Source organism: Pseudoalteromonas sp. SG43-4 (genome assembly GCF_014164325.1).
GTDB classification, from domain to species: domain Bacteria; phylum Pseudomonadota; class Gammaproteobacteria; order Enterobacterales; family Alteromonadaceae; genus Pseudoalteromonas; species Pseudoalteromonas distincta.
This window is the reverse complement of sequence record NZ_JACJFB010000003.1, coordinates 1-208,024: the sequence shown is the minus strand read 5'-3', so window position 1 is coordinate 208,024 and position 208,024 is coordinate 1. Positions and strand designations below refer to the sequence as shown.

Genomic DNA, 208,024 nt, shown 5'->3' with positions numbered 1-208,024 from the left:
TCTAAAAGCGCAGCGCCTCTTAACCTCTTTGTTGATAATTCGCCCTTTAAAGGCTTTTATTTGCACAATGAGAAGTAAAAGAGGAGTAAATGAGAAAAGCCAAAACCAGTATTTTTATGTTTTATAACTACTCTAAAAGCGCAGCGCCTCTTAACCTCTTTGTGAATAATTCGCCCTTTAAAAGCTTTTATTTGCACAATGAGAAGTAAAAGGGGGAGTTAATGAGATAGTCAAAAACAAAAACCAGTATTTTTATGTTTTATCACTACTCTAAAAGCGCAGCGCCTCTTAACCTCTTTGTTGATAATTCGCCCTTTAAAGGCTTTTATTTGCACAATGAGAAGTAAAAGAGGAGTAAATGAGAAAAGCCAAAACCAGTATTTTTATGTTTTATCACTACTCTAAAAGCGCAGCGCCTCTTAACCTCTTTGTGAATAATTAGCTCTTTAAAAGCTTTTATTTGCACAATGAGAAGTAAAAGGGGAAGCCAAAAACCCCGAAACAAAAACAGTATTTTTATGTGTTATCACTCACTCTAAAAGCGCAGCGCCTCTTAACCTCTTTGTGAATTAATTAACTAAATATTTTAAAAGCATTAAAAACAAAAAAGCGGTGTTAATTTTAACACCGCTTAATGCGAAATATATTTAGCTTTAGTAAGCTTGGGTTACAACATAGGTTTTATAACATCTAACACAGCTTCTATATGGTCGTCTCTGTCGTTTAGTGCCGCTATGTAACGGTATTTTTCGCCGCCTGCGTTTTCGAATATTTCACGGTTTTCACCTTCTAGCTCTTCAAGTGTTTCTAGGCAGTCGGCGCTAAAAGCAGGACTTATAATAGCTACATCGGTAATACCTTCATCAGGTAAGGCTGCAAGGGTTGCGTCGGTATAAGGCTTTAACCACTCTGCTTTACCAAATCGACTTTGAAAAGTACTAATTACTTTGTCTTTATCAAGGCCTAGTTTTTCGACAACTAAACGCGTGGTTTGTAAACATAGGCAATGGTACGGATCGCCGCGATCTAAAAACAATTTAGGCATACCGTGATACGAAAAAACAATTTTTTGTGGCATACCATTCGCTTCTAAATCCTCACTAATACTATTAGCAAGCGACTCAATGTAACGGGTGTTTTTATGATAGCCATTTATAAAATGAAGCTCTGGCACCCAGCGCCATTTACGCAGTACGCTCGATACAGCATCAAACGTAGAACCCGTAGTTGGGCTAGAATATTGCGGGTACATTGGTAAAATAATTATACGCGTTAAGCCTTTATCACGAAGCTCTTCAAGGCCTGCCTCTATTGAAGGGTTGCCATAACGCATTGCCATTACTACTTCTGTATTGGTATAACCTTGCTCTTTTAATAAGGTATTTAACTTTACACTTTGCTGGCGAGTGATGTGAGTAAGCGGTGAGCCGTTTTCGGTCCATATACTCTCGTATAATTTAGCCGAACGTTTTGGGCGTACGCGTAAAATAATGCCATGTAAAATTATCATCCATACTAAGCGTGGTATTTCTACAATGCGTGGATCTGATAAAAATTCGCGTAAATATGTACGAAGCGCAGCCGCTGTTGGTGCATCAGGGCTGCCTAAGTTAGTTAGCAGTATTCCCGTTTTTTGGTTAAAACGCCCATCATGGGGGTTGTCAGTAACCGCAGAAAATCGCGACACAGAGTGCTCCTTCAAGCAAATTCAATAATCTATTTTATGCACATTGTAACGAAAAAAACTGCGGTTTAGATCAATCATTTAGCAGTTTTCACCATTATTCTGAACGGAGTTGGTTTTTTAGATTCTAGCTGTTGGAGTTTTTCTATCGATTTACTGCTAAATACATGACCTTTGGGCAGCAACATTATGCCCGTATGGCTGTGTAGAGCATGGCCCAGTACCATTTGCTCTTTGAGTTCATGGGCGTTACAAATTAGCACTGATCCTGCTGAACTTTTTTGTTCATGTAGTTTTGCATGGCTTGCTTCAAGTGCACGTACAATTTTAGGGTGATAAAACGATCCACTATAAAGTTTTACACTTTCGAGTGCGTCATCGTGGCGCTGCTTTTCATCACTTGCATTGCTTTGCTCAAACGCGTCCCAATAGTCGCGCGCTAAACCTAGCACCATAGCGCCTATTGGTATGTCGTTTCCGGCAAGGCCTTTGGGCATTCCGTTTCCGTTAAAGCGCTCAAACTGATAATAAATAGCATCCGACAAGTCATGTAAATGTATTGCTGGCATTAACATTAATTGTGCAGTACTTGGGTGAGTATAAAAGGTTTTGCGTTGTTGCTCGTTTAAGCGGTTAACTGGTTTTTTATAAAGATCAGGATCCATAGCAAGCAAGCCTATTTGCGCCAAGTAACCAGCCATAGGGGCAAGATCAATGCTTTTTTGCGACAAGTTTAAATAAAGTGCTATTTGTGTACAGGTGTTAGCAATATTTTGTGCTTTGTTACCATCTAGGTAAGGGTTTGCGTTAACAAAATTATATAGCAGCTCTACGGTCGATTTATGCTCTTGTTTTTCGCGCTCGTTGGCGTCTTCAAGCTTTTTTAAAACCTGTTTGATTTGTAAGGTGCGTTTTTCTACTCGTTGTTCAAGCGAGTTATTAAGCTCTAGCAACTCTTGGTTTTGCGCTTTAACTTGTGCCTCTAATTTTTGATTTTGTTTTTTTAGTGCAAATTTTTCTAGGCTATCTCTAATGCTACGAAGTAATAAATCGTTTTGCCAAGGCTTTTGAATATAACCATTTATTTGGCCCTGATTAACAGCCGCTAAGGTGGTTTGTATGTCGGCGTAGCCGGTTAATAAAATGCGTTGGGTGTCGGGTGCCAGCGCACGCGCTTTTTCTAAAAACTCGGCACCGTTCATTACCGGCATACGCATATCGCTAATAATTAAACCAAACTCATGATTTTTAAAAAGCGTTAGTGCACTTTGCGGGTTATCGCAAACAATAACCGACAGGCCATTTACTTCAAGTAGCCGTGTTAACGTGCGTAGTACTATTTCATCATCATCAATGCAAAGTACATCAACCTGATTTATTGGTATGCTTGGTGTTACTTGAGTCATTGAGTCGCCTTTAAATTACTTCTGGTTAAATAATAGCTTAAAAAAATACTCTATGGTGTGTTTGTGCCTACCTTTTATATTAAGTGGTATTTACATAATGGAGTTATTAGCAATAAGTAGATAATTACTTATGCATAATATTAGGCCTTGGCTGCACTAAAGTTGCAAATTTGCATACAGACGACTAAACGTTAAGTATAAAGTTATCTATATGGATGAAGGGAATGGATGGATCAGATGGTAATTTTGAACGTGCTTTTTTAAACGAACAAAAGCTGCGCTTGGCCGCAGAGCAATTACTCAAAGATAAAAGTAGCGTTTTAGTTGCCATAAATAATGAACTACAAAAAAAAGTAGCCGACTTAGAACACCAACAAATGCTGTTTGTGCAAACAGAAAAAATGGCAACCTTAGGTACACTGAGCGCAGGCGTTGCCCACGAAATAAATACCCCACTTGCCTATGCAATGAGTAACGTAGAGAGCCTACAAAACGCAAGCCCTTTACTTGTAGCGCTGCTAAAACTTAACGAACAATATTTAAATAACGAAATTAAAGAGAGCCGTTTTAAACACGAAATCGACATACTCAATTTACAGTATCCGTACGCGTGGATTTATAACAATTTGCAGGGACAAATTAACGACAGCGTTGAAGGACTTAAACGTATAAAACAAATAGTGCATGACTTATTAAACTTTGCCCACCCCACCTCTTCTCAAGATAAACAATTAGCCGATGTAACAACGGGTGCTAATAATGCTTTAAGGTTATTGAGTAGCAAACTTAAATTATGCGAAATAAAAACGCGGTTTGAACCCCTACCACTCATTTGGTGCAATTTATCGTCAATTAATCAGATTTTTGTAAATCTTTTAATGAATGCTTGGCAAGCTTGCGAGTTAGATTTAGAAAAAGGCTGCATTATTGAAGTCAATATTTTTGAACTACACACAAATATTTGTATTGAAATAAAAGATAACGGTTGTGGCATGAATGAAGACACAATAGCACATATGTTTGACCCTTTTTACACAACAAAAGAAGTCGGAAAAGGCACCGGTATGGGTATGACACTTGTATACGCTATGGTGAGCGATCACGGTGGAAAAGTAGAAGTTAACAGTACATTAGGCACAGGTACGACCATTCGCTGCCTATTACCTTTAAAAGTGTAAAATAACGAACAAAACCACATTGTAAATAAAGTGTTAAACATTCTGTTTTTTGATGTTTAATCCCTTCTTAGCACGTATTTTAACCAATTTGATGTGGTTTTTTCTTATCTTGAAGTTTATTTGCATACTTAGACCAAATATTTAGTTTTTTTCATTTCTTTTTGTTTGCATATGTTGCTAGGATGTTTGCAACAGGTTGTGAGCATCATAACCACACACATATTATTAAGAATACAAAAAACAGGGTCGTCACTATGTCAACATACCGTTTAAACACACTTGCTGTAGCCGTTGCTTTCGCGTTTAGCGCACCAAGCATTGTTAACGCTGAAGAAGCACCAGTGCAAGCTGCTAAAAACATAGAGCAAATATCTGTATTAGGATCGCGTGTATCTAACCGTACCTCTACAGAGTCTTCTTCTCCTATTGATTTAATTGACGCGGATGATTTAACTAAAGGTGGTTTTACCGAATTAGGCCAAAGCCTTCAAGCGACAGCGCCTTCATTTAACTTTTCGCGTACACAAGTTTCAGACGGTTCTGATTTATTTAGACCTGCAACACTTCGTGGCTTACAACCAGATCAAACCCTTGTATTAGTAAATGGTAAACGTCGTCATAACCAATCAATTTTTGGCCTTAACGGTACAGTAGGCGCAGGCGCTGCGGGTACTGATATGAATGCCATTCCGCTAACAGCACTTAAAGGCGTTGAAGTATTACGCGACGGCGCTGCAGCGCAGTATGGCTCTGATGCTATTGCAGGTGTTATTAACTTATCTCTTAATAACTCAACCGGTATTACAACGGGTTTTGTACAATACGGCGGCACAAGTGAAGGTGACGGCGACACTATTTCAGCAGGTTTAAACCGTGGTTTTGAATTAGGTAACGAAGGCGGCTTTATTAACCTATCGCTTGAGTACCGTGATGCCGACGGCACTAACCGTGCAGAGCGCGATACGGGGGGTTCGCTTAATGTTGAACCAGGTACGCTAAGTGAAGATGTACGCTGGGGCCAAGGTAACTCAGAAAGTGAATTTACGTCGTTATTTTACAACATGGCATTACCAATGGGCGACGGCGAGCTTTACTCGTTTGGTGGCTACTCTGAGCGCACGGCGCTAGGTAATGGTTTTTACCGTAACTTTAACGAAGCCTCTAAAAACGTAACCCAAGTATACAGCGATGGTTTTTTACCGCGCATATATAACGAAGCACAAGATATTTCAGTCGCGCTTGGGTTTAAAGGCGATATAAACACAGATTGGACTTACGATGTATCTGCTGTTTATGGTGAAAACCAATACGATTTTACATCACGCAATACATTAAATGCTTCTTACGCGGCTGAGTATTTATTTAATAACCCAGATGCAAGCGATGCCGACATTGCAGCAAACTCAGGGCCTACTGGCGGTTACTCAGGTGGTTTTAGATTCGATCAAACAACGGTTAACCTTGATGTAAACGGTATTGTAGATATTGGCCGTAGTGAGCCTTTATATGTAACAGTAGGCGCCGAATACCGTAAAGAAAACTACGAAATAGTGCCTGGCGATGAAGCATCATACGCGTGTGGGTTAGCAAATATGGATACCTCGTACCCATCAGTAAACGATCCGGATCAATTTGCACAGTGTGGTTTTCAAGCTTATAACGGCCTTCGCCCTGAAGCGGCTAACGATAGCGACCGTAACAGCTACGCAGTTTATGTAGACGTAGAAACTATGATCACCGACGCATGGAACGTAAGTGGTGCGCTACGCTATGAAGATTTCTCAGATGCTGGGGATGATTTAATTGGTAAATTAGCAACACGCTATGAATTTTCAGATGACTTTGCAGTACGTGGTGCACTGTCTACTGGTTTTAGAGCGCCATCACTTCAACAAAGTGGTTATACAGCCTTTACAACTAACTTAGGCTCAGACGGTACATTAACGCAGTCGTTCACGGCAAACACAGGGACCGCTTTCCCAAGTGCGTTAGGCGTAGATAGCTTAGAGCTTGAAACATCAACAAACTACAGTGCTGGTTTTGTTTACGATGTAACAAGCGAGCTTTCGTTAACGGTTGATTTTTACCGCGTAGAAATTGAAGACCGTATTACACTTGGCAGCTTACTTTCGGCTGACGACGTATCGTTTAGCTCAGAAGCAGTTGCAGCGCTACAAGCAACGGGTGCAGTGCAAGCTAACTACTTCTCAAACTCGGTTGATTCTACTACGCAAGGTGTTGATATTATTGCATCGTACCGCACTGAAGTTGAAGGCGGTAATTTAGGAGTAACCTTTGCAGGTAACCTCAACGATACTAAAATTGACAGCGTAAATGCAGAAGACGGTATTCCTGAAGCGGTTGCTTTTGATGATTTACAACGCAGCTTTTTTACCGACGGACAACCAAGTGAGCGTGCAACGCTTACGTTTGACTACGAACGCGATGCCTACACATCAACCATTCGCTTTAACTACTTTGGCGAAACAGATGTAAAATACTTTGGTAACGACCATATTTCATTACCTGGTGAGCTTTCGCCTACGGGGTCATTTAAACCAACAAGTACGGTTGAGTCTGCTGTGTTAGTTGATTTAAATGTTAGTTACCAAATTAATGACATGTTTGCGCTTTCGGTGGGTGCCGATAACGTATTTGACGAAACACCAGATGAATTAGGCGACGACGAAGTACTTAATTTTATCACCAACGGCGCATTTAAATACCCAGTACGCGCATTGCCATACGGCTTTGACGGCAGAACGTACTACGCAAAAGTAAGCTTTAGTTTTTAATTTATCAAGCAAACTAAAGTAATATTAAGCGCAGTTATTAACTGCGCTTTTTTTATGCTTTTTTATTATTAAAAAACTACCAAATGGATGTTAAAAATACTTGCGCGGTTGAAAATTAAGCCTACAATCGCCATCTCTTAAATAGGCCAATATAAAAGCCTCTTTATTATTTAACTTAAAATAACCATTAGTTTATAGGAAATATATGACTAAAAAATCTAAAACAAAAACCGCAAATACCAGCGCGGTAGACACAGGGCGAGGCGTTATAAACCACAATGCACTAGCGGCAATGGTCACCTCTAAATTATTTAAACCACAAGTGGTTAAAGCTAAAAAAGGCAAAGGCTCGTTTAAACGTAGCAACAAACATTCAGGACAAGAGTCCTATTTAATCGCGGCTTAAATAGCACCGATCAAATAGGGCTTTTGAATATAGTAAGCGAGGTTTTATACCTCGCTGTTACTTTTAGTTCTTTATTATTTTAACTTCCAAGCTGTCCTCTAAAAGCGCAGCGCCTCTAAACCTCTTTGTGAATAACAGCCCTTAAAATATGAATGCACAAAGAGAAGAAAAAGAGGAGTAAATGAGCAGACAAAGTCCATTTGTTTAAGTTATATGATATTTCACCACCGAGTTCACCGATGCGCTGTGCACTACACAAAGAAAACACGAGTAATGGTTAGTCACTACTCCTTGTTTTCTCCTTCACTTCTCGGTGGTGATTTAATTACTTGTTTACTAATGCATCCGACTAAATGTAAAAGCGGTGCTTTTAAACGCCAGCAAGCTGCGCGTCCACAGGTGTTTAACTCAAGTTAAAGTATGGTCTGTAGAAGAAACGTGCTCACGTTAGAAGTGTAGTTTCTAACCTTTAAAACTATTACTTTTAACTGTTTGTGATGGGTTTTCACCAAATAGTTGCGTGTAATCTTTAGCAAATTGTCCCGCGTGCCAAAATCCCCAATTGGCTGCTATTACTGAAATGGGCTTATCTTGGTTTGGTTTTTTTAGTTCCCGCCTTACATTATTTAAGCGTGTTAAACGTAAAAACCGCAAAGGGTTAATTCCTAAAATACTCTCAAAGCTATACTGAAGTGTGCGCCTACTTACAAAGGAAAGCTCGCACAGCTCGGTTATGGTTATTGGGTTTTGTGGATTTGTGGCCACGTAATCTTTTACTTTATCTACTACGGCTTTGCGGTGTTTATAACTTGGCGCAATATTTTGCTGCGTATTGTCTGCTTGTAATAAGTGTAGTGCCAACATGTTTAGCATATCTTGTTGTGATTCGGTTCTAAGTCCAAAGCCCTTGCCTACAACCATGCTATTAATTATTTGTCTTGCCGTTTGCAAAGATGAGTTGCTCACCGATAAACGAGCTGATTGTGCAGATGCCAGGTTTTTCAATGTTACGCCTTGGAGCTGCGCCATATATTCAATTGAGTTCCAATCGATTACCAAACCATAAATATTAAATTGCTCAGGGGTTATCAACTCAAAGTCGTTATCACTGGTACGGCACATAAATTGATTACTTGCCACACTTAAACCATTAATTTTACTTTGCTGTGACTGACAAGGAATGCCGAGCCAAACCGAATTAGGGGCTATGTTACATTGCTGACGAAGCGCTCGCTCAGTGTATTCTTTAAACACATGAATATTGGCGTAATCCGTTTCTTCAATACAACCATAAAAGCTGCCGTCGCTCATTTGATCGTATTTTTGCTGCCATTGAGTAAGGCTATGCGCTTGCTCGTCTATATCGTGTGTTTGCACCTTGCTCTTTAGTGGTGCGCTGAAGCTACTTTGCTGCGCCATATCGGGGATGCTCTTTTTCGTTACACTTTCATTATGCTTAAGTTAACACCGCTTTTCGTGTGTAACCAATTGAATTGGTTTAATAAATAATCTTTTGCCAAAATTCGATAGTTACTTGGTACAAAATAAGCTGTCTTGTAACTATTCAATATTGATTTATAGCTAAAGATGCAGCAAAACCTATACCAAGGTTGATCATATTAGTTATGTGGAGTAAATCATGGGGCAAGCGTACAGTTACACTTTAGGTACACATACTTATAAATTCAAGAACTTAGCCCAGTTAATGGCTAAAGCTACACCGCAGCGTTCGGGTGATCGCTTAGCGGGCGTAATTGCACAATCAGCACAAGAACGTGCTGTGGCACAAATGACATTGGCGGATATACCTCTTAAAACATTTTTAAATGAGGTACTTATTCCCTACGAAGATGACGAAATTACACGCTTAATTATTGACGATCACGATGCAAATGCCTTTATGGCTATTGCACATTTAACCGTAGGCGATTTTCGTAATTGGCTTTTAAGTGACTTTGCAACACCTGCTGTCCTTGCAAGTATAAGGCAAGGTATTACGCCGGAAATGGCTGCTGCTGTTAGCAAAATAATGCGCAATCAAGATCTCATATTAATTGCTAAAAAGTGCCATGTTACGAGTGCTTTTAGAAATACTATTGGCCTCCCCGGGCGTTTATCTACACGTTTACAACCAAATCACCCAACTGACGATATTAATGGTATTGCTGCATGCATGCTTGATGGTTTGCTATACGGTAATGGCGATGCAGTAATAGGTATAAACCCTGCAACCGATAACGTTGCCCAAGCCATTAAATTAATGACGTTAATGGATGATGTTATTCAAAAGTACGCCATACCAACCCAAAGCTGCGTGCTCACCCATGTTACTAACACCATTGAATGTATAGAAGCTGGCGCACCGGTTGATTTAGTATTTCAGTCGATTGGTGGCACAGAGGCTACTAATTCAAGTTTTGGTTTTAATTTAAATACCTTAGCTGAAGCGCAAGATGCGGCTTTGAGTTTAAAGCGCGGCACTGTTGGCAATAATGTAATGTATTTTGAAACTGGGCAAGGCAGTTCGCTTTCAGCAAATGCGCATCATGAGCTTGATCAGCAAACGTGTGAAGCTCGCGCTTATGCCGTTGCTCGTAAGTTTAACCCGTTACTGGTTAATACCGTGGTGGGGTTTATTGGCCCTGAATATTTGTTTGATGGTAAAGAAATTACCCGAGCAGGACTTGAGGATCATTTTTGCGCTAAGTTACTAGGTATACCGATGGGATGCGATGTGTGTTACACCAATCATGCAGAGGCTGATCAAAACGATATGGATAACTTGCTTACGCTATTAGGTGTTGCTGGTTGCTCGTTTGTAATGGGAATACCTGGCTCTGACGATATTATGCTTAATTACCAAACTACGTCGTTTCATGATGCATTATATGTTCGCCGTGTACTTGGCTCTAGACCTGCCCCTGAGTTTGAAGCATGGCTAAGCAAAATGAAAATAATGCAAAGCACTTCCGATATTACACTTTCAGATACCTTGCCTCCCGCTTTTGCTAAACCTCTGGGTGCAATTACTGGAGGTGGCTCATGAAATCACGTTTAAAACAGAGCACTCCTTTAGATGACTCAGTAAACAAGCATAAAAATAACGGTAATGTAGTGCACAATCCTTGGAGTGATTTACGCCGTTTTACCGACGCCCGTATTGGGCTTGGGCGTGCGGGTATAAGTTTGCCAACCTCAGAAATGCTGGCTTTTCAGCTATCTCATGCACAAGCGCGCGATGCAGTGAGTTTTCCGCTTGATATTAACGAAATGACTGAGCAACTAGGCAGTATTAGCGTATTAAAAGATGTTGCCCCTCCCCTGCATTTACACAGCCAAGCTGTTGACAGGGTTACTTACCTTCAGCGACCTGATTTAGGCCGCAAGCTTGATGAAAATGGTAGGCAAATACTTCTCAGCTATATGAATAAACAAAAGCACACTACACAGGCTAAATACGATTTAGCGATTGTAGTGGTTGATGGACTCTCCTCGTTAGCGGTACAAAAAAATGCATGCCCATTTATAACAGAGCTATTAGCGCACCTTACAACAGACAAGCAATTTAAAATTGCCCCCATTACTTTGGTTGAACAAGGTCGAGTAGCAATTGGCGACGATATAGGTGAGTTGCTAAATGCGCAGGTGGTTATGGTGTTAATAGGAGAGCGCCCAGGACTTAGTTCGCCAGATAGCCTTGGCTTGTATTTAACATGGGAGCCTAAAACAGGACTTAACGATGCATGTCGTAATTGCATATCGAATATTCGCCCAGCAGGCCTACCTTATACAGAAGCGGCTAGGCGTGCGCTGTACTTATTACGTGAAGCTAAAAAACTAAAACTAACTGGGGTTAATTTAAAAGACCGTACACAAGACGATGTAATTGAGCATCAGGTTTCAACCACTAACTTTTTAATTGCTGAGTAATTTTAATTAAAAACACATGAAATAAAACAATAAAAACTAAACATCAACGGAGAAGGGTTATGTCTACTAATAATACAGAGTACCTTGCTAAAAGACAGTTAAAACGAGGTACTGCGGGGTGGTTATTACTCGCAGGTTTGGGTGTGTCGTATGTAATATCGGGTGACTTTGCAGGTTGGAACTTTGGTATTGCCGAAGCGGGTTGGGGTGGCTTTGCCATTGCTGCAGTGTTAATGGCAGTTATGTATTTAGCGCTGGTATTGTCGCTTGCTGAAATGTCAGCTGCAATACCTGCAGCAGGCGGTGGTTATAGTTTTGCGCGCCAAGCTATGGGGCCTGCGGGAGGCTATTTAACCGGGCTTGCGGTATTAATTGAATACGCCTTAGCACCCGCTGCTATTGTTATTTTTATAGGCTCTGCAGTTGAAGCCCTCACTGGGTTTAATGGACCATGGGTATATGCATTATTTTACTTACTATTTGTGGGAATTCATTTAGCAGGCGTAGGAGAAGCACTTAAAGTAATGATGGTAATAAGTGGTTTAGCAGTATTAGCTATTATTGCAACGGCTTTTGTTTTAATTACAAATTTTGATGCATCACGCTTATTTGACGTCCCCGTAACCGATGCAGTGGGAGCCAGTGAGTTTTTACCTTTAGGTTGGTACGGGGTTTGGGCTGCATTACCGTTTGCCATGTGGTTATTTTTAGCGGTGGAAGGTGTACCGCTTGCTGCAGAAGAGGCAAAAGATCCCGCTAAAGATGTGCCAAAAGGCATTATTGGTGCAATGATCTTTTTGTTATTTACTGCTTTTTTAGTTGTTGTTTTAGTGCCTGGCGCTGGCGGTGCTGCTGCAATGGGCGCAAGTGCTGTACCTTTGGTTGATGCATTAAATGCATCGGGTAGTGAGGGCTTAGCAACTGTAGTAAATATATTAGGGCTTGCGGGTTTAGTTGCTTCGTTTTTCTCTATTATTTATGGTTATAGTCGCTTAGTGTTTGCTTTATCTAGAGCCGGATATTTATCGCGTTCGTTGTCGATTACAACTAATCGCAAAGTGCCAGCACGTGCGTTGATTGTACCTGCCATATTTGGTTTTTTAGTATCACTCAGTGGCGAGGGTGATTTAATACTTGCAATGGCTGTAGTAGGTGCAACTGTATCGTATGCATTAATGGCGCTGAGCCATATTTTGCTACGCGTTAAACAACCTGATTTACCTCGCCCGTATAAAACCCCAGGGGGCGTAGTAACGTCAAGTATTGCTTTAGTGCTTTCGCTTATAGCATTAACGGGTGTGTATGCGTTCGACCCTCGTGCATTTTTATACACTATAATGCTGTTTATTATGGGCGCCGTATATTACTTTGGCTACAGCTCAAAACACTTAGTTGCTAAAAGCGCTGATGAAGAGTTTGCAATGTTGGCAGATGCAGAATCTGATTTAGAGATGGCTAAGTAAATATTAATAGTTATTATAAGTGAGGCTAGCCCTCACTTATATTTTTATACAAGCAATACGGTGTAAAAATAGTGCATGCATGTAAATATCAAGCCCCTAATCTACTTTATTAATATCATTTAAAGCTAAAACTTTATGCTGCCGCGTAGCGCTTTGTTTTGCCCATGCTTGGTTTTTTTGTCCATGCGCTTTCGCTGTGAATTACGGCTGGGCTTGGTGGCTCGACGCGCTTTATTAACTACCGTAGCACTAAGGATTAAATCCTTTAAACGCTTAAGGGCATCTTCTCGATTTAGCTCTTGGGTACGGTGGCTTTGCGCTTTAATGATTAAGACGCCGTCTTTGGTAATTCTTGTATCATTTAATGCAAGTAAGCGTTCTTTGTAGAAGTCAGGTAATTTAGAGCGGTTAATGTCAAAACGTAAATGAATTGCACTTGCTACTTTATTAACATTTTGACCACCGGCACCTTGCGAACGAATAGCTGTGAGCTCTAGTTCCCATTCATCGATAGTGACAGTATTTGAAATTGTTAACATTGTGTTCAGCTCTATTTGTCAAAAATACATTATATCATCAGTACATTAGCTTGTGGTGAATCAACTAAATTCTTAGAACTTAAATGAATTCTCATAAATTGTACTATAAATCAGCCAATATTTTATTTTGTGTTGGCAAGTGTTGCTTATTAGCTTCTAATTGGCACTACTTTAATACTAGGAAATGCTCAATGAAAAAAATACTTGTATCACTTAGCTTATTAGCGATGAGTTTCTCAAGCCTTGCAGAGGATATTAACGAAGGTCAACTTCAAAGCTATATGAAAGCACTGCCAGCTGTGACTAGCTGGGCAAGCAGCCAAGAGTCGTTAAAAAACTTAGATTTAGCAAGTATGCTAGGTGGTTCTGCTGATCAAAGTGTTGACGAACAAAGCTCTTTAGCTAACAGTGCATTAAGCATGATTAAAGAACAAGACCTATACAAAAGCTTTGCGAGTGTTACAAACCGTTACGGTTTTACGCCAGAGCAGCTAGTAACTGTAGGTTCTGAAGTATCAATGGCTTATATCGAAAATCTTAAGTCGGGCCTTTCTGCTGATAATCAAGAAACTGCTAATAAAGTAATGGGCGGTTTTCAAAGTATGAAAAGTGCTAAAGATAAAGGCGCTAGCTCATTAATGGGTTCGTTTGGTAAATCGTCAAGCGCAGCTGAGGAGTCTACAGAATCTTTAGTAAGCGAAAACAACCTTGAACTTGTGAGCGAATATATGCCACAACTACAAAAGCTTTTTGCACTTTTATAAGTTTTATTGCTTTAAAAAAAGCGGGCTTATCTAGCCGTGAAATTAAAACGCATAAAAAACGGGGGAGTATTCAATACTCCCCCGTTTTTATTTAGCGTACAGATTATTTAAGATCGAACCTGTCTGCGTTCATTACTTTTACCCATGCATTTACAAAGTCATGTACAAAACGTTCTTTATTATCGTCTTGTGCATAAAACTCACTTAGGGCACGTAAAATAGAGTTTGAACCAAACACTAAATCTACGCGTGTGGCAGTCCATTTAATGGTGCCTGTTTTGCGCTCAACAATATTATATATACCTGGCTCTAGTGGCTTCCAGTTGTTAGCCATGTCGGTTAGGTTTACAAAAAAGTCGGTAGATAGCGTGCCTACATTATCAGTAAATACACCATGCTTAGTGCCCGCGTAGTTTGTGCCTAGTACACGCATGCCGCCCATAAGTGCAGTCATTTCTGGTGCTGTTAAGCCCATTAATTGGCTGCGCTCTAACAATAGCTCTTCTGAGGATACGCTAAAGTCATTTTTAAGGTAGTTTCTAAATCCATCATGAACAGGCTCAAGCGGATCGAACGATTCTGCATCAGTCATTTCGTCTGTTGCGTCTCCTCGTCCTGGTGCAAATGGTACTGCTACATCAACACCGGCTTGTTTTGCAGCTTGCTCTACAGCCGCTGTGCCACCTAAAACGATTAAATCGGCCATGCTTACTGGCTTAGATAAACCCGCTTGTACTTTTTCAAGGGCACTAAGTACACTTGCTAAACGCGCAGGTTCGTTACCTTGCCAATCTTTTTGTGGTGCTAAACGAATACGTGCGCCATTTGCGCCACCGCGTTTATCAGAACCACGATACGTACGTGCACTATCCCACGCTGTATTTATTAAATCACTTGCACTTACACCGCAATCAAGTAGCTGTGCTTTTAAGCTTGTGATTTCATCGTCTGATAATGTGTAATCAACTGCTGGAATAGGATCTTGCCAAATTAGGTCTTCGCTTGGTACATCTTTACCTAAGTAACATGCTTTAGGACCTAAATCGCGGTGAGTTAGCTTAAACCATGCACGTGCAAATACATCAGAGAAGTATTCAAAGTCGTTATAAAAACGCTCAATGATTTTACGGTACGCAGGGTCCACTTTCATGGCCATATCGGCATCGGTCATCATTGGGTTTAAACGAATTGATGAATCTTCTACGTCTACTGGTTTGTCTTCTTCTTTAATATTTACAGGTTCCCACTGATGAGCGCCAGCTGGGCTTTTTGTTAATTCCCATTCGTAATTTAAAAGTAAGTGGCAGTATCCGTTATCCCATGTAGTTGGGTGTGTGGTCCATGCGCCTTCAAGGCCTGAAGTTACAGTATGACGACCAAAGCCGCCTTCTTTGGTGCTGTTCCAACCTAAACCTTGCTCGTGTACGTCTGCTGCTTCTGGCTCTGGACCTAAGTGCTCTGCTTTACCATTACCGTGAGTTTTACCTACTGTATGGCCGCCCACTGTTAGCGCTGCGGTTTCTTCATCGTCCATCGCCATGCGAGCAAATGTTTCACGTACGTGATCTGCCGTTTTTTGTGGATCTGGTATACCATTAACACCTTCAGGGTTAACGTAAATTAGGCCCATTTGTACTGCGGCTAATGGGTTTTCCATGGTGTCTGGTTTTTCTACATTGTCGTAGCGTTCATCACTTGGTGCTAACCATTCTTTTTCTGCACCCCAGTAAATATCTTTTTCTGGATGCCAAATGTCTTCACGGCCGCCCGCAAAACCATAAATTTTAAGACCCATTGATTCGTATGCCATATTACCAGCAAGAATAAATAAATCGGCCCATGAGAGTTTGTTACCGTATTTTTTCTTAAGTGGCCATAAAAGTCTGCGTGCTTTATCTAAGCTTGCGTTATCTGGCCATGAATTTAAAGGCGAGAAACGTTGATTACCGGTACTTGCGCCACCACGACCATCAGATAAACGGTACGTACCCGCTGAGTGCCATGCCATACGAATCATTAAACCACCGTAATGCCCCCAATCGGCAGGCCACCAATCTTGGCTGTCGGTCATAAAGGTTTTTAAGTCGGCTTTTACTTCGTCTAAATCTAGAGATTTAAATTCTTCTGCGTAGTTAAAATTAGTGCCGTATGGATTTGATTTAGTATCGTGTTGATGAAGAATGTCTAAGTTGAGTGTGTTTGGCCACCAATCGGTGTTTACTTTAGAAACAACTGAATTACTACCGTGCATAACAGGGCATTTACCCGCTGTTGGCTTGCTCATTGTGAAATCCTTAAAATAGAAAAGTAAAATACTTAATCAATCAGTATTATTGCTTATGTGTTTATAACTTTTTAAAAAGTAACGGTTATTTTTATTTAATAGGCTTACTTTTTACTCAGCGTGCCTACCTAAGTGCTTACGTATCCTTAATATAGGCGTATAAATTATGCTACGCCAGCCTCAACATACTATTTAAAACGATTGCTCCAATTTATATTTTTGATTGCCCTTACGTTAATGATGTATTTAACAATAGGCTTAAAGTGGCGTTTAAAATAATAGTAAAAAAGTCAGATGGTGCTCATATAAAGCATTACGCAAAATAAAAAATTTAAAAATCGGTGAATTAACCTTAATCTTTTTACTAGACCTGTGATCGAATTGAAAAATTTCGGCGTAATGGTGTGTGAAGGGTTTGAAAGTGGCTTTAGTTTACTAAAGCGCACATTGGAATACCCCCCTTCACCATGAAATTGTAGTTAGATAGTTATAATGATAAAGGTGCATTACTTAAGCCCAATGCACCTTTACTTTATAAACCGAATACTTTGAGTATTCTTATATTTTTAACTAGTTGAATTGAATTAAGTATTTGTTCATAAATATTCAGTTAGTATGAAGTTGTTCTCCTGTGAATCCCTACGACATATTGTTGTTTTAAGCAGTTTTTGCCAGCTCACCTTGAGCTGGTTTTTTTTGCCTATTTTTACTCAAATTACCTGAGCATGGGTAATATGCTCACGCTTTACCCTATTATTGCTAAGCTCACTAGGCTAAAAAAATTTTACAACTATTGCTCCTATCTAAATTAGGTCAATTTTAATCCACAAAGAACAACACGCCCTAGTGCCATTAAGCCCTGCATGTTAAAGTTATTACAGTAATTAATTTAATTAGGCGTACCAATGCGTTATTACCTATCTGTACTTTTTGTTTGTTTAACTTTGTTTTCGGGCATAGTGAACTCTGCTGAAAAGCAACCAGCTTCACCTACAGCACAACAAGAGCAACAAGCTCTTCAACAACTCAAAGAGCCTATGTATAAGCCGCTAATGGAACGTTACATATTAGATGAGCTAAAAGCAGTTAGGCAAGATCAGCAAAAGCTTCGTGAAGATGTAACTAAGCAGGTTACTCATGCGCAGCTTGATACTGCCGATCGCGCATTAACGTACACTACAGATACCATTAATAATGTGTTTTTTATAATTACCGCTACGGCGTCGATTTTAGTTTTAGTGGGTTGGAACTCGTTGCGCGATGTTAAAAACAAAGTAGAAGATATTGTAAATACGCGTGTGAGTGTAATTACAGACGAGTATGAAGACCGATTAAAAATTCTTGAAGAAAAACTACGCGTTCGCTCAGAAGAAATACTCAGCAACCAAGAGCGCATATCGGTGACTAACGAAGTTCATTCGTTGTGGATGCGCGCAAACCTAGAAAGTGATTTTGCAAATAAAATTGAAATTTTTGACGAAATACTCAATCGCAAACCTGAAGATGTGGAAGCCATTGCTTATAAAGCCGATGCACTACTAGAAATAAACGAAACAGCACAAGCCATTGAGCTGTGTAATCAAGCTATTGATATAGATAGTGACTATGGTTATGCCTATTGGCAACGAGCCTGTGCTTATGCACTAACACATAAGCATGCTGATGCCTTAGCCGATATTAAAATGGCACTTGAATACTCTCCAAACTTACGTAATGAATTATTACACGAGAGCGCATTTGCAAGCCTGCATGACAACGACAGCTTTAATACGATAGTGGCTGGTGAAGTTGTTTAAGCACTCAGAATTTGGCCTGTATGATTAGGCGCAACACCATAAAAAAGGGCCTTGGCCCTTTTTTGTTTTTAAAGGTAAAGTTTGTTGTGTAATTAGAAGCTTAACTGCGCTCTACAAACTCAGCTCTAGCGTAGAGCTAAGATCAAAAGTGATTAATTCACAAAGAGGTTTAGAGACGCTGCGCTTTTAGAGAAGAGCTTAGAAGTTAAAATAATAAAAACAATCAGAAACTGTGCTTCTAACATGAGCAACAAGTCATACTCTAAACTTGGTATAAACACAGCTATTCGCGCAGGTTACAAGCTTTTAAAGCAACGCTTGTACTTTTATAATGCCGAGTCAGCATTGGTTTTGCTCTTCTCATTTGCTCCTCCTTTTCTTCTCTGCGTGCATATTGTTTTTTAGGGCTGTTATACACAAATAGGTTTAGAGATGCTGCGCTTTTAGAGTAGTTAGCTTAAGTGCTTCTCGCGCGAGCAAGCTCTGCGCCTACGTGGAAAACTTACACTCAGCAGTTTAATTTACCTGTAGACGCGCTGCTTGCAGGCGTTTAAAAACGTAGTTTTTAGGATGGTTGAATTAATACCAACCCGCAATAATACTTAATCATTTTTAGGGGCTAAACGTGTCGCTACCTGCGTTAAAAAATTCTCATTTAGAACAACTAAATAGCGAATTTTTTGCCTAGCTATCAACACGTTTTCCATCCTCAAAATAGATCACTTAATTAAGCGAATTGGTATAGGTAATTAGAAGCTGCTACCCATTTTCTTCAGGCATAAAAAAAGCCGCATAAAATGCGGCTTTGGAGGTTAGTCTCACTTCACTTTGGGCGTGTCTCCAAAACTTAGTGAATACGTTACCAAGGAACTGTTATGTATTATTTAAGCTATTGACTCTAATGCAATTTTAACCATTTCGTTAAACGTGCTTTGACGCTCATCAGCAGGTGTTGCTTCACCGGTGATTACGTGGTCACTTACTGTAAATAATGCCATTGCATTTGCGCCGTATTCAGCTGCAACGCCATATAAACCGGCTGTTTCCATATCTACTGCTAGCATGCCTAACTTGTCTAAGTCTTTATAGAACGAGTCGTCTGCTTGGTAGAAAGTGTCGGTTGTAAATACGTTACCTACTTTTGCTTCTATTCCTAGCTCTTTAGCGGCGTTTACACCGTTTAAAAGTAGGTCAAAGTTAGCAATAGCAGCAAAATCGTAGCCACGAACACGTGCACGGTTTACGTTTGAATCTGTGCTTGCACCTTGTGCAAAAATTACGTCACGGATTTTGATATCTGTGCCAATACCGCCACACGTACCAATACGTATAATATTTTTAACGCCAAAGCTTACAATTAGCTCACGTGCATAAATAGACATTGATGGAATGCCCATGCCTGAACCCATGATGCTTACTGGCTTACCTTTGTAAGTACCAGTGAAACCGTACATGTTACGAACACCTGTAACCTGTACTGCATCATCTAAAAAGTTTTCAGCAATATATTGCGCACGTAGCGGATCGCCTGGCATTAATACTGTTTCGGCGAAATCACCAACGTTTGCACTGATATGCGGAGTACTCATTAATTGTTTTCCTTTTTATTTGGCGTTGTTAGCTCATTTAAAAAGCTGTCGCCGTAATCAAGCGCAGATAAGTTAAACCACTGTGCCAGTGTTTGACCGATATCTGCAAAGCTGTTGCGTTCACCTAGAGGTGTGTTACTCATACCTGGTTTATATGCAATAACCGGTACATATTCGCGAGTGTGCTCAGAACCTGGAAAGGTTGGGTCACAACCGTGATCTGCAGTGATCATTAATATATCATCTGCGTTTAACTGTTTTAGTATAGTTGGTAAATAGTCATCAAATTCTTTTAATGCTTTTGCATAACCTACTGGGTTACGGCGATGACCAAATTTTTCATCAAAATCAACTAGGTTAGTAAAGATTAAGCTATGATCTGGTGCGCTTTTCATTACTTCGCTGGTTTTTTCTAGCAAGTTCATAAGCCCAGGTGCTTTATGCTTTTGGGTTATGCCCTGATGCGCGTAAATATCTGAAATTTTACCAATACTAATTACTTCGCCGCCGTCTTTTGCTAACACATCTAGCAATGTTGGTGCTGGCGGAAGCACTGAATAGTCGCGACGATTACCTGTGCGGGCAAAGTCTTGGCTATTTGAACCCAAAAATGGCCGCGCAATCACTCGTCCTATATTCATTTCATCAAGTAGCGCCCGTGCGATTTCGCAAACTTGATAAAGCTTCTCTAGGCCGAATGACTCTTCATGCGCGGCTATTTGAAACACGCTATCAGCTGAGGTGTAACAGATTGGTTTACCTGTTTTTACGTGCTCTTCACCTAGCTGTTCTAAAATGGTTGTTCCCGATGCATGGCAGTTGCCTAAAATGCCAGGGATACCAGTACGAGCTATAAACTCGTCTATAAATTCTTGTGGGAAACTTGGCTGTGTTTTTGGGAAATATCCCCAATCAAATAACACAGGTACTCCTGCCATTTCCCAATGACCTGATGGCGTGTCTTTTCCGCTAGATAATTCTTTAGCGTAACCCCATGCTCCTTGAGAAGCTTGGCGGTCTGAAATTAAACACGGTTCTCCACCGGCAGCTTCACATGCATCCACTAACCCAAGTTTTGATAGGTTAGGAAGCGATAATGCAGCGCCTGTTTCGTCGTAATATGCTTTTAGTAAGTGAGCGAATGTATTAGCCCCAAGATCGCCGAATTTATCTGCATCTGGTGCTGCACCGATTCCTAGGCTATCTGCCATTAAGATAATTGCTCTTGCCATTTTGACCTCACTTTGATTCTAGGTGGTTACTTTATCCGCTGATCGATTTTTCCGTACAGGACAAAAGTCCTGTTTCATAAAACCTAAACATTATAAATTTGCATTCTTAAGCGAAGCAAAAGAGATTAATCGTGTCTTTTTTGCTATTGTGATCTACCAACAATATATCCTTCTGTGTGGGTGAGAACTTTAGTGACACGAACTACTATTATAGCTATTGCAGGCGCGTCTGCGTCGGGCAAATCTCTTTTTAGCCAAACTATATACAATGAATTGGTTAATGAGCTTGAACCAGGCGCTATCGCCATTATTGAAGAAGATGCTTACTACAAGGATCAGTCGCATTTACCGATGGCGCATCGTACGCAAACGAATTACGACCATCCTGATGCATTTGAACATGCGTTAATGCTTGAGCATTTAACACAGCTTCGTAGTGGAAATTCAGTTGAAGTACCAACGTATGATTATGCACAGCATACACGTAGCGAGAAAACTCGCCGAGTGCCTGCTGCTAAAATACTCATTGTTGAAGGTATTTTATTATTGAGTGACAAAGCGCTTAATAAAGAATTTGATATTAAGGTGTTTATAGATACGCCTTTAGATATTTGCTTAATGCGTCGTATGCAACGTGATATGGAGCAACGAGGCAGAACATTACAATCTGTTGTTGAGCAGTATCAAGCAACTGTTAGACCGATGTTTTATCAATTTATTGAGCCTTCTAAGCATAACGCAGATTTAGTTGTGACTCGAGGCGGTATGAACCGCGTTGCGATTGATATAATAAAAAGTAAGATAAAATATTTACTACAAGAATAACAACGGGAAACATTTGTATGACAACATTTATGAGCTTAGTGGGCATGTGTGTGCTACTAAGCATTGCCTTTGCGGCATCAACTAATCGCAAGGCAATTAATTTAAGAACCGTTGGTATAGCATTTGCGATGCAAGTTGTTATTGGCGGTTTTGTCCTGTTTTTTGAAGCAGGAAAAAATGTGTTAACGAGCATGTCAGCAGCCGTATCGTCGGTTATTGGTTATGCAAACGACGGTATTGGGTTTTTGTTTGGCCCACTTGCCTCACAAGACACATTAGGTTTTATTTTTGCGATTCAAGTTTTGCCCGTTATCGTGTTTTTCTCAGCACTTGTTGCTGTGTTGTATCACCTTGGCATTATGGATTGGATAATTAGGATTTTAGGCGGCGGTTTACAAAAATTATTGAAAACCTCTCGCACAGAATCGCTTTCAGCGACAGCAAATATTTTTGTTGGCCAAACTGAAGCACCGCTAATAGTTAAGCCATTTATAGCAACAATGACTAAATCGGAATTGTTTGCAGTGATGGTAGGTGGCTTAGCCACTGTGGCAGGCTCTGTAATGGCCGGTTACGTTATTATTGGCGTAGATCTTAAGTATTTAATAGCAGCGAGCTTTATGGCTGCTCCAGGTGGTTTTTTAATGGCCAAGATGATTGTGCCAGAAACTGAAACGCCTAAAGATAACTTAGCTGATTTAGATTTAGATGACGAAGATAAGCCTGTAAATGTAATTGATGCAGCTGCATCAGGTGCAGCAAACGGTATGCATTTAGCACTTAATGTAGGTGCAATGTTACTTGCTTTTGTAGCGCTAATTGCACTACTAAACGGTTTATTAGGTGGTATTGGTGGGTGGTTTGATTACCCAACATTAACGCTTCAAGAAATATTAGGTTATGTATTTGCTCCTGTAGCATGGTTACTAGGTGTGCCATGGGATGAAGCAATTATAGCCGGCAGCTTTATTGGTCAAAAGATAGTAGTGAACGAGTTTGTTGCTTACTTAGACTTTATAAATTATCGCGATACGTTAAGCGCGCACACACAAGCAATTGTTACTTTTGCTCTATGTGGCTTTGCTAACTTATCATCGATAGCCATTTTACTAGGTGGGTTAGGCGGTATGGCGCCTAGTCGGCGGAAGGATATCGCACGCTTAGGGCTCAGAGCAGTGTTAGCAGGATCTATGGCTAACCTTATGAGCGCAGCAATTGCTGGGTTTTTCCTCTCGCTAGCTTAGAAACTTATTGAGATGAACACCGGTGTTGCAAAACAAGAGGGTAGCGCTTTAAGGGGTTAAAGCTCTATCTGACTTGAACGATACTTCACCAAGGGCCGCAAGGCCCTTTTATCGTTTTAGGCCTTCCACATTTATACACTCTCCAACCTTCAAGCTATTTAACCTTATTTATGGTTATACATAACTCAAATAAACCAATACCTTAGTAACAAAGTCACATAAATATTTTTTGTGTTTTTCGTATTTTCAGCCACACTTATATTACTTAAGCTAACCGACTAACGATCCGCTATTGTGAAATATATTCTTTATTCTCTTTTTTTAATTTGTTCTGTGTATGTTCAAGCAAAGGAACCCATCCTTGTTGTTACAGAGTTAGCACCGCCAAACCAGGTGTTGATTGATGGTGAGGTAGCAGGTGAAGGTACTCAATTTATTAGAGATATATTTGCTGAGGCCGATCTAACACCTAACATTCAAATGTACCCTTGGGCACGTGCTTATAAAATTGCAGATGAGCTTAAAAATACCTTTATATACAGCCTTGCACGCACTGTAGAGCGAGAAGACAAATTTTATTGGATAGGACCTGTCGGACGTTTTGAACTAGGCTTTATTGGCCTATCAGAGCGAGATGATCTTATTATAAACACTACTGAACAAGCCAAAGTGTACAAAATTGCTATGCAGCGCAATGATTTTTCAACACAAACCCTCGCAAAACTGGGGTTTGAAGTTGTTTTAACCTCTGATATTCAAAAGTCATACTCTTTACTACTCGCTAAAAAAGTAGATTTAATTGTAGACGATCCTTTATATATGCAGCAGATGAGTGATTATCTAAAGCTCAAACCAGCACACTTAAAGTTTATTTATAAAATAGATGAGCTAACAATTGATGCTTATTTAGCTGCGAATAAAAAAACAGATATGCATTTAATAGAAACACTGCAAGCTGCATTTTTCAAAACAAAGCAAAAGAAAGGGCTACCTTACAAGTACTAACATTAGCGCTTAAAACGTTTTTTATAAGCCGAAAAGTTATCCTTCTTTTTAAGCTTTTCAAACTCCCTATTAAAACGCTCTACAATGTAATTGGGTACTGATTTATTAAACGCGATGTAGTTACCTGCTATCTCAGGTAATGGTAATTCCTGCAGCCTAACGACATCGTCTTCACTATACCCAAAAGGCGAAAGTTGATAACCAATGGTGTATTCAGAGCCTAAAATCAAATCTATTTTACTATTTAAAAACAAGTGCATATATTGCTTTTCATCACCTATGGACAAAAGGTTTTTACCTGCTTCAAACCCTACTTTTTTAATTATGGATTCGTAAATATCCCCTCTTACGATAGCAAGTGAAAACTGCTTTGCTTCATTTAAGCTATTCATTTTTAACTGAGTATTTTTTTTAAGTTTATAAAAAAATGTTTCACTGGATGCCAAAGGCCCTACCCAATTAAAAATAGGCGTTCTTTGAGATGTTTTAGCGATAGAGATAATACCTGAATGCTTATCTTTTTGGGCTAGGCTGTAAGCACGTTTCCAAGGAAGTATTTTAAATTCACAGGTAATGTCTGACGCAATGCATACATCTTTTACAATATCGAGATTTATGCCAACAAGTTGACCCGCTTTGTTTTCAAAATTGTATGGCGAAAAGTGCTCAGTGTAGACCGTGAGCTTGAAACCTTCAGCCTGTGCGTAATGACTGATAAATATAAAAACAAGTATAAGGAAGGATTTAATGATAACGATACCTACTGATGAACTTACATTAATAATAGGTGCAGCTTAGGTTGAGTCAAATTTCAGACACAAAAAAAGCGCCTTAAGCGCTTTTTTTCATTTTACTTAAAAAGTAAAATTATACAGCTGTGATGTTATCAGCTTGTGGACCTTTTTGACCTTGTGAAAGAGTGAACTCTACACGTTGGCCTTCAGCTAAAGTTTTGAAACCTTCGCTTTTGATTGCTGAGAAATGTGCGAAAACGTCTGGGCCATTTTCTTGCTCGATGAAACCAAAACCTTTAGACTCGTTGAACCACTTAACTGTACCTGATACGATGTTAGACATTGTAATATCCTGATATAAAATAAAAAATATGCTCATAAGAGCGGGTGTAGCAAAAAATGAGATGGTACTTTAAAAACTTCAGGACGGTACTACAAGTATTACTTATACAACATCGAAATGGAGATTTATAGCTTACATGCTTTCTTTCTAGCTGCAGCCCACTATATAGATTTTTTAAAATATGTCAAGTACCTATCTATAATCAGAGTGATAAACAACCAAAACCGCTTTCCTTGGTTATTAAAATTCAAATTCTAATGCGAGCCTAAAACTATGATTTTTTTCTGATTGGCTTATCTCAGTGATAAAACCCGCTTCCCATTTTAACTGCTTTTGTCCATCAAAACGCTGCAAACCTATAAACCCAGGCCCTATGCCAACAAAGTCTTCTCCTACGTACACCTCAATAGATGGCTGAAAAGCAGAACGATAGCGATAGCGATATTGCGCTCTAAACTCGCTTTCCCATTCATTTTGAATATCCTGCCCCCACTCGTACACTAAAAAGGCATTCATAGTTAAGCTTGTTTTGCCAAACTCTTTTTCGATCACAAAACCCGAAGTTGCTTCATACACATCTTCATTATGTTTTTTTTCAAGCTCAAATAATGCCCCCCAATCAGCCCATAATTTACCTTGCTCAATTAATTGCCATCGTAGTTCAAGCTCATAAGCTTCTAAACCAAAGTCGCCGTTGTCATCTCGCTCACCAACTAAATAGCCTTCTAGTGCCATTGTATCGTTAATAGCACCGCCACCACCCAAACGCTGCGCTAGTATGTTGCCACTATCTGTTTGGTGCGACACTAACCGCCATTCAAACTCTCGCTCAAAAGGTAAAACATAGGGGTGATATACCTTATCAACAACAATTCCATCGGCCTTTGCTGGGGTTGAAAGTACCAACAAACAAAAAACGGTAAAGCTAAGCGCTAAATATAGGTTGAGTGCTTTCATACACGTTCCTTAGAAATTGAAGCCGAAATAACATAACAAAGTGATAAAAATATCACGCTACTTGTACTATATATAAGTACACTCATAAGATCCGGGGTAGCCTCGTAACCAACCAGGGCGCGCAGTACGCGCCCGAGCTCAGAGTTTTCGCTTAATACATCGCGTAAATCCCACACGGTTGCGGTGTTGGTAATTAAGTCTATTTGGCTTGCCAAATCCAGTGCAACTAATAACTTAGCCGCGCTGTTAAAAGCAAGCAAAGTAAAAAGCGGATACATATCAAAGCGGTGCTTAATTGCATTCATTAAAAAGTACAGCAATACGCTAAAACTTAAACAAATTCCAACACCTAATAAAGTGCCAATAAATAAGCTTTGCCCTGCATCATTACTTTGCCAAAAACTGGTGAGATAAATAATATAGTGGCTTAAATACAATGTTATTGTGCTTATAACAGCAATATAAAAAACCGCTGATTTTTGTTTTATTGCAAATACTAATACGGCTATAAATATAGTAATACATAGCCCTATTTGTGAGTACTCTAGCCCTTGATGTTCAAACCACTGGCTCACCCATGATGCACTTTGCATGTACATAAACGACATGAGCGCGCCAATTAGTAAAGCAGATCCTATTTTTAAAGCGCTTTGTTTTTTAACCACTTGTAGTAGCACTAATAAAATAGCCACAGGTAGCAATTGATTAAGACTCATGACTAAACTAGTTATTAGCATGCTGCGCCTCCTCATCACCAACTATTACAACGCCCCTTGCTGTATTGGGCGAAAACTCACCAAAAAATTCGTAATACCCTTTACTAAGCGGCCCTATATAAATAATGCTTTTACGGTTTGGGTAGAGTACTTTTTCTCTGTTTAGATCAAAGCTATCAAACTCTTCTGGTGTGCTATCTTGGTTTTCTATCAATAGTTTTACTTTTTTATTCGCGGGAATGGTAATTTGCGAGGGATAAAACAAATGATCTTTTAAAATAATAAGGTACTCTTTACTCGCCGCATTGAACGACAAAAATAGCAAACAACAAAGGCACCGATTAAATAAACGTTTAGTCACTTTTCACTCCTGTAAAAGTAACCTTAACGGTTAGTCCGCCTAAAGGGCTATTCGCTAAATGAATAGTTGCGCCATAAATAGCAATTATGTGTTGAACAATCGCCATACCTAAACCGGCACCTTGCTCGCCTGATGGATGCTGATCGCCACCTACGCGATAAAAACGATTGAATATTCGCTCTTTTTGCTCTTCAGTCATACCCGCACCAGAATCATCAATTTGCCAACTAAAGCCGTTATTACTTGATACTAATTTAATTATAATTTGACCATTTTTGGGTGTGTACTTTATGGCGTTGCTAAGTAAATTAGCGATGAGTGTGGTTAATGTAAACTCATCACCATTAATAATAAAGTCATCGCCTTCAAGACTAATGGTTTGGTTTTTTTCATCTATTTTGTCGTATTGCTCCGATACGACTTGCTGAGTAATCGTTAGTAATGATTGTTCGCTAAACTGCCTCTGCCATTGTTCAGGCTGGGTGCGCCCTAAAATTAGCATTTGTTCAACAATATTACTTAAACGATTAATGCCCTGCGACATAGCTTGTAATTCTTGATGGTCTTGCAGATTACTTTGTTTATTAGCCAAATTATGTACATTAATTTTTAAACTACTAAGTGGAGTACGTAATTCGTGAGCTGCATCTGAGGCAAAAAAGCGCTCCCGTAAGTAGGCTGTTTCTACGCGTTTAAATAAGTCGTTTAAACGATTAATAACAGGTTTAATTTCTTCATCGGTTACTTGCCAGTTAATTGGCGTAAAGTCGTTCGCTTGGCGAGACGCCAACTGCTTAGATAATCGGGTAAGAGGGGCTAATGCGTATTTAACAAAAAAGCTAATAAAAATAGCAAGCAGAGGGACTGCCCATAGCATTGGTAACATTGCAGATAAAATAACGGCTTCAGCTAATTCAAACCGCTTTGCCATAGGTTCAGCAACGATGACTTTACGGGTGTTTTTACTCATCACAAATACCCGCATACGCTGCCCTGCTACATTGGCCGTTTGAAAGCCCTCGCTAAAACTAATTTGGTTATTCGTTAAACTCGATGAGCCACTAAGTAAATTATTATTTTGCCAAATTTGATACAACAACTGAGCGCTATTATTACTTACTTGTACTGCATCTGTGCTTAGTGCCAATGGTTGCTCAATTAAAACGCCAGCTACTATTTTAAGTTCATCATCAAGCAAACTTTCGCCGTGGTGCATACTTTTTTGATAGCCTTTTACTAATGCTAAAAAGCAAGTTAGCACCATCATTGAAAGTAAAATTAAGGTCAGACGTTTACGAATAGACATTTTCAACCTCGAAAAACAAATACACTCTAACGCTTACCAACCACGTAGCCAATGCCACGTAAGGTTTTAATAAAATCACTAGGGAATTTTTTACGAAGATGATGAATATGCACCTCTATGGCATTAGAGCCAACTTCTTCACCCCATTGGTAAAGTTTGTTTTCGAGTTGTTGTTTTGATTGTACCCTTCCCTGATTTTCCATCAGCGCTTTTAAAAGCATGTATTCTCTTCGCGGTAGCGTAAGTGACTGCCCACTTAGTTTAACTGTATGAGCAGAGGTATCCATTACTACATCACCACAGCGCAATAAGCTTGACTGAGTTTGGTTAATGCGCCGGCTTGCTACACGTAATCGAGCAAATAACTCAGCAGGGTCAAACGGCTTTGCAAGGTAATCATCTGCCCCCATATCGAGCCCTTGGACTTTGTCGTCAATACTGCCGCGAGCAGTTAAAATAACCACAGGAATAACTTTTTTTTGCGCTTTAATATGCTTTAAAACTTGCGAGCCGTCGCCATCAGGCAATCCTAAATCGAGAATAACAAGCTCAATCTCACCACTAGAAAGGCACTCTAAGGCGTGCTTTACTGTGCCACTGTGCTCTACGCTGTAGCCCTCTTGGCGCAAAGAGCGAATAAGCCCTTGCGCCACTAAATGATCGTCCTCAACGAGTAATAAATGCATTATCTGTTTATCTTTTTAATTTTTTATCTACTTTTGCCAATAGCTGACTTATTGCTTGTTGACGATATTTATCTGCTTTTGCCCGAGTATCACGAATCCCAGCAGCTTGTGCTACGAGTAGTCGTGCTTTAGCTTGTTTATAATCGCCTTCGTCATACAAGTATTCACCGTATAAGTAATTAGTATCAATGCCTTCGAGATTAAAAGCGAGCGCTTGTTTAAATAATTTTTCAGCTTTGTCGTCATCACCAAAACCAATTGGCCAACCAGGTACTTTGCTATAAAGCGTTGCAAGGCTTGCGTAAGCTGAGCCATTTAATGCAGTGCCATCAATCGAGAGTGCATTTTCGAGTGACGCTTTTGCTTCTTTTGCTAAACCAAGTGCGCCCAAGCCCCCTTTTGCGCCAGCAAAGCTGGCTAACACAATGCCATTCCAAATATGTGTTTGCGCTGAGCTTGGATAGTTTTTAACAAATAATGCGCTTTGCTCACTTAGTTGCGTAAACGCGTCTATTTGCGCATCGCCTTCAAGTTCGTAATTAGCAATTGCCCACTTTTGTTGAATATCGGTTAAGTCTTGCGCTTCATCTGCGTGTACTGCAGTTGCAAATACAGAGGTTAGTATTAAATAAAATGCGAGTGTAAATTTATACATAATTTTGCCCTTGTGTGTTTGTTAACTTAAAAAACGTTTAATTTTAGGAAGTTGCTTTGCAATAGCGTTATCAACAACGCTTGGGAATACGCCATTTATGCGTGCAAATAATTTTTCAGGAAAACCAATAAAGCGCCTTGTTTGGTTTGAACTTATAAGTGCTAATAACTCTTGAGCAACTAATTCTGGCGAGTCCATTTTATTACCGAGCTCTTTATTCATTGCCCTCGCTTTACTGCTATTAATAGATGTATCTGTTGCTCTTGGTGCTAAATAGGTCACTTTAATGCCTGAGCCGTTAAGCTCACGCGAGAGCGCTTCTGTAAAGCCACGTAAACCAAATTTACTGGCGCAATAAAGCGTTTGAAACGGGTAGCCAATACTGCCAAACGATGATCCGACGTTAACAATGGTGCCTTTGGTATACGCTAACTGTCCTAAAAATAGCTGGCATAATTTAATAGGCACCGACAGATTAGTAATGAGCATATTATCTATTTGCTCATTACTTGTGTGCTCAATGCTTTGCATCGTATTTATACCTGCGTTATTAATAAGTAATTTAACGCCGCCGAGTTGCTTGGCTTTTATTGCTAGGTTAATACGTGCTGTATCGTCGGTTAAATCGCCCGTAAATATTTCACTGTCTGGGCATGCACGGCTCAGTTTTTCAAGAGCTTGGGTATTTCGCCCTACAAGTAGTAACTTCCACCCTTTTGCATATAGGGCTTTAGCAATCGCTTGCCCTATTCCGCCTGTTGCACCAGTGAGCACACACAAAGAACTACTCATGCCAATTTGCCTTGTGCACTTGCTTTAAAAAATGGTTCGTCATCGAGTCCACGAAATATATCGCCGTATAAACGATAAAAGCGCTTTGCACCATGAAGTATGGCTTGCTGATCCGCCTCGTCTGTTATTTGGTTCATTAGGTTTTCAAAAAACTTTACATGCTCTATATCAAGCGCGCCGTGAGAGGTTAAATAACTAAATGCTTTTTTAGGTAAACCCACAGCATTTGCAATATTTGAAGCCGCGCCATCCGCAAGCGCTATAGAAGTGCCTTCAAGCACATGCACCATGCCAAAAAAGCTCAACGGATTTTTACGTGCAATGGAGTCGTACGCATACGACACCATCATTTCGGTAGCAAATTGCGGCTGACTACACCGTACTGTTTCTTTGTCAAAACCACAGGCTGCAATGTCATTAAGTACCCACTCTTGATGACCAATCTCTTCTTCAATATATTCTGCGACTGCTTCGCGCAGCCATTCTTGTTCGTCGGTTAATCGTGCACCAACCGACATCATTAATGGCACAGTGTGCTTAACATGGTGATACGCTTGTGCTAAAAACGAGGCGTATTCTTCAAGTGATGCTTCGCCTTTAAAAACACGCTGGATAATCGGCGCTGCAAGCAGGTAGTTTTGCTCTTGTTTAGTTTGCTCTTTAAGGGTGTTAAAAAAATCACTCATTAATTACTTCTCCAAGTCGGTAAAATTGCTCAAACACAGCATGGTACTGCTTACTTATGGCATCTCGTTTTGGGCGATTATTTGTTGTTAATAATCCTTGTTGCACACTTAATGGGGCAGCTAAACGATGCCACTTTTGAATTCGAGCATAGTCGGGTAGTTGTTTATTAATTTCGCTAATGTACTGCGCTAACACTGGGTTACTTAGCTTTGTATCGGCGTAAATAATGGCACTGAGAAAAGGTCGCCCCTCACCAAACACAACCGCTTGTAAAATACCGCTTTGACTGAGTAATAGTGATTCAGGCCACTCGGCACTGATGTTGCGACCCATGCTGGTAATAATTAGGTTTTTTAATCGGCCTTTAATAAATAAAGTATTTTGATGCTGCTCGACTAGATCGCCGGTTGCATACCACTGGTTTTTATTGTGAGGTTGATGGTTTAAGTAACCTAAAAACAAATCGCCTTTTATAAAAAGCTGGTCATTTTCAATTTTGGTTTGAATATGAGGTAACACAGAGCCTGCACTGTGAAGGTTATCGTTTGTGGACGTATTTAAACTAACGACAGATGCCGCCTCAGAAAGTCCATAACCTTGGTATACTGGTAAATTTAAGCTACGCGCTTTGGTTAATAGCATTTCGCTGACAAGCGCACCACCTACGGCAATAAACTGTAACGAACTAGGCGGTTGCCACCCATCTTCTGCAAAAGTAACTAAGCATGCTAATAGTTCAGGCACTAAAATAAGCGTATTTGGCTTAACTTTATCAATAGCAGCTATAAGCTGTGCGGGCTGTTTTAATGCAGTACCAACAAAGCCTAATTCATTTAACGGCATTAAATGCACTGTACCGCCACTTTTTAAAGGGGCATACACACCGGCTATATTTTCAAGCAATACAGCAAGTGGTAATAAAGACAAATGAACAGGCTTTTTAATGTTAATTTTATCGCACAGAGATTGCGCTACCTGCATTTGACTCTTTGCAGATAAACACACGCCCTTTGGTTGCCCGGTTGATCCTGATGTAAATGTTACTTTTTGAGTTTCTGGGAAATAACTGACGGGTTTAGCTACAACGATTTCGTAAATATATAATGTGTAACACTCAAATAAAGTAATTGATGCAGCCGGCTCCCCAAATAAAGGGTTTAGTGTGTCGCTCATAAATACATTAGCGCCACATTGAGCTAGTACATATTGAGTTTGTTGTTCACTAAAAAAGTGAGCAATTGGCACAGCCACTTTATTAGAAACTGCAGCAGCGGCATCAATAACAAGCCAAGCTGGCGTATTATCGAGCTTATAAGCAACACATTTGCCGTTAAAGCTATATAGTATTTTTACTACTTTTTGTATTTGCTGGTTAAACTCATCACCGTTAATTTCAAGTGTTTGCTCTTTATTATGGGCAATAATTAATGGCGGTACTGAATGTGTATTATAGTAATTCATACGTTCACCAATGCATTTACCAAAGAATTGATATTTGAGTGGTTTTGCTGCGTCAAACTATAAAGCATTGGGGTATTTAATACTTGTTGGTGAGCTTGCTCTAAACTCACAACGCATACGGTAGGCTGATTAGCGTAGTAACTTCCCCAACTTAGCGGATGCTCAACAACAAAACTGTTTGCCACAGCAATTTCAGTGCAGTTAACGCCTAATAAACGCAGCAGTGCACGCACTTTTTTAGTGGCGCAAAATACTAAGTGTTTTGCTCCTACACTTTGCAGGGCTTCATTAACAACAATAAAATGCCCAAGCGTTGCTTTGCGATGTGTAGAGCATAGATTGCCAAGCTCAAATACTTTATTACGCTGAGTGTTCTCAGGTAAAAAATGCTCAATGGGCTGTGCTAAGTATTGCTCTATAAATAGAGGGGCTGTTGCTTGCCTTAAACCCAATGTGCATTGCCCTTCGTTTGTCGTGTATTGGCAAAGTAATGGCATAAAAGAGGTAAGCGTGGCGTTGTAAGCGACTAAAAACCCTTCTTTAACTGTGTTTTCTAACGCACTTCTATGCTCATCATTAACGCGAGCACTAACAAAGCGTGAGTTATTTTGAATATAAACGGGTGATGAAGGTAGGTGTGCTAATTGCATAAACATCGCTCATATAAAGTGTATGTTTGTAACTTAGCGAGCGAAACTTAAAGAAAACTTAAGAAACCTTAATTTAAATAAAAAAGCGCCTTAATTATTAAATTAAGACGCTTTAGGATGAAAACTGTTTAAAAGCTTAATAAGCTAAGCTATTAAAAATTATAAGCTATCGACATTTTAAATTGCGTAGGCGCCCCCGGATAAACCCACAAAGCGTTGTAACTACTTTGAGCATAGTCTTCATTAAAAATGTTATTAATACTCACATTTAGCTCTGTTTTATCTGTTAAATTTAATTGACCAAACAGGCCGACCAATTGGTAACTTGGTAGTCTAAAGCTCAAATCTGCGGCATCACCTAGGCGGCTGCTGGTATATTGGTAACTTGCACCAAATTCAAGCTCTTTACCCATTAATGCTGTTTGATGGCTAAGTGTAAGGTTTAGATTGTTTTTTGGTACATTTACCAGTGGGCTGCCTTTTTCAATTGGCACGCCCCAATCGGCATTAATAATGTCGTTTGCTGTGGTGGCATCTATATAGGCGTACGATAAGTTAAATGCTGTTGCATCGGTAATATAGGTATTTAAATCAAGCTCAAACCCTTTGCTATCAGCTTTACCAATGGGAGCCGAAAAACCAACGTTTACTGGATCTGCCACTAACATATTACTTTTAGAAGCATCAAAAAGTGCCACAGTACCGTTTACACCTAAGTATTCAAACTTAGCACCAACTTCAAACGAGTCGCTGTACTCAAAGCCAAACGGGTCGCCGTTTGCATCAGTACCGCTCAGTGGTAAAAAGCCTTCAGAGTAACTGCTGTAAAAGGTTATTGTATTATTTAGTTCGTACACTACGCCAACGCGTGGGCTTATTTGGCTCTCAGAACTGGTTGAAAATACACCGCTGTTGGTTTCTAAAATATCTTGGTCTACGCTATCAAATCTAAGGCCAAGTAAAAGTTTAAACTTATCAGTGATATCCATTTGATCTTGAATGTAAATACCGTAAGCGTTTTGCTCTTCATCATTTTCATAAAGTAGCGAAACAGCAGGACGTTCACCAGAATAATCAGGCTCAAAAATATCAATAGTATAAGTGCCATTACCGCCACGATAACGAGAAAGCGCCGTGTGCAAATCGTATTTATATGCATCAATACCTATTAATAAATGATGCGAAATGCCGGCTGTATCTAAACTTCCACTAACTTCAAACTTTACACTTAAATCTTCTACTTCGTAGTCGCGATAGCGCTGCTGGCGGGTAAGTGTGCGGCCATCGTCAAATAACGATTGGCGTGACGGTGCAAGTTCTGCATCTGACGAAAAACCCGTTAAGCTAGAGTCTCGATAATTTGCACCTACAACGAGTGACCATTCCTCGTTAATATCGTGATTTAACGTAATTTGGTGGCCTCGAGAGTAAACCTGCGTATCTCCATCGTTTGGGTTACCTAAATAGCGCGAGCTTGGTAGGGTGTCAAAATCGTTATCGAGTACAACAATACCACGGTCGAATAGCTGAGCTAAATCTACGTATTCAAACTCATAAGTTACACTGGTCGATGCGTTTATTTGATGATATATAGACGGCGTAATCACCTTTTTATTGGTGTACACCTCATCGCGGTAGCTGTCACTATCTTGCCATGCGCCATTTATTCTAAACGCGGTGGTATCGTTAATGCCTTGAGTGTAATCGCCTTCAACGCGATTAAAACTGTCGCTACCTAAGCTTAGTTTTAGCTCACCCTGTGAATCAAACTGTGGCTTTTTAGTCACAATATTTACAGTCCCGCCTGGCTCTGATCGCCCATAAAGTGCTGAACCTGGGCCCTTTAGTACTTCAATGTAATCAATGTTAGATACATCACGCGGGCCGCTAAAACCACGCCCACCGCTAAAGCCATTAACTAAATAGCCCGATGGCATATTTTCGTTACCCGAAAGGCCACGAATAGAAAAGCTATCCCACAATGCACCGCTATTGTTTTTACGTGAAATACTAGCTGAAAAATCAAGCGCATCTTGTAGTTGAGTAATTCCTTTTTTATTAAGCTCAGCACTATTAATACTAACTATAGATTGTGGCATTTGCTTTTGAGGAATATCACCGCGATAAGCTTGTTTATAAGTGACAGATATTTTTTCGATTTCTTCTTTTTGATCTTGCGCAATACTGGGCGCACTAATTCCTAGGCAGGCTAAATAAATTAAAGAGTACTTCATGTGATTGATTAACTAAGAAAGTGTTATAGTATAACAAAATTGTAGCATGTGTTACTTTATAACAAAACTTCTTTTTAAAAAATCACTGAGCGATTAATTAATGCACTAGCGACTGCCGTGTCATCACGTTAGTATAGTGTTCTACTTAAGTTACATAACGATAATTAAATGAGCATAAAAACAAACGCGTTAATTTACTTTTTAGCTTTTTGCAGCGGTTTTTGCATTATGGGGATTGAACTTTTAGGAGGGAGAATTCTCGCCCCTTTTTTTGGTAGTAGCGTACATATTTGGGGCAGTATAATTACAGTATTTATGCTTAGTTTATCTTTTGGGTATTTACTTGGCGGTAAACTCAGCACTAAAAATGCATCACTTACCAAATATGGTTTAATATTTTTAATAGCCAGCATTATGGTGGTGCCTATTACATTATTTTCGCAGCCAATAATGGAATTTATATTTACCCATATTGAAGATAGCCGCTACGGATCACTCTTAGCGTCAACTGCTTTATTTTTTATACCTACCGTTATTTTAGGCATGATCTCGCCCTACTCTGTGCGCTTACTAGTAACCGATAGCGATAAAAGCGGCCAAGTGGCTGGGCGTTTATACTTTGTAAGTACGCTTGGTAGTGCACTGGGTACTATAATTACCTCGTTTTACTTTGTACTCGCGTTTGACGTAAATACTATTATTAGCGCCTTTGCTCTAACGCTTGGGTCACTGGGTTTAGTCGCGATTGTAATTAATACCTTGGCTAATAATAAGGAGCTTGCTCATGCTTAAATATCTACTACTGCCGTTAATTGCATTTTCGGGTTTTGCGTGCAGTAAAGTTATCCACGAAGAGCGCTCGCTTTATCGCAATATTATTGTTGAAGAAACGAGCGACTTACGTTGCCTTAAATTTAATACTAAAAGTAGCCAAACAAGCCAAAGCTGTATGTATAAAAACAATCCCGACAAACTTGTTTTTAATTACACTAAACTTACTTTTGCGAGCCTTTTAGTAGCCGATAATCCTAAAAATGTACTTATTATAGGATTAGGAGGCGGTACGCTTTCTAACGTTATTCATGAGCTATACCCCACTGCAAAAATTCATAATGTTGAAATAGATCCCGCAGTAACTAAAGTTGCACGCGATTACTTTAACTTTATAGAAAACGATTTAGTGACATCAAGCGTGCAAGATGGCCGTATTTTTATAAAACGTGCCGCAATTAAAAAACAAAAGTACGATTGGATTATTTTGGATGCATTTAACGGCGACTATATTCCGGAGCATTTGCTTACTAAAGAGTTTTTTGAAGAAGTACAAAGCGTATTAGCCGAAGGCGGTGTTATAGCTGCAAATACGTTTTCAAGTAGTAAACTTTATCAGCATGAGTCGGCAACTTACCACGCTGTATTTGGCGACTTTATAAATGTAAGTCGCGAAAATCGTAGTAATCGTATTATTTTAGCGGGACTTAAATCAATGCCGAGCGAAGCGCAAATTAACACGCGTGTAAATGCTCTCGCACCTAAATTAGTAAAATACGGTATAGACATAAAAGCGATTAGCCAATTTATGCAATTTACTAAAAACGACCAAGATTGGCCCGCAGATACAAAAGTACTTACCGATCAATACTCCCCTGCTAATTTACTTAACTTTTAAACTCCTGCTAAACCTCACCATTTCTACAAGTGAGGTTTAGCAAATATTTTACCATTTCCCACTCTTTCATATATTTACTTAGCAAGCTAAGTAATGATAAAATAGTTAGCTTGCTAACTATGTTGGGATGGCTATGCCTACACACAAACCTTTTCACGAAACACTCGATTTAACTGTTATCGGTAATATGGGCCGAGTTCATCGCTTATGCCGCGAAGCGGTAACCATTGCAGTTGAGCCTTTAGGGCTTACTCAATCGCGCTGGACTGCACTAATGCATATTAGTATGCGTGGTGAGGGACTAACACAACTTGAGCTTGCTAATAGCTTAGGGATAGAAATGCCTTCATTGACTCGTACGCTTAAGCAATTAGAGGAGCAATCGTTAATTGTTCGCCGTGTAGACAAACATGATAAGCGCAGTAAAAGACTCTATTTTACTGAGCAAAGTGATGCCATTTTACATTCATTGCAAGAGACTATTTCCGATATAAAAAATCAGTTATACAGCGGTTTATCTGTTGAGCAACTAGATGCGATTGCATTTGGTTTGATCAAAATAGAGCAAAACGCCCTTAAATGTATTCAAGTTAATAAGTAAGGCTAAAAATGACACCGGATCAAAAGTTTGCACGCTATGTAAGGTTTTCTCTCATAGGGTTTATCTTAGTATTTATTTACTATTTAGTGGCCGATATGGTTTTGCCTGTGACACCACAAGCACGTGTTTATCACCCTGTTGTGCAAATATCACCGCAAATTAGTGGCCGAGTCACTAGTGTGCAAGTTAGTAATAACCAATCAGTTAAAGCAGGCGATATATTATTTAGTATCGATGAAGGCCCATATAATTTAGCTAAAGAACAAGCTCAACTCGCCCTTGATGATGCCAAATTACAAAATAAACGCCTTGATACCAATGTTAAAGCGCTTGAGGCACAAATAAGTGCTGCAAACGCTAAACAGCATGAGCAAAAACTATTAAAAAGCAGAGGCGAAAAGCTCTATAAGCAAAAGTCTATATCGGAGCAAGAACTTGAAAGCATTCGTGCTAATTTTGAAGCGAGTAAAGCAAATGTTGCAGCCCTTGAAGCGCAGTTAGCTGAAGCGGTTTTAGCTAGAGGTGACTCAGGGAACAAAAACTTAGCCATGCGCCACGCTGCTAACCAGTTAGCGCAAGCTGAGCTAAATTTATCCTACACAAAAGTGCGCGCATTAAGTGACGGCGTAGTTGCTAACTTACAATTATTAAACGGCGCATACGCAGTTGCAGGCAGCCCGTTATTAGCTATTGTTGCTAAAAAGGCAGATTTAGTTGCCGACTTTAGAGAAAAGTCACTCACAAATATGAAGCAAGGCACCCAAGCGCGCGTAGTATTTGATAGCCGTCCAGGTGAAGTTTACGACGCAATACTTGAAACATTTGAAGCAGGCGTTAGCAGTGGTCAACTTAGTGCTAATGGTTTACTAAGTACAACAGAAACCAGTAATCGTTGGGTGCGTGATGCACAGCGTCAACGCATTCACTTAAAGCTCATTAATCATCAAGACTTAATAGCAAACATGCCTAGTGGCTCACGTGCAACAGTACAATTATTACCAGAATCAACAATTGGGCAATGGTTTGGCTCTGCACAAATCAGGTTTATTAGCTGGTTACACTACATTTATTAATGGAGGCTTTATGACTCAAATTGTTAGCCAAGGCCCACAATTAGACTCCAATGGCCTTCGCCAAGCACTGCGCATTGCAGGTGGGTGTACCCTTGGCTTTACTATTAGTGAATTAATGAACTGGCCCAATGGTATATTTTTTACCGTTTATCCTATGTTGATATTGGGCATGGTACCTACGTTAAGTCGTGGGCTTATAAATCAATTTATAGCATCTGCTGCATTTAGCGCACTTATAGTGCTGATAATGCAGGGATTATTTTCTCACTTACCAGTCGTTATGACATTGTTAGTGTTTGGTGTTTTCTGCTTTTTATTTCATAAAATGAGTAGCGGTAGTGCCTTTTTATTTGGCGCTTTAGGCGTGATCAGTCTTTCTATTCAGCTGCATTTTTCCAGCTATGTTGATCAAGGAAGCAGTATTTATCCATTAATTTTAACTAATGGTTTGGCTATATTTTTAACCGTTATTATTGGAGCATTAATGCATGGCCTATTTCCTGATGTAACCGCAAGGCCCGGGCGAGTAATGCCAGCTAAAGCAAAAGAAAGTATTCGCCATGAGGTATTGTTATGCTCAACCGTGGCTACGCTCTCTTTTGTTGTTTTTCAGGTTCTTGATTTACAAGACTCAATATCTGCGCAGGCAGCTTCTGTGCTTATTTTATTTTCGTTGTGCTGGAAAGCCGCAGGTATGGCCGGTTGGCAGCGAGCAATTGGAACGCTTATAGGCTGTAATGCAGCGTTACTATCGCAACTATTTTTGTACAGTCACTCTGATTTTTTACTTTTTCCGATGGCTATTTTGTGGATACTTTCGTTTGTTTTTGCGCGCTTTCATATTTTAGGCGGAGGCATACCTGGCATTGGTTTTGGTGTATTGACTACATTTGGTATTTTGTTTGGAAATTCACTCGGGCCAGGCCAAGATCTTGTTTATAGTGCAATGTACCGGTTTAGTTCGGTATCTGTGGCTATAATCTTAAGCTTATGTGTTGTGTATGTTATGCACCATATACTTAATCGGTTTAGCGTAACTCGCCATCATACTTATGATTAGGTAAACCCTGTTTGTAAAACTAAAGGCTGCAATTGCAGCCTTTTTAATAAGCTTGGTTAAACTATTTTAATCATCTATATGAGCAGTATTTTCGCTTTACATATTCACAGTTTTTAGTCTTTCCTGGTGATAATAAGCGTTAGCACACCCGCTATAATCCCCCAAAAAGCAGACCCCACTGAAAGTAATGTTAAGTTAGATGCAGTTACTAAAAAAGTGACTATTGCGGCCTCAGTATATTCAGTACTACTAAGGGCTTGCTGCAAACTATTAGCAATGGTGCCAAATAGCGCAATGCCCGCCAAAGCTAAAATAAGTGCCTGCGGTAAACTTGCTACCAAGCCAACTAATGTAGCTGCGCACAACGCCATTAAAATATAAAATACGCCAGCCGCTATACTCGCCCAATAACGTTTATCATGATTTTTATCCGCTTCATCACTCATACAAATAGCTGCGGTAATCGCGGCTAAATTAATAGAGTAGGCTCCAAAAGGAGCGCTAAGCATATTTACAAAGCCAGTAACATTAAGAGATGCAGATATAGGCGCTTTATATTTATGTGCTTTTAAAACCGCAATACCCGGTAAATTTTGCGAAGTCATGGTAACTATATAAAGTGGTAAGCCTATACTAATACATGCTTGCAAGTGGAAAGCGGGTTCAATATAAGCAAATTCGCTCATTTTCCAGTGCAGCGCGCTGGTATCAATATGGCCCATTTGCCAAGCGAGTAATACACCTATAATAAGCACGCTTAACATAGCAAAGCGGGCAAAAAAGCGTTTACCAATAAAGTACATAACGACCATTAAACCAATTACTAAAGGCATGTCGTTCATAAAATTAAACACATCGATACCAAAGGTAACAAGCACGCCGGCCAACATGGCGCATGCAAGCTCACTTGGAATACGGTTCATTATTTTTTCAAACCAGCCCGTAACCCCCGACAAAAACACGAGCAATGCACTGAGCATAAACGCGCCAATAGCCTCATTTAAGTTATACCCTTGGGCACTTGAAATAAGTAATGCAGCTCCCGTGGTAGACCACGCAATTAAAACAGGTACTTTGTAATAGTACGATAAACCAATTGACGTTGTGCCCATCACTAAACCGAGCATTAAAATCCAACTAGCTACTAAATCGGGCGTACCACCAAGGGTTATCACTACCTGATAAATTAATGCAATAGAACTCGAAAAACCAATAATTACAGCCACAAGTCCTGCTGTAATTCGGTTAAGCAACTGATCAGACACCTTCATAAATTCCTCGTAATGCATTTATGCAGCTCACAACATACGTGCCCAATAATTACATTGCAATTAGCGATTGGTTTACAAAAGGTGAAATAAATTCACTTTTTATTTTTCATTGTAATTAACGTCAAAAAGTCACTTTTAACCATTGTATTTAACTAAACAAACAAGTACCTACAACTGCGCCAAAGCCCGCGTAAACACTACTAAAAACCAATACTAAAAAGAGCAAAAAACACACCAAAAATAAATATCCTTATATTTTATAAGGAATTATAAAATTAAGAAATAATTCTTTTCGGTTACATTTATTATCTTGATCTAATCCATTTAATAATATAAAACGTAACAAATAGTTAACCAAAAACACTAAAAGAGAAACAAATGAAGAGATCTGTCGTCTTACTAATTGCTATACCATTATCGGCATTTGCAGTTTATGGGCTATTTTTTAATGCAGATGAAACGGGCGAACCTATCGCGCCTGTTGCTATTGATTTTGTTCCTATTGATTTACAAAAAACGCGCAATACGCATCCCCCTGCACCTATTGATATGAGTAAAGATCCAATTACTGTTAAACCCATTGCTGCCCCTGACAACAACTTACCGTTTGAAGAATTTGATGCCGTAAATCGCCTATCAGACAAAGCAAAGCAAGTGCTTATAAATGCAAAAGTTTTACCGACTGACTTACATAACGAGGCCTATATTGAGTTTGATTTAAATTCTTTAGAGGCGTTAGAAACTGGCGAAAACTTTGATTTAGCTATTCCGCAAACAGCCGAAACATTCACCGCAGAAGTGACTAATGTGGTTGAGTCTGAAAATGGCGATAAGAGCATATTTGGTAAAATAGTGGGTGTTGACGGTCGCATGCATAATACCGTTTTAACGGTAGGTAAAGATGCCGTATATGGCCAATTTACTGCACCTTCTGGCAACTATGTATTCGAAAGTAAAGGTAAGTACGGATGGATTGCAGCAAAACGCGATTTATATAAAAGCCACATAGAGCATGAAGTAACCGCACCAAAACCCAAATCAGATAAAAGCATCGATATATTTGCACCAAAAATTGATGGCTAACCAAAAAATATAAAAAGCAATTAAAGCCGCACTATAAGGCAGCTTTAGTGTGTCTGCTTTTTATGATCTCAACCAAGTTAAAAACAGTTCCAACCACAACAAGAGTAAGGAAATACAATAATGAAAAAAGTAATCACAACAACAGCACTGGCTGCGGCATTATGTGCAGCAAGTGTTGCACAAGCAGAAACAATCGATATCGGTATTTTATATACCGACCAATCAGCTGCCGCAACTAGTAATATTGACACTAAAATAAATCAACTAATTGCTTTTAGTAATCAGGTATATAGCCAAAATGGCGTTGATATAACACTACGCTTAGCTGGCAAACAAAACTTAGGTGACTACGCAGTAACGCCGTCTGAGGATTGGTTAGATTCGGTTACAAATAGCAGCTACGTAGATGGTTTACGCAGCGATTGGAAAGCCGACATGATTGCCGTATTAGGTACTGGCCAAAGTGCTGGCAATGGGCTTATTTCATGTGGTTTAGCGTGGGTTGGCCAAGGCACTAATGGCAATCTATATAGCTCAATGAGCAGCCGTATGTACTCAATCACTGCAATTGATTGTGGTGCAACTACATTTGTACACGAACTTGGTCATAACCAAGGTTTAGCGCATTCACGCAAACAAGGTGACACATCTGGCGGTGTATATGTAGATGGCATGGGTCATGGCGTACAAAATGAGTTTGCAAGTATTATGGCTTACCCGCACGTTTACGGTAGCGCAACTCAGTACGATTACTTCTCTAACCCTAACTGGAGCGTAAATGGTATTGCTTTTGGTATTACAAACCAAGCGTATGCAATTCGCACGGTTACTGCTACAAAAACAAGTATTGCTAACTTTAAATAAGTAGCGCATTAAAAAGTGGGCTAAATAGCCCACTTTAAAGTTTTAACATGTTCTTCCCTGCAGAGCGCTTACGCGCTCTTATAGATTAAGCTAATGCACAACCACTTTTTGCTTAATTGCTGGCATTAATGTTTTACCATTGCCATCTACTTTGTTTAACAATTTAAGCCCCATCACTTTTGCAAGTACTGGGTAGATATCAAGGTTACTCACTTCTTTAAGGCTTATACCTTGTTTAAATGCAGGGCCTACAGCAATAAATGATGCTGCCATATCCTCGGTATATGCATAACCGTGAGTCCCTAAATAGGTTGGTTTTTTACCATTGGTAAATACCGCTGGCGCTGTAGTTTGCACCACAATATCGCCTACGCGAGTGCCTTTATTGTAATGGTACGCTGCTAACTGCTCGTCAGTTAATACTGTATAACGACCGTTTGCTGCTTTTTGTAAACGAGCTTTATAGCCGGCTATATCCGCATTTATTGCATCGGGTTGAGTGTATATGAGTAAACGTGGACCGGTGTTTTTAACTAAAAAGTTTTCATCTTGAGGCAGTGTGGTTACATCAATACTTTTATCTGGATCTATACTCGCCATACCATGATCCGAGACAATAACTAAGTTTACCTCTTGCTCTAATTTACTTAAGCGAGTTTGTAATTGCCCCATTAATTCATCAAGCTGTTTAACTGCATCTCGCGTTTGTGGTGCGTCTGGTCCAAACTCATGGCCCATGCTATCAACTAGCGAAAAGTAACTCGCAATAAAACGTGGGCGCTGTGCTTTTGGCAAACTTAACCATTGAATAATTTGATCAACACGGCTTTGGTAATCGCTGTATTTAGAATAGTGATAAAAGTAATCTGGTGTCATGCCGTTAAATAATGCATCTGACTCAGGCCAAAAATAAGTAGCCGATTTAAGCCCCTGCATTTTTGCTAAATTCCAAAGCGGAATCCCCTTCACCCAAGTGCTATCGCCCAATGCTTTGCCCATGCTGTAACAGTCGTTTTTACGCGCTTTATCACAAAAGCTATTATCAACAATGCCATGATTTACTGGCAGTAAGCCCGTAATAATAGAAATATGGTTAGGAAACGTTTTAGTCGGATAAACAGGTATTAGTTTTTGTGCGCGAACACCGCGCTCGGCCATTGCTTTTAAATTTGGTGCGCCGTGTTTTTCAATATAATCCCAACGCAGGCCATCAATTGATACAAGCACCACAGTTTGCTCTTTTGCAGCAAATGCGCTGTTCATTCCTAACATTAGGCAAATTGATACTGCCTTTAAAATCCACTGTTTCATTATAAACACCTATAAATGCACAACAATTACTCAAAAAATTATTTTAAAGCAAGTTGTTACTTTATGATACAAACTGATAGATTAAACCCTGTATATTAAAGACAAATGACTATGTGCTAAAAACTATGCCAGTCATCAATTGTAAAAAGGATAAGTATAAAGATGACCATAGATTTTAGTAAAAAAATAACGCCAGCACGAATGTATCGCACAACCTCTAACTTACAAATGGCGCTAGAAAGCGACCGTGGCCGTATTATTAACAGTGCCGCTATTCGCAGGCTTCAGCAAAAAACCCAAGTGTTTCCCCTTGAACGTAACGCAGCTGTTCGTTCGCGCTTAACTCACTCGCTTGAGGTACAACAGGTTGGTCGTTTTATAGTGCAACGTATTTTTGCAAATTTAAGCTACCAACAACAAAAAGATTACGGTTTAACCGACCTAGAACGCCCCCTAGAAAGCTTAGTAGAAATGGCCTGCCTAATGCACGATATAGGCAACCCACCGTTTGGACATTTTGGCGAAGCTGCAATAAACCACTGGTTTAATAACAACCTAGCAAGCGTAACACCCGAGCGCTGCAAAGAGCCCAATACCGGTATAGGTGTTGTTTTTAAACACCTTGCGCTTGATATTTGTAACTTTGAAGGCAACGCTCAAGGCATACGTATAATTCATTCGTTGCAAACGCTTAATTTAACTTACAGCCAAAGTGCTGGTATTTTAAAATACACTCGCCCTGCAGGGCTTGATACAAAAGATATACCGCAAAATAAAAACTACTTAATGAAAAAAGTAGGTTACTACTACAGCGAAAAAAACTTTGTTGAAGCACTACAAAAAGAGCTCACTATTGAGCCATATTGCCGCCATCCAGCAAGTTATATAATGGAAGCCGCCGACGACATTTCGTATTGCCTAGCCGATATAGAGGATGCTGTTGAAAAAGGGATCATAAGCACCGAATTCTTATGTACACAGCTTAAAAGTCATTATAAAAAAGCACTTATAAACCTAACAATAGACGATACAGAGCACCAAACTTTTGTAGATAAAGCAGTTGACTACGCACATGAGCGCGCCAAAGCACAACCATATAACTTTAACAGCGAATTTTTTATATACCTGCGCGTAGCACTTTTACATCCGCTAGTTGGACATGCTGCAAAACGCTTTATTGAGAACATAGAACCTATTTATCATGGCGATTTTAACCAAGCACTTTTAGAAGATAGGAGCCATCTACACGCTGTAACCAAAATGCTAAAGCAAGTGGCACTTGAGCATGTATTTTCAAACAAAGAAGTCGAAAAATTAGAGCTACAAGGGTATCGCATAATTAATGGTTTGCTCGATTGCTATAAACCATTACTGCTACTAAACAAGGATGACTTTAAGCGTGCACTAAATGGCGATTCACGTTTATTAATAGAGTCGCGACTTGTTAAAAAGCTCTCTAAAAAGCACTTAAACAGTTACCAACACGCAATAGATGCGATGCAAGAAGAGCCCGATCACTTTGCGGCGTATGAATTTTATTATCGCTGTAGATTAATTCAAGATTATATAAGCGGTATGACCGACCAATTTGCTTACGATGAATATCGCAGCCTTATGGTTATTGATTAGACGTATTACTCTGGATAATTTTTAATTTTGCGCTTAAAATCAAACTATTAATATTTAAGCGCGCATAACTTCATGATATCAAAACTAATTAGATTTACCCTTTGCTTTGCCTTATTTTATAGTGCGCAAAGTGCTGCATACAACGAAGCTATGTGCATTTTAATTAAACAAGAAATGCAGCAAAATAGTAATAATAAAGCGAGTCAAAAATACCGTAAAGCTGCGCGTGATTACAAAAATAACTGTAATAAGCCAAAAGAAATTCAAGCACAACCTAAGCCCCAAATAATAGAGCCTGAGCCGACTATTATTACTCAGCCACAACCTAAAATTGTTGAACCTGCCCCTGTAATTAAACCTACTGAAGAAGCTGTTAAAGAAAGCATCAACGAGCAAACCCTTAATTTAACTAATGATCAAAAACAACAAATAAATGATCAGCTAAATACCAACAGTAACGAAATAGTAATTGATGCAGAGCCAACAACAGCAGTACCCGAGCAAGTAGTTACAGAGCAAAAAAACGAAGCCGCAATAGAGCAAGTAAAACCTGCGACGCCAGAGCAAAACGTTCAACCTACGCCTGAAAATCCTGTACTTGTAAAACCAGCACCGGTGTTAACTAAACCAGCGCCAGTTATTGCGCCGCAACCTATAGCACAAAGCCCAAGCTCTTTACTTTTACCCACTTTAATACTTGTTATAGTGGTACTTATTGGCGCTATGATAGTCGTGCGCCTGCGCCGTGCAAAACAAAGTAAAGTGATGGCAGAACCGACTATAGCGGCTCCACCTGAAGTTAAATCAGAAAAAATTGCTACGCCAGCTAAACCTGAAACTACAAAAGAGCCAGAGATTGAGCCTGTCGTCATCAACGAAGTAACTCAAAATAATAAACCAGTTGAGAGCAGCGTAGAGGCAAATGAAGAGCCTTTAGAGCCTACTAACACTACACAAAATGCTGATATTGAACATACACCACCGCAAATTTCAGATGAGCAAAACAACGTAGCTACACAAGTGCAAACAAGCGAAATTGAGCCTACACCGCTTAACTCAATTGATACTTTAGAGCAAACAAGTACCGCTACATTTAACGAAGTAAAACAAAAACCAGAGCCTAATACAGCCGAGTTTGAAGCCGCCGCCAAAACAACCTTAGAGCGTATTAAAAATGCCAGCAGCTTTAATGAGCCAGAAGTACGCGACTTTGATCCAGATGCAAAGCCTGTAAAAAAACAACGTAAGCACCATACTGCTCATATAACGGAGCCTGCGCCAATAGAAGCCGAACATAACACTGTAGAGCCTGTTATTAGTACTCCTGAGCCAGTAACAGCGAGTGAGCCGGTTGTAGATTTACACGCACCAGAGCAAATTGCTGACGCTCAATCGACTACATATACAACAGAGCAAGACTTTAAAGAACCAGAGGTACGTACATTTAACCCAGATGCACCATTACCTGGTGAAAAGCCGATGCCTAAAAAACAAAGCTCAACACCTGAGCAAGCACAAACAACACCGCCAGTTGATGAGCCACAAAGTGAGCCTAAAAAAGCAGACAATAACAATCCATTTGCTAACTTGTCGTTAGACTCAAGCTGGGATCCTGACTCGACTGAAAAACCCAAAATAGAAGAGAAAAAACGCGCGCCTAAATCGCAAGCATTAATAGATGCAGAAGAACGCGCTAGAAACATGCAAACCAAATAGTAAGTTTTAAAGTCGCGCCTCATATTTGAGGCGCTATTTTAGTAACTAAATAATTAACTGCTTTTTTACCGTATTACTTACACTCTTATCCCATCCTAAAATGCGCTTTAGTAATTAGGAGCTTCGCTCCTTGCGCGAGCAAGTTCAGCGCCTGGTTCAATATTCAAGCTTGAGAGTGTTTTATAAGCTTACAACTTGTTGGCGCGATGAGTGCAGAGCATACATTTAACTGGTGGTATTTTTAGACTTGAGTTTACGGCTACGTTATCCGCAGCCATAAATTAAAGTAACTTGGTCAACATGCCCTAGATAAGTTTATTTTTTAAGCTTTAACCCGCCAATTAATAGCAGTGGTCCTATAAACATGGCAAGGCCATACACGCCACCGGTAACTGCGTATTCTGGTTTATTTAAAAAGCTAATAGCGATTAAAATAGCTAACGATGCATTTTGAATTCCAACCTCAATTGAAAGCGTCAGCGAATCAGTTAAATTTAATTTTGAACACTTAGCAATTAACCAACCAACAACCATTGAACCAATATTAAGCGCTATGCACGCCCAAAATACGTTGTTAAATGAGCTAACTAATAAATCGCGCTCTTTTATTACTAGTGCGGCAATCATCATAAGCATAAAAAACAACGAGAAGCGTCTAAAAAACGGCTCTGCTTTAATGGCAAAATCACTTTTAAAGTGACGCAACCAAATGCCTATAGCAACTGGCACTAAGGTAATAAAAAATAGCCCTAATGAAGTAGTTAAAATAGAAAAAGTAGCATCGTCTGCTGGGGCAAACTGACTCATAGCAAAGCCAATAATAAACGGTGTGGTTATTATACTAATTGCGGTAGAGGCAGCTGTTAAACTTACCGAAAGCGCTAAATTAGCTTTAGCAAGCTGGCTTACTACATTTGACATAGTACCGCCGGGGCAAGCAGCTAATATCATTAAACCAATAGCGATAGGCGTTGGTAGGTTTAGTAAATAACACAGCCCTAATGCTAATAAAGGCATTGCTACAAGTTGGCCTATTAAACCCATGACAATGCCAAGCGGGCTTTTAAATAAACGAGTAAAATCGGTTGTTGTGAGCCCAAGACCCATACCAAACATAATAAGTGCAAGGGCGAGTGGAAGTATTACTTCAGTTAATATAGATGCATTCAAATTAGACAGCCTCGTTTGTTATTGTTTTTAATTAGAGTGTTAATTTTTAAGTTAACTGTAACGCCCCTTTACAATAACTAGAAGTATTACTTATTTAAAATAGCAGCCACGTGCTTATCTAGTTCTGGAAGTACATCTTGTTCAAACCATGGGTTCTTTTTAAGCCATATATTATTACGCGGACTCGGATGTGGAAGCACTAAATAATTTGGCCAATACTCACGCCACGATTTTACTAACTCCGTAAGTGGCATTTTTTTAGTCTCTGGTAAATGATACGCCTGCGCGTATTTACCAAGCACTATTGTCAGCTCAAGATTTGGTAGTGCAGCCAATAATTGCTCGCGCCATGCAGGCGCACATTCTTTTCTCGGTGGTAAATCACCCGACTTCCCCCTACCCGGGTAGCAAAAGCCCATAGGTAAAATGGCTATATTATTAGCGTCGTAAAATTCATCACGTGTTAGCCCAAGCCATTCTCGCAGGCGGTTTCCGCTTGCATCGTTAAACGGCACACCTGTTTCGTGAACTTTGATTCCAGGTGCTTGCCCTGCAATTAAAATACGTGCGTTTTGGTTAAATTGTATAACAGGGCGAGCCCCTAAAGGTAAATGAGGTTCACAGATCATGCATTTACTAACTTGCTCTATTAATTGGTGACTATTCATGTTTATTTGGCCTTAAATGCTTAATATTTATCCTAAATGGCCATTTAGGATAAATGAGTTGGTAAAAAATCGGTTTATTTTAATTAAAACGAGCGTTAGTTAGTAAAATCGTGATCTTTAAGCTCATTCGCGCTACAAGCCTTGTAAAACCTAGCGTTGCTCGGCCCATACAGCAAATTCATTGCCGCTTGGCTCTGCAAAATGAAACCGGCAACCACCCGGAAATTCAAAAATAGGTTTTAATATTGTGCCACCATGGAGTTGTACTTTTCTATACGTGGCGTGAATGTCGTTACTATAAAAAACCAATAGCGCAGCACCGTTTTGAGTTAGCGATTTAAGCGGCGCATTAAAAAAGCCACCATCGAGCCCTTGGCCACTAAACGCCGTGTATTCTGGGCCGTAGTCAGTAAACTGCCAATTAAATACACGACTAAAAAAGGCCTTAGTTGCGGGTAAGTCGCATGCAGGAAACTCAACGTAATTTAGTTTTTCGTGATCGCTCATCGTTATTCACTCTTTATTTTTACTCAGTTTATTAACCTTAAGCTTTACATAGAGCCTGTGCAATATCATTAAACAATATCAGATCAGTATTTTACTAAGTAATTAAGTAAGCATAACTTACTTAAAAATTAAATATCACAAATGAGAATAACTATCTTTTGTATTTGTAACATATATAATAGCGCCTTTGTTTTATCCTCAGCTTTAAATAAAGGGATTAATTAACTATGCAGGCACCTTTGCACAGTGCGCCATTCGATAAGGTTAACGTGATTGCGCTTATAGTAAAAAGCGTAAGCAGTTATCGAGTTTTGGTATTTTTACGTTTTTTTATTGCCATAATTGGTGGCTATGCTTTTACCTCTGCAAGCACTGCGTTATTAAGTTTTGTATTGCCAATAGCTAAACAAGACGCTGTGCTGTTTAGTGTTTCAATCAGCATTTTAATTTATGCCGTTGTATTTATTTATGCTTTTAGCGTTAAATCATTAAAAACAGTATGGATCAGTATTTTACTAAGTACAGGAGCGTTCATAGGATTGCTTGCATTACTGAAGGGTTGGGTATGAAAGACAGCTTTTTCAGATCGATGACTTGGTTGCACACTTGGGTAGGGTTACTCGTTTGTTGGTTATTATATTTAATATTTTTTGCAGGGACTCTTAGCTTTTTTAGAGACGAAATAACGTTGTGGAATCAACCAGCCATTCATAATGTGCAAGCCCAAACACAGCGTATAGAAGCGCAAAAACAACAAATAATTACCGGATTTGATTACTTAGCTAACCATGGAGCTCACTCATCAAGCTGGCGTATTACATTACCCGAGCCACGCATTCCTTATTTAATTTATGGTTATGCAAAACCAAAAGAGCCAGGTCAGCGCCGCAGCCGGTTTGAAAACACACAGCTAAACCCTAATACCATGCAAGAGCTTGAGCCCTTTGTAGATACTAAAGGCGGTAACTTTTTTTATCGGCTGCACTATGATTTACATTACATGGATGCAATAACCGCACGCTGGATTGTGTGCTTTGCTAGCTTTTTTATGCTGATTGCCATTATATCGGGGGTGGTTATTCATAAGCGTATTTTTAAAGATATGTTTAGCTTTAGGCGTAACAAAGGTAGCCGTACATGGTTAGATGCCCATAACTTAAGCTCTGTGCTTGCCCTTCCTTTTCATTTAATGATTACTTACACGGGTATAATTACACTTATATTTATGTTGTTTCCCTACCCTGCGCAAACGTCTTACGATAACGGCATGCGTGGCTTTTTTAACGATGTAACCCCTCGCAACACCATGACCGATAAAGCCCAAGGCGAATCGCCAATGGTGCCAATACAACGCATTTTAGATCAGGTTTATACTAAGTGGCCTCATGCAGATATTACTCGCGTACAAGTTAACCAACCAAATATGGCAGCTTCAACAATTACCGTATTGGTAAGCGCAGATAAAACACTGCGTGACCAAGCACCACGCTTAATATTTAGTGGTGCTACAGGGCAAATGGTCGCTAAAACTGATGACGAGCTAACTAGCAGCAAAGCGCTTTACGAATCACTTAATTCAATGCATACAGGGCGTTTAGCTACGTGGTTACTGCGTTGGTTATACGTATTAGGCGGTATTGCAGGCTGTGTAATGATTGGCTCTGGCTGTATTATGTGGGCTAAGCGAATTCGCGAGCGAACTAAAAATAACGTTAAACCTTCGTTTGGTTTAAAACTAGTTGAGGGGTTAAACCTAGCCACTATTATGGGACTTCCACTGGCAACGTGTGCATTTTTTATTGCTAACAGACTACTTAGCCCAACTACCGCAGAGCGCGCCGATAAAGAAATACTCGCGTTCTTTTTAACATGGCTAGCGGTTGCTCTTTTAGCACTTATAAAGCGCGACACACTGCAATGGCGAGTTATGGCAGCTATAAATGCTGTTGCATGTTTAAGCGTACCGGTTATTAATGCACTTACAACTAACGGTAATCTAGTTAGCTATTTGATGCACGAACAGTGGGCTTTATTTACTTTTGATGCACTGTTTTTGTTATTTAGTATATTGTTTTTTATACAAACCGAAAAATTACGTACTGCTAAAAACAACTCAAAAATAACCAGCCCTAGTCAATCTAATAACTTTAAAGGGCAAAAACCATGATTGATTTACTTGGGTTTAGCCTATGCCTGCTCAGTTTTAACTGTTTTGCGCTAGCTAAGTATAATCATTTTAAAGATGTATTTAAAAAACGCCCTACAGAATCCCAACGTAAAAAGCTGCTATTAGTTGCTTGGATCAGTATTTTACTAAGCTTGGTGCTTTGTATAGTTACTCAAGATGGATATGGTGCATTACTATTTTGCGGATTTATGAGCCTAAGTGTCTTAATTATAATGGTTTTTTATAATTTTTTAGTAGGCTACGTGAAGTGGTTTAGTGTTTTAAATAGCGTGTTAGTTGTACTAAGTGGGTTGTTTTTAGCATTAAACTAGCCTTAGTTAGTAAAAACGTGATCCGTTATTTTCTCATAGATTAGGGCGTGTTGATCTTTGGTGGGTGAATTTGCAGCAGACTGTTTGGTATTTAGGCAAGGCAGAGCCTATGTAGTGTGGTTATTCCCCATAAATAGGCGATAACGCAGCATAAATACCAAACATGCGCTGCCCTTTGGGTTCTTTCTAGGGACGATTAACTCTTTGTTGCTCGGTTTTTACTTAGCCAACTAGGTTACAAACCTCGCGCCGCGATTTAATCGCCCCTAGATTGAACAGATTTCAATCCACAAAGATCAACACGCCCTAGGCAAAAAAAATGGCAAGCTATATAGCTTGCCAACAATAGGGGATATTCAGTGTTTCCAATACTTGCTGTCTCACGGCAAGTACACACAATATAACCATAATATATTTAAGTTACTTTACAATTAAATTACTCTTTTATTACTACTTTAAAAACGTATATAACTAACTGTAAACCCCCTTTACATAGTCTCTTGGTTTACCCAAATTATTTCATCGGTAGCAAAGCCCAACTCTTTAGCTTTAGTTAAAAAGTGTTCTTTAAGCTCTTTGCTAACCGTTGGTGTACGCGACAAAAACCACAAGTAATCTTTGTTGTAACTGGTTATAAATGCATATTGATAATCGGGTTGGTCAAGTTCAAAAATCACGTAAGCGCCATAAAATGGACCAAAAAACGAGACTTTAAAATGCCCTGTGTCGGTGCCCTTAACAAACTTGGCTAAGCCTTCGGCGTCATCCCATTTTTTATCATCCGTTAAATACCCTTTGTTAAGGACCTTTACTGTGCCGTCGTCGTTAATTGAATAAGTCGCGGTAACTTGCTCCATCCCTTCTTCGAATGAGTGATTAAGACGCGCTATTTCAAACCATTTGCCTTTATATTTTTGTATATCAAAGTTTTTAACGGGTGTTATTCCCTCAGGAGGGCTGGTGCAGGCACTAAGAAAAAATAACCCTGTAATAAGTAAACCGTATTTAATAGCCTTCATGTAAGCTCCTTTTTTAATTACATAAATCGTACGTATTATCTAAATATAGATGGATATAAAGTTTGCTAGCCGATTAAAAAAATTTGCTATAGGATCGTATTAATTCTAAAGCAATAAAAATGACCATAGCATGAAAATTTGGGTAGATGCAGACGCGTGTCCTGTTGTTATAAAAGAAATACTTTTTAGAGCTGCAGAGCGTATGAAAATCGAGACTATTTTAGTAGCGAATCACGCAATGCGTATTCCGCCGTCAAAATACATAAGCCGCGTTCAAGTATCGTCGGGATTTGATGTAGCCGACGACGAAATAGTAAAACGTGTTGAAAAAGGCGATTTAGTTATTACAGGCGATATTCCGCTAGCAAGTGAAGTAATTGATAACGGCGGGCAAGCACTCAACCCACGTGGCGAGCTTTATACCACCGAGAATATCCGCTCAATACTTAACGTGCGCGACTTTATGGATACCATGCGCTCAAGCGGCGTAGAAATGAGTGGTGGGCCGCCGCCACTTAGCCAAACCGATCGCCAAAACTTTGCAAATAACCTCGACCGTATTTTAGCGCAAAACAAGGCTAACTAACTTGAATACCCAATTAGTTGGCTTAGGTGATACGCAATTTAGCGTGGCGGTATACGTAGCAAAAGCGCCGCCAATGCCTTTTTTTGAAACACTTGAATGCCTAGAACCGGTTATAAATGAGCAAATAAATACCATAAACCAGTACTGTGGTAATGGTTGGCGCAAAGTGTTTAACGTTTACGCCAAAGTGCTATTTTCCCTGCCAAGTGAGCATTATTCATTTGCTAAACAAGCCCCTACTTGGCAACAATATCGCGATGAGTATTTACTGCAAAAAAATAGTAAAACCGCCCTGCTATTTAGCGCGCCTGACACTACTATTACTTGCGCAGATAAAGCTACTAGCAATCAAAATCAGCTACACATAATTGCTGGGCGTACGCACGCTAAAAACTTATTACAACAAGGTAAGTTGCATGCACAATTTGATTGGCTCGACGACGAGTTTGCAATAGACACCAGTAACAACATTATTGTGTGCCCATATTTTGATTACAGGCAATTAAGTAATATAAAAATTGCGAGGTTAAGCGAGCTAGTCGCGCAGCTAAAAAAATAACACATTGTAAGGAACGACCATGGCCGGAATTTTAGAGTTAAACGAATTATTAAAATCAATGCAGCCTGTGCTTAAACAAGGTGAATACATATTTTGCTGTTTGGCAGGGAAATTGGCTGATTATGTTCACTTAGAGCCACTTGCTACTTATGTTGAAGAAGAAGGGCTAACCCTTATTTTAAAAGCTGAAACTGCTGACAAAGCAGGTATTACTTACGAGGGTAAATATAATTTAATTACCCTTAACGTACATTCAAGCTTAGAGGCCGTTGGGCTAACAGCTGCGGTATCTGCAAAGCTAACTGAGCATGGCATTAGCGCTAATGTGGTAGCTGCGTTTTATCACGACCATATTTTTGTACAAACAGACAAAGCACAAGCCGCGATGAAAGCGCTTTGTGAGATTGGTTAGGATTTTTGTAAACTATAGATACTATTTAAAAATATACGGAAAAATATATGGATGTTTCAAATCACGCTAGCAAGTTTAATCAATGGAAAGACACGTATAATTGGGATACATGCAAAACAAATAGAAAAGAATTTGGACAATTTATAGCTCAGTTTCTTACATCAGAAAGTCGCGTAATTAATCTTAATGGCATTTATGGTTCTGGTAAAACGGAATTTATTAGGCGTTTATATGTAGAGTTAGCAAACCTTAATCATCCTGTTGTTTATATAGATGTTTGGGAAAGTGACTTTTCAAATAACCCTCTTGCAGTTATTTGCAGCGAGTTATTAGAGCAAATTGAGTATGTTTTTAAAGAAAAGGCTCCGAGCGGAAAAGTTAAAGACAAGAAAAACGCTAAAGAAAAGTTTAATGATTTAAAGAGTCGTTTAGGAGTTTGTTTAAAATACGCTGAGTCTGCTGTTTTGTTCTCAGGCGATCCTATTACAATTGCAGCGACCAAAGCTGCATCCAAAGCAATTGAAGTGACTCCTAATTTTAATGCCTCGACACAATCGCAGAAGTACACTGAAACGATTCAAAAAAACCATATAGAATCTATTCAGGCAGTTAAAGATATAAAAGAATATTTAACCTATTTATCTGAACTAATTGAAATCATTTACGCATTGAATATACCAATCGTTATTTTGATCGATGAACTAGATAGGTGCCGACCAAATTATGCGATTGAAGTTTTGGAGGTTATTAAGCACTTTTTCGAAACTGATGGGTTTACCTTTTTAGTTGCTACCAATACAGAAGTCCTAGAACATTCAGTGAAGTCAATATATGGGGTTGACTTTGACGCACAACTCTATCTACGTCGGTTTTTCGATCGAAAAGTCAGTCTTCCATCCGTATCTTTGATAGATTATTTACTCTCTAGAAATTTGGATTTTGAGAAGTATAGAAAAGATAATGTATTACTTTATCCATATGTTGTTAACCAGTTAAGTAATATAAATTTTTTTGCTAACTTATTTAAGATTAATAAAATTGAATTAAGGGAAGTTGAACAAATCATAAACCGTTTTTTTGCAACTTTAGATTATGCAGCAAAACAACTAACAGCTTCTGATATTTTGATAAATACAGTTGTGCTCATGGTAGGTCTCATAGAACATCACTTAGATAAGCAAGTAAATAGAAGTAATACAAGTGAGATTAGTTTTACTATCGAGATTAGTACCGGACCTGTTGTAAGTGATCCTTTAAGTTCTTTCATCGAATCTATGTTTGACTGTGTGACTATTACTAGTGGAAGTAAATGTTTTTCAGAAAGTGGTCACAGCATATTTCCCGAGCAGAGAAGTATACTTCGAGTACAGTCAAAGAATTTTTCAAATGTGCAGTCAGATGGAGGGAAAGGCATAGCGAATTTAATTTCAGAAATGATAAATTATGAAGGCAATGGAAATTGTAATTATTGGATGTGGGAAGATTATCAAAAAATAATTGAGCTATCTGGACATATAGAATAATAAAAAGATCATCAGGTAAACCTATTAGGTGCGGGTTGATATAATAACAATCTGAGTAATATTAACATTAGAGCGTCGGGTGGCGCTTCGCATAACCGACCTACGTATAAGATAAAAGCGTGGTGTAGAGAGGGTTATATAAAAACACCGAGTTTGTTCACTCGGTGTTTTTATTGGTGCTAAATAGCGGGTGCTTGTTTAGCTTGTAAAACTTAAACTACATATCCGCTAAAACCTAGGGCTTTAAAATACAGCTTCGGAATGCCAAATTTGCACTCATTTAGCAATTCGCTAAAGCGCATTCTATCAAGCGGGTAAAACTCATTTTCTAAGTCGTGCCCTGTTTGTGTTTTACCTGTTTCGGTTAAACCCAATTGCGCGCACGTTGTGAGCTGGGCTTCGCGCTCAAATGAAGTTTCGGGGCGCATTAAATCTGCAATAAAAAGGTTTGCGTCTTTTTTAAGACTTCCTTTAATTGCTTTTAATAACTCTTTTTTATCGCCGTTATCTTCTAAAAAATGCATTACTAATAAACATAAAACGGCATCGGCTTTAACCGATAACTTATCAACTGGACCATTATATACATCTACGCGGCTTGTTATGCCTTGTTCATCAAATTGCTGCTGTGCGATAGCAAGCATATCGGCTGATGTATCTTGCGCAGTAAATTGCCATGTAGGGTTTAGTGCAGCCAGTGCAAGTACTTCTTTGCCTGTGCCTGCCCCTACTACCAAAATATGCGCATTGTCGCTTAGCGTTGCTTGTAGTTGCGCATTAGTGAGCTGATGTAATAATTCATAACCAGGCACTAAACGGGTTATGCGGCTATCGTATTGTGTTGCTTGCTCGCCTGTAAACGTTGGCATTGTATCTCCTTGTTTTCAGTAATGTTGCTTATAAAACTTCAACTGTGGAATATCCACCTGGCTTTTTGGCTACATGCACTTGAGTGGCTACACGCTCGCTCATATGTGTTACGTGCGATATAACGCCTACTTTTCTGCCTTGTGCTTGCAAAGAATCCAAAGCGTCCATTGCAATGCTTAGGGTTTCGCTGTCTAACGTACCAAACCCTTCGTCAATAAACAAAGAATTGATTTGTACTTTGTTAGACGAAAGCGATGCTAAACCAAGTGCAAGCGCTAGCGATACTAAAAATGACTCACCGCCCGAGAGCGTATTAACAGAGCGTTGCTCGTCGGCCATGTCGCGGTCGATAATTGCAATGTCGAGCGTTTGCGCTATGGCGGTTAATTCGTAGCGTTTGTTGAGTGTTTTTAAGTGGCTGTTGGCATAGTGCAGTAATATTTTTAACGTTTGTGTTTGCGCTAAGTTACGCATGGTTTTACCCGTTGCATCGCCCAATACTTTATTAAGCAAGTGCCACTGCTCTACCTGTGTTTTAAGCGTAGTTAACTCGGCTTGTTTGCCTTCAAGCGCCTTTGCGTTTTGGTTGTGTTGCTCAATAGCGGTATTAGTTGCTAGTAATGAATTTTGCAGCTGCGTTTGTTGCTCATTTAAGCTACTTAATTGCGTACTTAAAGCCTCTGCACTTTGTGTTGGCTTATCGCTACTGTTGTGTTTTTCAAGCGTAAGTTGCTGCTGTTTTAATGCGGCATTTGCATCTGTTAACGCTTGAGTTAACTGCTCGTGTTGATTTAAATGTGCTTTAATAGTATCGCTACTAAGCGTTAGTAAAATTTTGACCTGTTCGTGCGTTACATCGCTGTATTGCGCTTTAAAGTCAGTAAACCACTGGTTATAACGTGCCTCAAGTGTTGCTAGTTCTTGGCTGTTTTCAAGTAAGCGTTGCTCCACATTTTTAAGCGTTATAGCGTGCTCATCTCGTTGTTTTATAGCGTCGTCATAGGCTTTTTGACTCGCTTGAACCTGCGATTGCATTTGCTCTTGCGCACTTGTAAGTTTTGCTTGGTAGTCGTCTGCGCTTATTTGCTCGTTATTAAATAAAGCTAAGCGCTCACTTTGCACAGTGCTTAGTAAATTTTTAGCTTTAACAAGCTCTTCATTAAGTGCTTTTAACGATTGCTCGCTTTTACTAACAAGCGGTGTGAGCTGCTTTATTTGCTCATTAGCTGTGTCTTGACGTTTTTGGCTTTGCTCAAGTTGCGTTTGAGTTTGCTGATACTGTGTAACCTGCTTGTTCAGCTCGGTAAGTTCAAGCGTATTGGCTTGTAATTGCTGCCAAAAATCACTGTTTTCAAATTGATTATTGAGCGTTGTACCCAGCTCGTTAATTTGCGCACTTAGCTCGCTATGCTTACTCGTTAACTGGTTTTGCTGGTGTGTAAGCTCAAGGTGTTTATTACTCAACTGCTGCTGTACTTGCTGCTCTGCTTTAAGTGCTGCTAGTAGCTCATTTACTTTGGTTTGCAGTGTACGTTGGCGTTTTTGTTGCTCAAAGTATTGCGCTTTTTGCTGCGTTAATTGCTTATAAGTTACTTCAAGCTGATCAGGCGTTAAGTCGTTAAGCTCACTACGTGCGCCTTGCATGGTATTTTTAATGTCGAGCTGTTTGGCTTTTGCTGTTTGTATTATTTGCTCAAGTTGTCCGTGTTCAGCAGTTAATACAGCATGTTGAGTTTGATGCTTATGCAGCTCGCTTTGTGCATGGTCAAATTGCTTTTTAGCGGTATTAAAAGCATTTTCAAAATCGGTAATTAAGTTATTTAATTGCTGATTTTGGTTTACCGCATACGGGTGCTCCGTTGCGCCGCACACTAAACAAGGCTCATTAGGGCGAAGCTCAGTGCGTAAATGCTCTACGTTTTCGCTGGCTCTTAAGCGCGCTTGGTTAAGTGAGTACTCGCTGCCTTTAAGTGCTTGCTCACTGGTTATTAAATGCTGATTAAGTAAAGCATGGGCTTGCTGGCTTTCATTTAGCTGCTGATTAAGTACTTGTTGGCGTTGAGTGCTTTGTTTTAGTTCTGCGTTAAATTGCTTATAACGCTCTCGCTGCTCTTTTAAGTAATCAATACTTTTTAGCTGCGCGTCGCAGTGCTCTGCATTAAATTCATTAAGCTGAGTATTTAAAACCTGCAAAGCAGACTGCTCGCTCGTAAGTAACGCCTCGCACTGCTGCACTTTGTTATTTTGTGTATTTAAACGCTCGCTCTGACCTGCAAGCTCGGTATTAAGAGTTTGGCTTTGTGCAAGGTTTGCAGTTAATTGCTGCTGTGCATTTAAGTAAGTATTAAAGCTTTGCTGATAGTAGCTCCAGTCTTTTGCTAAAACGTTCAGCTGTGCATGCTCATTAAGCCATTGCTGGCTTTTAGTTGAGTCGGTATTAGCGAGTTCTAGCTCGTTATTGCTTTGTCTAAGCTGCTGATTGAGCTCATCAAGTTGAGTTTGCTCTTTGGTTATTTGCGACTCTGCGCCTTTTACAGCTTGAGTTTGCAAAGCAATGCTGCTGTCGAGCTCTCTCGCTCTTGCTATAACGGGCGCTGCATTTTGTTTTTGCTCATTGGCGTTATTAAGTAGCTCGGAATACTTAGCAAGCGCGGTGTTACGCTCGTTAATTACCGCTAAATGATCAACACTTTTAAGTGATGTTATTTGCTGATCTAACGCCGTATTTTGATCAGTTAACAAAGTAAAACGGCTGCGGTTATCTTTTATTTCAAGCGCTTGTTTAGCTTGTTTTGCTTGCTCGCTTTGTTCAACGATACTTTCAAGCGCTGAGCTTGCTTGTTGCTGGGTTTGCTGTGCTTGCAGTAAATTTTGCTCAAGCACTGTAGCTTGTTGATACCAGTTAAGTGCTTTTTCGGTTTTGGTCAGCTCTTTTTTAGTGTGTTCGGTTTGCGCTTTTAAATCGGTTAACTTGGTTTGTTGTAACTCGAGTTCTTCTGGTGTTAATAAGGTATAGCTTTCAAGGCCTGCTTTAAGCGCTTCAAGCTTTGCCACTTGCTCTTTATGGCGCTCAAAAATACGCACGCCAATACGGCTAAATTTATCGGTGCCTGTTAAGCACTCCAAAAGTTGCGCTCGCTCATCGCCAGTGGCTTTTAAAAATGCAGCAAACTCATGTTGCGCTAAAAGTACGGCACGGGAGAACTGCTCAAAGTTAAGCCCTATTTTGCTCTCAACTTCTTTTATTGTGTGGCTTTTGTCAGCTATAAGGGTTTCGTCTGGCAGGGTTAATAAAGTGTGCTCTGCTACTTTAAGTTTGCCTGTTACTTTTTTATGGGTGCGTGCAATTGTATAGCGCGCACGATAAAGCTGTTTATCTTGCCCTAAAAAGTCGACCTCGGCGTAGCCTTCCCACGTACCTCTGCGTAGTAAGTTTCGCGCATCATTTAGCTTAATGCTGTCGCCGTTAAATTCAATTAAGTTACCTTTATCGCCGCGTAGCCTCGCTGTTTTAGTATAAAGCGCTAAACAAATCGCATCTAAAAAGGTACTTTTACCAGCGCCGGTATCGCCTGTTATCGCAAATAAGCCTGCATCTTTTAATGGAGCTTGAGTAAAGTCTATTTCAGCGTCAACTATTGAGGCTAAATTATGAATACGAACTGCGGTTATTTTCATAGTTGTTCTTGCTCCGTTAGCTCGTTTATCACGTCACTTAAAAGTGCTTTTAGCTCATCGGGTACGCTTTGCCCTGCCATGTCTTTATCGTTTGCGAATGCTTGTTCTAATAGGTTTAGTGGGTTGAGCATTTCAACTTCGCTTAAATCTTCAAATACGGTGTTGTCGTCATTTTGCGCTGATTGCTCACGTACACGTTCAATACCACAAAATTTAATATGCTTGCCTTCAAGTGCTTGTTCTATTTGTTCTCTGAAGGTGGTGTCGGTATCGCTTGATTTAAGCTTTACACGTAAATAAGGCGCTATTGTATTTTGTGCAGTGTCGAGCGCTTTAATTTGCTCGCATAGTTCACTTAATGGTACACACTCCCCTTTTGGTAAAACAATTACATCGGCAGAGCGCGGAATGTAAAGGGGGTTTACAGTTGTACTAATATGTTGTTTTTCATCAGTAATAAACTCAACAACATTTACTTGGTGCGTGTAGTTACGTTCTGAAAACGACATAGGGATAGGTGTGCCGCTGTAGCGAATAATATCGCTTTTAGCGACTTGTTGCGCTTTGTGTAAATGACCAAGGGCAACATAGTTGGCTTGTTTACCAAATACATTGGCTGAAATAGACTCCTCACCACCTATTACTAAGTTACGCTCAGAATCACTTGAGATATCCCCGCCTTTTGCGTGTAAATGCCCCATAACTATTAATGGTGAGTTTTGCTCGTTTATATTAGTAGCTTGTTCTAGTGCAAGCTCGTAAGCTTTTGCAACGCCTTGAGCATAACTAGGGCCGCTTTCGGTTTGGCTTAGTAAACTTACATCGCTTGCACGTAAAAATGGCATAGCGACGATTACAGCGCGTTTACCATTGGTATTTATGGTAATAACAGTTTCATCGGGTGTTGCGACATCAAAGCGCCCTACTACGTGCGTATCAAATTGCGCTAGTAATGGCTGAGCTGCCAAAATACGATTTGCAGAGTCGTGGTTACCCGCAATAATTACTACGTGTAATTGTGGGGATGCCTTTTTGGCGTCTTTAATAAATTGGTAAAGCTGATTTTCGGCGCTAGCACTTGGAGTCGCGGTATGATAAATATCGCCAGCAACTAAAAGTAAGTCTATTTGTTGTTCAACAAGAGTGGCTAATAACCATGTAAAAAAGGCTTGATGCTCAACACGGCGGTCGTGTTCGTAGAATTGTTGGCCAAGGTGCCAATCTGAGGTGTGGAGGACTTTCATGTCGCGCTCTTAATTAAACCGTAAGAGCGCCAATATACCCAAGGCAGTTAAAGATGCAAGCCCAAGCCGTGTATTACCTTAGGTTAAACTGTACCAAGCTGAAAAAACAACCGGTAATGCTAAAAGTGCCATTAATAATGGAATTTTTAACGTTTTAGTTTGTTTTGCGTGTAGCGCCTTTAATGCATTAGTTTCGTTGCACGCTGCTACTTTATCGATATAAAAATAACCCGAATCGAGATACTGCTTACAGTTATTCTCACTTGCTGGAATCGCAATTAGTTCTTGTTGTTTTTTTAGGATGTAAAAATCCATAAGCCCACCGCATTTCTTGCTAGTAATCGATATTAATTTGAGGATAAATGTGACGAATTTATTTGCCTCAAATAAAAAGGTTGGCGATTTTAAATATAAACTGCACTAAAGATCAACCTAAAATTGCACTATTTATCATTTATCGTAAAAATAGCGAACATTAAGGAAGTTCGGCAATATTTGAGCCAATAATTCAGCTGTTTTCACTGTATTTTTGTTCAGTAGAGTGGGCTTTTAGCTCATTTTACTTGTTGGAAATTTGAGACACTTATACATAGGATTATTGGTTTACCTGATAATGTTAAAGCAATACTTTTTTAGCAACGTAGGTAAAATTAATGTGCTTTTACCAAGCTCTAAAACTTGTATTTAACAGCTCAAAACCATTATTAAAACCCACTTTTGTAAAGCCCCTTTACAGTTTTTATTTATTCGTATTTTGTTACAAAATAATTGTACTTTTCAATCTAATAAACTAAGTGAACATCACCCTAAAAATACGGTACTTGGTCGCTAATTTATTGAAGCTAACTGGTATATTTGTCAAAGTATGCTCACAAAATTATATTAGGACTAACAATGAAAAAAATAGGTCTTACGCTAAGTGCTTTTGTATTGCCTTTGGCAATATCTAGTGCAGCTATTGCGTCTTCAGTTGAGCAAACAAAAGGTTCTTTTGTTGATAAATTTCGTCAATTAGACGAAGCGCTTCCTACACCCAACGTTTATCGTAGTGCCGCTGGCGAACCAGGTGAAAGATACTGGCAGCAACGTGTAAACTACGATATTGATGTAAAGCTAGATGAAAAAAAGCACCGTATTACCGGTAGCCAAAGCATTGAATATAAAAATAACTCTCCGCATACACTTAAATATTTATGGTTACAGTTAGATCAAAATATTTTTAAAAGCGATTCAATTGCCGAAACAACTAAAACGTTTAAAAGCACTTTAGAAAGCCTACCAGCTCAAAAGCCTGCTAAATTAAGTTTAGGTGACTTACGCCGTCAGCAATTTATGAGCGACAACGAACTGGGTTATACTATCAGTGGCGTAAAAGATGACGATGGTAAAGAGCTACGCGTAACTGTAGTTGATACTTTAATGCGCATTGATTTAAACGAGCCATTAAAACCAGGTAAAGAAGTAGAATTTAGCATGAACTTTGCCTTCAACATTGTTGAAGAAGATGCTGTAGGTGCACGTTCTGGTTACGAGCACTTTGAAGAAGATGGCAACGACATATTCTTAATTGCTCAGTGGTTCCCTCGCTTAGCGGCTTATACCGATTACGAGGCATGGACAAACAAGCCATTTTTAGGCTCTGGTGAGTTTACGCTTGAGTTTGGTGATTACGATGTTGAGATTACTGTTCCTGCGGATCACATTGTATCGGCAACAGGTAAGCTTGATAACGCGAGCAAAGTACTTACAAGTACTCAGCGCAAACGTTTAAAGCAAGCTGAAACATCTAAGCGTCCTGTGTTTATTGTTAACGCAGAAGAAGCGCTAGAAAACGAAAAAGAAGGCACCGACAAAACTAAAACGTGGCACTTTAAAGCACAGAATGTTCGTGACTTTGCTTGGGCGTCGTCTCGTAAGTTTATGTGGGATGCAAAAGGTTATCAACAAGGTGGTGACGTTCAGCCTTTAGTTATGGCAATGTCGTTCTTCCCTAAAGAAGGTGGTGACTTATGGAAAAAGTACTCAACTGAAGCGGTAGTACACACAATGGAAGTGTACTCTAAGTATTCTTTTGATTACCCGTACCCAACTGCACAGTCGGTTAACGGCCCAGTTGGTGGTATGGAATACCCAATGATCACCTTTAACGGTCCGCGTACTAAGTTACAAGATGACGGTACTCGTACTTATTCTCAGGCTGAAAAGCGCTTTTTACTTGGCGTAGTTATTCATGAAGTGGGTCATATTTACTTTCCGATGATTGTGAACTCAGATGAGCGCCAATGGACGTGGATGGATGAAGGCTTAAACAGCTTTTTAGATGGTGTTGCTGGTCGTGAATGGGATCCTACTATTCCTTGGGGTGTTGAGCCTCGCGATATAGTGAGCTACATGAAGTCAGAAGTCCAAGTACCAATTATGACTCAGTCAGACAGCGTATTACGTTTAGGCCCTAATGCTTATACTAAACCTGCCGCAGCCCTTAATATTTTACGTGAAGTAATTTTAGGCCGTGACTTATTCGACTTTGCATTTAAAGAGTATGCTCAGCGCTGGAAATACAAGCGCCCTACTCCAGCTGATTTTTTCCGTACAATGGAAGAAGCCTCTGGTGTTGATTTAGATTGGTTTTGGCGTGGCTGGTTTTACACCACAGACCATGTTGATATCTCTTTAGATAAAGTGTATCAACTACGTTTAGACACTAAAAACCCTGATATTGATTACAGCCGTTTACGTGATATTGATGCAGACAAGCCTACGTCATTATTTGTTGAGCGTAACCGCGCCGAAGGTAAAAAAACATGGGTTGAGCAAAACCCTGATGTTACCGATTTTTATGACGAAAACGACCGCTTTACTGTAACCAATAAAGAACGTAACTCGTACAATAAGTTTTTAAAAGGCTTAGAGCCGTGGGAGCGTAAAACGCTTGAACGTGCTTTAGAAGAAGATAAAAACTACTACGTTATGGAATTTTCAAACCTTGGTGGTTTGGTAATGCCTATATTACTTGAGCTAACATATGAAGATGGCACTAAAGAAGAGCGTTATATCCCTGCTGAAATTTGGCGTCGTAATTATAAAAACGTTCAAAAGCTGATTGTTACCGATAAAAACAAACCGCTTGTATCAGTTACTGTTGACCCAGGCTGGGAAACAGCTGACGTAGATATTGAAAATAATAACTACCCTCGTCGCATTATTCCTTCACGTATTGAAGTGTTTAAAAAGGAAAAGAGTAAAGCTAAAGTAAGTCGCGATATCATGCAAGATATTAAAACTGAGCTTAAAACTGATGAGAAGAAAGACGAAAAAGATAACGGTGAGGAGCCGCAATAATGCGCTTTTTGCTTATTATTGTTTGCCTTTTAGTTGCTGCGCCGAGTATGGCGCATCAACTAAAATCGTCAGTTACAACCGTGCTTTTTAATAAACGAACGCATAATGTTGAGTTAATGCATCGCTTTTATTTACATGATACCGAACACGCCGTAGGAACATTGTTTAAAGGCAAAATTGATATTATTAGTAATAAAGCCGATCAGCAACGTTTTGCTAAGTATGTTGAATCGCATGTTGCTCTACAAACGTTAAGTGGCGAACCTTTACCACTTAGCTTTGTAGGGGCACAAGTTGATGGTAAGTTTTTTTGGGTTTACCAAGAAGCACCAATTCCTGAAAACATTGATGGAATTAAAATGAGCAATGGCGCGCTTCGTGATTTATGGCCATCTCAGGTAAATATGGTAAACGTTGAGGGCAAAGGTAAGATTAAAACTTTAAACTTTGCACAAGATGATACTTGGCTCGAAGCCCGCTTTGAGCAAAATTAACAGTTAAAACTTCCCCAACCAACGCGCACTGCAGTTAATGTGCGCGTTTTCTTCATACGTTTAAACTGCGTTCATTTTTGATCTGGTATATGTAAATTTACGTAAAAATTGGTAGTTCAATTTGTATATTTACCATTTTTTGCGCATGCTACAACTACCAATTATATTTACTGTATTATCAATAGATTGATAGCAGTGCAAATAAATAATTTGAATATAGTTAGTTTCATTTATCCCTTTAGCTATAACTGGCTTGGGCATAAGCAGTAGAGAATTTTATGTTTAAATTTTATTTAGTAATAACTAAATTCAGGGAATGATATGACTACTCAGGTTGAGGCTATTTTTGGAGTGATTTTTGATTTAGATGGAACATTAGTTTCATCCGAACTAGATTTTGCATTAATAAAGGCCCAAATAGGTTGCCCTTGCGAGCAAGACTTACTTGATTACATTGCTCAGTTGCCCTCACCGTATATGCGTGAAGAGGCAATGAATATAGTTCACCAACACGAATTAATAGATGCACAACATGCCAGTATATTACCTGGTGTGAGTGAAGCTATTCATGCTTTAAAGTCTAAAAATATTCCGATGGCGATTGTTACTCGCAATTTTGATAAAGCAGCGGCAATGAAATTACAAAATAATCCACTCCCTATCAGCACAGTTTTAACGCGAAGCGATGCCCCAGCAAAGCCAGATCCCAGCGCTTTAAATGCCATTGCTACACTTTGGAACATTAACGCCAGAAATTTACTTTATGTAGGCGATTACCTTTACGACATTCAAGCTGCGCACAATGCAAATATGCGCGCGTGTTTATACGCTCCAGAGTCAACGCCTGCTTATGCCGATCAGGCAGATTACGTTTTACATGACTTTGTTGAATTAGTGACATTAGTTGAGAGTTATTCTGAAAAAATAGAGTTATGTTAAATAGCATGCCATTTGATTTATTCTGAAATGAGTATGTAGTTATAAAAGTTTTTATTAATCAAGTTTTGCCCATTGCGGAGCTAGCCCAATACGTTTTGAATTGGTAAAATACCGCAAAACGTAACGTATTCATTAGGGGCACAAAATGGGCAGAGCATTTGTAGTTCGTCAAAGTTCTATGATCAAAACAGCCAATGCAAAAACAAAAGTAAACTCAAAGTACGGCAAAGAGATTTACGTTGCAGCAAAAAGTGGTGTTCCCGATCCCGAAGTAAACCAAACACTTCGCCGTCTAATCGAAAAAGCTAAAAAAGACCAAGTACCCGCACACGTTATCGAAAAAGCAATTGAAAAAGCAGCCGGTGGCGCAGGAGAAGATTACTCTGTTGCCCGTTATGAAGGCTATGGCCCTGGTAACTGCATGGTTATTGTTGACTGTTTAACTGACAATCCGAACCGTACTATCAAAGATGTACGTTTACCATTTACTAAAACAGACTCAAAAATTGGTACTCCTGGCTGTGTAGCGCATATGTTTGATCATTATGCGGTACTTGGCTTTGCAGGCGATGACGATGAAGTCGTATTAGAAGCATTAATGATGGCTGATGTTGATGTAAGCGATGTTGAAGCCGAGGATGGTAAAATATCAGTATTTGCACCGCCAACAGAATACTTTAAAGCTAAAACTGCCCTTGAAGACGCATTTGAAGGCATTAACTTTGAAGTAGACGAAATTACGTTTATTCCTCAAGTTAATATTGAAATTGAAGACGAAGAAGTTATTGCTAACTTTGATAAGTTTATAAATATGCTTGAAGATTGTGACGATGTACAAAATATTTATCACAATGCCATTGTAAAAAATTAAACGCAAACGGTTAAAAGCTTTAAAAAGCGTGTTTTGTGTATGCAAAACACGCTTTTTTACGTTTAAATAAATGTTAGATATTCATGTGTATTATGCTTATTTGAATATATATTTTTAAAATGCCTTAAAAGTGCTGTTATTCTAATTTTAGGCGATAAAAAACCAGCTTTAAAGCTGGTTTAGTACTTAATTTTAACTTTGATTAAGCAGTTAAAGCGTATTCGATTTTTGTGCTTTATATTTTATACGGTAGCTATGTAGTAGTGGTTCAGTGTACCCACTAGGTTGCGTTACGCCCTCTAAAACTAATGCCGTAGCGGCTTGATAGGCAATGCTGTTATTAAGGATTTCTTCGCTTGTTGCCATAGGTGTATACGCAGTGTCATGCTCGTTTTGTCCATCAACCACTTTGGCCATTTTAGCCATTGTTGATTTTATTTGCGCTTGTGAGCACACGCCATTTAGCAACCAATTAGCCATATGCTGGCTTGAAATACGCAGTGTGGCTCTGTCTTCCATTAAACCTATATGGTTAATGTCAGGTACTTTTGAGCAGCCTACGCCTTGATCAATCCAACGTACAACGTAACCTAAAATACCTTGTGCGTTATTTTCTAGCTCACTTTGAATATCTTCTTTTGAAAGCGTTTTAGGGTCTGCCATTAGCGGCGGTGTAAGCAGGTCATTAAGACTCGCAATAGTACGTTTAGCTATACTTTGCTGCTCATTAAATACGTTTATATCGTGATAATGCATTGCATGCAGGGTAGCGGCTGTAGGGGAGGGCACCCATGCAGTATTAGCGCCTGATTTAGGGTGAGCTTGTTTTTGCTCCATCATTAATGCCATTTTATCTGGCATTGGCCACATGCCTTTACCTATTTGTGCTTTATGACTTAAGCCACAAGCAAGGCCAATATCGACGTTGCGATCCTCATAAGCTTGTATCCATGGTTGCTGCTTAATCTGTGCTTTTGGAAGCACAACGCCCGCTTGCATAGAGGTATGAATTTCATCGCCTGTTCTATCTAAAAACCCGGTATTAATAAATACAACACGCTCTTTAGCTGCATAAATACACGCTTTAAGATTTACAGAAGTACGTCGTTCTTCATCCATAATCCCCATTTTAAGCGTGTTTTTAGGTAAGCTTAGCGCTTCCTCTACTAAGCTAAATAAAGTGTTAGTAAATGCCACCTCTTCTGGGCCATGCATTTTGGGTTTTACTATATTAATACTTTGCGCGCTTGAATTTTTGATACCTGTTTTTTTATTTAGGTCGTGCAGGGCAGCAGTGGCTGTAAACATCGCATCCATAATGCCTTCAAACACCGGTTGATTAAACACATCAGTAATAGCAGGGTTCGTCATTAAATGGCCAACGTTTCTTACAAACATCATGCTACGGCCTTTTAAAGTAACGGTGCCGCCATCAAGTGCGGTGTATGTTTTATCACTTTGCAGGGTACGCTCAACAGTTTTATCGCCTTTTTTAAACGATTCAACTAAGTTACCTTGCATCAACCCAAGCCAATTTTTATAAACTTGTACTTTATCTTCTGCATCTACCGCAGCTACTGAATCTTCACAATCCATAATGGTGGTAAGAGCGGCCTCTAGCACTACATCTTTTAAACCAGCCTTATCAGCTTGGCCAATAATGTGGTGGTGATCGATATGTAGCTCTATGTGTAAGTCATTGTTTTTTAATAACACTACAGTTGGGTTTTGTGCTTCTCCTTGATAGCCAATAAGCTGAGATGGGTTAGCTAATGTGGTTTGAGAGCTGTCACGCAAGGTAATTAAAAGTGCGCCATCTACTACTGAGTAATTCGTGCTTTCTATATGCGAGCCATTGGTCAGCGGCAATGCTTTATCTAAAAACTGGCGAGCGTAGGCCATTACCTTAAAACCACGAACAGGGTTGTAGGTATTGCCTTTTTCAGCCCCGTCATCTTCGCTTAACACATCAGTACCATATAAGGCGTCGTATAACGAGCCCCAGCGAGCGTTAGCGGCATTAAGTGCAAAGCGTGCATTACTTACAGGCACAACTAACTGAGGGCCTGCTGTAAGGGCCACTTCGGGCTCTACATTTTGGGTTTCAATTTCGAAGTTGGCAGGCTCTTTTACTAAGTAACCAATATCTTGCAAAAAGGCTTGGTATTTAGCGCTATCCCAGGTTTTATTAGCAAGATGGTAGTCGTCTATTTGCTGTTGAAGCAGCTCTCGCTTTTCAAGCAGTGCCTTATTAATAGGGGTAAGTGTTTGAACGATATGTGCAAAACTTTGCCAAAATTGTGACTCACTTAAGTGAGTGCCTGGTAGCAATTGATTTTTAACGAAATCAGCGAGTTGTGTATCTACGCTGAGTCCTGAATGTGTGAGAGTGTGGGACATAGTTGCCTTCCTTTAAACGGTCGCGATGTTGTTGTGTGCTTGTGCGTAAGGCAACAATAACTCAAAAAGGCAATGTTGAGTGCTTTTTAGCTATTCACAAAATGTATAGCCACAATAACAACTATAAATTTACTAAATCTAGAAAAGGAGCCTAATGTTGAATTAAGCGCTACGGAACACACTCCTAGCCACTCTCACAACATTAAAATAATTTACACACTCGTTCGAAGGATTTTATTATGACAACATATCAACGCGAAACAGACACACTCTCTACTCTTTGCCAAACACAAGGCAGCGCATGGAAAGCTATTAACCCTGAATACGCAAGCCGTATGCGTTTACAAAACCGTTTTCGTACAGGGATTGAAATTGCGCAATACACAGCAGACGTAATGCGTGAAGATATGGCTGCATATGACGCCGACACAAGCCAGTACACGCAATCTTTAGGCTGTTGGCATGGCTTTACTGCCCAACAAATGATGATGGCTATTAAGCGCCATCAAAAAACAACTAAACGCAGCTATGTATACTTAAGTGGCTGGATGGTTGCAGCGCTTCGCTCTGCATTTGGTCCGCTGCCAGATCAAAGCATGCATGAAAAAACATCGGTACCTGCGCTAATTGAAGAAATTTACACGTTTTTAAAGCAAGCTGATGCACGTGAACTAGATCACTTGTTTAACGACCTAGATGAAGCAAAAGCGAACGGCGGCGATGTTCAAGCTGTTATTGATAAAATAGACAACTTTGAAACCCATGTTGTGCCAATTATTGCTGATATTGACGCAGGTTTTGGTAACGAAGAAGCAACTTACTTACTGGCTAAAAAAATGATTGAAGCCGGTGCATGTGCCATTCAAATAGAAAACCAAGTATCTGACGCTAAACAATGTGGTCACCAAGCGGGTAAAGTGACCGTTCCACACGAAGATTTTTTAGCAAAAATTAACGCAGTACGTTACGCCTTTTTAGAGCTAGGTATTGATAACGGTATTATTGTGGCACGTACAGACTCATTGGGTGCCAGCCTTACGCAAAAGGTACCTGTTTCGCAAACACCAGGAGACTTAGCAAGCCAATACAATGCATTTTTAGAAACCACGCCCATTAACGGTGTTGATGACTTAAATGAAGGCGACACGGCAATGAAAATTAATGGCCAGTTATGTAAACCAACTCGCCTAGATAACGGTTTATACCAGTTCCGCGAAGGCACTGAAAAAGACCGCGTAGTATTAGACTGTATTACTAGCTTGCAGTCGGGCGCTGATTTACTGTGGATTGAAACAGAAAAACCACATGTTAAACAAATTGCAGAACTGGTGAATCGTGTAAAAGAACACGTGCCAAATGCAAAACTGGTATACAACAACTCGCCTTCGTTTAACTGGACGCTTAAGTTTCGTGAGCAAGTATATCAGGAGTGGGAAGAAGCAGGCCGTGACCTTAGTGCTTACCCAAGCCTTGGCGATAATAAAGGCCTTATGGCACCAGAGATGGATGCAACAGAGCTTGCACAAGCAGCCGATTTACTAGTGCAAAACTTCCAGCGCGATGGCGCACGTGAAGCAGGTATTTTCCATCACTTAATTACTCTGCCTACGTACCATACAGCTGCGCTAAGCACTGATATTTTATCAGAAGGTTACTTTGGCGATATGGGTATGCTGGCTTACGTGCGTGATGTACAACGCCAAGAAATTCGCCGTGAGCAAGCTTCTGTTAAACACCAAGACCTAGCAGGGTCTAACATGGGCGATACGCACAAAGAATACTTCTCTGGTGATAACGCGCTAAAAGCCGGTGGTGAAGATAACACCATGAACCAGTTTTAATTCCTAACTAGATAGTGTTACTCAAGGGCCAATAGGCCCTTTTTTATTGTTTTAAATAAAGTTAGAACATTTAAGCATAATTACAGATCAGACTTTAACTAGGGCGTGTTGATCTTTGTGGATTGAAATTCGTTCAAACTAGGGGCGATTAAATCGCGGCGCGAGGTTTGTAACCTAGTGGGCTAAGTAAAAACCGAGCAACAAAGAGTTTATCGTCCCTAGAAAGAACCCAAAGGGCAGCGAATGTTTGGTATTTATGCTACGTTATCGCCTATTCATGGGGAATAACCACACTACATAAGCTCCGCCTTGCCTAAAAACCAAACATACTGCTGCAAATTAACCCACCAAAGTTCAACACGCCCTTGCCAAATCATGTTGGATCACTATTTAACTACCTGAGTGAATTTACAGATCAGAGTTTAACTAACCTTTCATAAAACGGCATATTTGGGGTGATTTTGCTGTAAAAAGCGTTTACAACAACTTTAAAAGTCTGGTAAGTGACTGATTTTTGCTTTAATAGACAAACTTAGCGAATTTATAAACCGATTTTTTACTAACTTCTCCGTGCGATAAAACAAAATTTTACTAACTGAGAGGCTATAAACAGTGACTCAAACCGATTTTTTACCAACTCAAGTTACAAAAAATGCTATAAACCGAAATTTTACTAACTGAAGTTTTAGCTAAGTCCGATATTTAACTGTCACAGAAGTGTAAAGGGGGTTTACAGTTTGAATACTACGGCGATAAATACAAAAGCCACTTATTTAAAGTGGCTTTTATTTGAGCTATAAATTTATTACCCGGAGTTTATTTAGAGTGTTTATCAAACCACCATTGAATATAAGCAACTTTGGTCATTAAGTTTGATGGGCGAGCTGTAATACCATGCGATGTATCAGGAATTCGCACCATTGCAGTATCAACACCTTGTAACTTTAATGCCTGATAAAACTGTTCAGTTTCTGAAATTGGTGTACGGTAGTCAGATTCCCCAGTGAGCAACATAGTAGGAGTTTTAACGTTTCCAACATAGCTAATAGGCGAGCGTTTCATGTAATGCTCAATGTGATCCCATGGTTTCCCTGGAAACCAGTAATCAGCAAAAAACGGGTAAAAATCGGCAGTTAGTACAAAGCTGATCCAATTAATAACCGGTTTGGCAACTACAGCCGCAGCAAAACGATCGGTATGACCCACAATCCAAGCTGTTAGCACGCCGCCGCCAGAACCACCGGTCACAAACAATTTAGACTCGTCAATAAAGCCTTTCGCTATTAGCGCATCAACGCCTGTCATTAAGTCATCAAAATCGTTACTTGGGTAATTATGATGAATAGTTTGTGCAAACTCTTTACCATAGGAATCACTACCACGTGGGTTCATGTATAAAACGACATTACCTTTGGCTGCAAACAGTTGAATTTCAGCGCTAAAGTGCGGGCCATAATTAGCGACAGGACCGCCGTGTATTTCTAGTATTAGCGGGTATTTTTTGCTGCTATCAAATTCTGGCGGGTAGGCAATCCACCCCTGAATAGGAAGCTCATCGTGGCTTGATTTAACCCAAATTTCTTCCACTTTAGCCAAAGCTTTGTCGCCCAATGCATCTGCATTAAGGGTAGTTAAACGCTGCACTTTACCGCGTTTAATTGTTGCTATATCAGCAGGGCGCTGAGTATCTGCAAGGGTAAAGGCTACCTCGCCATCTTCGCTTACATCAAAGTCGCCACCAGAATAAGGGCGTCCAAAGGCAACGCTGCCAATTTGAGTTGTTATTATTTTACGCTTGCCACTGCGTGGTTGATATGCAAGGGCGGTTTGACCTTTATCGGCGTAACTAAAGTACACACCTTTTGAATTGGCACTCCATTTTATTTGACCTACGCTACGATCAAAATTTGGCGTTAAGCTAGTTGTGTTACCTGTTTTTAAATCACGAATATAAAGTTGAGCATTTTCGTAATTAGTGCGTTTATCGTCATAACCTGTGTACGCTAAGTAACGACCATCGGGCGATACTTTAGGTTGTTCATCAGGGCCATCTCGTTTAGTAATTTCGGTTATAGTTTGCGAGGCCAAATCAAGTTTATAAATTTCATTATTTGTGAATTTTAGCTGGTTGTTAGTGTGCCTGTTCGCAGAAAAATAAAGTGATTTACCATCGTTACTAAAGCTTACATCGCCCGCGTTGTCAAACTCATCATGAGTGAGTTGTTTAGCATTACCACCGTTAGCATCTATGGAAAATAATTGGCTAAAACCTTTTTGTGTGTAACCGCCACCATCTGAACGGTAATACACATCATCAATAAATTTGGCGGGCTCTGCCCAGGTTGCGCCTTTTGGTTTACCCGGTAAGCTCACTGGCGCTGAATTAGCGCTTGGGACAAACATGCTAAATATTAATTGGTTAGAATCAGGGTTCCATGTAATCGAACGTGGACTACTCGTTAAGTTACTAATTTTTGCCATAGCACCGGTTTTAAGCCATTTAATATATATTTGGCTGCTGCCATCGCGGGTTGATATAAACGCAAGGCGTTGACCATCAGGAGAGAGTACTGGCGAATAATCCATATGCACGCCAGAGGTTAGCGGCTGCATTTGTTTGGTTTTGTAATCAACAGACCAAATATTACCCACTTTGCGATCTGTTTTTATATCCATGCGGTTACGCACAAAATAAACAGTTTTACCGTCTTCGGTTATATCTATTTGATTAGCATATTCTAAATTAAACACGTCTTGCAGTTGTAGTGTATTTGTTTCAGCGTAGGCTAAATTACTACAGCCTAAAATGAGGCTAAGTGTTAAAAGCTTTTTCATTTTTATCCCTGTTGTTACTTTTTTTAATTTGCTAAGTAGTTATATGTTAGGGATTATTAAATTAACAGTAGGATGCGATAAAGCTCTTATTTAAATCTATGAGTTAAAGCTGTAAAGGGGGTTTACAGCTTCTATTTGTGGTTGTGTAAAAGTTTAGTTAGCTGAGTTACACAGGGCTTTTATGTCTTTTATAAGCGCTATGCCATCAGCGTTGTCGCCATGTACGCATAAGCTATGGGCGTTGAGCGTTAGTTTTTTTCCAGTTTGTGTTGTCACGCTGCCATCGGATAAAAGCTGAGTTACTTGTTTTAGTAATGCAGCTTTGTTGTGAACGCTACCCTCAAGTGTTCGTGACACTAAATGCCCGTCGTCGGTATACTGTCTGTCGGCGAATGCCTCAAGTATTAGATCAACTCCTGAGCTTTTGGCTATTTGAATGTGCTTATTGGCATTTTTAGTCGCTAAAATCATTAGCTTTAAATCTATTGGGTAGCTGGCAATTGCATTTATAACGGTTTGTAATATTTGATCATTTGCCATCATGTCGTTATACAGTGCGCCGTGGGGTTTTACATAGCTAAGTGTTAAACCTTGTACTTTTGCCATACCCTCAATAGCGGCTATTTGATAGTGCAGGCAATTTGTAAGCTCTTTTTCGCTAAGTACCATTGAGCGTCTACCAAAGCCCTGCTTGTCTGGGTAGCTTGGGTGAGCACCAATTTGTACGTTATGTTGCTTGGCAAGTACAAGAGTGTTTGCCATTACATCGGCGTCACCTGCATGAAACCCACACGCAATATTCGCCATATCAATATGTGGCATAACGTCATCGTCTAGCCCCATTTTCCACGCGCCAAAGCTTTCGCCTAAATCACAATTGAGTTTCATATTAGTGCGCCTTTTGCGGTTTTATTGTGACAGGTAATACGCCGTTAGCCGGTGCTTCTCCTAGTAACACTTTTGCAAGTGCGATAAAAGCAGGGCCAGATACAATATCGTTTTTATCTACATCAATATTATATGCATACGATGCAAGTACAGCATTTGCATAATCGCCAAATTTAGCAATGTCGTAAGGTGCTCTTAGGCTTATAAATACAGTGCTTTTGTTTTCTTCTTTTGCCACTTTTAATAATGACTCAAGTGCTTTTGGCTGCTCAGCATTATTAAGTGCAAAATTTGAATCATCTTTTAAATCATCCATACCGCCAATTTCGACCGCACTTTGATTAGGTGTTGCATTACCGGCGATAACTACATCAGCAGCGTGTATTTGTGTTTTAGCTTGTGCCGGATTAAACCCTTGTAAACTACTACAACTATAGTTAAGTTTTTGCTGGCTGATAGCTTCAATCGCTTGCTGCATTGCCATACATTTACGCGTGTCGGGCATAATAATATGAACATTACTTCCTGCTTTTAAATTAAGCGGCAAAGTACTGTTATTATTTTTAACCTGCGTTATTGCCTCTACAGCAAGCTGCGCTTCTATTTCTCGATGTGCTGCACTGCCAATTGTTTGCTTTGCATTTATGAGCGCGGTAATAGGGTCAAAATTAGTGCTTAATCTAAATTTATTTTTAAGCGTAATTATTCGCTGTGCAGATTGTGCTATTTCTTGCTCATCAAGTTGGTTTGATTTAACCGCTGCAATAAGCTCTTTAATAAGGTCATCGAGTTTGTTTAAGTCATCGGGTGTTCTAATTTCAACGGGCATTAGGGCAATGTCAGCCCCAGCTGAAAATGTATTTATTACCGCTTGAGTTGGTGTAAAAAAGTTACTAATACCAGCCATATCAAGCGCATCAGTTACTACAACTCCTTGGTAATTAAGCTCGCCACGTAAAATATCAGTAATGATTGCGCGCGACATTGTTGCTGGTTTTACCATAGTTTTGCCATTAACACTTATAAACGTTGTGCTATCAAGCGCTGGGTATTGAATATGCGCCGTCATTATCATACCTGGGTTTTGCTTGGCGATAATGTGTTTAAACGGTGCTAGGTCTTGCTCGTAAATAACTTCTTTTGCATGGTTTACTTTAGGCAAGCCTGTATGGCTATCTACGTTTGTATCGCCGTGACCCGGAAAGTGCTTTAACGAGGTAATCACGCCATTGCTTTCAAATCCTGCAACCTGTGCGGCGCCCAATTTACTCACTAATGCTGGGTTTTCACCAAACGAACGAACGTTAATAACAGGGTTATCGGGGTTCATGTTTACATCAACCGTGGGCGCGTAGTTTACATTTATACCCAGCGAATTTAGCTCTTTAGCTATTACTGTTGCTGTTGCTGTCGCAAAGCTTGTACCGTGTTTTTTGTAGGTTGCGCCAATCGACATATTACCAGTAAATGAGGTGGCAACATCGCGTGGTAAACGCGCTACACGTCCGCCTTCTTGATCTATTGATATAAATAGCGGCAGCTTACTACTGGATTTACTTGCAGCTGTTTGCAATTGGCTATTAAGCGTAATTGTTTGCTCTATCGATTGAGTGTTTTCAGAAAATAAAATTACCCCACCAATATCGTATTTTGCAATAGCGGTAGCGAGCTCATTAGGTAACTCGGTCATTGGAGTTCGGCATTTATTACTTACTCCTTGCTGGCAGAAGTAACGAAAGTCAAGTATTAGCTTTTGCCCAAGTTTTTGTTCAAGAGAAAGCACGGGTTTAGCAAGCGAGGATTGTAATGGCATTAAGCACCCAGATAAAAAAACGATAGACGATACAATACACTTATTTAGCAAAACACACTCCAAAGCTAAAAAGTAGATAAGTGTAAGCAGCTTAACTACTTTTTGAGGTAACTGCAAAAGAAGGATTTTTGGCAGAGGAACCAATAACATATTGTAAAAGTTAAAGAAAATTTATAATTTTGCTATTAGCGAAAAGTTATATTTAGTTATATTTTTTGTGACTTTGTTAATATTAGATAATAAATTTTCAAGAGCGTATAACTGCGGGCTTTATATACAATTATAGGTTCGGGTACTGAATACCTGTACTTAGGATGGCATACGTTTGCGAAAAAAATTATTAACGGCCTTAAATCTTCGATTTCTTATTTTGCTTTTAGCGATTACGGCTTCTATTAGTACTTTAGTAAGTAGCTTTTATTCTACCTACCAAGTACAAAAAGAGCAGTTAACAGCTTACACGCTAAAAAGTAACTATGCTTATGCCAATAAACTGGCATCAGCAACAGATAATTTTTTAGAATCCGCAATGCAACAACTGGCCTATTCAGCTAAAAAAATAGAGCAAAGAGTTGATGATGAAGATTTATTAAACCAAGAAGCGACCCGCTTACACTTACAAACGAATAGCTTTAACTCGGTTGTAATTAATAAGCATAGTGTTGTTGTCGCAACCTCTCCTAAATTTCCGCAACTTATTGGTGAATCAATCCACTCACCTGGCGCTGTACAAGCGCTACAAGAAAAAAGACCATTAATCAGCGCGCCTTATATGTCGGCTGCTGGGAACTTTATTGTTTTTATTTCTCATCCTTTGTTTGATCAAAGTGGAGATTACCTTGGTTATATTGGTGGCTCTCTTTATCTAAAGGAGCGTAATATTTTAAATAGCTTATTAGAGCAGCATTATTATGAGGGTGGAACATATATTTATGTGGTCGACGCCAGTAGGCGAATTCTCTATCACCCAGATCAGGCACTAATAGGGACAGTCGTCACAAATAATTCCATCACTAATAATATGATTACAGGCCAAAGCGGTACTTCTATTGTTAAAAATAGCCAAGAGATAGAAATGCTAGCAGGCTTTTCCTCCGTGCCTAAAGCAAAATGGGTAATTGTCGCTCAGCGCCCTGTAAGAGCAACGCTTTCGTCACTTGATTTACTCATAACTGAAGTAATAAAACGTACATTACCGATGGCTGTTATTACGTTTCTTTTAATAGGTTTTTTTGCTCACTTAATTTCTAGACCTTTAAAACAACTAGCAGACAAAGCAAATACACTTGACGATCCAACAAGTATTGAAGAGCTAAAAAGTGTTAAATCTTGGTACTTTGAAAGCCAAAGACTAAAAATTGCAATGCTCAATGGAGTTAATACTTTGCAAATGCAGATAGGTCAGCTTCGTCATGATGCGCAAACAGATCCCCTAACTGATACTCATAACCGTAGGAGTTTAAACGGTTTATTAAACCAGTTGATGTTTAAGCAAACTCCATTTGCTATTTTAGAGATAGACATCGATTTCTTTAAGCGAGTTAACGATACCTTTGGCCATGATAAAGGAGATGAAGCTCTTAAATCGCTTACTGATATTATCAAAAAATTATCTCGAAAAGACGATATCGTAGCACGTATAGGAGGTGAAGAATTTGTACTTGTCTTGCCTAATGAAAACAGCCAAAGTGCGCTCAAAATAGCAGAGCGACTACTTAAAACTGTTGAGGCTACAAATATGGAAACTATCGGCTTTATAACAATTTCTATTGGGATTGCAACTTGGCCTGAGCACAGTAACGACATAGACCAAGTTTACAAGTGTGCTGACAAAGCACTTTACCATGCAAAAGAACATGGCCGTAATCAGTGCATTGTTGCTGATTAAAAGTGTGTTTCGATAGGTGAATAGTTAATTGCAATTTCTACATTGGTCACTGATTTATAGCTGTTTAGAGCACTAGACAATCCTGCAATATCAACATCCTTTTCAACAAGTAATGTGTAATTGTGAGCTGTTGACTTGACTAATTCATAATTATTTTTTAACTCATCAGGCACAGAATCGGTATTTAGTGTAATGGTAAGAGTACCTGTTACTACACCTTTTTGTTTTAAGTTCTGATTATAAATAACGTCGCCTTTAAATAACTGCTCAGAGTTAAAGATAAGTTTATCACCAGATGAATTTATGCTTTTAGATGCATTTTTAACAACACCTTGACTACTTTCTTTTTTAGGGAAAATAATGTCACTTTTCTGGTTCTTAGATGGTTCTTTTATAATGATCTCTGCTGTTTTAGGTTGTACCTGAGAGTTGTTAACCTCTGTTTTTTCACTGTTATTACATGCAGATAGTAATAAAGCTGCGATTATTGGCACTGCACTTGTAAAAATTATTTTTTGCATTCGTTTACCTTTGTTTACTTTTCTTTAAATTTAAAGCTATTCAGCCTTATTCAAGTCTGTATATTAACAACTTAACTAGATGTTTACATAAAACAATCAATTTAAAAACATTAAGTATTTAAACATAATAAATACAAACAGGTGGATACATGTCTCAATTCAAATTAACAACTATTGCCATGGTTGTAACATCTACATTAGCAGCAGGTGAACTAACGGCCGCTGAACAAACTCGATTTTATGATGTAAGTGCAACAAATTCAGTTACTCAGGGCGCTTCTTTAGCTGCCGTTCAGCAGAAAACCTTAGCCGAACGCGCCACTGTGTCGGGTCAAAAATCTATTTACGATGCACAAATGGGTAAAGCAACATTTTTATGGCAAGCAATAGGTCAGCGTAAGCCTGACATGGCTTTAATCGCAGCTGATAACCGTAATCAATATGCTGCTGACTTTTATATTGAAACTTTAACAGGTATTAGTAATCGTAAAGCAACAGCATCTTCTGCTGTTATGGTTGATTTATCAGAGCAAAAACGCGGTTCTATTAGTGCAAAATACAAACAACAAGTAAACGGTGTTGAAGTTTTTAACCGCGAATACAACTTGTTAATGGATAAAGAGTACAACTTAGTAGCAAGCTCGGGTTATTTTGCTGATACGTCGTCATCTAAAAATAAACTTGCTGCGTTAACTGGTTTTGTAAGCTCTGAGCAAAGCATAAGAAAAGCATTTAGTGAATTAGCAAATATTGATGTCTCACTTCGTAAAATTGGTAACGAAGGTGGATATGCAAAATATGAGGCTAAATCATTAGATGATTCTAAGATTGTTTTAGGTACACCACGTGCAAAAGAAGTGTTTTTTGAAGTTGCAGGCGAGCTTAAATCAGCTTACTACATTGAAGTAGAAGTAGCAGAAGTTGGCTCTTTAGAAAGTGACTACTTTAGCTACGTAGTAGATTCAAATAACAGCAAAGTATATTTTGCGAAAGATTTGAAATCTCATGCAGCTGACTTTAATTACCGTGTTTACGCAAACCAAGATGGCTACCCAATGGAAAGCCCGCACGGTGACGTAATTCCTGCAGATGGCCCAGGACAAGTAGACGAGACTGAGATTTTAGATGCGCCAATGGTATCTCTATCTTACTACAGCAAACTAAGCACAATGGACCCATGGTTAGCTGATGACGCAACAACAACATCAGGTAATAACGTATTTGCTTACGCAGATGTGGTTGCACCTCAAGACTTTAGTGAAGGTGACTTTACTGCTGAAACAACAGCAGACTTCACATTTGACTACCCTTATCAAGTAGATGAAGTCGCAAATAGCTACGCAAACCGTAAAGCGGCTATTGTTAACTTGTTTTACATGAATAACTTTTTACATGATTTTTTCTATGACCATGGCTTTGATGAAACGTCAAATGTAGCGCAGGTATCTAACTTTGGTCGTGGCGGCGTAGAAGGTGACCCGATTGAAGCACAGGCTCAAGATAACTCAGGTCGTAATAACGCAAATATGTCTACGCCAGCTGATGGTGCTAGTCCACGTATGCAAATGTACTTGTACAACAGTAAAGATGCCACTGTTGGTGTAGATTTTGGTATTACAGTAACTTCACATGATTCTTTAGGTCTTTTAGCTTCAACAAAAGAATCGGGCTTTGGTAAATACCAATTCAGTGACGTGGCTGCAGAAGTTGTTCGTTTAGATGATGGAAATACAGTAGATTCAACAAGTGTAAATGATGGTTGTGAGCCTGCTATAAATGCAGCTGAACTAGCAGGAAAAATTGCAATTGTAGACCGTGGTTCATGTGCTTTTACAGTTAAAGTAAAAAATGCACAAGATGCAGGCGCAATAGCAACTATCGTTGTTAATAATGACCCAGATACGGCAGAACCGGCACCAATGGGCGGTGAAGACGATACTGTAACCATTCCAAATATGGGTTTAAATTACGCTGATGGTCATGCAATGTATGACCTAATTGATGTTCGTGAAGTTGTTACTGTAAACATGTTTACAAAAGCAACATTAAAAGATGGTACGTTTGATAATGGTATTATTGCTCATGAATGGGGTCACTATATTAGTAACCGCTTAGTCGGTAATTCATCAGGCCTTATTAACTTCCAAGGCCGCGCAATGGGCGAAGGCTGGGGCGATTTCCACTCATTAATGTTTATCGCTAAAGAAAGCGATATAAATATTACAGGTAACGATAAGTTCCAAAAAGCATATGGTAGCGGCACATTTGTAGAAGACTTCTACTTCGGTATTCGTCGTCTTCCTTATTCAACTGATACAGATGTAAATGCATTGTCGTTCCGCCATATTACTGAAAATGCTGGTGCTGATATTGGTATATCACCAACAAGCGTGGCTTCTCCTCATGCTGCCGGCGAAATTTGGGCAACTGTATTATGGGAAAACTATGTAGCGCTTATTAACGAGCATGGCTTTAATGAAGCACAAACTCGAATGGCAGATTACTTAGTTGCAGGTTACAAATTAACACCTATTGCACCAACCTACACTGAAGCACGTGATGCTATTTTAGCTGCTGCCTATGCAGTAGACCCTGCTGATTACAAATTAATGGTAGGTGCATTTGCTAAACGTGGTATGGGTCTTGGCGCAGTATCGCCAGATCGTTTCAGTAATGACCTTACTGGTGTGGTTGAATCAGATAAAACACAGCTTTCTAGCTATGCATTTGCAAGTGCTGACTTAAACAACATGTACAATGGTACAGAGCTTGGTTTTTGTACTAACGACAATATTTTAGATAAAGGCGAAACGAGTACGGTTAGCGTAACAATTACTAACCGTGGTAGTGAAGTACTTAGTGGTACAACAGCACAGCTGACTGTTATAAGCGATCACGATGTAACATTTGAAAATGATGGTTTACTTACTTTTGGTGAAGTTCAACCGTACGAAGCAATAACAAGTAACGATATCAAAGTTACTTTGAACGAAGCGGGTACAGCTGAAACACTAGAAATTGAAGTCACATTTCCTGAAATTGAAACAGACGATGATATTGTTGAAGCGCTTGATCAAACACTCACGTTTGAAGTAAATATGGGCTTTAAATCAGAAATGCCTGTTGGAGCTGTAGCTTCAGATGATATGGAAGTAGCAAGTTCATCACTATTAGATTTAAAAGAAAACGTAATGTTTGGTGGTGACTTAGCTGTTGGCACTCAGGTAATGGATAATAGTAGTAATATTGCCTTCTTTGAACAAGGTGGGTTTGGGCTAGGCACACAGGCAATGCGCCTTGTAAATAATGGTTTCCAATCAGATGTAGCAGTAGAGAGTAAGTCATTCGAAGTTGGTTACTCAGGCGACTTTGAAATCTCATTTTGGCATTTCTATAGTATTGAGCAAAACTGGGATGGTGGTGTTGTAGAAGTTAGTGTTAATGGCGGTGACTGGGTTGATGCTACTGAAATTGGCGGCACATTTGATGTTGGCTATGACGCTGTTCTAATCGAAAATGATTCGCAAGAACTTCAAGAACGTGAAACTTTTACAGGTAATAACGTACAAGATAGTGGCGCGTATGGTAATTATGAAACTATCAACTTTGGTGATGCTCTAAACGGCAACTTAGTAAAAGTGCGCTTTAGGATTTCATCAGATGGCGCAGTTGATGATTTAGGTTGGTGGATTGATAACCTAACTATGTCTAACGTTTTATCTCCTGTATTTTCAGAGCTTGTAGCGGGTGATTCACTAGCATGTGATAACGCAGCCCCACTTGTTTTAGTCGAAAGTGCATCGGCGGAAATTACTGAATCTGCTACAGGAACAATTACAGCAACAGCTACAGATCGCAATGGTCAAACACTAACTTATGCTTGGACTCAGGTTAGCGGTAGTGCTGCTACGCTCACTGGTACTGACACTGAAACTTTAAGCTTCACACCTGCAGCTATTACTGCAGATGAAGAGCTTGTTTTTGAAGTTGCCGTAAGTGATGGTGTAACAACTGTGACTCAACAAAGTACTGTAATGGTAAAAAATGAAGCGGTAGCAACAGTGCCTGTAACTGAATCAAAATCTAGCGGTGGTGGTAGTTTTGGCTTTATAGCTTTATTACTTACTCCATTAGTATGGTTTAATAGACGCCGTAAAAACGTAAGTAAATAAGTTTAAATAACATCCCGTCATCTCTAAATACATGACGGTTTTAATGAAAGGCCAGTAGCGTTTGCATCTGGCCTTTTTTATGCACTTAGTTTGATTTTTTTAGTCCTGAGCACAGTAACGACATAGACCAAGTTTACAAATGTGCTGACAAAGCACTTTACCATGCAAAAGAACATGGCCGTAATCAGTGCATTGTTGCTGATATTAGCTAACCACTGCTTAGCTAAGTAATACTTTACATTGAACTTAAATTGATAAATTCTCTACAAAGAGTGCATGAGTTTATTAAGCCAGCCATCAGCTTTTGATGGTTTGTAAATCATTACTATGTCTTCGCTGTAGCGACTGTTAACCCCCTTTACAGTTAATTTTTTAAGCCCTAAATCATCAATCACGAAATTTGGTAAATATGCCAACGCCAAGCCACTTTGTATCACCTCTATTAATGCACTGTAATCGCTACATCTAAATACAATATTGCGCGGGGCTATTTCATCTTGCCAACCGTCGGAGCCAATACCTTGTTCAAGGCCGCACAGTGGTGAAAACAACGGGCATGCAAAAGACAACTGTAGTAATTGGTTTTTATTGAGTGTTAAAAAGCCTTTTTGTACTAGCTGATGTGAAGGAGACGCAGCTACACTAAACTCAGTATTAAATACGTCAACCGCCACTAAATTAGTATGTGAGCTGTTGTTTAATGCCTCGCGAGTAACTAGCGCAATATGCGCCGAACCTGATGCAACTTGGCTTATGGCTTCACCTTCAAATACATTATTAATACGCACCGAGCAAGGCAGGTTACTAAGGGGTGTAAGCAGCTTTTTAACGCCACTTTTGAGTAAAATGGCAGGGCCTGCAATAACCGCATTAAATTTATGATTATCGCTTTTAAAACGGCTAGTAAGCTGCTGGTAATTATGAACTAAATCGCTACTGTGCTTAACAAACTCTTTGCCTTTATCATTGAGTACTAAGGTTTTACCTACACGGTTAAACAGCTCCGTGGCTAAATTTGCCTCAACCTTTTTTAGCGTTTTAGACAGCGCACCTGGGGTAATATTAAAGTGCTTAGCGGTTGTATGCAGATTTTGCGAACCCGCCATATGAATTACTTTTTCAATGTCATCTAAATGCATAGCGCCAAACCGTATTAACTAAAAGGAAACAACTAATCACTTATTATCGATTATTTGTATATAAAAATCAGCTTATAGTGGCGCTATATATATTTTTTGAGCACTAACATGAAACACATACTGCTATTTTTTATTTTATTATCGAGTGCAGCGCACGCAAATACACCTCAACACAATTCACACATAACCCACAGCTATAATGGCTTCCATGGTATGGCGCTTATTTTAGCCGGCGATAAAGTACTTGCCAGCCACATGCCTTTATACGCCCCTCCACACAACTACCAAATAGTGTATGAAGTAACTACGGATGACACCCACTTAAAAACAATCAAAAATATTTTAAATAAAGCAGCAGACGAGCAAGAACAGATCACTATTTTACCAACCAAATTTGACCTAAATTTATTAATAAATAAAAAGACACCCACCTTAAATGTAACTGTATTTAACGGCCATTTTGAACGCGGTGGCAACGCACTTTTTACTACAAAGCTAACCTTTAAAAACCCGCTATATGTTGAAAAAATAACGACTAATCAAGCACAAAAAAATGTGTTTACATTAATAAAGCTAACAGAGCAGCAAGGTTTAGTAATTCATAAAATACAAAGCAAGCCAAGCTATGACTCGTTAAGCTTAGTACCGCTTACTATGAGTAAATATAACGGGAAATTGAAGTGTGATGCTTCGATAAGCACTGCGCTTAAAAGCAAACTAGAGGCATGTTTTAAAACCGTACCAAGCTATTTAGAAACAAAAGACTTTGCAGTTAATTAATTTATAAAACCAGTGATTTTGGCTTTAAATCGCTGGCTTATAAAGTGTTACTTTGTTTTTAGTAAATTTTAAGATTGAATTTTGAGATGACACCCACCGTTAATTTTGTACTTTAGCCATAATGAATTAGGTGGTGCACTTCCAATTAGAATCTAGGAATCAATAAATAAAAAATTAGGTTGGGTGTCATCATAAAAATAAACTCAACAAACGCTGCAGCTTCATGCAGCGTTTGTTGCTATTTAATTTTCTAGGAGCTAATTAAAACTCATAGCTTATTTTGGCTGAAAAGTTACGCCCAGGTTGGGTGTATTGGCTAAAATCAGCACCTTGTGATTGACCTGCAATCAACTCAAAAGGTACATATTCTTTATCGAGCAAGTTAAGTACACCTACATTTAGCTGCCACGCTTGCCATTCGTAGTTTGCGTATAAATCAACAACGCCGTAGCCATGTCCTTGCGTAGTTTTATTACCGTTTGTATCAAGTACTACATCCGATTGCGATTTAGCCAAACGCAACGCGGCGGTCCAGTTAATATTACCCTGTTCTGTACTTAACAATACTGAGCCATTTAACGGGCTAATGCTGGTAAGAGGCTGATCGGTTTCTTTATTTTCACCATCAACGTAAGCCACGTTTGCCTCTAGTAGTATATTTTCAGCTACATACATGGCAATTCCTGCTTCAACACCGCTTATTTGTGTTTCGCTAATATTTTGGTACTGATACAGCGTTTTGTTTACGCCAGGAATGTACGTTGGCTCAACACCCACTACGGCGGTTTCTATAAAGTCATCGTATGCTGCATAAAAAGCACTTAAATTTACACTAATATCGCTGCTGGCGTATCTTAGCCCAAGCTCAAACGAATCACTGCTTTCAGGGTCTAAATCGGCGTTTGGTAATATTTGATAAAACGGCTCAACGCCGTGGCTTTGATAGGCTTGGTCGTGTGGTGGTATTTTAAAGCCTCGTACGTATTGCCCGTACAACGACAAGTTATCATCCACTTGGTATATAGCACCTAGCTTAGGCGAAAAAGCAGATTCGGTAATATCACCAAGCTGCGCATCGGCGTATAGCTCATCATTTTTAGCCTCTAGGGTGTAGTAATCATATCGCACACCCGCAATAACTGACCACGCGCTATTATTAAACGAAATACTATCTTGTACATAAGCGCCAATTAAAGAGGTATCAGCCCCCGGAAATGCTTTTTGTTTTTGATCTGTAAAATCAACAGTGCCATCGGCTAAAATACGGGTTTTAAAACGTGGGCGGGTGGTGTCGTATAAGTCTATATCAATCCCGTATACCACTTCATGATCGGCACTCTCTGCGTTAAACCCTTTATTAAATACCGCTTTTAAACCTAAAATATTTTGCTCAAAACGATAGTCGTTATAATCGGTGTAGGTGCTTGCGCCACTAATTTGATCGCTTTGTTGCTCGTAACTACTATAAGACACTTGCCCATACCATTTATCAAACGCGGCGGTTGCTACTTCTGAATGGTAATCGAGCGCCAGTGACCAACTCGTGTCATCTTCTTCGGTTTCTTGAACAGCGGGGGTTATTACTTGCTCAGTTGTTTGATTAAAGTAATCAAGGGTGTATTTAAGTGTGCGTTTTTCATCAAGCTGTTGCTCAAATTTAACTAATAAAGCATCCGACTTAGCATCATTACCGGGTAAATTTTCGTCATAGTTTTGTACTTCTTCGCTATCGCGGTGGCTATACACGGCGCTTACTGCAAAGTCGCCTAAGTCTTTTGCCGCAGTAATATCGGCGGCAACTTGATTACTTTGACCTTGATACCCAAGCGCCATTTTTACAAAGCTGCTGTTATTTTTTAAATAATCACTAGGATCTTTAGTGGTTATAACCACAATGCCCCCAAGTGCATCAGAGCCATATAATGACGATGCAGCACCTTTGGCTACTTCTACTTGTTTTACACCTGCTACGTCAAAATAATTACGGCCAACTAAATAGCCCCCTCCACCTGCATAACCATCGTTGGTGCGTCGGCCATCTTTTATAAATACAACCCGGTTACCACCAACACCACGTACTGTTAGTGTTTGCGCGCCTGCGCCACTGCCTGTCGTTGCAATGCTTGGGTCGTACTTAAACATGGTTTGTAAATCTACAGCTAGCTGACGCTCTATGTCTTGCTCGGTAATAACAGTGACTGAGCCTGTTACATCTTTAAGCTTTTGCTCAAAGCGCGAGCCACTTACAACAATATGATCGTCAATTATGTTTTCGGCAATGGCAGTGCCCGAGCCAAGTAGTAAGGTTGCTATAGCAGTAAATCTAAACGCAGAGGGATTCATTTTAACTCCAAATGATAATAGTTATTATTTATGGCGGAGATGTTACAACTAAGTCAAATTAAGATCAATTAATTATGATAATCATTTTCATTTAGATTTAACTGGTTATAATAGCCAAAAAATAAAACCGGAGTGTGTAATGAAATACCTATTTATATTGTTTGCTTTAATGGCCCAATCTGCACTTGCACAAGAGCGCGTTATTAGCGCTGGCGGCACCCTTACTGAAATAATTTATGCGCTAGGCAAACAAAATACCCTTGTAGCTGTTGATCAATCGAGCATGTACCCGCACCAAGCCACGCAATTACCGCAAGTGGGCTATTATCGCGATTTAGCGGCAGAAGGCGTACTTTCAATGCGTCCAACCACCTTGTTAGCGCTTGAAGGCGCAGGGCGAAGCCAAGCACTTAAGCAAATTGAGGCAACAGGGGTTAAGCTAATTCATTATAAAAAGCCGACCTCAGTTAACGAGCTACTTGAGCTTATAAAACGCCTTGGTACCGACTTAAACGCCAAGCAAAAAGCACAAACACTTATTACACACATTACAAAATCGTTACCTGAAAAAGCAAAAGCGCAAACACACAGCGCGCTATTTTTACTCTCAGCTAATGAGCGCGGGCTTGTTACCGCCGGGCAAGAAACCGTCCCTAATTTATTATTTAGCTATGCAGGCATTACCAATATAGGCGCTACGCATTCAGGCTTTAAAGCAATAAATAGTGAAGTACTGGCTGTAAATCAGCCCGACTTTTTAGTAGCCCCAGCCCATGTTGTACAAAGCCTTGGCGGTAAGCAGGCTTTTTGTGAGCAACCGAACCTACGCTTATTAAAAGCGGCGCAAACCTGTAACTTACTTGTAATGGATAGCCTACTTTCGCTTGGCATGTCGCCACGTATTGCCACAGCAATTAATGAGCTTAACGAGTACAAAGCCCACTTATGAACACCCTAACATTGAGCCGTTTTAACCCTGTAACACTTAGCCAAACCCATAAATGGATGCTATTAGCCTCTGTGTGTATTTTTGCTTTGGCGCTACTTAGCATAGGGTATGGGCCAGCAGGGTGGGATTGGCGTTTAGCCATTGCTTGGCTTGCACCCGAGCGCTTTAATCAGTTTGATGCGCTGCAAATAAATGTCGTAATGCAAATACGTTTGCCACGCTTTGTGCTTGCAGTGCTTGTAGGGTTGGTGCTTGCCCAAACAGGCGCTTCAACGCAAGCACTGTGCCGCAACCCATTAGCCGACCCATCTATTATTGGCATTAGTGCGGGTGCGGCCATGGTTGCAGTAGCATTTATTGCACTTAGCGCGCAGTTTAATTTTAACGCGCAGTTATATTTACCTTATGCCTCTTTTTTAGGGGCGCTTGGTGTTACCTCGCTGGTATATTTTATTGCCAAGCAGCAAGGGCAAATTAATATCACCACACTTATATTAGTCGGGGTTGCTATTAACGCATTAGCATTTGCGGTTATTGGGCTACTGAGCTTTTTTGCCGATGACAGTGCATTACGATTAATAAATTACTGGACCATGGGCTCATTAGGCGGAGCAAGCTGGATCACGATTATTCAAGCTTTGCCATTACTGCTTATTAGCCTAGTTGGGCTATGGCGATTAAAAGAGCCCATGAACTTACTCCTTATTGGCGAGTCACAAGCTCAGTACCTAGGGGTAGACACCAACAAGCTCAAACTATATATAATTATACTTGTTGCACTAGGAGTAGGGGCGGTTGTGGCACTTACCGGCTTAATAGGGTTTGTTGGCTTGGTAGTCCCGCATATTGCCCGCTTAATGGTGGGGCCGCATTTACGTAATATGCTGCCGCTTTGTATGCTAATTGGCGTAGTGGTATTGCTACTTTCTGACTGGCTAGCACGCATTGTGATCATGCCATCAGAGCTACCCATTGGCATTATTACTGCATTATTGGGTGCGCCATTGTTTATTTATTTAATAGTGAAAAATAAGCGAGGTTGGTCATGATCACGTTTAACAACCTAAGCGTTGGCTTTGATAATCACAGCATTTTAAACGCTATTAATGGCAGCGCTAAACAAGGGCAACTTGTAGCACTACTTGGTGAAAATGGCGCAGGTAAATCTACCTTGCTGCATACCTTAGCAGGTATGCATTCCTTTACAGGCAGTGTACTTTTTAATGCTAAGCCGCTGGCCGCTCATGCTAAAAAACGCCTAGCCACACAGCGCGCAGTGATGATGCAAGCAAACCACGTAGGGTTTGATTTTACTGTATTTGAGCTTATTGCAATGGGCCGCTACCCGTATGTAGAGTCATTAAAAATGCAAAGCGAAAAAGTAAATAAATACGCCGCTATTATGGATTTAAGCCATTATTTAACTCGCCGCGTAAGTGCGCTTTCGGGCGGAGAGCAACAACGTGTGCATATGGCGCGCACTTTGGCGCAACTAAACGCCTTTACACAATCGGCCGAGCCAAAACTAATGCTGCTCGACGAGCCTACATCAGCACTTGATATGCGCCATCAACATGCTTTGCTCAGCTGCGTTAAAGCGTTTGTAGGGCAGGGTAACAGCGCCATTATTGCAATACACGACCTAAATTTAGCCAGCCTTTATGCAACCGATGCTATTTTACTGCACAACAAAAAAGTGCTGCAAAGTGGGCCTATAAACACCGTATTAACTGAACAAAACTTACAACAAATGTACGCCATGAAACTGCACGTAAACCCTCATCCTTATAACGATGCACCCATGGTTTTTTCTCAACGTCAGGAGTTTTTATGAGAGAGCAAGCGTTAAACGATGCACGCACATTGGTTTACAAAACCAATGCTGGTGTCATGTCGACCATTTCTAATAATTTACGCGGTTACCCGTTTGGCTCAGTAACCCCCTATATGTGCGACGAACAAGGCCGCGTTTACTTTTTTATTAGCGATATAGCCCAGCACACTAAAAATCTAAAGCACGACTCACGTATGAGCCTAACTGTGTTTGATGCCACCGACAGTGGCGATCAAAACGAGCACGGCCGCGTAACGCTTGTAGGCGATGGCTCTATTGTGCCAAGTGAGCAAGCACACACTTTACTTGATAACTATATTGCCCTATACCCCGAAGCCGCTAGCTATCGCAACGCGCACGACTTTCAATTATGGCAATTAGACGTAGTGCGAGTGCGTTACATTGGCGGCTTTGGCAAAATATTTTGGCTTGAACAAATCGAGTGGCAGGGCGAGGCAAAAAACTGGGATGAAAGCCAACAGCAAAGCATGATTAACCATATGAATGAAGATCACCAAGATGCTATGTCGCTCATATTAATGCAGCACTACGGCGTAGCCGATAACACCCCTATAATGAGCGGCCTATTACCCACTGGTTTTTATATACAAAGCCAAAAGCGTAATTACTTTATTAATTTTAAAACCCAGTGCAACAGCCCGTTAGAGGTACGTAAAGCGCTGGTTACGTTAACCAATCAAGCACGCAACAACTTAGCTAATACAGAGGAAACAGTATGAAAAAATTAATTGCTTTACTAAGTACTGCACTACTACTTAGTGTCAATGCGGCACATGCAGACGAATGCACACTTAGCCTTGATGCAAACGACATGATGCAGTTTTCAACTAAAACGCTAAGCGCTCCTAAAAGCTGTAAAAAAGTAACTGTAAAGCTTAGCCATGTAGGTAAATTACCCGCCAATGTTATGGGCCATAACTGGGTGCTTGCTAGCGAGAAAAACATGCAAGCTATAATAACCGATGGCAACGCAGCAGGGCTTAGTAACCACTACTTAAAGCCTAACGATACTCGCGTACTTGCCGCTACCGACATTATTGGCGGTGGCAAATCAGCGCAAGTTACATTTAATACTAGCGCCTTAACAGCAGGGACTAACTACACGTATTTTTGCTCTTTTCCTGGGCATTACGCCATGATGAAAGGCACATTTACGCTTAAATAAATATCAAAGGGTGTATTGCACTAACACTGTGTAATACACCCTATTTTATTATTGGCAATGCGTTTGCTCGCCTCGTTTGGCTAAAGCTTTAAAAGCCGCTTGTTGATGTTCTTTTTGTACATAACGGGGTGGCAAAGGATTAACCTGCAACTGATACCCTGTTTGATTAGCTTGCACACTTGTTACCGGCGATATCCAAACAACATTTAACTCTGGCGCTAAACGCTTAATAACACGCGCTATACCTTCGCCATTTTTTACATGAAAATCGCCCGAAATATGCATTACCTGCGTATTTTTATGCGCTGTTACATAGTTAACAATAGACTCCCCCATAGTTTCATCCCATGTAACTTGTGCTGCAAAATAGTTTTCGTTTTGACTTGAAGTACCATGGTGCATTGATGCCATAAAGCGTTGTTTATAATCGCTTAGTGAAGTATCAATAGTACTCGCAATATAGCTTTGCTGAGTTTCATCAAGCTTATTTAGGTAACTTATGCCTTGCCTGCCAATACACGTAACAATATTTTTAGGGGCATTTGCAGCGATTACATCGCTATTGTTCGCTTTAGCCAGCTCTACCAACGCACGGTAATCACTTTTGTAATTAGGCCACGCTTGGGTGTTATCAATTAAATATTGCTCACCAATTTCACTCTTAACATACTGGTTTAAAATAGGCTGATCCGCGCGGCTAAATTGTTCAAGCGACAGTGCTGTGCGTTTATTACTTATGCTTAATTGCTCAAATAACTCCGCCTGAAATAAATGCACACCCGGGTGCGTATGCCATTCACCCACTAAAACCACATCGGCATTTAATAGCTTGGGCTCTAATAATACAGAGCTAACAGGCTTTGCTTGTGCATTATAAAGCGCAGTGTAATAAAGCGATGAGCTTTTATCAGGCGGCACAGTTGTTGTGCTACAACCACTCAAACCCGTAACTAACGCCAGAGTTAACATAGACTTTTTCATACACACCTTTCAAAACCTTTTAATGCAAATAATTATCAATATCATATACTTGTAATACCTATTAAGCCAGCCAAACTGCTGCTTACTTACATAATCAAGGAAATGAGCGAAATGCGCATTTATATGCCTTAACTTTGCTTGTAGATATTAAATAGCTTTTGATAGCAATATCTTAGGTAATTTGTTAAAACTGTGTAAAGTATAAAATGAGCGTGACATCGGCAGAAGTATGCTCGATTCGAGGCCTATAAAATCGTTCGATGTTAAATGGAGTTCTATGAAGCATCCAATTTTTAGTGAAAACATGGAAGATGGTTTTAGCCTATTCTTACTAAAATTTTCAGAATCAAGAAGCTGTCTCTTATTTGGTACCTCAGCTCTTTTGTTATTTATATTTGCAAGTCAAAACACCAGTTTTATGAGTTTTCTTAATGAACACTGGTTTGGTAACATTCTTCAGATTTTATGTGTAATTGGAGCTTTATTAAGTTGGTTTTCAGCACAAGCACATTCATATAAAAATGGACACTTTAAACTAGTAGCTTCCATATTCTTACTTTGGCCCATTATCTATATAATTGTTTTATATACATTTAACTGAAAAAACCTAACGTAAATATCAAATGAAATTATAGTTGGCTGTTTTTTGTTCCTAAAACCATTTTAGTCAACTATATTATTCCGCTTATGTAAGCGCTAGGCCCTGGAGAAGGTTTTATAGATGGAACCAAATTATTCAGAATATTCTATTACTGAATTGCAAGAAGCTATCACGTCTATTGATAGGGCTTTGTACCCTGAACGCTTTGAGCTATTAAAAGCCGAACTATTAAATAGAGAAGAGGAAGAGCATGATGCTTCTCAATTAGTAAGTCTTTCATCAAAGGACTTACTTATTAAGCTCAGCAATGCATTTTTTGTAATTCCGTTGATGATCTATATAGGAATAGATGCACTTAATAGCGGTGAAATACTCCTTAAAGGAGGAGCTATATCAAAAAATGAAAACTTTATATTATTTACATTAAGCGTAATATTTTGTTTTTTAATCTCAGCGGTACTGACATATAGCCTGTTTGTGGATAAGAGAAAAAGTTCCTGACATATGTGTTATGTCGTTCATAAATTCACTAGGACACAGTTCGATTGGTAGTGCTTTTCTGGAGGTTGATAATATTTTCAACTCAGGGCAAAACATGCTGCACAAGCTAAGCAAAAACAAGTTATAGAGAATAAGAAGACGGTGAAGTGTATTTAAAAACTCTTTAACTGAAACAAAAAGGCCGCAGTAATAAATACTGCGGCCTTTGTTTTTAGCTAAGCGCTTTAAACTAGGTACGTTTAGTAAGCGCCTGCGCTATATATAAGCTCGTAGCTGTGGCTGTAAATCTCAAGGATGTTACCAAACGGGTCTTCCATGTAGATCATGCGGTACGGCTTTTCACCCGGGTAGTAATAACGAGGGGCTTCCATACGTTTTTTACCGCCAGCTTCTACAATACGCTCGGCTAAACCTTCTACATCAGGGTCTTGAACACAAAAATGAAAGATGCCTGTTTTCCAGTATTCAAAATTGTCTTTTGGGTTTTCTTGGTTTTTAAATTCGAAAATTTCGACACCAATACGATCCCCTGTAGATAGGTGCGCTATTTTGAATTTTTCCCACTTTTCGCCAAATACTTCTGTACACATTTCGCCAATTGGGCTTTTGTCTTCGGTAATTAAAGTCGGTTCCATTATTGTGTACCAACCCATAACCTTAGTGTAAAACTCGACTGCTTTTTCAACGTCGGGAACCGAAATACCAATGTGCGAAAAACTACGTGGATATGTATGACTCATAATGCTTCCTCTTTAACTTGTGACTTATCTTGTGGCTAGTTGATGGAGTTAGTTTACGAACTGAACAATATTAAGTAAAATTATCATTAATCATCATTTTGAGTATGTTTTGTAATGATAAACCCTGCATGGTTAAACACGTTTTGTACGTTGGTTGAGGTAAATCACTTTACCCAAACCGCCGAACGCCTTTTTATGACCCAATCTGGCGTAAGCCAGCATATTAAAAAGCTTGAGCAGCAAGTAAACTGCGCGCTATTAGAGCGCCACGGCAAACAATTTACCCTTACCGTACATGGGCAAAACTTGTATCAACAAGGCAGCTTGTTATTAAAGGAATGGCAATTTTTAGAACAACAATTAAAAGATGATTCGCCTTACAGCGGCTTGGTAAAAATACAATCGCCTGGTAGTTGTGGGCTACAATTTTATAGCCAATTATTAGCGCTGCAGGCAAAGCATACCGAGCTTAATATTGATTATCGCTTTGCACCCAATACAAGTGTAGAGCAAGCTGTGGCAAACCACAGTGCCGACATAGGCTTTTTAACTCAAGCTCCGACACTTAGCGAAGTTACAAGCCACAAAATTGGTAAAGAAGCCTTACTATTAGTCACCCCCGCACATATTAAAAACCCAACATGGGAGGTTTTATGTGAGCTTGGCTTTATTGGCCACCCCGATGCAAAACACCACGCACAGCTATTACTGAGCGAAAACTACAGTGAGTTTGAACATATTGATCAAATTAAACGCACGGGGTTTTCTAACCAGATAAGTTTAATACTGGAGCCGGTAAGTTTAGGGCTAGGTTTTACGGTTTTACCTGCGCATGCCGTTAGCGCATTTAATAAACCTGCGCTTATTAAAACGCACCATTTAGCTAATCCAATTAGCGAGAGTATTTATGTGTGCCATCACCGAAATAGGCCAATGGCAAAGCGTATGAATACAGTAATTGAGCTAATAAAGGCGGGAGTAAATAGTTAAAACGTAAACCCCCTTTACACCCACGGCACTTAATACCATAAGCAAAAGGGGGAATAGAAAATTAATTAACGCTTTCTAATTTTGCTTTTAAATCAAGTAAGTCGGTTGCGATAGTATTTGGCTGTATTTCCCACGGATCGAAAATAGATTCTTTAGATCGTTGAATCCACGCTGCGCGCATGCCGTGCGATATGGCACCGGTTACATCAAACGGATTACTTGATACAAGCCACGTGTTTGCGCCTGTTGAATTAGTTTCGCGTAAAAAGTGGCTATAAACCCCTGGGTTTGGTTTAAAGGTTTTAACGTCGTCGGCACTTACTACCCCTTCAAAAAGCTCACTAATGCCAGCGGTTTCTAATAAGGTATGAACTGCGTCGGCAGCGCCGTTTGAAAATGCAAACAAACGGTAATCCTTCGCTTTTAATTGCTCAAGGCCTGCTTTTACATCATCGAACGCAGGAAGCGTTTTATAAAGCTCTAGCAGTTGCCCCTTTTGATCTTCACTTAGCTCGGTTTTGTGCGCTAAGCAGGCGTAATCGAGTGCGTGTTTTGTACATAGCGAGAAAGGAATATAATTTTGCATTAATCCACGTCTAAATGAATACTCTAATTGCTTTTCGCGCCATGTATTTGAAAATGCTTGGGCGTTATCGCCAATCATGTCGTCGAGTAAGGACAGTACGCCGTGAGTGTTTATTAGCGTACCGTATACGTCAAATGCAAGTGTAGTTGCCATGTTTGCTCCGCAATAAAATAAATTAAGTTGGTTTTAGAGTACTTGCTTACAGCTTAACTTACTTTGAACGAACGCTCAATTTAATAAAACTTATACGCATCAAGCGCTAAAACATCCATTTCGATGTCTTCATGTATTTTTTCGGCTTTACCGTCACTACTTCCTAGCGCTGCAAAAAGAGGTAAAAAGTGTTCCTGGGTAGGGTGATTAAATAAAGCATGGGGTGCTTCATTTAAATAGTTAAGTAACGCTTGGGTGTTTTGCGCTATTAATTTTTGCTCAACCCAATGGGTAAACTCATTAACCATTTGAACACGATTAGGTGTAGCAGGGTTTTTAAATATTTCACGTAGATTATGACTAATCCCGCCGGAGCCAATAATTAATACGTTATCGTAGCGCAGTGGTGCAAGTAACTGCCCGTATTTATACATAGCCTGAGCGCCCAAACGCGTGTTAATAGACACCTGAACAATGGGAATATTAGCTGCTGGGTACATTAAGCGCAGCGGGATCCACACACCATGATCCCACCCTTGATCTGCATTTTGCACCGTTTTAATACCCGCTTTGTAAAAGTACTCACTAATAGTATTAGCAAGCTTAGGGTCTCCTAGTGCTGGGTATTGAATTTCATACAGGGGCTTGGGGAAGTTATAAAAGTCGTGAATAGTATGCGGCGCATCTCCGGATGTAATAACTATATCGTGCGCTTCATCAAAGTGGGCAGAAAACACCACAATAGCTCGTGGTTTACTAAGCGTTTGACCTAATGATGCAAAAAAATCTGACGTAGCCGATTGCTGTACAGCCATCATTGGCGAGCCGTGAGATATAAATAAAGCAGGCTGAGTCATACTAAAACCTTAAACAAATAGACGTGTTATAAACACTATATAAGTTTCTAATTTGACGATAAATATGATACTTATTTATACATTATCAACAAAGTATTGTTAAATATGGATAAGCTCACCACCATGAAGACCTTTTTAGCCGTTGTGCAAGAAGGATCATTTTCAAAAGCGGCCGATAAGCTCGATATTTCCCCGCAGTTAGTCAGCAAATATATTTCTGCGCTGGAAGATAATCTACGCACGCGTTTATTACACCGTACAACGCGAAAAGTAAGTGTTACAGAGGCTGGAAATCAATATTATCAGCGTTGTCAGCAGGTGGTTATTGATATTGAAGACATGGAAAACTCACTAAACAACTTAAGCGAAAATGTATCGGGTGTGCTTAGTATTAGTGCGCCTATGTCGTTTGGTACTAAGCATTTAGCAGGTTTGTTGGTTGATTTTCAAAAGCAGTATCCAAATTTAAAGTTAGATTTACGGCTCACCGACCAATATGTAGATATAGTAGAGCAGGGTATTGATATTGCTCTACGCATTGGCGTATTAAAAAACTCAACGTTGATAGCTAAAAAAATTGCCCCTATACACCTAGCGGTGTTTGCATCACCCGACTATTTAAAACGCCATGGCACGCCACAAACGCTTTTAGATTTACAGTCACATAATTATTTACGCTATTCCCACAGCGAACCCACAAAGCGATTATTTGGGGTTAATGAGTTAAAAAGCGAGCTAAAGCTTGAAAGTAACTTTGTGGCTAACAATGGTGATTTGCTACTAAATACAGCCATTGCGGGTGGTGGTATTGCTATGCAGCCCACATTTATAGCAGAGGAAGCACTGGCTCAAGGTAAAGTAGTGCGCATTTTAAATGACTACGAACCCGAGCCAATGGGGCTTTACATGGTGTATGCAAACAGACAGTTTTTACCCAGTAAAGTACGTGCGTTTGTTGATTTTGCAAGTGGCTATTATGGCGATACACCTTACTGGGATTTAGGACAGTGATATATCGATAAGTAATCAATTAACGTTATTTGTAGATGTAGTGCAACAAGGCTCATTTGCCAAAGCCGCAGCACTGCATGATATGGTTAATTCGTCACTATCTAAGCAAATTAAAAAAGGGACAAAACACCCAATTATTATGGAAGTAAAAATCCATAATAAAATAGGAATATAATTAAAATACAGATTCATATTACTGTGAGCGCGTTAAATTAATAATGCCCATTTTACTGTAATGGGGGTTTACAGTAATTTTTTGCGTTATACATTTAGCTCTTTTAATTTATTCCAGACGCTCTCGCCGCCAGGGTGAAGCGCTGCATGGTACCGATACGCATAATATGTAATAGGTACGCAATGATGCTTTTGGCCAACCACAACTAAACTTTTCTCTTTTAGCTCTTTAGTAATGACATAGTTTGGTAACCAAGCAATGCCATTACCCTCTAAAGCCTGTATTTTTAAAAGCTCTGTCATCGACGATACAAATACTTTTTTAAGTTTAGAGCCAGATATTATCGGCTCTAACTGCCTACCCATATAAGAATCTAAACTGTAAGCTAAGTGAGGTACAAACCCATCACTTTCTAAATTGTATATTGCCTTACCGTTTGCATTGCAGGCACTCACCGGCAATAACTCTGCACTGCCTATTTTTTGATGACTAAACGGAGGTAACTTTAATCGTTCGTTATCAAAAGCAATAAGTAGGTCACATGCGCCATGTTCGAGCGTAGCTGTGGCTTTATCAACATCAATGGCTTCTATATTGAGGACTACTTTGCGATCACTTTTACTATGAAAGTTCGACAGCTTTAGCGCTAAAAACGTAGCTAATGAGTGCGCTGCAGCAACCTTTACTGAGTGAGTTTCTTCAGAGGAGAGTTCTTCTAACATACTCACTGAGTTATTCATTTGGTTTATTAGATTACGCGCTGTTATATGAAATATTTTACCGCTTGAGGTAAGTGTAATTGGTAAGTTCTCTCTATCTATTAGCTCTGCACCTACGGCTTCTTCTAATGCTTTAATTCGTCGACTAAAAGCAGGTTGCGTTATATGCCTAAGCCTTGCGGCCTGCGAAAAGCTTTTTGTATTAGATAAGGCCAAAAAATCTTCTAACCATTTACTCTCTATATTCATAATACTCACTCAAGATATGCAATTTAAGCATGGCCAGTAAAATAATAGCATTATTCAAAACAAAAAAAACACGATAAATTTAACCCATACAGTAACAACTTATCGGAATATAACAATGCTTAGAACACTAGGAATATTGGGAGGAATGGGGCCTTTGGCTACCGCCTCATTTATGAATCAAGTAATTGCGTTATCACCTGCTAAGAATGATCAAGAGCACATACCTATGTTTATAAGGAATATCCCGCAAATTCCTGACAGAACAAATTTTTTAATGGGTATTGAAGATGAAAATCCATTTTTTGAGCTTAAAAAGGGTTTTAACCAACTTACTAGCTTAGGTGTAAGTTGCATTGTTATACCGTGTAATACCGCGCATTATTGGTACAACGCACTAACGCAAAATGCTGATGTGCATACCATTAGTATTGTACAAAGCGTTATTAAGCGCGCAAAGGCAACGGGCAAACGTAAGATAGGGATATTAGCAACCACAGCCACGCTCAATATGCGGATATATCAGACGGCATTTAGTAAGCACAATATTAAATTTATTGAGCCTAACGAGCAGCAGCAAACATTTATAATGCAAGGTATAACGGCGGTTAAGTCAGGAGATTTAACCTCAGGACATAATCTTTTAAAACAAAGTTATGAGCTAATGCTAGCCCACGGTGCCGATACAGTACTATTTGGTTGCACCGAAATACCGCTAGTTTTAAATGAACAAGTATTAAATTCACCCGATACATGCTTAGATACCATCGCGATTTTAGCGCAAGAGTGCGTTAATTGGGCTTATATAAGCACTCAACAATCAACCCTCTCAAGTGTGGCTTAATTAAACATTAGTTATAAATAGGTGTGCTTACACTGGTGCATTTAAGTAGCACACCTAAATAGCCAACTTACACTGGCGCGTTTTGTTCAATCAAGTTTTTAGCTTTTAACTCACTCCAAAACGCATCCGGAATAGTAACCTTCATTGAGGCTACATTAGCTTTAATTTGCTCCTCCGTGCGTGCCCCAGGAATAATTGAGGATACCGTTGAAGGCGCCTCTGCAAACTGCAGTGCAGCTGTTTTAATATCAATCCCATGTTTAGATGCAATGTCGCTTATTGCATTAAACTTTTGCTGCATAGGCCCTGGAATTTTAGGCGAGTAATTAAAGCGGTTACGACCGGCTAAAAAACCACCATTAAGCGGCGCACCAATGACTGCTGAAATACCTCGTTTATCAAGCATAGGAAAGGTTTTATCAAGTGCCTGCTTGTGATCTAAAATTGAATACTGCAGCGCTAGTAAGCAAATATCTGGGTCTGACATATCAAGCGCTTTATAAACAGCATGAGGTGTATTTACTCCAAAACCCCAGCCTTTAATTATTCCTTCATCACGCATTTTAGTCAGCTCAGGAATAGCACCTTTAGCCGCTTGATCAAAATACTTAAGCCAGTCATCTCCCATATCGCTGTTTTGTGGTGATAAATCGTGAATATAGACAATATCGAGTGAGGCGACACCAATACGATGCAAAGTATCTTCTATTGAACGGCGCGTGCCTGAGGCTGAATAATCATACTTATAATGAAACGGTGAGTGATCAGCCCAATGCCAACTATTTTCTAAAGGCTCTGCTGAAGGGGTAAGAAGGCGACCTACTTTTGAGGATAAAACATAATCTTCACGCTTTTTGTTTCGAAGTAAATCACCGAAGCGCCTTTCGCTTAAACTCAAACCGTAAAAAGGTGATGTATCAAAATGACGAATACCAGAATCCCATGCTGCATTTAGCATTGTTAAAATTTCTGTATCGCTTGATATAGTATTAAAGCCATTCCCGGCGGCAAGGCCGCCCAAGCCCATTCTTGATTCCGACCGGTAATGCTTAGCGTTAGTAACATCGTTTGTGGGTAGAGCAGCGCTTTTATCTATTGAGCCTTTAGTTTGCATAACACTGCCGTTAGACATTTTTACCTTTAGTTGCTCAGCCAAAGCTGAAGCACTAAAAATAGAGCCTAAACTTAAGGCAGCCCCTGCTTTAATAAAATTTCTGCGAGATACCATGTGACTATTCTCCTTGAGTAGGTTAAATATCTACGCTCTAAGCTAGTATAAATAACAACCAAACTCAAGCAAGGAGAATATAATAAATGACAATACTATCAATAAGATAGTTAAATTAACAAACACTGAATAGACGTTTGAATTAACATTTATAACTGATTATTTTCTTTACTCGTATAGTCCTTTTAAATGTACAAAACAGTGCATTTTAATAGCTTGATAAAAAAGCATACTTCCAAATTGGTGCACGCTTTAATACTCATTTATACAATATAAAATGGTTACATTTATTAGATGTGTACAAATTAGTAGACAAAACCGCAATAAATTAAAGATGCACAAATAATCTCACTATCAAAGCGATTGCGGCAACACTTAGCTAATTTAACCGAGCGTAGTTGAAATAATTGGGGTAAATATTACAAAAACGTTTATTATTAAAGGTTTGCCTTGCAATACACGACGTATTTGTCTCTTTCACAATGCAATTGCTGGCAAGCCCTGTAAGAGTTTTATCTTGCCAAGTAACACTGTGCAGTGCAGCAAATTGCAACTAAATTCAACGTAGTTAGCGCTGAAAATAGCTGCTTAAATAGATCAATTATTCAAGTTCAGGTTACTTGAGCTTTTTAATACCAATTAACACACAGATGGCACCGCCAATAATACCCGCCCATGCTTCTATTGGTGTGTCGCCACTAAATGCACGGCTAAGCTGCGAAGCCGCCGCATCATACACGTCGTATCCCCACATAATTAAAGCGATACCTATAACGATTAAAACAATTCCTACAATCTTATTATTCATAAATATCCTTAAGGTTTAACTTACATAAACTAAATAAAAATAAATCAGGGTTAATCTAATTCTAATTGAGCACGTTCTACGCTCTCACTAGGTAACTCTTTTTGTACCGATACACCAAGCTCTTTAAACTCTGATGCTTGTTTAATTAAATTACCTTTACCACGGTATAGCTGCGAGAATGCTTTATCATAACTTTCTTTCGCTTTATCAAGCTGCTTACCTACACCTTCCATACTCAATAAAAAACCATTGAGCTTGTTATAAAAACGCTCCGCTCGACTTGCCAGCTCTTTTGAGTATTTAGTTTGCTCTTCAAAACGCCATAACTGTTTAACAATATTTAAACTAGTAAGCAAAGTCGTGGGTGTAGCTACCAGTATATTTTTTTCGATTGCTTGTTGGTAAATATCGCTTTGATATTTGAGTGCTTCTACAAAAGCTGATTCTATTGGTACAAACATAACCACCACTTCTGGCGAGTTAATACCTGGTAAGCGGTCGTACGATTTACTCGCAAGTTCATTAATACGCGCTGTAACGGCGTTTACATGCTCTTTAATTGCTTGATTAGCATCTAGATCATTTTCAGCATTCACGTAGCGTGTATAGGCATTTAATGAAGTTTTAGCATCAATAACTAAGTGGCGACCCTGTGGTAAGTACACAACTACATCAGGGCGTAAGCGGCCATCTTCAGTGTTAAACGACACTTCGCGCTTATAATCAACGCCTGCACGTAAGCCAGCACTATCTAATACGTTTTCGAGCATAAGCTCGCCCCAATTACCTTGGGTTTTCTTTTGCCCTTGTAGGGCGTTACTGAGCTTGTCGGCTTGATCTGTTATAGCTTGGCTTTTAGCTTGCAAATGCAGTAGCTCGGTTTTAAGTGCAGTCCGTTGTTTTATGTCTTCAACGTGCATTGATTCCATTTTTTCTCTAAAGCCTTTTAGCTCGCCTTGAACTGGTTTTAATAATTGCTCAATGCTTTCTTGATTTAAGGTTTTAAAGCTTTGTGATTTTTCTTCTAGAATTTTATTGGCTAGGTTTTCAAACTCTTTTTTGAGCGTATTTTTACTTTGCTCAATTTGCGCGAGTTGCTCGCTAAAGTTTTGCTGTTTTTGCTCAAGGGTAGTGCGCATATTATTATATTCAACATCGCGCTGATTATATTGTTCACGAAGCGCTGCCAGCTCGCCTTCGGCTTTACGCCAAAAATGATTGTATTGAATGCTTTGTTTTTCTTGTTCGCTAAAACGCGTTTTAAAATGCTGCGCTTCATCGCGCTGCTCTTGGTGAGTATGTTCTAGCAGTTCATGATCTTCTAGCAAGGCGCTGTATTGCAGCTCTTTATTATCAAATTGGTTTTGTAACAGGGAAAGCTGTTGCTGCTGTTCGCTTATTTGTAGATGTAGCTTTTTGCGAAGCCGTGTTGATACAGCGCCGTAAAATAGGACGCCTAAAGCAACACCAGCACCAGCGCTTAGCCAATCAATATTAGTGAGTACTTGAGTGAGCATAAAATAAACTTATAAAATTTAGAGACATGCCATCATAACCAATAACCAACAACAGAAGTAGGGGAGTTAAGAAATTACAGACATAAAAAAGCCAGCTTAAAATAAGCTGGTCAAATATTACTAAGTTAAGTAATCAAAGGGATAATCAACATGTGCCCGAGCAAGCTGCAACTTAAATACATAATCACCAAAATAACTAATATTATTAGGTGAGGCTATATAACAACAGGCATTAGAGTAGACCGGATAACAAAATAATTAAGTCAAATTAATTTGCGGAAGATCAATTATTTTTATTCGGGTTGATTTAAACAAATCAAATTATGGGCATAAAAAAAGCCAGTTCAAAATGAACTGGCTCAATCATTACTAAAATTAGTAACTAAATAGGGGGAATCAACATGAAAACTTGTATTAACTGCAATTAATCAACAAGCATAATAGTAGACGCGTCTTTTTTAATTAAGTTCAAAAAAAATAAAAAACTTTTAAAATAAGTGCTGAACGCTAGATTTTAGACATAAAAAAAGCCAACTCAAAATGGGCTGGCTCAATCATTACTAAAATTAGTAACTAAATAGGGAATCAACATGAAAACTTGTATTAACTGCAATTAATCAACAAGCATAATAGTAGACGCGTCTTTTTGAATTAAGTTCATAAAAAAATAAAAACTTTTAAAATAAGTACTGCACGCTAAATTTTAGACATAAAAAAAGCCAACTCAAAATGGGCTGGCTCAATCATTACTAAAATTAGTAACTAAATGGGAAATCAACATGATGCTTGTGTTAACTGCAATTAATCAACAAGCATAATAATAGACGTCCGCTTTTTAATTAAGTTCATAAAAAGATCAAAACTTTTTAGATCTTTTTTAGTTTTTAATTAATGACAACATTTGCTGCTCATCAAACTTTGTAAAGCTCATTGATTTATCAGTAAATAATGCATCAACAAGGGCTTGCTTGTCTTGCTGCATTCTAAATACTTTTTGCTCTATTGAGTTACTCATTATGAGCTTATAAACAAATACAGGATTAGTTTGACCAATACGGTAGGCTCTATCAGTCGCTTGCTTTTCTACTGCGGGATTCCACCATGGATCAAAATGAATAACGGTATCTGCTTGTGTTAAGTTAAGGCCTGTTCCACCGGCTTTTAAGCTAATTAAAAACACGGATGTTTTACCACTGGTAAACTCGTCGATTACTTTATCTCGTTGACGCGTTTGCCCTGTAAGCATACTAAAGTTAATGTTTATTTCTTCAAGGCGTTGGGCTATTAAATCGAGTGCCGATGTAAACTGACTAAATATAATAATCTTACGACCCAGGCTTAGCATAAGCGGTAAGTGTGTTGTTAACCATTCAAGCTTAGCGGAGCCTGCTTGAGTATCTGGATCTATTAATTTAGGGTGGCAACAAATTTGCCTTAACTTTAAAAGCGCCTCTAAAAATGCAAGCTTACTTTTTTGTGCGCCTTGTTCGGCAAATAAGTCTATTAGCTTCTCTTCTAATGAACGTGTAATGCCTTGATACATTTCTTTTTGCTTAGGCTCAAACTCAAACTCTTTTGTAAGCTCTGTTTTTTCAGGTAACTCTTGCGCTACTTGTGCTTTAGTGCGGCGCATTATAAAGGGCATAATTAACGCTTTTAACTGCTCAGCCCTCTGCATATCAGCTTCACGCTCAATAGGTGTTTGAAAGTGCTGCTTAAAGTGGGCTTGAGACCCAAGTAACGATGGCATAGCAAAATCGAGTAACGATTTAAGCTCAAGTAAATTATTCTCGATTGGAGTACCACTTAAACAAAGTTTAAAGTCGGCATTTAAGCGTTTAACTAATCGTGAGACCTGTGCGGTATCGTTTTTAATGTATTGTGCTTCATCGAGGATAATATTTTCAAAATATAATGGCGAATAATATGCAATATCACGCTTTAAAAGCGGGTATGTAGTAAGAATGCATTGCGCTTGTGCTAAGTGTTGTAAAGGATCGTTACGGTTTGATCCAAAAATAGTGGTTACTTTTAAACTTTTAGCAAACTTAGTAATTTCGTTTTTCCAATTACTCACCAAGCTAGTTGGGCACACTATAAGTGTAGGGCCTGCTTGTGGGCGATTAAATGTACTCGCTAAAAATGCAATAACTTGGAGTGTTTTACCCAACCCCATGTCGTCAGCTAAAATACCACCTAATTGATGACGTTTTAAAAAGCTAAGCCAATCAACGCCTTGCTGTTGGTACTCACGAAGTGTTACTGAGTCATTTAAGCCATGTAATGAAACCTTAGGCATTGCCTTATCGGTATTATTTAACTCTTGTAAATATAGCTCAAGTGAATCGTCGTGAAGCTCTACGTTAATAGCTGTGTGCTTTACTAGTTCAGGCAAATACGAAAGCGGAATATTAAATTCGTCACGTGTTTTTACAAATTCAAAACGTTCTTTAAATTCGTTTAATAAGTTAATGGCAGACTTATTAATAACCCCAAATTGACGGCCAAGCGGGTAATAATAAAACAGTTCACTTTGGCGATTCAATGACTGATAAAGCGAATCAGCATTAGTAAACAACAGCGATGCTTTTGCGTCACACAACAATACTTTGCAGTGCATTTGATGCCCTGCTGCACGGTGTACATGTAAACTCACTTCACATTGTGGATTAGGGCTTGTTACTTTACTTACACTGACTTGCCAACCACGCTGCTTAAAGCCAGGGAATACTTCGTATATTAGCCAATGCAAATGGATAGGAGATTGCTTTGTAAATACAAGCTCACTTTGTAAACCCCCTTTACAAAATTCAAACCCAAGATTGATTAGCTCGTTAGTTACGGTGTTTTCAAATGCGCTATTTATAGTACTTGCTGGGGCAGAACCAGCTAAATAGTTTTTATTTTTATACTTAAATAACAGCGAAAGTGATAAACCTTGCTCGCCCATTGTTACTTTTAAAACAGCATTACTAGATAGCTTAGGTAACGTTGGCTGCAAGTTAGTAGGGTGCGGTATAACACCTGCACCAAAGTTATCGGCAAGCTGTTTATATATTCTGTCAAAATTAGCGTCATGCAAAGCAGGCATAGTTTGTAAATGCGCTATTTCGTCTGCACTCAATGGGGTACGAAGACGACCCGCTTTTAAATGATCTAAATCGAGATAAGTAGGCGGTGTTGTTTTTAATAAAGCCCAGTTTTGGGTTTGCTCAAGCTTAATAACTAATTGTGATAGATCTTTATCTTGCTCCCATCTAAAACTCAATGCTTGGCCAGATTGCGCTTTAATTGGCACGCGAGAGCGCTGAAAAAACAAGCGCTCAGTAGCTATCAATTGTTGTAGGGCACTAAAGCCCCATTGGCCTTTTAGCTCAATACTTCCTACTGCATTTTGTGAACGTATCCAACTAAATAATCTAAAATCACTTTCGAGTAAATCATTTGGCGTTACGAAACTATTTAACTGTTGCTCTGTGAGGTTTCGGCCTAACGTGTAATTCTTTTTAGTCTCAAAATTAGCTATTTTAGGTGTTAAAAATACTTTGTTATTTTCAATATCTAATACAAATAATAATACTTGCGACGGTGTATGTTGATCACCACTTTTAAGAGCGCTTAATTCACTAAACCAATCATTAATGAAGTAATCTTCACCGTATTCACCAGAGTGCTCTATTTTAAGCTTAAACAAAATAGCAGCCAAATGTCGGCATTTGGTTTTTGCATTACACGTACAGTGTGTATCAACAGAATAACCAGTTGGTACTTTACTGATCTCAATACGTTGGTTAAATGATGATCCGTTATCCACTTGCACGGTAGAGTCTACAACAGAAAAATTAGGGGTATGCTCTAGCCAGGTGATTTGACCTTTCTTGTAGTACTCTTTGCCTTTATCTAAGACATTTTCGCGGAAAAGTTTTTTAATAAAGCGTTCAGAAAGAGGAAACTGGGTAGCCTGCTCATTTTTAATTTCTTCAAAAATAGCCATTAAATCATTTTTTGATAAGTTAGCAGACATGTCACTCTAAGCATTAAATTTTAAAAATAATTCTGCCAGTATATGCCTTATGTGCTCTGAGCTAAAGCACTATTAACAAGTTATAAACTGGTTGGAGCTGATAGCTTAGTAAAAAACCGGTTTATAGGTAAAAATCAGTATAAAATTTAGCTAAATAATAGACCCTGCATACAAGTACAAAGAATAATCTAGGTATTACAGATCACAATTTTACTAACAATAATAATAAACCAAGAGCAAATAGCTAAAAAGGGGCGATTAGTTAGTAAAAAAGTGATCTTGAAGAGGAAATATGATTATTTAAGGTAGGATTAGGCTAGTAAAGATCAGATTTTTACTAACAAAACAATCTGTCAGATCAGTATTTAACTAAGTATATATGTCTGACAGATCATTATTTAACTAACTAATTAAAGACACTTAATAGCTTAGTTAATTGTTCTAAGCGTTTGTCTGTCATCACTTTATTGTCGATTTTGATAGACACATCACCACTTTTTAAATTGCGTTGTACCGATACAAACTTATTTTCAAGTACAGCTTCACGCTTAACAGCAGCTTGAGGCTCAGCAGTTAGGCATTTAGTGATTGCCATTGCACGCTTGTCGTCACTTGTAATGGCGTTTAGCTCTTCATCACTAGCTAGGTCACTAACAAGTTGATTAAACGCCTCTTGGTCTCTCTCCTTTGCGCTCATGAGCTTTTTAGCCACTTCGCGACCCACGTGATTCGCAGTAGGGTAGAGTGCAATAACTTCAGCAGGTATTTGTTCATACGCTTTAACAGCATCTGCAATGGCGGTGTGTGATACACCTTCAATTGCAGCAATCTCTCTGTAAGATCCTTTTTTACCTTGTTCAATAAGCTCATTTTTAGTTTGCTGGTAAGCTTGTCCTAGCTCCCATAGACTTGGAGCGATATATTGATCTGAAGATACAGCTAAAATTTTAGCGTCTTGCTCAGTAAAGTCACTTGAACTAAGTACTAAATAATCAGCGTTACCTAAAATACAGGCCATACGACGGCGAGAACCCGCTAAGACTAAGCTTTTACCACCCTGATCCCAAAGTAACGCAGGGTGCTGATTACGGCCATCCTCTGCAATGGCAGGTAAAATATCCGATACTGACTTTTCGTTAAGAAGTGCTTGTACACGGCGGTTTTTACCGTACACACCTGTTGTAGATTCAATGTCAGCGTGTGCGATCACTTTGCAAATAAGAGTAATTTGGCGCTCAGGATCGCTCGGTGCTGGCATGCGAATTACATCACCAGCATTTGCTTGTTCAAGTAATGCGTCAAGGCTACTACTTCCTACAGCTGTTGCAAAAGGATCTAAGCGGGTGTCATTTTTACGTTTTTTAGCCATTTTTATTTAACATCCTTACTTAGGGGTATTGAGTGTTGATTGAGTTGACTGCCAATTTGAACGAATAAGCATTTCTAGCTCATCGACCACATCTTTAATATTTTCTTGAGCGCGCATTAGTGATTCACGGCTTGCTAAGCTGTCTGACGCTTTTTGATCAAAAATAGTATTGAAAGACGAAGAGCTAGCAGTAATCGCCGAGCTGTGGTTGATTGGGTAACTCATAACTTGGCGACCGAATGCACTACGAACATCTTTAACAATATCGCGCTGTGAGTGATTACCTTTTACATAGTTGGTCACTAAAAACTGCATAAAATCCCATCCCTCATGGCCAAGTGCCGCAACGGTATGGTAAATCTCGCCTAGTCGTTTTAAATATTTATTATTAGCATCAAAGTCTACAGCTTCTGGATGAACAGGGATAAGCATCGCAGTAGAAGCCATTAATGCATTATAAAACATAAAGTTAAGAGTTGGAGCTGTATCTATTAATATAATATCAAACTCGTCTTTAACAGGGTTAATTACTTTTTCAAGTAACTTATGGTAATGACGAGTTTGCTCATAATTTGAGGTGTCTTTGAGTAATGTTGCAGTTTCGTGCTCAAAATAAAAATCGTCCATACCTGATGGTAGTACACGAATATTTGGGATATGCGTTGGTAAAAATGAGTTTGAAACAAATTCAGGCCATGTTTCGCCCTCATCCAAATCTATACAATCACGCATTAAATCACCAACAGTAATTGGGTCATGCTCGCTTGAAGGAAAAAAGCTTGAAGAAGAGCCTTGAGGATCTAAATCAATTATTCCAATGCGATAGCGCTTAATATTTGTAGTTGCCAGCGCTGCTGCAATATTAACCATGCTAGTTGTTTTGCCACAACCACCTTTGAGAGAATTAATGACAATAACTTGCAGTTTGTCATCACCAGTACGATGACCTGGTTTAATATCCATAATATCAGCCATAGCAAAAATATTTACTAATGTGTAAGCATAATGACCATTGGCGCCACGTTTTATGTTTAAATCATCAAAGTCACCGTTGTCATGACGTCTTTTTAAAGTACGATTATTACAACCTAATAAATCGGCAGCTGCTTTTTGCGTATAAGTTCTTAATTCTTTTTCTTCTGATTTAAGATGAGCACGATAGTGCTGAATACGACCTTCTAATGATTTTTCAGCTACTTCGGCAGTTGCTTTTAAAAGCCGGTAGGTACTTAACGCGTTATTATTGATAGACATACTTTCTTCCTCAAAGTTAGGCAGTTAGTATAATGTCCATTCAAATTGCTGTAAACAACTATTTAAGACGACATGCATTTTAAAAAGAAGACATTTAAAAATACTTTTACACTTTTAATATTGCTTAGTATAAATAAAGAAGTTTAAAGGTGGTTAAATATATAAGGTAGTAAAGGTTAAGGGCCTTAAATTAACACATAACATGATGATTAATATAAATAATATAAAAAAAAGCAGATCAGCGTTATACTTGGTAAAGATCTGATCTTTATCTACCTGCAGATCACCTTTTTACTAAGCCTTATTTTTTAAATCAAGTTATACACAGGTTGCGCATAAGGTTATGAACAAAAAGAGCCCTTGAGATCAATTTTTTACTAAGTAAATTATAAAGTTATGCACTAACCTCAGCGTCAATAGGTTCGTTTAATTAGTATAGATCTGATCTGTACTTGGTACAGATCAGATCTATGCTAACTCGATAAGCCTTTATCCACAGGGATATTAATTTTCATATGAATTTGTCGTGCTAAATTTTAAAATAAAGCCATTGTGATGGACAAAATAACAGCTGAGTTAGTAAAAAACCGATTTGAGATGACCTAGTTAGTAAAAATATGATCTGAAATCGCAAGTTATGTACATTACTTAGTATAATAGTGATCTAAACGTTTTATTTAAAGTCAGATCACTTTTATACTAACTTAAACATTTAACTTTTGTTGTTTAATGTGTTGTTATTAGATGTCGCAATAAAAATGGAAATAAGAACAATGAGCCGAAAGGTCAACATCTCGGTAGATAATTTGCCCGATACACTCAGGGGCCAAATCCACGGGGTGGAAAGTGCAATTGATAACGAAAGTTTAGCACTATTTACAGACAACAAAGACGTGCGAATTTCTATTGAAAATGCAGCTCATGGTTTACGTGCATATTCAAACACGTTTAATCATTATGATTTGTGGGGCCGTTTTGTTCGCTCTGGCTATAAAAAATTGCCACTTGAAGAAGCGCCTAAAAAAACAATCATTACGCGTAAAATATCAGAGAAAGTAGATGGTATTTTATACGATGGTGAGATAAAAATTACCCCTGCTGTTGTCAGTACTCGTAAAGATGGTGAAGATATTGAGTATCTTGTTTGGCCATCGGACAGAGAAGAAAAAGTAGAACGAGCACTTATTCGTTTAGCTTCTAAAGGCAAAATAGTTAAAATTAATTTTAAGTCCGGTATTCAATACGCGGTTGTTTTTTCTATGAACGAATTAGCGCAAGAGCTCAAAGCGGTAGGGCAGTCAATGCCCTATCCTGCAATTAAAGAGTCACTTGAAGCATTGCAAGGTTCTAAACTTTCATTTAAATATTCAGCAACCGATACTAAAAACTCCGATATAGATGATTCGTTTTACGAGTCAAATATGAACTTTTTATCGTCACTTCACTTTAGTGGCAAAAAAGGTCAAGGTGGCAATGTAAAGTGTGTGGCCTGTTTAAATGCATTTGTTCATAACATGATTGATAACCTTGAATACAAAGGATATTACTTTAACAGTGCACAAGAATTAAAACGGGGATTGTCGCGTTGGATGATGCTTCGTTTGTATCACCTTTGGCGTTATGCAGCTCCAGGTAAAACGTATCATTTTAGATTACTTTCTATTATGGAAAAATACGGATCTATTTATTCAACTGATGATATTACGGAAAATAAATTAAAAGCGCTTCGTCGTGATATGACCACCACAATGAAAGATCTGATTGAAAAAGGTGCTATATCAGAATACAGCATTACAAACGTCAAAGATGACAAAACTGGTAACATTATTGATTACACATACGAAATGCACCCCTCTGATCAGTTTTGCGATGAAATACTTACATTGAACAAACACAACAAACGCATTGAGATTCAAGGCGGTAAACGTATTGTTGAAAATGCAGTGTTAATTGATGAAGATAAAATAGAAGAGATAGTAGAAAAATAATAAACGTTATTTTATATACTGTACATATTTACTAAAAAGGCCACAATATGTGGCCTTTTTAACATAATAGCTATCGGTCAACTTGTTCTAAATATAGCCTATCAACTAAAAAATCATACTCACGTTTTCGAGGATGAGCTTCGGGTTTCTTATAATCAGGTAAGATACCTAGTTTAACGTCTGGTTCTGGATTAATCAGAATAAATGGTAATGCGGCGCTCACATGATAGCGGTTTTGTGCTGTGTATCTCACATTAACTTGAGGGCTTACGCGAGTAGGGCGACGAATTCTTAATTTTTCCTTTTCACCTAAACTAGCAACCCGTAATTGTTCTTGAGCTACAAGTGATTGCCATTTTTGTTGATCTATCATTCTTGGATTTCGATAACTGGCCGATTTGTCGAGCATTTCGAGGGCCATTTTTTTAGTCAATGTTTTAGTTGCGTGCTTGTGCATCCAAGTAAACCTAACGGAAAATGGTGATTCACTTTCACTGTGAATCTTACGATAAGCAGCAAGTGTTATTAAATTTGGTATTGCATTATGAACAGCCTCAAATCGGGCATCGTTATTATCAATTGCCAATATACACTCTTTGAAACTAGCTTTAGCTTTGTTAACTTGTGCTATACGATTATTTAAAGCTTGTTTATCTGCATTTTTAATAACAAGTAAACCAGGGTGCCTTTTTAACACGCGACTGCTTAAGCCCGATTTTTTATAAATGTCAGAAAAGGAGTTTAAAATTGCCTTTTGAGCCGGCGCTCCAGTTATTTTAGAGACAAGTATGGACTCAGGAACCTTATTTTCATCTAAATTACTTACATCAGGTAACTGATAGTACTCTGCTCTGGAAAACTCACATTCGTTTAATTCCTCAATTAACCTTAAAGTTAATTCGTTCATTAAATCAAACTGACTCCTAATTTGCACTTTAGTAACCACGACACACCTCAAAGAACACATCTTACTAACTCCATATTATTGCATGCACTTTGCATTGAGTAAATATTTAATAAAATAATACTCGGTGTTCAGATAACAGCGAAATTAAATTATGTATGATGTGTTCTTTTTGGAATGAATGGTTCTACTTATTCCTGTAATTTAGTACTGTTTTATTGATTAAAGAGTTAGTCCGCTTAGAGCTTAATTGCCCATGTAGTGTAATAAATGAGAAATGTAAAATGAACTTGGTGCGGTTGTATTCTAAATAATAGTGTTAGTTTTGGTTGTTTCTCTAATTAGTGATTAATATTATAACGTGTTTTAACTATGGGTTTATCATCCAAAAGCTTAGAATGTCATACATGATTTTTGCATGAGAGCCATTTAAGGCATCACTGGCAGTTAAGTTTTTAGTTATCACAACTTGCTAAATAACGTTGGCGGCAGGGTGGGAAGGTGAGTGCTGAATCAGCAGATTAACCTTGTGTCAGTTGTAAGTATATTCTGGCATCAGAATAATCAACAGCGCTATTCTACTAGGCTTAAAGTACATATAAATGAGCAACACAAAATGCCATATCATATATTTAGGCCTGCACATAGTCCCTGTTAGTTAATAATTAATTTAGCGCGTAAAGTTAAGATTACATTTGATGCAATTTAAGTATGATGTGTTCTTAGGTAAAATACATATAATATACCCTTGTGCTTTATTTATTCTCAATGTGTTAAAATTGAAACTAATTAACTCTAAATGTATGTTTTAAATCACTTTAGTTTATTTGAAATAAAACTAAAGTGATTGTTATATAACCACCTGAGTCAAGTAAAATTACTTTTATACTTAACTCATAACTAAATAATTGGAAAATAGTGAATTTAGTCCTTGAACATAGGGGTCTGCATACGTTAATTTCTTCTTATCAGGTAATGTAGGAATGAGGAAAAATTATGTCATCGTGGAACCCAAATAGCTGGAGAGAGCTGCCAATACTGCAGCAGCCACAGTACCCAGATCAAGAAATACTTAAATCAGTTGAAGGCCAATTAAAAACGGCTCCGCCTCTAGTTTTTGCAGAAGAAACACGAAGCCTATTCAAACAACTTGAAGACGTGTGCGAAGGTCGTGCATTTTTACTTCAAGGTGGTGACTGTGCCGAGTCGTTTAGCGATTTTAATGCCGCTAATATTCGCGATACATTCAAAACAATTTTACAGATGGCTGTTGTATTAACTTACGGGGGTAAATGCCCTGTAGTTAAAATAGCGCGTATGGCTGGTCAATACGCTAAACCTCGTTCAGCAGACTTAGAAACAATTAATGGCGTGTCTTTACCATCTTACCGTGGCGACATCATCAATAATATTGAGTTTACAGAAGAAGCGCGCATTCCAGACCCACAACGTTTAATGACTGCATACCATCATAGTGCTGCTACGTTAAACTTATTACGTGCATTTGCACAAGGTGGCCTAGCCGATCTTCACCAGGTTAACCGCTGGAACATGGGCTTTGTTGCTGCAAATCCACTTAAAGAAAAATACCAACAACTTGCAGATAAAATTCAAGACGCACTAGAGTTTATGGAAGTGTGCGGAATTAACTCTACAATTGCGCCAAGCTTAAAAGAAACCGATTTATACACTTCTCACGAAGCTTTACTACTTGGTTACGAAGAGGCACTAACACGTCGCGACCATTTATCGGGTGATTGGTACGATTGTTCTGCTCACTTTGTTTGGATTGGTGAACGTACACGCCAACTAGACCACGCACATATTGAGTTCTTTAAAGGCATTAAAAACCCAATTGGTGTTAAAGTTGGCCCAGGTATGGACCCAGACGACCTAATTCGTTTAATTGACGCATTAAACCCTGATAACATTCCTGGTCGTTTAACGCTAATTACGCGTATGGGTGCAGACGTACTGCCAGAAAAACTCCCAGCACTAGTACGAAGAGTTCAACAAGAAGGCCGTAAAGTAATTTGGAGTTCTGATCCAATGCACGGCAATACTGAAAAAGCGACTTCAGGTTACAAAACGCGTAACTTCGATAATATCATGCGCGAGATCAGTCAATTCTTCGCTGTACACAAAGCAGAAGGTTCATACGCAGGTGGTGTTCACCTAGAAATGACAGGTCAGCACGTTACAGAGTGTACAGGTGGTGCTTACGGTTTATCTGACGATGACTTAGCACAGCGTTACAAAACACAGTGTGATCCACGCCTTAACGCCGACCAAGTATTAGAGTTAGGCTTTTTAGTCGCTGATTTACTAAAAGACGCACGTAAATAATATTTATTGATACAAAAAAACCGCTTAGTTGCGGTTTTTTTTATTTCAAATTTGATGACTAAATTAGTACTTACGTCGCTCCAAGTCTGTCTCTATCAGTATTTTTGCAGAAATTTCTTCAACAGAATGATGCGTAGAATTAAAGTAAGCTATTTTGTGACGCTTATACAACATTTCCACTTCGCGCACCTCAATACGGCACTGTTTAATTGAAGCATACTTAGAGTTAGCCATACGTCGATGCCTTATAGCCGCAAGCCTCTCGGGGTCAATCGTGAGCCCAAATAACTTATGTTTATAAGGGATTAAACACTTAGGCAAACCTTCATTATCTAAATCTTCTTCTGTAATAGGGTAGTTTGCCGCTTTAATGCCGTACTGCAGTGCTAAGTATAAGCTTGTAGGGGTTTTACCACTTCTGCTAACGCCAATTAAAATGATGTCTGCCTCGGAAAAGTTTTTAATATTTCCGCCATCATCATTCATAAGAGCATAGTTAACCGCATCAATTCTAAAATCATAACTTTTTTCGTGGATAGAATGCGTACGATGCATTTTTGGAACAGGAGCTACGTTGAGTTCTTTTTCTATTTTTTCGCTATACGTAGTTAAAAAATCATATGTAACTGCATCAGCCGATTTTATAATTTCACTTAAATTGTGATTCACAAAAGTAAAAAACACGAAAGGCTTTTCACCTGTTTTTGCAGCGGTTGCATTAATTAAAGCTTTAATTTCGTGCGCTTTTTTTTCAGTTTCTACAAATGGAATTGTTTTATGATTAAAATCGATAGGAAACAACGACAAAGTCGCATGCCCAAATACCTCTGAAGTAATTGCTGTTCCATCTGATATATAAAAAGCAGTTCTCATAATTAACCTTTTTATTGCGTTTAAATCCCTAAAATGGGTTTCCCACGGTTTACGTGAGGACTGTTGCCAGTGTAGAATGATGACGACCTTTATAAAAGGTTTTCTTTCTTAACTCTCACAGTTAGACCTACAATTTGTTTTTTTTGGAGAAAGATCCGTGCAAGAATACGTTCTCTGGTATCAAGAGCTTGGTATGCAAGATGTTCCTCGAGTTGGCGGTAAAAACGCGTCACTTGGCGAAATGATTTCAAACCTCGCAAACGCAGGTGTACAAGTACCCGGTGGTTTCGCAACTACCGCAGATGCTTTTAATGAGTTTCTAGATCAATCAGGACTCACCGCCAAAATTCATGACATCCTAGATACACTTGATGTTGATGATGTAAATACACTCGCTAAAGTCGGTGCCGATATCCGCCAATGGATAATCGACACACCATTCCAACCAAACCTAGATCAAGCCATTCGCGACGCATATAGCCAACTCCATGGCGATACTGCAGCAGATGTTTCATTTGCGGTACGTTCATCAGCTACCGCTGAAGATATGCCAGATGCATCATTCGCAGGCCAACAAGAAACTTTCCTTAACGTTGTCGGTATCGATTCAGTCATGGTCGCTATTAAACACGTATTTGCTTCATTATTTAATGACCGTGCAATCTCATATCGTGTTCACCAAGGTTACGATCACCGTGGTGTAGCGTTATCTGCAGGTATACAGCGCATGGTACGTTCAGATAAATCAGCATCTGGCGTAATGTTTAGTATTGATACAGAGTCTGGTTTTGAAGACGTTGTATTTATTACATCAAGCTATGGCTTAGGTGAAATGGTTGTACAGGGCGCCGTTAACCCTGATGAATTTTATGTTCATAAACCAACACTCCTTAAAAACAAACCTTCAGTAGTACGTCGTAATATTGGTTCTAAAGCCATACAAATGATTTACTCAGAAGACAAAGCACATGGTAAGCAAGTAGACATCGTTGATGTTGACCCTGAGCTTTCTAATAAATTTTCGATTACAGATGAAGAAGTGCAAGATCTTGCCAAACAAGCTGTAATCATTGAAAAACATTACGGTCGTCCTATGGACATCGAATGGGCAAAAGACGGAAACGACGGCAAACTATATATAGTTCAAGCACGTCCAGAAACTGTCCGCTCAAACGAAGACTCAAACGTAATGGAACGTTTTCAATTAAATGGCACAAGTAATGTACTTGTTGAAGGCCGTGCAATTGGTCACAAAATTGGTAGCGGTGTTGTACGTGTTCTTGATTCAATCAAAGAAATGGACCAGGTACAAGTAGGCGACATTTTAGTTACCGATATGACCGACCCTGATTGGGAACCAATCATGAAACGTGCAGCAGCGATTGTTACAAATCGTGGTGGCCGTACGTGTCACGCGGCAATAATTGCACGCGAACTTGGTATTCCGGCAGTTGTTGGTTGTGGTAATGCAACTGATTTAATTAAAGCGGGACAAGAAGTAACAGTATCGTGCGCCGAAGGCGATACCGGCTTTATTTACGAAGATATTTTAGATTTTGAAATACTAACGTCACGCGTTGATAAAATGCCAGAACTACCAATGAAAGTAATGATGAACGTGGGTAACCCCGATCGCGCCTTTGACTTTGCACGCTTACCGCATGCAGGTGTTGGCCTTGCGCGAGTTGAATTTATTATCAACCGTATGATTGGCGTTCACCCTAAAGCGTTATTAAATTTTGATGCGCAAACCGATGCATTAAAAGCAGAAATTACTGACATGATTGCCGGTTACGAATCACCAGTAGAGTTTTACATAACAAAACTGGTTGAAGGTATTTCAACGCTTGGTTGTGCTTTTGCACCGGAGCGTGTAATTGTGCGTATGTCTGATTTTAAATCAAACGAATACGCAAACCTAGTTGGCGGCCAGCAATACGAGCCTGAAGAAGAAAACCCAATGATTGGTTTTCGTGGCGCCGCACGTTATATCTCTGAAGACTTCCGCGATTGTTTTGCACTAGAATGTGAAGCTATAAAACGCGTAAGAAACGACATGGATATGGCAAACATTGAAATCATGATCCCATTCGTACGTACCCTTGAAGAAGGTAAACGCGTAATTGAATTACTAGAAGAGCATGGCCTTAAACGTGGTGAAAATGGTCTTAAAGTAATCATGATGTGTGAGCTGCCTTCAAATGCATTACTTGCTGATGAATTTTTAGAAATGTTTGATGGTTTTTCTATCGGCTCTAACGATTTAACACAGTTAACGCTTGGTCTTGACCGTGATTCAGGTTTAATCGCACATTTATTTGATGAGCGTAACCCAGCAATTAAAAAACTACTTTCTATGGCAATTAAAACAGCTAAAGAAAAAGGCAAGTACGTAGGTATTTGTGGTCAAGGTCCTTCAGATCACGAAGACTTTGCAGCATGGTTAGTAGAGCAGGGCATTGACTCTGTTTCACTCAATCCAGACACAGTAATAGAAACATGGTTATACCTAGCTAAAAAATTAGCAAAGTAATAAATAGGTAAGCTATAAAAAATGCCAGCAATGTATTGCTGGCATTTTTTTATACCCAATTAAAAGTTAAATTAACGGGCTAATTTTTTATCTAAATAAGCACATGATTTAGTTAACGCCTTTTGGCAAAGTGATAAGTAATGTCGCGCTTTAGGGTAATAAAACGAAAAACACAATAAACCCGCCATAAAAAATATAAGTGATGGTCCTGGTACAACCGCAAAAAATAACCCTAGTAAAATAAATAGCACGCCACTGATCTGTAATAGTAATTTTTTCATATAACACACCTCATTACTCGTTAACTTGAGTATAATTTAAGCTGCATTAAAATCGACTAAAAGAGTGTTACAAACTGTAAAATCTTCAATTTCTATTCGCCATCACCATGATATAATTAGTCAAATGCCCTAAAATATCGCCGTCATGATAGCAACAATTACACAGCAAGATGCCGCGACAGAACTTGTCGCAAATTACCTAAATACCATTGCAAGCCAAGGTTTTAGTGGAGATACCGATGCAAGTTATGCAACGCGTATTACTGCTTCAACCGATAACAGTGTGTATCAGGAAATACCCCAAGGTGTTATTTTTCCAAAAAATGAAAAAGATATTCAACTCGCACTGCAAACTGCATCTCGCGACCCATTTTTATCATTAACTTTTGGCCCTCGTGGTGGCGGAACAGGTACTAACGGTCAATCGTTAACACCAGGTATTGTTGTAGATTTGTCTCGCTATATGCGCGAAATCCTCGAAATAAATGTAGAAGAAGGCTGGGTACGCGTTCAAACTGGCGTAATAAAAGATCAACTTAATGACTTTTTAAAACCTTATGGTTTTTTCTTCTCACCCGATTTATCTACTAGTAACAGGGCAACTATTGGTGGCATGATAAGTACTGACGCATCGGGGCAAGGTTCGTTAGTTTACGGAAAAACAAGCGATCATGTTTTAGGGCTTACAACTTATTTAGTCGATGGTACACCTATGTGTACCTCACCAATAGACATCGACAAAGCAAAAATTATAGCCGAGCAAGACTCTCTAATTGGTAGTTTATATAAAACAGTTTTAGATATTTCAGTTAATGAACGCGCTGCTATTTTAGCTAAGTTTCCACGGTTAAATAGGTTTTTAACCGGCTACGACCTAGAGCATGTGCTAAGTGATGACTTACTAACTTTTGATATGAGCCGCTTAATAACGGGTTCAGAAGGCTCATTAGGTATAGTAACAGAAGCTAAATTAAACCTAACGCCTATTGCGGAATTCAAAACGCTTATTAATATCAAGTACGATAGCTTTGACTCAGCACTTCGTCATTCACCGTTTTTAGTTGATGCACGCGCAACATCGGTAGAAACCGTAGATAGCAAAGTTTTAAACTTAGCGCGTGAAGACATTATTTGGAATTTAGTATCGGACTTAATAACCGACGTACCAAATAAAGATATGCAAGGCCTTAACATGGTCGAGTTTAATGCAGTATCAAACGATGATATAAAAGACAAAGTAGACACGCTTTGTAAGCTTCTAGATGAATGCGTAGCAAATCAAACTAATGGCGTTATTGGTTATCAGTTAACCAGTGATAAAAGCGATATACTAAAAATTTACGCAATGCGTAAAAAGTCAGTGGGTTTATTAGGAAATGTAAAAGGTAGCCAAAAACCACTCGCCTTTGCAGAAGATACCGCTGTACCCCCTGAAAATTTAGCAGATTATATTGTCGAATTTAGAGCATTACTCGACAGCCATAATTTACAATATGGTATGTTTGGCCATGTTGATGCAGGCGTTTTACACGTACGCCCAGCACTTGATATGTGCGACCCAGAACAAGAAAAACTACTTAGAACTATTTCAGATCAGGTAGTAAAACTAACCGCTAAGTACGGCGGTTTAATGTGGGGCGAACACGGTAAAGGTTACCGAAGTGAATATAGTCCTGAATTTTTTGGTGAGCATTTATATACGCAACTTCGTAAAATAAAAACAGCTTTCGATCCTAACAACCGTATTAACCCCGGTAAAATATGCACTCCTATCGATAGTGAAGACTCACTAGTTAGTGTTGATGGACAAAAGAGATCACACTTCGATAAGCAAATATCAATAGAAGTTAAAACCAGTTTTAACAATGCAATGACCTGTAATGGTAATGGCATATGCTTTAATTACGATGAAAATTCACCTATGTGTCCATCGTATAAAGTAACTGGCGATCGTCGTAATTCACCAAAAGGACGCGCAAGTTTAATGCGCGAATGGCTTCGTTTACAAGAGTCAAAAAATGTAGATTTACTCGAAGTAGAAAAGCAGCTTAACAAAGGTGAAGTAATCACCTGGTGGGAACGTTTCGTTCACAGCCGCAAAAAACGAAAAGGTATTTACGATTTTTCTCACGAGGTAAAAGCGTCAATGGATGAATGTTTAGCATGTAAAGCATGTACAACTGCTTGCCCAATTAAAGTAGATGTTCCTACTTTTCGTTCGCGCTTTTTAAATTATTATCATAGTTATTATGCGCGTCCGCTAAAAGATTACCTTGTTGGTAACATAGAAAACAGCGCGCCATTAATGGCAAAGTTTGCAAAAGTTATAAACCCAGTTGTTAAAACATCATTAGTAAGCAATGTTATTAAAAAAACAGTTGGCTATGTTGATACACCACAGTTAAGTATTCCTGCACTTTCAAAGCGTGTTACTAAAACACAAAAGTTTGATTTTGATTTATTAAATAAATTAAATGCAGAGCAACAAAGTGAATATGTATTAATAGTACAAGACCCATTTACGAGCTTTTACGAAGCCGAACTAGTAGAAAGTTTTATTACTTTAATAACCCAACTTGGCAAAAAACCAATGCTATTACCTTTTAAACCAAATGGTAAACCGCAACACGTAAAAGGTTTTTTGCATGAATTTAAAGTTACAGCTAAAAATGCAGCTGAGTTTTTAAATAAATTAAATGATATCAATGCACCGTTAGTCGGTTTAGATGCGTCACTCGTTATGTGCTACCGCGATGAATATAATACAATTTTAGAAAATAACCGTGGTGAATTTAATGTGCAACTTGCCCATGAATGGTTAGAAACACAATCGTTTAAATCACTAAACGCAAAGCAAAATACAGATACCGAATTTACATTACTGAGTCACTGTACTGAAACAACTGCACTGCCAAAAGCGGCAAATGTTTGGCAAACAATTTTCAGTGATATTGGTTTAACATTAAAAACAACAAATACGGGTTGCTGTGGAATGGCGGGGACTTATGGCCACGAAGCACAAAATCAAGATAACTCACGTGCACTTTACGAAATGAGTTGGAAACCAATTGTAGATAAAAATAAACCAGAACAACTTTTATCTACGGGCTTTTCTTGTCGTAGCCAAGTAAAACGTTTTGAAAAGTTTAAACCAAAACACCCAATTGAATTACTCGCACAGGTTCTTAAATAACTTTATAAAATAAGAGTGCTTAAATAAGATCACTTATATAAGAGTACTTAAATAGTTTTATCTAAATACAAATTTTGTAGATTATTTATTAAATACAAAAAGGCGCAACGATTAACCTCATCAGTGATGAAAGTAACCGTTACGCCTTTTTTTAATCAGTATTCTTAATTGCTTACTTTACCTAGTTATTTTTTGGCAAAACTATCTGCTATAGGTTTAGTGCTAATGCCGTGTATAAATACACTAAACAAAATAGTCGTCATTGCTATTGTCGCAATTTGATATTTGTTTTCTATTTGCGTATCAATCACCATCAATGTAAAAACAATCGATGCTAAACCTCTTGGCCCAAACCACGCAAATGTAAAACGCTCTTTCATATTCAATGCCGTAAACTGCAGTGACAACATAACTGGAATTATTCTAATCAATGTTGTACTTAACAAAGCGTAAATTATAATTTCAGTATTTAATTTCGGAATAACTAAGTAAGCACAAACAAACCCGAACAAGCACCAAATCATTAGCGATGTGAAATCTGCGATATGCTCTGAGTCTTCAATTAATTCTATTCTAACTTCTTCAGTCGAAAATTTATCAAATAATAAGCCTGCAATAAACACCGCAATAAATCCACTGCCGTGAAAATACTGAGTGACAGAAAACACAGCCATAGCAAAACCGAGTAATAAAAATGGACTGGTATTTTGTGCAAAGTAATGACGTTTCATTGCAAAGTTTAAACTCGGTATAAAAACAGCGATACTTGTAATAGCTATTAATAAAGCCAGGCCAAGCTCTCGGCCAAACACACTTAATGTTTGTGTTGCGGTAATAGCTGAATCAGGATTTTTAGCGAGTAATATAAATATTAAAAATATGGGTACGCATAATCCATCGTTCAAACCACTTTCAGTATTTATCCCTTCACGTATTTTTTCAGGCACTTGTGTACTTGCTAGTAACCCTTTACTTAATGCCGCATCGGTAGGCGTTAAAATAATTGCGAGCAACGCCGCTTGAATAAGTGAAAGCTCAGCAAAGAAAAATAAAGCAACAGCAATACCGAGTAATAAAGTTAAGGGTAGGGCAACAAACAACAGTAAACTAGGATACTGAAAACTATGCCTTAATACACTTAACTTTGATTTAGCTGCATCAGAAAATAAAAATATACTTAGCGTAAGCTCTATAAATGGTAATAAAAGATCAACGCCTTCTTTTATTTTATCCCCTTCGTTGGGTAGCATAAAAGCTAAACATATTCCGCCGACAACAAAAAACATTGGACCTGTTACTTCTGTTTTTTCTAACTGGCGAAGTGTTAAAGAATAAATTAAAAATAGTCCGCCTATAAATGCTATTACTAAATACTCCATTAAATTTTCCTTTTAAGTCCTGATTTTGCTCGCTCTTTAATATTTGTTTGAATATAAATTTGATCGGTAGTCGCAATTTTAGAATGACCTAAATCTTCTGATAAATGTTTAAGCGGTCTGGTTTGCGCATCATGTGTAGCGCCAGTATGACGAAGCCAATGTGCAGTTGCAGCGCCAAGTTGTTCAGCGTCATCTTTAAAACCATCATCAAGTAATGATTGCTGAGCATAATCAAAACTTTGTTGAACTAAACGCCTAATTTGCCTTACGGTCATACCACCTTGACCGCGAATTTTATGAACTAACGGCTCAGATTCATCAACACGGGGAAGGGCAGGTAAACCTCTGTATAGTCTATAACGTTTTAAATATTCAACAAAATCATCGCTTAAGGTTACATCTCGTAATTTATTACCTTTTCCCATTATACGTAAAAACCAAAAGCCATCATTATCTTGCCAAAAATGAGACATCACCGGCGACCATTGTGGGCGCTCAGATAATTCTGAAATTCGTAAATAAAGACCTTTTAAGCAGGCAAGCGTAAATAAGTTTCGCTCTAAATCAGGGTTATGTTCGCATAAATCACGCGTTACACCAAAAACGTATTCCCATTGAATATCGCTTAATGTGTCTGGAATTTGAATTTGTGATTGAACAACTAAGTACGGACTATTTTTTTTAACAACAGGGACAAAGTTAGCAAATGTTTTTTCTTCTAGTAAGGCAAACTTATAAAATACATTTAGAGCAGTAAACATAGACGATAAAGTTTGTTGGCTGGCAGTCGATTCTTTTAGCATAAAAGGGCGCCAATTTTGATTTAATCTACGAACTCCTTGCTCATCTTTATAACGCCATTGCACTGAAGTTGCAGCCCATTCTTTATCAGGTTCAACCATAAAATCAACGTAAGCTTCAATATCTTCACGCTTTAAATCGAATACTGATTTTTCTGCTATTAACCACGACCATAAATAAAAGCGTTCAAGTTCATTTCGAAAACGGCTATAAGTAGCTTCTGATTTTCTGCCATAAACATATAAAAACTGATATAAGAATGTCAGATCGGCTTTTGATTCAGTTACAGTCAAGCCAACTTCCTGTATAAAGGATGCAAGTTCTGGGTATTCTGAATTTAGAGTACCGTCATCTAGATGGGCAATTTGATATCTTAATTGTTTTAACGTATCAACCAAAGCAACAAGCATAATGTATTAATATTCAATTAAATAATAGACTTACAGAATAACGTTAAAGTCCGATACTGTCTAGTATTGGACATAGTAAAGCTCTAATTATTTTAACACTGTAATTATTCTATGGTTGTTGGTTGCTATATCTTATTAAGGAAAAGTTATGAAAAAACTAATTATACTAAGCGTACTTGCTTTAACTGTTGCGTTAACTGGTTGTGCGACTACGGGTAGTGCATCACCAAGCGAAAAACGTTCACTTGTACAAAGTATGAAAGCAAACACGTTAGATAAATTATACGCTGAAAAACCTGATGTTAAAAAACAAATTGCTAATTCTGCTGGTTTCGCCGTTTTTGATAACGCTAACGTAAATGTTGTTTTAGCTAGTTTTGGTGGCGGTTACGGCGTAGTTAAAAATAACCTTACTGGTAAATCGACTTACATGAATATGGGTGAAGCCGGTTTAGGACTTGGTTTAGGGGTTAAAGATTTTAACGTTGTAATGGTTTTTCATAATCAAGCTGCACTAAATAGATTTATTGAACATGGTTGGGCTTTTGGCGGAAACGCTGATGCAGCAGCAAAATATGAAGATAAAGGCGGTGCACTGGTTGCCGAAGCGATTGCAGATCAAGTGACTGTATATTCTGTAACCGAAAATGGCCTTGCACTACAAGCTGTATTAAAAGGTACTAAGTTTTGGGTTGATTCAGAGCTTAATTAACCACCAAATTACTCTCCTAAAAGCGAGCTGGTTTGTACAATCACGCTCGCTTTATTAAAACCCACGCAATTTAACATAACGTAATTTATGGGCATTGAAGCATTCTGAATATAAGAACCATACTGTTTGATTTTTAATTTACATTTTATAGACTGCCATTAATACTGATCTAATTACGATCCATTTCATCCATATATTTTTTTGTTAATATTGAGCTTTGTATCCATGTACAAGTTAATTGAATTAAGATTTTTAAATCTTTAAGGTCGTGGTTTTCCCACTTTCTAATATAATGAGTTTCATCATTACCAAGCCATACAGCTCTATTTGCACAATTTTTTAGATTCTCATCTGTTACATAGTTATTTATAACACGGCTTAATTGATTTGATTTGATATCTTCTTCCTTTTCAGGTTTTATACTAATGCAATAGTCTTTAATTAAATATTCAAGTGCTTTTCTATAACCAATACCTGCCAATTCATCTAGTTGTCTTGATTCAGCTTCACTTGCTTGAATGAATATTTTTTCAAATGATTCAGAGGTATTTATTATTTCCCGGGAAATATTAGGAGCATTGAAAGTCTCTGGTATTGATTGATCAAATTTGAAATTATGATTGTATGTACTACGAGTTTTACTATAACGACTAATATATAATCGTGCGCAGTTAAGGTTCATACATTCCATAGCAAGCTCTAACTTCGTTTTGTTATTTTCAACATCGCCAGTTAGTTTTGCAAAAATATTAGCCGGTAATTGTGCTTGATTACAAATAGGACATATATCTGGAGCTTTATCTATATCAACCGTGATACCGTTATCTAGCTTAAACGTTTTATGCATTATATTTCTCCTTTTTCAAATTACGATCAAATGCTTCGGCTAATTTCTCAGTTTCACTAAAAACAGTATTCCAATATTTAATGCGTGTATCTGCATCAAGATCAGTAAAGTCGTTTCTGTCTGGAATTTTCCCGTAAGGCAAGCTTGCTACAAATTCTTTTGATGGGGTGATCATTACTACGTTGTCGTAATTAAGTGGTGATACTTTACGTTTTAAATTTTTATCGAACCACCCTGCTTTTGGCTCTGAATTAAAATGCGGATATAAAATAAGTCCTGGGTTATTAATTTTTAAATCAAAGTGGTAATCAATTATTCCGCCATCGCGATATATTCCTTGCGGCGAGCCTGCAATATTTTTTATGCCTTGCATAACAAGTGGTATTGAACCCGATGCAAGTAACGCGTCTTTTAAATTATTTTGAGTAAGCGCTATGCTTTGCGTTTTAAAATTGTAGGTGTCGGTAATTGATAAGTCACTTGTTGCTGGGCCAAATATAAAACGCTCATACTGCGAGCCTAATAATTTTCGGTTAACGCGGTTAAGCATGTAACTTTTTGACAAGCCAATAAGTTGTATAAGTTTATTTTCGCTGGCAATAAAGCCATTCGATTTTGCTACTATAAAGTGCGCTTTAAATATTGGGTTATTTATAATTTCGGTTACGCCGTTATCGCCAAAAACATCTTCAAGTAATGCGCGCGCTTTTATTGTTATTTCACTTGGTGTTGGTTTATTACTTGAGTACCTAGTTTGCGAATACGATTTTGCTAAGCGCTCAATGGCAGCAACGGGATCGTTTTGTGCAAAACACGCAGAGCGAAAAGCGCCAGCAGATGAGCCAATTAAATTAAGTGGTTGGGTGCGGTTTTTAAAAAATTCACCAAAAATATACTTATCCAACCCAAATAATGTAAACCACTTTGGCCCACCACTTGCGCCTAAAAAAGAGGTGAAAAGTTCAGGTTTAAAGCCCTGTTCGTTAATAATTTTAGCCGCTGTTTTCCCTGCGTGAATCTCGATCATCTAAAAAATTGTGCCTTTTATTTTGGTTGCTTCTGTTATTTACACAACACTGAAAGTGAATATTTATGCAAAAAAAAGCGATTTTATGTTGCCATAAAACCGCTTTTTATAGTTAAGTGTGCTTAAAATACGTGAATTAGTCCCAAATGCCGTCTTCGCATTTGCCCTGTACTTTTACATCTTTTACTTTAAATTCGGGCTCTAGACCTTTGTCTCTTTGTGCGTGGTAATCGCTCGTAACAGACAAAATAGTCGGCGTTAACAGTATAATAGCGATAACGTTAACCACTGTCATTAACCCTAAAGCAATATCGGCTAAATCCCAGACTTCTTTTAATGTGGCCGACGCGCCCCACAACATCATTAATAAATAAAGCAAAGTGTAAATGCCGCGCCCTACTTTGTTGTCGAGCTTAAATAAGTGCAAGTTGCTCTCTGCATAGGCGTAGTTTGCCACTACCGATGTAAAAGCAAATAAGGTAATAGCGGCTGCTACAAAGTAAACACCACCTTGTGCTAAGTGAGCAGTCATCGCGCTTTGTGTTAAACGAATGCCTTCCATTTCGCCGCTAATGTCTATATCGGCTAATAAAATGATCACCGCGGTACAGCTACACAGTACGATTGTATCGAAAAATACGCCTAGCATTTGTATGTAACCTTGCGTTACAGGGTGATTAGGTATTGGGCTGGCACTTGCTGAAGCATGCGGCACACTACCTGCACCGGCCTCATTAGAATATAAACCACGTTGAATACCGTTTTTAATGGCAGCGCCCATTGCACCGGCGCCTGCTTCTTGTAAACCAAACGCTGATAAAAATATATCTTTAAGCATGGCGGGTACTTGCGGGAAATTTATAATCGTAATAATTACCGCAGCAAGTACAAACACAATGCCCATTATTGGCACAACACGCTCTGCAAACCGGGCAATTGCTTTAAAGCCACCGAGTATAATTGAGCCGGCTAGCACGGTAATAACCAGGCCTGAATAAAATGTAGGAACTTCAAACGCGTAATTAAGTGCGTCGGTAATTGTGTTCGTTTGCATTGCGCTAAACGTAAAGCCGTAACCTAAAAACAAACACGCAGCAAACACAATTGCAAACGCCCGGCTACCCAAACCTTGTTGAATATAATACGCAGGGCCCCCTCTAAACTCGCCGCCACTATCGCGCACTTTATATACTTGCCCAAGTACACTTTCGGCAAAGCCTGTAGCCATACCCAATATGGCTATTACCCACATCCAAAATATAGCGCCGCTGCCGCCAAGTGAAATTGCAACCGCCACACCGGCTAAATTACCGGTACCTACCCGTGCACAAAGCCCTGTACACAACGCTTGAAATGATGAAATGTCGTCTTTTTTACATTTGCTACTGCCTTTTAAAAGGCTAAACATATGTTTAAATTTAAGTATTTGAATTGCTTTTAGTCGTACTGAAAACCATACCCCCGTAAACAAGAGTATATAAATAAGTACCTGGCCTTCTCCCCACAAAAGGTTGTTTACGCTTTTGACGACGGTATCGAACATTGCTAATTCCTTCTTATATTTTTTATATTAATACCCTTTTTTGGGTATAACGGCTTTTGCTTGCGACATCGACTAAAAATTTAATGTAAATAAGGCAGCTAAGCTGCCTTAAAACTATACATTATTTATTTTGCAAATGAACTCCTGCAATCATGCACCTAACTGAGCCACCAGCCGACTCAATAGTAGGTATAGGTAATGGCACAAGCTTAGCCGTTTTTTGTATAACTGTTATTTGTGCCGGTGTAAGTGCATTAAACGCAGTTTGCGATAAGGCTAAAATACGACCATTTTTACCTTGTAGTTCAATAGCATTGCCACAAAAGTTATTAATTTGCTCAAGCGTTAAATCGATAACTTGATGATGGCTTTTCAAAAAATGTTTAGCTAACTGTGCACGTTGTTCAATTGGCACCATATTTAAACTGATCATTACAAATTTTGTAGCAATACACATTAAAACATTAGTGTGATAAACCGCAGTTCCTTGCTCGTCATATGCGTTAAACACTATGGGTGATAGTTTTAATTGCTCACATATTGTATTAACCACCGACTTGGTAGTTCTTTTTGATTCTACCGCGTAAGCGAGTTTATTTTGATGATCGATAACCAGTGAACCAGTGCCTTCAAGAAATGAATTTTCTTTCGATAAAAATGAATAATCAGTCACTGAAGACACTTTATAGTGATCCGTTAAAAAATCAATAATATCTTTTCGATATTCTAACCTTCTGTTTTCTACAAACATTGGATAGATTATTAATTGGCCACTTTGATGAGTTGAAAACCAATTGTTAGGAAAAACTGAATCGGGAGTGTGTGTTTGCTCATCTTCAAAAAGGTGAACTGTTACCCCTTCATTTTTTAATATTTGTACGGCATTAGTCACTTCTTTAAATGCTTGTTCACTTTGATTTTGTGCTAAGCATTCACTTTGAAATGCGTTATCGAGCATTGTGTGTGGGTTAGATGTAAAGTGATGTGGCCTTACCATCACTACAGCATTGGGGGCTTGGTTTACTTCGCTCATGCCAAGCGCTCTTTTACTAATGGTTGATCACTAAGCACTGAAAATAAATTACGAGGGTCCGCTTGTTGTGTAATTAAATCAAGCAAAGCAAACTCGCCCGTTTTAATTAACTCATCGCGTATAAATACAAGCGCTGTAAAGTCTTCGCTCGCAAAGCCTACACCATCAAAAATAGTTAATTCGTCTTGGCTAGTACGGCCAAGCGATTGCTTATTAACGACTTTATGAAACTCAGTTACAACAAAGCTTTCACTCATTTGTTGTATTTCGCCCTCTATTCGAGTTTGTGGCTCGTACTCTACAAATACATTAGCGCGCTCGAGTAATTTAGCATCTAACTCTGTTTTACCTGGGCAATCGCCACCTATGGCATTAATGTGCACACCTTGTGGGATCATGTCGTTTGTTAAAATTGTAGCATTGGTTTTATCGGCAGTGCAGGTTGTAATAACGTGCGCACCTTGCACAGCTTCCTGTGCGCTATTACAAATAGTTACGTTTAACCCGTAAGCACTTAAATTAGTAAATGCTTTTTTAGACGCGTTTGCATCTATATCGTATAAACGAATATGTGTTATGCCCAATACAGCTTTAAATGCCAGTGCCTGAAACTCAGACTGTGCCCCATTACCAATTAATGTAAGTGTTGTTGAGTTTTTTGGTGCTAAATACTTAGCCACCAGCGCCGATGTAGCCGCTGTACGTAGCGCTGTTAGTAGGCACATTTCGCTGATCATTACCGGATAACCACTATCTACATCGGCTAAAATACCAAATGCAGCGACTGTTTGAAGTTCTCGAAAGGTGTTTTTTGGGTGACCGTTTACATATTTACAGCTGAACATCTGGCCATCACTCACAGGCATTAGCTCTATTACACCCTCTGGTGAGTGTGCTGCATAGCGAGGTGATTTATCAAACTCTTTCCAACGGGCAAAGTCGGTTTCTAATTTATGTGTTAGCTCTAACAAAACGTTTTCGACCCCTAAGCTATTTATAAGCTTAGCCATTGCCTGAACGCTAACAAACGGAACGCCTTGTTTTGGCTGTGCTATAAAATGACTCATGTTGAAACCTCTTAAATAAATGTATTAGTTAATTTAAAACAAGTTTAGCGAGGCCGCATGCTATTTAATATGGCAATTAGTTATACAAATTTTATTAATTTTTATCACTTTGCTATGCAGGTATATACAAATTGTGTATTTTAGTAGGCCATGCTCTAAAAGGTTTGATTTATGACTCCTTATATTTACGATTCCCTTGATAACGCTTTAATTGCTGAATTACGAAAAGACGGTCGCGCCTCTATCTCTGCTTTAGCAAGTTCTTTAAATGTGTCACGCGGGACAGTGCAAAATAGATTAGATCGATTAGTGAGTTCAGGCGCTATTTTGGGGTTTACTATAAGAGTGCATGAACACATAGAAACCGAAGCCGTTCGTGCAATTATGATGGTGGAAGTGATTGGTAAATCAACTTCTCAAGTTATTAAAACTATGCGTGGTATACCCGAACTTACAAAATTGCACACTACCAATGGTGCTTGGGATTTGGTAGCAGAGATACAGGCCGCGAATTTAAGTGAGTTTGATGGAGTACTTAGGCAAGTAAGAGAAATAGACGGTATTTTAAATAGTGAAACGAGCATATTACTCTCATCAACTTAGGTTTATTTTTAGGTTTAAAATGACACCCATTTATATTATTTAAGTGTTCACAATAATTTTAGCTAATTTAAAAATTTAGAATGACACCCATTTATAGTTTTAAAGAATTGAAGCACCAGAATCTAGGGGTTAATAAACATACAAATTTAGGTGGGTGTCATTTAAATGAAGAATAGTACTGCAATTTTAAGTTGCAGTACTATTTGCAATCTAGGTATAAGAATTTGGTTTAATTGTAACTATATTCGCTTTGCGTATAGTTATGCGTATTGCTGATCTCAAATTGGCTTTGCTGCGCTAAATAAGACCGACCTGCAGCTAAGCCTAATTTATGATCAAAACGTAAATCGTTATTTGAACTACCTAATAATTTGCTATGCAGTTTTTCGTCTGCAAAAATTTGTATTATTTCCACATCACTTGGTGGATTTGCAATAAACTCAAGCTCATCTAAATACGCTTTCTCGTGCTGTATTAAGTAGTCCAATGTTTTTGGACAATAGCCTGATGCTATAGCAAATGTTCTTAGCTTTTGTACCCATGCAGATTGCGCTTGAAAATTAGCGTCAACCGTTCTTATTACAACAATTTTACGTGCACCTCGGTTGTAAGCCTCACGCACGGGGAGTGGAGCGGCTAAACCGCCGTCTAGATAAAAATCGCTCTGTGCTTGTTCTTCAATAAGATGTGTTTCATTCGCTGCTTTTGCGTTTAACCAAGGTGTTAACTTTACACCTTGTTTGTATAAAAACGGGAGTGCGCTAGAAGCCTTTAACAAATCACGCCATTGACCACTATCACCTGTAGGCGATAAGTAATAAGCTTTTCTGTCTCGTGCGTTTGTGGCTGTTATAAGTAGTTCACGCTCACCTAAACTAGTTTTCGCTGTTTTGAAATCTATAGCTCTGTTTACTTCAGTGGTTTTGTCAAAGTACCAATCTAAATCAACTATATGCTTACCCACTAATCCACGACCAAGCTGAAAAAAACGCTTATTACGCGAAAGCCCTCTGATCAGGCGTTTAGCGTAGCCTTTTTGGCGCGCTAAGTAGCTAGTTAAGTTTTGCGAACCCGCTGAAGTACCAATGAATAAATCAAAAGGGTCATAGCTTTGCTCTAACCAAGCATCAAGTACGCCAGCTGTGAATATCCCTCGCTGCCCGCCACCTTCAGCAATCAGAGCAACTTTTGGCTGCGCTGTTTTGTTAACTGAATTAGTTGTTGCGGTGTTTAGAGAGTTCACGGTGTACCTGCCTTTAATTTTATGATGTCTGGTTTAATAGCTACATTATAAAAAACAAAAGTGATATCTTAAAATTGATTGTTTAAATCAGTTCAATTGAAAAAACAGAACGGTATATAAAGCAAAATATTTACTAAAAATAGCAATCAAATTTACTTTGAATATTTAAATAACAAATACAGACATCACTTAAAGTTAATAAAATGAGTTAAAAAAGTTTAACTTTTGATGATGTCTATAATCTTAACAAGCCCAGAGTGTACGCTTGCTTAACTAACTATATTTTAGTGTTTTATTTCCATTAAAATTTCGAGTGCACGGTGGCGTTTTTCACTATCGAATACATCATTGGTAAATATAAACTCATCAACTTCTAGCTGTTTAGCTATCATCTCTAACTTGTGTTTAATACTTACATGTCCGCCTACTACGCTTAGACTTAAAAAGTTCTCTACATGAGCGCGTTCTTGTTCGCTCCACAACCCGTCCATGCTTTCAACAGGCGGTTTTAGCCACAGCTCATTACCGCGTATAAGTTCGAGTACACGTTGCTTAGAAGTAGTCGATAAATATTGCGCTTCATCGTCGGTATCTGCAGCCACTAAAGGCAGTGCAAGCATTACGTATGGCTTATCAAGTACGCTTGATGCTTTAAATTCGCGCTTATACAACGCTATTGCATCGTGCACAAAGCGCGGTGCAAAATGCCCTGCAAATACATACGGTAACCCTTTTTGCGCCGCTAGTTGCGCGCTAAATAAACTCGAGCCTAATAACCAAATCGGAACGTTTGTGTCCTCCCCCGGTATAGCACGTATAGGATGCGTACCATTGTAAGGACCTAACAATGTTTGCAGTTCAGTTACCTCACCTGGGAAATTTTCTGCGCGGCTCATATCGTTGTTTAATGCACGACTCGTTACAGGATCGCTACCTGGGGCACGCCCTAGCCCTAAATCTATTCGCCCTGGATATAAGCTCTCTAATGTACCAAATTGTTCAGCAACAACTAATGGGGAGTGGTTTGGCAGCATAATACCGCCTGACCCAACGCGTATCTTTTTGGTATTACCTGCAATGTGACCAACCAAAATTGAAGTGGCCGCACAAATTATACCTGGCATATTATGATGCTCAGCAAGCCAAAAACGGTTAAAGCCAAGCTCATCAGCACGTTGAGCGTATTTAGTACTTTTATGAAGAGTGTTAGTAACGCTGTCCCCTTTGATCATGGGGGCAAGTTCTAATAACGAAAAAGGAATGGAATTTAACAAAATAGCAGCTCCTAAAAATGCATGCTAACAATGTATTACATCATTAGCATAAAACACTTAAATGGGTCTGCTATTAGGTCAATTCAAGTTACGCAGTGGTATTAGAGCAAAATAGGTATATGTTATTTTGCTCTAAGGTATTCAAGCAAGCTGTGCATCACGTTGGCGCAGCTTTTTATAGCCTTCTGAATCCACGCCTTTTTTCCAATACCCTGAGGAAACAATATTACCGCGTGGTATATTAAATTGCTCTGTTAACAATGTCTTTGCTTTACGCACAAGCCCAGCTTCCAATGCCATAAATACAATGGGAGGCTCTGCTGTAATGTGCAAATTTTGAAGCGCGCTTAGTAGCACTTCGTCAGCGTTGTCGGTAACAAGCCAATTAATATCGCGGCTTGTTTCTAAATCAATAATGTCTTGCTCAGTGGGCGCATGTACAAAAGCATCAATTTTTGAAGTTAAAGGTAATTGCTGCGCATACCCCTTTATTGCATTTACCGATGTTAAATCCCCTAGCAACACATAATGCGAATGCCCATAATTATCTAGCTTTTTAGGGCCTGGGCCTGCAATACCTACCTCATCACCTACTTTTGCAATTTTAGCCCAGTCAGTTGCCGGACCTTGGTGCATATTTATAACAAAATCAAGTGTTAACGCGCCTGTTTGTGCATCTACATGCCTTATTGTGTAAGATCGCATACACGCTGTTTTTAAGTTAAAATCTACTTCACCATTTTTTGGGATCAGTACTTTTACATAGTTACCAATGTGCTGTGAGGTTAAGTCGTTAAAATCATCAGAGCCTACAACAATGCGTTGTAAGTGTGGTGTGATTTGCTGCGTACTTAATATGTTAGCTTTGCGAATTTGTTTACCCATGCATTACCTCGTTTTACAAAACTTGGACTTTAATACCAACTTGCATAAATCTTTGATCAATTTAACAAATTAAATAAACCCCATATATAAGCAGATTGGTATAATAATTAGCTGCTATAAAAGCAGACATTGCACAACGCCCCATTGGTTGATAAAATCAACTATAACAAGTTAATTGACTTTGTCAACTACATTGAGAGTTTTATGAATACACCTTTATCAAATACGCTATTTGAATTGATGCAAAATTACCGCGTCACAATTCGTGAAGCAATTAACGCAGGCGAACTTGGTATAAATGCTATGCACGTACGCTGCATACATATTATCGCGAACGTAAATAACTGTACGGCTAACGATATTGTTACTAAAACGCAGCGCGACAAAGCGCAAATAGCACGTTTAATTAAAGATCTTATTGGCTTAAATTTAATAAATAAACAGGCAAGTGAGCACGATAAGCGCTGCTTTATTTTGTCGCTCACAGAGCAAGGCAAAGTTCTTTTTGATAAGTTATTAGCCTCAGAGCAGAAAATAAATAATCAAATGTGTAAAAACTTAAAACCTCAGCAAATCAAAGACTTTTTAGATATCGCACAGCAAATGATCAAAAATATGGATTGATCGGTTATACATTTCTTGGCATAACTTACACAAAACGCATATACTGTACACTTATACAGTATATGCGTTTTAGGTTGTGTTATGTTTGTCATTCCCATTTATATAGAAGCAGGCGTGTGTGGTTTTGAATCGCCCGCAGCGCAGTACACCGAGCTAGGTGTAACCCTTGATGAGCTTTTAATAAAGCACCCAAATGCTACCTTTATTGGCCTAGCATCGGGTAACTCTATGCAAGAAGTCGGAATTTTTGAAGGGGACTTATTAGTTATCGACCGTGCAGAGCCTGCAGAAAATGGTGACGTTATTGTTGCTAACTTAAATGGTCTTTTTGTATGCAAGCTGCTTGATAAAACCAATGCGCGGCTGCTTTCAGCTTCTTCTTTACATAAGCCTGTACAACTAACCTCTGCAGACGAGTTTCAGCTCGAAGGCGTAGTAACGCTATCAATAAGAATGCACAGGCAAAGCCCAGAGTTACTAAAATGTATGCCTTAGTTGATGCTGTGTCGTTTTATGCCAGCGCCGAAAAAGTATTTGACCCTGCTATTCGATCCAAACCCGTGGTTGTACTTACCAATAACGATGGCTGTGTATGCGCTATTTGCCCTATTGCTCGGCGCTTAAATATTCCTAAATTTGGCCCGTACTTTAAAGTTAAGCATTTACTTGAGCAAAACAACGTTGTTATTCGCTCTAGCAATTACGAGCTTTATGCTGATTTAAGCGACAAAATGATGAATATCATCGCTCGCTTTTGCGATACACAGCACATATACAGTATTGATGAATCGTTTTTGCACTTTGATGGCTACACATCATTAATTAAAGACTGGCATGAATACGGTCATACAATAAGGCGCACAGTATGGCGCGAAACAAAGCTTCCTGTAGGTGTAGGTTTTGGCCCGACCCCTACTTTAGCAAAAGCCGCTAACCATGCCGCTAAAAAGCTCAGTGGTTTTAATGGTGTTGCAGTAATAAATAGCGAACAAACTCGCCAAGCTATTTTACAAAGAATGAGCTGCGAAGATGTGTGGGGAATAGGCCGCCGGCTAGCTAAAAAACTTAAAATAATGAATATACACACCGCCTGGGATCTTGCTCAGCAAAATCCTAGAGCAATGCGCCGTGCATTTAGTGTGGTTGTTGAACGCACAGTAAGCGAGCTTAACGGAATAACATGTTTAAACTGGGATGATGTGCGACAAGACAAGCGGGAGATTTATTCAACCCGTAGTTTTGGAGAGCGCATATGTGAGCCAACAGCACTTAAAACAGCGCTAATTAACCATGTAACCACAGTGGCTAATAAACTAAGAACGCAACACTCGCTCACTCACCAGCTTTATATTTTTGCAGCCAGTGGCGCGCACGAAAATAAATATTATAAAAAATCGTTTGTGTATAAGTTCCCCTCACCCACTAACGACACCTGCGTGATGGCTAATGCTGTATCTGAGGTATTTAATAAGATTTACCAACCCGGTATACGGTTTTATAAGTGTGGTGTGGGTGCGGTAGAGCTAATATCAGAACAGTTTCAGCAAAATGACTTATTTAATAAAAGCCCTGATAATCCTAAACTTATGCAATGCTTAGACACAATTAACAATCGATACGGAAAAGGAATGCTAAGCCTTGCAAGTAGTAAATTAAATGACCGGTGGCACATGAACCGTGATTTTTTGTCGCCGCAGTACACTACGCGTTGGCGCGATATCCCTAAAATATACTGCGAATGATTTGCTACTTACTACTTACTAGATGCTTTATTTACTCTCATCTGCTTTTTTAAATGTGCACTCTACATTGGGTTCGCTCAATGTGTATTTAAGTGTGTTATCAGCTAAAAATTTGATACTTTGACTGATTGTTTTTTCGTTTGCAGGGCTTTCACAACGGCTCATTCTTAAGCCGTTTTCAAGGCCATCACTTTTATATTTAAGCGTGCTGGTTATAAAGCAAAAGTTTGGTTTTTTAATGGTTCGGGTACCATTGTGGAGCGATCCAAATACAATTTGCTCACCAAGTTTAAAACCAGCACTTAAATCACTTTCATCTGTCAAACTCAAATTGCTGTTAACGCATAACCCTGAGTTGCTCGACACAACTTCGTAGGCTCCCAATTTTGACTTTAAAAGCGGTATAAATCGTGTTTTATTACTCGGCTCAGAAAAAGCATTTGCACTTGTAAAAGCGACAGTTAATAAAGCGAGTGTTAAATATTTCATTTCGTGGGTGTATCCTCGTGAGTCAGCGTGTTAAATAATAGCAAAATGCCTAATCACTTAGCTTTTATAACTTTTAACAACTATAACAGAGATTTACTATAAAAGGAGAGAAGTCGTATTCAGGAACTAAGACACGAGCAGCTAAGGGAGCTTTGCTCGACTATTACTGATTCTTACATGTGTGTAAGCCAGTAAGATAACGCAAGAGCAATTACCGATCCCATTAGGTTACAAACCTCGTGCCACAAATAAATCCCTTAGATTGAACACATTTAAATCCACAAAGATTCATCCTAGATACTGCATTACAAACCATTTTGCTGTTAAGTACTTTAGTTAATACGTACTTAAACAACAAAACGATTTATATCAATGCGCTTACTTGTAGGGAAATTGAACTCATAAAATTGTTTGAATAGCGCTCAAATCACTGTTTATTTTATTGCCAGTACTTTGCAAATAATAAAGGGTAGCTTTGCTTTAAAAACTTAGGTTTGTCTTTAAAACGTTTGCCTTTGGGTTCATCGCTGCCTGATGGAATAAACGGTAATTCATCTTCGCTGCGTTCTTCAAATAATAAACCGGCTATTAAATCATACTCATCAATATACGGGTAAGGCTGCTCATTTAAGTAATAAACAGGTGTACACTGCGCTAGCGAATCAGCATTTTCTAAAGCGTTTTCAAATACTGTTTTACCGCGCGAAATTAACCAACATCTAAACTCGCTAAAACCGTAATCGTCGTTACATCCAGCCATCACAAAAGCGGCACCAAATAAATCCCAGGTAAAACATTTACGCATATGTATGCCAAAGTGTTTATCAAAATCAATAAGGTGCTGATCGCTTAAATCATTAAGTTTGTTTTTTAGGTTATCGCTCACACTTTGCGGATCGAGCCCTAAATCAGGCGTTGTTACTAAATCCCAAAAAGCCTGCTCTGTTAATGTTGCCATTATAAAATCTCTTTTACTCGGCCAACTTGACCATCTTCTAAACGTACTTTGATACCGTGTGGGTGATTTGGTGATTTTGTTAAAAGGCGCTCAACCACACCCTCAGTTAATGTGCCGCTGCGTTGATCTTCTTTTAATACAATATTTACTGTGGTACCTGGTGAAATTTGCGAACGCGAAGGAACAGCCATAATTTAAACCCTAAAAATAATTTATCTAATTATAACGTCCATGTGATGTCATACCAACTAAACCGCTGTTAATTGGCTAAAAATGAGATGTGTGCTGGTTTTGCGTTCAACTTAATAGCTGCTAGCTGGCTAAGTATAATCTGCGTTAACTCATCAAGTTGCGGTTTTGCATCTTCACGGGCTACCTCATCAATAAAGTAACATTGTACTTTTAACGTGTTTACTTCGTTATTTAAATCAACTGTATGCGTTAGATAATCAAAACCAATTACCATTTCTTTTATTGCTTCGCATGCATTAGTAAGCGCTAAGCGAATTTGCTTATCGCGCTGTTTTTGAGTTTTAGTCATAAATATAAAGGTTACTTATTTAGTCTGGGCTTGTTGCTGTTTTTTAAACTCTTCGTAGTTAGAGTCTTGTTTATCTAGGCATTCGTAATATTCTTTGTCAGCTTTGTAGTTACACTCATCAAGGCGCGCCGATTGAACTTCATGAAAACGTGCATCAGAGCTGCAACCAGCCAAAACACATGATCCAATAATAAGTAATGCGCTGCTTTTTAGTTTATTGATAAACATTAAATTTCCTTACACTTTCTATATCGAAAAAGCGTTAAATTATTACAGTATTATTGTATATTAGCGCCATAAAATCTTAATCTCCAAAGGATCTATTTCTATGATGTCGCAGTTACAAAAGTTGTTTCAGCGTATAGACAAAAGCAAGATATTTCAATCATTTGTTATAGCTGTAATTATTGTTTCTGCCCTGACAGTAGGTGCGCACACTTACTCACTACATCCTACCGTAGAGCTTGCTCTAAATTGGATGGACGTTGGCATTACCGCATTCTTTTTAATTGAACTAGTAATCCGCTTTATTGCAAGTAAAGGCATAAAACATTTTTTTTCTAAAGGATGGAACATATTCGACACCATCATAGTATTGGGCAGTTTATATCCTGCTGCTGGCTCTACTATGTTAATTGCTCGATTACTTCGCATATTTAGAGTACTGCGATTAGTATCGATGATCCCAGAGCTGCGCTTATTAGTTAATTCATTGCTTAAAGCCATTCCACAAATGGGTTATATAGCCCTATTAATGTTTGTTATTTTTTATATATACGCTGCAATGGGCAGCATGATGTTTGCTGAAATAAACCCCGTACTTTGGCAAGATGTTTCAATCTCCATGCTTACTCTGTTTAGGGTGGCAACATTTGAAGATTGGACCGACATAATGTATGAAACAATGGCGGTGTACGAACTAAGCTGGATTTATTACCTTACGTTTATATTTTTAACCGCATTTGTATTTTTAAATATGATGGTAGGTGCCATTTTAGAAGTAATGAGTGAAGAGCACCGCAAAGCGCGAGAAGAGCTCGCAGACGACAGCTCATTACCTGCAACGCAAGGGCAAGTAAACGAACTACAATCCCAAATTGCTGAGCTTAAAGAGCTATTGAGTAACCGCAAAAACTAATCTGAGAAAAGTACTAAAGCACCCACTTAAAGTTTAAAAAGTGGGTGCAGCTTAAGTATTTAACTAAAACGAACATTACCAAAGAGCTTTAATTCTCCTCGTTATCAGATTTTTCATCCGTATCTTCAAAAGAAATAACGTTATCTACTTTCATTTTAAACGCATCAAAAAATGCGTTTTCTAATACCGAAATCACAGCTTGAAAAGTCGAAACATCCGTATTATCTAATTGCCCCTCTATAGGGATACGTGCAGCAACAAGTTTAGACTCATCGTTTTCGAGTATAGAGCCCAGTAAATCAACACTGCCTTCAAATATGGCCGTAAATATTCCATCGTCATCTTTTTCTATATCTTCGCGCCACGAGAACACACTCAAGTTTTGAACGCCCGCTTTTACATAACCATTTAAGTTATTGTCTTTAGCCACCAATTCCATAGCGCCATCAATGCCACCCGCTTCAATATCAAAAGGCGTGTATACCTTAAATACAGTATCGAGGTTTTTAACAGAGAAACGCTGTACCTCTGCGTTAAAATCAAAATTGGCTTGTTTGCTAAAGGGATCTAATTTGCCATCAAACTTTAATGCGGCCTCCCCCATTAATGCACCTTCTACGCTTAGAGTAGTCACTAGTGTTTTTGATAGGTTTTGCGCGTTAGTTATATTTTCAATTCGAGCGTTGATATTTGATATAAAAGTGGGTTTTTCACCGCTATTGGTTGAGTTAACTAAGGTTAACTTGCCTTGCTCAATTATTAAGGTATCAATAGAAAACAGTACTAAATTATTGGCGAGACCTACCCAAGTAGTTTCGTCTTTTACTTGTTTATTTTGCTCAGAAGCATTGGGGTCTTTATCATAAATAACTATTTTAGGGCGCGTAAACGCCATGTTTGTTACTAAATTCCCTTTTAAAAGGGCTGACCACGCAAGTGAAAAATCGAGAGTTTGAATACTCAGCAAAGGCTTAGGAGCTGAAGTTGCATCAACAGCATAAATTTCAACGTCGTCAATTGCGTAGGCACCGCGATATAAAAACAAATCTACATCACCAACATGCCCCGTAACACCTTGCGTATGTTTTAGCTGATAATTTACATACTGCTGAAGCGCATAAGGTGCGGCTATTCTGGCAATAATAAGGACTAATAAAATAACCGCTAATGAGTTAAACCATTTGCTATGAAATACATTAGAAACCGAGCTCATTGTAATTTCCTTTATCTAATACTTTCAAATGAGCATTTTAAACATGTAAGAATTACGCAAAATTGTAATAAGACTACGTAAATCGTATTTAAAATACATCGTTAATAGCCTAAGTGAAGTTAAAGTGGCTAATTTAAGTATTAACAGCAAAGGTTATACCAATTTAAAATTGCTACAAAAAATTGGGTTTATGCAGCAATGCTTAACTAAATAAAAACAGCGAGTACCTTTAATATATCAAGGATAGTGCTTGATCAAATCTAACTGGTTTACTGAATATAAAACCTTGGTATTTATCAATTTCTAAGCTTTGTAATAACGTTAACTGAGCTGGGCTTTCTACGCCCTCCGCTATTACTTGGCAACCTATCATATGCGACATGTTAGTTACCGCAGATACAATACTTTTATCTTTTGAGCATTCACAAATGTTATCAATATAAGATTTATCTATTTTAATGTAATCAACTGACAACTCTTTTAAAACCGATATAGAAGAAAACCCGGTACCAAAGTCATCAATAGAAATACGCACTCCAGTATTTTTTATGGCCGTAATCACTTTTGACAAATACGGTAAATTTTTAATCATGACTGTTTCTGTTATTTCTAAATGCACATTGTATGGTTTAACTGCGTATCTATTTAAAAGCGCAACTAAAAAATCTAAAAAGTTATGGTTTTCTAGTTGCAACACCGACACATTAATCGACAATCCAATATTACTATTTACGGCATTTAGCCTACTTAAGCTCGCAATAGCTTGCTCTAGTACAAATTCGCCGAGTATATTAATTTTTCCATATCGCTCTGCAATATCTATAAATTCTGAAGGGGGAATAAATTCATCATTAAACTGCCAACGAAGTAGTACTTCAAACGTAGTTATTTCATTTGTGCTTATATCAACAATAGGTTGATAGCACAGATGAAAGTCACCTTTTTCTACGCACTCTTTAATTGAGCTGCGAAGTACTTCTTCTCTTTTAAGCGATTCATGCATTCGCTCGTCAAATACCGATATTTCATTACGGCTTTTCTTACCTTCATACATAGCTACATCAGCGTATTTAATAGCCTCTGCAAGATTAAAATTTTCGCGCGTAAAATACAGCCCAACCTTAAAAGAGGGATTTACTTGATAGCTGTCCATGCTTACTGTTTTCGTTAAGGTTTTAACTAATCTAAAAACACAGTCAAAAAGTTCGTCTTCGGTGTTAGTGCGAGAATAAAAAATAAACTCATCACCTCCCCATCGACAAGCAATAAAGTCGCCTTGGGTTTGTGTTTCAACTAATCGTTTACCTGTTTGAGCCAGCACAAAATCACCAAAATCGTGACCGTATTTATCGTTGATGATTTTAAAGTCATCCATATCTAAAAATAAAACAGCTTTAATATCATCATTTTGATTGGCTAAATCAAGTTCAACATTAGAAACAAAGCTCCCCCTGTTAAACAATTTAGTTAGGTTGTCTTTTTGCTCTAAAGAAATTATTTGTTCGGTACGAAGTTGCACTTCGTTTTCTAAGTTTTCAATAAATTGATCTAACTTAAGTTCGTTATTAATTGATGATTTTACATCTTTTGCACTACGTGAAGCCGTTATAAAACACAAAATAAACCATAAAACGAGCCCTAAAACACCTAGTACATTCTCATCTTCAATAGGCTGTAAAAGTAATAAAATACTAAAAGGAACCAATAAGCAGGTTATATACGACAAGGAGGAACGAATATCTGAAGCTAAAACATTAACGCCTCCACCAGCAAGGGAACTAAAAACAACCAATGATACAAATTTTTCCTGCATTTGCATGTTTTCATAAAACAAAATAGGAAAAGCAGCCCATGTTAAAGCCGTTAATAATAAACCTATAAAATACAGATGATATTTAAAAGCATGGGTGTTGTTAACAAATACATGGCTTGCTATTCGAAGTAATGAAATAAATGATAACGTAAAAAGCCAATAAAGTTTTTCTTGCGGGGCGCTGTGGTTAATACTGCTAAAAATAAGAAAACAAGAAACAACCGTGTTTATAGCAATTGCAGAACTAAAATAGGAGCTAACAAATGCTAATCGCTTATTGGCAAAGTTATTTGTGTGAGAGGTCATTAATGTTACTTGAATAGGCTGTTGCACAATGTAAACAGTTTACTTAAGTTCAATAATAAACAAAAGTGAACATTCATAAAAAAGTATTGTTTTAGCCTCTTAAGCGGTTTTATAAGCCATTAAACTAAAAAGGGCTGGCAAATTGCCAACCCCTTTTGTTAATACTGATTATATATTATACCAATTCGCTTAATTAAGTGATCTATTTTGAGGGAAGAAAATAGTGTCGATAACAAGGCAAAAATTTCGTTATTTAGTTGTTCTATATCAAAAATATTTAACGTAGTTAACGTCAGATTTAACCCCCTCAAATTGATTAAGTATTATTGCGAATTGGTATTACTCACCATCAACAATTATGCGTAGCATACGACGAAGTGGCTCTGCCGCGCCCCATAAAAGCTGATCGCCAACTGTAAATGCGCTAATGTATTTTGGTCCCATAGCTAATTTACGAATACGCCCAACAGGAATGCTTAAAGTGCCCGTTACTTTAACCGGTGTTAAGTCTGTGGCACTAATTTCACGCTCGTTTGGAATTACCTTAACCCACTCATTATGAGAGGCTAAAATTTCTTCAATTTTTTCTACGCTAATATCTTCACGTAATTTAATGGTCATCGCTTGTGAATGACAACGCATAGCGCCAATACGTACACATAAACCATCAATAGGTACTGGTTGCTTAGAAGAGCCTAAAATTTTATTCGCTTCAACCTGTGCTTTCCACTCTTCTTTAGACTGACCGCTTGGCATTGGTACGTCAATCCACGGGATTAAACTGCCCGCTAATGGCACACCAAATTGGTCTTGTGGTAAGTCTTTTGACGCCATTGTTTCACTGACTATTTTATCAATTTCTAAAATAGCAGAACTTGGGTTATCTAATTGCTCAGCAACACTTGCATGAATAGCGCCCATTTGTGCAATAAGCTCTTTCATATTTCGTGCACCAGCACCAGAGGCTGCTTGGTAAGTCATTGGGCTTACCCATTCAATTAGGTCTTGCTCAAACAAACCACCTAGTGCAAGTAGCATTAGCGATACTGTACAGTTACCGCCCACAAACGTTTTAACGCCTTGCTCTAAGCCTTGTTCAATAACATCTTTGTTTACGGGATCTAGCACTATTATGCTGTCCTCACTCATACGCAGTGATGAAGCTGCATCAATCCAGTAACCATCCCAACCCGACTCGCGTAATTTTGGATATACCGCATTGGTGTAGTCACCGCCTTGGCAAGTAACAATAATATCCATTTTAGCAAGTTCGCTAATGTCACTTGCATCTAGCAATGGTTTTGCGTCGCCTGCTATATTAGGGCCTAGTTGACCCGCTTGTGAGGTGGTGAAAAAGGTGGTGTCGATATGGGCAAAATCACTTTGCTGCTGCATACGTTCTAATAACACAGAGCCAACCATGCCACGCCAACCGACTAATCCTACTTTTTTCATTGTTTGTTCCACTGTTTGATTCATAAAAGATGCCTTAATACATTAAAAATTAAATTCATTGCGTGAGATTTAATTTTCATTAACGTCAAAATAACACCACCAGCGCGCTAAAACTAGTGAATAAAGTAGAACTTAAATATTTTTCATAGTCATAAAAAAGCCCTGTATTAAATACAGGGCTAATAGGTAATTAGGTTTTATTATATCCCCCTTCCTTGGGTAGAAAATTAAAACTCGTAGCTAAAGCTTAAACTAAACTCAGTGCCTTCTTCTTGACGCCAAAGTGTTAAGTTTTCTTGTTCAATTTCTTTTTCTTGGCCAAGTATATTTTTAACTTTAAAATTAACTTTAGTATTAAAGTTAGGGAAGTAAGAATAAACTAAATCAAGAGAATGAAATGACTTTTCTTCTGCGTCTTCGTTACCACGCGTACCTGGTACAATTATGCGCGGCCCAAACACGTTATAAACAACTGAAGTAGAATGAAAACCATCAGCAGAGTCATAACCCATTTGTAAGTTTGCTACCCATTCAGAATGACCAACTAAACGACGTTTATTATTAGTAACAATGTTAGAAACAGAGTCAGCTTCAAGCGCCTCTTTTAGTTGTTGTTCAAATAATGAATCAACCCCATCAGCATCGTTTATGCCAAGCTCAACACTTGAATCCGATAGAGTAACGTTACCTGATAAAAATATGGCAGATAAATCATTATGAATAAAACTAAAGTCAGTTAAAAAGTCTACCTCAATACCTGTTAGTTCACCCGACTGCGCATTTGCTGTTAGTAATTGCGGAGCAGCTCCACCAACACCCGCTAACTCAACCATTTCAATTGGGTTTTCAATATCTTTATAAAACAAAGCAACTGATAGATTGTTTCCTGAAGGCATGTACCACTCAAACCTAAAGTCAGCATTTTTTAGCTTAGAGCTTTGAAGTGTAGGCGAGCCTCGCACTAAAAACTCTGTTAGTGGGTCAACATAATAAGTTGAGCTTACATCACGCATATCTGGGCGAATCGTCGTTTCACTTAAGTTTAAGCGAAACTGCATTTCTTCATCCATAATATAAGTAATTGCTAAAGAAGGAAAAAAGTTATCTTCTTTTATTGCAACTTCGCTCACTTCTTCAATTGTTCCATCAAAGAAATTAGTATGAGCCTGAAAAGGGACTGATATTTGAGAAAAGTCTTCCCAACGAATACCACCGGTTATACGCCATGTGTTTTCGTAGAAAAAGTCGGCCATAAAATAATAAGCGTCTAACTTATGTGCAGCGCTGTACTTATCACCATCTGCGGTACCATCATCAAAAATACCAGAGCCTGTAATACTTGTATAAAACTCACTATTAGCTAAATTTTCGTCAGAAAAAATTTGGTCTATGTTTGAGCCAAATGTATATTCATCTGTTATACCACGGTGCGTAATACCAAATTGAATATTACTTGCATCACGTTTTTTTTCAGAAAAATCGCCACCCACCTTAAGCTCTAACTCATATCCATCACCATAAAACGGGATGCCCATATTCCAACCATACGTATCTACGTCATCATGCAAAGTTTGATAATCACGCGTTACGTTAGTAGCAGCAACATCTTGTAACTGCTCTGATTCAAATACACCATCATTTAAGTTAGTTTGAAAAACAACATCTAACGCACCTGGAGCATCCCTGTTGGCGCGGCTTGTACCTGCATACCAATCAAAAAATAAATTTTCTAATTCAGGAAAATTATGCGTCCCTTTGAGCTGCGTAGAGAACATTTCACGCTCTTCATACATAACGTCAACACGGCGTAACTCAGTAACACCTTCTTCAGACTCGTTAGCATCGAAAAAGTCACGATTACGCACTCTGTCACTCATATCATGAAGCGCTATATTCGTTAGTTCAAATTTATGGTTATTATTAAATTCATAACCTAAATTTAATGTGCCACTCCAACGAACGGTTTGTTCAGTAGATATGCCATCATAAGTTTGTGCAAAACATTTATCTTCGCAGCCCAAACTCCCTAAATTTGTACCGCTTTGCTCTTTAACTACTTCCCATTCATTGTCATAGGAAACAGCGGCTAGAACGCCAAAAGTACCTACTTCAGACTCAAACCTATCACCTAGTGCTACTGAAAAATTCATGCCTGGATCAACGTCTTTCTCAGTAGGTCCAACTTGCCAATCTAGAGATTGTAAGAGCGCTTGACGCTGCTCAAGCGAAGTACTGCTGTCACCTTCAAGTCCTGCATCACTTTTAAGCGCTGTAGAAATTAATGAAGGTAAAGCACGTGTACCATCATCGCGCCCCATCCAATCATCATCACCACCACTGTAAAAATAACCGGTGTCACTGTTAGAGGTGTTATATGAAGTACCCAACTGTATTTTAAACAAAAAATCAGAAGGAATAGATTTGGTGCGTATATTTACATTACCACCACCAAAGTGCGCTGGCATATCAGGAGAAAACGATTTCTGCACACTTAAGCTTTCAATAATATCCGATGGAAATAAATCCAGTGGAACAACTGATCGAGTGGGATCTGGGCTTGGCACATACATGCTATTAAGTTGGGTACTTGAATAACGCTCACCCAAACCACGAACATAAATATATTTACCATCGACTAAGGTTAAACCTGTCACACGACGAAGCGCTGAAGCTGCATCGCCATCACCTGTGCGTGATATTTGATCAGCACCCATAATATCAGCAACAAATGCCTGATTTTGACGCTCTTGTAGTACTGCGCCTGCACTACCTTTTAGTCGCTGGCCAACAGCAACTACTTCTTCTATTTCTTGCTCTTCGGCTTCGGCTGCTATAGCTGTGTTTACTGATAGCCCCATAATTGCAGCCATAACTGCGCAATTTAGTTTACATAGAACAAGAGAAGAGGGTTTAAAAGATTTCATTTTTATACTCCGAAACAAAACAAGACATTAGCCGAGCTTTCGCTCGGCTATAATGTGGTTTGGATTAAAGACCTACCTTTACCCAACCTGCTGTCCAGTCTGTTTGTGCATCCATTGCACCAATGTAATCTACTGAATCAAAGTAACTATCTAGGCTTGAAGAATCAAAACCATTACCTAACAGTAATGACTCAGCCGAAGGCATATATCCGTTATCTGCTAAACCAAGGTCTGTGGCTGCTTGCACAGAGTTACCTGTTTGGCCTAAGAACCAAGACTCAACATTACCAGTACCAATTGCTTGCGTACCAAAGTTATTTGCCGTTTCACATGCAACAACTGAGTGAGTAACAGTTAATGTACCATCCTCTGCGCGAGGAGCTGAATCTGAACCTACACGTAAACAATTTGAATAATCTGCCCCACCTGTCACAACCACGTTTTTAAGCATACCCGCAGTGCCTGCACGTAGACGTATACCGTTAACCCCTACATTACCAATAATAGTAACATTAGAAATTGTAGGCATTGTGAGTGGTGTTGCACTTGAATCAAACTCAGAGTTATCCGCCTCAATTGCATTATCACCTGTTGATTCGGCTTGCTTGATAAGTACGTATTGCGCTTTACCCGTCCAACCAAATGACCAATCTAGTGAGTCATCACCAATATTAGTTAAAACAAGGTGACTGATGTTTGCAGTACCACCGAAAAATTCAACACCATCGTCCAGATTTTCATGAACATGAATGTAATCAAGCTCTGTTTGACTACCAACACCCGCAAGCGTAATGCCGTTTAACTCATCTCCGTTACCAAGCGTTTTACCTGCTTGTTTAACTGCCACGTATTTTAAAGTACCTGAGTTATCTTCTGGATCATTACCACCAAATTGGCCAGCGTCACCTTCAGCAGACACACCACAGTTCGCAAGCTCATCAGCGGTAGCTTCGCCTTCTTGATCGCCACACGAGTTAGCCGGTGCATTACCTAAAAGCACTAAACCGCCCCATTGACCAATAGTCGTTTCGCCACCAGTAACATCTTCAATAGACGTCATAGTAATTGGCTGAGTTGCACTGCCCACGGCCTCTATTTTAGAACCACGGCGAACAACTAAAAAGTCATCACCCGACTCGCCAATAAGCGTAGTACCAAATTGAACATATAAAGTCGTTTCATCAGCGCGGTCATTACCTACGGCTGTACGGCCTTTTAGAATCCAATGTGCATCGTTAGTTAATGTTACGTCTGAAGTGAATACAACATCAGAAGTTAACTGATAAACTGGCTTGTCTGTGATTTCAGGAAAGCTCGCTGATACATCAGTAGCAAAACCCTGCTCTAAGGCGTTTTGAATATCATCAGGAAAACTTGGTGTTATAGCGACTGTCCAACCATCCATCCAGTTATTATCGCCATCAAACGCACCAATATAATTTGTTTTAGTAAAGAACGAATCAAGGTCTGACGAATCAACACCCGAACCTAATAATGGTGAGCTAGATTTAGGTGTAAAGCCATCGGTTGCTAAACTAAGGGCAGCAGCTGTAAGCGTTTGGTTACCTGTTTGGCCTTCAAACCAAGATTGAACGTTACCACCACCAATTGCTTCACTACCAAAGTTATTATCTTCACTACATGCCACTACTGAGTTTTCAATAGAAAGCTCACCAGATTCTGCATTTGCTACAGAGTCAGAACCCACACGTAAACAGTTTGAGTAACCTTCAGGTCCTGTAATTACTACATTACGTAGAACGCCCGCTGTACCTGCACGTAAACGAACACCGTTAGTACCATCAGCACCTACAATTGTTACGTTAGAAATTAGTGGCTTTGTTAAAGGTGTAGCATTTGAATCAAATTCTGAGTTATCCGCTTCAATAGCGTTATCACCACCAACAGCACTTTGTTGAATATAAATATTTTGCGCACGACCTGTCCAACCAAACGACCAATCAAATGCATCATCACCAATGTCAGTAAGTACTATGTTACGAACATTTACAGTACCACCAAAAAACTCAACGCCATCATCAAGATTTTGATGAACTTGGATATATTCTACTTTTGTTGCAGAGCCTACACCCGCGAACGAAATACCATTAAGCTCATCGCCGTTACCAAGAGTTTTACCTGCGTGCTTTACGACAATATAACGAAGAACACCTGAGTTATCATCGCTAATATCGCCACCAAATTGTCCTGCATCACCTTCTGCAGATACACCACAGTTAGCAAGTTCTTCAGCAGTCGTTTCACCAGTTTGATCGCCACACGAGTTAGCAGGAGCATTACCTAAAAGTACTAAACCGCCCCATTGACCAATTGTTGTTTCAGCGCCTGTTACATCTTCAATAGATGTCATTGTAATAGGTGCAGTTGCATTACCATTTGCGTTAATTTGCGAACCACGACGAACAACTAAAAAGTCATCACCTGATTCACCAATTAATGTCGTGCCTGCTTGAACATAAAGTGTTGTAGCGTCTGCACGGTCATTACCTACTGCAGTACGGCCATTTAAAATCCAATGTGCGTCATTTGTAAGTGTTACATCCGCTGTAAACGTTGTATCTTCAGCTAAGCGATATACTGGTTTATCTGTAATTTCCGGAAATTCGCTAGAAACATCTGATGCTAAGCCTTGTGCAAGTGCATTATCAATATCAGTAGGAAAGCCACCATTAATACCAACAGTCCAACCTTCCATCCAGTTAGTTGAGCCATCAAATGCACCAACTTGAGTATTTGCAATAAGGGGCGAGCCAGCAAGTGGTGTATAACCGTTGTCATCTAGCATTAAATCAGCTGGAGTAAGTGTTTGGTTAGCGTCTTGGCCTTCAAACCAAGATTGTACATCGCCACCGTTAATAACTTCGCTGCCAAAGTTATTCGCTGCAGTTTGACAAGCAACAATAGAGTTTGTAATCGTAAGTGTGCCATCCTCTGCACGAGGTACTGAATCAGAGCCTACACGTAAGCAGTTTTCATAAGTAGCTGGGCCCGTTACAAATACATTTTTAAGAACCCCTGCAGTACCCGCACGTAAACGAATGCCGTTATTGCCCTCAGCACCCACAATTGTAACGTTTGAAATAGTAGGTAGTGTTAATGGTGTTGCACTTGAATCAAATTCAGAGTTATCAGCTTCGATAGCGTTATCGCCTACGTTAGCCGCTTGCTGAATATAAACGTTTGTAGCTGAGCCCGTCCAACCAAAAGACCAATCTAGCGAATCGTCACCAATATTTGTAAGTACAACATTGCTTACATTAACTGTGCCACCAAAGAACTCAATACCATCATCAAGATTTTCATGTACTTGAATATAATCAACCGTAGTTGCAGAGCCAACACCGGCAAACGTAATACCATTTAACTCATCACCATTACCTAACGTTTTACCGGCTTGCTTAACAAGTACATACTTTAAAGTACCTGAATTATCATCACTGATATCGCCACCAAACTGACCTGCATCACCTTCAGCCGACACACCACAATTAGCAAGTTCATCAGCTGTTGCTTCACCTTCTTGGTCGCCGCAAGAATTTGCTGGCGCGTTACCTAATAATACTAAACCGCCCCACTGACCAATCGTTGTTTCTTGAGCTGTAACATCTTGAATTGAGGTCATTGTAATGGGCTGACTTACAGTCCCTACCGATTCAATTTGTGAACCGCGACGAACAACTAGGAAGTCATCTCCTGTTTCGCCAATAATCGTTGTACCTTGCTGAATATAAAGCTTGGCGTTATCTGCGCGATCATTACCAACCGCAGTACGGCCATTTAAGATCCAGTGTGCGTCGTTTGTTAACGATACATCAGTAGTGAACACGGTATCTGCAGCTAAGCGATATACGGGCTTATCTGTAATAGATGTAAACTCACTAGAAACATCAGTTGCTAAACCTTGAGTTAGTGCATTATCAATATCAGTAGGAAAGCCAGTGGTAGCATTTTGTGAATCATCACGTGATGACGTTTCACCACTTGTATCGTCACCGCCTTCAATAACGTTAGTTACTGTATCACCTTCATTAATAGTTGTGTCGCCTTCAGATACTACTAAGTCTCCACCACAACCAGCTAAAGATACTGCAGTTGCAATCAAACTTACTTTGAATAAGTCAGATAATTTCATTGTTCACTCCGTTAAAGTATTTAATTATTTTTTAGGTGCTCAAATAAACTCAAGTCACCATAAAACACTTAAATAATGCTTTAAGGTCACTTGAGTTTAGCTGCGGTTACAATACGGGAGACTTATGACAAAGTAGTTACAGTTTAATAACCATAAGATGACAAAAGTAACTTATTTAAAATCAAGCAATTGGATGCTTTTAGAGACGATAAAAACCGCCCTGAGGCGGTTTTAGTGTTGCGATTATGAACTGGTTTTACACGCGTTACTTGTTAATTAGTAAAGCGCTTTAATATTTACAGTAAAGCTGTTCTAAGTGTTTCTGCATGCACTTTTTCGCGCTTTACATATTTGATCCACTGCTGTGCTAAACGCTGAGATTTTTTATGTTTTTCTGCCTGCTCAAACGCTAAAATTGATGCATCAAAATTTTGCATGTTGTACTGCGCCATACCCAGTGCAACAAATGCATTTGATTCAAAATCAAGACCACCTTTATCAAGTGCTTTACGCGCTGCATCGGCGGCTTCTTCATATTGCTCTGTATTTACAAATACTTCGGCTAAACGTTGATCGTATTTACCGTGCTCAGATAAATCAGCAGCTTTTGCAAAGTAGGTAATAGATTTTTCATCTTCTTTAGCTTGGATCATCGCCTCGGCAACAAAAGCGTAGTTTTTTGCTGTTTTTTCAGCAATATCTTTATCAATGGCATCGCTCATCACTTTTGCAGCTTTAAACGCTAAACCATTGTATAAATACACTTGCGCTAATTGGCGTAAATCAGATTTAGAGGTTAAAAATCCTTGCTGGTAAGCGGCTTCAATTACCGCCAACTGTTGTTTTTCCCTACCTGTTTCACCATACATACCCGATAACTGCACCCAATACTCAGGCTTATTATAAAGCTTTACCATGCGCTCAAGCACTTCAACAACTTTGTCAGTTTGATTAAGCGAGTAATACATTGCACGCTGTAATACTAACCAGTTTTCCTTAGGGATTTTGCCTTCGCTGTCGCTTAAAGCAATCACTTGAGATATGTACTCAAGCCCTTTTTTATAATCTTTTAACTGATAGTATGTTTGAGCCCTTAACAAGTAGTAGCCTTCTGTTTTAGGCTGAGTGTTAATACTGTCCCAATCATCTAAAAAAGAGATAACTTTAGTGTAATCACTATTAGCCATAGCCAGTTGAGCCAAGCTAAATGTAGTGCTTAAACGAAGTGACTCAGGAATGGCTTCCTCAGCTACCACTTTTTCAAACGAGGCAATCGCTTTTGGTAAGTCGTTTTCGTTGTAATAAATAAACCCGTAAAAGTTATGCATCATTGCCACTTCGTACGAGTTCATGCTTGCAGCTCGCTCTTGAATGCTATCAAGCGCTTCAAGTCCACCTTTAACATCACCATCGTCTGCAAGTTTTTGGGCACGAGCAAGCTGGCTATAAACCTTTTCACGTAGTGCTGGTACACGTTTCGTTTTTTGTTCTTGCTCTGCATATGCCGTAGCTACATGTAGCCCTGGAATTAGGCTTAGAGCACTTGGTGTAACAATACTTGTACTGATCGCAGCGGTACAAAATAGTGTTAACTTTAAAAGTTTAGCTGTAGGTAGTAATTTCATAATCGCCTCGCATTTCTGTCCGTTTACTCGTGGTTAATTACTAATTAACCGCTAATTTGGAAAGATATTTTGTTCTGAACACCCGCAACTTCAACGGCTTCACCGTTTACTACGCGCGGTTTATATTTAAATTTAAGGGCTGCATCCATCGCAGCTCTATCAAAAAGTGACTCAGGCTCTGCTTTTACTACTTGTGGGTCGCGTACAGTGCCTTGTTTAGTTACTGTAAATTCAACAATCACGTAGCCTTCTATGCCACGTGATAACGCACGGCGCGGATAAACTGGGGCCACCTTTACAATCGGTAAGTATTCACCATCACTTGTTTCAAGTGCTAACCCGCCGGCTAAATTTACATCCGCATCTACATTGGCACCAAAGTCAAAGTTGTTAGCATTTGCTGTAGCATCACTATTTTGCATTTGCGGTGATTCCATTGGTGGTGGCGGCTCTTTTGGTGTTGGTGGCTTTTGTGGCTTACGCTCTTTTTTTTGTACGGTTTCTTCTTTTTTCAAGCGAACAAAATCAAGTACGTTACCCTTTACCGGATCCGTCATAGCGCCTTCACCGCCAGTGATCAGTGCCTGCATGCCTAAAAACAACATAAAGGTCACTACACCGGCTATCACTAATGCAACTAAATATCGCAACATAACTAGCCCTTAAGACGCATCTTGTGCGGCAATTGATACATCAAATGCGCCCGCCGCGCGCGAGGCATCCATCACCTTTATTAACATTTCGGTAGTGGCTTTTTTATCTGCTTGAATCACAACGCTACCTTGTGGATTTTCTGCTTTTAAACGCTCGATATTGGCTTGTACTGCGCGTACATCAATTTGACGTTTATTAATCCAAATCTCGCCTGTATCAGAAATAGCCACTAAAATATTAGCACGCTCTTTTTTAACAGCTGTTGCGGCTTCTGGGCGGTTTACATCAATACCGGCTTCTTTAACAAAAGAGGCAGTTACAATAAAGAAAATAAGCATGATAAATACAACGTCTAACATTGGGGTCATGTTTATTTCTTCAGCTTCGTCTTCTTGAAATAGGTTTCCTAACGGGGCTCTCATTTTTATTCTCCTAGGATAAGTGGCTTTATATAAGCCGCTTATCAAAATTTTGCTTAATGGTCTAAAACCATGCTGTCTTGTAGTAGTTCTACTTCGCGCTTAGCTTTTCGTTGTAAGTACGTTGAGGCAAATACCCCAGATAACGCACCTACCATGCCTGCCATTGTCGGAATAGTTGCTTTAGATACCCCTGATGCCATTGAACGCGCACTACCTGTGCCAGTAATTGCCATTACATCAAACACTTCTATCATGCCCGTCACCGTGCCTAACAAACCAAGTAGCGGGCACAAAGCAACCATCACATTAATCAAAGAAAGATTGGTGTTTAAGCGCATACCAGCTCGCGATATCATAGCTTCGCGTATTTGCTCTGCATTCCAGCTATCTCGTTCTGCACGGTTAATCCAATTGGCTTTAAGAGCGTGTTTATAGCTTCTAAAACCATTAAAAAAGTAAATAAATCGCTCGAGTATCAATAACCACATCGCGAAGATTAACACCCCGATGACCAAGAGAACTTGGCCACCAGTGTCGAGAAAATCACGGATAGCATTGATTGAATCAATCAATAGCACCATGGTTTATGCTCCTTTCTCGCTTCGCTCTGCAATAATACCGGCGCTCTGCTCTTGAATAGTTAACAAGATATTTTTAGCGCGCGTATTAAGTAAGGTGTATAAAAATACCGTTGGTATGGCGACCACTAAGCCCAATACCGTTGTTACTAGCGCTTGAGAAATACCACCCGCCATAAGCTTAGGATCCCCAGTACCAAATAAGGTGATTGCTTGGAATGTATTGATCATGCCGGTTACCGTACCTAATAAACCTAACAGCGGCGCAACAACAGAGATGATTTTGATAAGTGTTAAATTACGCGTCACTTTTGGCATTTCACGTAAAATAGCTTCACTTAATTTAAGTTCCAGTGTGTCGTGTGAAACACTTGGAAATTGATCTTTTACTTTCATTACGCGTCCAAGCGGATTGTCATCACGTGCAACTGTATCTTTAAGCTGGCGACGAATTTTACCGCCCATAATCAATAGTGAGAAAAAACGCTCAAGTGATATAAGAAGTGCAATAACACCCACGCCTAAAATCACATAACCCACTGTGCCACCTTGATGAACACGCTCTTGTGTATCAGGTGCTTGTACTAACAAACCAAGAATAGAGCCGCCTGTTGGGTCAAGTGCAAATTGCACCACGCCACTTTTAGTGCTTTGTAGCTCTTCTGCTGTTGCAGTAAAGCGCGATACAGGTTGACGTGTTAATTCACTCAAAGAATTAGTCGAGGAATTAAACTCTAAATACTTACCGTTTGATATAAGGTTAAATGCCCCCACTCGCACAACTTCTTGCTGTGCTTTAGTACCGCCTTCAACAATAACACTTGCGTTAAAACGACTTACTTTACCTTGCTCGGTCATTTCGCGTTGTAATTCAAACCATACTTTTTCAATATCTTCTATTGACGCAAGTTTTGAAGTTGAACCCATCTTTTGAGCAAGGTCATCCATAAACGTACTGCGCCCAGCAATCTGAGCAGATACTATTGATGTAGCAAATTTATTACTAGAATCCCCTGCTACTTGCTGTAACACGCCAAACAACTCTTTAAGCGAACCCATGCGTTTAGAAAGCGTGTCTGTTAAGTTAGCAAGTTTTACTTCGTTTTCTTCAAATTGCGTTTCTAGACGTTCAGATTCCACCAGCATTTGATTGCGCTTTGCTTGGGTATTTTTAAGTGTTTGTACTTGCTCGTTTTGGCGAGCAGCAAACTCTTGTTCACGTTGTTTATTTTGCTCGCTTTGAGCTGATTTACCATTTTCGAGCGTTTTAAGTAATGAATCTAAGTTCATTGGCTCTGCCGCTATACTTGCACCAGTAATGCTTAGGCTTGCAGCAAAAAGAGCTATTTTTGTCATTTGAGTAAACAATTTCATTTTCAACCTCTTATTCTGCTGCATGTACTGGCAGAGTTAACATATCTGGGGCAAGTTGTTTACGCGCAATGCGTAAACCTTTATTAATTTGGCTTATTGTAGAGTCTGGTAATGCTTCAAATGATTTTGTCTCTGCATTCCAGCTACCTGCTTTTTTGCCATCGCGTGTTAGGTAAATAAGCTCTAAACGGCCAATGCGTAAAAAATCAACTTCACGCTCTTTGTCATCCACATTTAAAAGTGCGGTATAAGCTTCAATAGTGCGCCCGTAGTCTACTTCTACTTGATACGCTTCAAGTACACGGCGAAACTTTTCACTTGAGTTAATATCAGCACGATTCATCATTTCTTTTAAAGACGTAACGCGCTTAGTGCGCTCATCAGCTAAAAATGGAATATCTAAAGATACAAACTGCTCAAGACCTTCAATCATTCTAAGCATTAGCGGCGTAATTTGACGTTCAATAATAGAAACCTGATCCATTGACAGGTTTAAAGATTCCATCTCTTCTATTTGATTATTTAATTGTTTAGTTAGCTGGGCGTTGTATACAGCTAAACCATCAATCTCTTTATTGAGGGTTTTAAATTGCTGTAAACGTCCTTGCATTGAATCTGCAATCTTGTCTATTTTTGTTTGTGATTGCGCAGCTGATTTATTAATTTCACTGCTTTTATCAATAACCTTATCTAAATCGTTTGCGTGTACTGCTGCACTTGCGGCCACAATACCAGCTAAGATTAATGGTTTAACGCCTTTCATCGCATACACCTTTACTCGTTAGTTAGCGGATTTGCTAGTTTGTTTTTTTAGGTCATAAACTTTGTTATATAAATAATTTATGACTTAATAATTCAATGAGCAGAAGTTTATAGATGAAACATGACAAGGATGTTGCGCAAAAAAGTCGCTTTTATGACAATGGTAACAATTGAGACTTACAAGGAGGTTTTAACGCGAATAAGGGTACTTGCTGGCCAAATACCCCCTATTAAGAAGATGCAAGAAGGTGGTTAATCCAAAATTGAATTAATTTGATTAAGGGAATAGTGCCAATCGGTATAATTAATTTCTATAGTGTAAGCTTTATTATCTTTAATAAGCACTAGTGAGGGAAAACCTTGAATTGGTAAAGTGCGAACAAAGGATAACTCAGCTTTAAATTCATCATTAAGCTCGCTTGACGCTAGCTGCGCCGAAAACTCATCTTTATTTAAGCCAATTTTTTCAGCCAAACTAATTAATGTACTTTCATCAGACGGGTTTTGCGCGTTTAGGTAATAAGCGTGTTGGATAGCAGCCACCATTTGAGCTTCTTTACCCGCTTTACGCGCTATAAGTGCAGCTCTGCATGCGGGATACGTTGAACGCCTTGGCTGGCAATTGCGCCAAAAGTTATAATTAAATTGCGTACCTAGCTGAGCTGAAATTTTATGCCAAGTGCCCTCAAGCATCTCTTTCATATTTTGTGGCATTGGGTCTTGGCTATCGGGAGCAAGACCACCTACTTTATATTCTATTGCCACTTTACCAGCAAGCTCTGATTTTAGCTTAAGCCAGGTTGGTGAGTAACCCCAACACCAACTACACATTGGGTCATGAACATATATTAATTTACTTTGAGACATATTAATCCTTCAACTAGTTCGAGACGACTCTATTGCGACCTGAAGACTTTGCACTATAAAGAGCTTCATCAGCTTGCTTTAATGAATCATCATAATCAGTTACTTTATTTACTTGGGAAATACCAATGCTACAGGTGATTGAAATACGCTGCTTGTCATCAGTAAATATAACATGCCCTGCCACGGCTTCTCGAAATTTGTTCGCAATTACAGAGGCTGCAGAGGCTGTGAGCTGCGGTAAAATAACAACAAATTCCTCACCGCCATAACGGGCCTTTAACGCAGTTGCCAAAAATTGAGACTCAAGAAGTTTGGTAAATTCTATCAATACCGTATCACCAAAATCGTGGCCATGCGTATCGTTTAAAGATTTAAAATTATCTAAATCAATTAACAAAATTGAAAAAGGTAAGTACTGCTCTGGGCGTGTTTGAGCAAGCTTTAAAAAATGAGAGGTAATAAAACGCCTATTTGCTATGCCAGTAAGGGGGTCAGTATAAGCATCTTGTTTTTGCTCTAGCGTAATATCGGCAATAGCCATGTGGCTTTTATGCCTAAAATACTCACCAATAAATGAGAATAAAAACACCATAGAAAAGGACGCTATAAAACGTGTTTTTTCTACGTTGCCATAGCTAACTTGACCAAAGTCAGGGCCGTATAAAATAACAATACAAGAAAACAGTAAGGTACAGCCTAACCAAGCACCTAATCTAACCCCTAAAGATGCAAACGTTACGACAGGATAAAACATTAGCCAATATAGCGCGGTATTATCTTTACCGCCGGTATAAACAAGTGCAATAAACATCATGCACACAATGCTCATACTTATTAATGCCACAACTTGCAGGTTACCCGTTTTTATAAAGTAGATAGAACAGCATATATTTGTAATGTTAACGATAATTAATGAAGCTGTCAGTAGTGGCGAATAAAGCTTATAATTAAAAAACACTAATACTGCGATCACCACAATTGAAATCCCAATCATGGTAAATAAAGAAAACGCTTTGCGTTGCATGTCTGAGCTCTAAACACTGTCGATATTTATCAGACTGAGCCAATTTGGTTTATTCACATTTTTTTTAGTCATTAATTTTATACTTTAAACTTTTGAACCATATTTTCTAAAGCACTAAACTGTTGTTTTAGTTTGGTACATTCGTCAAGCGTGTCATTTAAGTTGGCCTTGCCTTGTATACAAAGCGAATTAATTGTTTGAATATCTGTATCTAATAACTTAACAACTTGGTTTTGTTCGTCTGTTGCAGTGGCCACAGAGTGATTTGCATCGTTAATTTGTTGAATCGCTTGTATAACATGGCTCATTAAATTGCCAACAGCATCGGCTTGTTGCACGCTTTTTTCACTGCCTTCAAGGCTTGTTTTCATAAGCTCTACAGCAAGGTTTGAGCCTTTTTGCAACTGACTAACCGTGTCTTCAATCTCTTGCGTTGACTGTTGAGTGCGGTGCGCTAATTGGCGAACTTCATCTGCTACAACGGCAAAACCGCGTCCCGCCTCTCCTGCTCTAGCCGCCTCAATTGCGGCATTAAGTGCCAATAAATTAGTCTGCTCGCTTACACCTTTAATAACTTCAAGCACTTGGCCAATACTGGCTGTATGCGTATTTAAACTGTTTATAGTTTGCTGAGCTTTTTCCATATTACCCGAGAGCTGGTGGATAGATGCAACACTGTGGCTTAATGCTTCTTGGTTTTGTGTTGAGTGTTCATCTGCATTTTTAGCAAGCTGCGATGCACTCTCTGCATTACTTGAAATATCCATTGATGTGGCAGAAAACTGGTTGATAGCTGCTGCAACGCTATCGGTTCGTTTACTTTGATCATCATACATAGACAGCGAAGAATGTGTTTGTGATACCAAGCTCTCAATAGCTGTATCTAATTGCTTTGTAGACTCTTTTACTTGTTCTATTGAATGCTGAATTTTTTCGATGAAAATATTAAATGAATAGCTTAAATCGCCAAATTCATCGTCGTTTTCAACGGTTAAACGCCTTGTTAAATCGCCCTCACCTTGTGCTATATCTTTAATAGCATCGTTTAAACGATTCATTGGCTGCATTAAATAGCGTAATAAAAGCTGCATCATAATTATAATAGTGATAATTCCTATCACCATAAAAACAGCTGCGGTTTGGCCAAAATTAGAGACACTGGCATACGCTTTATCTTTGTCTATAACAACACCTAGGTACCAATCTACGTTTTCAATACCACTAATTTTTGTAAACGAAATAAGCTTAGACTCTCCGTTTATCTCGTACTGGGTAAACTCACTTTGTAAAGGCGTATTCGTGCCAAATATGTCTGATGTATTTTTTAAGTTTAACTGAGCATTTGGATGGCTTAACACTTGGCCTTTATTATCGAGTAAAAAACCATAACCGAGTCCTAAAAAGTCAATATCGTTGATAATTTTTGTCACGGTCAGCATATCAATATCGGCACCTGCAACGCCGCTAAACTGACCATTTTGGAGTATGGGTACTACCGCTGAAATTGTAAGCTCGTTAGTGGTTACATCAATATAAGGAGTTGTAAAAGCGGTATTTGATTTGTTTTCGACTAATTTATACCAAGGACGAGAAGTCGCATCAAAATCTGCAGGTAATACAACCGTTTGATCGTTTAATATAAACGTGCCGCTGGATTTACCTATATACGTATTTTTAAAGCTTCCAGCAAGCTCTGCTGTATTTAGTTGTGAAAGGGTGAGTGCTTTAGAATCATTAGCTTTATGGGTTTTAGCAATTGATATAACAATCGCCAACTTTGCATTTAACCAACTCGCTATATTTTGTGAAACAGATTCGGAATTTTGTTGCAATACCAAGCTTAACTGCTGCTCGGTTTGCTTGCGCATCGCAATGTAGTTATTAAAAGTAAATAACCCTAGCACCAAAACCAAAATTAAGGAGGCTGCAATAGTCACTTTGGAAGTAAATTTCAACGAGTTAAGCATATACACCCTTTTTATTATTTATCGTTATTAGCCTTACTGTTTTAGCAAAAATTTAGCTAAATGTCCTAGTAAAAGAGACTTACAGTTAGGTTATTGATGAAAAATAAGAATAAAGGATTGTAAAACAAAAGGCTTTCGTGGGTAACTGGCTAATATTAAATAATTAATGACTAGATTTATTTTTTATGGAACGTTCCCATTAAATATAGCTTTATAAGTGACTGAATACGTATTCAGTCACTCTTGTATAGTCTGTTATTTCCACTTATTTGCAAAGCGAACAACATTTAAACCGTACCATGCAATAAATACATAACATAACATTGGAACAAAAAAGCTTTGCTGTATATTTACTGTATCAGCTATAAACCCTTGCAGTAATGGTACAAGTGCACCACCAACAATTGCTAAACATAACCAGCCAGAACCTTTGCTCGTCAATGATCCTAGTCGCTCGATTGCAACTGAAAATATAGTCGGGAACATAATTGAGTTAAATAAACCAATTGCCAATACTGAGTATAAAGCGACGTCACCTTGAGTAAAAATAGTGATCAATAATAGCGCAATAATACTAAATGCATTAAACGCTATAGCTTTAGAAGGTGCTATCTTTTGTAATAATACAGAGCCTATAAAACGCCCTACCATTGCCCCGCCCCAGTAATAACTAATAAGTGCGGCCGCAGTATGCTCTTCAAGCCCTGCTATGTGCGCCTCACCAAAGTAGTTAACTAAAAAGCTGCCAATGGCAACTTCCCCGCCTACGTAGCAAAATATAGCAAGTACACCCATAGTTAGGTGCGGTGCTTGCATTAACGAACGAGATTCAATTGCTGTATTATTTTCCTCTTTGTGGGCTTCAATTTCTGGAAGCTTTATAAAGGCAAATATAATAGCGATAAGCAATAAAGCGCCAGCAAGCATTAAATAAGGCACTTTTACAGATTCAGCAGTTGCTGCCGATGCGGCTAAACTACCTGCCGTACCGAAAAATAATAAACCACCAACATAAGGCCCAACGGTAGTACCAAGCGCATTAAGTGCTTGTGCTAAATTTAGACGAGAAGACGCTGTTTTTTCACTGCCAAGAGCTGCAACATAAGGGTTAGCAGAAACCTGAAGTACAGTTACACCAGCAGCAAGTACAAATAAAGCGCCTAAAAATAGCCAATATTCATGTACTACAACAGCAGGGTAAAACAACATACACCCCATTGAAGCCACAATTAAACCAGTTAAAATTCCTTTTTTGTAACCAAATTGCTTAACTAAAAGCCCCGCAGGAATAGAAACAATAAAGTAAGCCCCAAAAAAGCAAAACTGTACTAGCATCGCTTCAAAAAAGCTCAAATCAAATACGCCTTTTAAGCGTGGTATTAGTACATCGTTTAAAACAGTAATAAAACCCCATAAAAAAAATAGGGTCGTCATTGCAGTCAGTGGAAACAGATAATTTTTATTTGGCTGTTCGTTGACCGCGAATGATTGGTTTGTATTTATTTCACTCACGTCGTTTTCACTCCATTAACAAGTTGAAAACGATTTTACATGTTTAAATATAAATTAGTCAGCGCACTTAGGGAACGTTCCAGTGGCGTTATTCACATTGCGTGTTGGTCGCTCTAACAATTCGGTCTATTTCGCCACTGTTATTAAACTGATAAAGCCCTTCGTTTATATCCTCTAATACTAAAAGCCAATTATGTGCACGCTTACTAATGGCAAAATATAACGAGTTATATTGCAAAGGAATGCTTTCTTGCTCAATGGAAGAAAGCAAAGACTGTTTTTCAGGTTTAGTTAAAGAGGAGTAAGCCACAGATGATTTCAAAGCTTGAGGATCGCCTATAACCAAATCAACACGTTTAGCAGTCAGTAGCTTAACAAGCTGTAAGTCATCAACAGAGGCGATAACTTCAAACTCACCATTGTCCATCATGGCATCAAACTCTGGCGTATTTTGATACCCTCGAACAACACCAATCTTAAGCCCTTTGAGCGAGTTCAAGTTTCCTGTGAAATGGTCTGTATCGCCTTTCCTTTTTAAAAAAGCAATTTCGCCACCTTTAAACGAATTAGATAAGCCGAGTAATTCTCGACGTGTTTTACCATCAACATAATCGGAGGGGGCTGTATCTTCTATAAAGTATTCAGGCATTAGTATGTCAGCCCTGCCTAGTTCTACATTTCGTACCGCTCTTGCCCAAGGCAAAAATTCAATATATACGCTGTAGCCCTTACTATTTAACAAGGCAATTGAAAATTGATAAACCCAGCCTTTATTACATACATTATTACCAATATAGGGAGGCCAATCGAGTGTGGCTAGATGAAGTGTTTGTTTGGAGTTTTTAGCTTCATAGAGCACCCCTGATTTATGGGAATGCCCAGTTAAAGTGTGTTGAGTACCATTTTGAAAATACTCAACCGATGTTTCAGCAAAACTATTACTAGTTGTTAGCAATAATATAAAATAAAACCAGCGCATTTTAGTATCTATTTGTGATTAATAGTGTTTTAAGTTTAGCTACTACTAACACTTTTGCACAAATAAACCTTAACTAATCAGCTTTTTTGCCACCTCATTTTATTGTTTGTATCACGAGAGCTAATAATAGTATCGTCACTACTCTCAACGCCGCCTAATTTAGCTAAGCGATCATACAAAACTACATTACAGGTTGCCGCTAAGTTCATGCAGCCAATAGTTGGAATATAAACAACCTCATCGCACCACTTTAAGACGTCTTTTGATACAGAGCCATCTTCGGGACCAAATACATAAAATGCATTTTCAGGATGTTTAAACTCAGGTAAAGGTGTTGCACCTTCAATAAGCTCAATAACCACAACCGTTGCGCCTTGTGGCTTTATTGCTTCTAAATTATCTGTTTCGGTTAAAGGAATACGCTCCACTACATTTTTTGTATCTGTATGGAATTTTTTGGCATTTAAGTAGCGATTGCCTGTAAAAAAAACTTGTTTAGCGTCATAACAGCCAGCTGCTCGCAATACACCACCAACATTAGTCGGGCTTTTAGGATTGATTAAACCAATTACGGCTTGTTGTTTACTCATTAATCTACGTCCTTTGTTGGCCATTCTGCAATGTACAAATCAAAGTCGTCGAGCTTTACATCGCAATCTTTTACTGTTTTGTCTTTTACAGAAATACCTAGCTCATTCATCTTTGTTTTATCACCATTATTTAATAACGGATGCCAAGAAGCCAAACCACGACCTTCATGTAAACGACGGTAACTGCAGCTTTGTGGCATAAAAAAGATGTCTTTAAGGTTTTCTTTTGTGAGTTTTACACAAGAAGGAACAAGCGTTTGGCGGTTTTCATATTCGCTACAACCACAGGTGTTGTTATCGAGATACTGACATACAATATTAGTAAATATTAATTGCTCACCTTCGCGTAACTGATCGGTGGCGGTAAATTCGTCTTCATCTTCGCTATCAATAAACGTATTTAAACAACATTTTCCGCATCCATCACAAATGGCTTCCCATTCGTTTTGACTCATGTCGCTTAAGCTTTTTTTAAGCCAAAATTGTGTATTTGCTAATTGTTGATCAAACATAGTTTACTCGTGCCCCCTAAAGAGCGCGCATTCTACCGTATTGCTGTAAATGGCGCAAAGCCAATACCCTTTCAAAGTACTGGCTTTGCGCTACAAATTAGCTTTGAGATTTAACCCAACGCTTAATTTTTTCCTCAAGGATTGGCATTGGTAATGCGCCATCAATTAATATTTGCGTGTGAAACGCTTTAATATCAAATTTATCACCGAGTTCTTTTTTAGAAAAATCACGTAATTCTTGAATTTTAAATTGCCCTAACTTGTAAGAAAGCGCTTGTCCTGGCCATGCAATATATCGCTCTACTTCAGCAATTACATCACTTTTAGCCATAGATGAATTTGCAAGCATGTAATCTATACCTTGTTGACGCGTCCACCCTTTTGCATGAAAACCAGTATCAAGCACTAAACGCATTGCGCGTAATTGCTCATCCGATAAACGTCCATACCACATATAAGGGTCGGTAAATAAGCCTAGCTCTTTGCCTAAGCTTTCTGCGTAAAGCGCCCAACCTTCTGCGAACACGGTATAGCCACCAAATTTACGAAAATCAGGTAAGCCCTCTATTTCTTGCTGAAGTGCTATTTGAAAGTGATGACCTGGGGCTGCTTCGTGAATCGATAAAGTTTCGAGTAAAAATTTAGGCTGCGCTTTTAAGTTATAAGCATTGATATAAAAAATACCAGGGCGAGAGCCATCAGGCGCCGGAGATGCATAGGATGCACCTGCTGCCGACTGCGCTCTGTAGGCTTCAACTGCTTTTACAACGTAAGGTGCTTTGGGTGCTATGTTAAAAAGTAGAGGCAAACGCGCGTCTATTTTTTTCTTAACGTTTTCATATGCCGCAATTAACTCCTCGGGCGTGTCGTAGTAAAATTCATCTGAATCACGTAAATGATCAAAAAATTCAGATAGCTCACCTTTAAAGCCTACGGTTTCTTTTACTTTTTTCATTTCGCTTAAAATGCGCGACACTTCACTTAAACCAATGTCATGAATTTCGTCTGCAGATAAGCTAAGCGTCGTGTTTTTCTTAATTTGGTATTCGTACCATGCTTTACCGTTTGGTAAGTCACTGTAACCTACGCTTTCTCGACTATTAGGAATATATTGATTAGCTAAAAAGTCACTCATACTTTTATAAGCCGGTACTAAGTGCTGCATAATCAATTGACGATACTGCGCTGTAATTTTTTGCTTTTGTTGTTCGCTAAACGATTCTGGTAATTTTTTAACTGGTCTCCAAAATAATGAGTCTTCGGCATTTTTAACTACATGAGCTGCAAATTGTGGCTGTAATTTTTCAGCAAGTGGTTTTGGTAACGTAATACCTAGTTTAATGCCTTGCGCCATTGAACGCTCTACACTGGCAAGCCACTTTACAAAACCTTCGCTGCGCGAGATAAAAGCCGTGTAATCTTCAACGGTATTAAACGGCTGAGCACTTTGACCTGAACCAAAACTTGCAAAGGTGTTATGCGCACCCGCCATTTGATTTATTGGTAGTAAATAATCAGGGAACTGCATGCCTTCTAATTTAAGTGCAAGGTCACGCTCTAATATTTCAAAACTTAAAAGCGATTGCCCTGTTAACTGTGCTTTATCTATAAAGTTTAATCGCTGTTGATATTTTTTATAAAAAGCGGCTTTTTTTGCTCTATTTTCTTTTGAAATCACAGGCGTGAATTGATCGTTAAACTCATTACGACCATTGTACGTTGCACTGATGGGGCTATATGTGAGCGATTCATCGTAATACTGTGCAACAAGTACATCGAGTTGTTGCTCTGCCGAAAGCTCTGAAACAATACCTGCTGATGCGTTAACTGTGTTTAACTGTGTACTGGTATTAGTCTGTGTACTAAGCTCAGTATTCATACAGCCACTTAAAGCAAACATAACGCCACTGGCAACTAATGCTAATTTATTTGATTTCATGATAATCCTTTTTAATATCGTTTTTTAATTATGCTCATTAAACCGTGCTTAATAAAGAAATTACGATAGATTGCATTCATCGTATTAAATTTGCACTTTTATCTGAACTTGTTACATTTCTATTAATTCAAATATGATTTAAAAGAAAAATAAAATGAAAAAACAACTACTCAGCACCTCTATTGCCTTACTTTGCTTAACCACTTTTAATAGCCATGCAGTTACATACCTATCGGCTAAAGCCATGATTGATGTTAAAGATGGCAAGCTCATTAAATCGCCCTTAATTACTATAGATGATGGCGTGATCACTAATGTTGAACAAAATAAAAAACCAACGCTAACTAAAGATGATAAACATATCCAACTCCCTGATTTGACCCTTATGCCTGGTTTAATGGATATGCATGTGCATTTAACGAGTGACCCTACGGTGCCGCGCAGTGAACGTTTAGGCCAGTCAGTTCCTAGAATGGCGATTAAAGCGGCTCATTTTGCTAAAAAAACCTTAGAAGCTGGATTTACAACAGTACGTAATGTTGGCGCAGAAGGTTACAGCGTCATAGCCGTGCGTGACGGCATAAATGCGGGTGACATAGTTGGCCCTCGTATTTGGGCTGCAGGCCCATCACTCGGCATTACTGGCGGGCACTGTGATAACAACCGCCTACCTCCTGAGCTTAAATATACTTCAAGTGGCGTCGCAGACGGTCCATGGGCTGCGCGTATAAAAGTACGCGAAAATATTAAATACGGGGCAAATGCTATTAAGTTTTGCGCCACAGGTGGAGTATTTTCAAAAGGGACTAAAGTAGGTGCACAGCAGTATTCTTTTGAAGAAATGAAAGCCATTGTTGATGAAGCCCATATGCGAGATTTACCAGTAGCTGCTCACGCACACGGTACAAGCGGTATAAAAACAGCCATTAAAGCAGGTGTTGATAGCGTAGAGCATGCCAGCTTTTTAGATGACGAAGCGATAGCGCTTGCCAAAGAGCATGGAACTTGGCTTTCTATGGATATTTATAACACCGAATACACACTCACTTATGGCGAGCAAAACGGCGTAGACGAAGAAAACCTAAATAAAGAGCGCCAAGTTTCTAAAAGGCAACGTGATAGCTTTAGCCGCGCTGTAAAAGCGGGTGTTAAAATGGTCTTTGGTACCGATGCAGCAATTTACCCGCACGGAGATAATGCAAAACAGTTTAGTCGCATGGTTGAATTTGGCATGACAGAACTACAAGCCATTCAAGCATCAACTATTAATAGCGCTAAGTTATTAAAAATGGATACTCAGTTAGGACAAATTAAAACCGGATTTGCAGCTGATATAATTGCGGTTAAAGCAAATCCTCTTAAAAGTATTAAAACCTTAGAGGCAGTACCTTTTGTAATGAAAGCAGGAGTTGTTTATAAAAACCATTTGTAAATACACACTATTAAGGCTGAGTTTACTCAGCCTTAATAAAACTCTCACCTATATTGAATATGCCATAAAAGGGTCACCGCCCCCCTATTAGACTCGCTTTTGTCTATTAATTATCCGAACGGTTTTATTTAATCAAATAAAATGAACTTTCTATTCACTTTAAAAACAATAACCATTATCATTCGCGCAAATTCAATAACGCGAATAGTTATCACTCTATGAAAACGTTTAAGTACTCTCTTATTACTCTTGCTTGTTTAAATGCAAATATGGCATTTGCCCAAAATACACAAGTTGATGCTGATATTGAACGCATCAGCGTATACGAAAAGCAAAACCGCGTGGTGATGAGCTCTGGTCTTGCTACTAAATCAGACATGTCTTTAATGGAAACTCCTGCACCGGTAGTAATTATTGACCGAGAACTGATTGAATCTCAAGGTGTAGATAGCTTACAAGATTTAGTTAGAAACGTAAGTGGCTTAACACAAGCAGGTAATAATTACGGTATTGGTGATAACTTAGTAATTCGTGGTTTAGATGCAAACTACACCTACGATGGTATGTATGGTGGTGCAGGCCTTGGTAATACATTTAACCCAACTCGTTCACTTACAAATGTTGAATCTGTTGAGGTTTTAAAAGGCCCTGCAACAGGTTTATATGGCATTGGTAGCGCAGGTGGCGTAATTAACCTAATTGAAAAAAAGCCAGAGTTTGAAGAAAAACACAAAGTATCGGCTGAGCTTGGCCAGTGGGATAGCTATTCATTATCGTTTGATAGCACTAACGCTATAACAGATGATTTAGCTTATCGTGTTATGGCTAAAACAGCGTCAAGTGACGGATTTCGCGATTTAAAAGAAGATCGCGACGAAATTTATACCTCACTTAAATACGTGCTTAATAACAGACAAAACATCATGCTTTCTGCAGCCTATATAAAAGATGAAATAGCGGTTGATTCTATTGGTCATCCTATTCGTATTTACAGTGCAGAAACTGCAAACGGCTTAAGCGCGGGTGAAGTAACTGGTGCCGATTTAGTAAACGATCCGACAGGAAGCGGCGTACAGTTAAGTGATGCACAACGCGACCAACTTGCTAATTCATTATCTGCATCTGATGGCTTAACACCTTATAGCTTTGGCACAAATGGTATTATTTCACCAATGGCTGATGCTAACGAAGGTGAAGAGTTGCGTTTTAAATTAACGCATAACTATTACATTACTGACGATTTGTTTTTAAACCAGCAGCTACAGTACCGTAACTACACATCAAGTTTTGCGCGCCAAACAGGTGCATATAACTACGTCTATTCAACACGCGATGGAATAATTAATAACGACCCTCGTGCTCCATTAGTTGAAGACGGTGTACTTTACCCGTATGCAGCACGCCGCCAAGAATACCGCCAAGTAGAAGCAGATGAAAAATCATGGCAGTACTTCTTAGATTTACGTTATGACTTTATGTTAGGCGACGTAGATAACGAATTACTAGTTAACGCCAACTACGAAGATAGAGATATTCGTTTTAAACAATTCTCAATATGGGATCAAGATTACGTACTCACAAACAATGATGGTGATATAACGTACCAAGGTTCTTTGCCGTATATTTACGATATAAGAGAACCAAATTGGCCAACCGGTAACTTTGAAGATTACGATCCGCTTAAAACAAGTGACTACAATAAAAAAGTACAAGCATGGGGCTTAGGCATTCAACATGTTGGTTACATAACTGAAGAACTTACAACGCGTATTGGTGTGGCATATAACCGAATTGAGCAAACTTATGAGCACTTTGGTGTTGATGAGCGCTACAGTTCTAGCCGTGCAGAGCCAACACCTGAAGCGAGTACATCAGATTCTGGCTTAACGTATAACCTTGGTGCAACGTATCAGCCATCTGAAGATTTATCTGTATTTGTAAATCATTCAAAAGGGCGAACAGCGTATAGTGTATTAGGCTCTGTGGCAGGAAACGAAGCTGACCGTGAAGATTCAGAGTCTATAAGTAACGACCTAGGCTTTAGATTTAAAGCATTTGATGACCAACTACTCGCATCTGTTGTTATATTTGAAAGCTCTCGTACTAATTTAGAATACGCAAACCCGCTTTATGACGCATTAACATCAGGCTCAGATGTACCTGAAAGCTATTATGATGGTAAAGAGCAAACAAAAGGTGTTGAGCTTGATTTAAATGCTTACTTGAACGATAAATGGAAAGTAAACGTAAACGGTATTTATCAAGATGCACGTGACAAAAGTAATCCTAATAGCAGCAGTTACGACACACGCCAAAAAGGTGTGCCTTACGTAACAGCAAGTACGTGGGTAACCTACTACGCAGATATGTTTAATTTACCTGAAGCTGTAAATATAAGTGGTGGTATTACATTTGTAGATAACAGAAGTACTAATTCAAGTTCGTTTTCGATTCCTGATGGTTATGTACCAAGTTACACGACTTACGATACAGCTGTATCGTATACAACTGATAAATGGCATATGCAGTTAAACTTAAATAACTTGTTCAACAAAAAGTATTACTCAAAAGCGATGTTTTTAGGTGGTATGCCAGGCGAAGAGCGTAATGCAAAACTAAGTTTTAGTTACACACTTTAATTGGTTAACCTGAACTCTGGATAATAAATCTATCTCAAGCAGCTATTTTCAGCGCTCAGGTTAGTTAAATACTTAAAAAGCACGGTTTTCTAATTTAGAAGCCGTGCTTTTTTGTGTTTTATAAACGCTTAATCTAAATTAAATAGTAACCACTATGCGACCGTTAATTTCACCTTTGAGCATATCATCAAAAATTTCGTTAATGTCCTCTAAGCGTTTTTCTTCAATAATCGCTTTTACTTTACCTTGCGCTGCAAATTCCAAGCATTCTTGCAAATCTTTACGTGTACCAACAATAGAGCCCACTACTGAAATGCCATTAAGCACAGTATCAAAAATAGGAAGTGGCATATCCTCTGGAGGTAATCCCACTAATACGCATTTACCGCCACGGCGTACACTTTTATAGGCTTGTTCAAACCCCGCTTTAGACACCGCAGTACACACAACACCATGCGCGCCACCGACTTGTTCAAAAATAGCTTCGCTTGGAACCACCTCTTTAAAATCGAGGGTGATATCTGCGCCTAGCTCTTTAGCAAGCGCGAGTTTTTCTTTACCTGTATCAACAGCTATTACATTAAAACCCATTGCTTTAGCGTACTGTACTGCTAAATGACCAAGCCCGCCCACACCAACAATAGCAACCCACTGCCCTGGTTTAGCACCGGATACTTTTAATGCTTTATAGGTTGTAACACCTGCACAAAATAATGGAGCAGCCTCAGAAAAACCGAGTTCTTCTGGTATTTTTACAACGTAGTCGCCATGCGCTAAACAATATTCTGCATAACTACCGTCAATAGAATAGCCAGTATTGTGCTGCGATAAACACAGTGTTTCTTTACCATCTAGGCAAAACTCACAGTGCCCACATGCACTATAGAGCCAAGGAATACCGACTCTATCGCCAACTTCTAAGTGCTTAATGTTGCTTCCGACTTTTTCGATAACACCGACACCTTCGTGCCCTGGTACTAATGGCATTTTTGGTTTTACTGGCCAATCCCCATGACAGGCATGTAAATCGGTATGGCAAACGCCACAGGCCGCTATTTTTACTAAAACATCATTTATTCCCACCTCAGGAATTGGTAAGTCTGTTATTTCTAATTTACCTTTGTATTGAGTATTAATTGCAGCTTTCATAGTCATTCCATCGTATGTGAAGAAAATTAAAGATAAGGATTTATTTATGTATTGTTGTGTACAACATATCCTAATATAGATGTATAAATATTAATCTAAATCATATTTTAGTCATTTAAATTAACTTATAAGCCTGCTAAGAACTTGCTATCCATAATGAGCGTGCTAGCATTTACTTTCTGAAATTACTGAAAGTTACTAAGCTATGAGTTTATCCGAAAAGAATTTTGCCTTTGTAATGCATTGTGGTGAGATGGGCAGCCGATGGGGATTCAATCGTACGATCGGACAAATGTGTGGTTTGCTGATTATTACTAAAAACCCAATGACAGCTAATGAGATTGCAGATGCGCTTAGTATTTCTCGCGGTAATGTAAGTATGGGCATTAAAGAGCTGCAATCGTGGCAGTTAATTAAAGTACAGCATATTCCTGGCGATCGTAAAGAGTACTACGCCCCTGCTGGCGATATTTGGGATATGGCAAATCGCGTATTTGAAGAACGTAAAAAACGTGAAATTGAGCCCACCTTAACACTACTACGCGATAACTTATTAGACGAAGCCAGTAACGACGATGAACTTTACGCACAAAAACAAATGGGTGAGATTCACAACCTACTTGAAACCGTCACTAAATGGTCATCAGAACTACAGCGTTTAACGCCAGAGCAACTTAATAAGCTAATGAAGCTAGGTTCTGGAATTGGTAAAGTTATTGACCTAAAAGAAAAGATATTCAAAAAAGAATAAAGCCGCAATTGCGGCTTTATTTATAGGTATATTTTAAAAATTAGATTTTTGGATAACCAATTCTGTCCGACAAGTAACCTACACTAGTAGCAAAGTAATACGAGCGATTCCAATGCATAAACACTTTGTAGTTATCGTACGCTAAGTACATACGGCCATTTATATCATCAGGCATAACCAGCGCAGCACGTACGTCTACATTAGGTAAATCAGAACCATCAGCTTTACGAACACCCAGTGCTTGCCAATCAGCTAATGAGCGCTCTGAGTCGTTCCAATATTCTAACCACTGCTTGCGAGTTTTGGTACCACGCACTAAAACGTATTTACTATCAAAGTTTTCAGGTAACTGAACTTGGCGACCCCACGTAAGAGAGTCGTTCCAGCCTTCTTGCTTTAGATAATTAGCAATTGAGGCAAAAGCATCTTCTTTTGTAGTCCAAATATCTTTACGACCATCGTTGTTGTAATCAACCGCGTAAGCATTAAAAGAGGTAGGCATAAATTGCGTTTGCCCCATTGCGCCTGCCCAAGAGCCTTTAAATTTATCAAGCGTTATGTGGCCCGACTTTAAAATATCCAGTGCAGCCCAAAGTTGGCGCTTATAAAGTGCTTCTCGGCGCCCATCAAAAGCAAGTGTCACTAATGATGAAATAACGTTATGACCGCCTTGAATTGTACCAAAGTTACTTTCAAGCCCCCAAAGCGCGACTATAAAGCGTGCTTGTACGCCAAACTCTTTCGCTACTTTTTCAAGTACCTCTTTGTTTTCTGCGTAAAGCTTACGTGCGCGGTCAATTTTCCATTGTGGTACACGTTTTGGTAAATACGTTTCAAGGGTTTCTTTTACTTCTGGCTGGTTTTTGTCAGCCGAAACAACTTTTTCTTTATACGTTGCTGTTGCAAACGCATCGTCAATAAGTTTGGCTTCGTAACCTTTTGCGATAGCTTCTTGCTTTAAATTCGCTAAATAATCTTGAAATTCAGCCTGAGTTTTTGCCATAACAGGTGAGCTTAAACATACACCACATAATATAACGATAAGTTTTTTAATCACTATCAACTCCATTGTCTTTTCGTAATTGGCTTAGCAAATTTTGCTCAGGTGGTGGAATTTGTAAGTAGTAGCCTTTATCAGGATTTGATAACGCTGCTTTTACAGTTTCTAAATCTGCCCCACCTAAATGCTCACGTTTTGCTAAATTGATGATCATCACATAAACAGGTTGACCAAACGTAGCCATCAAAGGTTCCGGAACTTTGCTAAAATCATCTCTTTTTTCAACAAATAAGAACGTATCCGCTTTTTTCTTACTTTTATATACTGCAGTGAGCATTATGGCCCTATAAATTCTTGCTTAACAATGCCGCACACTATAACATGAGAGTAATAATAAGTTAGAAAAATTAGATTAGAAATTTCAATAAAGGCCCTATTCAGCCTACGTTTATCTAAAATTAATTTCTAATCAGACAAATCAATTGAGCGTGTATGTCGGACCAAATTTTTGAGTTAAAAGGGAATCTTTTTACGTTATCAGTTTTGCATCTTTATAGTACTGATATAAACCTTTTAGCAGAACAACTGTATGTAAAAATAGCCCAGGCCCCTAAGTTTTTTGAGGGTGCGCCTATTGTCGTTAATTTAATTGAAATTAAAAACAGTTCACTTGATTTTGTTCACTTAAAATCATTAATCGAGCGAATGAGTTTTAATGCAGTTGGTGTGTGTAATGGCTCAGATGAGCAACATACTCAAGCAAAGGCTGCTGGCTTATCTGTTTTAAATTATTCACAAGACGTTAAGAGCGAACCTGTTAAACAAGAGCCCAATACATCGATTGTAGAAAAAACGGTGCATTTACCAGCGCAAATTATCAGCGGTACAGTTCGCTCTGGACAACAAGTTTATGCAAAAGATAGAGATTTGATAGTACTTGGCGCAGTTAGTCATGGTGCGGAAGTCATTGCCGATGGGAATGTGCATATTTATGGCACCCTACGCGGTCGCGCTATTGCAGGCGCAAAAGGTTTTAAAGAAGCACACATTTTTTGCCAAAAACTTGAAGCCGAGCTGGTTTCAATAGATGGTAATTACTGGATCAGTGATTCGCTACAAGGTGAACATTGGGGAAATGCAGTGCAAATACAACAAAAAGACGAATCATTAGAAATTTCAGCTTTGGTTAAAGGATAAATCTCATGGCAAAAGTAATTGTCGTTACCTCAGGTAAAGGCGGTGTTGGTAAAACAACATCAAGTGCTGCAATTGGCACAGGCTTAGCGTTAAAAGGCTATAAAACAGTTATTATCGACTTTGATATTGGTTTACGTAACTTAGATTTAATTATGGGTTGTGAACGCCGCGTTGTTTATGACTTTGTAAATGTAATTAATGGTGAGGCAAACCTTAACCAAGCGCTTATTAAAGATAAACGTGTAGATAAATTATTTTTACTACCTGCTTCACAAACTCGTGATAAAGATGCTTTAACACGTGAAGGTGTTGAACGCGTACTAAATGAACTAAAAGAAGACTTTGATTACATAGTATGTGATTCACCAGCAGGTATTGAAGCTGGCGCTATGATGGCGATGTACTTTGCTGATGAAGCAATTGTTACAACAAACCCAGAGGTGTCGTCAGTTCGAGATTCAGATCGTATTTTAGGTATTTTACACAGCAAATCAAAACGTGCTGAAGAAGGCCTAGAAAATATTAAAGAACACTTACTATTAACACGCTATAACCCTGGTCGTGTTGAAAAAGGTGAAATGCTATCGGTAGAAGATGTGCAAGATATTCTGTCAATCCCATTATTAGGGGTTATTCCTGAATCGCAAGCGGTATTAAGTGCTTCAAACTCAGGCCAACCTGTTATATTGGATACAGAATCTGATGCAGGCCAAGCTTATTCTGATGCAATTAACCGCTTACTAGGTGAAACCGTCGATTTTCGCTTCTTAGACGTTGAGAAAAAAGGCTTATTTAAACGGATTTTTGGAGGTTAACGTGTCTTTACTTGACTACTTCCGCTCAGAAAAGAAAAACAGTGCGTCACTAGCAAAAGAGCGATTGCAGATCATTGTCGCGCACGAGCGTTCTCAGCGAGGAACGCCGGATTACTTACCACAATTAAAACAAGATATTTTAGATGTGATCCGTAAATACGTGAACGTAAGTACCGATGCAGTTCAGGTTCAGTTTGATCAAAACGAAGACGATTTAGCCGTACTTGAGCTAAACGTTACACTACCTGATGAAGAAAAGAAGTAATTGAAGAAAGGGCGCTTTATAAGCGCCCTTTTTATTTTCATTTACTTTTTAATAACTTTCTAAATATCTACGTTTTAATCCCTTGCATGCAACTAAAACTTTTCTACTATGTAACACAAAAATTATAGATAATACCAATTCGTTTAATTAAGTGATCTATTTTGAGGATGGAAAAACGTGTTGATAGCTAGGCAAAAAAATCACTATTTAGTTGTTCTAAATGAGATTTTTTTAACACAGGTAACGACACGTTTAGCGCCGCAAAATGATTAAGTATTATTGCGGATTGATATAAGTATTACACAGTAAAAAAAATATCTAGTCTTAAGTATCCCACTCTTTTAAAGCGTCTTTAACGTAGGTATATCGCCAAGAGCTTAATAAATCAGGCTTAATATGGCTTTCTTTTTGTTTTGACGTTAACTTCCAATTCCAACTAATCAATTGATTAATTTGCTTTTTAGAGGCCATAACGTCTTCTGGTATATTGTGCTCTTTAGCGACTTTAGTGATCTTTTGTTTAATATCTTTGGCTACTTTTTTATAGGTAGGAAAATCAATTAAGCGCTTAAGTACATCAGGATGCTCTGCATCTGGTACCGCTTTGGCAACTTCAATACACTTGATTATATCTACACCAGAGCGATTAACTTCAATAGCTTCAACTCCTGGGATTTGACGTAGAGCATTTAAACTTGAAGGACCACGTTTGGCAATTTCAGTCATGTTATGTTCTTTTAACACAAAATTTAGCGCTAAATTCTTCTTAATGGCTTTGTTTCTACGCCATACAGCAAGTTCTTTTAAAACCGCGAGTTCGTGCGGTTTGAGTTGCCATGCATTTTTAATATCTTTATATAAAAGATCGTCTGGTGTTTGAAACGCACGTTTTTTAGCTATCAGCTCACTCTCGTTTATTACAATGTCAAAGAACCCAGCGGCATTAATACGCTCTATAATCAGCTCGAAACACGGCAATAAGTAAAAAGTATCTGCAGCAGCATAATCTAACTGTTTTTTAGTTAACGGACGTTGCAGCCAGTTAGTGCGTGACTCACTTTTATCTATTTCAATACCTTGCAACTCTTTTACCATAAGGGCAAAGCCCATACAGTTACCTTCCCCAAGTAACTGCAACGCAAATTGTGTATCAAAAAGTGGGGATGGAACAAAGCCTGCGTATTTTTGAAAAACCTCAATATCTTCTGAAGGAGAATGCAGTACTTTTAAAACACTAGGATCTTTTAGTATTTCCCAAAAATCGAATAATGAGAGCTCAGCTAACGGATCGATAAGCGCTAAATGCTCACCATCAAAAACTTGGATAAGTGCAACTTCTGGATACAAAGTGCGACGACGCATAAACTCAGTATCAATAGCTAAAATAGGCTTATTTTTTATTTGTTCAACAAAAGTGTTCAGTTGATTTTGGGTTTCGATCAATTGGTATTGCACTTAATCTCCTACAATAAAAAAGCCGACATGTGTCGGCTTTTTTATAGGTTGCTAATCTTTCAAGGCTCTTCGGAGTATTTTACCTACGTTAGTTTTAGGTAACTCATCCCTAAACTCTACCAGTTTTGGGACCTTGTAATTAGTTAAATTATCACGACAGTGACTTATTATATCTTTTTCAGTTAAAGAAGGGTCTTTTTTAACAACAAAAACTTTAACTTGTTCGCCACTTACATCGTGAGGAATACCAATGGCAGCAACTTCAAGCACACCTTCGTGCATAGCCACTACCTCTTCTATCTCATTAGGGAAAACATTAAAGCCAGATACAATGATCATGTCTTTTTTGCGATCTACAATAAAGAAGAAACCTTCATCGTCATAAGTTGCAATATCACCTGTTGCAAACCAGCCATCTTTTAAACATTCAGCTGTTGCATCTGGTCGCTTGTAATAGCCCACCATAACCTGCGGGCCTTTCACACACATTTCACCTGGTTCACCTTTAGCGGCTTCTTCACCGTTATCAAGTATTAGCTTAATCTCAGTATTAGGCGCAGGCAAACCAATAGAGCCATTATATGCTTCTAAATCATAAGGACTAATAGTTACTAAAGGAGAACATTCTGTAAGGCCATAGCCTTCCATTAATTTTGAGCCAGTCACTTTTTGCCATTTTTCAGCAACAGGACGTTGCACGGCCATACCGCCACCAAGTGACATTTTTAAATGACTGAAATCAAGCTCAGCAAAACCTGGTGTGTTTAATAAACCGTTAAATAACGTATTAACACCAGTAATAGCAGTGAATTTATGCTGACCCAGCTCTTTAACGAACCCAGGCATATCTCGTGGATTTGTGATTAATATATTTAAACCACCGTACTTCATAAACGTCAGGCAGTTAGCTGTTAAAGCAAATATATGATAAAGCGGTAAAGCGGTAACAACAACTTCTGTACCACGATTTAACACTTTGTCTAAACAGCCTGAAACTTGCTCAAGGTTACCAACCATATTGCCATGGCTCAGCATTGCCCCTTTTGATACACCTGTTGTACCACCGGTGTACTGTAAAAAAGCAAGATCTGACAAGCTCATTTCAGGACGTGTATATTTAGTTTCGTCTGCAGCTAAAACGTCTGAAAAGTTAATTGTGTTTGGTAAGTTGTACTTTGGCACCATTTTTTTAATGTGCTTCACAACAAAGTTAACTATGTGCTTTTTAAGCCCACCAACCATGTCGCCTACTTGCGTTACTACAATGTGTTTAACATCAGTGTGTGCAAGCGACTTTTCAAGTGTGTCAGCAAAGTTTGCTAAAATGAAAATAGCGGTAGTGTCAGAATCCTTTAGCTGATGCTCTAATTCACGCACAGTGTAAAGTGGGTTAACATTTACAACCACACAACCTGCACGTAAAATACCTAAAATGGTTACTGGTGTTTGTAGTAAGTTAGGCATCATTACGGCAACTTTGTCGCCTTTTTTAAGACCTAAATCATTTTGAATGTAGGAAGCAACTTTTTTTGTTGCTGTATCTATTTCGCTATAAGACAGCGTTTTACCCATATTAGTAAATGCAGGTAAATCGGTGTAGTCAGTAAAACTTTTTTCGAACACTTCGAGTAACGAGTTGTAATGCTCAGGATCGATTGTTTCAGGCATACCCTCTGGGTAGCGCTTAAGCCAGATTTTTTCCACTCTTAGCCCCTGTTTATAATTATATTTTTATTAACCTTAATCTAAGTAAGGCGCTTTAACAATTGAGCAAATACTCTAATGGAGGAATAATCCCACATTTTACGTAAACTTACAATTAACATGCACCATTTTGCAGCATAAAGTCTTGAATATGCTCAAAACAGTGTTCACTACTTTGCATATGACAGTGGTGCCCACCATCTACATTAATGACCTTCAAGCTATTGTAATAACTAATATACTTTGCCAAATTTTGTTTTACAAACGAATAACCTTCGTTACCTAAAATTAATTGACATGGTGCAATTAAATCTTTTATTGCACCAATACATTGCGCTTCATCAAACCTAAAACCTGAGTGATTTTTGAGCTTTGGATCTGTTGTTAGCGCAAAACCATCTGAAACCTGTTTAATATTTCGTTGCATTAAGAGCTTAATAAGCTCGCTATTCAAATCGGTTGTTTGAGCACGAGCTTCATAAATAAGTTCTTTCGACTTATAAATTCTCGACTTTTTATTTTTTAAACGCGCTCTATTTAGTACTGCACTTTGTAACTGTTCACACACACCTTCACTAGGGGTTGTAACACACCCAATCCCCTCAATAAAGGTAACAGACTCTACATAATCGCTAAAGCAGCTAGCAAAAAGTCCTGCAACCATGGCTCCCATCGAATGCCCAACTAAATGTACTTTTTTAACACCAAGGGCATTTATAAGTTGGTACACATCATCAATATAATCAACAAAATAATAGTGTGCATCATCACTTCGCCAAGATGATAAACCGTGCCCGACAAAGTCAATACAGTACCACGTATGCTTTGGGTTAACGTTGTTTAACATTGGCATAAAGCTATGGCAGTTGTCTAACCACCCATGCAATGCTATTACTATTTCGTTCCCTGAACCTACTTTTAAGCCATGGATATTTAAATTATTGGTTTCAATATTAAATGGCTGCACGGTAAGTCCTTTATTAATTTAGAGCATCATTATTTATAGCATACAAGTTGTCAGACCACTAACTTAGAAAATGGTGCCAAATTCACGATTTAATTATCTTCGTGATGAAAAAAGAAGCAAAGCATAATAATTAAACATAACATTATTAATAACTTAAACTAAAAACAACAAACTAACCGTTTTTAATAAGCTTACTCTGTATGTATTTTGAACAATTTAAAAATGGCGGCATTGTATATACTTAACTTATAACTAGTATAATTTAAATAAATAGAACTAACAGCGTTAACTATAATTTTATGTATATAAAATCAAAGTATAAATTATAAATATCTCAGATATTCATTTATTTATCATCCTATCTGTATACAATATCAGCGGCTATTAAATAAGGTACACTCATAAGGTACAACCATGAAAAAACAGATCAGCTTATTGGCACTTTTATGCACCGCTTCTGGTGCTTACGCAGAATCAGCACCTAAAAATGTAATTTATATGATTGGTGACGGCATGGGTCCGGCTTACACCACGGCTTATCGCTATTTTAAAGATGACCCTGCAACAAAAGAAGTAGAAGGCACGGTTTTTGACACTATTTTAAAAGGCATGGCTCACACCTACCCTGATGACCATACTTATGTAACAGACAGCGCTGCGGGTGCTACAGCGCTTAGTAGCGGCCATAAAAGTTATAATGGTGCAGTCGCTGTAGATACAGATAAAAAGCCAGTTAAAACCATGCTTGAAATGGCAAAAGAGCGCGGTATGACAACAGCGCTTGTAGCAACTTCACAAATAAACCATGCAACACCTGCTAGCTTTACAGCTCACAATGAATCTCGTTACAACTACGATGATATTGCCAACGATTATATTGATAATAAGATTGCTGGTAAATTACCTGTTGATTTAATGCTAGGTGGCGGTACTAAATATTTTATTCGTGACGACCGTAATTTAGTTGAAGAATTTAAAGCGGCAGGTTACCAATACGGTGACGATATTAATAATCTGGGACAAATTACACAAATACCTGCCATAGGTTTGTATGCAAGCAAAGGCTTGCCATTTGCCCTTGATATGAACCCAACTCGCCTTACTCAGTTAACATCTAAAGCGCTTGGTTTACTAGATAACCAGAATGAAGAAGGCTTTTTTGTGATGATTGAGGGCAGCCAAATTGATTGGTGTGGTCACTCTAACGATATAGCCTGTGCGATGGCTGAAATGGACGACTTTGCTAAATCAATCGAAAAAGCAAAAGCGTACGTTGATAAAAATAAAGACACTATACTTGTAGTTACAGCCGATCACTCAACGGGCGGCTTAACTATTGGTTCGCACGGCCAATTTAAATGGGAAACAGACGTAATTAAAGGTGTTAAGGCAACGGCTAGTAAGTTAACAGACAAACTTATGGAGTCTAAAGACTTAAAACCAGTATGGACTGCTAACACCAATATTGAATTTACAACTGAAAACCAAATAAAACTTGAGCAAGCTAAAAAAATGGGTGAAAAAGCGCTTAATTTAGCTGTTAAGAGTATTATTAGCGATGCAAGCTTTACTGGCTGGACAACAGGCGGACATACCGCTGTAGACGTGCAGGTATTTGCCTATGGTAAGGGCAGTGAGCAATTTATTGGTTCACAAAATAATACTGATATAGCAGATAAGCTGATTGGCTTTATTGAGCAGTAAATTTCACCTCGTTTTGAACACAAAAAGCCCGAACACATGTTCGGGCTTTTTATTGAATTTTATCGCTGTATTTATCTAAAGCGCTCAATTAAGCTTTAAGCGTATATATCAACACCTATTAAATTTTGTACTTCGGCTCTACGTTCTAAATTAGCAAATTCAGTATAAGTAGAAATCGCTTTACTTACTTGAGCTGTCGGTTGGTCGTAAATTGTTTGGCTGTATTCATTGCTTTTAGCACTGCTTTTAAACAGTTGATTAGCTAGTTCGACGCCCTCGACACTGCTTTTTACATAATCGGTATTCGTTTTTTGAGCAGCCGGCTGGTCTAATAAACTCTGTGGTTTATTAGTAACAACTTTAGTAGGGCTAACCCTACCCGGAATATCCCCGGTAAAAAAACCTGAACCAATAGGCAGCGTCATTACGCGTCTCCAACCTTAATATTGTATAAAATTATGATTTAAAAACAACCAATTTGCAAATAATATGATTAGTCACGCCCTGGTAGCTTTTTCCACGTTACCGTATCTCGCACATATTTAGGTTGAGCGTCACTCGCTTTTACAACGTCACCCGCTAAAAACGCGGCTTCAACATGCGCTAACATATAACGCGCATCAGGCAATGTAATATCAGTATTAATTGTCACGTTTTCAAAGTCATTTAGCGCATCAGGATAGGTTTTAAAGCCCGTGCCCACAGCTACAGATGGCTCAGTGGTCGCTATATAGTCATTATTTAGTAAATCAGGTTTTATAACGCATTCTTGGTTAACTAAAAGCATTAGATTATTTTGCGCTTGGTAATGTGCAAAGTATATCTCCCCCATACGCGCATCTATACTTGGATAAACACTCAGGCTGCCTTTTTGTTCAAACGTTTGTTGAGCCATAGTAGCCAGTGTAGACACACCAACAAGCGGCAAATTAGTTGAATACGCTAAGCCTTGCGCTATAGCAACACTAATACGTACACCGGTGAAACTACCTGGCCCCTGGCCAAAACCAATTACGTCTAAGTCTTTTAATTTACAGTTTGCTTTAGTTAAAAGTTCATCCACAAGTGGAAGTATTTTTTGGCTGTGCTGCTGCGGACACTCTTCAAAATGATGAAACGTTTGGCCCTGGTAATGTAAAACAATTGAAAGTGCTTCAGTTGAAGCATCAAGGGCAAGGATATTACTTTTGATCATTTTAGTACTCTAATTAATTTGTTTTAAAAATGTATTGGCATCTTCTAAGCTTCGCGTGCGGCGCATCGGTGGTAAGCTTTTTAAAAATACTTGGCCATATTGGCGTGTAACTAAGCGATTATCACATATTACAAGTACGCCTTTGTCTTTACTATCTCGAATTAAACGCCCTACACCTTGCTTTAGCGCAATTACAGCCTGCGGTAATTGTATGTGTGAAAAAGGGTCTTTTCCCTGCATTTGGCAATCTTGCATTTTAGCTTGTAGCAATGGATCGTCAGGGGCTGCAAATGGCAATTTGTCTATAATAACACAACTTAATGTACTGCCGCGTACATCGACACCTTCCCAAAAAGAAGCCGTGCCGAGTAATACCGCATTACCATGGCGAGTAAATTTCTCTAAAATTATACGCTTAGACATTTGCCCTTGCATATAAACTGGGTAGTCTATTTGTGTAGTTAGCCCTTCGGCCACTAAGTGCATCATTCGATAGCTAGTAAATAACACAAAACAACGCCCTTGTGCTGATTTTATAAGCTCAAGCGTTAGTTTTACAATTGCATGTGGCATATTATCAGCATGCGATTCGGGTAAGTAGCGAGGTAAACACAGCAGCGCCTGATTAGGGTAGTCAAATGGGCTATCTACCATCATGCTTTGTTTTGGCTTTAAACCTAGGCTTGCATTAAAATGCTCTAGTTTGTTATCAACCGAAAGTGTTGCAGAAGTGAATACAAATCCTGCGCCCGTGTCTTGCATCATTTGAGCAAACTTAGCTGATACATTCAATGGCGTTATATTAATTGTTAAATAACGGCGCGTTGTTTCATACCAATAACTAAAGCCGGTTTGGGCTGTATCAAAAACCCGCTCTAACTGCCCTTTAAACGCAAGTGCACGTTCAAATGGATGCTCAATTTTGTCGCTTCTATCTAGGCAAAGCTTGAGTACTTGATAAACAAAATCTAAATCACTGATCACACGATGGAGCGCCGAGCAAATTTGTTTATCGCTTAGTTTTTCTCGCCAATCGCCACGGCTGCCATCAACACCAAATTGTAAACGTAAATCAGCAACGCTTGTCTCAAGCTTGTTTAAGCTTTTACCAAGTTGCAGCATATCGGGAATTTCAGCTCTATAAATAGCACGTAAATCATTAATTAAATCTACCAACTTTTTAGTGCTAACACTTTCACCAAAGTAATCGCTGGCAATTTCGCTTAACTGATGGGCTTCATCAAATATATATGCGTCGGCTTTTGGCATAAGTTCAGCAAAGCCACTTTCTTTTACAGCCATATCAGCAAAAAACAAATGGTGATTAATTACAACCACATCGGCATCGGCCGCAGTTAAACGTGCTTTGCGTATATAACAGCTTTGAAAATCTGGACACTCTTTACCTAAACAATTATCGGCTGTTGAATTTACATAAGGCAGTACTTTGGCATCATCTTCTATACCTATACAATCGGCCAAATCGCCCGATTGTGTTTCGCTTGCAAACTTAGCTACCATAGCTAGTTGATGCATTACGTCGGAGTCGTCAGTAGGTACATGTGCAACATGTTGATTAAGTCGGTAGGTGCATAGGTAATTGGCGCGCCCTTTTAATAAGGCGGTTTTTTTTGAAGCACTTAAAGCTTTAACTAGTTGCGGTAAATCTCTGTGATAAAGCTGCTCTTGTAGAGCTTTAGAACCTGTTGATATTATCGTGCGCCCTTTTGACTTAAGTGCAGGGGCTAAATATGCAAATGTTTTACCCGTACCCGTGCCTGCTTCAACAACTAATTGCGAACTTTTTTTTAATGCATCCGCAACAGCTACTGCCATATCAATTTGTGGTTGGCGAGGCGTATACCCATCTAAAGATAACGCTAAAGGCCCGGTTGCACTAAACAGCTGTTTGATAATACCAATCACTTTACAATAAATAATAGCGGGATTTTACGTAAGCAAAGCATTAAGGGCAAGTAATTACAAAACCCACTTTTACTTTACGAATTAATACGCACTTTAATAGTGAGATTAATCATTCGATATTACAATACACTGTGTATTTATAACGTACATTTAATTTAATAATGACAATATTTACAAAGCCTAATTTTCTATTAACTCTTACTAAAAATAATCCGTATTAAAAGCTATATTTAGGCATAAAAACTGTGACTCTGAAATATTACAGGAGTACCATACGCGGGTTTATAATCCTCTTTTTCGTGTGTCGTTAAAAAAATAGTAAGGTTAGCCAATGAATGCTTGGTATCTCATTTGTTTTCTCTCTGCCATTGCAATTTTTATTGCTTTTGCAAACCAATATATCCTCAAAATGCAAACTACAATTGCCATTACTACAGGCTCAGTTGTTATTTCTTTATTATTGATTATTGCCGTTAAATTATTAGGCGATCAAAATGCGTTAGCCATGACCCAAATTGTTTCCAGTATTAACTTTAACGAGTTATTACTCAAAGGTATGCTCGGATTTTTACTTTATGCTGGCGCATTGGAAATTAACCTTATGGCGCTTCGAAAACAGCGCTGGGAAATAACCGCACTAGTGCTATTTTCTACTATTGCTTCCACTTTTATAGTCGGTTATTTGAGTTTTTATCTATTTGCCTTATTTGGCTTTGATGTACCGTTTATATACTGTTTATTATTTGGCGCGCTTATTAGCCCAACCGACCCTATTGCCGTACTTGCAATTATTAAACAAATGCGAGCGCCAGAAGGAATCTCAGTTCAAGTAGAAGGTGAGTCACTATTTAACGACGGTATTGGTTTAGTAATATTTACGACCATTTTTTCGGTTGCTTTTTATGGCACCGATGCACAATTTGGCGATATAGCAGAACTCTTTTTTGTAGACGCCCTAGGCGGCATTGCGTTTGGTTTGGTTATCGCTTTGGTTGGCCACTTTTTAATTATTAACAGCCGCGATGTAAACATTCGCTTATTGATAACCTTAACTATTCCTACCGCAGGTTTTGCTGCTGCAAATATTTGGGAAATATCAGGCGCACTTGCCATGGTAACAAGCGGCATATTAATGGGTAACATTACTCGTACTAAAGCAACTGAGCGCACGGGGCCTGAAGACACTCGTTACGTAAAAGATTTTTGGCATGCAACCGATAGCTTTTTAAATGCCCTACTGTTTTTAATAATAGGTATGCTAATAGTGACGATGCCAATCACGCTTGGTGAAATTGGCTTAGGCTTACTAATGGTACCTGCAGTATTACTAGCACGCTTTATTAGCGTAGGCGCACCCTTTGTCATCTTTAAACGCTTTAGAAGTTACGATAAACACAGTGTTAAAATTTTAACCTGGGGTGGGCTACGCGGTGGTCTTGCACTGGCAATGGCGGCAGCAATTCCACGCGAGCAAGTTTTTGTAGGTGGCTCTGACCTACATAACCTAATCGTGATTGTTACCTACGTTGTGGTTATATTTTCTATTATTGTACAAGGCTTAACTATTTCACCGCTTATTCAAAGCAGTATTAAATCAGCTGAGCAAGCAAAGTAATAAATGCTTTGTGAGCAATCAACTCAGTAACCAAGTTATTATATAAATCACTTGGTTACTGTTACTCACGTGTTACAAAAACACTTTAAAGTTCTATAAATTGTTATCCTTTTTATTTATCTTCTTTGTTTAAATTAATCCGCTTGAAATGCAAATGAAAACAATTATAATTTTGGCTTTTCATCTGTAGGGCTTTTCAATGTCCAAAAATAATTCTCACGTGTTTTTAAATTTGGTATCTCTGGGCAAACGACAACTTCATTGTTTTATTGTGCTTTTTATAATGGCTATGGCAAGCTTTAATGTGTCGGCCTCACCTAATGAGCAAACAAAAATAAAACAAATTGCACAGCTTGCAGAGTATGTAGGTGTAGATTACGTGGCAGCTGTTGGAAATGGTGAAATACTAGACCCCGACGAATATCAAGAAATGACTGAATTTTCGCACGTTATTATTGAGCAAGCTGGACAGCTATCAAGCCAAACCAATGAGTTTGATACAGTAAAGGCACAAGCTAAAACACTGCATACAGCGATTGCCAATAAAGCGAGTGTTGCCGATGTACGTGCAGCAAGCTCAGCGCTTCGTGAGTCGCTGCTTACATTTATGCCACAACTATCGTTACCTACATCGCTGCTTCCGGTTGAGCAAACTAAAGCGCTTTTTGCTACTAACTGCTCAATGTGTCACGGCCCTAGTGGTCAAGGCGACGGTCCGCTTGCAAAAAATTTATCGCCAGAGCCTACCAACTTTACCGACGAAGAGCGCGCAACAAACCGCTCATTAATGGGGTTATTTGACGCTGTAAGTAACGGCATTGACGACACACCTATGGTTGCTTTTACCCAATTTAATGAACAACAACGATGGTCTTTAGCTTTTTATGTAGGTAGCTTGGCATTTAAAGATGTTCAAAAACCACAAAATGTAGAACAAAACATTACCGCTTCGCAGATTGTAAACCTAAACCCTGCACAATTATCGGCAGGTCAAAGTGAGGCACAAGCACATTACGTTAAATGGCTTCGTGGTAATCCAGAGCAATTATTTAGCGCTAACAAAAATCCGATAACAGTTACTCGCACGCAGTTACTTGCAGCGCAAGCTGCGCATGCTAAAGGCAATTACTCACAAGCAAGTGATTTAGCAATTAGCGCATACTTAGATGGCTTTGAGCTTGTTGAAAACAACTTAAATGCCTACGACGAAACACTGCGTAAAAACATCGAAGTACAACTGATGAACCTACGCCAAACATTCAAAAACGAAAAAGATACAGCCGTCGTTGCCGAAAAAGTAAATGCCGCACTAACACAACTCGCTAAAGCAGATAGCATGCTAAACGAAACCAAGCTAACTGATGGCGCTCTACTTTCAGCGAGTTTAATAATATTACTGCGAGAAGGCTTAGAGGCACTCTTAGTTATTATTGCCCTTATGACTGTGCTTATTAAAACGAAACGTCAAGATGCGCTTAAATACGTACATGTTGGCTGGGTAACCGCACTTATTGCCGGTGGCTTAACATGGGCTGCTGCGCAAACATTAATAGAAATAAGTGGTGCAAGTCGCGAAGTTATGGAAGGTGCTGGTGCATTGTTTGCCGCTGTAATCTTACTGTATGTTGGCGTATGGATGCACAGTAAAACAAGTGCGCAACAATGGCAAAAATATATAAAAGACAATATAGATAAGCGTCTTGAGTCGGGAACACTTTGGGGATTAGCGGGGCTTTCTTTTATTGCCGTGTACCGAGAAGTATTCGAAACCGTATTGTTTTATCAGTCTTTATTAACGCAAAGCTCGCCTGCTCAATATTCATCTATTGCATCGGGTTTCGCGATAGCTGTAGCAATACTGGCTATTATTACGTGGGTATTAATTAAGTACTCAATTAAATTACCGGTTGCTAAGTTTTTTGCAATTACCACTTACCTATTATTTGCACTCTCGTTTGTGCTTATGGGCAAAGCCGTTATTGCATTACAAGAGGCCGATATAATAGGTATTGCGTCGCTACCAATGAGCTTTGAAATAGCATGGCTTGGTATTAAGTCAACATGGCAAGGTATTGTAGCTCAGGTATGTGTGTTCGCTATATTTAGCTTTTATATATTTAAAAGCAAAAACCAATAGTAATGCCTATCTGCTTAAGAGTTTAAGCTAATTGGCATAAGCAAAATACATAGTAAAAAGGCCCGCAAGGGCCTTTTTAGTGAATTGCTTATGTATTTAGTAAAATTGGTATTATCAAGCCCATGTATCTAAATGGGGGTTTTCGTCATCATCTACGTTAGACTTTTTTTTACTATTTTGGTCGTCAAGCATATTGAGCTTTTTCTTTTTTTGTAACTCACGCCTTTTTTTATTCTCTAGCTCAACTTTTTCAGCGGCCGATCCACTTTGCACACCCGCAATATGAAAAGCACTTTTTGACTCAACTTCTAGTCTGGTTATTCTTCCTAAATAAGGAATCATGATATCCATACACACTTCCTTAGTTTACTGTTAAATTATCTAAACGCTTGGTTTGGCTAATAAACAAACAAATATATGCAAAAAATGCACTTCCCTTCTTAATATTATCGACAGTTATAAGATATGCTTTAATTAAGCTAAAAAAAACTTGCCATAATATGGCTGTTTATGTTTTTATGAATGCGAAATTTATTTAAACAGATAACAACTGAACGTTACTATAACAACGAGCAGTTAAATAGGATAAAAAATGCGCTTAAACCTGACAACAGTACATCATCACCACCATTCACCGGAATAACCTGTCAGGTCTTTCGCTGAGAGGTTATTCCTAAAAGGAACCTCTGGCGATTCAAAAAACATTGATTCATTTTCGCCCTGAGGTTCCCCTCGGGGTTTTTAGTTTTTAAATTAAAGGAAAATGAATAATGAGTAACACAAATCGTCTACGTATCGCCATCCAAAAAGGCGGCCGCCTATCTAAAGATTGTCAAGATCTGTTAAAACAGTTAGGTGTTAAACTTAACCTTCGTGAACAACGCTTAATTGCACACTCAACTAATATGCCAATTGACGTACTACGTGTGCGCGATGACGATATTCCTGGTTTAGTAATGGACGGTGTATGTGATTTAGGTATTGTTGGCGAAAACGTACTAGTAGAAGTTCAAGCAGAACGTGAACGCCAAGGTGTTCCAAGCGAAGTAAACAAACTTTCAAAACTAGATTTTGGTTACTGTCGTCTTGCACTTGCTTGGCCACAAGAGCTAGGCGCTCGCGATAAGAGCTGGTTTGAAGGCAAACGTATTGCAACTACCTACCCAGAAATTTTAACTCAGTGGTTAAAGCGCGAAGGCATCAACGCAAGTACAGTAATGCTTACTGGCTCTGTTGAAGTAGCACCACGTGCAGGTTTATCTGATGCAATTTGTGATTTAGTATCTACTGGCGCAACACTTGAAGCTAACGGCTTAATTCAAGGTGATACAATTTTAGAATCAAACGCATGTTTAATTCAAAATAAAGATCTGCAAGACGCTGACAAACTAGCACTAATCAATAAGCTTATGCCGCGCCTACGTGGTGTTAGACAAGCTAAAGAAAGCAAATACATCATGCTACACGCACCAAAAAACAAACTTGATGAAATTTGTGAAATTTTACCTGGTTCTGGTCAACCGACTCTACTTGCCCTTGCGGGTAATGAAGAATACGTAGCACTGCACATGGTAAGCAGCGAAACATTATTTTGGGAAACAATGGAGCAGTTAAAAGCCCTAGGCGCTAACTCTATTTTAGTTATGCCAATTGAAAAAATGATGGAGTAAGTACCATGCTTCGTTGGAATGAGGAATCTTCACAAGTACAAGCAGCGGCGCTAATGCGCCCTGCAGTTTCTGTAAGCGCAAAGGTTGAAGCAATATGCAAAACTATTTTAGCTAATGTAAAAGAGCAAGGCGATGAGGCCTTACTTAGCATGGCCAAAGAGTTTGATAATAGAGCTAACCCACGTTTGCGCGTACCGCTAGATGAAATTAACGCATCTGAGCAAGCACTAAGTGCAGAGCTTAAATACGCAATTGACACCGCTTATGCAAATGTTAAACGTTTTCACGAAGCGCAGTTGCCAAAAGATATTAAATTATCAACCCAACCAGGCGTTGTATGTGAACTGAAATATCAAGCCATCGAAGCAGTCGGTATTTATGTACCCGGTGGCAGTGCTCCACTGCCATCGTCGGTTATTATGCAAGGTGTATTAGCACAGTTAAGCGGCGCTAAAACCGTTGTACTAGCTACGCCGGTACAAGGTGATAAAGCAATTAACCCTGCTATTTTATATGCAGCTAAGTTATGTGGCATTACTACTTTGATAGAAAGTGGTGGCGCAGGCGCAATTGCAGCAATGGCTTATGGCACCGAATCGGTTCCTAAAGTAAACAAAATTTTTGGCCCAGGTAATAGCTTCGTAACAATGGCTAAACAGCTCGTTGCGCAAACTATCCCAGGTATGGCAATTGATATGCCAGCAGGTCCTTCTGAAGTATTAGTTATTGCAGATGAACGTGCAAACCCAGAATTTATAGCCGCCGATTTACTCTCACAAGCAGAGCACGGCGCAGACTCGCAAGTTATTTTATTATGTAACAGCGAAAGTATTATAGAACAAACTCAGCAGGCACTTACACGCCAGTTAGCTAATTTGAGCCGCAAAGAAACAGCCGAGCAAGCGCTCGCTAATTCTTCACTTATTTTGGTTGATTCTGTTGAGCAAGCATTTGATGTATCGGCGCAATACGGCCCAGAGCATTTAATTTTACAACTAGGCGATGCAACACCTTACCTAGATAAAGTTAAAAATGCAGGCTCAGTATTTGTAGGTGACTACACACCAGAATCTGCAGGCGATTACGCATCGGGTACTAACCACGTGTTACCAACATATGGTTACAGTGCAACTTACTCGAGTTTAAACTTGCTTGATTTTTTCCGTACATACACAGTGCAAACAATTACTAAAAGTGGTTTAACGCAGCTTTCAAAAGCAATTTTACCACTTGCAGATGCAGAAGGCCTTGATGCCCACGCTAATGCGGTTTCAATTCGTTTAGAGGCAATTAAAAATGAGCAATGAGAGCGCACAAGCGTCTAGCTTATTACCTAAGAATATTGCAGCCCTTGCTGCATACAGCTCTGCAAAAAGTGAAAAGCTAACCGGTACTACGTGGCTAAATGCTAACGAAAGCCCGTATGCTAAAAATCTTGAACTGAGTATTGAGGATTTAAATCGCTACCCCGACCCACAACCGCAACTGGTTATTGACAGGTACGCAGCTTATACAGATCTTGAAAGCGAAAATGTATTAATGACGCGCGGCGCAGATGAAGGCATTGAGCTTTTAGTGCGCACATACTGTGAGCCAGCTAAAGATAGTATTGCGCTATTTTTACCAACTTACGGTATGTACAAAGTTACCGCCGATACACACAACGTTAGTATTAACGCGCTTACACAAGAATTATTATTAAGTGGCAGTGTTGATGAAATAGTTGCAGCTGTTGGCAGCTCAAAGCTGGTATTTATTTGTAACCCAAATAATCCAACTGGCAGCTTAACGCCACTTGATAAAGTAAAAGCGATTGCAACAGCACTTGCAGGTAAAGCATTAGTTATTGTTGATGAAGCCTATATAGAGTTTTGCCCAGAGCAAAGCGCGACTAAACTTATTAATGAGTTTAGTAATGTAGTGGTTTTGCGTACGCTTTCTAAAGCCTTTGCGCTAGCAGGGCTCAGAACAGGCTTTACGCTTGCACAAGTGAGCGTACTAGCGCCAATTCGTAAAGTCATTGCGCCGTATCCGGTATCAGGTGTTGTAGCAAGTATTGCAGCGCAAGCAATTGCACCCGATGCAATTACATCAATGCGCCGCCAAGTTACTATTCTAAATAGCTTAAAAGCTAAGTTGGTAGATTGGCTAAACGCCTCCCCTGCTGCATTAAAAATTCTCACTGGTGAAGGTAACTTTGTTACTTTAAAATTAGCCGACAAAAACTACTTTAAAATTGCACTTGAGCAAGGTTTGGTTATGCGCGCTTTTACACTATACGGTGAAGACGACTGGCTACGAATTTCAATTGGCAGTGAACAAGAACTTGAACAAGTAAAAATTTGGTTAGATGGCTTACAAACGCCGGCTACCGCAGCATCTTTAGCAGGAAACGAAGTATCATGAGTAACCCCTATTTATTTATTGACCGCGACGGCACTATTATTGAAGAGCCAATTACCGACAAACAGGTAGATAGCCTTGAAAAGCTAGCATTTTTACCTGGTGTTATTCCTGCGTTATTACAATTACAAGCCTCAGGTTACCGTTTAGTAATGGTGTCTAACCAAGATGGTTTAGGCACAGATAGCTTTCCTACTGCTGATTTTGACATAGCACAAGACAAAATGATGGACATAATGCAAAGCCAAGGCATTAGCTTTGACGAAGTATTAATTTGCCCACACTTTGATGAGCAAAACTGTGATTGCCGTAAACCTAAAACGGGCTTACTTACCGAGCTTATGCGCTCTGGCAAAGTAGACTTAGCGCGCTCTTTTGTTATTGGCGATCGCCAGACCGATATTGGCCTTGCTCAAAACTTATGTTGTGAAGGTATTTTATACGACGGCGATTGGAGTGCGATAGTGACAAAATTGACTACCGCAAACCGCGAAGGTCGTGTTACACGCAACACAAAAGAAACCCAAATTGATGTAGCCATAAACTTAGATCAAACTAAAAATGGCAGCATAGACACCGGACTTGGCTTTTTTGATCACATGCTTGATCAAATTCGCACCCATGCAAACATTGGTTTAAACATTAAAGCTAAAGGCGATTTACACATAGACGAGCACCACCTTGTTGAAGACATTGGTATTGCTCTTGGTGTCGCACTTAAACAAGCGCTTGGCACTAAATCGCAAATTGCACGCTATGGTTTTGCGCTTCCTATGGACGAGTGTAAAGCTGAAGCACAAATTGATTTATCGGGCCGTGCATCATTTGTATTAAACGCTAACTTTAGCCGCGAAAAAGCAGGCGACTTAGACGTGCAAATGGTTGAGCACTTTTTCAAAAGCTTAAGTGATAACGCCGCTATTAGCCTTATTTTATCGGTAAGCGACGGTAACTGTCATCACCAAGTAGAAGGCTTATTTAAAGCGTTTTCACGTGCTCTTCGTATGGCAGTGGCACAAGACACGACCCAACAAACAGCCAGCTCTAAGGGATGTTTATGATTGCCATAATTAATACCGGTTGTGCCAATATAAATTCAGTACGCTTTGCGTTTGAACGCTTAGGCCAAACGCCAACAGTAATTACTTCACCAGAGCAATTAGCGGGTTTTGAGCGCGCTATATTGCCAGGTGTAGGTCACGCGTCGGTTGCTATGAAACGCCTAGTAGATAACGGCTGGCAACAAGCTATAAATGAATACCAGCGCCCGCTTATGGGCATTTGTTTAGGTATGCAGTTACTGTGCGAAAGCACCGAAGAAGGTAACGTACAGTGCCTAGGTAAAATACCAGGGCAAGTAAAAGCGCTTGATGTAGGCAATTTAACGTCGCCGCATATGGGTTGGAATAACTTAAGCGTTAACAAAGAGCATGCATTAACTAAAGGGCTAACGCTTGATGAGCAAGTGTATTTTGTTCACAGCTTTGCGCACACCGTAAACGACGCCACACTAGTGAGCGGCGAATATGGTCAAACCTTTTCAGCCATTGTTGCTAAAGATAATTACGCAGGCATGCAATTTCACCCAGAGCGCAGCGCAAAAGTTGGCGCACGTTTATTACAAAATTTTGTTGATTGGCAGTTATAAGCTGCCCATTAACTAACAAAAAAGAGATTATTTGTGATTATTCCAGCATTAGACGTATTACAAAATCAAATTGTGCGCTTGTACCAAGGTAAATACGACACAGCACAGTTTTACCCTTTCGAACTTGGTGCGCGTTTAAAAGAATACGCCGACAGTGGCGCAGGCAAGTTACACCTTGTTGATTTAGAAGGTGCACGCGATCCAAGTAAAAAACAGTGGAAACATATTCAAGCTGCAACCAAAGCACTTAACGTACCGTACCAAGTTGGCGGCGGTATTCGCTCAGAGCAAGATGTAAGTGATTGGCTAAAAGCCGGTGCAAACCAAGTTGTTATTGGTTCAATGGCAGTAGAAAAACGCGAACAAGTAAAAGCCTGGATTGAGCAATTTGGCGCAGAGCATTTTGTAATTGCTCTTGATGTAAATAAAACAGCCACGGGCTGGGCACCAGCAACGCACGGTTGGTTAAGTGAATCTGAATTTGGTTTACTTGAGCTGGTAGATTTTTATGTAAGCTTAGGTGTTATTGATTTTTTATGCACGGACATCAGTAAAGATGGCACCATGACGGGCCCATCGTTTGAGCTTTACGAAGATTTAACTCACCATAACAGCACAATTAAAGTGCAAGCCTCAGGTGGCGTAAGCTCACTAGATGACATTAAAAAGCTTAAAGAGCTGGGTGTGGGCGGCGTTATTTTAGGTAAATCATTGCTTGATGGCGCATTTAGCGTTGAGGAGGCATTGGCATGTTATCAAAACGCATAATCCCGTGTTTAGACGTTAAAGACGGCCAAGTAGTTAAAGGCGTTAAGTTTAAAGGCCATGAAATTGTTGGCGATATTTTAACAATGGCTAAAGCTTACAGCGAAGCCGGTGCCGATGAACTAGTTTTTTACGAGATCAGCGCAAGCGTTGAAAAACGCCTACTTGATGTAAACTGGGTAGAGAGCATTGCACGTAATATCGATATTCCATTTTGTGTAGCGGGCGGTATTAAATCAGTGGCTGATGCAGCGCGTGTACTTGAGCGCGGTGCTGATAAAATCAGTATTAACAGCCCTGCTATTGCGCGTCCTGAACTTATTAAAGAATTACACGATGAGTTTGGTAAGCAATGTGTTGTAGTCGGCATTGACAGCTTTTTTGATGAAATTACCGGCGAGTATTTAGTGTATCAATTAACCGGCGATCCTAATGCATCAAGCCGTACGCGCTATAAAACACAAGAATGGGTTAAACGCGTACAAGACCTAGGCGCAGGCGAAATTGTATTAAACTGTATGAACCAAGATGGCGTTCGTAACGGTTACGACAACGAGCAACTAAGTAAAATTCGCGAGCTGTGTGACATTCCTTTAATCGCCTCTGGCGGTGCGGGTAGTATGCAAGATTTTGTTGATGTATTTAAACAAAGCAAAGTAGATGGTGCATTAGCTGCCAGCGTTTTTCATAAAAATGTGATTAACATTGGCGAACTAAAACAATTTTTAACAGATAACCAAGTGGCAGCAAGATTATGCAAGTAACACAACAAAACCAAGCTCAGGTCGATTTCGCTAAAAGTGACATGATCCCTGCGATTATTCAAGATGCCCGCTCTGGTGTTATTTTAATGCAAGGCTTTATGAACAGCGAAGCACTCGCTGTTACGCTTGATACCAATAAGGTAACGTTTTACTCGCGTTCAAAATCGCGTTTATGGACTAAAGGCGAGTCATCAGAAAACTACTTAAACGTAGTATCTGTGCATACAGATTGTGACTACGATTCAATTTTAGTACTTGCCAACCCAGAAGGCCCAACGTGTCACTTAGGTACACAAAGCTGTTTTGGTGATGAAGCAAAACCAAGTTTAAGCTTTTTAGCACAGTTAGAAGATGTGATTGTTGCGCGTAAAAATGACGACCCTGAAAAAAGCTACACAGCGTCATTATTTGCAAAAGACTTAAGCCGTAGTTGTCAAAAAGTAGGTGAAGAAGGCGTAGAAGTTGCCCTTGCCGCTATGAAACACGATAACGATGAGCTAACAAACGAGTCTGCTGATTTAATTTATCACCTTACAGTATTGCTACAACGCCAAGGCTTAGCCCTTGAAGATGTAGTTAAATGCTTGCAAGGTCGCCATAAATAGCATTAGTTGTGACTAACAAAGAGGCTCATATTTATATGGGCTTTTTTATTTTTACAGTAAATCACGTGTGATATAGTGCGTGGCTAAATTAATCGGTTACTGTGAACTATGAAAAACTATATTACTCCTTCTATTGTCGCATTTATTTTAGTCGTCGCGTTTATTTTAGCGGGCTGTACCAGCAAAACTAATCAGACGACAACTACAGCAACCACTACTACAACGAATCAGTCTGTAAAAACCACAGTAACACCCGATGAATGCAGCACCATAAATAACCTAATAAATGGTTATGAGTCTGGTTTTAATTCAATCAAAACAGATAAAGTAAATAACCAGTTTACTAATCAATGGCGTACTAATACTCATATAATTGGAGCAAACTGTACAGTTACTTTAAATAAGTCAGAGCAAGCAAGCTACCAATGCCAAACACCTGTTAAAACACAAACGCAAACAATAAAGTCTCATCAAAAACTGGCTAAGCAATTGCGCCAATGCTTAACCAAAACAGGTTGGTTGGAAAGCCAAAAAGAAACAGCAAGTTCAATTTACAGCACCTTTGTACTTGATACTAAAACCCCTGTCATTACACTTGCTACCAATCAAGAAGGTAATGGGTTTTCTACTCGCTTTGAAATTGCTCCACCGTTAGGACTTTAATAATGCGCCAATTAAATCAAAACAAAAAACCATCTAAATTTAAAACTGATTGCCTAGGAATATGCGAAAGGCGCAGCGGTTACTGCACCGGGTGTGGGCGTACCAACGAAGAAATTTTTGATTGGATAATATTATCTGAAGATGAAAAAAAAGCGATTTTAGAAACACCACGAGCAGACGCTAACTCATAACAAATAAAGCCCCTAAATGTTAAAAGTAACAGTTAATTGATTAACTAAAAACTTTTAACTTGTTGTGGCTATTCATTTTAGTTGCGCTAATACAGCTTTCGACTACTTGCTCAAATGAGTTATTAATATCTATATTTATAACATTGGGCTCATCTTCTTTTGGAACTTCTAGCGCTTCAAATTGGCTTTTGAGTAAATCAACAGGCATAAAATGCCCTTTTCTGTCCTGCATACGGCTTTTAACCAGCTCAAAATCACCAAAAAGATGTAAAAAGGTAATGCCTGTATTTCCATCACATATTTGTTCTCGGTATTTCTTTTTTAATGCTGAGCAGACTATTACCGCGACTTCATTTTTCTTTTCAATGCTAAATGCAGCATCACGTATTCTTTCGAGCCAAGGCACACGATCAGCATCATTTAAAGGCTGCCCAGATGACATCTTTAATATATTAGCCTTGGGATGTAAGTCGTCTCCGTCGATAAATTTAGCGCCAATGCGCTTTGCTAATGCATCACCCACACTTGACTTTCCTGTGCTTGAAACCCCCATTACAATATAAATACGACCTACATTTGTGTTACTCATGTATTTACCCTCGCCTTAATTTAATAATTAATTATTTTCAATGTATATATTATATTGAGTTACGGGTAACATGTTACGCGTAACAAATACGAAAGTGAAGTTAAACACACACTAAACATCATAATTCACACTGAATATAAGTAGGGAAAAATGTCAGATTTATCATTAATAGTAACAGCGGTAGGCTCCATATTTTTATTGCTTTTTTTAGTAATGAAAGTACGACTACATGCTGTCGTCTCTTTGATCCTTGTTTCTATGATTGCAGGATTATTCTCAGGAATGAGCCCAGAAATAATTGCCGCTACAATTCAAAAAGGAATGGCCGGAACACTAGGCTTTGTAGCGGTGGTGGTCGCTTTAGGCGCCATGTTTGGCAAAGTAATGGAAGAAACCGGCGCGCTGGATCGCATTGCCCACACACTTTTACACCGTTTTGGAGAAAAAAACGCTAATTGGGCGCTTACCTTTACGGGCTTTATTTGTGCCCTCCCCCTCTTTTTTGATGTAGCCGTTGTACTTTTAATCGGTATTGTTTTTGCTGTGGTACGAAAAGGCGGTGGCAGCGTTGTTAAAATTGGTATTGGGCTACTTGCTGGGATAGCGTCTTGTCAGGCGTTTCTTATTCCTGCGCCAGGGCCGATTTTGGTTGCCTCTCAATTAGGCGCTGACTATGGTTATATGATTTTATTTGGCCTTATTGCTGCCATACCGGCAATGATTATAGGAGGTCCAATTTGGGGCTCTATTATTTCTAAATCTATTCATGTAGAACTCCCACAGCACGAACAAATCGATGATAACCAAAGAGTTGGTAAAGGGACGCCTAGTTTTGGATTAGCATTAGGTTTAATTGCTCTGCCGTTAATTATGATTAGTTTAAATACTATTGGTAGTCGCTTTGTTGAAAGAGACTCTGATTTATATAATTGGTTAGCCTTTATAGGACATCCATTTACAGCAATTTTAGTTGCCTGCCTAATGGCATTTTATTTGCTCGGCGCAAGGCGCGGTGTCCCTAATGCTAGAATCATGGAAATTTGTGGTAGTGCGTTACAACCTGCAGGAATTATTATTCTTGTCACTGGTGCCGGTGGGGTATTTAAACAAGTATTAGTTGATTCAGGGGTAGGTACTGCACTAGGTAATTACTTAGCTGGCTCAGGATTACCGATTGTAATACTCGCTTTTGTATTATCAGCCGCTGTGCGGGTTATTCAAGGCTCTGCGACAGTAGCTATGCTTACAGCGTGTGGCTTAATTATTCCAATGCTTCAGCCTTTAGGCCTTGATGGAGCGCAGCTTGCCGCTGTCACTATCGCTATTGGTGGGGGCTCTATTGTGCTCTCCCATGTAAACGACTCAGGATTTTGGTTAGCGAGTCGCTATCTCGGTTTGAGCGAAATGCAAACTCTTAAAACGTGGACGGTAATGGAAACCATTATTGGTACTGTTGGCGCACTTGTCGCTATGATTATTTCTCTGTTTTTGTAAATTTACAGTACGTAGATTTATCATCACACATATAAAAATTTACCTGAGCCTTTTGTTATTTAGGCTCAGGTAATTAAACTCAGGTAATTTGAGTATTTAAACACTCTCACCTAGATGAACTATATAACCAGAATCAATTACTTGCTTATAATTCATGCTAGTATCAAAATCGGAATTAATCCGGCTCAACAACTCTCTTCCCGCAACATTACCTATCTGATAACGAGGGGTGATCACACTTGCTAATTGAGGCACCATTGATTGGCCAATATCATGACCATGAAAACCCACAATCCCCATTTGGCTAGGCACTAAAATATTGTTTCGCTGGCACTCAAAAATAGCCCCAATTGCTAAATCATCATTAGTACAAAACAAACAGTCAGTATTTGGGTAGTCAGTACGCGCTTTTTGTAAAAGTTCGGCGCCTAAACTATAAGATGAAGCTTGATCAGTCATCACACTTTTAGGCGTAAAGCCTTTAGCTAACATAGCATCTGAATAACCTTGAAATTTTAGACGTGTTCGTACATCGAGCCTTGCACCTATATAAACAATATTGCGATAGCCTTTATTTAAAAGTGCCGTCGTCATATCAAAAGCGGCTTTAACATTATCAAAACCAACCGCTTGCTGCATTGGAGAGTGATGAGTATCCATTATTTCAATCACAGGTACGCCTGACGTTTCAATCATTTTTAGCGTTCTGTCTGTGTGTGTGGTTTCTGATAAAATTAAACCATCAACGTGATACGACAATAGATACTCAACCCGTTTTTCTTCAATTTCAGGGTTGTAACCATAATGGGCTAACATTGTTTGGTATCCTGCAGGCCCTGTCACATCTTCAATGCCTTTTATAACTTGAGCAAACACGTGATTCGTTAACGATGGGACTAGTACACCAATAGAGTAGCTTTTAGCATTAGAGAGTAAATCAGGGGCTTTATTTGCAATATAACCTAGCGTATCAATAGCTGCACTAATTTTAGTGCGAGTAGACTCTGATACTTTTTCGGGATTACGTAAATAACGACTCACCGTCATTTTGGTTACACCAACCGCATCGGCAATATCTTGAAGAGAAGAACGCTTGTTTTTTTTCATCACACACAATTAAATAAAATGTTACTTGTAACATACCAACTATTGTGAAAAATCACTACTTTTAGCCATTTTTATTTAGGTTATCGCTAAGCGATTACCAAGAGATTTAAATAATCTAGACCTATTTTACTGTATTTGTACCAATAACATAAACAGAGGCTCAGATACTCCGAGCCTCATCGTAATTGAAAACTTATAGCAATCTCAACAATTGCGAACCAGGTAGGCCGCTTTGTGGTAATAACGCGGGGGTAACTGCAAATGCTTCTGGGATTTTACTTTTGATTTCATCCATCTTTTTACGGTTATTTTGTTTATCATAAACATAATATTTAAGGATATTTCCGTATACATCGTCTTTTGCATCAACCTTCTCTAGGGTTTTTAACGCTTTATCGTAATCATCAAGGTAAATGTATGCCAGTGCTAAGTTATCAGCAGAGCCAACATGTAGTTTCCCTTCAAGCTGTTTTGATAAATCTTCAAGCTCTGCAACAGCAAGCTCATAACGCCCTAGTTGTATATACGCGGTTGCTAGTGAATTTTTTAAAAAGTAAGGCGGGTTACTACCAGGCTCATACCATTTTTCGTAAGCACTCAGTATATCTTCATATTGCTCAAGTTTAGAGTAAACGTGATCTAGCAGCCTAAAGCTTTGTAGTTTAATTTCAGCTTCTTCAAAACCAGCAAGTTTATCTCTATTTAAGTGCCATTGTTGTATGCCTTGCGCAGCTTGGTTTAACAGTTCAGGGGTATCACTTTTTGCCCCAGCAGCACTTTTTAGAAGCTGTGCAAGTTGTTGTTTATATTCTTCACTTTTAACAGGAGCCTGAGACGTATTATTACTTGGCTGCTTGTTATCTGAACTACCATCTACAATTTGCGCTGCAGCTAAAGCACTAAAAGACATTGCCGCCGCAACCATAACCAAATATTTACTTTTCATTGTTTTTTCCTTGTTTAACATTTTGATCCTCTGAATATTAAAACTCTTAGAATGAGCAATATTCAAAAGTGGGGGGGTAAAAAAGTTAGGCGAGCTTTTAGCACTTTGCTCTTGTAGCAATAAACTGGCTAAATCCAATTGGTATTTACCTTTTAGCTTTTGCATACACAACTCATCACAGCTAAGTTCGAGTTGCTCTTTTGCTAAACCAGTTAACTTTAAGCAAATAGGATTCCACCAAAAAACGCTTTCTATAAAACAAATAAGCCACGTCCAATAAATATCACCTTGTTGTAAATGAGTTACCTCGTGTTGAATGACTGAATCTAATTCTTCACGATTTACCATCGTCGACTCTAGCCAAATAACAGGCTTTATTAACCCGGTAGCAAAAGCAGGCTCTGTATGGGTTGTTAGTCTAATTGGATACTGATTGTTAATGTGTTTAAGTTCAGGACTTGGCTTTGAGTTAATGTATAAGTTTTTTATAAGCTTTACATAAAGGCTCATGCGTAATGAAAACAATCCAAAACCAGCTAAAACTAAAACCATAAAAACATTACTAAGTGATGGCAATAAGTCCCATATACTCATATCGCTTTGTAATTCGTCCTTAGTTGCTACTTGTTCAGCATTTGGTATTAATGCTTTAACATTGGGAATCAATTGCGCCACGTTGAATGTGTAACGATTTGCCCCTTCAAATAAGGATAACTGGGAAAAATATTGCCAAGGGACAAACCAACATGCCAAGGCAATCATTAAAATGTAAAAGTTTAATCGTGCTGGGGCATTTTTTAGCCCTTTTACTGTAAGCAAAATACATAAGCTAATAAGTGTGCAAGTTAGTAAATAATCCGTCATTACCCTCTCCTTTAATCTAACTTCTTATTTTTTAAAAGCGTTTGTAAATATTCTATATCTTCATCATTTAGCTTTTCTTCTTTAATAAAGTGGGCAATTAAACTACGAGAATTACCTTTAAAAAATCGTTGCATAAAACTAGGCATAGCTTGCCCCGATAATGTGTCTTGAGTCACGATTGTTCTAAAAACAATAGCTCGACCTTCATGTCCACAGCGCTCAATCGCCCCTTTGTGTTCTAACCTATCTACGATAGTTTTAACTGTTGTATAGGCTACTTTTTTATCTTTTTGCTTATCAGCTAAAAGCACTTTATGTAGTTGACTCGCGGTACAGGGTTCTTCCTGCCAGAGCAGCTGCATAATATCCATTTCAAAATCACTAAGTTTCATTGTCGCTCCTATTACTACATTTGTAGTGGTACTGTTACAAATGTAGTAGTAACTAATCTTAGTGTCAATACAAAATTGACATGTGAATGAAAAACAAACGATAGAAATATAAAAGTCTTAGGGAGGTTTTATAAAAAAGGTATATAAAATAAGGGTGTATACTTGTTAATTGGTTTTAGAAAAACATAAAAAACGATAGTTTATTTTCAACTAACGCTTTTTATGCTTTAAAGTTTTTTATGAAAGGTAGTGAGGTAACTATGCTTTATCGAGCGCTTGGCTTACATCGGCAATTATGTCAGCAATGTTTTCAATACCGACTGACAAACGGATTAAATCGCGACTTACACCCGCATTAGCAAGCTCTTCATCATTTAATTGGCGGTGTGTAGTTGACGCAGGATGGCACGCAAGCGACTTGGCATCGCCAATATTAACTAAGCGTAAGATCATGTTTAGCGCATCAATAAAACGAGTACCCGCTTCTAGGCCACCAGCAATACCAAAGCTTAAAATACCCGATGCTTGACCACTGGTAATTTTTTGGCTCATTTCGTTATACGGGCTTGATTTAAGCCCTGCGTAATTAACCCAAAGCACTTTTGGATGATTTTCTAAATACTCAGCTAGCTGCTGTGCATTCTCGCAGTGGCGATCCATTCTTAAGCCTAAGGTTTCAAGGCCAATTAAAATGTCAGATGCGTTTTTAGGCGCAAGCGCTGCGCCAGTATTTCTAAGTGGCACTACTCTACAACGTCCAATAAATGCAGCTTCAGCAAAAGCTTCGGTATAAACCACATTGTGATACGACGGATCGGGCTCGTTCATCATTGCAAAGCGCGTGGCATTCGCTTTCCAATCAAATTTACCTGAGTCGACAATCATGCCGCCAATAGCAGTACCGTGCCCGTTTATATACTTTGTAAGTGAGTGAACCACTATATCGGCGCCCAGCTCAAATGGGCGGCATAAATACGGCGTAGCCACGGTATTATCAACAATAAGCGGCACACCTTTGCTGTGTGCAATACGTGCTAAACGTTCAATATCAACAATATTACCTGCAGGATTACCAATAGATTCACAAAAAACAGCGCGGGTGTTGTCGTCAATTGCATTCTCGAACGCGGTAAAGTCATCGGCTTTAATCATGCGTGCTTCAATACCTTGCCTAGGTAGTGTATGAGCAAATAAGTTATACGTCCCACCATATACTTGGCTGGTGCTGACAATGTTAGTACCGACTTCACACAAACATTGAATAGCATACGTAATAGCAGCCATCCCAGAGGCAACAGCCAGCCCACCAATGCCCCCTTCCATCGCGGCAATACGTTGTTCAAGTACGGCATTGGTTGGGTTCATTATGCGGGTGTAAATATTTCCAGGTACTTTTAAATCGAATAAATCAGCGCCATGCTGCGTGTTGTCAAATGTATAAGAAGAAGTGTGATAAATAGGCACGGCTGCCGATTTGGTCGTAGGCTCAGATTCGTAACCGTGGTGCAGTGCTAATGACTCTAATTTCATAATTATTTCCTTCAATTAATTTACCACTAACCTAGCACTTCTTGGTTATAAAATGCACATGAAATATATTAAAGGGTGTTGAAGTGATTTAATTTAAATTAAAGGGGGTGATTAGCAGACATTCAAAGGCTAAATAACAACTAGTTAGCCCTTTTACTAACAATATAATAACCCACCTCGGCATAATATTTATAATTGGTAATAACTTACACAATTTGCTATTAATAGAAGTCCATAAAATAAGAACATTTTTCGCGAAAAAATAGGAAATGAGGCCATTAAGAAAGCTGGTATTAAGCCCTGCTAGCCTCGGTTTAAAATTTAAGGATTGAATATATTAATATGACTGTTGAACACACTAAAGCAAAATTCTGGAAGTGCGCGCTACAAGTAAATCCGGCAAGTTATATAACGTATCGGGGACAGAATCAGGATTGTTCAGAAGATGACTATAATAAGAAATTATTAGAGGTTTGTCTTGAGGAATCAATAAAAGTTGTAGGGATAGCGGATCACGGCAATGTTGATTCAGTTGCAAAAATTAGAGAAACTTTTAATGCACAGGGAGTCATCGTCTTCCCAGGTTTTGAAATTGCAACTAGCGAGAAAATACATTTAGTTTGTTTATATCCAGAAGATACAAGTATTCAGACTTTAAATAATTATTTATATGAGTTTGATATAGACACATCTAACGGTACAAAGCCATCAACTAAAAGTGCAGACTTTATTCTATCTACAGTTATTGAAAAAGGTGGCTTTGTATATGCTGCACATTGCACAGATGACAGCGGTGTTTTAAAACAAAAGCTAAACAATATTTGGAAAAACCAGAATTTATATGCCGCTCAAATCCCAACTTCATTAGAAGCACTTAAAGAACAAGGCGACCAAGCAAATCATCAGATCCTTCAAAATAAAAATCCTGATTATAAACGTGAAAAAAATATTGCGATTATAAATGCTAAAGATATAGAAGATCCTGAAACATTGAGAAAAGAAAATGCGACTTGCTTAGTAAAGATGTCAAAACCTTGCTTTTCCTCATTTAAACTAGCATTTTCAGATTCTGAATCCCGCGTTCGCCTTAATTCTGATATTAAAGAAAAATATTACTCTAGAATAGAGTCTGTTAGGTTTGTTGGTGGATTTCTCGATGGAATCAATATCAACTATTCCGAGCATTTAAATACTTTAATAGGTGGCAGAGGAACAGGTAAATCGACTTTAATAGAGTCAATTCGTTATGTGTTAAAAATAGAACCTATTAGTAAAGAAACAAAAGCACAGCATCTTAAAGTTATAAAGCAAAATCTTGGTTCAGGGTTTGCTGAGTTGACTGTTAAGTCAGCAGTAAAGCATGGAAAGTTATATAAGATATCAAGACGCTTCGGTGAATCCCCAATAGTAAAAGATGAAAGCGGATCCATCTCTACTTTTTCCCCCTTAGATTTATTGCCTAATATTGAAATTTTTGGTCAAAATGAAATTCATGAAATAGCCAAAGAATCAAGTGAGCAACTAAAAGTAGTAGAGCGGTTTTTAAATACGGATAAAATTGAGCAAGAATCAGGTATTTCAGCAGTTAAAGAATCGTTAGTCACAACACGAAATAATATCACTGGTTTAACATCTAGTGTTTTGTAGTGGTACAGTGATTTTAGCCACCCATTAAGAAAGAAATGTTATGCTGATAAGCATACAAATTTGGGTGAAAAAATGACGAAATTAAAACGCGCATCGTATTCTGCAGCAATAAAATTAGA

Annotated in this window: 176 protein-coding genes and 1 pseudogene; 77 read left to right on the top strand and 100 right to left on the bottom strand. The window is 38.9% G+C overall.

Features of this window, described 5'->3' with window-relative positions; genetic code table 11:
* Window positions 1-667 precede the first annotated feature (667 nt).
* The gene (hemH, locus tag H5160_RS04745) at window positions 668-1,687 is read right to left on the bottom strand and encodes a ferrochelatase (RefSeq protein WP_182736922.1); all 1,020 of its coding nucleotides are present in this window, start codon (window positions 1,685-1,687) and stop codon (window positions 668-670) included.
* Window positions 1,688-1,761: 74 nt separating this feature from the next.
* Window positions 1,762-3,090, bottom strand: coding sequence for an HD domain-containing phosphohydrolase (locus tag H5160_RS04740; protein WP_182736920.1), 1,329 nt, complete (start codon window positions 3,088-3,090; stop codon window positions 1,762-1,764).
* A gap of 224 nt (window positions 3,091-3,314) precedes the next feature.
* Here H5160_RS04740 and H5160_RS04735 point away from each other — a divergent pair, with 224 nt between their 5' ends.
* From H5160_RS04735 to arfA, 3 genes are all read left to right on the top strand, one after another.
* Window positions 3,315-4,268 carry a sensor histidine kinase gene (locus H5160_RS04735; RefSeq protein WP_182693303.1) on the top strand — a complete coding sequence of 318 codons (954 nt, stop codon included), beginning with the start codon at window positions 3,315-3,317 and terminating at the stop codon, window positions 4,266-4,268.
* A 254-nt stretch (window positions 4,269-4,522) separates the two neighbouring features.
* Window positions 4,523-7,063 carry a TonB-dependent siderophore receptor gene (locus H5160_RS04730; protein WP_024597458.1) on the top strand — a complete coding sequence of 847 codons (2,541 nt, stop codon included), beginning with the start codon at window positions 4,523-4,525 and terminating at the stop codon, window positions 7,061-7,063.
* Between the two features lie 205 nt (window positions 7,064-7,268).
* Window positions 7,269-7,469: a ribosome alternative rescue factor ArfA gene (gene arfA / locus H5160_RS04725; protein WP_182695274.1), complete on the top strand. Its 201-nt coding sequence runs from the start codon at window positions 7,269-7,271 to the stop codon at window positions 7,467-7,469.
* 462 nt (window positions 7,470-7,931) lie between these two features.
* On the opposite strand, the gene H5160_RS04720 is transcribed toward arfA, so the two are convergent.
* Window positions 7,932-8,888: a helix-turn-helix domain-containing protein gene (locus H5160_RS04720; RefSeq protein ID WP_182736918.1), complete on the bottom strand. Its 957-nt coding sequence runs from the start codon at window positions 8,886-8,888 to the stop codon at window positions 7,932-7,934.
* Window positions 8,889-9,108: 220 nt separating this feature from the next.
* Here H5160_RS04720 and H5160_RS04715 point away from each other — a divergent pair, with 220 nt between their 5' ends.
* The 3 genes from H5160_RS04715 to eat are packed head-to-tail and all read left to right on the top strand — an operon-like array spanning window position 9,109 to window position 12,862.
* Window positions 9,109-10,515 (top strand): ethanolamine ammonia-lyase subunit EutB, encoded by a 1,407-nt coding sequence (locus tag H5160_RS04715; protein ID WP_182711940.1) that lies wholly within the window; start codon window positions 9,109-9,111, stop codon window positions 10,513-10,515.
* Window positions 10,512-11,399, top strand: coding sequence for an ethanolamine ammonia-lyase subunit EutC (eutC, locus tag H5160_RS04710; RefSeq protein ID WP_024594887.1), 888 nt, complete (start codon window positions 10,512-10,514; stop codon window positions 11,397-11,399). The genes H5160_RS04715 and eutC overlap by 4 nt, the downstream gene beginning before the upstream one ends.
* A 59-nt stretch (window positions 11,400-11,458) precedes the next feature.
* Window positions 11,459-12,862 carry an ethanolamine permease gene (gene eat / locus H5160_RS04705; RefSeq protein WP_182736916.1) on the top strand — a complete coding sequence of 468 codons (1,404 nt, stop codon included), beginning with the start codon at window positions 11,459-11,461 and terminating at the stop codon, window positions 12,860-12,862.
* A gap of 125 nt (window positions 12,863-12,987) precedes the next feature.
* On the opposite strand, the gene arfB is transcribed toward eat, so the two are convergent.
* Window positions 12,988-13,401 carry an alternative ribosome rescue aminoacyl-tRNA hydrolase ArfB gene (arfB, locus tag H5160_RS04700; protein WP_002959105.1) on the bottom strand — a complete coding sequence of 138 codons (414 nt, stop codon included), beginning with the start codon at window positions 13,399-13,401 and terminating at the stop codon, window positions 12,988-12,990.
* A gap of 191 nt (window positions 13,402-13,592) precedes the next feature.
* On the opposite strand from arfB, the gene H5160_RS04695 reads away from it, so the two are divergent.
* Window positions 13,593-14,165, top strand: coding sequence for a short-chain dehydrogenase (locus H5160_RS04695; RefSeq protein ID WP_182736915.1), 573 nt, complete (start codon window positions 13,593-13,595; stop codon window positions 14,163-14,165).
* A 103-nt stretch (window positions 14,166-14,268) separates the two neighbouring features.
* On the opposite strand, the gene katG is transcribed toward H5160_RS04695, so the two are convergent.
* Entirely contained in the window at window positions 14,269-16,449 is a 2,181-nt protein-coding gene (gene katG, locus H5160_RS04690; RefSeq protein WP_182736914.1) for a catalase/peroxidase HPI, read from the bottom strand.
* Window positions 16,450-17,354: 905 nt separating this feature from the next.
* Between katG and H5160_RS04685 the strand changes: the two genes are divergently transcribed.
* Window positions 17,355-18,245 carry a TPR end-of-group domain-containing protein gene (locus H5160_RS04685; RefSeq protein ID WP_002959108.1) on the top strand — a complete coding sequence of 297 codons (891 nt, stop codon included), beginning with the start codon at window positions 17,355-17,357 and terminating at the stop codon, window positions 18,243-18,245.
* An 884-nt stretch (window positions 18,246-19,129) separates the two neighbouring features.
* Here H5160_RS04685 and deoD read toward each other — a convergent pair.
* Both deoD and H5160_RS04675 read right to left on the bottom strand, forming a co-directional pair.
* On the bottom strand, window positions 19,130-19,834 hold the full coding sequence (deoD, locus tag H5160_RS04680; RefSeq protein ID WP_024596283.1) for a purine-nucleoside phosphorylase: 705 nt from the start codon (window positions 19,832-19,834) through the stop codon (window positions 19,130-19,132).
* A complete protein-coding gene (locus tag H5160_RS04675; protein WP_024596282.1) occupies window positions 19,834-21,066 on the bottom strand; it encodes a phosphopentomutase in 1,233 nt (410 codons plus the stop codon). The genes deoD and H5160_RS04675 overlap by 1 nt, the downstream gene beginning before the upstream one ends.
* A gap of 192 nt (window positions 21,067-21,258) precedes the next feature.
* Here H5160_RS04675 and udk point away from each other — a divergent pair, with 192 nt between their 5' ends.
* From udk to H5160_RS04660, 3 genes are all read left to right on the top strand, one after another.
* Entirely contained in the window at window positions 21,259-21,891 is a 633-nt protein-coding gene (gene udk / locus H5160_RS04670) for a uridine kinase (protein ID WP_024596281.1), read from the top strand.
* Window positions 21,892-21,908: 17 nt separating this feature from the next.
* A complete protein-coding gene (locus H5160_RS04665) occupies window positions 21,909-23,135 on the top strand; it encodes a NupC/NupG family nucleoside CNT transporter (RefSeq protein WP_039488805.1) in 1,227 nt (408 codons plus the stop codon).
* Window positions 23,136-23,429: 294 nt separating this feature from the next.
* Window positions 23,430-24,140 (top strand): ABC transporter substrate-binding protein, encoded by a 711-nt coding sequence (locus tag H5160_RS04660; RefSeq protein WP_182736913.1) that lies wholly within the window; start codon window positions 23,430-23,432, stop codon window positions 24,138-24,140.
* Window positions 24,141-24,142: 2 nt separating this feature from the next.
* Here H5160_RS04660 and H5160_RS20305 read toward each other — a convergent pair whose 3' ends face one another.
* The 13 genes from H5160_RS20305 to H5160_RS04595 form a co-directional block, all read right to left on the bottom strand.
* Window positions 24,143-24,856 carry a transporter substrate-binding domain-containing protein gene (locus H5160_RS20305; protein WP_310736666.1) on the bottom strand — a complete coding sequence of 238 codons (714 nt, stop codon included), beginning with the start codon at window positions 24,854-24,856 and terminating at the stop codon, window positions 24,143-24,145.
* A 151-nt stretch (window positions 24,857-25,007) separates the two neighbouring features.
* Window positions 25,008-25,217 carry a cold-shock protein gene (locus tag H5160_RS04650; protein ID WP_002959120.1) on the bottom strand — a complete coding sequence of 70 codons (210 nt, stop codon included), beginning with the start codon at window positions 25,215-25,217 and terminating at the stop codon, window positions 25,008-25,010.
* Between the two features lie 240 nt (window positions 25,218-25,457).
* Window positions 25,458-26,174: a hypothetical protein gene (locus H5160_RS04645; protein ID WP_002959122.1), complete on the bottom strand. Its 717-nt coding sequence runs from the start codon at window positions 26,172-26,174 to the stop codon at window positions 25,458-25,460.
* The gene (locus H5160_RS04640) at window positions 26,171-26,911 is read right to left on the bottom strand and encodes an iron transporter (RefSeq protein ID WP_182736912.1); all 741 of its coding nucleotides are present in this window, start codon (window positions 26,909-26,911) and stop codon (window positions 26,171-26,173) included. The genes H5160_RS04645 and H5160_RS04640 overlap by 4 nt, the downstream gene beginning before the upstream one ends.
* Entirely contained in the window at window positions 26,898-27,251 is a 354-nt protein-coding gene (locus H5160_RS04635) for a cupredoxin domain-containing protein (protein WP_138490154.1), read from the bottom strand. The genes H5160_RS04640 and H5160_RS04635 overlap by 14 nt, the downstream gene beginning before the upstream one ends.
* Window positions 27,244-28,557 carry an ATP-binding protein gene (locus H5160_RS04630; protein WP_182736911.1) on the bottom strand — a complete coding sequence of 438 codons (1,314 nt, stop codon included), beginning with the start codon at window positions 28,555-28,557 and terminating at the stop codon, window positions 27,244-27,246. The genes H5160_RS04635 and H5160_RS04630 overlap by 8 nt, the downstream gene beginning before the upstream one ends.
* Before the next feature lie 26 nt (window positions 28,558-28,583).
* Window positions 28,584-29,243, bottom strand: coding sequence for a response regulator transcription factor (locus H5160_RS04625; RefSeq protein WP_024595841.1), 660 nt, complete (start codon window positions 29,241-29,243; stop codon window positions 28,584-28,586).
* 7 nt (window positions 29,244-29,250) lie between these two features.
* Complete coding sequence (locus tag H5160_RS04620; protein ID WP_182736910.1) at window positions 29,251-29,898, bottom strand: hypothetical protein; 648 nt, start codon at window positions 29,896-29,898, stop codon at window positions 29,251-29,253.
* A gap of 21 nt (window positions 29,899-29,919) precedes the next feature.
* Window positions 29,920-30,690 (bottom strand): SDR family oxidoreductase, encoded by a 771-nt coding sequence (locus H5160_RS04615; protein ID WP_182720259.1) that lies wholly within the window; start codon window positions 30,688-30,690, stop codon window positions 29,920-29,922.
* A complete protein-coding gene (locus H5160_RS04610) occupies window positions 30,687-31,376 on the bottom strand; it encodes a TenA family transcriptional regulator (protein ID WP_182720258.1) in 690 nt (229 codons plus the stop codon). Before H5160_RS04610 ends, H5160_RS04615 begins: the two co-directional genes overlap by 4 nt.
* Window positions 31,369-32,838, bottom strand: a complete 1,470-nt coding sequence (locus H5160_RS04605; RefSeq protein WP_182736909.1) for an AMP-binding protein — start codon at window positions 32,836-32,838, stop codon at window positions 31,369-31,371. Before H5160_RS04605 ends, H5160_RS04610 begins: the two co-directional genes overlap by 8 nt.
* Window positions 32,835-33,488, bottom strand: a complete 654-nt coding sequence (locus H5160_RS04600) for a thermostable hemolysin (protein ID WP_182711950.1) — start codon at window positions 33,486-33,488, stop codon at window positions 32,835-32,837. The genes H5160_RS04605 and H5160_RS04600 overlap by 4 nt, the downstream gene beginning before the upstream one ends.
* Window positions 33,489-33,640: 152 nt before the next feature.
* A complete protein-coding gene (locus H5160_RS04595) occupies window positions 33,641-35,722 on the bottom strand; it encodes a TonB-dependent siderophore receptor (protein ID WP_182736907.1) in 2,082 nt (693 codons plus the stop codon).
* Window positions 35,723-35,890: 168 nt separating this feature from the next.
* Here H5160_RS04595 and H5160_RS04590 point away from each other — a divergent pair, with 168 nt between their 5' ends.
* The 5 genes from H5160_RS04590 to H5160_RS04570 all read left to right on the top strand — a co-directional run bounded on the left by H5160_RS04590 (window position 35,891) and on the right by H5160_RS04570 (window position 40,125).
* A complete protein-coding gene (locus H5160_RS04590) occupies window positions 35,891-36,514 on the top strand; it encodes a fused MFS/spermidine synthase (RefSeq protein WP_039488814.1) in 624 nt (207 codons plus the stop codon).
* Window positions 36,507-37,391, top strand: a complete 885-nt coding sequence (locus H5160_RS04585; RefSeq protein ID WP_182195732.1) for a spermidine synthase — start codon at window positions 36,507-36,509, stop codon at window positions 37,389-37,391. Before H5160_RS04590 ends, H5160_RS04585 begins: the two co-directional genes overlap by 8 nt.
* Before the next feature lie 133 nt (window positions 37,392-37,524).
* Entirely contained in the window at window positions 37,525-37,992 is a 468-nt protein-coding gene (locus tag H5160_RS04580) for a MarR family transcriptional regulator (RefSeq protein WP_024595849.1), read from the top strand.
* 8 nt (window positions 37,993-38,000) lie between these two features.
* Window positions 38,001-39,065, top strand: a complete 1,065-nt coding sequence (locus tag H5160_RS04575) for an HlyD family secretion protein (protein ID WP_165723799.1) — start codon at window positions 38,001-38,003, stop codon at window positions 39,063-39,065.
* Between the two features lie 10 nt (window positions 39,066-39,075).
* Window positions 39,076-40,125: a DUF2955 domain-containing protein gene (locus H5160_RS04570; RefSeq protein WP_024595851.1), complete on the top strand. Its 1,050-nt coding sequence runs from the start codon at window positions 39,076-39,078 to the stop codon at window positions 40,123-40,125.
* 113 nt (window positions 40,126-40,238) lie between these two features.
* Here H5160_RS04570 and H5160_RS04565 read toward each other — a convergent pair whose 3' ends face one another.
* Window positions 40,239-41,396: a benzoate/H(+) symporter BenE family transporter gene (locus H5160_RS04565; RefSeq protein ID WP_002959155.1), complete on the bottom strand. Its 1,158-nt coding sequence runs from the start codon at window positions 41,394-41,396 to the stop codon at window positions 40,239-40,241.
* Window positions 41,397-41,774: 378 nt separating this feature from the next.
* Here H5160_RS04565 and H5160_RS04560 point away from each other — a divergent pair, with 378 nt between their 5' ends.
* Complete coding sequence (locus H5160_RS04560) at window positions 41,775-42,479, top strand: hypothetical protein (protein ID WP_182736905.1); 705 nt, start codon at window positions 41,775-41,777, stop codon at window positions 42,477-42,479.
* Window positions 42,480-42,599: 120 nt separating this feature from the next.
* On the top strand, window positions 42,600-43,343 hold the full coding sequence (locus H5160_RS04555; RefSeq protein WP_002959157.1) for a zinc-dependent metalloprotease family protein: 744 nt from the start codon (window positions 42,600-42,602) through the stop codon (window positions 43,341-43,343).
* 90 nt (window positions 43,344-43,433) lie between these two features.
* Here H5160_RS04555 and H5160_RS04550 read toward each other — a convergent pair whose 3' ends face one another.
* Window positions 43,434-44,654, bottom strand: a complete 1,221-nt coding sequence (locus H5160_RS04550; protein ID WP_039488828.1) for an alkaline phosphatase family protein — start codon at window positions 44,652-44,654, stop codon at window positions 43,434-43,436.
* A 162-nt stretch (window positions 44,655-44,816) separates the two neighbouring features.
* On the opposite strand from H5160_RS04550, the gene dgt reads away from it, so the two are divergent.
* Entirely contained in the window at window positions 44,817-46,283 is a 1,467-nt protein-coding gene (gene dgt, locus H5160_RS04545; RefSeq protein ID WP_182736575.1) for a dGTPase, read from the top strand.
* 72 nt (window positions 46,284-46,355) lie between these two features.
* Complete coding sequence (locus H5160_RS04540; protein ID WP_182736573.1) at window positions 46,356-47,999, top strand: cell surface protein; 1,644 nt, start codon at window positions 46,356-46,358, stop codon at window positions 47,997-47,999.
* Between the two features lie 315 nt (window positions 48,000-48,314).
* Here the strand turns inward: H5160_RS04540 and H5160_RS04535 are convergent, their stop codons facing one another.
* The 3 genes from H5160_RS04535 to H5160_RS04525 all read right to left on the bottom strand — a co-directional run bounded on the left by H5160_RS04535 (window position 48,315) and on the right by H5160_RS04525 (window position 50,344).
* Window positions 48,315-49,169, bottom strand: coding sequence for a bile acid:sodium symporter family protein (locus tag H5160_RS04535; RefSeq protein WP_182733082.1), 855 nt, complete (start codon window positions 49,167-49,169; stop codon window positions 48,315-48,317).
* Window positions 49,170-49,255: 86 nt separating this feature from the next.
* Window positions 49,256-49,837 (bottom strand): uracil-DNA glycosylase family protein, encoded by a 582-nt coding sequence (locus H5160_RS04530; RefSeq protein WP_182736903.1) that lies wholly within the window; start codon window positions 49,835-49,837, stop codon window positions 49,256-49,258.
* A gap of 150 nt (window positions 49,838-49,987) precedes the next feature.
* Window positions 49,988-50,344: a VOC family protein gene (locus tag H5160_RS04525; protein ID WP_024595859.1), complete on the bottom strand. Its 357-nt coding sequence runs from the start codon at window positions 50,342-50,344 to the stop codon at window positions 49,988-49,990.
* A 227-nt stretch (window positions 50,345-50,571) separates the two neighbouring features.
* Here H5160_RS04525 and H5160_RS04520 point away from each other — a divergent pair, with 227 nt between their 5' ends.
* Genes H5160_RS04520 through H5160_RS04510 form a run of 3 tightly spaced genes read left to right on the top strand, consistent with a single transcriptional unit; the run spans window position 50,572 to window position 52,843 of the window.
* Complete coding sequence (locus tag H5160_RS04520) at window positions 50,572-50,913, top strand: hypothetical protein (RefSeq protein ID WP_002959167.1); 342 nt, start codon at window positions 50,572-50,574, stop codon at window positions 50,911-50,913.
* Window positions 50,910-52,511, top strand: coding sequence for a PepSY domain-containing protein (locus H5160_RS04515; RefSeq protein ID WP_182736901.1), 1,602 nt, complete (start codon window positions 50,910-50,912; stop codon window positions 52,509-52,511). Before H5160_RS04520 ends, H5160_RS04515 begins: the two co-directional genes overlap by 4 nt.
* Window positions 52,508-52,843, top strand: a complete 336-nt coding sequence (locus tag H5160_RS04510; RefSeq protein WP_182736899.1) for a DUF3325 domain-containing protein — start codon at window positions 52,508-52,510, stop codon at window positions 52,841-52,843. The genes H5160_RS04515 and H5160_RS04510 overlap by 4 nt, the downstream gene beginning before the upstream one ends.
* A gap of 488 nt (window positions 52,844-53,331) precedes the next feature.
* On the opposite strand, the gene H5160_RS04505 is transcribed toward H5160_RS04510, so the two are convergent.
* Window positions 53,332-53,862 carry a lipocalin family protein gene (locus H5160_RS04505; RefSeq protein ID WP_182696560.1) on the bottom strand — a complete coding sequence of 177 codons (531 nt, stop codon included), beginning with the start codon at window positions 53,860-53,862 and terminating at the stop codon, window positions 53,332-53,334.
* 130 nt (window positions 53,863-53,992) lie between these two features.
* Here H5160_RS04505 and H5160_RS04500 point away from each other — a divergent pair, with 130 nt between their 5' ends.
* From H5160_RS04500 to H5160_RS04485, 4 genes are read left to right on the top strand one after another with little or no spacing between them, the layout of a single operon-like run.
* Window positions 53,993-54,448, top strand: a complete 456-nt coding sequence (locus tag H5160_RS04500) for a YaiI/YqxD family protein (RefSeq protein WP_002959175.1) — start codon at window positions 53,993-53,995, stop codon at window positions 54,446-54,448.
* 1 nt (window position 54,449) lies between these two features.
* Complete coding sequence (locus H5160_RS04495) at window positions 54,450-55,007, top strand: DUF6942 family protein (RefSeq protein ID WP_182736897.1); 558 nt, start codon at window positions 54,450-54,452, stop codon at window positions 55,005-55,007.
* 19 nt (window positions 55,008-55,026) lie between these two features.
* Window positions 55,027-55,419, top strand: coding sequence for an ACT domain-containing protein (locus H5160_RS04490; protein WP_182736895.1), 393 nt, complete (start codon window positions 55,027-55,029; stop codon window positions 55,417-55,419).
* A 47-nt stretch (window positions 55,420-55,466) separates the two neighbouring features.
* Complete coding sequence (locus H5160_RS04485; RefSeq protein ID WP_182736893.1) at window positions 55,467-56,942, top strand: P-loop NTPase fold protein; 1,476 nt, start codon at window positions 55,467-55,469, stop codon at window positions 56,940-56,942.
* A gap of 212 nt (window positions 56,943-57,154) precedes the next feature.
* Here the strand turns inward: H5160_RS04485 and H5160_RS04480 are convergent, their stop codons facing one another.
* From H5160_RS04480 to H5160_RS04465, 4 genes are all read right to left on the bottom strand, one after another.
* Window positions 57,155-57,811, bottom strand: a complete 657-nt coding sequence (locus H5160_RS04480) for a class I SAM-dependent methyltransferase (RefSeq protein WP_182736891.1) — start codon at window positions 57,809-57,811, stop codon at window positions 57,155-57,157.
* A gap of 28 nt (window positions 57,812-57,839) precedes the next feature.
* Window positions 57,840-61,490 carry an AAA family ATPase gene (locus H5160_RS04475; protein ID WP_182736889.1) on the bottom strand — a complete coding sequence of 1,217 codons (3,651 nt, stop codon included), beginning with the start codon at window positions 61,488-61,490 and terminating at the stop codon, window positions 57,840-57,842.
* Window positions 61,487-62,734, bottom strand: coding sequence for an exonuclease SbcCD subunit D C-terminal domain-containing protein (locus H5160_RS04470; RefSeq protein ID WP_182736888.1), 1,248 nt, complete (start codon window positions 62,732-62,734; stop codon window positions 61,487-61,489). The genes H5160_RS04475 and H5160_RS04470 overlap by 4 nt, the downstream gene beginning before the upstream one ends.
* 78 nt (window positions 62,735-62,812) lie before the next feature.
* Entirely contained in the window at window positions 62,813-63,049 is a 237-nt protein-coding gene (locus H5160_RS04465; RefSeq protein WP_002959190.1) for a hypothetical protein, read from the bottom strand.
* A 579-nt stretch (window positions 63,050-63,628) separates the two neighbouring features.
* On the opposite strand from H5160_RS04465, the gene H5160_RS04460 reads away from it, so the two are divergent.
* From H5160_RS04460 to H5160_RS04445, 4 genes are all read left to right on the top strand, one after another.
* On the top strand, window positions 63,629-66,076 hold the full coding sequence (locus H5160_RS04460; RefSeq protein ID WP_182736887.1) for a M1 family metallopeptidase: 2,448 nt from the start codon (window positions 63,629-63,631) through the stop codon (window positions 66,074-66,076).
* Window positions 66,076-66,570: a DUF6702 family protein gene (locus H5160_RS04455; RefSeq protein WP_182736885.1), complete on the top strand. Its 495-nt coding sequence runs from the start codon at window positions 66,076-66,078 to the stop codon at window positions 66,568-66,570. Before H5160_RS04460 ends, H5160_RS04455 begins: the two co-directional genes overlap by 1 nt.
* Before the next feature lie 321 nt (window positions 66,571-66,891).
* Window positions 66,892-67,509, top strand: a complete 618-nt coding sequence (locus H5160_RS04450) for an HAD family hydrolase (protein WP_182694230.1) — start codon at window positions 66,892-66,894, stop codon at window positions 67,507-67,509.
* Between the two features lie 145 nt (window positions 67,510-67,654).
* The gene (locus tag H5160_RS04445) at window positions 67,655-68,380 is read left to right on the top strand and encodes a YebC/PmpR family DNA-binding transcriptional regulator (protein WP_165723787.1); all 726 of its coding nucleotides are present in this window, start codon (window positions 67,655-67,657) and stop codon (window positions 68,378-68,380) included.
* 210 nt (window positions 68,381-68,590) lie between these two features.
* Here the strand turns inward: H5160_RS04445 and H5160_RS04440 are convergent, their stop codons facing one another.
* Entirely contained in the window at window positions 68,591-70,780 is a 2,190-nt protein-coding gene (locus H5160_RS04440) for a malate synthase G (RefSeq protein WP_182736883.1), read from the bottom strand.
* A 239-nt stretch (window positions 70,781-71,019) separates the two neighbouring features.
* On the opposite strand from H5160_RS04440, the gene H5160_RS04435 reads away from it, so the two are divergent.
* Window positions 71,020-72,621 carry an isocitrate lyase gene (locus H5160_RS04435; RefSeq protein ID WP_002959200.1) on the top strand — a complete coding sequence of 534 codons (1,602 nt, stop codon included), beginning with the start codon at window positions 71,020-71,022 and terminating at the stop codon, window positions 72,619-72,621.
* Window positions 72,622-73,437: 816 nt separating this feature from the next.
* Here H5160_RS04435 and H5160_RS04430 read toward each other — a convergent pair.
* From H5160_RS04430 to H5160_RS04420, 3 genes are all read right to left on the bottom strand, one after another.
* Window positions 73,438-75,456, bottom strand: coding sequence for a S9 family peptidase (locus tag H5160_RS04430; RefSeq protein ID WP_182736881.1), 2,019 nt, complete (start codon window positions 75,454-75,456; stop codon window positions 73,438-73,440).
* Between the two features lie 153 nt (window positions 75,457-75,609).
* Window positions 75,610-76,344: a 5-oxoprolinase subunit PxpA gene (locus tag H5160_RS04425; protein ID WP_165723784.1), complete on the bottom strand. Its 735-nt coding sequence runs from the start codon at window positions 76,342-76,344 to the stop codon at window positions 75,610-75,612.
* 1 nt (window position 76,345) lies between these two features.
* Window positions 76,346-78,157 carry a glycoside hydrolase family 3 protein gene (locus tag H5160_RS04420; RefSeq protein WP_182736880.1) on the bottom strand — a complete coding sequence of 604 codons (1,812 nt, stop codon included), beginning with the start codon at window positions 78,155-78,157 and terminating at the stop codon, window positions 76,346-76,348.
* A gap of 370 nt (window positions 78,158-78,527) precedes the next feature.
* Between H5160_RS04420 and H5160_RS04415 the strand changes: the two genes are divergently transcribed.
* Window positions 78,528-80,045: a sensor domain-containing diguanylate cyclase gene (locus tag H5160_RS04415; protein ID WP_182715983.1), complete on the top strand. Its 1,518-nt coding sequence runs from the start codon at window positions 78,528-78,530 to the stop codon at window positions 80,043-80,045.
* Here H5160_RS04415 and H5160_RS04410 read toward each other — a convergent pair.
* Entirely contained in the window at window positions 80,042-80,566 is a 525-nt protein-coding gene (locus tag H5160_RS04410; protein ID WP_182715955.1) for a hypothetical protein, read from the bottom strand. The genes H5160_RS04415 and H5160_RS04410 overlap by 4 nt on opposite strands.
* Before the next feature lie 149 nt (window positions 80,567-80,715).
* Between H5160_RS04410 and H5160_RS04405 the strand changes: the two genes are divergently transcribed.
* Window positions 80,716-84,738, top strand: coding sequence for a rhombosortase-dependent M36 family metallopeptidase (locus H5160_RS04405; protein ID WP_182715956.1), 4,023 nt, complete (start codon window positions 80,716-80,718; stop codon window positions 84,736-84,738).
* A 263-nt stretch (window positions 84,739-85,001) separates the two neighbouring features.
* Here H5160_RS04405 and H5160_RS04395 read toward each other — a convergent pair whose 3' ends face one another.
* The gene (locus H5160_RS04395; protein ID WP_182715957.1) at window positions 85,002-85,877 is read right to left on the bottom strand and encodes a LysR family transcriptional regulator; all 876 of its coding nucleotides are present in this window, start codon (window positions 85,875-85,877) and stop codon (window positions 85,002-85,004) included.
* Between the two features lie 108 nt (window positions 85,878-85,985).
* Here H5160_RS04395 and H5160_RS04390 point away from each other — a divergent pair, with 108 nt between their 5' ends.
* Window positions 85,986-86,657, top strand: coding sequence for a hypothetical protein (locus H5160_RS04390; RefSeq protein ID WP_182720234.1), 672 nt, complete (start codon window positions 85,986-85,988; stop codon window positions 86,655-86,657).
* A 261-nt stretch (window positions 86,658-86,918) separates the two neighbouring features.
* Here the strand turns inward: H5160_RS04390 and H5160_RS04385 are convergent, their stop codons facing one another.
* A complete protein-coding gene (locus H5160_RS04385; RefSeq protein WP_182736878.1) occupies window positions 86,919-89,000 on the bottom strand; it encodes a TonB-dependent hemoglobin/transferrin/lactoferrin family receptor in 2,082 nt (693 codons plus the stop codon).
* 139 nt (window positions 89,001-89,139) lie between these two features.
* Between H5160_RS04385 and H5160_RS04380 the strand changes: the two genes are divergently transcribed.
* From H5160_RS04380 to azu, 5 genes are read left to right on the top strand one after another with little or no spacing between them, the layout of a single operon-like run.
* Complete coding sequence (locus tag H5160_RS04380) at window positions 89,140-89,949, top strand: hemin ABC transporter substrate-binding protein (protein WP_182736876.1); 810 nt, start codon at window positions 89,140-89,142, stop codon at window positions 89,947-89,949.
* Window positions 89,946-90,998 carry an iron ABC transporter permease gene (locus H5160_RS04375; protein WP_182736874.1) on the top strand — a complete coding sequence of 351 codons (1,053 nt, stop codon included), beginning with the start codon at window positions 89,946-89,948 and terminating at the stop codon, window positions 90,996-90,998. Before H5160_RS04380 ends, H5160_RS04375 begins: the two co-directional genes overlap by 4 nt.
* The gene (locus tag H5160_RS04370; RefSeq protein WP_182736544.1) at window positions 90,995-91,783 is read left to right on the top strand and encodes a heme ABC transporter ATP-binding protein; all 789 of its coding nucleotides are present in this window, start codon (window positions 90,995-90,997) and stop codon (window positions 91,781-91,783) included. The genes H5160_RS04375 and H5160_RS04370 overlap by 4 nt, the downstream gene beginning before the upstream one ends.
* Complete coding sequence (locus H5160_RS04365; protein ID WP_182736872.1) at window positions 91,780-92,523, top strand: HugZ family protein; 744 nt, start codon at window positions 91,780-91,782, stop codon at window positions 92,521-92,523. The genes H5160_RS04370 and H5160_RS04365 overlap by 4 nt, the downstream gene beginning before the upstream one ends.
* Window positions 92,520-92,969: an azurin gene (azu, locus tag H5160_RS04360; protein ID WP_182736540.1), complete on the top strand. Its 450-nt coding sequence runs from the start codon at window positions 92,520-92,522 to the stop codon at window positions 92,967-92,969. The genes H5160_RS04365 and azu overlap by 4 nt, the downstream gene beginning before the upstream one ends.
* Window positions 92,970-93,017: 48 nt before the next feature.
* Here the strand turns inward: azu and H5160_RS04355 are convergent, their stop codons facing one another.
* Window positions 93,018-93,950 carry a ChaN family lipoprotein gene (locus H5160_RS04355; protein WP_182736870.1) on the bottom strand — a complete coding sequence of 311 codons (933 nt, stop codon included), beginning with the start codon at window positions 93,948-93,950 and terminating at the stop codon, window positions 93,018-93,020.
* A 277-nt stretch (window positions 93,951-94,227) separates the two neighbouring features.
* Here H5160_RS04355 and H5160_RS04350 point away from each other — a divergent pair, with 277 nt between their 5' ends.
* Together H5160_RS04350 and H5160_RS04345 are read left to right on the top strand one after the other, a co-directional pair.
* On the top strand, window positions 94,228-94,551 hold the full coding sequence (locus H5160_RS04350) for a hypothetical protein (RefSeq protein WP_182736869.1): 324 nt from the start codon (window positions 94,228-94,230) through the stop codon (window positions 94,549-94,551).
* Window positions 94,552-94,671: 120 nt separating this feature from the next.
* Window positions 94,672-95,052 (top strand): hypothetical protein, encoded by a 381-nt coding sequence (locus H5160_RS04345; RefSeq protein WP_182711983.1) that lies wholly within the window; start codon window positions 94,672-94,674, stop codon window positions 95,050-95,052.
* A 239-nt stretch (window positions 95,053-95,291) separates the two neighbouring features.
* On the opposite strand, the gene H5160_RS04340 is transcribed toward H5160_RS04345, so the two are convergent.
* Window positions 95,292-95,792, bottom strand: a complete 501-nt coding sequence (locus tag H5160_RS04340) for a lactoylglutathione lyase family protein (RefSeq protein WP_002959229.1) — start codon at window positions 95,790-95,792, stop codon at window positions 95,292-95,294.
* Window positions 95,793-95,906: 114 nt separating this feature from the next.
* On the opposite strand from H5160_RS04340, the gene H5160_RS04335 reads away from it, so the two are divergent.
* The gene (locus H5160_RS04335; protein ID WP_182736867.1) at window positions 95,907-96,782 is read left to right on the top strand and encodes a LysR family transcriptional regulator; all 876 of its coding nucleotides are present in this window, start codon (window positions 95,907-95,909) and stop codon (window positions 96,780-96,782) included.
* A gap of 61 nt (window positions 96,783-96,843) precedes the next feature.
* Here H5160_RS04335 and H5160_RS04330 read toward each other — a convergent pair whose 3' ends face one another.
* The gene (locus H5160_RS04330) at window positions 96,844-97,521 is read right to left on the bottom strand and encodes a haloacid dehalogenase type II (RefSeq protein ID WP_002959247.1); all 678 of its coding nucleotides are present in this window, start codon (window positions 97,519-97,521) and stop codon (window positions 96,844-96,846) included.
* 80 nt (window positions 97,522-97,601) lie between these two features.
* Complete coding sequence (locus tag H5160_RS04325; RefSeq protein WP_182736865.1) at window positions 97,602-98,378, bottom strand: class III extradiol ring-cleavage dioxygenase; 777 nt, start codon at window positions 98,376-98,378, stop codon at window positions 97,602-97,604.
* A 105-nt stretch (window positions 98,379-98,483) separates the two neighbouring features.
* Between H5160_RS04325 and H5160_RS04320 the strand changes: the two genes are divergently transcribed.
* Together H5160_RS04320 and H5160_RS20365 are read left to right on the top strand one after the other, a co-directional pair.
* Window positions 98,484-99,389, top strand: coding sequence for a LysR family transcriptional regulator (locus tag H5160_RS04320; RefSeq protein ID WP_182736863.1), 906 nt, complete (start codon window positions 98,484-98,486; stop codon window positions 99,387-99,389).
* A 1-nt stretch (window position 99,390) separates the two neighbouring features.
* Entirely contained in the window at window positions 99,391-99,564 is a 174-nt protein-coding gene (locus H5160_RS20365) for a LysR family transcriptional regulator (protein ID WP_310736665.1), read from the top strand.
* Between the two features lie 86 nt (window positions 99,565-99,650).
* Here H5160_RS20365 and H5160_RS04310 read toward each other — a convergent pair whose 3' ends face one another.
* Complete coding sequence (locus H5160_RS04310; RefSeq protein WP_182715973.1) at window positions 99,651-100,532, bottom strand: LysR family transcriptional regulator; 882 nt, start codon at window positions 100,530-100,532, stop codon at window positions 99,651-99,653.
* A 115-nt stretch (window positions 100,533-100,647) separates the two neighbouring features.
* Here H5160_RS04310 and H5160_RS04305 point away from each other — a divergent pair, with 115 nt between their 5' ends.
* Window positions 100,648-101,373, top strand: a complete 726-nt coding sequence (locus H5160_RS04305) for an aspartate/glutamate racemase family protein (RefSeq protein WP_182725202.1) — start codon at window positions 100,648-100,650, stop codon at window positions 101,371-101,373.
* A 67-nt stretch (window positions 101,374-101,440) separates the two neighbouring features.
* Here H5160_RS04305 and H5160_RS04300 read toward each other — a convergent pair whose 3' ends face one another.
* The 6 genes from H5160_RS04300 to H5160_RS04275 all read right to left on the bottom strand — a co-directional run bounded on the left by H5160_RS04300 (window position 101,441) and on the right by H5160_RS04275 (window position 111,573).
* Window positions 101,441-102,601: an aldo/keto reductase gene (locus H5160_RS04300; RefSeq protein ID WP_182736862.1), complete on the bottom strand. Its 1,161-nt coding sequence runs from the start codon at window positions 102,599-102,601 to the stop codon at window positions 101,441-101,443.
* A gap of 616 nt (window positions 102,602-103,217) precedes the next feature.
* Entirely contained in the window at window positions 103,218-103,409 is a 192-nt protein-coding gene (locus H5160_RS04295; RefSeq protein WP_024596528.1) for a DUF3185 family protein, read from the bottom strand.
* 50 nt (window positions 103,410-103,459) lie between these two features.
* Complete coding sequence (gene rmuC / locus H5160_RS04290; protein ID WP_182672989.1) at window positions 103,460-104,926, bottom strand: DNA recombination protein RmuC; 1,467 nt, start codon at window positions 104,924-104,926, stop codon at window positions 103,460-103,462.
* Between the two features lie 877 nt (window positions 104,927-105,803).
* The gene (locus H5160_RS04285; RefSeq protein ID WP_182736860.1) at window positions 105,804-108,950 is read right to left on the bottom strand and encodes a DEAD/DEAH box helicase; all 3,147 of its coding nucleotides are present in this window, start codon (window positions 108,948-108,950) and stop codon (window positions 105,804-105,806) included.
* Between the two features lie 406 nt (window positions 108,951-109,356).
* Window positions 109,357-110,319, bottom strand: a complete 963-nt coding sequence (locus H5160_RS04280) for a transcriptional regulator (protein ID WP_182694859.1) — start codon at window positions 110,317-110,319, stop codon at window positions 109,357-109,359.
* Between the two features lie 15 nt (window positions 110,320-110,334).
* On the bottom strand, window positions 110,335-111,573 hold the full coding sequence (locus tag H5160_RS04275; RefSeq protein ID WP_182736858.1) for an AAA family ATPase: 1,239 nt from the start codon (window positions 111,571-111,573) through the stop codon (window positions 110,335-110,337).
* A gap of 773 nt (window positions 111,574-112,346) precedes the next feature.
* Here H5160_RS04275 and H5160_RS04270 point away from each other — a divergent pair.
* The gene (locus H5160_RS04270) at window positions 112,347-113,561 is read left to right on the top strand and encodes a hypothetical protein (RefSeq protein ID WP_024596523.1); all 1,215 of its coding nucleotides are present in this window, start codon (window positions 112,347-112,349) and stop codon (window positions 113,559-113,561) included.
* Window positions 113,562-113,631: 70 nt separating this feature from the next.
* On the opposite strand, the gene H5160_RS04265 is transcribed toward H5160_RS04270, so the two are convergent.
* Complete coding sequence (locus H5160_RS04265; protein ID WP_165723776.1) at window positions 113,632-114,507, bottom strand: DNA replication terminus site-binding protein; 876 nt, start codon at window positions 114,505-114,507, stop codon at window positions 113,632-113,634.
* Window positions 114,508-115,461: 954 nt separating this feature from the next.
* Here H5160_RS04265 and H5160_RS04260 point away from each other — a divergent pair.
* Window positions 115,462-116,811, top strand: a complete 1,350-nt coding sequence (locus tag H5160_RS04260) for a class II 3-deoxy-7-phosphoheptulonate synthase (RefSeq protein WP_024596521.1) — start codon at window positions 115,462-115,464, stop codon at window positions 116,809-116,811.
* Window positions 116,812-116,874: 63 nt separating this feature from the next.
* Here H5160_RS04260 and H5160_RS04255 read toward each other — a convergent pair whose 3' ends face one another.
* Window positions 116,875-117,684, bottom strand: a complete 810-nt coding sequence (locus H5160_RS04255) for a pyruvate, water dikinase regulatory protein (RefSeq protein WP_182736856.1) — start codon at window positions 117,682-117,684, stop codon at window positions 116,875-116,877.
* A 157-nt stretch (window positions 117,685-117,841) separates the two neighbouring features.
* Between H5160_RS04255 and ppsA the strand changes: the two genes are divergently transcribed.
* A complete protein-coding gene (ppsA, locus tag H5160_RS04250) occupies window positions 117,842-120,217 on the top strand; it encodes a phosphoenolpyruvate synthase (protein ID WP_182736854.1) in 2,376 nt (791 codons plus the stop codon).
* A gap of 71 nt (window positions 120,218-120,288) precedes the next feature.
* Here the strand turns inward: ppsA and H5160_RS04245 are convergent, their stop codons facing one another.
* Window positions 120,289-120,498, bottom strand: a complete 210-nt coding sequence (locus tag H5160_RS04245) for a PGPGW domain-containing protein (RefSeq protein WP_024596520.1) — start codon at window positions 120,496-120,498, stop codon at window positions 120,289-120,291.
* A 145-nt stretch (window positions 120,499-120,643) separates the two neighbouring features.
* On the opposite strand from H5160_RS04245, the gene H5160_RS04240 reads away from it, so the two are divergent.
* On the top strand, window positions 120,644-123,691 hold the full coding sequence (locus H5160_RS04240) for an FAD-binding and (Fe-S)-binding domain-containing protein (RefSeq protein WP_182736852.1): 3,048 nt from the start codon (window positions 120,644-120,646) through the stop codon (window positions 123,689-123,691).
* Window positions 123,692-123,876: 185 nt separating this feature from the next.
* Here the strand turns inward: H5160_RS04240 and H5160_RS04235 are convergent, their stop codons facing one another.
* Both H5160_RS04235 and H5160_RS04230 read right to left on the bottom strand, forming a co-directional pair.
* Window positions 123,877-125,070 carry a sodium:proton antiporter gene (locus H5160_RS04235; RefSeq protein ID WP_182736850.1) on the bottom strand — a complete coding sequence of 398 codons (1,194 nt, stop codon included), beginning with the start codon at window positions 125,068-125,070 and terminating at the stop codon, window positions 123,877-123,879.
* Window positions 125,070-126,281 (bottom strand): tyrosine-type recombinase/integrase, encoded by a 1,212-nt coding sequence (locus H5160_RS04230; RefSeq protein ID WP_182736848.1) that lies wholly within the window; start codon window positions 126,279-126,281, stop codon window positions 125,070-125,072. The genes H5160_RS04235 and H5160_RS04230 overlap by 1 nt, the downstream gene beginning before the upstream one ends.
* Before the next feature lie 148 nt (window positions 126,282-126,429).
* On the opposite strand from H5160_RS04230, the gene H5160_RS04225 reads away from it, so the two are divergent.
* The gene (locus tag H5160_RS04225) at window positions 126,430-126,993 is read left to right on the top strand and encodes a YSC84-related protein (RefSeq protein WP_024597891.1); all 564 of its coding nucleotides are present in this window, start codon (window positions 126,430-126,432) and stop codon (window positions 126,991-126,993) included.
* 169 nt (window positions 126,994-127,162) lie between these two features.
* Here H5160_RS04225 and H5160_RS04220 read toward each other — a convergent pair whose 3' ends face one another.
* The 5 genes from H5160_RS04220 to H5160_RS04200 form a co-directional block, all read right to left on the bottom strand.
* Window positions 127,163-127,840: a DUF4145 domain-containing protein gene (locus tag H5160_RS04220; RefSeq protein ID WP_182736846.1), complete on the bottom strand. Its 678-nt coding sequence runs from the start codon at window positions 127,838-127,840 to the stop codon at window positions 127,163-127,165.
* On the bottom strand, window positions 127,833-128,867 hold the full coding sequence (locus tag H5160_RS04215; protein ID WP_182736845.1) for a patatin-like phospholipase family protein: 1,035 nt from the start codon (window positions 128,865-128,867) through the stop codon (window positions 127,833-127,835). Before H5160_RS04215 ends, H5160_RS04220 begins: the two co-directional genes overlap by 8 nt.
* Before the next feature lie 136 nt (window positions 128,868-129,003).
* Window positions 129,004-130,410, bottom strand: a complete 1,407-nt coding sequence (locus H5160_RS04210) for a sodium:alanine symporter family protein (protein WP_182736843.1) — start codon at window positions 130,408-130,410, stop codon at window positions 129,004-129,006.
* A gap of 121 nt (window positions 130,411-130,531) precedes the next feature.
* Window positions 130,532-131,443: a citrulline utilization hydrolase CtlX gene (ctlX, locus tag H5160_RS04205; RefSeq protein ID WP_182712373.1), complete on the bottom strand. Its 912-nt coding sequence runs from the start codon at window positions 131,441-131,443 to the stop codon at window positions 130,532-130,534.
* A complete protein-coding gene (locus H5160_RS04200; RefSeq protein WP_182736841.1) occupies window positions 131,440-132,510 on the bottom strand; it encodes an ornithine cyclodeaminase in 1,071 nt (356 codons plus the stop codon). The genes ctlX and H5160_RS04200 overlap by 4 nt, the downstream gene beginning before the upstream one ends.
* A 171-nt stretch (window positions 132,511-132,681) precedes the next feature.
* Here H5160_RS04200 and H5160_RS04195 point away from each other — a divergent pair, with 171 nt between their 5' ends.
* Window positions 132,682-133,113 (top strand): Lrp/AsnC family transcriptional regulator, encoded by a 432-nt coding sequence (locus H5160_RS04195; protein ID WP_004334897.1) that lies wholly within the window; start codon window positions 132,682-132,684, stop codon window positions 133,111-133,113.
* Window positions 133,114-133,342: 229 nt separating this feature from the next.
* Here H5160_RS04195 and H5160_RS04190 read toward each other — a convergent pair whose 3' ends face one another.
* The 3 genes from H5160_RS04190 to H5160_RS04180 form a co-directional block, all read right to left on the bottom strand.
* Window positions 133,343-134,356: a patatin family protein gene (locus H5160_RS04190; protein ID WP_182736839.1), complete on the bottom strand. Its 1,014-nt coding sequence runs from the start codon at window positions 134,354-134,356 to the stop codon at window positions 133,343-133,345.
* A gap of 284 nt (window positions 134,357-134,640) precedes the next feature.
* A complete protein-coding gene (locus H5160_RS04185) occupies window positions 134,641-135,630 on the bottom strand; it encodes an LLM class flavin-dependent oxidoreductase (RefSeq protein WP_007583209.1) in 990 nt (329 codons plus the stop codon).
* Between the two features lie 141 nt (window positions 135,631-135,771).
* Window positions 135,772-136,515, bottom strand: a complete 744-nt coding sequence (locus H5160_RS04180) for a siderophore-interacting protein (protein WP_024597584.1) — start codon at window positions 136,513-136,515, stop codon at window positions 135,772-135,774.
* Between the two features lie 204 nt (window positions 136,516-136,719).
* Between H5160_RS04180 and H5160_RS04175 the strand changes: the two genes are divergently transcribed.
* The 3 genes from H5160_RS04175 to H5160_RS04165 all read left to right on the top strand — a co-directional run bounded on the left by H5160_RS04175 (window position 136,720) and on the right by H5160_RS04165 (window position 138,881).
* Window positions 136,720-137,139: a MarR family winged helix-turn-helix transcriptional regulator gene (locus H5160_RS04175; RefSeq protein ID WP_024597583.1), complete on the top strand. Its 420-nt coding sequence runs from the start codon at window positions 136,720-136,722 to the stop codon at window positions 137,137-137,139.
* An 81-nt stretch (window positions 137,140-137,220) separates the two neighbouring features.
* Window positions 137,221-137,634: a S24 family peptidase gene (locus H5160_RS04170; RefSeq protein WP_004334808.1), complete on the top strand. Its 414-nt coding sequence runs from the start codon at window positions 137,221-137,223 to the stop codon at window positions 137,632-137,634.
* Window positions 137,622-138,881 (top strand): Y-family DNA polymerase, encoded by a 1,260-nt coding sequence (locus tag H5160_RS04165; protein WP_182736838.1) that lies wholly within the window; start codon window positions 137,622-137,624, stop codon window positions 138,879-138,881. Before H5160_RS04170 ends, H5160_RS04165 begins: the two co-directional genes overlap by 13 nt.
* A 27-nt stretch (window positions 138,882-138,908) precedes the next feature.
* On the opposite strand, the gene H5160_RS04160 is transcribed toward H5160_RS04165, so the two are convergent.
* The 5 genes from H5160_RS04160 to H5160_RS04140 all read right to left on the bottom strand — a co-directional run bounded on the left by H5160_RS04160 (window position 138,909) and on the right by H5160_RS04140 (window position 141,097).
* A complete protein-coding gene (locus H5160_RS04160) occupies window positions 138,909-139,370 on the bottom strand; it encodes a hypothetical protein (protein WP_004334802.1) in 462 nt (153 codons plus the stop codon).
* Between the two features lie 439 nt (window positions 139,371-139,809).
* Window positions 139,810-140,328, bottom strand: a complete 519-nt coding sequence (locus H5160_RS04155; RefSeq protein WP_024597581.1) for a DUF4240 domain-containing protein — start codon at window positions 140,326-140,328, stop codon at window positions 139,810-139,812.
* Window positions 140,328-140,519, bottom strand: a complete 192-nt coding sequence (locus H5160_RS04150; RefSeq protein ID WP_004334795.1) for a YwbE family protein — start codon at window positions 140,517-140,519, stop codon at window positions 140,328-140,330. The genes H5160_RS04155 and H5160_RS04150 overlap by 1 nt, the downstream gene beginning before the upstream one ends.
* Before the next feature lie 68 nt (window positions 140,520-140,587).
* Complete coding sequence (locus H5160_RS04145; RefSeq protein WP_004334792.1) at window positions 140,588-140,869, bottom strand: hypothetical protein; 282 nt, start codon at window positions 140,867-140,869, stop codon at window positions 140,588-140,590.
* Window positions 140,870-140,884: 15 nt separating this feature from the next.
* A complete protein-coding gene (locus tag H5160_RS04140) occupies window positions 140,885-141,097 on the bottom strand; it encodes a hypothetical protein (RefSeq protein ID WP_182736837.1) in 213 nt (70 codons plus the stop codon).
* Window positions 141,098-141,197: 100 nt separating this feature from the next.
* Between H5160_RS04140 and H5160_RS04135 the strand changes: the two genes are divergently transcribed.
* Window positions 141,198-142,007 (top strand): ion transporter, encoded by an 810-nt coding sequence (locus H5160_RS04135; RefSeq protein ID WP_007583228.1) that lies wholly within the window; start codon window positions 141,198-141,200, stop codon window positions 142,005-142,007.
* Window positions 142,008-142,095: 88 nt separating this feature from the next.
* Here the strand turns inward: H5160_RS04135 and H5160_RS04130 are convergent, their stop codons facing one another.
* The 19 genes and pseudogenes from H5160_RS04130 to H5160_RS04040 form a co-directional block, all read right to left on the bottom strand.
* A complete protein-coding gene (locus H5160_RS04130; protein WP_182736836.1) occupies window positions 142,096-143,220 on the bottom strand; it encodes a DUF748 domain-containing protein in 1,125 nt (374 codons plus the stop codon).
* Window positions 143,221-143,449: 229 nt separating this feature from the next.
* Window positions 143,450-145,339 carry a bifunctional diguanylate cyclase/phosphodiesterase gene (locus tag H5160_RS04125; RefSeq protein ID WP_220491133.1) on the bottom strand — a complete coding sequence of 630 codons (1,890 nt, stop codon included), beginning with the start codon at window positions 145,337-145,339 and terminating at the stop codon, window positions 143,450-143,452.
* A 339-nt stretch (window positions 145,340-145,678) separates the two neighbouring features.
* Window positions 145,679-146,818 carry an aspartate-semialdehyde dehydrogenase gene (gene asd, locus H5160_RS04120; protein WP_182736834.1) on the bottom strand — a complete coding sequence of 380 codons (1,140 nt, stop codon included), beginning with the start codon at window positions 146,816-146,818 and terminating at the stop codon, window positions 145,679-145,681.
* 203 nt (window positions 146,819-147,021) lie between these two features.
* Entirely contained in the window at window positions 147,022-149,718 is a 2,697-nt protein-coding gene (locus H5160_RS04115; protein ID WP_182692812.1) for a TonB-dependent receptor domain-containing protein, read from the bottom strand.
* A gap of 64 nt (window positions 149,719-149,782) precedes the next feature.
* Window positions 149,783-153,871 (bottom strand): hypothetical protein, encoded by a 4,089-nt coding sequence (locus H5160_RS04110; RefSeq protein WP_182736833.1) that lies wholly within the window; start codon window positions 153,869-153,871, stop codon window positions 149,783-149,785.
* Window positions 153,872-154,167: 296 nt separating this feature from the next.
* On the bottom strand, window positions 154,168-155,496 hold the full coding sequence (locus H5160_RS04105) for a lipopolysaccharide assembly protein LapB (protein WP_182720330.1): 1,329 nt from the start codon (window positions 155,494-155,496) through the stop codon (window positions 154,168-154,170).
* Window positions 155,497-155,540: 44 nt separating this feature from the next.
* Window positions 155,541-156,146 (bottom strand): energy transducer TonB, encoded by a 606-nt coding sequence (locus tag H5160_RS04100; RefSeq protein WP_024597386.1) that lies wholly within the window; start codon window positions 156,144-156,146, stop codon window positions 155,541-155,543.
* Window positions 156,147-156,158: 12 nt separating this feature from the next.
* Window positions 156,159-156,572 (bottom strand): biopolymer transporter ExbD, encoded by a 414-nt coding sequence (locus tag H5160_RS04095; protein WP_004334764.1) that lies wholly within the window; start codon window positions 156,570-156,572, stop codon window positions 156,159-156,161.
* 53 nt (window positions 156,573-156,625) lie between these two features.
* Complete coding sequence (locus H5160_RS04090) at window positions 156,626-157,153, bottom strand: MotA/TolQ/ExbB proton channel family protein (protein ID WP_010552929.1); 528 nt, start codon at window positions 157,151-157,153, stop codon at window positions 156,626-156,628.
* 3 nt (window positions 157,154-157,156) lie between these two features.
* A complete protein-coding gene (locus H5160_RS04085; protein ID WP_004334754.1) occupies window positions 157,157-158,524 on the bottom strand; it encodes a MotA/TolQ/ExbB proton channel family protein in 1,368 nt (455 codons plus the stop codon).
* A 10-nt stretch (window positions 158,525-158,534) separates the two neighbouring features.
* The gene (locus H5160_RS04080) at window positions 158,535-159,287 is read right to left on the bottom strand and encodes a DUF3450 domain-containing protein (RefSeq protein WP_024594647.1); all 753 of its coding nucleotides are present in this window, start codon (window positions 159,285-159,287) and stop codon (window positions 158,535-158,537) included.
* Window positions 159,288-159,538: 251 nt separating this feature from the next.
* A complete protein-coding gene (locus tag H5160_RS04075) occupies window positions 159,539-160,153 on the bottom strand; it encodes a DsbA family protein (RefSeq protein ID WP_182736832.1) in 615 nt (204 codons plus the stop codon).
* A 13-nt stretch (window positions 160,154-160,166) separates the two neighbouring features.
* Window positions 160,167-161,249, bottom strand: a pseudogene (locus tag H5160_RS04070) (GGDEF domain-containing protein).
* A 5-nt stretch (window positions 161,250-161,254) separates the two neighbouring features.
* Complete coding sequence (locus H5160_RS04065; protein ID WP_182736831.1) at window positions 161,255-163,144, bottom strand: methyl-accepting chemotaxis protein; 1,890 nt, start codon at window positions 163,142-163,144, stop codon at window positions 161,255-161,257.
* A gap of 255 nt (window positions 163,145-163,399) precedes the next feature.
* Window positions 163,400-164,656 (bottom strand): sugar MFS transporter, encoded by a 1,257-nt coding sequence (locus tag H5160_RS04060; protein WP_182736829.1) that lies wholly within the window; start codon window positions 164,654-164,656, stop codon window positions 163,400-163,402.
* 88 nt (window positions 164,657-164,744) lie between these two features.
* Window positions 164,745-165,635, bottom strand: a complete 891-nt coding sequence (locus tag H5160_RS04055; protein WP_182692723.1) for an ABC transporter substrate-binding protein — start codon at window positions 165,633-165,635, stop codon at window positions 164,745-164,747.
* Window positions 165,636-165,712: 77 nt separating this feature from the next.
* Window positions 165,713-166,225 carry an RNA methyltransferase gene (locus H5160_RS04050; protein WP_024595017.1) on the bottom strand — a complete coding sequence of 171 codons (513 nt, stop codon included), beginning with the start codon at window positions 166,223-166,225 and terminating at the stop codon, window positions 165,713-165,715.
* A complete protein-coding gene (locus tag H5160_RS04045) occupies window positions 166,225-166,737 on the bottom strand; it encodes a YcgN family cysteine cluster protein (protein WP_182736828.1) in 513 nt (170 codons plus the stop codon). The genes H5160_RS04050 and H5160_RS04045 overlap by 1 nt, the downstream gene beginning before the upstream one ends.
* A 97-nt stretch (window positions 166,738-166,834) precedes the next feature.
* Window positions 166,835-168,676: a DUF885 family protein gene (locus H5160_RS04040; RefSeq protein ID WP_182736826.1), complete on the bottom strand. Its 1,842-nt coding sequence runs from the start codon at window positions 168,674-168,676 to the stop codon at window positions 166,835-166,837.
* A gap of 154 nt (window positions 168,677-168,830) precedes the next feature.
* On the opposite strand from H5160_RS04040, the gene H5160_RS04035 reads away from it, so the two are divergent.
* A complete protein-coding gene (locus H5160_RS04035) occupies window positions 168,831-170,108 on the top strand; it encodes an amidohydrolase family protein (protein ID WP_182736824.1) in 1,278 nt (425 codons plus the stop codon).
* Window positions 170,109-170,326: 218 nt separating this feature from the next.
* On the top strand, window positions 170,327-172,747 hold the full coding sequence (locus tag H5160_RS04030; RefSeq protein ID WP_182736822.1) for a TonB-dependent siderophore receptor: 2,421 nt from the start codon (window positions 170,327-170,329) through the stop codon (window positions 172,745-172,747).
* Window positions 172,748-172,885: 138 nt separating this feature from the next.
* Here H5160_RS04030 and adhP read toward each other — a convergent pair whose 3' ends face one another.
* Window positions 172,886-173,896, bottom strand: a complete 1,011-nt coding sequence (gene adhP, locus H5160_RS04025; protein WP_024596845.1) for an alcohol dehydrogenase AdhP — start codon at window positions 173,894-173,896, stop codon at window positions 172,886-172,888.
* Between the two features lie 205 nt (window positions 173,897-174,101).
* On the opposite strand from adhP, the gene H5160_RS04020 reads away from it, so the two are divergent.
* A complete protein-coding gene (locus tag H5160_RS04020) occupies window positions 174,102-174,647 on the top strand; it encodes a GbsR/MarR family transcriptional regulator (RefSeq protein ID WP_024596846.1) in 546 nt (181 codons plus the stop codon).
* Between the two features lie 40 nt (window positions 174,648-174,687).
* On the opposite strand, the gene H5160_RS04015 is transcribed toward H5160_RS04020, so the two are convergent.
* Both H5160_RS04015 and H5160_RS04010 read right to left on the bottom strand, forming a co-directional pair.
* On the bottom strand, window positions 174,688-175,704 hold the full coding sequence (locus tag H5160_RS04015) for a lytic transglycosylase domain-containing protein (RefSeq protein ID WP_004334714.1): 1,017 nt from the start codon (window positions 175,702-175,704) through the stop codon (window positions 174,688-174,690).
* Window positions 175,697-175,984, bottom strand: a complete 288-nt coding sequence (locus H5160_RS04010) for a YcgL domain-containing protein (protein ID WP_182716651.1) — start codon at window positions 175,982-175,984, stop codon at window positions 175,697-175,699. Before H5160_RS04010 ends, H5160_RS04015 begins: the two co-directional genes overlap by 8 nt.
* Before the next feature lie 155 nt (window positions 175,985-176,139).
* On the opposite strand from H5160_RS04010, the gene minC reads away from it, so the two are divergent.
* Genes minC through minE form a run of 3 tightly spaced genes read left to right on the top strand, consistent with a single transcriptional unit; the run spans window position 176,140 to window position 177,924 of the window.
* The gene (gene minC, locus H5160_RS04005; RefSeq protein WP_024596847.1) at window positions 176,140-176,844 is read left to right on the top strand and encodes a septum site-determining protein MinC; all 705 of its coding nucleotides are present in this window, start codon (window positions 176,140-176,142) and stop codon (window positions 176,842-176,844) included.
* A 5-nt stretch (window positions 176,845-176,849) separates the two neighbouring features.
* Window positions 176,850-177,659, top strand: coding sequence for a septum site-determining protein MinD (gene minD, locus H5160_RS04000; protein ID WP_004334708.1), 810 nt, complete (start codon window positions 176,850-176,852; stop codon window positions 177,657-177,659).
* 1 nt (window position 177,660) lies between these two features.
* Window positions 177,661-177,924 carry a cell division topological specificity factor MinE gene (gene minE, locus H5160_RS03995; protein WP_004334706.1) on the top strand — a complete coding sequence of 88 codons (264 nt, stop codon included), beginning with the start codon at window positions 177,661-177,663 and terminating at the stop codon, window positions 177,922-177,924.
* A 324-nt stretch (window positions 177,925-178,248) separates the two neighbouring features.
* Here the strand turns inward: minE and rnd are convergent, their stop codons facing one another.
* From rnd to H5160_RS03980, 3 genes are all read right to left on the bottom strand, one after another.
* Window positions 178,249-179,379: a ribonuclease D gene (gene rnd / locus H5160_RS03990; RefSeq protein WP_182716650.1), complete on the bottom strand. Its 1,131-nt coding sequence runs from the start codon at window positions 179,377-179,379 to the stop codon at window positions 178,249-178,251.
* A gap of 51 nt (window positions 179,380-179,430) precedes the next feature.
* Complete coding sequence (fadD, locus tag H5160_RS03985; protein WP_182716649.1) at window positions 179,431-181,083, bottom strand: long-chain-fatty-acid--CoA ligase FadD; 1,653 nt, start codon at window positions 181,081-181,083, stop codon at window positions 179,431-179,433.
* A gap of 115 nt (window positions 181,084-181,198) precedes the next feature.
* Complete coding sequence (locus H5160_RS03980; protein ID WP_024598149.1) at window positions 181,199-182,050, bottom strand: alpha/beta hydrolase; 852 nt, start codon at window positions 182,048-182,050, stop codon at window positions 181,199-181,201.
* 414 nt (window positions 182,051-182,464) lie between these two features.
* Here H5160_RS03980 and H5160_RS03975 point away from each other — a divergent pair, with 414 nt between their 5' ends.
* Window positions 182,465-183,754, top strand: coding sequence for an alkaline phosphatase (locus tag H5160_RS03975; protein ID WP_182692913.1), 1,290 nt, complete (start codon window positions 182,465-182,467; stop codon window positions 183,752-183,754).
* A gap of 95 nt (window positions 183,755-183,849) precedes the next feature.
* On the opposite strand, the gene H5160_RS03970 is transcribed toward H5160_RS03975, so the two are convergent.
* The 3 genes from H5160_RS03970 to H5160_RS03960 all read right to left on the bottom strand — a co-directional run bounded on the left by H5160_RS03970 (window position 183,850) and on the right by H5160_RS03960 (window position 186,875).
* Window positions 183,850-184,179 carry a hypothetical protein gene (locus H5160_RS03970; RefSeq protein WP_007580633.1) on the bottom strand — a complete coding sequence of 110 codons (330 nt, stop codon included), beginning with the start codon at window positions 184,177-184,179 and terminating at the stop codon, window positions 183,850-183,852.
* A 68-nt stretch (window positions 184,180-184,247) separates the two neighbouring features.
* Window positions 184,248-184,949 carry a tRNA (adenosine(37)-N6)-threonylcarbamoyltransferase complex dimerization subunit type 1 TsaB gene (tsaB, locus tag H5160_RS03965; protein WP_024595264.1) on the bottom strand — a complete coding sequence of 234 codons (702 nt, stop codon included), beginning with the start codon at window positions 184,947-184,949 and terminating at the stop codon, window positions 184,248-184,250.
* Window positions 184,950-184,958: 9 nt separating this feature from the next.
* Entirely contained in the window at window positions 184,959-186,875 is a 1,917-nt protein-coding gene (locus H5160_RS03960; protein ID WP_182736821.1) for an ATP-dependent DNA helicase, read from the bottom strand.
* Window positions 186,876-187,206: 331 nt separating this feature from the next.
* Here H5160_RS03960 and H5160_RS03955 point away from each other — a divergent pair, with 331 nt between their 5' ends.
* Both H5160_RS03955 and H5160_RS03950 read left to right on the top strand, forming a co-directional pair.
* A complete protein-coding gene (locus H5160_RS03955) occupies window positions 187,207-188,490 on the top strand; it encodes a sodium:proton antiporter (RefSeq protein WP_024597348.1) in 1,284 nt (427 codons plus the stop codon).
* Window positions 188,491-188,773: 283 nt separating this feature from the next.
* Window positions 188,774-190,627 (top strand): cytochrome c/FTR1 family iron permease, encoded by a 1,854-nt coding sequence (locus H5160_RS03950; RefSeq protein ID WP_182716667.1) that lies wholly within the window; start codon window positions 188,774-188,776, stop codon window positions 190,625-190,627.
* 114 nt (window positions 190,628-190,741) lie between these two features.
* Here H5160_RS03950 and H5160_RS03945 read toward each other — a convergent pair whose 3' ends face one another.
* Complete coding sequence (locus H5160_RS03945) at window positions 190,742-190,978, bottom strand: hypothetical protein (RefSeq protein WP_002960256.1); 237 nt, start codon at window positions 190,976-190,978, stop codon at window positions 190,742-190,744.
* Between the two features lie 419 nt (window positions 190,979-191,397).
* Between H5160_RS03945 and hisG the strand changes: the two genes are divergently transcribed.
* The 10 genes from hisG to H5160_RS03895 all read left to right on the top strand — a co-directional run bounded on the left by hisG (window position 191,398) and on the right by H5160_RS03895 (window position 199,336).
* Window positions 191,398-192,297, top strand: coding sequence for an ATP phosphoribosyltransferase (hisG, locus tag H5160_RS03940; protein ID WP_002960257.1), 900 nt, complete (start codon window positions 191,398-191,400; stop codon window positions 192,295-192,297).
* A 5-nt stretch (window positions 192,298-192,302) separates the two neighbouring features.
* Complete coding sequence (hisD, locus tag H5160_RS03935) at window positions 192,303-193,604, top strand: histidinol dehydrogenase (RefSeq protein WP_024597350.1); 1,302 nt, start codon at window positions 192,303-192,305, stop codon at window positions 193,602-193,604.
* On the top strand, window positions 193,594-194,703 hold the full coding sequence (gene hisC / locus H5160_RS03930) for a histidinol-phosphate transaminase (RefSeq protein ID WP_182720315.1): 1,110 nt from the start codon (window positions 193,594-193,596) through the stop codon (window positions 194,701-194,703). The genes hisD and hisC overlap by 11 nt, the downstream gene beginning before the upstream one ends.
* Window positions 194,700-195,761, top strand: coding sequence for a bifunctional histidinol-phosphatase/imidazoleglycerol-phosphate dehydratase HisB (hisB, locus tag H5160_RS03925; RefSeq protein WP_182720314.1), 1,062 nt, complete (start codon window positions 194,700-194,702; stop codon window positions 195,759-195,761). The genes hisC and hisB overlap by 4 nt, the downstream gene beginning before the upstream one ends.
* Window positions 195,758-196,348 carry an imidazole glycerol phosphate synthase subunit HisH gene (gene hisH, locus H5160_RS03920; protein WP_002960265.1) on the top strand — a complete coding sequence of 197 codons (591 nt, stop codon included), beginning with the start codon at window positions 195,758-195,760 and terminating at the stop codon, window positions 196,346-196,348. The genes hisB and hisH overlap by 4 nt, the downstream gene beginning before the upstream one ends.
* 33 nt (window positions 196,349-196,381) lie before the next feature.
* Entirely contained in the window at window positions 196,382-197,116 is a 735-nt protein-coding gene (locus tag H5160_RS03915; RefSeq protein WP_182716643.1) for a 1-(5-phosphoribosyl)-5-[(5-phosphoribosylamino)methylideneamino] imidazole-4-carboxamide isomerase, read from the top strand.
* Complete coding sequence (gene hisF, locus H5160_RS03910; protein WP_002960269.1) at window positions 197,098-197,877, top strand: imidazole glycerol phosphate synthase subunit HisF; 780 nt, start codon at window positions 197,098-197,100, stop codon at window positions 197,875-197,877. The genes H5160_RS03915 and hisF overlap by 19 nt, the downstream gene beginning before the upstream one ends.
* The gene (gene hisIE, locus H5160_RS03905) at window positions 197,868-198,482 is read left to right on the top strand and encodes a bifunctional phosphoribosyl-AMP cyclohydrolase/phosphoribosyl-ATP diphosphatase HisIE (protein WP_007376299.1); all 615 of its coding nucleotides are present in this window, start codon (window positions 197,868-197,870) and stop codon (window positions 198,480-198,482) included. The genes hisF and hisIE overlap by 10 nt, the downstream gene beginning before the upstream one ends.
* Window positions 198,483-198,590: 108 nt before the next feature.
* Window positions 198,591-199,145 (top strand): hypothetical protein, encoded by a 555-nt coding sequence (locus H5160_RS03900; RefSeq protein WP_024597354.1) that lies wholly within the window; start codon window positions 198,591-198,593, stop codon window positions 199,143-199,145.
* A 2-nt stretch (window positions 199,146-199,147) separates the two neighbouring features.
* Window positions 199,148-199,336 (top strand): DUF1289 domain-containing protein, encoded by a 189-nt coding sequence (locus H5160_RS03895; RefSeq protein ID WP_002960277.1) that lies wholly within the window; start codon window positions 199,148-199,150, stop codon window positions 199,334-199,336.
* Between the two features lie 40 nt (window positions 199,337-199,376).
* On the opposite strand, the gene H5160_RS03890 is transcribed toward H5160_RS03895, so the two are convergent.
* A complete protein-coding gene (locus H5160_RS03890) occupies window positions 199,377-199,925 on the bottom strand; it encodes a gluconokinase (RefSeq protein WP_024597355.1) in 549 nt (182 codons plus the stop codon).
* A 150-nt stretch (window positions 199,926-200,075) separates the two neighbouring features.
* Here H5160_RS03890 and gntU point away from each other — a divergent pair, with 150 nt between their 5' ends.
* A complete protein-coding gene (gene gntU / locus H5160_RS03885) occupies window positions 200,076-201,419 on the top strand; it encodes a gluconate transporter (protein WP_182736819.1) in 1,344 nt (447 codons plus the stop codon).
* Window positions 201,420-201,515: 96 nt separating this feature from the next.
* Here gntU and gntR read toward each other — a convergent pair whose 3' ends face one another.
* From gntR to H5160_RS03865, 4 genes are all read right to left on the bottom strand, one after another.
* Entirely contained in the window at window positions 201,516-202,526 is a 1,011-nt protein-coding gene (gene gntR / locus H5160_RS03880; protein ID WP_182736817.1) for a gluconate operon transcriptional repressor GntR, read from the bottom strand.
* A gap of 193 nt (window positions 202,527-202,719) precedes the next feature.
* Window positions 202,720-204,336, bottom strand: coding sequence for a M56 family metallopeptidase (locus H5160_RS03875; RefSeq protein ID WP_182692376.1), 1,617 nt, complete (start codon window positions 204,334-204,336; stop codon window positions 202,720-202,722).
* Window positions 204,337-204,347: 11 nt separating this feature from the next.
* A complete protein-coding gene (locus H5160_RS03870; RefSeq protein WP_004586391.1) occupies window positions 204,348-204,728 on the bottom strand; it encodes a BlaI/MecI/CopY family transcriptional regulator in 381 nt (126 codons plus the stop codon).
* Window positions 204,729-204,986: 258 nt separating this feature from the next.
* The gene (locus H5160_RS03865; protein ID WP_182736815.1) at window positions 204,987-206,258 is read right to left on the bottom strand and encodes an O-acetylhomoserine aminocarboxypropyltransferase/cysteine synthase family protein; all 1,272 of its coding nucleotides are present in this window, start codon (window positions 206,256-206,258) and stop codon (window positions 204,987-204,989) included.
* A 342-nt stretch (window positions 206,259-206,600) separates the two neighbouring features.
* Here H5160_RS03865 and H5160_RS03860 point away from each other — a divergent pair, with 342 nt between their 5' ends.
* Window positions 206,601-207,905 (top strand): hypothetical protein, encoded by a 1,305-nt coding sequence (locus H5160_RS03860; RefSeq protein WP_182736813.1) that lies wholly within the window; start codon window positions 206,601-206,603, stop codon window positions 207,903-207,905.
* Window positions 207,906-208,024: the final 119 nt, after the last annotated feature.

Bases quoted from the DNA above. Each gene is read 5' to 3' on its own strand.
- H5160_RS04380 (WP_182736876.1), top strand. From the start codon at position 89,140: ATGAAATACCTATTTATATTGTTTGCTTTAATGGCCCAATCTGCACTT.
- H5160_RS04355 (WP_182736870.1), bottom strand. From the start codon at position 93,950: ATGAAAAAGTCTATGTTAACTCTGGCGTTAGTTACGGGTTTGAGTGGT.
- H5160_RS04095 (WP_004334764.1), bottom strand. From the start codon at position 156,572: ATGAGAGCCCCGTTAGGAAACCTATTTCAAGAAGACGAAGCTGAAGAA.
- H5160_RS04325 (WP_182736865.1), bottom strand. From the start codon at position 98,378: ATGACTCAGCCTGCTTTATTTATATCTCACGGCTCGCCAATGATGGCT.
- H5160_RS04500 (WP_002959175.1), top strand. From the start codon at position 53,993: ATGAAAATTTGGGTAGATGCAGACGCGTGTCCTGTTGTTATAAAAGAA.
- H5160_RS04640 (WP_182736912.1), bottom strand. From the start codon at position 26,911: ATGCTAATAACTAGTTTAGTCATGAGTCTTAATCAATTGCTACCTGTG.
- H5160_RS04610 (WP_182720258.1), bottom strand. From the start codon at position 31,376: ATGAGTGATTTTTTTAACACCCTTAAAGAGCAAACTAAACAAGAGCAA.
- H5160_RS04665 (WP_039488805.1), top strand. From the start codon at position 21,909: ATGACAACATTTATGAGCTTAGTGGGCATGTGTGTGCTACTAAGCATT.
- eat (WP_182736916.1), top strand. From the start codon at position 11,459: ATGTCTACTAATAATACAGAGTACCTTGCTAAAAGACAGTTAAAACGA.
- H5160_RS04740 (WP_182736920.1), bottom strand. From the start codon at position 3,090: ATGACTCAAGTAACACCAAGCATACCAATAAATCAGGTTGATGTACTT.
- H5160_RS03950 (WP_182716667.1), top strand. From the start codon at position 188,774: ATGGCTATGGCAAGCTTTAATGTGTCGGCCTCACCTAATGAGCAAACA.
- H5160_RS04715 (WP_182711940.1), top strand. From the start codon at position 9,109: ATGGGGCAAGCGTACAGTTACACTTTAGGTACACATACTTATAAATTC.
- H5160_RS04550 (WP_039488828.1), bottom strand. From the start codon at position 44,654: ATGAAACAGTGGATTTTAAAGGCAGTATCAATTTGCCTAATGTTAGGA.
- H5160_RS03955 (WP_024597348.1), top strand. From the start codon at position 187,207: ATGAATGCTTGGTATCTCATTTGTTTTCTCTCTGCCATTGCAATTTTT.
- H5160_RS04305 (WP_182725202.1), top strand. From the start codon at position 100,648: ATGCTTAGAACACTAGGAATATTGGGAGGAATGGGGCCTTTGGCTACC.
- deoD (WP_024596283.1), bottom strand. From the start codon at position 19,834: ATGAGTACTCCGCATATCAGTGCAAACGTTGGTGATTTCGCCGAAACA.
- katG (WP_182736914.1), bottom strand. From the start codon at position 16,449: ATGAGCAAGCCAACAGCGGGTAAATGCCCTGTTATGCACGGTAGTAAT.
- hisH (WP_002960265.1), top strand. From the start codon at position 195,758: ATGATTGCCATAATTAATACCGGTTGTGCCAATATAAATTCAGTACGC.
- hisG (WP_002960257.1), top strand. From the start codon at position 191,398: ATGAGTAACACAAATCGTCTACGTATCGCCATCCAAAAAGGCGGCCGC.
- H5160_RS04460 (WP_182736887.1), top strand. From the start codon at position 63,629: ATGAAAAAAATAGGTCTTACGCTAAGTGCTTTTGTATTGCCTTTGGCA.
- H5160_RS04210 (WP_182736843.1), bottom strand. From the start codon at position 130,410: ATGTTCGATACCGTCGTCAAAAGCGTAAACAACCTTTTGTGGGGAGAA.
- hisF (WP_002960269.1), top strand. From the start codon at position 197,098: ATGTTATCAAAACGCATAATCCCGTGTTTAGACGTTAAAGACGGCCAA.
- H5160_RS04220 (WP_182736846.1), bottom strand. From the start codon at position 127,840: ATGCATAAAACGTTTAAGCTAGATAACGGTATCACGGTTGATATAGAT.
- azu (WP_182736540.1), top strand. From the start codon at position 92,520: ATGAAAAAATTAATTGCTTTACTAAGTACTGCACTACTACTTAGTGTC.
- H5160_RS04110 (WP_182736833.1), bottom strand. From the start codon at position 153,871: ATGAAATTATCTGACTTATTCAAAGTAAGTTTGATTGCAACTGCAGTA.
- H5160_RS04145 (WP_004334792.1), bottom strand. From the start codon at position 140,869: ATGACTAAAACTCAAAAACAGCGCGATAAGCAAATTCGCTTAGCGCTT.
- H5160_RS04285 (WP_182736860.1), bottom strand. From the start codon at position 108,950: ATGTCTGCTAACTTATCAAAAAATGATTTAATGGCTATTTTTGAAGAA.
- H5160_RS04175 (WP_024597583.1), top strand. From the start codon at position 136,720: ATGAATACACCTTTATCAAATACGCTATTTGAATTGATGCAAAATTAC.
- H5160_RS04455 (WP_182736885.1), top strand. From the start codon at position 66,076: ATGCGCTTTTTGCTTATTATTGTTTGCCTTTTAGTTGCTGCGCCGAGT.
- H5160_RS04385 (WP_182736878.1), bottom strand. From the start codon at position 89,000: ATGAATCCCTCTGCGTTTAGATTTACTGCTATAGCAACCTTACTACTT.
- H5160_RS04485 (WP_182736893.1), top strand. From the start codon at position 55,467: ATGGATGTTTCAAATCACGCTAGCAAGTTTAATCAATGGAAAGACACG.
- H5160_RS04270 (WP_024596523.1), top strand. From the start codon at position 112,347: ATGAGCCGAAAGGTCAACATCTCGGTAGATAATTTGCCCGATACACTC.
- H5160_RS04255 (WP_182736856.1), bottom strand. From the start codon at position 117,684: ATGAGAACTGCTTTTTATATATCAGATGGAACAGCAATTACTTCAGAG.
- hisIE (WP_007376299.1), top strand. From the start codon at position 197,868: ATGCAAGTAACACAACAAAACCAAGCTCAGGTCGATTTCGCTAAAAGT.
- H5160_RS04510 (WP_182736899.1), top strand. From the start codon at position 52,508: ATGATTGATTTACTTGGGTTTAGCCTATGCCTGCTCAGTTTTAACTGT.
- H5160_RS04080 (WP_024594647.1), bottom strand. From the start codon at position 159,287: ATGAAAGGCGTTAAACCATTAATCTTAGCTGGTATTGTGGCCGCAAGT.
- H5160_RS04040 (WP_182736826.1), bottom strand. From the start codon at position 168,676: ATGAAATCAAATAAATTAGCATTAGTTGCCAGTGGCGTTATGTTTGCT.
- H5160_RS04260 (WP_024596521.1), top strand. From the start codon at position 115,462: ATGTCATCGTGGAACCCAAATAGCTGGAGAGAGCTGCCAATACTGCAG.
- H5160_RS04310 (WP_182715973.1), bottom strand. From the start codon at position 100,532: ATGAATATAGAGAGTAAATGGTTAGAAGATTTTTTGGCCTTATCTAAT.
- H5160_RS04125 (WP_220491133.1), bottom strand. From the start codon at position 145,339: ATGACCTCTCACACAAATAACTTTGCCAATAAGCGATTAGCATTTGTT.
- H5160_RS04580 (WP_024595849.1), top strand. From the start codon at position 37,525: ATGCCTACACACAAACCTTTTCACGAAACACTCGATTTAACTGTTATC.
- H5160_RS04590 (WP_039488814.1), top strand. From the start codon at position 35,891: ATGAGCATAAAAACAAACGCGTTAATTTACTTTTTAGCTTTTTGCAGC.
- ctlX (WP_182712373.1), bottom strand. From the start codon at position 131,443: ATGAGCGAAGTAAACCAAGCCCCCAATGCTGTAGTGATGGTAAGGCCA.
- H5160_RS04490 (WP_182736895.1), top strand. From the start codon at position 55,027: ATGGCCGGAATTTTAGAGTTAAACGAATTATTAAAATCAATGCAGCCT.
- gntU (WP_182736819.1), top strand. From the start codon at position 200,076: ATGTCAGATTTATCATTAATAGTAACAGCGGTAGGCTCCATATTTTTA.
- H5160_RS04010 (WP_182716651.1), bottom strand. From the start codon at position 175,984: ATGCTCACTGCAGTATATAAAAGTAAGAAAAAAGCGGATACGTTCTTA.
- H5160_RS04515 (WP_182736901.1), top strand. From the start codon at position 50,910: ATGAAAGACAGCTTTTTCAGATCGATGACTTGGTTGCACACTTGGGTA.
- H5160_RS04505 (WP_182696560.1), bottom strand. From the start codon at position 53,862: ATGAAGGCTATTAAATACGGTTTACTTATTACAGGGTTATTTTTTCTT.
- minD (WP_004334708.1), top strand. From the start codon at position 176,850: ATGGCAAAAGTAATTGTCGTTACCTCAGGTAAAGGCGGTGTTGGTAAA.
- H5160_RS04245 (WP_024596520.1), bottom strand. From the start codon at position 120,498: ATGAAAAAATTACTATTACAGATCAGTGGCGTGCTATTTATTTTACTA.
- H5160_RS03945 (WP_002960256.1), bottom strand. From the start codon at position 190,978: ATGGATATCATGATTCCTTATTTAGGAAGAATAACCAGACTAGAAGTT.
- H5160_RS03890 (WP_024597355.1), bottom strand. From the start codon at position 199,925: ATGAGTAACACAAATGTAGGTCGTATTTATATTGTAATGGGGGTTTCA.
- H5160_RS04150 (WP_004334795.1), bottom strand. From the start codon at position 140,519: ATGGCTGTTCCTTCGCGTTCGCAAATTTCACCAGGTACCACAGTAAAT.
- H5160_RS04180 (WP_024597584.1), bottom strand. From the start codon at position 136,515: ATGGGTAAACAAATTCGCAAAGCTAACATATTAAGTACGCAGCAAATC.
- H5160_RS04090 (WP_010552929.1), bottom strand. From the start codon at position 157,153: ATGGTGCTATTGATTGATTCAATCAATGCTATCCGTGATTTTCTCGAC.
- H5160_RS04050 (WP_024595017.1), bottom strand. From the start codon at position 166,225: ATGAGTAAACAACAAGCCGTAATTGGTTTAATCAATCCTAAAAGCCCG.
- H5160_RS04470 (WP_182736888.1), bottom strand. From the start codon at position 62,734: ATGAAAGTCCTCCACACCTCAGATTGGCACCTTGGCCAACAATTCTAC.
- H5160_RS04560 (WP_182736905.1), top strand. From the start codon at position 41,775: ATGAAGAGATCTGTCGTCTTACTAATTGCTATACCATTATCGGCATTT.
- minC (WP_024596847.1), top strand. From the start codon at position 176,140: ATGTCGGACCAAATTTTTGAGTTAAAAGGGAATCTTTTTACGTTATCA.
- H5160_RS04605 (WP_182736909.1), bottom strand. From the start codon at position 32,838: ATGAATTACTATAATACACATTCAGTACCGCCATTAATTATTGCCCAT.
- H5160_RS04575 (WP_165723799.1), top strand. From the start codon at position 38,001: ATGACACCGGATCAAAAGTTTGCACGCTATGTAAGGTTTTCTCTCATA.
- H5160_RS04520 (WP_002959167.1), top strand. From the start codon at position 50,572: ATGCAGGCACCTTTGCACAGTGCGCCATTCGATAAGGTTAACGTGATT.
- H5160_RS03865 (WP_182736815.1), bottom strand. From the start codon at position 206,258: ATGAAATTAGAGTCATTAGCACTGCACCACGGTTACGAATCTGAGCCT.
- H5160_RS04350 (WP_182736869.1), top strand. From the start codon at position 94,228: ATGAAGCATCCAATTTTTAGTGAAAACATGGAAGATGGTTTTAGCCTA.
- H5160_RS04730 (WP_024597458.1), top strand. From the start codon at position 4,523: ATGTCAACATACCGTTTAAACACACTTGCTGTAGCCGTTGCTTTCGCG.
- H5160_RS04530 (WP_182736903.1), bottom strand. From the start codon at position 49,837: ATGAATAGTCACCAATTAATAGAGCAAGTTAGTAAATGCATGATCTGT.
- H5160_RS04390 (WP_182720234.1), top strand. From the start codon at position 85,986: ATGAAACACATACTGCTATTTTTTATTTTATTATCGAGTGCAGCGCAC.
- H5160_RS04440 (WP_182736883.1), bottom strand. From the start codon at position 70,780: ATGTCCCACACTCTCACACATTCAGGACTCAGCGTAGATACACAACTC.
- H5160_RS04240 (WP_182736852.1), top strand. From the start codon at position 120,644: ATGATAGCAACAATTACACAGCAAGATGCCGCGACAGAACTTGTCGCA.
- H5160_RS04135 (WP_007583228.1), top strand. From the start codon at position 141,198: ATGATGTCGCAGTTACAAAAGTTGTTTCAGCGTATAGACAAAAGCAAG.
- H5160_RS03970 (WP_007580633.1), bottom strand. From the start codon at position 184,179: ATGACGCTGCCTATTGGTTCAGGTTTTTTTACCGGGGATATTCCGGGT.
- arfB (WP_002959105.1), bottom strand. From the start codon at position 13,401: ATGTTAACAATTTCAAATACTGTCACTATCGATGAATGGGAACTAGAG.
- hisC (WP_182720315.1), top strand. From the start codon at position 193,594: ATGAGCAATGAGAGCGCACAAGCGTCTAGCTTATTACCTAAGAATATT.
- H5160_RS04115 (WP_182692812.1), bottom strand. From the start codon at position 149,718: ATGAAATCTTTTAAACCCTCTTCTCTTGTTCTATGTAAACTAAATTGC.
- H5160_RS04105 (WP_182720330.1), bottom strand. From the start codon at position 155,496: ATGAAATTACTACCTACAGCTAAACTTTTAAAGTTAACACTATTTTGT.
- H5160_RS04130 (WP_182736836.1), bottom strand. From the start codon at position 143,220: ATGAGCTCGGTTTCTAATGTATTTCATAGCAAATGGTTTAACTCATTA.
- H5160_RS04275 (WP_182736858.1), bottom strand. From the start codon at position 111,573: ATGTCTATCAATAATAACGCGTTAAGTACCTACCGGCTTTTAAAAGCA.
- H5160_RS04235 (WP_182736850.1), bottom strand. From the start codon at position 125,070: ATGGAGTATTTAGTAATAGCATTTATAGGCGGACTATTTTTAATTTAT.
- H5160_RS04170 (WP_004334808.1), top strand. From the start codon at position 137,221: ATGTTTGTCATTCCCATTTATATAGAAGCAGGCGTGTGTGGTTTTGAA.
- H5160_RS04410 (WP_182715955.1), bottom strand. From the start codon at position 80,566: ATGCAAAAAATAATTTTTACAAGTGCAGTGCCAATAATCGCAGCTTTA.
- H5160_RS04045 (WP_182736828.1), bottom strand. From the start codon at position 166,737: ATGTTTGATCAACAATTAGCAAATACACAATTTTGGCTTAAAAAAAGC.
- H5160_RS04570 (WP_024595851.1), top strand. From the start codon at position 39,076: ATGACTCAAATTGTTAGCCAAGGCCCACAATTAGACTCCAATGGCCTT.
- H5160_RS04330 (WP_002959247.1), bottom strand. From the start codon at position 97,521: ATGGCAACTACACTTGCATTTGACGTATACGGTACGCTAATAAACACT.
- H5160_RS04735 (WP_182693303.1), top strand. From the start codon at position 3,315: ATGGATGGATCAGATGGTAATTTTGAACGTGCTTTTTTAAACGAACAA.
- H5160_RS04055 (WP_182692723.1), bottom strand. From the start codon at position 165,635: ATGCGCTGGTTTTATTTTATATTATTGCTAACAACTAGTAATAGTTTT.
- H5160_RS04525 (WP_024595859.1), bottom strand. From the start codon at position 50,344: ATGAGCGATCACGAAAAACTAAATTACGTTGAGTTTCCTGCATGCGAC.
- H5160_RS04720 (WP_182736918.1), bottom strand. From the start codon at position 8,888: ATGGCGCAGCAAAGTAGCTTCAGCGCACCACTAAAGAGCAAGGTGCAA.
- H5160_RS04695 (WP_182736915.1), top strand. From the start codon at position 13,593: ATGAAAAAAATACTTGTATCACTTAGCTTATTAGCGATGAGTTTCTCA.
- H5160_RS04630 (WP_182736911.1), bottom strand. From the start codon at position 28,557: ATGTCTATTCGTAAACGTCTGACCTTAATTTTACTTTCAATGATGGTG.
- H5160_RS04555 (WP_002959157.1), top strand. From the start codon at position 42,600: ATGAAAAAAGTAATCACAACAACAGCACTGGCTGCGGCATTATGTGCA.
- rmuC (WP_182672989.1), bottom strand. From the start codon at position 104,926: ATGCTCACTCAAGTACTCACTAATATTGATTGGCTAAGCGCTGGTGCT.
- H5160_RS04035 (WP_182736824.1), top strand. From the start codon at position 168,831: ATGAAAAAACAACTACTCAGCACCTCTATTGCCTTACTTTGCTTAACC.
- H5160_RS04065 (WP_182736831.1), bottom strand. From the start codon at position 163,144: ATGCTTAACTCGTTGAAATTTACTTCCAAAGTGACTATTGCAGCCTCC.
- hisB (WP_182720314.1), top strand. From the start codon at position 194,700: ATGAGTAACCCCTATTTATTTATTGACCGCGACGGCACTATTATTGAA.
- H5160_RS04140 (WP_182736837.1), bottom strand. From the start codon at position 141,097: ATGTTTATCAATAAACTAAAAAGCAGCGCATTACTTATTATTGGATCA.
- H5160_RS04405 (WP_182715956.1), top strand. From the start codon at position 80,716: ATGTCTCAATTCAAATTAACAACTATTGCCATGGTTGTAACATCTACA.
- H5160_RS04280 (WP_182694859.1), bottom strand. From the start codon at position 110,319: ATGGCTAAAAAACGTAAAAATGACACCCGCTTAGATCCTTTTGCAACA.
- H5160_RS04295 (WP_024596528.1), bottom strand. From the start codon at position 103,409: ATGAATAATAAGATTGTAGGAATTGTTTTAATCGTTATAGGTATCGCT.
- H5160_RS04155 (WP_024597581.1), bottom strand. From the start codon at position 140,328: ATGGCAACATTAACAGAGCAGGCTTTTTGGGATTTAGTAACAACGCCT.
- H5160_RS04165 (WP_182736838.1), top strand. From the start codon at position 137,622: ATGTATGCCTTAGTTGATGCTGTGTCGTTTTATGCCAGCGCCGAAAAA.
- H5160_RS04335 (WP_182736867.1), top strand. From the start codon at position 95,907: ATGATAAACCCTGCATGGTTAAACACGTTTTGTACGTTGGTTGAGGTA.
- H5160_RS04425 (WP_165723784.1), bottom strand. From the start codon at position 76,344: ATGAAACTCAATTGTGATTTAGGCGAAAGCTTTGGCGCGTGGAAAATG.
- H5160_RS04480 (WP_182736891.1), bottom strand. From the start codon at position 57,811: ATGCCAACGTTTACAGGCGAGCAAGCAACACAATACGATAGCCGCATA.
- H5160_RS04200 (WP_182736841.1), bottom strand. From the start codon at position 132,510: ATGAGTCATTTTATAGCACAGCCAAAACAAGGCGTTCCGTTTGTTAGC.
- H5160_RS04030 (WP_182736822.1), top strand. From the start codon at position 170,327: ATGAAAACGTTTAAGTACTCTCTTATTACTCTTGCTTGTTTAAATGCA.
- H5160_RS04420 (WP_182736880.1), bottom strand. From the start codon at position 78,157: ATGCCATTACAATCCTCGCTTGCTAAACCCGTGCTTTCTCTTGAACAA.
- H5160_RS04450 (WP_182694230.1), top strand. From the start codon at position 66,892: ATGACTACTCAGGTTGAGGCTATTTTTGGAGTGATTTTTGATTTAGAT.
- H5160_RS04565 (WP_002959155.1), bottom strand. From the start codon at position 41,396: ATGAAGGTGTCTGATCAGTTGCTTAACCGAATTACAGCAGGACTTGTG.
- H5160_RS04365 (WP_182736872.1), top strand. From the start codon at position 91,780: ATGAGAGAGCAAGCGTTAAACGATGCACGCACATTGGTTTACAAAACC.
- H5160_RS03870 (WP_004586391.1), bottom strand. From the start codon at position 204,728: ATGAAACTTAGTGATTTTGAAATGGATATTATGCAGCTGCTCTGGCAG.
- H5160_RS04225 (WP_024597891.1), top strand. From the start codon at position 126,430: ATGAAAAAACTAATTATACTAAGCGTACTTGCTTTAACTGTTGCGTTA.
- hisD (WP_024597350.1), top strand. From the start codon at position 192,303: ATGCTTCGTTGGAATGAGGAATCTTCACAAGTACAAGCAGCGGCGCTA.
- H5160_RS03975 (WP_182692913.1), top strand. From the start codon at position 182,465: ATGAAAAAACAGATCAGCTTATTGGCACTTTTATGCACCGCTTCTGGT.
- H5160_RS04540 (WP_182736573.1), top strand. From the start codon at position 46,356: ATGATATCAAAACTAATTAGATTTACCCTTTGCTTTGCCTTATTTTAT.
- H5160_RS04600 (WP_182711950.1), bottom strand. From the start codon at position 33,488: ATGCAATTAGCACACCTACCTTCATCACCCGTTTATATTCAAAATAAC.
- H5160_RS04615 (WP_182720259.1), bottom strand. From the start codon at position 30,690: ATGAGTAGTTCTTTGTGTGTGCTCACTGGTGCAACAGGCGGAATAGGG.
- asd (WP_182736834.1), bottom strand. From the start codon at position 146,818: ATGAATCAAACAGTGGAACAAACAATGAAAAAAGTAGGATTAGTCGGT.
- tsaB (WP_024595264.1), bottom strand. From the start codon at position 184,949: ATGATCAAAAGTAATATCCTTGCCCTTGATGCTTCAACTGAAGCACTT.
- H5160_RS04445 (WP_165723787.1), top strand. From the start codon at position 67,655: ATGGGCAGAGCATTTGTAGTTCGTCAAAGTTCTATGATCAAAACAGCC.
- H5160_RS04475 (WP_182736889.1), bottom strand. From the start codon at position 61,490: ATGAAAATAACCGCAGTTCGTATTCATAATTTAGCCTCAATAGTTGAC.
- eutC (WP_024594887.1), top strand. From the start codon at position 10,512: ATGAAATCACGTTTAAAACAGAGCACTCCTTTAGATGACTCAGTAAAC.
- H5160_RS04595 (WP_182736907.1), bottom strand. From the start codon at position 35,722: ATGAAGTACTCTTTAATTTATTTAGCCTGCCTAGGAATTAGTGCGCCC.
- H5160_RS03875 (WP_182692376.1), bottom strand. From the start codon at position 204,336: ATGACGGATTATTTACTAACTTGCACACTTATTAGCTTATGTATTTTG.
- H5160_RS04300 (WP_182736862.1), bottom strand. From the start codon at position 102,601: ATGGTATCTCGCAGAAATTTTATTAAAGCAGGGGCTGCCTTAAGTTTA.
- H5160_RS03860 (WP_182736813.1), top strand. From the start codon at position 206,601: ATGACTGTTGAACACACTAAAGCAAAATTCTGGAAGTGCGCGCTACAA.
- H5160_RS04340 (WP_002959229.1), bottom strand. From the start codon at position 95,792: ATGAGTCATACATATCCACGTAGTTTTTCGCACATTGGTATTTCGGTT.
- H5160_RS04370 (WP_182736544.1), top strand. From the start codon at position 90,995: ATGATCACGTTTAACAACCTAAGCGTTGGCTTTGATAATCACAGCATT.
- H5160_RS04650 (WP_002959120.1), bottom strand. From the start codon at position 25,217: ATGTCTAACATCGTATCAGGTACAGTTAAGTGGTTCAACGAGTCTAAA.
- H5160_RS04215 (WP_182736845.1), bottom strand. From the start codon at position 128,867: ATGATCGAGATTCACGCAGGGAAAACAGCGGCTAAAATTATTAACGAA.
- dgt (WP_182736575.1), top strand. From the start codon at position 44,817: ATGACCATAGATTTTAGTAAAAAAATAACGCCAGCACGAATGTATCGC.
- H5160_RS04345 (WP_182711983.1), top strand. From the start codon at position 94,672: ATGGAACCAAATTATTCAGAATATTCTATTACTGAATTGCAAGAAGCT.
- H5160_RS03895 (WP_002960277.1), top strand. From the start codon at position 199,148: ATGCGCCAATTAAATCAAAACAAAAAACCATCTAAATTTAAAACTGAT.
- H5160_RS04465 (WP_002959190.1), bottom strand. From the start codon at position 63,049: ATGGATTTTTACATCCTAAAAAAACAACAAGAACTAATTGCGATTCCA.
- H5160_RS04675 (WP_024596282.1), bottom strand. From the start codon at position 21,066: ATGGCAAGAGCAATTATCTTAATGGCAGATAGCCTAGGAATCGGTGCA.
- H5160_RS04375 (WP_182736874.1), top strand. From the start codon at position 89,946: ATGAACACCCTAACATTGAGCCGTTTTAACCCTGTAACACTTAGCCAA.
- H5160_RS04395 (WP_182715957.1), bottom strand. From the start codon at position 85,877: ATGCATTTAGATGACATTGAAAAAGTAATTCATATGGCGGGTTCGCAA.
- H5160_RS04620 (WP_182736910.1), bottom strand. From the start codon at position 29,898: ATGTATAAATTTACACTCGCATTTTATTTAATACTAACCTCTGTATTT.
- arfA (WP_182695274.1), top strand. From the start codon at position 7,269: ATGACTAAAAAATCTAAAACAAAAACCGCAAATACCAGCGCGGTAGAC.
- H5160_RS04625 (WP_024595841.1), bottom strand. From the start codon at position 29,243: ATGCATTTATTACTCGTTGAGGACGATCATTTAGTGGCGCAAGGGCTT.
- H5160_RS04085 (WP_004334754.1), bottom strand. From the start codon at position 158,524: ATGAAATTGTTTACTCAAATGACAAAAATAGCTCTTTTTGCTGCAAGC.
- H5160_RS04195 (WP_004334897.1), top strand. From the start codon at position 132,682: ATGACTCCTTATATTTACGATTCCCTTGATAACGCTTTAATTGCTGAA.
- H5160_RS04020 (WP_024596846.1), top strand. From the start codon at position 174,102: ATGAGTTTATCCGAAAAGAATTTTGCCTTTGTAATGCATTGTGGTGAG.
- H5160_RS04230 (WP_182736848.1), bottom strand. From the start codon at position 126,281: ATGCTTGTTGCTTTGGTTGATACGTTAAAACAATTAAGATATCAAATT.
- H5160_RS03900 (WP_024597354.1), top strand. From the start codon at position 198,591: ATGAAAAACTATATTACTCCTTCTATTGTCGCATTTATTTTAGTCGTC.
- H5160_RS04435 (WP_002959200.1), top strand. From the start codon at position 71,020: ATGACAACATATCAACGCGAAACAGACACACTCTCTACTCTTTGCCAA.
- adhP (WP_024596845.1), bottom strand. From the start codon at position 173,896: ATGAAAGCTGCAATTAATACTCAATACAAAGGTAAATTAGAAATAACA.
- H5160_RS04320 (WP_182736863.1), top strand. From the start codon at position 98,484: ATGGATAAGCTCACCACCATGAAGACCTTTTTAGCCGTTGTGCAAGAA.
- H5160_RS04645 (WP_002959122.1), bottom strand. From the start codon at position 26,174: ATGAAAGCACTCAACCTATATTTAGCGCTTAGCTTTACCGTTTTTTGT.
- H5160_RS04585 (WP_182195732.1), top strand. From the start codon at position 36,507: ATGCTTAAATATCTACTACTGCCGTTAATTGCATTTTCGGGTTTTGCG.
- gntR (WP_182736817.1), bottom strand. From the start codon at position 202,526: ATGAAAAAAAACAAGCGTTCTTCTCTTCAAGATATTGCCGATGCGGTT.
- H5160_RS04430 (WP_182736881.1), bottom strand. From the start codon at position 75,456: ATGAAAAAGCTTTTAACACTTAGCCTCATTTTAGGCTGTAGTAATTTA.
- H5160_RS04075 (WP_182736832.1), bottom strand. From the start codon at position 160,153: ATGTCTCAAAGTAAATTAATATATGTTCATGACCCAATGTGTAGTTGG.
- H5160_RS04685 (WP_002959108.1), top strand. From the start codon at position 17,355: ATGCGTTATTACCTATCTGTACTTTTTGTTTGTTTAACTTTGTTTTCG.
- H5160_RS04160 (WP_004334802.1), bottom strand. From the start codon at position 139,370: ATGAAATATTTAACACTCGCTTTATTAACTGTCGCTTTTACAAGTGCA.